The 230,686-nt window shown below is 57.0% G+C and carries 184 protein-coding genes and 1 tRNA gene (1 of these 185 cut by a window edge); 91 read left to right on the forward strand and 94 right to left on the reverse strand.

The genetic code is table 11. The features are described from left to right. Nucleotides 1-204: 204 nt before the first annotated feature. The 5 genes from Poly51_RS00005 to Poly51_RS00030 all read right to left on the reverse strand — a co-directional run bounded on the left by Poly51_RS00005 (nt 205) and on the right by Poly51_RS00030 (nt 4,346). Nucleotides 205-744, reverse strand: coding sequence for a hypothetical protein (locus Poly51_RS00005; RefSeq protein WP_146453316.1), 540 nt, complete (start codon nt 742-744; stop codon nt 205-207). Continuing rightward, entirely contained in the window at nt 741-1,550 is an 810-nt protein-coding gene (locus tag Poly51_RS00010; RefSeq protein WP_146453317.1) for an endonuclease/exonuclease/phosphatase family protein, read from the reverse strand. Before Poly51_RS00010 ends, Poly51_RS00005 begins: the two co-directional genes overlap by 4 nt. A 174-nt stretch (nt 1,551-1,724) precedes the next feature. After that, a complete protein-coding gene (locus Poly51_RS00015; protein WP_146453318.1) occupies nt 1,725-2,117 on the reverse strand; it encodes a hypothetical protein in 393 nt (130 codons plus the stop codon). A gap of 116 nt (nt 2,118-2,233) precedes the next feature. Then, on the reverse strand, nt 2,234-2,653 hold the full coding sequence (locus Poly51_RS00020; protein ID WP_146453319.1) for an ankyrin repeat domain-containing protein: 420 nt from the start codon (nt 2,651-2,653) through the stop codon (nt 2,234-2,236). 892 nt (nt 2,654-3,545) lie between these two features. After that, nucleotides 3,546-4,346: an RDD family protein gene (locus Poly51_RS00030; RefSeq protein ID WP_315853647.1), complete on the reverse strand. Its 801-nt coding sequence runs from the start codon at nt 4,344-4,346 to the stop codon at nt 3,546-3,548. Nucleotides 4,347-4,770: 424 nt separating this feature from the next. Between Poly51_RS00030 and Poly51_RS00035 the strand changes: the two genes are divergently transcribed. Next, entirely contained in the window at nt 4,771-6,105 is a 1,335-nt protein-coding gene (locus Poly51_RS00035) for an integron integrase (protein WP_146453321.1), read from the forward strand. Between the two features lie 386 nt (nt 6,106-6,491). Here Poly51_RS00035 and Poly51_RS00040 read toward each other — a convergent pair whose 3' ends face one another. Further along, nucleotides 6,492-6,788 carry a hypothetical protein gene (locus Poly51_RS00040; RefSeq protein ID WP_146453322.1) on the reverse strand — a complete coding sequence of 99 codons (297 nt, stop codon included), beginning with the start codon at nt 6,786-6,788 and terminating at the stop codon, nt 6,492-6,494. A 178-nt stretch (nt 6,789-6,966) separates the two neighbouring features. Continuing rightward, the gene (gene glgX / locus Poly51_RS00045) at nt 6,967-9,048 is read right to left on the reverse strand and encodes a glycogen debranching protein GlgX (protein ID WP_146453323.1); all 2,082 of its coding nucleotides are present in this window, start codon (nt 9,046-9,048) and stop codon (nt 6,967-6,969) included. A gap of 109 nt (nt 9,049-9,157) precedes the next feature. On the opposite strand from glgX (Poly51_RS00045), the gene Poly51_RS00050 reads away from it, so the two are divergent. Next, nucleotides 9,158-10,108 (forward strand): hypothetical protein, encoded by a 951-nt coding sequence (locus tag Poly51_RS00050; RefSeq protein ID WP_146453324.1) that lies wholly within the window; start codon nt 9,158-9,160, stop codon nt 10,106-10,108. 326 nt (nt 10,109-10,434) lie between these two features. On the opposite strand, the gene Poly51_RS00055 is transcribed toward Poly51_RS00050, so the two are convergent. After that, nucleotides 10,435-12,078 (reverse strand): AAA family ATPase, encoded by a 1,644-nt coding sequence (locus Poly51_RS00055; protein ID WP_146453325.1) that lies wholly within the window; start codon nt 12,076-12,078, stop codon nt 10,435-10,437. Between the two features lie 232 nt (nt 12,079-12,310). Between Poly51_RS00055 and Poly51_RS00060 the strand changes: the two genes are divergently transcribed. After that, nucleotides 12,311-13,258 carry an outer membrane protein assembly factor BamB family protein gene (locus Poly51_RS00060; protein WP_246114171.1) on the forward strand — a complete coding sequence of 316 codons (948 nt, stop codon included), beginning with the start codon at nt 12,311-12,313 and terminating at the stop codon, nt 13,256-13,258. 211 nt (nt 13,259-13,469) lie between these two features. Then, nucleotides 13,470-14,741: a M48 family metalloprotease gene (locus Poly51_RS00065; protein ID WP_186775253.1), complete on the forward strand. Its 1,272-nt coding sequence runs from the start codon at nt 13,470-13,472 to the stop codon at nt 14,739-14,741. A 163-nt stretch (nt 14,742-14,904) separates the two neighbouring features. On the opposite strand, the gene Poly51_RS00070 is transcribed toward Poly51_RS00065, so the two are convergent. Further along, a complete protein-coding gene (locus Poly51_RS00070) occupies nt 14,905-15,381 on the reverse strand; it encodes a hypothetical protein (protein WP_246114172.1) in 477 nt (158 codons plus the stop codon). A gap of 338 nt (nt 15,382-15,719) precedes the next feature. Between Poly51_RS00070 and Poly51_RS00075 the strand changes: the two genes are divergently transcribed. Then, the gene (locus tag Poly51_RS00075; protein ID WP_390621739.1) at nt 15,720-16,403 is read left to right on the forward strand and encodes a penicillin-binding protein activator LpoB; all 684 of its coding nucleotides are present in this window, start codon (nt 15,720-15,722) and stop codon (nt 16,401-16,403) included. Next, the gene (locus tag Poly51_RS00080) at nt 16,396-17,781 is read left to right on the forward strand and encodes a COG3014 family protein (protein WP_246114174.1); all 1,386 of its coding nucleotides are present in this window, start codon (nt 16,396-16,398) and stop codon (nt 17,779-17,781) included. The genes Poly51_RS00075 and Poly51_RS00080 overlap by 8 nt, the downstream gene beginning before the upstream one ends. Here Poly51_RS00080 and Poly51_RS00085 read toward each other — a convergent pair. The 6 genes from Poly51_RS00085 to Poly51_RS00110 are packed head-to-tail and all read right to left on the reverse strand — an operon-like array spanning nt 17,770 to nt 25,115. Beyond that, nucleotides 17,770-18,429: a tRNA (adenine(22)-N(1))-methyltransferase gene (locus Poly51_RS00085; RefSeq protein ID WP_246114175.1), complete on the reverse strand. Its 660-nt coding sequence runs from the start codon at nt 18,427-18,429 to the stop codon at nt 17,770-17,772. The genes Poly51_RS00080 and Poly51_RS00085 overlap by 12 nt on opposite strands. Before the next feature lie 14 nt (nt 18,430-18,443). Next, complete coding sequence (locus Poly51_RS00090) at nt 18,444-19,463, reverse strand: DUF1207 domain-containing protein (RefSeq protein WP_146453329.1); 1,020 nt, start codon at nt 19,461-19,463, stop codon at nt 18,444-18,446. 10 nt (nt 19,464-19,473) lie between these two features. Next, nucleotides 19,474-21,222 (reverse strand): ArnT family glycosyltransferase, encoded by a 1,749-nt coding sequence (locus Poly51_RS00095; RefSeq protein ID WP_146453330.1) that lies wholly within the window; start codon nt 21,220-21,222, stop codon nt 19,474-19,476. A 4-nt stretch (nt 21,223-21,226) separates the two neighbouring features. Beyond that, entirely contained in the window at nt 21,227-22,417 is a 1,191-nt protein-coding gene (locus Poly51_RS00100) for an LptF/LptG family permease (protein ID WP_146453331.1), read from the reverse strand. Next, on the reverse strand, nt 22,414-22,656 hold the full coding sequence (locus Poly51_RS00105) for a hypothetical protein (RefSeq protein WP_146453332.1): 243 nt from the start codon (nt 22,654-22,656) through the stop codon (nt 22,414-22,416). Before Poly51_RS00105 ends, Poly51_RS00100 begins: the two co-directional genes overlap by 4 nt. Beyond that, nucleotides 22,653-25,115 carry a glycosyltransferase gene (locus tag Poly51_RS00110; protein WP_146453333.1) on the reverse strand — a complete coding sequence of 821 codons (2,463 nt, stop codon included), beginning with the start codon at nt 25,113-25,115 and terminating at the stop codon, nt 22,653-22,655. Before Poly51_RS00110 ends, Poly51_RS00105 begins: the two co-directional genes overlap by 4 nt. Nucleotides 25,116-25,300: 185 nt before the next feature. Between Poly51_RS00110 and Poly51_RS30245 the strand changes: the two genes are divergently transcribed. The 3 genes from Poly51_RS30245 to Poly51_RS00120 all read left to right on the forward strand — a co-directional run bounded on the left by Poly51_RS30245 (nt 25,301) and on the right by Poly51_RS00120 (nt 29,977). Continuing rightward, a complete protein-coding gene (locus tag Poly51_RS30245; protein ID WP_186775254.1) occupies nt 25,301-25,438 on the forward strand; it encodes a hypothetical protein in 138 nt (45 codons plus the stop codon). A 94-nt stretch (nt 25,439-25,532) separates the two neighbouring features. Then, nucleotides 25,533-28,550: a DUF1553 domain-containing protein gene (locus Poly51_RS00115; RefSeq protein WP_246114176.1), complete on the forward strand. Its 3,018-nt coding sequence runs from the start codon at nt 25,533-25,535 to the stop codon at nt 28,548-28,550. Nucleotides 28,551-28,609: 59 nt separating this feature from the next. Next, nucleotides 28,610-29,977, forward strand: a complete 1,368-nt coding sequence (locus tag Poly51_RS00120) for a DUF1501 domain-containing protein (protein ID WP_146455023.1) — start codon at nt 28,610-28,612, stop codon at nt 29,975-29,977. Between the two features lie 21 nt (nt 29,978-29,998). Here the strand turns inward: Poly51_RS00120 and Poly51_RS00125 are convergent, their stop codons facing one another. Continuing rightward, entirely contained in the window at nt 29,999-30,442 is a 444-nt protein-coding gene (locus Poly51_RS00125) for a nucleoside deaminase (protein WP_146453334.1), read from the reverse strand. 199 nt (nt 30,443-30,641) lie between these two features. Here Poly51_RS00125 and Poly51_RS00130 point away from each other — a divergent pair, with 199 nt between their 5' ends. Continuing rightward, nucleotides 30,642-31,883, forward strand: coding sequence for a PQQ-binding-like beta-propeller repeat protein (locus tag Poly51_RS00130; protein WP_222435758.1), 1,242 nt, complete (start codon nt 30,642-30,644; stop codon nt 31,881-31,883). Between the two features lie 60 nt (nt 31,884-31,943). Here Poly51_RS00130 and Poly51_RS00135 read toward each other — a convergent pair whose 3' ends face one another. From Poly51_RS00135 to Poly51_RS00160, 6 genes are read right to left on the reverse strand one after another with little or no spacing between them, the layout of a single operon-like run. Next, nucleotides 31,944-32,999, reverse strand: a complete 1,056-nt coding sequence (locus Poly51_RS00135; protein WP_146453335.1) for a Gfo/Idh/MocA family protein — start codon at nt 32,997-32,999, stop codon at nt 31,944-31,946. Further along, nucleotides 32,999-34,291 (reverse strand): MFS transporter, encoded by a 1,293-nt coding sequence (locus tag Poly51_RS00140; protein ID WP_146453336.1) that lies wholly within the window; start codon nt 34,289-34,291, stop codon nt 32,999-33,001. The genes Poly51_RS00135 and Poly51_RS00140 overlap by 1 nt, the downstream gene beginning before the upstream one ends. A 49-nt stretch (nt 34,292-34,340) precedes the next feature. Further along, nucleotides 34,341-35,405 (reverse strand): isocitrate/isopropylmalate dehydrogenase family protein, encoded by a 1,065-nt coding sequence (locus Poly51_RS00145; protein ID WP_146453337.1) that lies wholly within the window; start codon nt 35,403-35,405, stop codon nt 34,341-34,343. Between the two features lie 42 nt (nt 35,406-35,447). Further along, nucleotides 35,448-36,473 carry a DMT family transporter gene (locus Poly51_RS00150; RefSeq protein ID WP_146453338.1) on the reverse strand — a complete coding sequence of 342 codons (1,026 nt, stop codon included), beginning with the start codon at nt 36,471-36,473 and terminating at the stop codon, nt 35,448-35,450. Further along, on the reverse strand, nt 36,466-37,812 hold the full coding sequence (locus Poly51_RS00155; RefSeq protein ID WP_146453339.1) for a lipopolysaccharide biosynthesis protein: 1,347 nt from the start codon (nt 37,810-37,812) through the stop codon (nt 36,466-36,468). The genes Poly51_RS00150 and Poly51_RS00155 overlap by 8 nt, the downstream gene beginning before the upstream one ends. A gap of 12 nt (nt 37,813-37,824) precedes the next feature. After that, entirely contained in the window at nt 37,825-38,469 is a 645-nt protein-coding gene (locus Poly51_RS00160; RefSeq protein WP_146453340.1) for a hypothetical protein, read from the reverse strand. 178 nt (nt 38,470-38,647) lie between these two features. Between Poly51_RS00160 and sufU the strand changes: the two genes are divergently transcribed. Both sufU and Poly51_RS00170 read left to right on the forward strand, forming a co-directional pair. Further along, the gene (gene sufU, locus Poly51_RS00165) at nt 38,648-39,097 is read left to right on the forward strand and encodes a Fe-S cluster assembly sulfur transfer protein SufU (RefSeq protein WP_146453341.1); all 450 of its coding nucleotides are present in this window, start codon (nt 38,648-38,650) and stop codon (nt 39,095-39,097) included. Beyond that, nucleotides 39,094-40,380, forward strand: a complete 1,287-nt coding sequence (locus Poly51_RS00170; protein ID WP_146453342.1) for an aminotransferase class V-fold PLP-dependent enzyme — start codon at nt 39,094-39,096, stop codon at nt 40,378-40,380. The genes sufU and Poly51_RS00170 overlap by 4 nt, the downstream gene beginning before the upstream one ends. 7 nt (nt 40,381-40,387) lie before the next feature. Here the strand turns inward: Poly51_RS00170 and Poly51_RS00175 are convergent, their stop codons facing one another. Together Poly51_RS00175 and Poly51_RS00180 are read right to left on the reverse strand one after the other, a co-directional pair. Next, nucleotides 40,388-41,278: an aldo/keto reductase gene (locus Poly51_RS00175; protein WP_246114177.1), complete on the reverse strand. Its 891-nt coding sequence runs from the start codon at nt 41,276-41,278 to the stop codon at nt 40,388-40,390. A 210-nt stretch (nt 41,279-41,488) separates the two neighbouring features. Next, nucleotides 41,489-43,039 carry a BBP7 family outer membrane beta-barrel protein gene (locus Poly51_RS00180; protein ID WP_146453343.1) on the reverse strand — a complete coding sequence of 517 codons (1,551 nt, stop codon included), beginning with the start codon at nt 43,037-43,039 and terminating at the stop codon, nt 41,489-41,491. A 260-nt stretch (nt 43,040-43,299) separates the two neighbouring features. Between Poly51_RS00180 and Poly51_RS00185 the strand changes: the two genes are divergently transcribed. Then, nucleotides 43,300-45,438 (forward strand): preprotein translocase subunit SecA, encoded by a 2,139-nt coding sequence (locus tag Poly51_RS00185; RefSeq protein WP_146453344.1) that lies wholly within the window; start codon nt 43,300-43,302, stop codon nt 45,436-45,438. 126 nt (nt 45,439-45,564) lie between these two features. Here the strand turns inward: Poly51_RS00185 and Poly51_RS00190 are convergent, their stop codons facing one another. Together Poly51_RS00190 and Poly51_RS00195 are read right to left on the reverse strand one after the other, a co-directional pair. Next, the gene (locus tag Poly51_RS00190; protein WP_146453345.1) at nt 45,565-46,839 is read right to left on the reverse strand and encodes a glucose-1-phosphate adenylyltransferase; all 1,275 of its coding nucleotides are present in this window, start codon (nt 46,837-46,839) and stop codon (nt 45,565-45,567) included. Nucleotides 46,840-46,947: 108 nt separating this feature from the next. Further along, on the reverse strand, nt 46,948-47,916 hold the full coding sequence (locus Poly51_RS00195; protein ID WP_246114178.1) for a ferredoxin--NADP reductase: 969 nt from the start codon (nt 47,914-47,916) through the stop codon (nt 46,948-46,950). Between the two features lie 229 nt (nt 47,917-48,145). Between Poly51_RS00195 and Poly51_RS00200 the strand changes: the two genes are divergently transcribed. Further along, nucleotides 48,146-49,456, forward strand: a complete 1,311-nt coding sequence (locus Poly51_RS00200) for a hypothetical protein (protein WP_146453346.1) — start codon at nt 48,146-48,148, stop codon at nt 49,454-49,456. After that, nucleotides 49,453-50,862 (forward strand): protoporphyrinogen oxidase, encoded by a 1,410-nt coding sequence (gene hemG, locus Poly51_RS00205; protein WP_146453347.1) that lies wholly within the window; start codon nt 49,453-49,455, stop codon nt 50,860-50,862. Before Poly51_RS00200 ends, hemG begins: the two co-directional genes overlap by 4 nt. A 10-nt stretch (nt 50,863-50,872) precedes the next feature. Here the strand turns inward: hemG and Poly51_RS00210 are convergent, their stop codons facing one another. Next, nucleotides 50,873-51,754, reverse strand: coding sequence for a serine/threonine-protein kinase (locus Poly51_RS00210; RefSeq protein ID WP_146455031.1), 882 nt, complete (start codon nt 51,752-51,754; stop codon nt 50,873-50,875). Between the two features lie 164 nt (nt 51,755-51,918). Continuing rightward, a complete protein-coding gene (locus tag Poly51_RS00215) occupies nt 51,919-53,745 on the reverse strand; it encodes an arylsulfatase (RefSeq protein ID WP_146453348.1) in 1,827 nt (608 codons plus the stop codon). Between the two features lie 361 nt (nt 53,746-54,106). Between Poly51_RS00215 and Poly51_RS00220 the strand changes: the two genes are divergently transcribed. Continuing rightward, nucleotides 54,107-54,451 carry a hypothetical protein gene (locus Poly51_RS00220; RefSeq protein ID WP_146453349.1) on the forward strand — a complete coding sequence of 115 codons (345 nt, stop codon included), beginning with the start codon at nt 54,107-54,109 and terminating at the stop codon, nt 54,449-54,451. A 188-nt stretch (nt 54,452-54,639) separates the two neighbouring features. Here the strand turns inward: Poly51_RS00220 and Poly51_RS00225 are convergent, their stop codons facing one another. The 7 genes from Poly51_RS00225 to glmM form a co-directional block, all read right to left on the reverse strand. Beyond that, complete coding sequence (locus Poly51_RS00225) at nt 54,640-55,476, reverse strand: class I SAM-dependent methyltransferase (protein ID WP_146453350.1); 837 nt, start codon at nt 55,474-55,476, stop codon at nt 54,640-54,642. 41 nt (nt 55,477-55,517) lie between these two features. Then, on the reverse strand, nt 55,518-57,224 hold the full coding sequence (gene polX / locus Poly51_RS00230; RefSeq protein WP_146453351.1) for a DNA polymerase/3'-5' exonuclease PolX: 1,707 nt from the start codon (nt 57,222-57,224) through the stop codon (nt 55,518-55,520). 79 nt (nt 57,225-57,303) lie between these two features. Then, complete coding sequence (locus Poly51_RS00235) at nt 57,304-59,016, reverse strand: hypothetical protein (RefSeq protein WP_146453352.1); 1,713 nt, start codon at nt 59,014-59,016, stop codon at nt 57,304-57,306. A 236-nt stretch (nt 59,017-59,252) separates the two neighbouring features. Continuing rightward, nucleotides 59,253-61,397, reverse strand: coding sequence for a hypothetical protein (locus Poly51_RS00240; protein WP_146453353.1), 2,145 nt, complete (start codon nt 61,395-61,397; stop codon nt 59,253-59,255). Continuing rightward, nucleotides 61,394-62,329, reverse strand: coding sequence for an ABC transporter ATP-binding protein (locus Poly51_RS00245; protein WP_146453354.1), 936 nt, complete (start codon nt 62,327-62,329; stop codon nt 61,394-61,396). The genes Poly51_RS00240 and Poly51_RS00245 overlap by 4 nt, the downstream gene beginning before the upstream one ends. 17 nt (nt 62,330-62,346) lie before the next feature. Next, nucleotides 62,347-62,748, reverse strand: a complete 402-nt coding sequence (locus Poly51_RS00250; protein ID WP_146453355.1) for a GntR family transcriptional regulator — start codon at nt 62,746-62,748, stop codon at nt 62,347-62,349. 141 nt (nt 62,749-62,889) lie between these two features. Next, nucleotides 62,890-64,233 carry a phosphoglucosamine mutase gene (gene glmM / locus Poly51_RS00255; RefSeq protein ID WP_146453356.1) on the reverse strand — a complete coding sequence of 448 codons (1,344 nt, stop codon included), beginning with the start codon at nt 64,231-64,233 and terminating at the stop codon, nt 62,890-62,892. A gap of 122 nt (nt 64,234-64,355) precedes the next feature. On the opposite strand from glmM, the gene Poly51_RS00260 reads away from it, so the two are divergent. The 4 genes from Poly51_RS00260 to Poly51_RS00275 all read left to right on the forward strand — a co-directional run bounded on the left by Poly51_RS00260 (nt 64,356) and on the right by Poly51_RS00275 (nt 68,440). Beyond that, the gene (locus tag Poly51_RS00260) at nt 64,356-66,182 is read left to right on the forward strand and encodes a phospho-sugar mutase (RefSeq protein ID WP_146453357.1); all 1,827 of its coding nucleotides are present in this window, start codon (nt 64,356-64,358) and stop codon (nt 66,180-66,182) included. A 187-nt stretch (nt 66,183-66,369) separates the two neighbouring features. Continuing rightward, nucleotides 66,370-67,461: a redox-regulated ATPase YchF gene (ychF, locus tag Poly51_RS00265; protein WP_146453358.1), complete on the forward strand. Its 1,092-nt coding sequence runs from the start codon at nt 66,370-66,372 to the stop codon at nt 67,459-67,461. Between the two features lie 53 nt (nt 67,462-67,514). Next, entirely contained in the window at nt 67,515-68,078 is a 564-nt protein-coding gene (locus Poly51_RS00270; RefSeq protein WP_246114179.1) for a hypothetical protein, read from the forward strand. Then, nucleotides 68,078-68,440 carry an amidohydrolase gene (locus Poly51_RS00275; protein WP_246114180.1) on the forward strand — a complete coding sequence of 121 codons (363 nt, stop codon included), beginning with the start codon at nt 68,078-68,080 and terminating at the stop codon, nt 68,438-68,440. The genes Poly51_RS00270 and Poly51_RS00275 overlap by 1 nt, the downstream gene beginning before the upstream one ends. 3 nt (nt 68,441-68,443) lie before the next feature. Here Poly51_RS00275 and Poly51_RS00280 read toward each other — a convergent pair whose 3' ends face one another. Next, nucleotides 68,444-69,961 carry an MFS transporter gene (locus tag Poly51_RS00280; RefSeq protein ID WP_146453359.1) on the reverse strand — a complete coding sequence of 506 codons (1,518 nt, stop codon included), beginning with the start codon at nt 69,959-69,961 and terminating at the stop codon, nt 68,444-68,446. Nucleotides 69,962-70,216: 255 nt separating this feature from the next. Here Poly51_RS00280 and Poly51_RS00285 point away from each other — a divergent pair, with 255 nt between their 5' ends. The 10 genes from Poly51_RS00285 (at nt 70,217) to Poly51_RS00330 (ending at nt 81,786) form a co-directional block, all read left to right on the forward strand. Further along, nucleotides 70,217-70,789: a glutathione peroxidase gene (locus Poly51_RS00285; RefSeq protein WP_146453360.1), complete on the forward strand. Its 573-nt coding sequence runs from the start codon at nt 70,217-70,219 to the stop codon at nt 70,787-70,789. 142 nt (nt 70,790-70,931) lie between these two features. Next, nucleotides 70,932-71,798, forward strand: a complete 867-nt coding sequence (locus Poly51_RS00290) for a GDSL-type esterase/lipase family protein (protein ID WP_146453361.1) — start codon at nt 70,932-70,934, stop codon at nt 71,796-71,798. A gap of 178 nt (nt 71,799-71,976) precedes the next feature. After that, nucleotides 71,977-73,302 carry an adenylosuccinate synthase gene (locus tag Poly51_RS00295; protein ID WP_146453362.1) on the forward strand — a complete coding sequence of 442 codons (1,326 nt, stop codon included), beginning with the start codon at nt 71,977-71,979 and terminating at the stop codon, nt 73,300-73,302. A 13-nt stretch (nt 73,303-73,315) separates the two neighbouring features. Continuing rightward, a complete protein-coding gene (uppS, locus tag Poly51_RS00300) occupies nt 73,316-74,074 on the forward strand; it encodes a polyprenyl diphosphate synthase (protein ID WP_146453363.1) in 759 nt (252 codons plus the stop codon). A gap of 37 nt (nt 74,075-74,111) precedes the next feature. Beyond that, entirely contained in the window at nt 74,112-75,056 is a 945-nt protein-coding gene (locus tag Poly51_RS00305) for a phosphatidate cytidylyltransferase (RefSeq protein ID WP_146453364.1), read from the forward strand. Between the two features lie 86 nt (nt 75,057-75,142). Further along, complete coding sequence (locus Poly51_RS00310; protein WP_146453365.1) at nt 75,143-76,123, forward strand: PhoH family protein; 981 nt, start codon at nt 75,143-75,145, stop codon at nt 76,121-76,123. A 36-nt stretch (nt 76,124-76,159) separates the two neighbouring features. Next, the gene (locus Poly51_RS00315; RefSeq protein WP_146453366.1) at nt 76,160-78,520 is read left to right on the forward strand and encodes an HD family phosphohydrolase; all 2,361 of its coding nucleotides are present in this window, start codon (nt 76,160-76,162) and stop codon (nt 78,518-78,520) included. Further along, nucleotides 78,489-79,052, forward strand: a complete 564-nt coding sequence (ybeY, locus tag Poly51_RS00320; RefSeq protein WP_246114182.1) for an rRNA maturation RNase YbeY — start codon at nt 78,489-78,491, stop codon at nt 79,050-79,052. The genes Poly51_RS00315 and ybeY overlap by 32 nt, the downstream gene beginning before the upstream one ends. Beyond that, nucleotides 79,049-80,338 carry a hemolysin family protein gene (locus tag Poly51_RS00325; RefSeq protein WP_246114183.1) on the forward strand — a complete coding sequence of 430 codons (1,290 nt, stop codon included), beginning with the start codon at nt 79,049-79,051 and terminating at the stop codon, nt 80,336-80,338. Before ybeY ends, Poly51_RS00325 begins: the two co-directional genes overlap by 4 nt. Nucleotides 80,339-80,475: 137 nt before the next feature. Beyond that, nucleotides 80,476-81,786 carry a citrate synthase gene (locus tag Poly51_RS00330; RefSeq protein ID WP_246114277.1) on the forward strand — a complete coding sequence of 437 codons (1,311 nt, stop codon included), beginning with the start codon at nt 80,476-80,478 and terminating at the stop codon, nt 81,784-81,786. An 86-nt stretch (nt 81,787-81,872) separates the two neighbouring features. On the opposite strand, the gene Poly51_RS00335 is transcribed toward Poly51_RS00330, so the two are convergent. Beyond that, nucleotides 81,873-82,316 (reverse strand): N-formylglutamate amidohydrolase, encoded by a 444-nt coding sequence (locus Poly51_RS00335; RefSeq protein ID WP_186775255.1) that lies wholly within the window; start codon nt 82,314-82,316, stop codon nt 81,873-81,875. A gap of 10 nt (nt 82,317-82,326) precedes the next feature. Between Poly51_RS00335 and Poly51_RS00340 the strand changes: the two genes are divergently transcribed. The 3 genes from Poly51_RS00340 (at nt 82,327) to Poly51_RS00350 (ending at nt 85,282) form a co-directional block, all read left to right on the forward strand. Beyond that, nucleotides 82,327-83,175, forward strand: a complete 849-nt coding sequence (locus tag Poly51_RS00340) for a C45 family autoproteolytic acyltransferase/hydolase (RefSeq protein ID WP_146453369.1) — start codon at nt 82,327-82,329, stop codon at nt 83,173-83,175. Between the two features lie 194 nt (nt 83,176-83,369). Then, nucleotides 83,370-84,221, forward strand: coding sequence for a TrkA C-terminal domain-containing protein (locus tag Poly51_RS00345; protein ID WP_146453370.1), 852 nt, complete (start codon nt 83,370-83,372; stop codon nt 84,219-84,221). 143 nt (nt 84,222-84,364) lie between these two features. Then, complete coding sequence (locus Poly51_RS00350; protein WP_146453371.1) at nt 84,365-85,282, forward strand: carbon-nitrogen hydrolase family protein; 918 nt, start codon at nt 84,365-84,367, stop codon at nt 85,280-85,282. Between the two features lie 38 nt (nt 85,283-85,320). Here the strand turns inward: Poly51_RS00350 and Poly51_RS00355 are convergent, their stop codons facing one another. From Poly51_RS00355 to Poly51_RS00365, 3 genes are read right to left on the reverse strand one after another with little or no spacing between them, the layout of a single operon-like run. Beyond that, a complete protein-coding gene (locus Poly51_RS00355) occupies nt 85,321-86,097 on the reverse strand; it encodes a carbon-nitrogen hydrolase family protein (RefSeq protein WP_146453372.1) in 777 nt (258 codons plus the stop codon). Between the two features lie 42 nt (nt 86,098-86,139). Next, nucleotides 86,140-87,036, reverse strand: a complete 897-nt coding sequence (locus Poly51_RS00360; RefSeq protein WP_146453373.1) for a GGDEF domain-containing protein — start codon at nt 87,034-87,036, stop codon at nt 86,140-86,142. Next, nucleotides 87,033-88,448: an ATPase domain-containing protein gene (locus tag Poly51_RS00365; protein WP_222435759.1), complete on the reverse strand. Its 1,416-nt coding sequence runs from the start codon at nt 88,446-88,448 to the stop codon at nt 87,033-87,035. The genes Poly51_RS00360 and Poly51_RS00365 overlap by 4 nt, the downstream gene beginning before the upstream one ends. Nucleotides 88,449-88,941: 493 nt before the next feature. Between Poly51_RS00365 and Poly51_RS00370 the strand changes: the two genes are divergently transcribed. Further along, entirely contained in the window at nt 88,942-90,012 is a 1,071-nt protein-coding gene (locus Poly51_RS00370; protein WP_146453375.1) for a zinc-binding metallopeptidase family protein, read from the forward strand. Nucleotides 90,013-90,172: 160 nt separating this feature from the next. Here Poly51_RS00370 and Poly51_RS00375 read toward each other — a convergent pair whose 3' ends face one another. From Poly51_RS00375 to ykgO, 5 genes are all read right to left on the reverse strand, one after another. Further along, nucleotides 90,173-91,417 carry a NupC/NupG family nucleoside CNT transporter gene (locus Poly51_RS00375; protein WP_146453376.1) on the reverse strand — a complete coding sequence of 415 codons (1,245 nt, stop codon included), beginning with the start codon at nt 91,415-91,417 and terminating at the stop codon, nt 90,173-90,175. Between the two features lie 20 nt (nt 91,418-91,437). Then, the gene (upp, locus tag Poly51_RS00380; protein WP_146453377.1) at nt 91,438-92,073 is read right to left on the reverse strand and encodes a uracil phosphoribosyltransferase; all 636 of its coding nucleotides are present in this window, start codon (nt 92,071-92,073) and stop codon (nt 91,438-91,440) included. 31 nt (nt 92,074-92,104) lie between these two features. After that, nucleotides 92,105-92,193 (reverse strand) — tRNA-Ser (locus tag Poly51_RS00385). Between the two features lie 119 nt (nt 92,194-92,312). Next, nucleotides 92,313-92,729, reverse strand: coding sequence for a DUF4430 domain-containing protein (locus tag Poly51_RS00390; RefSeq protein ID WP_146453378.1), 417 nt, complete (start codon nt 92,727-92,729; stop codon nt 92,313-92,315). 120 nt (nt 92,730-92,849) lie between these two features. Next, nucleotides 92,850-93,002: a type B 50S ribosomal protein L36 gene (gene ykgO, locus Poly51_RS00395; protein WP_040763550.1), complete on the reverse strand. Its 153-nt coding sequence runs from the start codon at nt 93,000-93,002 to the stop codon at nt 92,850-92,852. Nucleotides 93,003-93,199: 197 nt separating this feature from the next. On the opposite strand from ykgO, the gene larC reads away from it, so the two are divergent. Continuing rightward, on the forward strand, nt 93,200-94,390 hold the full coding sequence (larC, locus tag Poly51_RS00400) for a nickel pincer cofactor biosynthesis protein LarC (RefSeq protein WP_146453379.1): 1,191 nt from the start codon (nt 93,200-93,202) through the stop codon (nt 94,388-94,390). A gap of 27 nt (nt 94,391-94,417) precedes the next feature. Here larC and phoU read toward each other — a convergent pair whose 3' ends face one another. The 6 genes from phoU to rny all read right to left on the reverse strand — a co-directional run bounded on the left by phoU (nt 94,418) and on the right by rny (nt 101,218). Then, nucleotides 94,418-95,104: a phosphate signaling complex protein PhoU gene (gene phoU, locus Poly51_RS00405; RefSeq protein WP_146453380.1), complete on the reverse strand. Its 687-nt coding sequence runs from the start codon at nt 95,102-95,104 to the stop codon at nt 94,418-94,420. Nucleotides 95,105-95,148: 44 nt separating this feature from the next. Further along, the gene (pstB, locus tag Poly51_RS00410) at nt 95,149-96,030 is read right to left on the reverse strand and encodes a phosphate ABC transporter ATP-binding protein PstB (RefSeq protein WP_146453381.1); all 882 of its coding nucleotides are present in this window, start codon (nt 96,028-96,030) and stop codon (nt 95,149-95,151) included. 34 nt (nt 96,031-96,064) lie between these two features. After that, nucleotides 96,065-97,321, reverse strand: coding sequence for a PstA family ABC transporter permease (locus tag Poly51_RS00415; protein ID WP_146453382.1), 1,257 nt, complete (start codon nt 97,319-97,321; stop codon nt 96,065-96,067). Continuing rightward, entirely contained in the window at nt 97,318-98,283 is a 966-nt protein-coding gene (gene pstC / locus Poly51_RS00420) for a phosphate ABC transporter permease subunit PstC (protein WP_146453383.1), read from the reverse strand. Before pstC ends, Poly51_RS00415 begins: the two co-directional genes overlap by 4 nt. A gap of 8 nt (nt 98,284-98,291) precedes the next feature. Continuing rightward, nucleotides 98,292-99,359 carry a PstS family phosphate ABC transporter substrate-binding protein gene (locus Poly51_RS00425; RefSeq protein WP_146453384.1) on the reverse strand — a complete coding sequence of 356 codons (1,068 nt, stop codon included), beginning with the start codon at nt 99,357-99,359 and terminating at the stop codon, nt 98,292-98,294. 299 nt (nt 99,360-99,658) lie between these two features. Further along, a complete protein-coding gene (rny, locus tag Poly51_RS00430; protein WP_146453385.1) occupies nt 99,659-101,218 on the reverse strand; it encodes a ribonuclease Y in 1,560 nt (519 codons plus the stop codon). 412 nt (nt 101,219-101,630) lie between these two features. On the opposite strand from rny, the gene tilS reads away from it, so the two are divergent. The 4 genes from tilS (at nt 101,631) to Poly51_RS00450 (ending at nt 104,947) form a co-directional block, all read left to right on the forward strand. Further along, entirely contained in the window at nt 101,631-102,674 is a 1,044-nt protein-coding gene (gene tilS / locus Poly51_RS00435; protein ID WP_146453386.1) for a tRNA lysidine(34) synthetase TilS, read from the forward strand. 78 nt (nt 102,675-102,752) lie between these two features. Beyond that, on the forward strand, nt 102,753-103,730 hold the full coding sequence (locus Poly51_RS00440; protein WP_146453387.1) for a DnaJ C-terminal domain-containing protein: 978 nt from the start codon (nt 102,753-102,755) through the stop codon (nt 103,728-103,730). A 6-nt stretch (nt 103,731-103,736) separates the two neighbouring features. Further along, the gene (gene rnpA / locus Poly51_RS00445; protein WP_146453388.1) at nt 103,737-104,096 is read left to right on the forward strand and encodes a ribonuclease P protein component; all 360 of its coding nucleotides are present in this window, start codon (nt 103,737-103,739) and stop codon (nt 104,094-104,096) included. Nucleotides 104,097-104,293: 197 nt separating this feature from the next. Beyond that, nucleotides 104,294-104,947, forward strand: coding sequence for a hypothetical protein (locus Poly51_RS00450; RefSeq protein WP_246114184.1), 654 nt, complete (start codon nt 104,294-104,296; stop codon nt 104,945-104,947). Nucleotides 104,948-105,354: 407 nt separating this feature from the next. Here Poly51_RS00450 and Poly51_RS00455 read toward each other — a convergent pair whose 3' ends face one another. The 4 genes from Poly51_RS00455 to Poly51_RS00470 all read right to left on the reverse strand — a co-directional run bounded on the left by Poly51_RS00455 (nt 105,355) and on the right by Poly51_RS00470 (nt 111,259). Continuing rightward, entirely contained in the window at nt 105,355-105,969 is a 615-nt protein-coding gene (locus Poly51_RS00455; RefSeq protein ID WP_146453389.1) for a DJ-1/PfpI family protein, read from the reverse strand. A 118-nt stretch (nt 105,970-106,087) separates the two neighbouring features. Beyond that, the gene (locus Poly51_RS00460; RefSeq protein WP_146453390.1) at nt 106,088-108,238 is read right to left on the reverse strand and encodes an AGE family epimerase/isomerase; all 2,151 of its coding nucleotides are present in this window, start codon (nt 108,236-108,238) and stop codon (nt 106,088-106,090) included. Between the two features lie 64 nt (nt 108,239-108,302). Continuing rightward, nucleotides 108,303-110,453, reverse strand: coding sequence for a glycogen debranching protein GlgX (glgX, locus tag Poly51_RS00465; RefSeq protein WP_146453391.1), 2,151 nt, complete (start codon nt 110,451-110,453; stop codon nt 108,303-108,305). Between the two features lie 62 nt (nt 110,454-110,515). Continuing rightward, nucleotides 110,516-111,259: a TMEM175 family protein gene (locus Poly51_RS00470; protein ID WP_146453392.1), complete on the reverse strand. Its 744-nt coding sequence runs from the start codon at nt 111,257-111,259 to the stop codon at nt 110,516-110,518. 338 nt (nt 111,260-111,597) lie between these two features. Here Poly51_RS00470 and Poly51_RS00475 point away from each other — a divergent pair, with 338 nt between their 5' ends. After that, a complete protein-coding gene (locus Poly51_RS00475; protein ID WP_146453393.1) occupies nt 111,598-111,903 on the forward strand; it encodes a hypothetical protein in 306 nt (101 codons plus the stop codon). A gap of 286 nt (nt 111,904-112,189) precedes the next feature. Here the strand turns inward: Poly51_RS00475 and Poly51_RS00480 are convergent, their stop codons facing one another. From Poly51_RS00480 to Poly51_RS00495, 4 genes are all read right to left on the reverse strand, one after another. After that, a complete protein-coding gene (locus Poly51_RS00480) occupies nt 112,190-112,762 on the reverse strand; it encodes a hypothetical protein (protein WP_146453394.1) in 573 nt (190 codons plus the stop codon). Next, on the reverse strand, nt 112,698-113,762 hold the full coding sequence (locus Poly51_RS00485; protein WP_146453395.1) for an IS110 family transposase: 1,065 nt from the start codon (nt 113,760-113,762) through the stop codon (nt 112,698-112,700). Before Poly51_RS00485 ends, Poly51_RS00480 begins: the two co-directional genes overlap by 65 nt. A gap of 297 nt (nt 113,763-114,059) precedes the next feature. Continuing rightward, nucleotides 114,060-115,220: a DegT/DnrJ/EryC1/StrS family aminotransferase gene (locus Poly51_RS00490; RefSeq protein ID WP_146453396.1), complete on the reverse strand. Its 1,161-nt coding sequence runs from the start codon at nt 115,218-115,220 to the stop codon at nt 114,060-114,062. Between the two features lie 99 nt (nt 115,221-115,319). Then, nucleotides 115,320-116,726, reverse strand: a complete 1,407-nt coding sequence (locus Poly51_RS00495) for a phytoene desaturase family protein (RefSeq protein WP_146453397.1) — start codon at nt 116,724-116,726, stop codon at nt 115,320-115,322. 128 nt (nt 116,727-116,854) lie between these two features. Between Poly51_RS00495 and Poly51_RS00500 the strand changes: the two genes are divergently transcribed. Then, complete coding sequence (locus Poly51_RS00500) at nt 116,855-117,976, forward strand: GTP-binding protein (protein ID WP_146453398.1); 1,122 nt, start codon at nt 116,855-116,857, stop codon at nt 117,974-117,976. Nucleotides 117,977-118,002: 26 nt separating this feature from the next. Here the strand turns inward: Poly51_RS00500 and Poly51_RS00505 are convergent, their stop codons facing one another. Further along, nucleotides 118,003-121,674, reverse strand: coding sequence for a hypothetical protein (locus Poly51_RS00505; protein ID WP_146453399.1), 3,672 nt, complete (start codon nt 121,672-121,674; stop codon nt 118,003-118,005). Between the two features lie 180 nt (nt 121,675-121,854). Here Poly51_RS00505 and Poly51_RS00510 point away from each other — a divergent pair, with 180 nt between their 5' ends. From Poly51_RS00510 to Poly51_RS00585, 16 genes are all read left to right on the forward strand, one after another. Continuing rightward, complete coding sequence (locus Poly51_RS00510; RefSeq protein ID WP_146453400.1) at nt 121,855-122,913, forward strand: NAD-dependent epimerase/dehydratase family protein; 1,059 nt, start codon at nt 121,855-121,857, stop codon at nt 122,911-122,913. 290 nt (nt 122,914-123,203) lie between these two features. After that, a complete protein-coding gene (rpe, locus tag Poly51_RS00515; RefSeq protein ID WP_146453401.1) occupies nt 123,204-123,932 on the forward strand; it encodes a ribulose-phosphate 3-epimerase in 729 nt (242 codons plus the stop codon). A gap of 3 nt (nt 123,933-123,935) precedes the next feature. Then, nucleotides 123,936-124,547: a histidine phosphatase family protein gene (locus Poly51_RS00520; RefSeq protein WP_146453402.1), complete on the forward strand. Its 612-nt coding sequence runs from the start codon at nt 123,936-123,938 to the stop codon at nt 124,545-124,547. Nucleotides 124,548-124,721: 174 nt separating this feature from the next. After that, nucleotides 124,722-126,335: a DUF1549 domain-containing protein gene (locus Poly51_RS00525; protein ID WP_146455041.1), complete on the forward strand. Its 1,614-nt coding sequence runs from the start codon at nt 124,722-124,724 to the stop codon at nt 126,333-126,335. A 123-nt stretch (nt 126,336-126,458) separates the two neighbouring features. Continuing rightward, the gene (locus tag Poly51_RS00530) at nt 126,459-127,733 is read left to right on the forward strand and encodes a DUF1501 domain-containing protein (RefSeq protein ID WP_246114185.1); all 1,275 of its coding nucleotides are present in this window, start codon (nt 126,459-126,461) and stop codon (nt 127,731-127,733) included. Between the two features lie 4 nt (nt 127,734-127,737). Continuing rightward, nucleotides 127,738-128,286 (forward strand): RNA polymerase sigma factor, encoded by a 549-nt coding sequence (locus Poly51_RS00535; protein WP_246114186.1) that lies wholly within the window; start codon nt 127,738-127,740, stop codon nt 128,284-128,286. After that, nucleotides 128,286-130,241: a hypothetical protein gene (locus Poly51_RS00540; RefSeq protein ID WP_146453403.1), complete on the forward strand. Its 1,956-nt coding sequence runs from the start codon at nt 128,286-128,288 to the stop codon at nt 130,239-130,241. The genes Poly51_RS00535 and Poly51_RS00540 overlap by 1 nt, the downstream gene beginning before the upstream one ends. Nucleotides 130,242-130,545: 304 nt before the next feature. Next, a complete protein-coding gene (locus Poly51_RS00545) occupies nt 130,546-134,886 on the forward strand; it encodes a hypothetical protein (protein ID WP_146453404.1) in 4,341 nt (1,446 codons plus the stop codon). 201 nt (nt 134,887-135,087) lie between these two features. Continuing rightward, entirely contained in the window at nt 135,088-135,840 is a 753-nt protein-coding gene (locus Poly51_RS00550) for a flagellar hook-basal body protein (protein WP_146453405.1), read from the forward strand. A gap of 39 nt (nt 135,841-135,879) precedes the next feature. After that, nucleotides 135,880-136,686, forward strand: a complete 807-nt coding sequence (gene flgG / locus Poly51_RS00555) for a flagellar basal-body rod protein FlgG (protein ID WP_146453406.1) — start codon at nt 135,880-135,882, stop codon at nt 136,684-136,686. A 68-nt stretch (nt 136,687-136,754) separates the two neighbouring features. Further along, on the forward strand, nt 136,755-137,816 hold the full coding sequence (flgA, locus tag Poly51_RS00560; RefSeq protein WP_186775256.1) for a flagellar basal body P-ring formation chaperone FlgA: 1,062 nt from the start codon (nt 136,755-136,757) through the stop codon (nt 137,814-137,816). Between the two features lie 28 nt (nt 137,817-137,844). Further along, the gene (locus Poly51_RS00565; protein WP_146453408.1) at nt 137,845-138,708 is read left to right on the forward strand and encodes a flagellar basal body L-ring protein FlgH; all 864 of its coding nucleotides are present in this window, start codon (nt 137,845-137,847) and stop codon (nt 138,706-138,708) included. Nucleotides 138,709-138,719: 11 nt separating this feature from the next. Next, nucleotides 138,720-139,817 carry a flagellar basal body P-ring protein FlgI gene (locus Poly51_RS00570; protein WP_146453409.1) on the forward strand — a complete coding sequence of 366 codons (1,098 nt, stop codon included), beginning with the start codon at nt 138,720-138,722 and terminating at the stop codon, nt 139,815-139,817. 46 nt (nt 139,818-139,863) lie between these two features. Further along, a complete protein-coding gene (locus tag Poly51_RS00575; RefSeq protein WP_146453410.1) occupies nt 139,864-140,199 on the forward strand; it encodes a rod-binding protein in 336 nt (111 codons plus the stop codon). Beyond that, nucleotides 140,199-140,684: a hypothetical protein gene (locus Poly51_RS00580; protein ID WP_186775257.1), complete on the forward strand. Its 486-nt coding sequence runs from the start codon at nt 140,199-140,201 to the stop codon at nt 140,682-140,684. Before Poly51_RS00575 ends, Poly51_RS00580 begins: the two co-directional genes overlap by 1 nt. A gap of 123 nt (nt 140,685-140,807) precedes the next feature. After that, nucleotides 140,808-141,956, forward strand: a complete 1,149-nt coding sequence (locus Poly51_RS00585) for a GNAT family N-acetyltransferase (protein ID WP_246114278.1) — start codon at nt 140,808-140,810, stop codon at nt 141,954-141,956. Between the two features lie 42 nt (nt 141,957-141,998). Here the strand turns inward: Poly51_RS00585 and argJ are convergent, their stop codons facing one another. Then, entirely contained in the window at nt 141,999-143,192 is a 1,194-nt protein-coding gene (argJ, locus tag Poly51_RS00590; RefSeq protein WP_146453412.1) for a bifunctional glutamate N-acetyltransferase/amino-acid acetyltransferase ArgJ, read from the reverse strand. Nucleotides 143,193-143,381: 189 nt separating this feature from the next. On the opposite strand from argJ, the gene Poly51_RS00595 reads away from it, so the two are divergent. Further along, entirely contained in the window at nt 143,382-144,275 is an 894-nt protein-coding gene (locus Poly51_RS00595; RefSeq protein WP_390621740.1) for an ABC transporter ATP-binding protein, read from the forward strand. Beyond that, complete coding sequence (locus tag Poly51_RS00600; RefSeq protein WP_146453414.1) at nt 144,272-145,237, forward strand: ABC transporter permease subunit; 966 nt, start codon at nt 144,272-144,274, stop codon at nt 145,235-145,237. The genes Poly51_RS00595 and Poly51_RS00600 overlap by 4 nt, the downstream gene beginning before the upstream one ends. A gap of 53 nt (nt 145,238-145,290) precedes the next feature. Here Poly51_RS00600 and arsS read toward each other — a convergent pair whose 3' ends face one another. Both arsS and Poly51_RS00610 read right to left on the reverse strand, forming a co-directional pair. Beyond that, a complete protein-coding gene (gene arsS / locus Poly51_RS00605) occupies nt 145,291-146,304 on the reverse strand; it encodes an arsenosugar biosynthesis radical SAM (seleno)protein ArsS (RefSeq protein WP_146453415.1) in 1,014 nt (337 codons plus the stop codon). Nucleotides 146,305-146,359: 55 nt separating this feature from the next. Further along, nucleotides 146,360-147,079, reverse strand: a complete 720-nt coding sequence (locus Poly51_RS00610) for a hypothetical protein (RefSeq protein ID WP_146453416.1) — start codon at nt 147,077-147,079, stop codon at nt 146,360-146,362. Nucleotides 147,080-147,089: 10 nt separating this feature from the next. Here Poly51_RS00610 and Poly51_RS30925 point away from each other — a divergent pair, with 10 nt between their 5' ends. Together Poly51_RS30925 and Poly51_RS00620 are read left to right on the forward strand one after the other, a co-directional pair. Then, on the forward strand, nt 147,090-147,314 hold the full coding sequence (locus Poly51_RS30925) for a hypothetical protein (protein WP_146453417.1): 225 nt from the start codon (nt 147,090-147,092) through the stop codon (nt 147,312-147,314). Nucleotides 147,315-147,465: 151 nt separating this feature from the next. Beyond that, nucleotides 147,466-148,530, forward strand: coding sequence for a calcium/sodium antiporter (locus tag Poly51_RS00620; protein WP_146453418.1), 1,065 nt, complete (start codon nt 147,466-147,468; stop codon nt 148,528-148,530). A gap of 44 nt (nt 148,531-148,574) precedes the next feature. Here Poly51_RS00620 and Poly51_RS00625 read toward each other — a convergent pair whose 3' ends face one another. The 3 genes from Poly51_RS00625 to Poly51_RS00635 all read right to left on the reverse strand — a co-directional run bounded on the left by Poly51_RS00625 (nt 148,575) and on the right by Poly51_RS00635 (nt 152,574). After that, on the reverse strand, nt 148,575-149,174 hold the full coding sequence (locus tag Poly51_RS00625; RefSeq protein WP_146453419.1) for a hypothetical protein: 600 nt from the start codon (nt 149,172-149,174) through the stop codon (nt 148,575-148,577). A 223-nt stretch (nt 149,175-149,397) separates the two neighbouring features. Further along, nucleotides 149,398-151,455, reverse strand: a complete 2,058-nt coding sequence (locus tag Poly51_RS00630) for a glycosyl hydrolase (protein WP_146453420.1) — start codon at nt 151,453-151,455, stop codon at nt 149,398-149,400. 219 nt (nt 151,456-151,674) lie between these two features. Next, entirely contained in the window at nt 151,675-152,574 is a 900-nt protein-coding gene (locus Poly51_RS00635; protein ID WP_146453421.1) for a hypothetical protein, read from the reverse strand. A 181-nt stretch (nt 152,575-152,755) separates the two neighbouring features. Between Poly51_RS00635 and Poly51_RS00640 the strand changes: the two genes are divergently transcribed. The 3 genes from Poly51_RS00640 to Poly51_RS00650 are packed head-to-tail and all read left to right on the forward strand — an operon-like array spanning nt 152,756 to nt 157,556. After that, the gene (locus Poly51_RS00640) at nt 152,756-154,633 is read left to right on the forward strand and encodes a cyclic nucleotide-binding domain-containing protein (protein ID WP_246114187.1); all 1,878 of its coding nucleotides are present in this window, start codon (nt 152,756-152,758) and stop codon (nt 154,631-154,633) included. A 6-nt stretch (nt 154,634-154,639) separates the two neighbouring features. Further along, nucleotides 154,640-155,479, forward strand: a complete 840-nt coding sequence (locus Poly51_RS00645) for a hypothetical protein (RefSeq protein ID WP_146453422.1) — start codon at nt 154,640-154,642, stop codon at nt 155,477-155,479. Between the two features lie 4 nt (nt 155,480-155,483). Further along, nucleotides 155,484-157,556 (forward strand): cytochrome c3 family protein, encoded by a 2,073-nt coding sequence (locus Poly51_RS00650; protein WP_146453423.1) that lies wholly within the window; start codon nt 155,484-155,486, stop codon nt 157,554-157,556. Nucleotides 157,557-157,591: 35 nt separating this feature from the next. Here the strand turns inward: Poly51_RS00650 and Poly51_RS00655 are convergent, their stop codons facing one another. Continuing rightward, on the reverse strand, nt 157,592-158,008 hold the full coding sequence (locus tag Poly51_RS00655) for a secondary thiamine-phosphate synthase enzyme YjbQ (RefSeq protein WP_146453424.1): 417 nt from the start codon (nt 158,006-158,008) through the stop codon (nt 157,592-157,594). Nucleotides 158,009-158,560: 552 nt separating this feature from the next. Between Poly51_RS00655 and Poly51_RS00660 the strand changes: the two genes are divergently transcribed. Continuing rightward, nucleotides 158,561-158,785 carry a hypothetical protein gene (locus tag Poly51_RS00660; RefSeq protein WP_146453425.1) on the forward strand — a complete coding sequence of 75 codons (225 nt, stop codon included), beginning with the start codon at nt 158,561-158,563 and terminating at the stop codon, nt 158,783-158,785. A 65-nt stretch (nt 158,786-158,850) separates the two neighbouring features. Here the strand turns inward: Poly51_RS00660 and Poly51_RS00665 are convergent, their stop codons facing one another. From Poly51_RS00665 to Poly51_RS00680, 4 genes are all read right to left on the reverse strand, one after another. After that, nucleotides 158,851-159,753 (reverse strand): 1,4-dihydroxy-6-naphthoate synthase, encoded by a 903-nt coding sequence (locus Poly51_RS00665; RefSeq protein WP_315853648.1) that lies wholly within the window; start codon nt 159,751-159,753, stop codon nt 158,851-158,853. Then, complete coding sequence (gene mqnB / locus Poly51_RS00670; RefSeq protein WP_186775259.1) at nt 159,714-160,385, reverse strand: futalosine hydrolase; 672 nt, start codon at nt 160,383-160,385, stop codon at nt 159,714-159,716. The genes Poly51_RS00665 and mqnB overlap by 40 nt, the downstream gene beginning before the upstream one ends. Nucleotides 160,386-160,495: 110 nt before the next feature. After that, a complete protein-coding gene (tsaD, locus tag Poly51_RS00675; RefSeq protein WP_146453428.1) occupies nt 160,496-161,518 on the reverse strand; it encodes a tRNA (adenosine(37)-N6)-threonylcarbamoyltransferase complex transferase subunit TsaD in 1,023 nt (340 codons plus the stop codon). An 88-nt stretch (nt 161,519-161,606) separates the two neighbouring features. Next, complete coding sequence (locus Poly51_RS00680) at nt 161,607-163,004, reverse strand: UDP-glucose 6-dehydrogenase (protein ID WP_146453429.1); 1,398 nt, start codon at nt 163,002-163,004, stop codon at nt 161,607-161,609. A 356-nt stretch (nt 163,005-163,360) separates the two neighbouring features. Between Poly51_RS00680 and Poly51_RS00685 the strand changes: the two genes are divergently transcribed. The 4 genes from Poly51_RS00685 (at nt 163,361) to Poly51_RS00700 (ending at nt 170,660) form a co-directional block, all read left to right on the forward strand. Then, nucleotides 163,361-163,864, forward strand: coding sequence for a hypothetical protein (locus Poly51_RS00685; RefSeq protein WP_146453430.1), 504 nt, complete (start codon nt 163,361-163,363; stop codon nt 163,862-163,864). Between the two features lie 203 nt (nt 163,865-164,067). Next, on the forward strand, nt 164,068-165,180 hold the full coding sequence (locus Poly51_RS00690; RefSeq protein WP_146453431.1) for a Gfo/Idh/MocA family protein: 1,113 nt from the start codon (nt 164,068-164,070) through the stop codon (nt 165,178-165,180). Between the two features lie 241 nt (nt 165,181-165,421). Further along, complete coding sequence (locus Poly51_RS00695; RefSeq protein WP_146453432.1) at nt 165,422-169,255, forward strand: protein kinase domain-containing protein; 3,834 nt, start codon at nt 165,422-165,424, stop codon at nt 169,253-169,255. 73 nt (nt 169,256-169,328) lie between these two features. After that, nucleotides 169,329-170,660: a hypothetical protein gene (locus Poly51_RS00700; protein ID WP_146453433.1), complete on the forward strand. Its 1,332-nt coding sequence runs from the start codon at nt 169,329-169,331 to the stop codon at nt 170,658-170,660. 79 nt (nt 170,661-170,739) lie between these two features. Here Poly51_RS00700 and Poly51_RS00705 read toward each other — a convergent pair whose 3' ends face one another. Beyond that, nucleotides 170,740-172,455, reverse strand: coding sequence for an alpha-keto acid decarboxylase family protein (locus tag Poly51_RS00705; RefSeq protein ID WP_146453434.1), 1,716 nt, complete (start codon nt 172,453-172,455; stop codon nt 170,740-170,742). Between the two features lie 118 nt (nt 172,456-172,573). On the opposite strand from Poly51_RS00705, the gene Poly51_RS00710 reads away from it, so the two are divergent. After that, nucleotides 172,574-173,173, forward strand: a complete 600-nt coding sequence (locus Poly51_RS00710; protein ID WP_146453435.1) for a hypothetical protein — start codon at nt 172,574-172,576, stop codon at nt 173,171-173,173. 48 nt (nt 173,174-173,221) lie between these two features. Here Poly51_RS00710 and Poly51_RS00715 read toward each other — a convergent pair whose 3' ends face one another. Further along, on the reverse strand, nt 173,222-173,680 hold the full coding sequence (locus Poly51_RS00715) for an FHA domain-containing protein (protein ID WP_146453436.1): 459 nt from the start codon (nt 173,678-173,680) through the stop codon (nt 173,222-173,224). 118 nt (nt 173,681-173,798) lie between these two features. On the opposite strand from Poly51_RS00715, the gene Poly51_RS00720 reads away from it, so the two are divergent. The 3 genes from Poly51_RS00720 to Poly51_RS00730 all read left to right on the forward strand — a co-directional run bounded on the left by Poly51_RS00720 (nt 173,799) and on the right by Poly51_RS00730 (nt 176,041). Next, nucleotides 173,799-174,893 (forward strand): TIGR01212 family radical SAM protein, encoded by a 1,095-nt coding sequence (locus Poly51_RS00720; protein ID WP_246114188.1) that lies wholly within the window; start codon nt 173,799-173,801, stop codon nt 174,891-174,893. A gap of 255 nt (nt 174,894-175,148) precedes the next feature. Next, nucleotides 175,149-175,640, forward strand: coding sequence for a hypothetical protein (locus Poly51_RS00725; protein ID WP_222435760.1), 492 nt, complete (start codon nt 175,149-175,151; stop codon nt 175,638-175,640). Further along, nucleotides 175,637-176,041, forward strand: a complete 405-nt coding sequence (locus Poly51_RS00730) for a hypothetical protein (protein ID WP_246114189.1) — start codon at nt 175,637-175,639, stop codon at nt 176,039-176,041. Before Poly51_RS00725 ends, Poly51_RS00730 begins: the two co-directional genes overlap by 4 nt. Nucleotides 176,042-176,061: 20 nt before the next feature. On the opposite strand, the gene Poly51_RS00735 is transcribed toward Poly51_RS00730, so the two are convergent. The 3 genes from Poly51_RS00735 to Poly51_RS00745 are packed head-to-tail and all read right to left on the reverse strand — an operon-like array spanning nt 176,062 to nt 178,627. Continuing rightward, entirely contained in the window at nt 176,062-176,841 is a 780-nt protein-coding gene (locus Poly51_RS00735) for a CPBP family glutamic-type intramembrane protease (RefSeq protein ID WP_146453439.1), read from the reverse strand. 59 nt (nt 176,842-176,900) lie between these two features. Further along, a complete protein-coding gene (rdgB, locus tag Poly51_RS00740; protein WP_146453440.1) occupies nt 176,901-177,506 on the reverse strand; it encodes an RdgB/HAM1 family non-canonical purine NTP pyrophosphatase in 606 nt (201 codons plus the stop codon). Between the two features lie 2 nt (nt 177,507-177,508). Next, nucleotides 177,509-178,627, reverse strand: a complete 1,119-nt coding sequence (locus Poly51_RS00745) for a hypothetical protein (RefSeq protein WP_146453441.1) — start codon at nt 178,625-178,627, stop codon at nt 177,509-177,511. A 363-nt stretch (nt 178,628-178,990) separates the two neighbouring features. On the opposite strand from Poly51_RS00745, the gene Poly51_RS00750 reads away from it, so the two are divergent. Beyond that, on the forward strand, nt 178,991-179,728 hold the full coding sequence (locus Poly51_RS00750) for a PIG-L family deacetylase (RefSeq protein ID WP_146453442.1): 738 nt from the start codon (nt 178,991-178,993) through the stop codon (nt 179,726-179,728). Between the two features lie 56 nt (nt 179,729-179,784). Here Poly51_RS00750 and Poly51_RS00755 read toward each other — a convergent pair whose 3' ends face one another. From Poly51_RS00755 to Poly51_RS00780, 6 genes are all read right to left on the reverse strand, one after another. Beyond that, complete coding sequence (locus Poly51_RS00755) at nt 179,785-180,531, reverse strand: YebC/PmpR family DNA-binding transcriptional regulator (protein ID WP_146453443.1); 747 nt, start codon at nt 180,529-180,531, stop codon at nt 179,785-179,787. Nucleotides 180,532-180,543: 12 nt separating this feature from the next. After that, nucleotides 180,544-181,713: a hypothetical protein gene (locus Poly51_RS00760; RefSeq protein ID WP_146453444.1), complete on the reverse strand. Its 1,170-nt coding sequence runs from the start codon at nt 181,711-181,713 to the stop codon at nt 180,544-180,546. A 103-nt stretch (nt 181,714-181,816) separates the two neighbouring features. Further along, nucleotides 181,817-182,194 (reverse strand): 30S ribosome-binding factor RbfA, encoded by a 378-nt coding sequence (gene rbfA, locus Poly51_RS00765; RefSeq protein ID WP_146453445.1) that lies wholly within the window; start codon nt 182,192-182,194, stop codon nt 181,817-181,819. A gap of 64 nt (nt 182,195-182,258) precedes the next feature. Continuing rightward, complete coding sequence (infB, locus tag Poly51_RS00770) at nt 182,259-185,105, reverse strand: translation initiation factor IF-2 (RefSeq protein WP_390621741.1); 2,847 nt, start codon at nt 185,103-185,105, stop codon at nt 182,259-182,261. A 615-nt stretch (nt 185,106-185,720) separates the two neighbouring features. Beyond that, on the reverse strand, nt 185,721-187,109 hold the full coding sequence (gene nusA, locus Poly51_RS00775; RefSeq protein WP_146453447.1) for a transcription termination factor NusA: 1,389 nt from the start codon (nt 187,107-187,109) through the stop codon (nt 185,721-185,723). A gap of 172 nt (nt 187,110-187,281) precedes the next feature. Further along, entirely contained in the window at nt 187,282-188,022 is a 741-nt protein-coding gene (locus Poly51_RS00780; protein ID WP_146453448.1) for a hypothetical protein, read from the reverse strand. 639 nt (nt 188,023-188,661) lie between these two features. Between Poly51_RS00780 and Poly51_RS00785 the strand changes: the two genes are divergently transcribed. The 11 genes from Poly51_RS00785 to fliG all read left to right on the forward strand — a co-directional run bounded on the left by Poly51_RS00785 (nt 188,662) and on the right by fliG (nt 198,715). After that, complete coding sequence (locus Poly51_RS00785) at nt 188,662-189,084, forward strand: type II secretion system protein (protein ID WP_146453449.1); 423 nt, start codon at nt 188,662-188,664, stop codon at nt 189,082-189,084. Nucleotides 189,085-189,153: 69 nt separating this feature from the next. After that, nucleotides 189,154-189,588, forward strand: a complete 435-nt coding sequence (locus tag Poly51_RS00790) for a response regulator (protein WP_146453450.1) — start codon at nt 189,154-189,156, stop codon at nt 189,586-189,588. Continuing rightward, nucleotides 189,581-191,083, forward strand: a complete 1,503-nt coding sequence (locus Poly51_RS00795; RefSeq protein WP_186775260.1) for a sensor histidine kinase — start codon at nt 189,581-189,583, stop codon at nt 191,081-191,083. Before Poly51_RS00790 ends, Poly51_RS00795 begins: the two co-directional genes overlap by 8 nt. Then, entirely contained in the window at nt 191,080-191,412 is a 333-nt protein-coding gene (locus tag Poly51_RS00800) for an STAS domain-containing protein (protein ID WP_146453452.1), read from the forward strand. The genes Poly51_RS00795 and Poly51_RS00800 overlap by 4 nt, the downstream gene beginning before the upstream one ends. Beyond that, complete coding sequence (locus Poly51_RS00805; protein ID WP_146453453.1) at nt 191,409-193,247, forward strand: GspE/PulE family protein; 1,839 nt, start codon at nt 191,409-191,411, stop codon at nt 193,245-193,247. The genes Poly51_RS00800 and Poly51_RS00805 overlap by 4 nt, the downstream gene beginning before the upstream one ends. Nucleotides 193,248-193,302: 55 nt before the next feature. After that, the gene (locus tag Poly51_RS00810) at nt 193,303-194,469 is read left to right on the forward strand and encodes a type II secretion system F family protein (protein WP_146453454.1); all 1,167 of its coding nucleotides are present in this window, start codon (nt 193,303-193,305) and stop codon (nt 194,467-194,469) included. A 170-nt stretch (nt 194,470-194,639) separates the two neighbouring features. Further along, nucleotides 194,640-195,686 (forward strand): hypothetical protein, encoded by a 1,047-nt coding sequence (locus tag Poly51_RS00815; protein ID WP_146453455.1) that lies wholly within the window; start codon nt 194,640-194,642, stop codon nt 195,684-195,686. Then, nucleotides 195,683-196,357 (forward strand): hypothetical protein, encoded by a 675-nt coding sequence (locus Poly51_RS00820; RefSeq protein WP_146453456.1) that lies wholly within the window; start codon nt 195,683-195,685, stop codon nt 196,355-196,357. Before Poly51_RS00815 ends, Poly51_RS00820 begins: the two co-directional genes overlap by 4 nt. Further along, complete coding sequence (locus tag Poly51_RS00825) at nt 196,354-197,055, forward strand: hypothetical protein (protein WP_146453457.1); 702 nt, start codon at nt 196,354-196,356, stop codon at nt 197,053-197,055. The genes Poly51_RS00820 and Poly51_RS00825 overlap by 4 nt, the downstream gene beginning before the upstream one ends. Beyond that, complete coding sequence (locus tag Poly51_RS00830) at nt 197,055-197,534, forward strand: hypothetical protein (protein ID WP_146453458.1); 480 nt, start codon at nt 197,055-197,057, stop codon at nt 197,532-197,534. The genes Poly51_RS00825 and Poly51_RS00830 overlap by 1 nt, the downstream gene beginning before the upstream one ends. Before the next feature lie 173 nt (nt 197,535-197,707). Further along, nucleotides 197,708-198,715 (forward strand): flagellar motor switch protein FliG, encoded by a 1,008-nt coding sequence (fliG, locus tag Poly51_RS00835; RefSeq protein WP_146453459.1) that lies wholly within the window; start codon nt 197,708-197,710, stop codon nt 198,713-198,715. On the opposite strand, the gene xseA is transcribed toward fliG, so the two are convergent. Next, nucleotides 198,708-199,910, reverse strand: coding sequence for an exodeoxyribonuclease VII large subunit (xseA, locus tag Poly51_RS00840; protein WP_146453460.1), 1,203 nt, complete (start codon nt 199,908-199,910; stop codon nt 198,708-198,710). The two genes, fliG and xseA, sit on opposite strands and share 8 nt — an antisense overlap. A 227-nt stretch (nt 199,911-200,137) precedes the next feature. Between xseA and Poly51_RS00845 the strand changes: the two genes are divergently transcribed. Next, on the forward strand, nt 200,138-200,698 hold the full coding sequence (locus tag Poly51_RS00845) for an adenine phosphoribosyltransferase (RefSeq protein WP_146453461.1): 561 nt from the start codon (nt 200,138-200,140) through the stop codon (nt 200,696-200,698). 122 nt (nt 200,699-200,820) lie between these two features. Here Poly51_RS00845 and Poly51_RS00850 read toward each other — a convergent pair whose 3' ends face one another. Together Poly51_RS00850 and Poly51_RS00855 are read right to left on the reverse strand one after the other, a co-directional pair. Beyond that, nucleotides 200,821-201,195, reverse strand: a complete 375-nt coding sequence (locus tag Poly51_RS00850; protein WP_146453462.1) for a hypothetical protein — start codon at nt 201,193-201,195, stop codon at nt 200,821-200,823. A gap of 99 nt (nt 201,196-201,294) precedes the next feature. After that, nucleotides 201,295-201,642, reverse strand: a complete 348-nt coding sequence (locus Poly51_RS00855; protein WP_315853649.1) for a hypothetical protein — start codon at nt 201,640-201,642, stop codon at nt 201,295-201,297. Here Poly51_RS00855 and Poly51_RS30250 point away from each other — a divergent pair. The 4 genes from Poly51_RS30250 (at nt 201,589) to Poly51_RS00870 (ending at nt 206,158) form a co-directional block, all read left to right on the forward strand. Continuing rightward, a complete protein-coding gene (locus Poly51_RS30250; protein WP_186775262.1) occupies nt 201,589-201,771 on the forward strand; it encodes a hypothetical protein in 183 nt (60 codons plus the stop codon). The two genes, Poly51_RS00855 and Poly51_RS30250, sit on opposite strands and share 54 nt — an antisense overlap. An 89-nt stretch (nt 201,772-201,860) precedes the next feature. Then, nucleotides 201,861-202,826, forward strand: a complete 966-nt coding sequence (locus Poly51_RS00860; RefSeq protein WP_146453464.1) for a hypothetical protein — start codon at nt 201,861-201,863, stop codon at nt 202,824-202,826. A gap of 281 nt (nt 202,827-203,107) precedes the next feature. Further along, nucleotides 203,108-204,712, forward strand: coding sequence for a GumC family protein (locus tag Poly51_RS00865; RefSeq protein WP_146453465.1), 1,605 nt, complete (start codon nt 203,108-203,110; stop codon nt 204,710-204,712). A gap of 66 nt (nt 204,713-204,778) precedes the next feature. Next, on the forward strand, nt 204,779-206,158 hold the full coding sequence (locus Poly51_RS00870; RefSeq protein ID WP_146453466.1) for an O-antigen ligase family protein: 1,380 nt from the start codon (nt 204,779-204,781) through the stop codon (nt 206,156-206,158). Here the strand turns inward: Poly51_RS00870 and Poly51_RS00875 are convergent. The 7 genes from Poly51_RS00875 to Poly51_RS00905 form a co-directional block, all read right to left on the reverse strand. Then, a complete protein-coding gene (locus Poly51_RS00875; protein WP_246114280.1) occupies nt 206,134-207,123 on the reverse strand; it encodes a sigma-54 interaction domain-containing protein in 990 nt (329 codons plus the stop codon). The genes Poly51_RS00870 and Poly51_RS00875 overlap by 25 nt on opposite strands. Before the next feature lie 314 nt (nt 207,124-207,437). After that, nucleotides 207,438-209,501, reverse strand: a complete 2,064-nt coding sequence (locus Poly51_RS00880) for a hypothetical protein (protein WP_222435762.1) — start codon at nt 209,499-209,501, stop codon at nt 207,438-207,440. 96 nt (nt 209,502-209,597) lie between these two features. After that, entirely contained in the window at nt 209,598-210,080 is a 483-nt protein-coding gene (locus Poly51_RS00885; RefSeq protein ID WP_146453468.1) for a hypothetical protein, read from the reverse strand. A gap of 10 nt (nt 210,081-210,090) precedes the next feature. Continuing rightward, nucleotides 210,091-211,371, reverse strand: coding sequence for a vWA domain-containing protein (locus tag Poly51_RS00890; RefSeq protein ID WP_246114190.1), 1,281 nt, complete (start codon nt 211,369-211,371; stop codon nt 210,091-210,093). A gap of 104 nt (nt 211,372-211,475) precedes the next feature. Continuing rightward, nucleotides 211,476-211,922: a TadE/TadG family type IV pilus assembly protein gene (locus Poly51_RS00895; protein WP_146453469.1), complete on the reverse strand. Its 447-nt coding sequence runs from the start codon at nt 211,920-211,922 to the stop codon at nt 211,476-211,478. A gap of 31 nt (nt 211,923-211,953) precedes the next feature. After that, nucleotides 211,954-212,406 (reverse strand): TadE family protein, encoded by a 453-nt coding sequence (locus Poly51_RS00900; protein ID WP_146453470.1) that lies wholly within the window; start codon nt 212,404-212,406, stop codon nt 211,954-211,956. 248 nt (nt 212,407-212,654) lie between these two features. After that, nucleotides 212,655-212,849 carry a hypothetical protein gene (locus Poly51_RS00905; protein WP_146453471.1) on the reverse strand — a complete coding sequence of 65 codons (195 nt, stop codon included), beginning with the start codon at nt 212,847-212,849 and terminating at the stop codon, nt 212,655-212,657. Nucleotides 212,850-213,081: 232 nt separating this feature from the next. Between Poly51_RS00905 and Poly51_RS00910 the strand changes: the two genes are divergently transcribed. After that, nucleotides 213,082-214,140, forward strand: coding sequence for a transaldolase family protein (locus Poly51_RS00910; RefSeq protein ID WP_146453472.1), 1,059 nt, complete (start codon nt 213,082-213,084; stop codon nt 214,138-214,140). Nucleotides 214,141-214,155: 15 nt separating this feature from the next. Here Poly51_RS00910 and Poly51_RS00915 read toward each other — a convergent pair whose 3' ends face one another. Both Poly51_RS00915 and Poly51_RS00920 read right to left on the reverse strand, forming a co-directional pair. After that, nucleotides 214,156-216,474, reverse strand: a complete 2,319-nt coding sequence (locus tag Poly51_RS00915; protein WP_246114191.1) for a diguanylate cyclase — start codon at nt 216,472-216,474, stop codon at nt 214,156-214,158. Nucleotides 216,475-216,849: 375 nt separating this feature from the next. Next, on the reverse strand, nt 216,850-230,686 hold the final stretch of the coding sequence (locus Poly51_RS00920) for a LamG-like jellyroll fold domain-containing protein (protein WP_146453474.1). Its footprint extends 14,789 nt past the window's final position; the window shows 13,837 of its 28,626 coding nt (coding positions 14,790-28,626); its start codon lies beyond the right edge, outside the window; its stop codon occupies nt 216,850-216,852.

The raw sequence follows: 230,686 nt of genomic DNA on the forward strand, positions 1-230,686 counted from the left end.
GCTCTGGTTCGTCCGCGACCAAGATCGACGGAACACCAATAAGCATCGTCAATAGGGTGAATATGGCTGTCCGGTTCATTGAAGTCTCCATTTCAAATCTAGGTTTGTGAATATATTCTGGCGAACGTCAACGATAACCGGGCCGGCGCGGTTGATCTTCCATTTTGAAAACGCGTGTTCGCCGGCTCCGCGTTCATCGTTTTGTTATTCGGCAGTTTGGTCTTCGTCACTGGACGCGTTGTCAATTTGAGTTTCGCCTTTCGCTGCATTTTCCTCCGAAGTGTCTTTGCCAGCCATAAGGCTCAAAACTTCTGATTTTAAAACACCAAGGTCAAACACTTTGCTCAGTTTCGATCGAAACTCAGCAGGAGTGTCGCAGACCCATTTGTTTTCAACTTGTCGTCCAGCGACGCCTCCGAGCGCCGCAGACATGTCACCAATTCCGGGACGGTAATATGACTTCTTGAATAGGTCTGGCAATTCATCGTCCCTTGGTTGAATCCGCGCCGGGTATGGAGTGTCAGACCTGTGGACAACAGAGAATAGCGTCACGGTTCGGTTCGACGGGACATGTTTCGCGTGCACAATCAGCATGTCGTGGCCGCTGGTAGATTCAGCCTCCTGAATTACCAAATCCAACAGTCCACCACTCTGCTCGGCCCATTCTTCTTTGGCGTCACACAAGATTTCGTGCGGACTGCTTGTGTCGTCGAGGTTAAGGTCGTATGGCCAAAACTGATTCACGGTGTTACTCCCTTAAGTGTTACGACGATGGGTAAGTGATCGGACGCACTAGTCGCGTCCGGCCGACCTCTCGCGTCAGTAAGGCGATTCGGACCAGCCTGCGTGAGAATCTCTATGCCGCGGAAATCGTCGACGATTGAATGATTGACAATAACTTGATCGAGCATATTCCAGCCATACGGTCCCTGACTACTCGTGTCGTAAACGGTTCCCGCTGGACCATCGGAACCGTCACCTTGCAAGCTCCACATTGGGTTGTAATAGAATTCGTATTGCTTACCCAGAAAGGTTCGATCACCAGCCTTAACGCATTCTTTTGTCATCATTGCGTTTAGCCCCATGGCAAGATTCATGCCTCTGTCATGGGGATTCATGTTGAAATCACCAAGTAGTATCAAATGGTTTGTAGCTTGTTCGGTTTTTACAAAGCGAATTTCGTCAGCCAAGCTTTGGGCGTATGCCTGACGGGTTTCAGCATCGTAGTTGCGGATGTCGACCCCGTGTACGAGCCCGAGCAGCGCGATTCGGTTTCCCAGCTTCAATCGTCGCACGCTCGTGCGGAACCCCTTGTGAACCTCAGAGAGGTCGAGAGTTGGGTACTTGCAAAAACATTGAAACCGATCCTCTGAATTTGATTCCGGAATGAAGAAACGGTTGTCAACATTTGCCTTCAAGGCACCCAGCGTATCACCGATTGGAAGTTTGCACTCGTTTAAAACAACGATAGCCGCTTCGTTTTCTGCGGCCATATCGCACACAAGATTGGTCAAGTCCTTGCGTTTCACATTCCAGAAAACGATGCGCACAATTCGATGCTCAGTTTCAGCTCAGGATGTTTAGTTGGGGTAAGCCGAATAACGGCCGACATCAGCGGGGACGAGCGGATGAGCAACCACTGCCCAATCGCGCTTTCGAGTCCTCCGTTGCATGTCATGGTTCGGCCCGATTAATGGGGAAGGCTGGGTAGCGGATCCACGTCATCATAGCGGGTCGCGACCAATATCCCAACGTCGGAGAAAGTTGCGCAGAGCCAAGATCAATCGCGTCGCCACTCCCACGCTGCGCGCCGCATGGGACTCGTAGGCGATACGGTTCTGATCGTCGATGATGACGTAGTCGTCTACGTGACTACATGTGAGATGTACAGCGCCGGTGACGTGTCGCAGGAAGTAGACGTTGTGTTCGTCGAGGATGTATTGCTTGACATCGGTGTACGCCTTAGTGACGTCAGTACGATCCTCGGCTGGGAGTATTGCATATTCGATGTGCGAGAGGGGTGTGCCGTACGTCTCTTCGAGTTCGTCCCAAGAACGGTCAGCCCATTGGTCCGACAGTTTGGCTTGGAGTTCCAATGCTGCCTTTGGAATCGTCATTGAGTTAGCGTCAGGAAATCAGTTGAGTGGCCGAACGTCGGCGTTGACCGGGCCGCGGCCAACCAACTTTGATTTCATGAAACGCGCAGCCCGCGGCTCCGTGTCCAACGCATGGTTCATCGCCCTTTTCGTGCGACGTGGTCGTCGAGCATCGCAATTATACGTGGATCAGAAGCCGCGATGCGGTCCCGAGGAGTGTACCCGTCGTTGTTCGTGATCGTATAATCTGCACCGCTAGCGAGCAACTCCTTGATCGCTTCGTAGTGCCCACCATTGCATGCGAACCACAGGGGCGTTTGACCAGTGCCACATTGGGCATCAACGTCCGCGCCGTGGCGGATCAACTCTCGAATCAAGAGTTGATCGCCGTCTAGTGCTGCGAGATGGAGGGCAGTCGTTTGATCGCCAATGATTGGCCGATGGTCGCGAGCGTTAATATCGTCACCAGTATAAATCGCAGCCAACGCCGCGTCACGATCACCCTGAGTCAACGCGACTAACAAGCGAGTCGGAGGATCGTCAATATCACGGGTCATGTGTCAGTTTGTCGATGAACGTCAGCGATCATCGGGTCGCGAAAGGAAAAGTAACCATGTCAAACCAAGCCTCACGCGACTCCGATGCATCGCATTGTTCATCGGCCAGAATCGTCGAGATACTTGACCCTCGCGGGGAAGTGTCATATCGGCGTCCGGTCGATGATCTTGCGGTATGGCAGGCGTTGCGAACCAGAGGGTACGCAGTTAGGGCACCGAAAACGTTTCGCGTCAAAAGTCTCGATGAATTTCCGTGTGTTACGGGCAGGTCGCACAAAGTCGTGATCGACGAAAACGGCGTGACCGTGTACGCGGATGAACATTCGGACGACCATATTCCTGATGTCGGGAAATAGGTCCGATGAACGTCCGCCGTCACCGGGCACGGAGAGACGACTTTCCATTTGTGAAAACATGCAAGCCGTGCTCCGTGTGCACGGCATTGTTATCCGCCGACATTCGTTGAATTGTGACCAGCCGTGATCTCTGAGGAGTCGCGATAGTAGTACCTTGCGGGGACAACGGCCCGGCAAGATGAGCATGCGGCCATGATACGTTTTCCAACGGACGCAGCACCCCAACGAATGCCGCCGGCATCCCAAACAGACCTTTCAGATTCGCATTTAGTGCATTGAATCATCCATTGCTGGGATGACGCCTGCATGGATTGAAACCATGGCGACGGCAGCAACCGTTCAGCGATTCGTTGTATTCGGGACACAGAATGCTCCAAGATAGCGGTTGAAATTTGGCGAACCAATTCTTGAGGCTCAATCAAGACCATCTTAGGGCGCACAAGATCGATTCGGATAACGTTACGCGTAACCGGGCACGCGCGGAAGATTCTCAATTCCAAAAAACGCTGGCTCGCGTGCTCCGGTTCACGCGATGGTTATGCGACTTGTTTTGGGCGACAAACTCGCGGATAGGCGAGTGCGAAACCCATTGCATTGTATCGCGTCAAATGAACGGGACCACTGCCAATGGGAGTGGCATTCCGATTTATGAGGTACGTGCCGAGGTAGCAATCACGCAAGGATTGGCTCTCTGTGTCCGCACCAAGCCACAAAAGATCTAGAACAAGGTTAAACGGTCCAAACATCCACATCATCATCCGAATTGTCATGCTGATTAACGAGGGACGTCCACCCTTCGCTGACACCAGTTTGATTCCCAGTAGTCGGTATCCAATAGTTCCGAAATTTGATCTTTTCACTGGTGCGAGATAGACCCAGATTGCAGCCAGAAATGCGAGCAAGAATATGCCACTCGGGTCGGATTGAATGACCTCGGACAAAATCAAAACAAGGAATGGCATCCACAATATAATCCCGATCACGACAATCACGATGGAGTCAATCAACATTGCGATTAGTCGTTTACCGAAACCTGCGTAGTCTGTCGGCTCGTAGTAGTTTGCGTCTCCTAGCGAGTTGTCACCCAAATTTACGTTCCTATTGGTCCGAGTATCTGTCGCATAACGTCTCACATCACCGGGTGGCGGCGATTGACGTGATTCCAAAGAAACGTGACCACCGCCACTCCGGTGCATGTGTTGGTTATCGGCATTTATGGACGGGCGTTGATCGAGTGCCGGGCAGTGACGACCACGCCGCCACAGTTTAGCGGGCGCTGGTTCACGCGGCAAGCAATCGGGCATTGACCGGGTCGGCAAGTAAACGGGCATTGTCATACGACGGCGTTTACAGACGGTAAACGAAGAATCAATAACGTTGTCGTTGGATCAGCAAACGACAGCAGCGAATACGGTCAAGGAATGTTGGCGGCGTGGGTTGTGGCAATCGTCAACGGAGGATCAAGACGTTTGAATCGCCGAATTGCTAACACAAGAGCCGAACGACAATCGTACGACCGAGCGTTGCAGCAATCGCCTGTGCAACCAAACGCGTTTAACATACGAGGAGTCAGTCCGATAACAACTAAGTTATCCCCCGGTGAGTCGGGGTGTAAGAGGGTACCGAGCGGGGGTGTATTAGTATACACTCCTTTTACTACCCGTGTCAGCCGATCTTTTTTGACATTATCCCTCGACATGTGTTTTCAGGGGGGCAGTCACGGATTTGGCGTTGCTTTGGCTGTTGAAAAGGAGAGCTTGGATGTCAGTGGCTCAGTTCGAACGGGAAATTCTGGGTGATCGCCTGGGCGAAAATGACCAAGCTTGGTTCCCCCGATGGCTACGCCGATATGCAATGAGCTTTCGCAACGGATTGGAAGACGATCTTGTCGTTAATTTGGGCTCGGTGCTGAAGTTTTCCCGGAGTTTGTTGGCCAGCGGCGCCCCGGCTTGGCAGCGTTGGCAGGCGGTACGGGCGATCGAATTCTATCGAACCTCGGTGCTGGGTTGCTCCGAACCGGATCTCTCGCAAGTGATCGCAACGCTTGCACGATTAGGATGCCAGGAGCGGAACCTGCCTTTGGAGGCCCCGCCCACTGAAGAGGAATTGGGCAAGTTGCGTGGCAATTTGAATCGCAGCGAACCGATTTTTATCCAAACGATGCGGGGGGAGATGCGAGTGTTGCACTACGCGGCAGCGACGGAAAAAGCGTACGTGCGTTGGGTAAAACGTTTCTCGGGGTTTGTCGGCTCCGTTGAGCTGGAGCAATTCGGGGACCGAGACATCGGTGCCTTCCTGACCCACATGGCAGTGGAGGGTAACGTGTCGGCGAGCACCCAAACCCAAGCCCAATCGGGCCTGCTGTTTTTCTATCAATGCGTGCTCGGCAAGCAGCTTGGATTTCTCAATGCGGTCCGCGCCAAAAAAAGCGACTCGATCCCGGTTTGGTTTAGCCGATCGGAGATCGAACAGTTGTTGGTTCATTTCGTTGGAGTACACCGGCTGATGTTCTTGCTGATTTACGGCGCCGGCCTGCGACACAAAGAGTGCCGTCGTTTGCGGATCAAGGACGTCTGTTTCGATGAAGGTCACTTGGTGATCCGTGATGGCAAGGGTGAGAAGGATCGGATTACGTTCTTGCCGGAGCGTGCGGTGGAGGATTTGAAACGTCAAATTGAATATGCCCATCGGATGCACCGAATTGATGTCGATGCCGGTTACACGCAGGTCTATTTGCCGTACGCGCTAGCGAGGAAGTACCCCAACGCGGGCCAAGAAGTGGGTTGGAAGTGGGTGTTTCCGTCACGGCAGCGAAATCTAGACAAACGGAGCGGACAGACATGGCGTCACCATATTGCTGAGGAGCAGTTTGCCAATGCGTTTAAGGCGGCATTGAAAATGTCTGGGATCGTAAAGAACGGTGTTCCGCACAGTCTGCGACACAGTTTCGCTACTCACCTCGTCGAAGCGGGAACGGATATCACGACGGTTCAAAAACTGATGGGGCACAAAGACATTCAAACGACCATGGACTACATCCATATCAGTCAGAAGTTCGGTGTTGACCTCAAGAGCCCGATGGACACGCTTGGGTAGCGAGCGTAACAAGATCACGTTGGCGATTGAGTGCGTTCTCATTTGATTTGCGTCCTCGTCGACCGGGACGATCACTGACAACCGGTCTACCCGAGGTGAGGGCGGACTTCGTCTACTTGGGTGACTTCAACGTCGCCTTTTTGTTGGTGGGCTTAGATGATTAGCGATCGGTTTCGGTGTTCGATGCGAGTAAAACGCCACCCTCGGATGCTTAAGCTTTTCCGATATCCAAACGCGATGCAAGCAAATTCTTGAAACATGCTGGGCCTGCCTCGCCTCCCCGTGCTGCTACCGGTCCTAAGTCCGTCCGTCGGTTCACGCATCCTCTTCAAAAAACTTCTTGAGATCGCGAGTCGCCGTATGGTGATTCCCCAATCGTCAACGTACTACACCCCGGAATCATCAAGACCAGACCACTGCTGGTCGACGAGATCTTGTGCGTCCTCGGCGACGAGCAGGCTCATCGGGTCCCGGCTATCGCCCAGCACCGAATACTCGTTCTCAAGCGTGTTGGGACGAAACAGTAGTTCGGAGCCGGCGATCTTTCGAAACCCGATGCCGGCTAACTCCTTGGGGTCCAGATCCGTCGGAAGGGAAAAAGTATCAGGAGCCGAATTGGTTGAATGACCTTTTTTCTCTCCTGACCGTTTTTTCTCTTGCGTCGTTTTGAGTCCGTAGCGCACGATTGACGGGCGTTCGTTTGGATGGTTGGCGGTGACGGCGAATCGTATGGGCTGCCGGCGTGGCTCCAGTGCTTCCGGTAGGTTGCGTCACCTTTTTCAATCACTTGCGAACGCGACTTCCGACAATCTCGATCCGCAGGATCCGGCACTGAGACGATTTGGTCGCGTAAGTGTTTTGCTAGCGAGATTGGGTGTCAAGTTTCGTCGACGTCAACAAGACCGTTGATCGATCGGAGACGGCGCATTTGCTTGCGTGCTTGATCGGTCGGCCCTCGCCGATGTCGTCGGGTGATGGGCGATCGGTATCGATGATGCGTTGCCAACCCTGGAAACCGTCTGGCGGCGATGGCAATTCAAATTCGATCGCTTCCCAATACTTGTTGAAGATCAAGTGAAACCACTTTTCGTTGGTTTCGATCGTGAATGCGACGCTGCGTGATGAGTTGCCCCAATCCGGTCGATCCAATTGCGTGCCGTGCCACCGGACTCGCGAACGCGAGATCACTTCGTTCAGGCTGGCATCGGGATCTGTCCGTTCGGGCAAACGGTTTCGATACTCGATCAACGTTTTGACGAATCGGTGTACTTCCGCGTTCTTTTCTAACAACGACCAGTCAAACCAATTCGTTTCGTTGTCTTGGCAGTAGGCGTTGTTGTTGCCGTTCTGGGTTCGTCGCACTTCGTCGCCCATCAATAACATTGGGACTCCGAAAGCCAGGACGTTGATGGAGAAGAAGTTCTTGATCTGTTTGATTCGAAGCCGTTCGACCGTGGCGTCTTTGGTCGGGCCTTCGATGCCACAGTTCCAACTCAAGTTTTCGTTGTGCCCGTCACGGTTGCCTTCGTTGTTGGCGTCGTTGTACTTCTGGCTGTAGGTAACCAAGTCGTTCATCGTGAACCCGTCATGCGAGGTCACAAAATTGATACTCTGTTCCGGCTCGCGATTGCGGTGCCCGTAAATGTCGGGGCTGGCAAGGAACCGTTTCGTGAACGTTCCGGCATGGCCTTCGTCTCCTTTGACGAACGAACGAACATCGTCGCGAAAATGCCCGTTCCATTCCTTCCAGTGGTCGCCAAAGAAATTACCTACTTGATAAAGCCCCGCGGCATCCCAGGCTTCCGCAATCAATTTTGTACCGCTCAGCACCGGATCGGTTTCGATGTCCCACAAGATCGGCGGGTCGGCTTGTGGCTGGCCGTTGGTATCGCGTGAGAGGACCGAAGCGAGATCGAATCGAAATCCATCGACGTGCATTTCTTCGACCCAATAGCGAAGACTGCTAAGGATCATTCGTCGCACGATCGCATGGTTCCCGTTGAGTGTATTGCCACAACCGCTGAAGTTGGCATAGCGACTGCGGTCGTGCCCGGCCAAGGGATTCTTGTCCAAGATGTAGTACGCCGAGTTTTCAAAACCCTTAAAACAGAACGTAGGTCCGGATGCATCGCCTTCGGCGGTGTGGTTGTACACGACATCCAACAGGACTTCGATGTCGGCGCGGTGAAACGCCTTGACCATGTCCCGAAACTCGTCAAGGACTTTCAAAGGGTCGTTGGTGGTGCCGTAGCCAATGTGCGGCGCAAAGAACGATACGGGATTGTATCCCCAGTAGTTGGTCAAACCGGGCGGGGCTTCTTGGGGATCAAATTGAAACGTCGGCAACAGTTCGATCGCCGTCACGCCCAGTTCTTTCAGGTACGGAATCTTCTCGATCAAACCCAGGTACGTTCCCCGCTTCGATGGTTCGACGCCCGACGAAGGGTGCTTGGTGAAACCACCCACATGCATTTCGTAAATGATCGTCTTGTTGAAGGGACGATAGAGCGGCAAGTCGCCTTCCCAGTCGTACGTCGACAGGTCGGCCACGACGCTCTTCATCGCGAACGGAGTATTATCACCGGCGCAGGATCCAGCTTGGCGGTCGAACGCTTCGGGGACGCCGACGGCGCGACCGTAGGGATCGAGCAACAGCTTCTGGCCATCAAATCGCAATCCATGTTCGGGCAAGTACGGCCCGTGAGCTCGAAAGGCATACACCTGGCCGACGCGGACGTCGGCGACTTCCACGTGCCAATAGTGAAACGTGCGATGCCGCTTGGGATCCAACGGAATCACGCGGGCGGGCGCGGCGTCGTCGACATCGTCGAACAACAGCAACTCCATCGAATGGCAGCTTTTCGAGTGGACGCTAAAATTGCATCCGGCCGGTGTCAGGGATGCGCCAAGCGGATAGGTCTTGCCAGGTAGGATCGAAGTCATGATTTTTCAGGCCGGGAGAGCGGGATTCGATCCAAGGATAGCTTGCCGGCGAGGCGTAGGTTTGCCAACATGCGGCGGTTTCCCTTCTTTCTCGTCCTATCGCCCTGCCATGTTGTTGATCGCCACCGATGAAGCGGGATATGGACCCAAGCTGGGGCCGCTGGTCATCGCCGCAACCGCTTGGAAAATTCCTGGCGAAGGGTTGAATCACGACGCCATCGACGCTGCGTTTGCGATCCTTCGCGAACCGGCCTGGCTGGGATCCCTGAAAATCAAAGTCGATGATTCGAAGTCGGTCTACAAGCCGGGCGCCGGTTTGGCCGTGCTGCACGCCGTCGTCAGCGCCAGCCATCATTGGTGTGGACAAGCCACGATGGGGCTGCGTGAGATGCTAATGACGATCGCTGCCGATGATTTCGCATCGATCGAAGGGACGCCGTGGCTGCGGGATCTGAGCGACGAAGCTTACCTGTCGCCGACCGAGACGAAACCGTTGTTGGCCACTTGGAAGTCGAACGCCAATCGGCTTGTTGACGTTCGGTGCCGCGTGATCACAGCGTCACGGTTTAACGCAGCGTGCGTCGACGGGATGAACAAGGCGGATCTGCTGTCCGAGTCGACGATCGGTCTGGCAAAGTCGATGATCGATTCACACGCCGCTGACGAACGGGAAGTCGTCGTGTATTGCGATCGCCATGGCGGCCGTCGCTATTACAGCGGTGTGTTGGGCCACGTCTTCCCCGATGCGACCATCGCGGTGATTGCCGAGTCGAAACAACGAAGTGCCTATCGATTGACCGAGCACGGCAAGACGATCGACATCGCGTTCACGGTAAAGGGCGACTCGTTCACGCCGGTTGCGTTGTCGTCGATGCACGCCAAGTACCTGCGGGAACGTTTGATGCAGTCGCTCAATCGCTACTTTGCCGATCGCGACAAAAGCAAGACGTTGACTCCCACGGCCGGCTATCCCGTCGACGCGGATCGTTTTCTAGCAGCGATCGAACCCACCATCCGACGCGAAAAAATCAACCGCGACAACTTGATTCGTTGTCGCTAACGCGGGCGTTCTGGATTCGCGGTACGGCGCACGAGGTTTGTCGATTTCGTGACCCGCGACGCGTAAGTGAACGTCCGGCTTCGCTTCACCCTCCATTTTCAACATGCTGCTGAGCGAGAAGAGGATTCCAGTATCATTGCCCTCTCCTCGCTTAGGGTCGACTGTCCCGAGGGAGAGTGAAGTCGTCACAAAGCACGGTAAAAATTGAATCACCTAAGCCGGACGTTCTCGTAAGCGGCCGGGTGACTCACGATACCCGAGGCCTTACGGCCACCGGCTCACCCATGCTTTGGATGAGACAACGCTTTGAATCGTCCACACGTCGCCTACGATTCGATTTCGGCCCACGATGCGGTTTGGATGAAGTCGCATTTGCCGCAGCGGACTCGTGCGCCGAGTGATTCGGGTCTGACGCGGATGCGGCGTTCACAGCCTTCGCATTCCATCCTCAATTCATGAGTCGCCGCGACGATCGTGTCTAACTTTGCCGGGGTCAGCCCGGGCACACTTATGTCGCCGGCCGTCAGCGTCGTCAGCAAATCGTCCGACAATTCCGTCACGTCAGCGATGCGATCGGCCAGTCGCCGGACGCTGTCCTCGAACGCGTTGCGGACCAATCGGCCGTTGCCGAAATGCCGATCGCGCTGGGTAAACAGTTGGTTCAGTCCGACCAGCAACCGATGCCGGGCGGCGGCGGGAAGCGCGTAGTCGTTGGACACCGACATTGCCTCGAAGATCCTTCCCATTTCGGCGGGCGTGTAATCGTCGAATTCGATCGTGGTGTTGATACGAGACGAAAGTCCCGGGTTGGAACGAATCATCGTTGCCATTTCGTCACCGTATCCGGCCAGGATGACCGCAAACTTGTCTCGGTCGTCTTCCATCCGTTTGAGCAACGTTTGGATCGCCTCGCGGCCGTACGCGTCATCACCGGATGCGTCTATCAAACTGTACGCTTCGTCGATGAACAGCACGCCACCGATCGCCGAGTCACAAAGCTTGTTGGTTTTCGTCGCCGTCTGTCCGGCGTACTCGGCAACCAATCCGCTGCGATCCGTTTCGACAACGTGGCCGGTCGGCAACGTGCCCAAGGCTCCCAAAATTTGGCCGACGATTCGCGCCACGGTTGTCTTGCCGGTACCCGGATTGCCGACGAACGTCATGTGCAAACTGATGGGCATCGTCGACAGTCCCTTGCCGCGACGTTGCTGTTGCAGTTTCAGGAAATTCGTGAAGCTCTTCACTCGCGTCTTCACGTTACCCAATCCAACCAGCAATTCCAATTCGCACATCGCCGCTCGCAAACGTTCGTCGCGATCAATCGCCGGCGTCGCCGCGGTATCGCCCGGAGAGGTCGCCTGCGCTTGCTGGTAGGCGTGAGCCGAAGCACCCGAGTGAGACGAGTTCGTGCCGATCGGCGAAGATAATTTGGCCAGTGTCGATGCCGGGTCGGCCGGTCGCAGTGCGGCGTCGATTTCGCGTTGCAGAGTGTGCAGGGCGATGGATTCTTCGGGCATCGTTTGCCCGTCGCATTTGGCGACCAGGTTGGCCAACCGCATCACGATCGTTTCGACTTGCGCCTTGCTGTCGGCCAGTGGCGCGTAGCGGACGAACGGTGCCACCAGGGCTTCCCACGACAATTGATCGGCTTGCTGGAACAAACCGGTGGCGGCTTCGCGAAGCTGGCTGCCGTGGAATTGTTGGCCCCACAAGTGCTCGATCATCGCCGCGGCGACTTTCTTTTCGGGCCCCGTCCACCGATCGTCGGCGCGGACGATCGTGACGTAGACCTTGACCAGCAATCCGCGATGCAGATCGTCCATCAAGGCGGGAAAGTCTTCGACGCGGCCTTCGATCATCGTCGGATAGCGGCGGACCATCCATTTCCCGCACTGCTGGTAAAGTTTTCCGCAGTCGCGAATCACCCGGCGCAGCATTCCGATCAAGCGAGTTTCGTCAACGTCGTTCATGAAAGGATGTGAAAAAGAATAGGGGTGCAAAAATTCGCTGATCGGGACCGGACCAGTGTAATGGCTAACAAACGATCACGGCGAGGCGATTGAAAAACAAAAGATTTTCAAACCCTAGCAGCCTGCTAAAACACGCCCGATGCCCGCCGAATCGGTTGGCCAGCGATCGATGGGAAGGTTAGTCTAGTGGGTCTGTGAAAACGCCCCGCCCATGCAAACGAAGAGATCCACGATGCTTCGAATACTGTCCGCAATTGCCGCCGTCGCCCTGGTCTGGACGCCTTCGCTTCTGTTCGCCGATCATGAAGTGATGCTGCAAGGCAACAATCGGTTGGTCATCGTCGGCGCCGACGGCAATATCACTTGGGAAATGCGGTGGGGCGGAATCCATGATTTGCACGTGCTCGACAACGGCAACATCCTGACGCGTCAGGGCCCCACCAATGTGGTCGAAATCAACCCAACGACCAAAGCAATGGAATGGTCGTACGATTCGGCCACTCAGGGCGGCAACGAAGGCAAACGCATCGAAGTCCACGCCTTCGAACGATTGGACAACGGCAACACCATGATCGCCGAATCGGGTGCTGCGCGAATCATCGAAGTCGACGACGACGGAAAGATTGTCAAAGAGATTCCGTTGACCGTCGACCATCCGGATCCGCACACCGACACGCGACTGGTTCGATCGACGGACGCAGGCACGTATTTGGTGACGCACGAATCGGACGGCAAGGTCCGCGAATATGACCGTGAAACGGGCAAGATTGTTTGGGAATACGAAGTCCCGCTTTTCGGTCGTGAACCGGCCAAAGGTCATGGCCCCGAAGGATACGGCAACCGACTTTTCTCGGCACTGCGATTGCCGAACGGAAACACCTTGATCGGAACGGGGAACGGGCACGGAGTGATCGAGGTGACGCCCGACAAAGAAGTTGTTTGGCAAATTCAACAAGACGATTTGGCAGACATCCGACTGGCTTGGGTCACGACCATCGAAGTGCTGCCAGACGGAAACTATGTGATCGGAAATTGCCACGCCGGTAAGGGGCAACCGTTGCTGGTGGAAGTGAATCCGAAAACCAAGGAAGTGGTTTGGACGTTTGATCGCTTCGACGACTTCGGGAATGCGGTATCGAATTCGGTGCTGATGGATACGGTGGGAGAGTCGTTGCGGTAGCAGTATTGCGATCGTTTTCGCCGTGCGTCCCTTACCATCGTCAGAATCGGCATCGTTTGACCGGATCGCGGTACTCGTCGGGCCGTTTTGTTGGGCCTAATTTGGACAAAGCACTATATTGAATGCCTGCCCGATCGCCGATGCGAACCCGTTCGCTTTCATTTGATCGTGGCTGCTTCGCTGCATTTGCATGCCCGTTAAGGATTCTCACTTGCATCTCTATTATTTCTTGGTCGTGATCGTTTCACTGAGCTGCGGATCGTTGCCGCCCGGCGATATCAACCCGGTTTCGGCAGCACTGGCGACGGCCGGCATGGTCACCGCCTGGATCATCCTCAGCCACGTGGCCGCGCGGACGGTTGCCAACTATGTGCGTGAAGAAAAAATCCAGCCACTTGCCGGCGCCGATTGGTTAGAAAAACAACTGGCTGCTTTTCGCTGGATCGGTTTGGGCGTTGCTGTTTTGTGTTTGGCCGGATTCGGCTTGGCACGAGCGATTCCGGCGATTCCTTGGGTTGCCGATTCGATGTTTTTGCAATCGATCCTGTTGATGGTTCCCGCATTGGCGATCGCAACGGGGACTTGGTCAGCCGAACACTATTACGGCGCCTTGCTGGGATACACGGCGCGGGGCCCCAAGAATCACGTTCAATCGGTTTGGCAATCGTTCCGCGCCGGGATGGCTTGGTTGGTTGTTCCCGTGTTGTTCTTGTTGGGGATGGCGGACTTGATCGGACGGTTGCCGATTAGCCCCTCGGCGTCAGCCATCGTGACGGTCGTTACGATCGGAGCGTTTGTCGTTCTGGGATTGCCGTGGATGATTCGTCACTTGTTCAAGACCGAATCGATTGATGGTCCGACGGAACAGTGGGTGAATGAACTGATGCAAGCAGCGGGCGTTCGTCGCACTCGCGCGGTGCGTTGGAACACAGGCCATTCGGCGTTTAACGCGATGGTGGCTGGTTTTGTTCCACCGCTGCGAACGTTGCTGTTGTCGGACCGATTGCTTGACGAGTTGCCGCGGCCACAAATCGCGATGGTCGTCTTGCACGAAGCGGCTCACTTGCGACGGCGGCACGTGCCGATGCGGATGTTGGCCGTGTTACCGGCGTGGGGCGCCGGCGCGTTGTTGACGCGAATGACGAGCCAGCAATCGTGGTCGCTGGCGGCCGGCAGCGTCGTCGGCATCTTGTTGACGATGATGATCTTGCGCTGGGTCGCCTATCGGACCGAATACGATGCCGACGTTCAAGCTTGCCAAACCGCCGCCTCGATCGGAAGCGGCCCGGGCGGCATCGACGGTGTGCCCAACACGGTCGAGGAAGCCACCGACGCCTTGGCGGCCGCACTGATGCGGGTGACGTTCGACCAACCGGCCAACCGCAAACCGACGTGGATGCACCCGGGCGTGGCCGATCGTATCGCATGGATGCGAACCCAATGCGAAACGCCAATTATCCACACGTTCGCAAAAGTGTCTTAGCAGACTGTTAAAAAGGGGGTCTGACCCTTTGGAGAAGTTGCTGGAAACACGGTGAATTCGAAACGTCGGAGAGGGTCAGCCCGCTTTTTCAACAGGCTGTTAGGACCTTCGGAACGATAAGTGGCGAATCTCACCCGTGATGTCGCGACCGGATGGCCGATGATCAGTCGACGTTGTCGAAGTCGTCGAAATCGTCCAGGTCGTCATCGACGTCGTCTTCGATGCTTTCTTCTTCGGGATCGTCGGCCGTGTTGAGTCCGAATTCGGCGCTAATCTCGTCATCGATCTCGATTTCGTAGTCGTCTTCGAGTTCTTCTTCAAAGTCATCATCGAAATTGTCGTCGAAGTCATCTTCGTCGATGTCATCAAATTCATCGACGTCGTCGTCGTCGGCTAGATCGTCCTTGCCGTCATCGTCACCGCCGGCTGCATCGTCGTCGGTGGAATCGGAGTCATCATCGCTGTCGACGTCATCATCGTCGTCGCTGATCGCGACCGGGACCACGTCTGCGGCCGGGAACCGCACCGGCACAATCACTGTGGGCACGGTCGAAACCACGCCACCCGCCAGCGGCATGGGCAAAGCTGCGTCGATGAGGGGTTCCGATTCGGTGACACTCGGAAGGGCGACAGCAGTCATGGGCGGTTTCTTACGCAGGAGAGGTTCGGTTGGGGGCGACGTGGATCTGAGCCCTGCGAAGCAACATCATCGAAATGTTGATTTGCGAAAAGCAAGCAATCTAGGTCGAGCGGGTCGAGTGATTCGTTTCGGCCAATTGTCTCGATCGTTCCGGTTTTTTCAACGCCAGTGAAAGTCGACAGCCGATTCTGATCTGGGCCCCGGATCGCACATTTTGATACCTCGCGACCAGCCGACAAGGCGAGTACCCAATGTTTTTTTCGGAAATCCGATCCATGACGCGAAATCGCACGACGTTCACCCGCACTTTGGTCGCCGGATCGCTCTCGATTGCCGTGATGGCGGGCTCGGGATGCGCCGGGCGACAATATGGCCACATTTTGGCCAATAACGACAAAGACATGGTCGGCAGCCACGCCGCCGGTGCGGCGACATGGAACCCGTTGGTCGACGAAGCGGTCGCGAAACTGCTCTCACGATGCCCTCCGACCATCCAAACGGTCGGTTTCAACACCATCGACGGGGTCCCCGGCGGCGCATCCCCCGATGGAGTAATCGGTTCGGCCCTGGCCGCCGGCCCGGCAACGGTGTGCTTCATTGGCATCGAAAACAAGAGCGCCGAGGAAATCGGCGACTTCAAAGACCAGATTTACGAGCAGATCGACAGCCAAATCAACACGGCGGAAACTTTTCGCGGAATCAGCCGCCGAATGGTCGATGCGGCCTTGATCGAGACTCGTTTGCGGCCGGATTCCCTATTTTTGCCCGAAAACCGCCACGTCTTTGCGGCCACGCTGGGCCGCCAAGGCACGCCAGTAGACTATCTGCTTTACGCCACGATCACGTCGGGAACGACCGATCGCAACAAGAGCAGCCAGCGGGATTACACGCTGACGCTGGAAATGGTGAATCTGCATACCGGCGATTTCACCAAAGAATCGGCGAAGCTGCGAAAGGGCTACTCGAAGACCCGCGCCGGCAAGTGGTGGAATTGGGGACCGTTTGACCAGGCCGATGGCTAGGTCGTCGGATAACTTTGCCGGTTTGAGCATCTTGCTGGCAAAGCTAACGTTTTTTTTCGCCATCGCGGGCCTGACCGGCTGTGCTCGGTCGGTGCATTCGATCGACCACGCGCGATCGGCGTTTTCCAGCGGCGATCTTTCGGCGGCCGACCAGACACTTACGCCGCTCGCAGAAAAGCGAGGCGGGAAGGCCGTCACGGCTTCGCTGGATTTGGCAATGGTCGAACTGGCAAGCGGCGATGTTCGCGCGGCCGAGCGTCGTTTGCGGGGACTGCGCGACAAATTCGACGGGGCGTCGAAGTCCAGCGTTGTCGGCAACGCGGTGTCGATGGTGACCGATGACCGCGCCCGCACGTACCATCCGGCGGGATACGAAGAGGTCATGATTCGCACGATGTTGTCGCTGTGCTCGCTAGCCGGCGACGGCACCGACGCGGAAAGCTACGCCCTGCAGGCGACCACGAAGCAGGCGGCACTGTTGCAGGAGGCCGAGTCGCGAGGCGTGCTGGGCGCCGGTGAGGCCTATCAAACGCTGGCCCTTGCGCCGTACTTGCGAGGCGTTCTGCGCGAGGCGACTCACCACGATTTTGACGACGCGGCCCATGCGTACCGATTGGTCAGCGAGGCGCGACCCCAATTCATTCCCGCCGGCGAAGACATCGCTCGGGCCGACGGCGGCGCGCACAGCCAACCCGGTCACGGCGTTCTGTACGTGATCGCCTGCGTCGGACGCGGCCCCGTGTTGGAAGAAACCACCGCGCCGACGACTTCGACGGCTCTATCGATCGCATCGTCCGTGCTGAACGCAGAAACCAATGAGAAAGACACGCCCGAAGGCAAGCGTGTCGACGGTCCGGTGCTGCCCAATATAGCGTCGGTCAAAATTCCCACCGTCGTGATCCCGCCTTCGCCCGTCGCGGCGATCGCGGTTCGCACGGGCGGACAGTTGCTGGGTGCGACCCAGACGCTGACGGACGTGGGCGAGCTGGCGACTCGCCAAAACGAAGCCGAGATGCCTTGGACGATCGCTCGGGCGGTCGTGCGGCGTGTGACCAAGGAAACCACCGTCGCGAAACTGGGCGACACGTTGGGCTTGGACGGATCGGCCGGATCGTTGTTCCATTTCGCCGCGGCGTCGGCATGGGCGGGATCCGAAAAAGCCGACACACGATGCTGGGGGCTGTTGCCCCGAGAAATCCAGGTCTTTCGCAGCGAGCTGCCCGTCGGCCGCCACACCGTGTCGTTACAGTCCGTCGGGTTCGGCGGACAAGGCATCGGCCCGCCGTCCAACGAATCGGTGGACATCGTCGACGGACGCAACACGTATCGCATCGTCGTCGCCCCCGCCGAACGAGTCTTTGTCGCCTCAGGCCAGTAGCCGCTCGATGACGTCGCGTCGTTTCGCGGCCACGTCGGTCAATTGGTCCAGGGCTTCCAAGTACGCGAGTTCCGCCTTCAATCGCTCGACAAAATCGGTCCTCCATCGACGAATCATGTGCGGCCCGAACATCAACGCGGCTTCGCGATCCAAACCGTCATAGGCCGGATCACGATCAATGTCGGCCCGTTCGAATCGCAAGATCTCGTACGGCCAATGTCCCACCGCGATGGTTTCATCGACAAGGTGATAGCCGCTTTCGATTCCCCACTGACGAACACGATCGACGTCGCGGTTGGGCTGGATCACGACCAGCGGCGGCACCCGATCGGGATGCGCGGACAGAATTCCAACGACTGATCGCCCGCCCATGCCACAGATGCTCAACCCGTCGGCTTCACCCGATTGAAGTCCATCAAGCCCGTCGGCGAAACGAACTTCGGCCTCGCAGCCGGCCAATGTCGTTTGTGAATTCAGAAACGGTTGCCGCTTGTTTTCGATCGCGATGCCATATTCAATCCGGCCCGCCGCAAGCATCGCACGAATCAAGTGCGCGTGATCCGATCCGATATCAGCATGGACGCGGCACCGAATCTGCGACGCGACGGCTTTCAGTCGTTGATCCAGTCGCGGCAACGTTTCGGTCATCCCAACATGCGAAACTAATAATCAAACCAACTGCCGATTCCGATGTATTCCTCGCGACGTTCGAAGAACTCGTATTGGCTGGTCGGCCCCGCACCGCACTGTAGTCCGAAACGCATCCTGCGGCCCGATTCGAGACTCTGAAAACCCCAGCCGATTTGGGCGGTCGAGGACACGTCGTATCCGACGGCTTCGCGAAAGTTCAAGTTGATCGCCGCAAAGGGTGCGCCGCGTGTCACCGACTTGGCCGGCGGCGTGTACTCGGCACCCGTTTGGATCTGCACAGGCTGGGCACCGCCCGAAACGCTGAACGCGTACGCAAACTCGCCATAAAGCCGAACCGATTCGCTAGGAACGTAACCAACACCCCAAATCGCCGACTCGGTCACGTAGTTCACGCGCTCGAACGTTGGGTTGCGTTCGATGTATTCGTCGCCGACGTGGGAGCTGATGTGAAAGTACCCAAACTTGAAACGCCAGTCGCCTTCCGAACGCGTGATCAGTGTCCCGATGCGATAGTCCATCGAATCAACGTCTTCGGATTCACGAACATTCAAACGGGTGATCACGCCGCCTTCCAAGTCCCACTGCCACCCACGAGGGTTCTTGCTGCCCAGCGTACCGTAACGCAGCAGCCCGACACGACCGCCCAGCGATGCGTCGCAATAAATGTTGTCATCAGCGTCGTACTGGATGACCGTTCCAATCCGCGGTTCCTGGGGACCGGCCAAGTAGGATCGCCACATCAATCCGTCGGGCAAGACTTGGTATTCGCGACGGTCATTGTCGCAGCGCAACGTATCAGAGCGAACCGTGGCCCCTGTCGCTTGACGGCAAATCCGATCACAGTCCACCGATGCAAGATCGAGCCTGTGTTTGGCCTGATGAAACAACAGCGGCGACTCGGGATCGCCTTCGACTGACACCCACTGGACGTCGCCAAAAAGCTCATCGCCACTGATATCGCTGTCGTCAACAGCGCGCACCGCTGGCGCGATCACAACGAGCGTCAAGATTGTGAAGATTAGTCTATGCACCCGCGGGGCCTCAGCGAATATTTCGTTCGGCGATGTTCGCTTGATGCGATGTTTGCGACGCGACTCGGCGTGCAACAAAGACGACGTCGTCACCGTTTGCGTCCACCGATAAACACTGCCGCTTCAATTGGTTGCGAACGAAGTCGCGGTTTCCCTTGTTCACCACCACGATCATTTCATCGTGCTGCGTCAAGATACGATCCGCAGCTTTGCTATGAACATCGGAACAATGGATCACTGTATGGATCGGAAGCTGAAGTTTAGCAGCGTGAGGATTTTCGCCGAAGAAAACCACAGGGGTGGTTGGATGATGCGGCGTCAACGCCGCGACTCTCGCCAAAATCGACCGCTCCGTCGCTGCAACCGGAATGAAACGCGTCGTCGTGAAACTCAGCACGCCAAACGCGACACATGCCGTGAACGCCCAAGCGGGTGCGTTGAACGCTTGGTCTCGATTCCAAGACCGCATCACAACCGCAATCACGCCGATGCCCAAGAATCCTGCCACGACCGTGCCGGCATCGAAATGACCGCGATACCAAACGTCCACTGAAGCAACCACGGCCAGGGTGAACACCAAGATCAACGACGCCCGCTGTGGAAACGGACGCAAGTAGCTTGTGATGCGACTGGTGACTTGCGGCTGAAAGACCGTTTGGTCAAGCATCACGCCCATCATCAGGCTGATCATCGGTAAAGCCGGCAGAATGTAGGTCGGCAACTTGCAACTGGCGAACGAAAAGAAGGCCAGAATCCAGACCGATGCACACGCCAAGTAGCCAAGGTCTTTCGTGCGTAGCCGCCGATTCTGATCGGATCGACTGAACAAGAACACGCCCAACGACGGCAGCAGCAACGACGTGGGAAACATCGCCGCGAAAAGTGTTGGCACGTAGAACCAAAACGGTGCGCGGTGGTTCGATCCTTTGGTGAACCGGTTCAGATTGTGTTCCAAGAAAAAGTAGTCACCGAAATCGGGGTTCGACTTCCACACCGCCACATACCAAGGCACACAAACCAAAAACATCGGCACGACGAAGGCCGCCCAGTGGACCAGGCGAACGCGACTCTGGTCACGCCGCAGCCAACCACTGGCAACCAGTGGCGGCGCGCACAACAACAGCGACACGGGCCCTTTTGTCAAAACGCCCAACGCGCACGCCGACCCGGACAACACCCACCAAGCCCAACGATGTCGTTCCTCGCGAACGGCCAGATAGCCCGCAAGCAAACTCAACACGACAAAGAACGCGAGCAACGAATCGAGGATCAAAAAACGCCCCGCAATCACGAAGCCACCGCACAACAACAGCGACATCGCCCCCAACCAAGCCGCGCGTGCCCCAACGATGCGTCGTCCCAACACGAAAACCAAACCGACCGTCGCCATCGCCGACAACACGGCCGGCAGTCGCGAAGAAAACTCCGTCGGACCGAGCAAACCAATGCTGGCTGCCGTCAACCAATACATCAGCGGCGGTTTGTCCAAGTACGGCTTTCCGGCGAGTGTCGGCGTGACCCAATCGCCTGAATCGATCATCTCGATCGCGATCTGCGCGTAACGCGTCTCGTCCGGTTCGATCAACGGATACGACAGCGACGGCAATAGGACCGCAAACGTGGCCACATACAAGACCCACGCCGCAATCGATTCTTGCCGACGCGTCCAGGAATGCGATTTCAGTTCGTTGCGGTCATCGATCGGAAACTGGACGCGGTTGTACCAATCTCTTAGTCGCAGCTTTGTTTTCGCTAACATCGAATCAGGCGGGAAAATAGACAGTTTTTCGAATCAAGAAGAAGCCGATCACCATCGCGACGCCGTTTGCAATCCAGACACCAACGGCGGCGATCTTACCGTCCTTGGCCATGTCAAGCGTCAACGCGAATACGGGATAGTAGATCAACAAGGTTGGTAGAAACACGACAGCAAACGTCGTCATCGTGTCCGAAGTTTTCATGCGAATGGCCAGCGGAATTCCCAACATCGAAAGCGCCAAACAGGTGAATCCGCTCGCCCATCGTCGATGTACTTCAGTATCCAATCGGTGTAGTCGCTTGCGGCTCTTTGTCAGCGACACCAAGCGAATCTGGGCACCGTCATCACAGATCGAATCCATTCGCGATCCGATCACGCTGAATCCGGTTCGCACGGCGATCTCACTTTCGCGGCGATGGATATCGGATGCTTGTTTGACCGACGCGATGGGAAAGTCGTTCATCGGCATGTGCGACGGATTGGCAGTCAACACGTCGTATGCCGGTTTGTTCGACAACGGAATCGTGTGAACCAGCGTGTCGGGAAATTGGAACGATGCTTTCCCACCAACACTGGCTTCGCCATCAGTCACACTCAGCGTCAGTGCCTGGTTCGCGTCGTTGTACGACAGCACGGCGGTTCGCGCGTTGATCGAAACGGATTCGTTATTTGCCCGACGCAAATGGATGACGGGATCCATCAACGTTTTCCCTTCGACGTCGCGAACGGTCAGCGACATCGATCCGTGTTGAAAACTGCGATCGCGCTGCAGCACTCCGTAGGCGACGTGTTCCACCGAACTCATGACGACGCGCTGGATGCCATGGAACCCCCATGTGAACGCCGTATTGATCAATACGACCGTGGCAAGACTCAACAGCGTACTGATCACGATCGCCGGCATCATCGCGGGGATCGGCGAAATTCCGACCGATTGCAAAGCCGTAAACTCGTTGTCCGCGGACATGCGTCCATAGACGCAGCAAACGCTAAACAAGGCCGTGCCGGGAACCGCCAACGACAACGCATTGGGCGCCGCGTATGGGATCAACTGCATGACGCCAGCGACACCGAGACCCTGTTCCAGAGCTTCCCGAGCCACGCCGATGAACATCACCAAAACGGTCAAGGCGATCAGCGCGACCAGAAACACTCGCAGGATATCGTAGGCAATCCGTCGTTGAATGGTTTTCATCGCTGGCCTCCTTCGACGACTTGCACGCCCCCGCGTTGAATCGGGCCGTTTTCGCAACGTTCAAGAGCGTCGACCAGTTTCCAAATCTGGTGGATGTCGCGTTCCCCTTCGACATGCCCCGTCGGCATCAACAAGCAGAGCTCCATAGGGAAGACGATCGACAGGATTTTTGACCAACGGCGGCTTCCCCCGCGGAAGAAACTTTCCAATCGAATTGCCGATGAAGCCATCGCACTCATCGGTTCACCTTGACAACTGCCGTGGGGCTGACGCGTTCAGCCAAGCGTTGCGTCGGAGGTGTGGCCTCGATGAACAAAGCAGCGCCGCGACTCGCCAGCGAAACGATCTTCGTTCCGTCTGGAAGACTCTCTCGAAGCAATTCGTTGGTGATGCGATGGTGAACCACCAAAACCGTTTTTCCGTGGTTTTGAACGTATTCACGTAGTTCGGGATCGCGAACATTCGAAAAGTTGGGAATGTCGCTGCGTTCCAAGTAGAAAGGCACTTCCGAAAATTCGTGGGACACCGTCGCCATGTTGGGATGCGTGGCGGTTGCGATCGTTCGGTCAAGCGATGACGAACCGGCAAACAGACTCTGGCTACTGCTGAACGCGGGAACCATGTGATGCATCACCATGACGGCGAACAAAAACGAAGCCAGAGCCGACGAACCCCACGCCTGTTTCGCGTGCCGCCGGTCGTTGACCAACAACAACGCCGTGACCAACGATCCTGCCCAAAGCATTGCCCAAACGTAGATGGTCGAGGGGACTTCAAGCCCGGCGGCGATCGCGTAAACGACGAAGGCAATGCCCGCGACGCACGTGGTCACGGTCGCCGTTCGTGCCAACCAGTATTGGGCGAACCAATATTTTGACGGGACCGGAGCCTCGACAATCATGTGGTGAAGGTAGTGGCCAATCATCAACGACATCGCCGGTGCCGCTGGTAACAAATAGGTTGGCAACTTGCACTTTGACATTGAAAAGAAGATGAAGCACCAGACGCTCCACATCAACAAGAATCCGAGGGCGGGTGGGCGTTCGAATCGGATGCCGTCCCTGTGGCCGAACAGAAACGAAGCGTACGGAATTGTCAGGAACGACCACGGATGGCCGGCAACCATCAACACCGGAATGAAGTACCAAATCGGACGGACGTGGAATTCACCAGCGAATCGACCCAAATTGTGAGTGATAAAGAATTCATTCAAAAAGTTCGCGTCCTGGACAGTTACGGCCGCAAACCAAGGCGTCGCCACGAGACCGACCAATCCAAGAATCGTCGCATAGTCCCTCAGTCTTGGTCGAGCATGCGCGTCGGAAATCCAGGACATCACGAACACCGGCGGCAACCACAGCACCAAAATCAACGGGCCCTTGGTCATGAACGCCAAACCGCAACAGATGCCGGACAAACACCACCATCCGAGTTTCAGCCGTTCGGTCCGAATCGCTTCGTAGGCCGATCCCATCGCCAACGTCACGAGCAACGCCAAGACTCCGTCGAGCAACAAGTAACGACTTGTGAAGATGAACCCGACCGACAACATCAGCACCAAACCGCCCAACAAACCGACGCAGCGATGGAAGAATCGCGAACCGAAAAACATCGTTGCCGCCATCGTTGCCAGCGCGGCCGAAGCGGGTACAAATCGAGCGGCCCATTCGTTGGTGCCGAATATTTTGAAGCTGATCGCGCACAACCAATACAACAACGGAGGCTTGTCGTAGTAGGTTTCAAAATTCAACTGAGGCAACACCCAATTTCCGGTCGCCAGCATCTCGCGAGAAATCTCGGCATAGCGAGTCTCGTCGCGATCGATCAACGGATAGCTCAAGTTGGTGAACATGAACAGAGCTGCGATCGCCAGCAGCGCCACTTGCAGCCAACCGAGTTGTCGATCCGTCGGCATCAGCGAAGTCTTGTCAACGTCGGCGACGTGGTTGAGCGCGGTTGGGGATTTCTCGGTGGATGCAACGACACTGGGGAATTGAACCGAGTTCCACCAAAACCGCGCTAAACTGGCCAGTACTTTGGGGATGTGGGTGATCGATACGGTGCTGTTGCCTTCGGTGCGGGGCCGATGCGAAACGCCGACTTCGACAACGCTGTAACCGCGCTGGTTCGCTTGGGTCAACAGTTCGGAATTGACCAGAAAACCGTTGCCCGAAATCGTCAGGTTCTGAATCACATCGCGATGGAACAACTTCATCGCACAGTCCACATCACGAACACCGGTTCGCAATAGCACGCGAACCAATTGGTTGTAGACCCGCGAATAGATACACCGAAGCGCTGTGTCTTTGCGATCGATTCGGTAGCCGCAAACGATGTCGTAGTCCTTGGCGAGCAACACGAACCGATCAAGTTCTGTCAAATCGAACTGGCAATCGGCGTCCGTGAACATCACGAACCCTTTCGACGCCGCGGCGAAACCGCTGCGCAGTGCCGCTCCGTATCCTTGGTTGGGGGCGTGCCGAACCAGTCGCACCGCAGGGTTTTCTCGGGCACACGCCAGCACCAAATCCGAAGTCCCGTCGGTGCTGCCATCATCGACGACGATGATTTCGTAGTCAGCCGAAACCAGTCGCAGCGCAGCGTCCGCTTCGGCGATGGCGGTCGTGATGATCTCGCATTCGTTCCATGCGGGTAAAACGAGCGAGATGGCGGCGTCGGTGCCGGGTCTTGAGTGCATCCTTGCAACTTCCTGAAGCGAATTCTGGGGCAGTCAGGGGAACCATAGGACTCCCCCGATCGGCACGGCAAGCCCAACTTCTAAGTTTTTCGTAACTGACGTTGGCCATGTTGCTGGCAACAGCGCGACGGTGGTCGGTGCACTCCGAACCAAGCCGGCATCGGGCTGGTGCTTGGGAGAATAGGATGGAGTGGAATGAAATGATCGAAAACGGATGGGACGTCGACGCGTTCGCACACGAGTTTGCCGGCAAACCGGCTATGCTAAGGTCGTTGATCGCCGTGCCGTCCTATTTGGAACGGACTCCGGCAAAAGAACGCTAGAATGGTGCAAACGCGAAACGATGCCCTTCGCGATACGCCCCACCGATGCGTCGCAGTGACGTACGCATTCCCGCCTCATTTTGGATCCATCCGAGTGAACCGACGCTTGACCGCTTCGATGCGTTTTTTGATCGTCCTCGGTTGCGTTTTCGCTTCCGCCGCGATATCGCGTGGTGAAGATGCGGCGCAAACCGAACAGCTCGAGTTTTTTGAAAGAGAAGTTCGCCCCGTCCTTGTCGAGCATTGTTATCAATGTCACAGCGCATCGGGGAAACGAATCAAGGCCGGTCTGCGTCTCGACCATCTCTCCGAAATGCTCCGCGGCGGCGACTCGGGCCCCGCGATCGTTCCCGGCGATGCCGATGCGAGTCTGATTGTCGAAGCGGTTCGTTACGAGGGCTACGAAATGCCCCCGAAGGGTAAGTTGCCCGACGACCAAATCGCAGCACTGGTGCGCTGGGTCGAATCGGGCGCGGTTTGGCCGAAAGACGAGGACGCACCGTCGGCCAACGACGATCCGTCCAATCCAACGATCGCAGAATTCGACATCGACGATCGCGCCGAAAACCATTGGGTTTGGAATCCGATCACGCGTCCGATGGCCCCCGTCGTAAAAGACTCGGCTTGGCCCAACGACGAGATCGACAAGTTCATCCTGGCTGGACTGGAAAACGCGAACTTGCGTCCGGCCGAAGACATCGATCGATCGGTGCTGCTGCGGCGATTGTCCTTTGACTTGGTCGGGCTGCCGCCGACGGCTGACCAGATTTCGACATTCTTAGCTGACGAGTCGCCCAAAGCGGTCGAGCGGGTCGTCGACGCGTTGCTTGACTCGCCTCACTACGGTGAACGATGGGGCCGTCACTGGTTGGACTTGGCACGGTTTGCCGAATCTCGCGGTCACGAGTTCGACAATGACGCGGCATACGCGTACCAGTATCGCGACTATGTGATCCGCGCGTTGAATGCGGATGTGCCGTACGACCAATTCGTCCGCGAGCAAATTGCCGGCGACTTGATCTCGCCGCCCCGGTTGAACCCCCAAGACGGTTTCAACGAGTCCATTTTGGGTACCGGATTCTGGTTCTTGGGCGAGTGGGTGCATTCGCCCGTCGACATTCGCAAGGACGAAGCCGATCGGTTGGACAACATGATCGATGTGATGTCGAAAACGTTTCTCGGCTTGACGGTTTCCTGCGCTCGTTGTCACGATCACAAGTTCGATGCTATCTCGACGGCCGACTACTACTCGTTGTGTGGTTTCTTGCAAAGCAGTGACTACCGCGAGGTGAGTTTCGAGTCGCTCGAACACAATCGACGCATTGCTCAATCGCTGTCGCAATTGGACACCGAGTACCGCCAAGCGATTGGCCGTTCGCTAGCGCAATCGGGCACTCAGGGACTGCAACCGTTTCCGACGCCGCCCGCCGATGATTCCAGCACCGAATCCAACATCGTGATCGATTACGCCGACCTTCAAGATGATCAATGGATGCAGGACGGATTCATTTTCGGTAAACGCCCGCGACGCGCCGGCGAGGCGTTCTTAACAAAAACCGACGACGGCTGGTCACTCAATTTTGCGGAACAGACATCCGCAGCAAGCGACAGCTTCTGGGACGGCCTGATGACGGTTGCTCCGTCAGCCGTCCAGCAACGCGGTGCTTTGGAATCTCTGCCCCGGAGTGGTCGTACCCTGCGAACGCCCACCTTCACGCTGGTCGACGGTCAAGTTCATTGCCGCGTGCAAGGCGTCGGTCACGTCGTCGCCTGTGTCGACTCGCATCGTATGATCGCCGGACCGCTGCACAAGGAAACCATCCAGGCGATAAAAGCGGATTCGACGTGGGTCCGACTCGATTTGTCGCGGTACGTCGGACACCGACTGCATTTGGAATTCACTCCCGCCAGCGACGAATCACTGGAAGTCGTACGGATCGTCCAAGGCGCGTCCGACGCGACCCGCAAACGCTGGGACGAATACGACGCGGCGTTGGCAAAGTACGTTGACGAGTTCGCCGTTCAGGTGGAATCGTCATCCGAATCCGGAATCGATGATCTTGTCGCCTCTTGGGCCGACGCGCGAACACAATTGCAATCACAAATGATGCGTTCATCACACGCCGCGATGGCGATGATGGATGGTACGGGCGAAGACGAAACGATTCTAATTCGTGGCAACGCATCCAAACCGGGGCCGATCGAGCCTCGGCACTTTCTGACCGCGATCTCCGGCGACGCCCCGATGCAGATCGCGTCGGGCAGCGGCCGGCTCGAACTGGCCGATCACATCACCGACCAACACAACCCGCTAACCGCCCGCGTGATCGTCAACCGACTTTGGCATCACTTGATGGGACGGGGAATCGTCCCAACGACCGACGACTTTGGCGTGTTGGGGCAACGACCTTCGCACCCCGAATTGCTGGATTACTTGGCCAGCGAGTTTGTCGCCGATCGCCAAAGTTTGAAGCGGATGATCCGCCGCATCGTACTGACGCGAACGTACCAAATGTCGTCGCGAGCCGATGGCGATGCCGTTGAGGCGGACCCGGGCAATCGGCTGTGGCACCATCGATCGCCCAAACGGCTGGAAGGCGAAGTCATCCGCGATTCGCTACTGGCGATTTCGGGGGACATGGACGTGACCATGTTCGGTCCCTCGGTACCCATCCACCTGACACGGTTCATGGACGGTCGCGGTCGCCCCAAGACCAGCGGACCACTGGACGGCGACCGACGGCGTTCCGTTTACATCGAAGTTCGGCGAAATTTTTTGTCGCCGTTCATGTTGGCTTTCGATACTCCGTCGCCGGCAAGTGCGATGGGCCGACGCAATGTGTCCAACGTCCCGGCCCAGGCACTGATTCTGCTGAATGATCCTCTGGTTGCGCAACTGACCGGCAACTGGGCCAAGCGAACAATGGCAGATCACGCGACGACGACGGAGCGGATCGAGGCGATGTACATCGCCTCCCTGGCTCGCGAACCCACCCACCCCGAACATTGCATTGCATGGCAGTTCATCGGATCGCAATCCGACGAACACGAACGCTGGGCCGAGTTGGCGCACGCGTTGGTGAACACGAAGGAGTTCATATTCGTTCCATGAATCCATTCCCCAACTTCCCCTGTCAACGGCTCTCCGCCGCACCGACGTCGCGTCGCGATATGCTAAAGCGGTGTGCAAGCGGTTTTGGCGCCGTCGCGCTGGCCGGACTGAATGCCGATCCGGCATTTTCGTCGACGGCGATGCATGGACTGCATCACGCCGCTCAGGCCAAGAACATCATTTTCTTGTACATGGACGGCGGACCGTCGCAAGTCGATACGTTTGACCCCAAACCGTTGCTTGAAAAGTTCGACGGTCGAAATCCCAGCGAACTGTTCGACGTCGAACCGACCCAGTTCAACAACAACGGCAACGTGCTGGCGAGTCCGTGGAAGTTCCATCAACACGGCGAATCGGGCATCCCTGTCAGCGAATTGTTCCCGCACGTTGCGGCCTGCGCCGACGAATTGTCCGTCATTCGGTCGATGGTTTCGGAGTTTCCAGAGCACACGTTCGCGAACTACTTTCTGCACAGCGGCAGTGGCCTGCAGGGCCGACCCAGCATGGGTGCCTGGATCAACTACGGCCTGGGCAGCGAGTGCCAAGACCTGCCCGGATTTGTCGTCATCAATGGCGGTTTGATCCCGCCCGGTGGACTGGATTGTTTCGGCAGCGGGTTCTTGCCGGCCAGTTTCCAGGGTTCGGTTTTCAAACCCTCCGGCAGCGGCGTCGCCAACATCGAACCGCTGGATTCGCGACCCGGACGCCAACGAGCAGAGCTGGATCTGATCGCCCAGTTGGACGGATTCGCGGCCGATCGGTTCGGCGAACACGACAGCCTTGATTCGGCCATTCGAAATTACGAACTCGCCTACGCGATGCAGATGGCGGTTCCCGACGTGATGTCGTTGGCCGACGAACCGGCTTACTTGCAAAAGCAATACGGAATGGAATCCAAGTTCGAGCCGACGCGGACCTATGCGGCGCAATGCTTGATCGCGCGGCGGATGATTGAACGAGGCGTCCGGTTTATCGAACTGACTTGCCCGGCGGTTTCGGGCGATCGATGGGACCAACACAGCAACCTCAAAAAAGGGCACGAAAACAATGCCCTGGCCGTCGACCAACCGATCGCGGCGCTGTTGCAGGACTTGCGATCGCGGGGCTTGCTGGATGAAACGTTGGTCGTTTGGGCCGGGGAGTTTGGACGGACCCCGTTTGCACAAGGCAACAACGGGCGCGACCACAATCCGATGGGCTTCACGATTTGGATGGCCGGCGGTGGCGTTCGCCCGGGCACGATTTATGGCGCGACGGATGATTTCGGTTACAAGGCGATCGAAAATCGAACCGAGATTCACGACTTACACGCCACGATGCTGCACCTGCTGGGCGTCGATCACACTCGATCGACATTCCGGTTCGGCGGCCGCGACATGCGTCTGACTGACGTCAAAGGTCACGTCATCCACGACGTCATTGCGTAGATGGATACGGCGACCGTTGACTCAACTCGGCAAACCGATGTCTTCGTTCCAAAGCGACGGGGAATTCTCGATGAAGTATTTCATCATCGCGATACACTCGGGGTCGTTGATGATTTGAAGATCGACGCCGCGACTGCGAACGTATGCTTCTGGACCTTGAAAGGTACGATTTTCGCCGACAATGATTTTGGGAATCTTGTACAGCAGCGCCGCACCACTGCACATATCGCAGGGCGACAACGTCGATACCAACATCGCACGCGCGTAGTCGGACGCAGTCAAACGTCCAGCATTTTCAAGACAGTCCATCTCGGCATGCAAAATGGAACTTCCGTTCTGGATACGACGGTTGTGGCCACGGCCAACGATTTCTTCATCAATGACCAAAACCGACCCGATCGGAATGCCGTTTTCTTGGATTCCAAGCTGGGCTTCGTCGAACGCGGCTTTTAGGAACGGATTCATGGATCGAGTCTCGGCGAATTGGGGTACGTCCGTGGTCGGCTACCGGCGTCTGTGGACTGCTACTAAACTACCGTTCCTACCTCAACTCTGCCCACCGCCCTGCAATGCTGGCTACAGCCCTGCACCCTTAGCTACAGCCCTGCACCCTTGGCCACCGCCCTGCAGCCTTAGCCACCGCCCTCCCCGAAAGAGATCCCCCATGAGACTGTTTCGTTTCGCATCGATTGCCATGTTTGCTGCGTCGTGTTCGCTTTCGACGGCCGAAGACTGGAACCAATATCGCGGCAGCGCTGGCGACGGGAAGTCGACCGAAGCGATCGGCAACCTTTCGGGTAACGCGTTGAACGTGGTTTGGAACGTCCCCGCACCGCTGGGGTTCAGTTCATTTTCGATTGCCAATGGAAAAGCTTTTACGATCATCGGCCGCAACGACAAAGAAACGGTCGTGGCGATGGACGCGAATACAGGCAAGGAAATTTGGTCGGCCCCGATGGGCAGCAGCAAATACCAACAGGGCGGTGGTGACGCGGGCGACAAAAACAATCGCGGCGGCGATGGCCCTCGATCCACTCCGTGTGTCGATGGCGGGCGCGTCTATGTCTACGACTCTTACATGGTCCTTCGATGCTATGACGCCGCGACCGGTAAAGCGGTTTGGCAACATGACATCATCAAAGAACACAACGGCCGAAACATTTCTTGGCTGAACGCCACATCGCCGGTCATCGCTGGAAACATGGTCTTTGTTGGCGGTGGCGGTTCGGGACAAACGTTTCTGGCGTTCGCCAAGTCCAGCGGCAAACTGGTTTGGCAATCCGGCGACGAAAAAATCACGCACGCGACGCCGACCGTCGCCAAAGGCCGCCGCGGCGACGAAGTCATCTTTCTGGCCCAATCCGGCTTGGTTTCGGTCGATGCGAAAACCGGCAGGGAGTTGTGGCGAGCCAAGTTTCCGTACAGCACATCGACTGCGGCATCGCCCGTTACCGACGGTCCATTCGTGTATTGCTCGGCAGGCTATGGCGTCGGGGCCGGTTTGTTCAAAGTGAACGGCACGCCGACGGCAGACGAAGTGTGGTTCAAACCGAATGAGTTGATGAATCACTGGAGCACTCCGGTCGTTCACGAAGGTCACCTGTACGGCATCTTCGAGTTCAAAAAGTACGGCAAAGCGCCACTGCAATGCGTCGAACTGGCGACCGGTGAAATCAAGTGGGCCGAGCGTGGCTTCGGACCGGGCAACTGCATCCTGGCCGGTGACAAACTGGTCGTGCTATCCGATGCCGGTGAAGTGGCGATCGTCAAAGCGGACCCGTCCGGATACCAAGAGATCGCACGGCAAGACGTACTCGACGGCAAGTGCTGGTCGATGCCCGCGATCAGTAACGGAAAGGTGTTCGTCCGCAGCACCAAAGAGGCGGCCTGCGTTTCGGTGGACTAGACCACCGGCGCGGGGTTGCGGTCGAACTTGATCTGTTCTGATGAAAGCCCATCGCCCCCTTTAACCCCAGCGATTGACCTTTTCGGAAACCAGCGGCATTTCCCACTGGCCGCTTTCGGCCGATCGGTACATCGCTTCTTGAACCGCGAGTGATCGCAGATAATTGGGACCGTCCGTTTCCATCGGCATGTTGGCGATCAATCCGTCGACAAAATGCTGTTGCGTTGCCAGCACGCAATCGCCCGCGAATCCCTTCGTGCTGTGCGAGTAGACGTGGTCCCGTTCGGCTTTGCCCAGCATCTGGATCGTCAGCCGTCCGTCGTCGTACAAGCGAATCGTGCCGCGGTCTGCTTCCACCATGACTTCACCGAACGTGTAACGCTGATCCTCGGCCGTCGACTCGTTGAAACGGTTTGCATCGTAGTGGCCCAGACCACTTTTTTCGAACTCCATGATCGCGATGGCCGTGTCTTCGCCCGCGATGACGGGGTTCAGTTTTCGCGTCACGCACCACACCCGACGGATCTCGCCGCCCAAGTATCGGAACGTGTCGATCGTGTGAATTCCGGCCTCGTGGATCAGAAATTTCTTCATCGTTTGAAAGTACGGCTGTCGCGCCAAATACGCATCCGCGCCGTGACCGTCGCCGGCCCGGTTGCGATGGCTGATCGTGTGCAATCGATTGCCGATCGTCCCCGCGTCAAGCATTTTTTTAATCTCGCGATACCACGGCTGGAACCGAAAGTTTTCGTGCACCATCAAACGCACGCGAGCCCGCATGGCGACATCGACGATCGCTTTGGCTTCGTCCAACGTCGGCGCCAGCGGTTTCTGGCATATCATCGGCAGTCCGCGCGCGGCGACTTCGGTGACGATTTCAAGATGCGTGTCGGGGCGCGTGATGATGTCAACGAAGTCGATTTCGCACTGATCAAGCATCTGGCGATAATCGGTAAACGACTCGGCGATGCCGTACTGAGACGACACGCTGTTGGCGCGTCCGACGTCGGTATCGCAACACGCGACCACATCGACACCCTCGATTCGCGACCACGCGTCGTAGTGAAAGTGGCTGAAGTAACCGGCGCCGATGACGGCGGCTCGAAGATTTTTCATCAGACAGTTTCTCCAGAGACGGCGGGTCGAAGTTCTTCGATGATCGATCGATCCGGTTGAATTCGAAACCACATAAAGATCGCCGCGACGTTCAATGCGGCAGCGATGTAAAAGAACGGTTCGTGTTTGCCCGTCCATTCGTACAGATACGGAAAGGCGAGCGAAGTGCAAAACGCACCCAAATTGCCCACCATGTTCATCGCGCCCGACACGGCCCCCGCACTGCGTCCGCCGATGTCCATGCAAGTCGACCACGACGGGCTGATGATCATGTCCGCCCCAAAGATCGCCACACACATCGCGATCACCGCCGACACGGGCGTTGTCATGTGAATGCATGCCGACATGCCGATCGCAGACAACAGAAACCCGATTGCGGCGGGGGCTCGCCGTGAAGCTTGCCACCGGCCTTGGTTGTAAAGACGGTCGACCGTGTATCCCGCGATCCAATTCCCAAGAACGCCACACAGCAGCGGCACGGCGGCGTACAGGGCGGTTTGGTCTTTCGTCAACGCAAACGTGTCTCGCATGTAGGGGAAAAACCACGTGACGGTAAAGAAGAACGTGAAATTGTGCGCCACGTATTGAAACATCAAACGTCGCATGTTGGGCGACCGCAGCATCTCGGCAAAACGCACCGGTGGTCCGTCATCACGCGGCGCGGTGCCCCTCGCCGGCACCCTTGAAGCAACAATGTGATCGCGTTCAGAGTCCGAAATCGCAAAGTGGTCTTCAGGGCGATTGCGAAACAGCACGTACCAAACGACCGCCATCACGATCCCGGCAACACCAAAGGCAAAAAACATTCGCTCCCATCCGCCGAGTGTTCCCATCAACCAAACAACGCCCGGCATCGCCAGCGCCGCGCCCAGTCGTCCACCCGAGAAACTGATCGAGTTGGTGATGCCTCGTTCGTTCATCGGCAACCACTGGGAAAACGCCCGGGCAAGCGTCGGATAACCGCCCGACTCGCCCATCCCGAATAAAAATCGCAGCCCAATCATCGCCGGCAACGATCGAACGACCCCCGTCAACGCGGTCAACAGTGACCACATCAAGATCACGACCGTCATCACGATTCGCGGTCCCAATCGATCAGCCAGTTTGCCGCTGGGAACCTGGAACAGTGCATAGCCGAGCGAAAACGCGGCCATCACCCAGCCCATCTGTCGATCGTCGAATCCAAGGTCCATCGCGATGTCACTTTTGGCGGCCGAGATGCAAGCGCGATCGACCCACATCAAGACCGAAACGATGAACGCGCCGATGATTAGAAAGAAACGGATGGGCATTGGATATTGCTGTTTGACGGGGACGCTCAGGGGCGAAAATCAGAAACGATCAAAGCGCTTGCAGAATCTCGTCGGTCATTTCCGACGTCGAAAGACTTCCACCCAAGTCGGGCGTGCGTTTGGAGGCATCGGCTAGGACTCGCGTGATTGCAGCGTGAATCATCTTTGCGCCGACCTTGCAGTTGTCGTCATCAAACCAGTCCAGCATCATCGCGGCCGACAAGTGCATCGCGATCGGATTGGCGATTCCACGACCGGCGATGTCGGGGGCGGATCCGTGTGACGGTTGGAACACGGCCGCCGAATCGCCAATGTCGCCCGATGGCGCCATGCCCATTCCGCCGACCAAACCCGCAGCCAAATCGCTGAGGATGTCACCGAACATATTCTCCGTCACCATCACGTCGAACCGCTTGGGGTCACGGACCAGAAACAATGCCGATGCATCGACGTAAACATGATCGGCTTCGCAATCGGGAAACTCTTGGGCAACCTCGTCGAACACCTTGCGGAAAAAAACCATCGACGACAACACATTCGCCTTGTCGATCAACGACACTTTTTTCATCCCGTCGCGCTGTCGAGCGATTTGGAACGCCAAGCGGCACACCTGTTCGGTGCATTCGCGTGAAATTCGCATCGTGTTGAACGCTTCGTCGGCGTCCGGATCGAGCACCGCATCGCGACCGTAAAACAGTCCTTCGGTACTCTCGCGAACCAACACAAAGTCGATCTCGCCGGCGCCAAAGTTTTTCAGCGGCGTGTCGGCTTCGTTGAACAAACGGATCGGTCGCACGCCGCCATAGAGTTTCAGACGCTCGCGAAGGTCAAGCTGAGGCGCGATCTCTTTCCCGTTGGGGTATCGCACGTTGGGCAGCCCCATCGCTCCCAACAACACCGCGTCCGAAGACTGGCAAGCCGCAAACGTCGAATCGGGCAACGCGTTGCCGTTTCGTTGGTATTCACCAACGCCGACGCTGTGGTGCTGAAAATCGAAGGCCACGCCGGCCAATCGCCGCTCGACCTCTTGAAGCAATCTCACTGATTCGTCACACACTTCAGGGCCGATTCCGTCGCCTCCCAAAACTGCGATCTTGAAAGTTCGTTTGCTCATTGTCCGACCGATTTCCTGGGTTTGAAGTGATGGTCACCCATGCTAACCGATCCCGTCACGGCGTGGTTCGGGCCACAGTGCTAAAACGTTGGCCGCAAGAATCAAACCGCCGCCGATCAACAGAGGCCAACTGAATGTTTCGTTGGCGTATGCGATCCCACAGCTGCCCGCGATCACGGCGGGCAGAAACATTGCCCACGTCGACGCAAAAAATGGCTCGGTCGTGTAGATCACCGCAGCCTGTGTCGCAGACAAAAAGGGTTGGTATTTGTTCATCCAAGCGAACGCCAACAGGGACGGAAACATACCAAGAATCCCAATCAAGCCAAAGAATTGTGGCTGAACGATCAGGTCGACCCAAGACGCCTGGATCGCGGTTTCGGGCCCACGGACGTTCAAACCGGCAAAGGTGATGGCGCCCAAAATCGTTACCGTTGCAAACATGCCCGGCGTAAAGGCGATCGATTCGTAGCGTTTGCCGAAGTAGTCAATCAGAATGATCTGAGCGCTGAAGAAAAGTGCGCCGACAATCGTTACAGAGTCCCCCCAAGACCATCGCTCCATCACGTCCGAGGCAAGCGATACGCCGCCGGGATGAACCCGTACCATTTCGGTCAACACCGTCACGCCGACAAGTGCCAATGCCACACCCGCCATCACCGTCCTTCGTGGCAATCGTTTCCGAATGACGGTTGAAAACAACGGCGTGAATACGACGGCCAAACTGGTCAAAAAGCCGCTTCGGGATGCCGAGATCGAACCGAGTCCGATGACCTGTAACAGCAGTCCACAATAAAAAAAGGATCCCAGCGCGATTCCAGCCAACAGGTGCGGCTTGCCAACCCGTTTCATCGTGTTGCGAAAAAGGATCACGAACATCACCAAAGCCAATCCGAAACGGATGGAGATCATCCATGCGGCGGATGCCGTCCGCAGCCAAGCCGATCCTTCGGCTAGGGGAAAGTGATCGTCGACTTGTAGGTTCAACGCCCTCATGATCGGAAACGTCGCGCCCCACATCGCATTGACAATGATCAATACGATGACCGCGCGTTGACGATCAGACATGGTTCACCGATTGCATTTGGTCCAGACGGCGATTCGCCATCTTGGCATTGATTAAAGAAAGTGAAGTCACCGTAACGCAGTACGCGATCGCCGCGCCAAGGACTCCGTAAGTGCGAAACAAAACGATCGTTAGCCCGCCCATGACCACCGCATGCCCGAGCAGGTTGATCAGCAGTCGCCGCCGCTCTTTGGCGAACAGCAAAAAGATCGGCGCAATCGAAAAGTACGTCCACACGCTCGAACCGGCCGCGATGACGCAAGTCGCCGCATAGGCCGACCGATACTCTTGGCCGTAAAGCCCCAATATTGGTTTACCCATCACGACGACGGTCGTCATGAAGATCGCGATCCCGATTGCCAACAAACGATGGCGCCGACGCTTCATCACGACGCCTTTGGCGTAGTCGTTCGTGGTCAGAATCTCGGACATCGTCGGTTGAAAGTACTTGTCGGTGGACTTCGAAAGCAGCAGGATCAAGCAACCGGTTTCCATGGCCGGCCCCAGCAGCGCGACTTGGCCTTCGATGTGTTCCACGTGGTGGGCGATCACCAACGTGGCGCGGAAAAACCACGCGACCGAGAACCCGAACGCCATGTAAGTGACGCCTTCAAGGATCCATGACTTCACGTTGGTTGTCGGTGGAACTCGCGGATTTTTTGATCGCGTGTGTCGGAAACTGATCCAAGCGACGCAGGCCGTCGATGCGACCATGCCAACCAGGCTGCCGCCGGCAAAACAAACGACCGCACTTCGGGCCGACATCCCGTCGTGGCTTGCCACCCAGCCGATCGCGGCCAATGTCACAATCGGCACCGCGATTCGGGCGATCGTCGTCGCCAGCGACGCGTATCGAAACGCCAGCATCAAATCGATTGCGACTCCGAATAGCGCCATCGCGGGCAAGAACACCAAGCCCAGATCCATCACCCGTTCGGACAATCCCGATCGGATCGAATGTTCGACCGACGTGGCCGCCAACGCCAAAACCAACGACGTCAACAGCGTGCCCGCGATGGCGAATCGAACGTAGCCCGAGAGGCGATCGATTCGATCGGACGCAACGTATTGCGGAATCGCTTTGAGCCCAAACTTGCCAAAGCCGGCTTCGCCCAACGACGACAACAACCCCAGCGTGGCGATCGCGCCGATGTATTGTTCGAAATCGGCTTGGGGCAGATTCCGAGCGAGCACGATCGTGATGGCGTAACCAATACCCACACCCACGACGTTGCAAATGATCAACCAAACGGGGGCAAAATCGAAGGCGTTCGTGTCGTCCGTTGCGATATCGCTGATAATGTTGTCGGGTGTCGGCAGGGTTTCATGGGCGTGGCTCAAGGGCCATCCAGTCTACTTCGATTCGGCACCGGTGATCATGCCTTCGATCGGATTGAGAAACGGACGCGAATCGCGACCGAGTCGTTCGAACAAACCGAGCGTTTCGTTGAAGTCCAAATCGGTCGACTGAACTCGTTCGGCCGGTACCAAGACGACATGACCGATCCAAGTGTCGGGCGCGCCCGGAAAATACACGACGACCAATCCGCTTGGCAAACGATCGGCTTCCATCGCAATACGATAGCCCTCGGGGCAAGTGACCAATACTGGCTTCAGCGATGGGCCGCCGCTGTCGTGCTTCAAGTTTCCCGCCAACAAGTCCTTGTAGATCGCATACTTGGGAAAGACCGTGATCAGTTGCTTCTCGATCGTCGACGAAAACTTTTTCCCGATCGCCCGTCGTGCAACCACGCCGGCGAAGAAACATGCGAAAACGATGATCGCTACAGACGCCGAGAATAAAAACGCGATTCCGGTCGCCGTGTTGACGGGAACCCACTCGGGCAGCGAATCGCCCAGCGGAACGGCGACCGCCGAGACGATGCTGTAGACCTGGCCCAACAACCCCAGCGTTACCGCCAACGGAAGGAGGAAAAAGAGTCCGCCAATGGCAGTCGAACGCAGGAATCCGACCGATTCGTGAATCTTATCGCGCATCAGCAATATCTTTCGGCGAGGGGGGCGTCAGTACGTCGGCCCATCCTAGGGATGCCGACGCCAGTAGCTAGTAGGCTGATGTACTGGCCTGTCAGGGCGCGAGGGGGGCTGACCATTTTTGACAACAAACATAGACTTAATTGCTTCCCGCCTACATCACCCCGTGATCTCCATAGCGATGTCCGAACAAGATATTTACGAAGAACACGTTCTCGACCATTACGAAGACCCCTACCACCGGGGTCCGTTTGAGTCGGCGACTCATGCCCACGACGGAAAGAACCCGCTGTGCGGTGACGTGATCCACATCGATTTGAAGTTATCGGACGATGGGAAGATCGATGAAGCGTGGTTTGACGGCCAAGGTTGTGTGATCAGCCAAGCATCGGCGTCGATGTTGATCGAAAAAATCGAAGGCAAGTCGCTGAAGGAAGTGCTGCAGTTTTCGGCCACCGACATGTTGGAACTTTTCGGCCCCAAGCTGACACCGAACCGGCAAAAATGCTGTTTGTTGTCTTGGCGAGTCTTGCAAACCGCGGTTCATTCGCCCGTCGGCAGCCCCGGCGAAGCAACCAATGGTGAGGACGGCGCCAGTTTTGGCGGTCCAAGTTTGGGCGAAGAATCATGACGCCGACCGCCACCGCCGTCGCGAACGATTTTGACCCTAACGTCTATCGCGCCGATTTTCCGATTTTGGAACGTCGCGTCGCCAGCGGCGCTTCGCTGGCATTTTTGGATAACGCTGCCAGTACTCAGCGTCCGGCAGCGGTCATCGAAGCGATGAACGACTGCTACCGTTCGTACTATGCCAACGTTCATCGCGGTATTCACACTCTCAGCGAAGAATCGACGCACGCGTACGAACAAGCGAGAGAGTCTGTCGCCGCCTTCTTGAACGCTGCCGCGGCGCGCGAGGTGATCTTCACCGCCGGCACCACCGCATCGATCAACACGGTCGCACGATCATGGGGCGATGCCACCGTGGGGCCCGGTGATGTCATCCTACTGACCATTGCCGAACACCACGCCAACATCGTTCCCTGGCACCAATTGGCCCAGCGCAGCGGATGCCGTGTCGAGTTCTTGCCGATCAACGACGACTATACAATCAACGACGAAGTCGTCTCGGCGGCGCTGCAACGGTTCCAGCCAAAGATGTTTGCGATGACGGCGGCCAGCAACACGCTGGGAACCATTTTCCCGGTCGCCCGGTGGACCAAGTTGGCTCACGACCATGGTGCAACGGTGCTCGTCGACGCGGCTCAAGCGGCGCCGCACCAAGTCGTCGATGTGCAAGCTTGGGATGCCGACTTTGTCGCGTTTAGTGGTCACAAAATTTGCGGGCCGACGGGCATCGGCGTCCTTTTCGGAAAAGAGTCGCTGCTCGACGCGATGCCGCCTTTCTTGGGTGGTGGCGGCATGATTCGCGACGTGACGACGTCGGGGTTCACGTCGGCGGCGCTGCCCGAGAAGTTCGAAGCTGGCACGCCACCGATTGCCGAAGCGATTGGTTTGGCAGCCGCGACGCGGTACATCACCGCGGTGGGACTCGATCGCATCGCCGCACACGAGCATGTTTTGTGCGAACACGCCGAATCCCAGCTACGTCAAATCGACGGAGTGCGAATCGTCGGCCCGACACCCGATAAAAAAGGCGGCATCATCGGGCTGCACATTGCCGGCGTTCACGCTCACGACGTTTCCCAGCACTTGGATACGCGTGGCATCGCCGTCCGAGCCGGCCACCACTGCACGATGCCCTTGCATCATCATTTGAACTTGGCCGCAACGGCGCGAGCAAGCTTTTACTTCTACAACACGATCGAAGAAGCCGACCGCTTGGTCGAAGCGATCGTTGAAGTCCAAAAGAAGTTCGCCCCATCGGGACGGAAACGCCAGAAACGAAGCTGAGCCTCGCCTAGACGATTGCGTCAAGCATTGCCAGTTCATCGGCGGTCAACCGCGTCGCAGCGGCGATTTCCGCTGCTTGTTCCGGACGTCTAGCTCCGACCAATGTCGCCGCCACGCCGGGCTGAGAAGCCGCCCAGCCGATCGACAATTGGGCAATCGTTTTGCCGGTCGATTCGCGAATGCCTTGCATCTTGTCCAGCACATCGTGGGCGTGCGATCGAGCGTCGCCTTGGAAGACTTCATAGTTCGGCCGACTGTCGCCTTCGGCAAACACGTGATCGCGAGCGATTCGTCCGGCCAACAGACCCTTCATCAACGCCCAATAAACGTGGACGTCGTACCCGGCCTTTGCGGCCGCGGGAATGAAGTGATCTAGCGATTGCCGTTGCAACAGATTCAACGGGCACTGGACCGACGAACATGCGACTGCACCGGAGAAACGTCGCAACTGGTCCTCGTCCACGTTGCAGACACCGACGCGAACCGCTAGTCCGCGATTCATCAGATCGCCCATCGCTTCCGCTGAAGTTTCGATGGCGACACTCGGATCGGGCGAATGCAACATCAGCAGGTCGAACTTTTCGATTCCGATTCGCTTGAGCGATGTTTCGGCATCGGCGACCAATGTCGTGGGTTGCCCATCGACAACTCGCTTGCGATCAGCCGACCAGCGTTGGCCGACTTTGCCCGTGACGGCAAACCGATCGCGGTCGCCCCGGAGGTAGCGTCCCAGAAGTCGATCGCTCTCGCCGTCGTAGCCGTAGCTGAACGCGGTATCAAAAGCTGTGATGCCGCCATCGATGGCCGCGGTCATCGTCGCGTCAGCGTCTTGGGAGGTGACACCGATGGTTGTGACGCCGGCGAGGGGCCAGAGACCGAAAATGACGGGAGATGACATGCGGATCGTATTCTTGAAGGCTAACGGCGGATGATGCAAAGGGCTTCCATCATCAGTTGCACGCCGTCCGTCATCAATCGCAAATCACCAACGAAAGAAGCTTGGCGGACATTTCCGCCAAGCTTCAAATGGTTATTTTCGCGTGTGGCGACTCCAAAGCGGTGTTCCGGACTGCTTTTCGAGTCGGAGCCGCCGGACGATATTCGCCGCTTAGAAGTCGATGACAACGCCCAGGTCGAGACCATGGACCCACAATCCGTCGTCGCCATCGTTGACGCCGTTGAATGTCGGGTTGGTGAAGTCCGTAACATTCACGCCGTCAACCATCCGGTCGATGGTGCCACCGTTCAGGGCGACGTTATCGAAGTAGATGAAGCTGTAGCCGACAGTGAAGGCAACGTTCTTGCGAAAGTTGTATCCGATCTTGAAGTTGGCTTCCGGAGCGAAGGCGAACACGTCGCGTTCAACTGATACGGGAGTTCCGTTCGGATTGACACCGGCAAGTACACCACCGGCCTGCGTGACGGGTGCCACGTTGGAACCGACGAATCGTTCATCGCGTGTCTTCGATCCACGAACGTTGACCATCTGGTTCATGTTACCCAAGTGCACCTTGGTCAACGAACTGACCGTCCAGCAACCGCGTTGCATGATCATATCGAAACCGATTTGACCACCGTTGAACTCGTTCTCGGTGTCGAATTGATCGACAAACGATCGCGACAATCCGGCCGGGTTTCCGCCGATGGTGATCAGGTTGATCGTTTCGCTGCGAATGCTCAACGAATCGTCGATGTTGAAGTGCGAGTAACCGCCGATCAAGTCCACGTTGCAGTGCTGGCCGCGTCCCAAACGCAATCGTGCGTAGGCTTCAGCCGCCATGATGTCCAACGAGCTTTCCGCTTGCAAGTTGCCTCGGAACCGACCCGCTTGATTGATTTCAATCGCATCTTCGCCAGCAACACCAGGGCTGGTGTTGAAGAACGATCGACCGACCGAAGGTCCGGTGCCGTTACCGTTGTAGTTGAAGCTGTCACCGCTGTCGTCGAGCATCCAGAATCGACCGCCGATTCCGACATGGTCCGACAACCAGACACCGCCGTCAACTCGGAAGCCGGCCGACAATTCGTTTTCGCCTTGGCCGCCGAACAGCGTTGTGACGCCCTGTTGTCCGATGGACGGCAAAGTACCTGTCGGTGCACCCAGCACCAACGGTGCGGTATCGCGAGGTTCGACGAACCACAACAATGCTTCGAGCGAAGCCCATGCGTTGGTGTCGCAGGAGTTAAACATTTGATTCATTCGACGCCCGACACCGCATCCGCCGCCACAAGACGACGAACCGCATCCGCAGTCGTTCATGCTGATCGTTTCAACGCCACAAGCTCCACCGCTTGGTCCGCAACCACAGTCATCGCCGTAGTAGGTGACTGGTTGCAGCTGGGATGCTTGGACGGGTGTGTAGGCCGCTGCGTGAGCCGGTGTTGAAACCGATCGTCGACGCGGGGCTCGAGTGACCACCGATCGTTCGGTGTGACCAACCGGAGCAATTTGCTCGGCGGCCTCTTCGTTATCGTAAGCGACCGACTGGTCGGCTTCGAAGGTTTGTTCATCGGCATAAGCGGCGTCTTCATCAAAGTAAGCATCTTCGCCGTAACCGGGAAGATCTCCGATGATCGAGGTACCGTTGTCTGCCATCGCCATGCTAGAACTTGAGAGCAACATTGCCGTCAGAGCCAGCTTCTTAAATTTCGTTTTCATAGAACGTCTCGTACAGTCCGGGAACACTGATTGACTGGTATAAGACGATCGACTGAATCCACCGCTATATGCAGCACGGTCGTCAGAGGCAGAACACCTCGTCTAAATTGCCTACCTTGACGGCCGAAAGCGTCAAGCTTTGCCTAGTATCTCCAATGGTTGCTGTAGAATGCATGTTTCACGATATTTGAAGCCTTGAACGAGGTTTTTCACCCTCACTTTGCCGTCAACTTTTCAACGTTTTTCACGAAGTGGTACCGATGTCGGCTGGAAAAACGAACTCCGAGACGCCCTCACAGCCCGAACCGCTCGATTCTGCTCCGCCGCGCTCCGGTGAACTGATCGATGCCGACGTGCCTGCTATCGCGGGCGCCCCTGCACCCAATCCAACCGCCCCCGATCCACCGGCCGCGAATTCGGACGACCAAGCCAACAAGCGAAGGTCCAACGACACCGGACGGACGCTGTCGATTTTGTCGCGGCAAGGATTCCGGCCGAAGCTGTTTCGCTGGAAACGCCAACTCGCCCAAGTCAACGCATTCGAGTCGGTGTTGATGAAGGAACCCGATACGGATCTGCGGAAGCGTTCGCTCGCGATTCGGTACCGGGCGATGGCGGGCGAGAAATTGACGGCCATTTTGCCGGAAGCGTACGCGTTGGTCCGTGAAGCCGGGCGTCGGGCTTTGGCCATGCGTCACTACGACGTCCAAATCATTGGTGGGATCGCGTTGTTTGAAGGGCACGTCGCCGAGATGCAAACGGGCGAAGGCAAGACGTTGACCGCAACACTGCCGCTTTACTTGCACTCGTTGACCGGCAAGGGCGCCCACTTGGCGACCGTCAACGATTACTTGGCCAAGCGGGACGCCGAATGGATGGAGCCCCTGTTTGCGATGTTGGGCGTCGATGTCGGCATCATCCAAACGCCCGACGACCAAACGTCTCGGCGAAAATCGTATTCCGCGGCGATCACTTACGGCACGGCAAAAGAATTCGGCTTCGACTTTTTGCGCGACCGGCTGTTGCTGCGAGCCCAAAACCGACTGCAAACGGAAATGCTAGGCGATGGCGGCGGCGGTTTTGGCGGCAGCGGTGACGAGATCGTCATGCGGGGCATGCATTTCTGCTTGGTTGACGAAGCGGACAGCATTCTGATCGACGAAGCGCGGACGCCGCTGATCATTGGCAGCATCGAAGACAACGTCCGCGACCAAATCGTCCAGACGTACCGTTGGGCTTCGGATACGGCCACCCAATACGAACAGGAAGAGCACTTCACCATCCATCCTGACACCAAACAGATCGAACTGACGTCGCGCGGACGCCAGAAAGTTCGCGCACTCCCCAAGCCGGATTTGGTGCGAACGATGGGCTTGGTGGATCTTTACGAATACACCGAGCGGGCGATCAAAGTGCACCGCGAGTTCATTCTGGATCGCCAATACGTCGTTCGGCCGGGCGACAAAGGCGTCGACGAGATCGTGATCGTCGATGAATTCACCGGTCGTTTGGCCGAAGGGCGAAAGTGGCGGGACGGCATCCACCAAGCGATCGAGTCAAAAGAAAACATCGAAATCAGCGTGCCGACTGGCCAAGCGGCGCGTATTACCGTTCAAGACTTGTTTCTTCGCTATCCGCATTTAGCGGGAATGACAGGTACGGCCGCAACCAGCGCCAGCGAACTGCGACGGATCTATCGAACGCCGGTATTGCGAGTCCCCACGAACAAGCCGCCTCAGCGGAAGCGAATGCCCGACCGCGTGTTCGGCACGATGGAACGAAAGTTTGAAGCCATTGTCAAGGAAATCCAAGAAATCCACGACACCGGTCGGCCGATCCTGATCGGAACCCGCTCGATCGACAAAAGCGAGTTGTTGTCGAGGAAACTGGACGACCTTGGAATCGCACACAAAGTGCTGAACGCCAATAACGTCGCCCAGGAAGCCGAGATCGTTGCTGACGCGGGCGGTCATGGCCGCGTCACGGTGGCAACGAACATGGCAGGCCGGGGAACCGACATCAAATTGTCCGACGGTGTCGAACGACTAGGCGGCATGCACGTGATTTGTACTGAATTGCACGATGCCGCTCGGATCGACCGGCAATTGATTGGGCGTTGCGGCCGGCAAGGCGACAGTGGATCGTATCGCCAATACCTGTCCCTCGATGACGACATCTTGAAAACAGGATTGGGTATCAAGAAGTCCGACCAATTGAAAGATCAGGGCGCCGCCACCGCCGGTTCCGTCGACCGGCTGGCCCGTTTGTTCCGGAAAGCCCAGCGGAAGGTCGAACGCAAACACTTCCGCGACCGGATGGTGCTGATGCACCACGAAAAAGAACGCAAGAAAATGCAGCGTGAAATCGGCCAAGATCCGTATCTGGACACACCAGACTAACCGGGCAACCCGATGTGGATCCACGACTCTGCTCGCGGGACGTAAGCTGCAAAGCAGCTTACGAAAGACCACCGTACACCCTGCGAACAGAGTCGCACGGCCACGCAGGGCGATCCGAAATCGATCTTAGAGCACGAACCCGTCTTCGATCGTTGCGTTCTTGATCACGATTGGGATGCCGTCGCGAATCTGCACCGACTCTTCTTCGCCAAAGTCGACGACATTCTTGTCGTTAACAATCGTCACATTCTTTCCAATGCGGCAATTCTTGTCCAAGATCGTTCCAATGATCGTTGATCCGTCGCCAATGCCGACTGTCGTCTTGCTCGAAGCTCTGTTTTCGATGTGATCGGCGCCCATCATGACCGTGTCTTTGATCGTCACATTGTCGCCGATCACCGATCGCAACCCGATCACACTGTTTTCGATCGTCACGTTGTCACCGATGCGGCAACCGTCGGCGATCAAGCTGCCGTGGATTTGGGTCTTGCCCATGATCGTTGGTGGCAGGAATCGCGGACGGCTGTAGATTGGCGCTTCACGATTTCGGATATCGAACGGCGGATTCTTTCCGGCGAGCGAAAGGTTGGCTTCGTAGAAGGCGCGAATCGTACCGATGTCTTCCCAATATCCGTCGAACAAGTGCACTTGGACCTTGTGTGACTTGATCGCCGCCGGAAACACTTCCTTGCCAAAGTCTTCGTGGTCGCTGTTGCGCAGCAGATCCACCATCGCGTCTTTGTTGAAGATGTACAAACCCATACTGGCCAAACAATCGCGGCCTTGGCTGGGGATACCGCGTGCATCGATCCAAGCCGGATCCATACGAACGAGGTCGAGTTCGGCGTCCGTCTTTGGCTTTTCGACGAAGCCCTGCACGCGTCCGTCGTCATCGACCTGCATGATGCCAAGAGCCGATGCGTCTTTGCGAGACACCGGAATGCCTGCGATGGTGGCGACGGCGCCCGATTCGATGTGCGTCTTCATCATCTCGCGAAAGTCCATGCGATACAGTTGATCGCCCGACAGGATCAACACATGCTCGATCCAATCCTCTTCCAGGTGGACCAAGTTCTTTCGGACGGCATCGGCCGTACCTTGATACCAATCGGTACCCTCGTCGACCGTTTGTTGAGCGGCCAAGAGTTCAACGAATCCGCCGCTGAAGTGGTCGAAGGTGTACGTTTGTCGCAGGTGCCGGTGAAGACTCTCGGACAAGAACTGGGTCAACACATAGGCTCGATTCAAGCCACTGTTGATGCAGTTGCTGATCGGGATGTCGATCAAACGATATTTCGCGGCCAATGGCACAGCAGGTTTGGCGCGGATTTTCGTCAACGGGAACAGTCGTGTACCGCGACCACCACCCAAAATTAATGCAATCGTTTTCGACAGGTCCATCGTGCGGCTCTCTTGGTGGTGGAATCTTGATGAGGATGCGGCGACGCGTCGCCAACGCGGTTGTTTTAACGGGGCCGCGTCGCTGCCGAAAGCAGCGATGCGTGACGTTTACCAATACTTCTCGAAACGGATGGATCCGGCGCCAATCGAATCGTGTTCATCCGAAAATCCGGCATCGCCCAGAACTTGTAGCATGCCGGGCGTCGCAGGCGGATCGGCGCCCGGAGGAACGTATCCGATCATCGACGGGTTCCCACACAGGAACACGTGGGTGTTCGCAGGCGATAGCGGATCTTCAGCCAATTCCGCCAAGCGCCCCGATGTGAAGAGCGATTGGAGATATTGCTTGCCGACATAGCCCGGATGCGACGGGTCCAGGTTTTCGGGGTCGCGCGTCGTGAAACTAAGGTAGCGATAGTTCGCGTACTGGCTCATCAGCAACGCGTGTTCTTTCGCGTAACCGAGGTCACGCCGCTGGCGGACGCTGGTCGCGTTGATCACTTTGCCTTGATGACCGTTGGCCAACAAATGGGCACTCATGGCGTTGTGAGGTGCTTCGCCCGTACCCGTTCCCAGCATCAACACAGTATCGCCAGGGTCAATTTCGCCCAACACGTAGTGCCCCGTGATCTTGCGTTGAAGTTCCAACCGGCCCCCCGCGTCCAGCATGAACAAGCGCGGCGTCAACACCGGTGGCTTTTTGTGTTCGTCATCGGCGCGGCGAACCAGCGTGACATAAAATTCGAGGTAGTCGATCGAGTTGACCGGCGCTATCACTCCCGCCGAATCGAGCAACGGGCAGGAAATCGAATACGCCCGTCGGCCCAGTTTGCGAAGTTTGTTCTCGGGGACCATTTCCGTTTGCGTCCCGGGCAATCGGGGTTCCCAGTTGCCCATTCCGATCGCCACGTATTGCCCCGGATCAAACGGTACAGTCGGTTCGTCGGGCCGAATGCGGAACCGGGCCAGATCGTCATGGACGTCGATCCGCTCGATGACGGTTGCGTTGTAATGTGTCTTTCGCAGACTTTCGGCCTCTTCGGCGTCCAGCTGAGCCGGTTCAATCGTGTCGCTCAAGTTTCATCCTCCGCGGATCGGTTCCGTAACGTCCCTGCACGACATCGATTTTCGGGCCGCGGCAAAGACTTGGCGAAAGTCACTGTCGCTGGCCGCATTCGAGTCGCATTCTCAATATACTGGTTTGCACGGGAGGTGATGTCGCCTCCCAGTTGCTTTTTATGGCTCGACCTCCCCCCAAGCCCGTCGGTGCTCGACCGTTGGCACATGGCTCGAATAAGATCTTGAAATGCTAAACCTTCCATTCAAACGACTTCGTTTTCTTGCCACCGGGATTGCCTGTGCGGGTTTCGGCATGGCCACGATCGGTTCATCCACGGCCAGTGCCGAGTCTTGGACGGATTTGCGTGGGACGCGCACGATCGAAGCTCGCATGATCGGAATGTGGGGTGACAACGTGATGTTGGAATTGCAAAACGGTAACCGCGTCAGCGTTAATATGAATGCGCTGCGCAGCGAGAGCCGGATCCAGGCTCAACAACTCAGCCGCGAACTCAAACGGACTCGCGGCGAACGCGTCGCCGAACTCCAGGGGCAAGCCATCGAGGCTGCGGCGCCGGCGCCCACGCCCATCCCCGTGCCGCCCCCGGCACCGGCCTATGTTTTGCCCACCGCGGACACGACCGTCGATGCTTGGTTGAAACAGATCGAATCGTCCGTTCGCGATGGGCACGTCCGAGCCATCTATGACGCGCTGCCACCGAGTTATCGAGCAGACGTGAATGAGATCGTCAAAACAGCGGCCGAAAAGATGGACGCGGAAACATGGCAATCCACCGTCGGGACATTGCATCAACTGGGTGACTTGATCGTCACCAAACAACGTTGGTTCCTGTCCAGCCCGCGAATCAAGAATCTTCCGCCATCCGAATTCGATACCGTGAACGAAGAAGTCATGACGTTGGCCGGCGCGCTAAGGATGGGACTTGCCCCCGACGTGACCAGCTTGAACCAACTGCGTTCGAAGCCATTCGATCAATGGCTTAGCACTTTCGATAAGGCGTCGTCCTCATACATCGCACAACTGTTTAACGACGTCGGCGGATTGAGTTCGCGAACCGTCACCGTGGACTCGACCAAAGACGACACGGCGATCGTTTCGATTGATCAGGGCGGCAAGAAGTCGAGAGTCACATTTACCAAGGTCGAAGGCTACTGGGTTCCCAAGTCGTTGGCCGACAATTGGACGACCTCGGTCGCCTCGTTGAAACAATCCGTTGCCGACGAACCTGCCGCGACGCTGTTGTCGGCTGTGATGCCGTTCACATCGTCGCTGGCATCGATGACCGGACCGATGGCGACCGCATCAACTGCTGACCAATACCACTTTGCGATGGAAAGCATTTTTACGTCGACGCAAACCTTGGAATCCGGTTTGACTTGGATTGGTGGAATGCTGGGCAAAAAACTTAGCATGACCGGCAGTTCGCCCTATGGAAACAACGGCTATTCCAATAGCTACGAAGAAGAAATGATGATGAACGACTACGACCCCGAAGATATGGCCCGGCAACGCGCTGAAATGGAAGGCGGACGTTGAAAAGCGTTGCCATCATCGGTGGGGGGCTGACGGGTCTGGCGACGGCTGTTTCGTTGCGGTTGGTCGCCCCCACGATCGAGGTCACCGTTTTCGAATCAGGCAACCGGACCGGGGGCGTCATCCACACCGAATCGGTCGATGGGTTCTTGATCGATCACGGCGCGGACATGTTTGCGACCAAACCGGGCGACGCATTGGAATTGTGCCGCCGACTCGGCGTCGAAAACAAATTAATCCTGCCGCAAAGCGACCGTCGCGGGGCCCGGATCGTTCGACACGGCAAATTGGTCCCAATTCCTGACGGCTTCGTCTTGATGCGCGCGACGAAGCTGTTGCCAATGCTGACGACGCCGCTGTTATCGCCGCTGGGAAAGCTGCGTTTTCTTTGCGAACGGTTCGTCGGATCCAGCGAAGAAGTCGGACGAGACGACTTTGATGAATCGATCGAAGCGTTCGTGCGTCGTCGGATGGGCCACGAAGTGCTCGATCGAATCGTCGCGCCTTTGTCGGCGGGCATCTACACGGCCGATATCACCAAGCTAAGCATGCGGGCCACGATGGGCCCGATCGCGGAAATGGAGCGGCAATTCGGGTCGCTCGCCCGCGCAACTGCGGCCCGACGTCGCTCGGGTGAAGACAACGTTGAACGCGGAAGCACCGGCGCCCGATACGGACAATTTCGCGCCTTCGCCGGTGGCATGATCGAACTGATCCGCTCGCTGACCGACGCGCTGCCGCAAACCTCGGTTCGCTTGAACTTGCCGATCAAGAACCTGGTACCCGAAAATGATCGTTGGAATGTCGTCACCCAAGCAGGCGAACGTTTGACGTTTGATCATGTGGTCGTCGCTACGCCGCCTCGCGTCGCGGCCAAGTTGGTGGAAACGGTCGCGCCGTTTGCCGCCGAGCAATTGGCGATGATCGAGTCAGCTTCCACCGCAATCGTAGTGATGGGAGTTCGCGACCGGGATATTCAACGTGACATCAACACGTTCGGATTCGTCGTACCGCTATCCGAAAACCGAAAAATCCTGGCCGGCAGTTTTGCCAGTCACAAGTTCGCCGGTCGCGCTCCGGATGGACACACGCTTGTCCGTGTTTTCGTCGGCGGCGCGATGCAACCGGAATTGCTGGATCAGGGCGACGACGAAATTGTCGCTATGGTGCGACAAGAACTTGCGGAACTGATCGGATTGACCGGCGAACCGATTGTCACACGCGTCGTCCGCTGGAACCATGCGATGCCACAGTATCACGTCGGTCACAACGAACGCGTGAAACAGATCCGTGAATCGATCGAGTCCGTGCCGGGATTGAGCGTGATCAATAATGGACTCGGCGGCGTGGGCATCGCACCCGTCATCCGCGCGGCCGACAAACTAGCCCTGTCGATCGCCAAGAAATGATCTGCCTTGATCAGGCAATGCGACGGGTGTACGAGGACGCCACGGCCGATCCCTTTAACGAAACCGATCGGTCCGTCAACGGATAGCGAATCTTTGACATCACATTGTGCATCGCCACCGCATCGCGGAAACGCTTGCTTGGTTTGGGGTCGATGGCTTTGCGAATCATGTCTACAAAGTCCTTGGACAAACCGCGGCGGAGTCGGTTGTAGCCGGGCATTCGATCAAACGGATACTCGGGAATATCGCCGGCAAACAAACGATAGATGACAAGACCGAGCGAAAACACGTCGCTGCGATAGGTCGGCTTTCCCATCGCTTGCTCGGGCGAAATGTAGCCCAGCGTGCCTGACCCCGACACGTCGTGGTCGCCGCGTTCGATCCGTGCCAATCCGAAATCCGTCAACTGGATCACTTGGTCGGGAAACAGAATGAAGTTTTCAGGCTTGATGTCCCGGTGCAGAATATTTTTTTCGTGAGCATAGGCAACCGAGCTGATCATTTGGACGGCGTAGTCCATCGCGGTGGCCCTGGACAATCGTCGCGTCAGCCGATCGCCCAACGTCTCGTCACCCAATGGAAAGACGACAACGAAGTGTCCGTTGATGACTCGGGCGTCCTTGAGCGGCAGAATCGACGGATGCTCCAATTTGGCCATGATTCGCACTTCACGCTGCAGATCATCAAGCGACTGCTCGTTGCTTGAATAAGCATTGTGCGGAATCTTCAAAGCGACCTTGCGGTCTTCGACCAAGTCCTGAGCCGCGTAAACCGTCGCGAAGCCGCCTTCACCAAGTCGGCGAACGATTCGGTACTTGTCCAACCGACTACCCACACGAAGCGAGGCCGCGGCACCGTCATCACTCCGGAAAACCTTCAACGACTCAGCCACGGGCAACCCATTCAATCGCGGTAGAACATTCACGTGGCCCTAAGTGCCACCCCGCGTTTGATCGTCAACCTAGGTCCGACATCCCCACCTTTTTCGACACCACCGGGTCGATCGATGCAACCGGTTGTCGGCACAACCGGGAACAACCCGCATAGCTTGACGCTTCAATCGAGGCGTCGAAACATTAACAACCGCATCTCGGCGACTTCCGCGCCCGGCACCTCTATCGCTCGCAAACGTAATGTGCCGCGACCGGGCTCCAAACGAATCGATCCCAGGCTCATCGGTTTCCAATCCTTGACATAGCTTTCCGGCCGCAAATCACGATCGTTTTCCATTCCTCGCAGGGGAACGTCATTGGGTTGGTCGATGGTCGCACGGATCGTCTGATCGTTCAGACTCAATTCGATCACAGATCCCTGTGAACCGTTCTTGCATGCGTAATACATCGTGACCTCGTGGTCGCCGTCGGCAAGCACATCGACGTCCCAGGTGATCTCACCAGTGGTGTCGACCCAGTTTTGCATGAACGTGCAATTGGGAAACTTGTTGCTGTGAACGACTCCGCCATGGCCCGCCGCGTCTCGTGCGGGCAACTGGTTGAACTTCGCATCGGGATGTCCCAGCGTGATCGGGCGAGTTTCCCGGTGGTTCGACTTCAGCGGTTTCAGTTCGTCAAGGAACTGATTCAGCACGTTCCCCATTCGCTTGGCGATCTCTGGTTGTTCGTTGCGCAAATCGACGTCTTCGCGAGGATCATGGTCGATATCGAATAGACTGCCATCGGCGTGGACACGATGGCTTTCGCTTCGGAGGCTGTACTTGCCGTTCCAAGCTGCAAACAGCATCCGATCCTGGTCGCCGGTGGGCCGGTTCGAAAGCTCAGCCACCATCGAACGACCGTCCAGCGGTTTCGGATACACAGCTCCGATTCCCGAAAGATCCGCCAGCGTCGGCAATAGATCGATCGCGCCCATGATCGGCGTGACTTTGGTGCCGGCCTGGATCACGCGAGGAAACCTCACCAACATCGGCGACCGTAAACCCCCTTCATTTGTCGATCCTTTGCGACCGCGAAGCCCGCCGTTGTACCGAGCACCGTTGGGGCCGTTGTCGCAGAAAAAGACCACGATCGTGTTGTCGGCAAGTCCTGTCGCATCGAGATGCTTCAGCAGTCGGCCGACATTGTGGTCAATGTTTTCGCACATCGCCAAAGCAGCGCGAGTGTGATTGTCATTCTGCCTTTTCGCATTTTCTTTCGCCGGATCGGAGACCAGCGGTTTGTCTTTGAACTTGTCCCAATACGGATCGGGAACCTGCATCGGCGCGTGCGGCGTGTTGAACGGCAGATAGACAAAGAACGGGCTCGCCGTGTGATCGCTGATGAAGTCGATCGCATGATCGGTCAAATCGTCGACCAAGAAACCATTACCCGTCACAATCTCGCCATTGTGTTCCAGCATCGGCGAAAAATAGTCACCCCAATGACCGCTGCAAAATCCGTAGTAGTCGTCAAAGCCACGGGCGTTGGGGTGATAGGGAAACTGCATCCCGCTGTGCCACTTTCCGTAAGCTGCTGTCGAGTAACCGGCCGTTTTGAAAACATCGCCGATTGTTTGCTCGTCCGCATTGATTCGCTCGCCGCCCGACGAAGTGCTGTAGACACCGCTGCGACTGTGATAACGGCCCGTCAAGAATTCTGCGCGTGTCGGCGAGCAAACCGAGCAAACGTAGAAGTTCTTCACCTCGGCCCCGTCACGCGCCAACGAATCGATGTTCGGCGTGGAAAGGTTAGGGTTGCCATTCAAACTCAAGTCGCCCCACCCCTGGTCGTCGGTAAGAATCACGACAACGTTGGGACGCGCGTCGGGTGCAACGGCTAACACATCGCTGGACGCATCATTCGTTGCAAAGCAAATGGCACACGCCGCAACGACTACTTGCGAGAAGATCCAAGTCGGTTTCGAGATAGCGGGAATGATGGTGGACATGGGCTGGCTCAGAAGGTAGTTCCGCGGATGAATTCCAACGGCCCAGTCTAAGTGATCCTGACCGCGCTCGCTGTTCGTGGCCGTCGTTCCTGTTCGCGAGCGTCCATCGCATGGGACAATTCGCATCCGGCAAAGTTTGCCGAACCGGCCCGAATTGGATTACTACGAGGCTCGCAATTGCAAGGAAATTCTCGCGAATTGCGGACTCTTTTCGCGTAGGGAAGATAGTCCGTCGCTAGCAGAAAACTATGGAATTCTGAGCCCATTCTGTGTGACTTTCGGTCGGTTCAGAGGTACTTTTAAGTGTGAAGCCCACTGTGATGGGTGAATGAAACTTGACGCGATCTGGAAAGGCTTGACCATGATGCTCTCGACTCACTTCGGTAACTTCAAACTCGCTCCCTCTGTGAAACAAGACGTGTCGGAATTGATGCTCGGCGCCGTCGAGCGGTTTCAAAATCGAATCCGCAAGGTCCAAGTTACTGTTCGTGATGTACACGGCCCCAAAGGTGGAATCGACAAACAATGTCGATGCGTCGTGCATTTAAAACGCATGCCGTCCATCGTGATCGAGGACGCCGACGACAATTACGGGAATCTATTCCACCGCGTAGCTGATCGAGTCTCGTACACCCTCAGCCAAAAAGTCGACCGCGTTCAGAAGGGCAGCCGCTCGCGCAAGCATCATTCGTACGAAGCCGAATGATGGACTGAAAATCAGCGGGCAGGTTGTGTTGAAACGCGAGACCCTCGACGTCTCGCTCTCCGACCTGCCCGGCGTGAAAGTGACCCCGATTCGATCGCACCTTTATTGCCTGCTTTCTATGACAACAGCGCTGGTTGTCTATCCTGCCCCCGCAACCGCAGCTGGTCGCCCCAATATCTTGGTCGCCCCTATTTGACGGCGACGATGTAACTGATCCAGCTCGGATGGCTGGGCGCGATGTCGCCGCGTTGCCATTCTTCGAAGTGCTTGCTGTCTTCGTCTTCGTTTTCCCAATAGACATGCGATTTGCTAAAGCCGGCTTCAGCCAGCATTTCGCGGACTTCGGGGATCGTCCAAAAACGCCAGTGGTATTCGAACGCTCGCTTCATCTTGCTGCCATCGGCAAACTTGAAGTGGATATAGAACGTTGCGTCGGCGTTGACGGGATTGAACGACGCCTGTTCCCAATGATACGAAAATCCCTTTTTGCCTTTGCGAATTTTTCGCTTGTCGACGTTCTCTTCGGTATAGCAGTCACCGCCGCCCATCATGTCCATCACCATGATGCCCTTGGAATTCAAATTCGAACGGGCAACTTTGAAATAGTCGACGACTTCTTTGCGAGTCTTGAAAAGCCAGAACGAGAAATTCTGGGCTGCCAAGACATCGACGGTCGGACGATTTCGCTTACGAACGTCTTGACGCAAAATGCGGACACGTGACTTTTGCTTCTCGGACAGTCGCGACAAGTTGTGTTCGGTCCCCCAGTCCAAGGTTTCCCGATCCAAGTCGACGCCGGTGGCGGTGCGGCGCGAATGCGACTTTACCCACTCGCAGCACACCGCAAACGTGCCACAGAAGTCTTCGCGCAGTGTGTACGGTTTCGACTTATAGGCTTCGCGAAACGCTTTCTCGAAGAAGTCAACTTCGTGTTCGGGAACTTGAACCGACCGTTGATAACAATCGAACTTGTCGGCGGTTTGGGCGAGCGTGCGTTTGCCCTTTGATTTTTTGTCGTTTGCCATGCTTGGGATCTCAAGTTGTGAATCAGGTTGTGAGCCCGATTCTATCGCATTGGCCACGGTCGCGTATTGGCCACATCGGCCTTTGTTAGCCCCCCACGACGAGCCTGTTTGATCCCGTACTGCATGACGTCCAGACCGTCGATCGAGTGGGCGTCGGTGCTGATGACGATCGGGATTTCAGCCCGTTTGGCGGCCGCCAGGTGAAGGTCGTTTAGATCCAATCGGGCGGGATTGGCATTCAATTCCATAAACTTCCCATGCTTTTTCGCCGCTGCCATCACAGCGTCCATGTCGACGTCATAGGGCGGGCGGCGGTTGATCAGCCGCCCCGTCGGGTGAGCAATACAAGTGACGTGCGGATTTTCGATTGCACCCAAAATCCGCTCGGTGATCTGATCACGTGGCTGTTTTTGGCCGTAATGGACGCTCGCCAGGACCCAATCGGCTTCGGCCAAACATTCATCGGCCAAGTCCATGCCTCCCTTTTCGAGGATGTCGCACTCGATGCCCTTCAAGATCATCAAGCGACCTTCGTACTCGGGCCGGATTTCGTCGATCTGCTTCCACTGCTCTCGCAATCGTATTTCGTCCAGCCCCATGGCCATCGAGACACGCTTGCTGTGATCCGTGATCGCGATGTACTTCAGCCCACGTGCGATTGCCGCGTCCGCCATTTCGCGAATGGTGGCGGTTCCGTCGGTCGCGTTGGTGTGCATGTGAAGATCGCCGATCACGTCGCCGACTTCGATCAATACGGGCAGTGTGTTTTTTGCCGCAAGTTCAAACTCACGACGATCTTCACGAAGCTCCGGTGCAATCCATGGTAACCTGATGGATGCGTAAACGTCTTCCTCGGTGGCGCCGGCGACTTTCGAGTCGTCGTCAATTTTGAAGACACCATACTCGTTGATCTTCAGCCCCTGTTCTTTGGCAAGCCGACGCGTGTGAATGTTGTGAGCTTGCGATCCGGTAAAGTACTGCAGCGCCGCGCCGAATTGATCCACCTCGACGACGCGCATGTCAACCTGGAACGATTTGCCGACGCGGATCGATATCTTGGTGTCGCCTCGTCCGATCGTTTGGGCGTACGCGGCATAGCATTCCAAATGATCCATCGCCGCGGCGTGGTCATCGGCAACGACAAGCAGATCCAAGTCGCCGACGGTTTCGCGTCCGCGCCGATAGCTGCCCGCCCATTCCATTTTTGAAATGGCTTGGCATGTCGCCATGTGTTCGCCGATGTGGCGGGCCAGATCGTCGGCCGACGACCAATAAATTCGTTCGGCAGCGGCTTCGGCAATCGAAAGTCCGTCCAAGATGGCGGCTTGGGTTTTCGCGCCAAACCCCTTCAACTTCGCGATCTGGTCTTCTTGGCAAGCTTTGCGAAGATCTCCCAGCGATTCGAGTCCGAGTTCCTGTTGCAGCTTGACGGCCTTCTTAGCCCCAAGCCCGGGAATGCGAGCCATTTGAATGGTGACCTCGGGAATCTCGGCACGCAATTGAATCAATTGCGGCAGCGATCCGGTTTCGACCAGCACGGCCGATTTTTCGGCAAGCGTTTTGCCGATACCGGGGGTCTTCGAGAGATCACGAGACGGATCGGCAAGGATCGCGGCGACAGACTCGTCGAGTTCGCGAATGGCTTTGGCGCCGTTGGTATAGGCGCGGATGCGAAAAGGATTCTCACCGCGGAATTCCAGTAACTCCGCCATCTCGTCGAATACGTCTGCGATCGCCGCGTTGTCCACGTTGTCGTTTCCTCACCAGTCCGAATGAATATCAAACGGCCAGAGTGTAACACGGCGCAAACGGAACTCGAACGGCGAACTATGGCTGGACCGTGAACCAGCGTGAATCACGGGGTGGCTCTGGTTTTGGCTGCGGTTTCAGTTGCGGGGCGACCGGCTTCGCCGCCGTTTCGCCGCGAACCAGTGCGACTTCGCGAACCGGAGTGCCCGACCATGCCGAACGGCTCGATGCGCTGTTGGCGTCGGCGGGCGAGTAGTTGCGGGCGGGCGGCAGCGGCGGAGCGTCGAAGTTGGCGCGGGAAACGCCCGATGACTGCGTTGGCCGATTCTCGAACGGCGACTGCTCGTGCTCCGGTGCATGAATTGGTTCTGCGGCCGTGAACGACGGTGCCGACAAGCTGATCGGATCGCTTGGCGCAACCTCGGGTCGCGGATTCGGTCGGATCATCGCCGTCGAATTGTCGGCGTCTTGCAGTTGCCAATACGACTTGGGTGCCGCTTCACGAGGTTGTGTTGAAACCGGTGGCGACGTTGGCTCGGGTGTGTAGTCGGGTGTTGCCGGTCGATAGAACTGTTCTGGTGCCAGCGTCGGTTCGGCCGTGCTTTGACGGTATGCGTCCAAACGCGGTTGTTCCAGCGGCACCAAGTCACCGTTGCCCGCTTGCGGCCGCGGCGCCGAAGGCGAACCCGTCAAAGGTGAAGGACTGGTCGCGCCATATCCACCGGCTCCGTAACTGTAATCGGCTGGGGGTGCGGTCGAGGGAATCGGTACGGTGAATTGACCGGGTGATGTTCCCACGGCTCCTGCCTGGCTGATTCCGCCTGCGGGATCATAGGTCGGTCCGTAGGGGCTGGCTTGCGAGTAAGTCGGTGCCCCGTACATGCCGGGTTGGGTTTGGCAATCGGAAGGTGCCTGGCCGTACATCGGCGCGGGCTGTGTGCCCAACAAGCTACTGTACGGTGTTCGCTGGACTTGAGTGATCGATGACGTGCAAGGTTGCTGGACCGTGACCGTCGTGCCCAACATGGGATCAACCGAGGTGACCGGGCGGTAGTACGTTACCGGAGCCCGGTAGTATGAGCTGTTGTAGTTGGTACCGAACAGTGATCCAAAGAACCGGGCCAAGCCGCCACCGACGGGTTGCGTTTGCGGTGGGAATAACGGAGTCACTTGCGTGGTGGGCAACATCGTTGCCGGCGAGCCGCTGGGGGACGTTATCGTCAACGGCGCTCCGGGCGACGTGGCGGATTGGAAGTTCGAAGCGTAGGGGCTGGAGTAAGAACTGTTGATCGGCATGCCCGACGAATAGGGGCTAGTCGGATACGTGTTGGCGGCGCCAAAGTAGCCAGCCGAGCTGGCCGAACCGCCGCGATAATTGCTGGTGATTGGCGCACTGTAGGCGGCTTGAGCGTTGGCGGCGGTCGGCAGCCCCGTGTAGACCGAGGGATTGTTCAGATATGCCGGTCGCTGGACCTGAAAAACACCGCTGGACTGTGCCGGCGATTGCAAGGGTAGCGCCGTGTAGCCGGACGCGTAATTGGCTGGGTAATTGGCCGCGTAGGGATTCGATCCGATCGGCGTTGTCAGAATCTGAGTCGCCCCAACCTGCGGTGCGTAACCGGCCGTGTACGGTGAATAGCCAGCACCATACGGCGCATAACCGGCCGAGTACGGCGAAGCCGTCCGTCCGAACAACCAATCCGTCAACCAACAAGCGTCAGCCGATGGCGAGGTAGCGGTACCCAAAGTACCGAGGGCGAGCAATGCGATCGAAAGGCGTCGGGTCGACATCCACGATTTCCAAACAGGGGGAATCCAACTTTGTCGCCGCGCTGAAAAACGAGACCGCGCTGCGTACGGTGTAAGTGGACGCCGCAGCATGCTTTGGGTCAACGTTTCGTGAGTCAACTTTCGAGCTTTGGAAATCTTTTCGGACCCACTTTCGACGCATGAAACGATTGTGACGATTGCGACGTCCGACGAACCAGACACGTTGGAACCTTCGTTCGTTTCACACCGCGTGAAACTCAGGCAAGCGTTGCCGATGACGGTGACTGTTCGGGCAACCAATCGGCGATCACCTCCACGCCTTCGCGAGGCAACGGTTCCCACTGGGCGCCACAATGCTCGCAGTCGCTACGATCCACTCGGCGAAGTTTCGCACATCGATCGCAAGTTTCACAAACGGGCTTGGAATGAATCGCTACGATCGCCAACAACATCGATGCGCCGAAAAGAGAGGCCAAGGCCGTCCAAGCGATTCGGCCGCGGCGACTGATATCACGAGTTCGGCAAAGCAGATTGGCGAGCAATGCGGACAAAATCGAGTGAACGAAGAAGGCAACGATGAAGTACGGTTGGGAACGGATCGCTGCGACCTGCGCATCCCAGACCTCGGGCGCACTTGTCGCCCTCATGATCGCAACTCCGACGAGCACCAACCCGGGCGGAAGCGGCAGCATTTCTCGCGAGAAACGATGACTGTTGGAACTGGGGGTTAGCGAAACGATGCCCGACGCCACATCCTCCCTTGACTCTGCATCCCGAATGTTGACGCGGTAACGAAACGGGCCTAACAGTTCGGTCACGATCGCCCGAGACGATCCGATCGGTGTCAACTGCCAATAGCTATTTTCCTTGGGAGGGTCGATCCGAAATTCGGCCAACTTCTCGGCCTCCAGCATAGGCATCGGGTAACTTTGCGTCGCGGCGATCACACGATCCGTCGTCGCGTCGAGCGGTTGATCGCTGGCCGAGGTCGCGCGATAATGCGTCAAGCGATCGCCGTTTTGGACCCACAGGCTCGCTACTTGATCGGCACCGCTTTCGACGGGCAGACTCAAACCCACTCGTTGCACCGGAGTATCGATGATCTTGCGTATCTGGCGATGTTCGAGATTAAATTGATAGACACCGTCTTCGTCGATCAAGAGTGGATTCTGCGCCAGATTCACCGAAACCTCTGCACTGGCAAACGCGTTATTGATCAACGTGACGCGTCCAAACCGCCCCTTCGGTTTCATTCCGACGGGAAAAAAGACTCCCTCGGGAGTCATGGTGGACTGCAAGTTGCCGTTCCATCCGTAGACCCAGACGCGTCCGTCCCGCCGCAATAACGAGACCCAGCCGGAGCTGGTGTTACCCGAACTGGCCTGCCCCATCCGGTCATAGGAATTCATCCACGACTTGCGCAGCAAATTCGCAAGGTCCACCGAACGCATGGCTTTCCAGTCGGCCGGCAGCGACTCGAATTCGGATGTCGTTCTGCCCTCAAGGGATGCTTTGCGACGTTCGATCTTCATTTCTTCGCCAACCGTTTGACGTCCGTCGGCGTATTGATTTTTCAGCTCCCAAAGTTCACCCGTCTCGTCGGCGGCGAGCGAGTACGTCACCAAGTTTCGCTGTGTCGTTCGCGGTTGAGACTCGATCACAAAGACGGCGGCGGTCGTCACGACCGCTAGCGACGCGACGATCAAGCCGATCGACCGAACGGGCGACGATGACTGCGTCGGCATGAACGTCTCTTCGGAAAACGCCAACCAAGCCGCGCGAATCGTCACGCCGTAACCGATCACAAGCACGAGTCCGAACACGGCAAACACGTAGGACTCGTCCAACACCGTGATCAGCGTGTTCGCAATAAGAACTGCACACGCGGTGAAAGCCAGCGGCAGGATCTTCGTCCCGACCCAACGTGCCGACCGAAACGCCGTCCACATCGCGGCCGGATGCAGCATGAACACGATCGGTGTGACCAACAGCGACGGCACGATGTCCGTCCATCGTGTCGGGTAACTTTCCGGGCCGAGAAGTTCCAATCGAAACGACATGATCATCAGCGGTGGCAGGATCGCGATGTAGTAGGCAACCGCGCCGGCGACCAGCTTGCTGATGAAAAGCGCAATCAGCGATACCGGACGCTGCAACAGAAAACTTCGCGCATCGGTCCGCATGTCGGGCAACGACTGCAGCCACGCCAAGCCGATCGCCACGATGGCGAAACCGATGCTGGTCATCGCCATCGTCGAACTGGCCAACGATCCGTAATTCTGGTTAATGCTTGGCATCGATTGCCAGCACAGTAACCCAACGATCACCATGCCGACGGGCGTCCAGCGAATGATGTCACGCAGTTCTTTTGCGAACAGTTCTTTGCAAAACCATCGGTTCATCGCTTGGCTCCCGCACGATCAAGGTTCAAGAAAGAGGACTCGCCACGCTCGCGAGCCAAATACGCCAACACGCCATCCCCGAAGGTCATGTCGATCGGTTCGATCGCGTCGCCGCAGAGTCGCTGGATGGCCGCGGTGGCTTCTTCGTCGCAATCCGCTAACGACAAATGAAACCAATCGCCGACCTTGCGGGCTTCGATCAAGCCGGGGATCGCCGCCAACTGACCCCGGTCGATCGTTTCGATTTTCACCGCGAACCCCGAGACGCGATTCGCAAAATCGTCCATCGATGTGTCGACTTTCAATCGCCCGCCCACCAACACCATCACTCGGTCGGCGATTCGTTCGACGTCGTCGAGCAAGTGGGTGCTCAACATCACCGTTCGCTTTCCGTCGCCGGCGAATTCGACGATCGTTTCGTTAAGCGCACGGCGGCTGACGGGATCCAGCCCCAACGCCGGGTCGTCCAACACCAACAATTCAGGATCGGGCGCAAGCACCAATGCCAATGAAACGCCCGCCCGTTGTCCGCGACTCATTTCGGCGATTCGCGAATTCGGCTGGATGCCAAAGTGATCGACGATTTGGTGGAACAGTTCGTTGTCCCATGTTGCGTGCCCGGCTCGCTGGAACTTTGCACATTGTTGCACCGTCATCGACGGGTACAAAAAGTGTCCTTCGACCATGTAACCGATGCGGCCGCGTGTCGCCGGCGACATTTGCGACGTATCTTCGCCAAACACCGTCGCCGACCCGCGAGTCGGCCGCAGCAGTCCCATCAGAATCCGAATCGTCGTCGTCTTTCCGGCGCCGTTTAGCCCCAGCATTGCCGTCACTTGGCCGGCCGGAATCCGCATGTCCAGGTCGCGTACGATCGGGCGGTTGCCGAAGTAACGACACAGACGTTCGGTTTGAATCACAGGATCATTCATGATGTGAAACCTTCGGCTCAAGACTTGGGGGCGGACGAAGAAAACGTTTTGCGCAGTCGTTTTTGAACTTCGTCGACGATCTGCTGTTCATCAAAACCGAGCGACAGGGCTTCGGCGAGAAACGGATCCATCACTTCCGCCAATCGGCGAACCCGTTCTTTATGCGTGTAGATTTCGCGGCGCTGGGCGACGAAGTAACCGCGGCCCTGCTGGCTTTCGATCACACCGTCGCGGACGAGCGTTGCAAAGGCCTTGGCGATCGTGTTCGGATTGACGACCAGTTCGCCGGCGAGGGCGCGGACGCTGGGTAGGGGATCGCCGACGGCGACCTTTCCGGTCGCGACGGCATGGCGAACCTGGTCGACAACCTGCCGATAGATCGGCTGGCTGGCGCCGGTGGTGATTTGAATCCGAAGCATCGAAACCTCACTACTGTACTGCGATACATAGTACAGTAGCGATTGCCGGAAACGACGTCAAGCAAAAAAGCCCGCCTTTTTCAGACGGGCAACAGCATCGGCAAGTCAGACGCAGACGCCTGAGTCAATCACGAGTTACTGCTAACCCAGCAGTTTGGCTGCGGCCGCGCACAAGCCTTTGGCTTCGGCTTCGGTTTCCGCTTCGGCGATCAATCGCACGATCGGTTCGGTGTTGCTGCCGCGAACGAGCAGCCATTTGTCGTCCCACGCCAAACGAAGTCCGTCGCCGGTTTGAACCTTCGCTTCGGGATACTGCTTGACCAGCTTGTCGAACAACTCGGGCAAACGATCGGCCGACACCGTCGCCTTGTCTTTGTGGATGTGAAGTTTCGGCAAGCCATTGGCCAGCGTTGCCAGCGACTTACCCGTTGCCGTCATCAGGTCAAGGATCTGTGCCATGCCAACGAAGCTGTCGCGAACGTAGCCGACGCGTGGATCGATGGGGCCGCCGTTACCTTCACCACCGTAGGCGGCCTTCTTGTCGATCATCATGTCGGCAACGTTGGCTTCACCGACAAAGCTGCGATGCGATTCGACGCCCGCGTCTCGCGCGATCCGTTCGCTCATGCCGCTGGTCGCGCCATTGATGACCACCGGACCACGAGTCGCTTCGTCCGACATCGCGCGCAACACGCAAAGCGCCAACGTGTACTCTTCGCCGATGTAGCGTCCGTCCGCATCGACCAGAGCCAAACGGTCGGCGTCGGGGTCTTGGCAGAAACCGACGACACACTTCGTTTCACGCACTCGCTTGGCGATTTCGGTCAAGTTTTCCGCCGTCGGTTCGGGGACGTGTGCGAACTTGCCATCGGGCGTATCGCCAACGGCGACGATGTGACACCCCAGTGCCTTGAGCAACCGAATGCCAAGCAGGCTGCCCGCACCGTGGTTACTGTCGATCAGCACTCGGTGCCCGGCCGCGCGGATGGCCAGCGCATCGACGGTTTCGAGCACCTTGCACAAATGGGGCTCATGGGGATCGGATTCATCCGAAATGCGTCCGATTTGATTGAACGGTTTGTAGTTCGCTTCGCCGACGAAGTACGCATCACGGATCGCCGCGCCGGTGACCGCATCCAGGACTCGGCCGGTCGACCCGAACAATTTGATGCCGTTGTATGGCGGCGGATTGTGGCTGGCCGAAATCTGGACCGCGCCGGCGGCACCCCGTTCTCGCACCAGCACGCCAATCGTGGGCGTCGCGGCAACGTCGACATCGATACAGTCGCGGCCGCACGCGGACAGCGCCGCAATGATCGCGCGGCTGAGCATTGGACCGCTGCTGCGACCGTCGCGACCGACGATGATGGGGCCATCGGGCAGTTTTCCCGAAAAGGCAGCGACGAATCGCATCGCCACTTCGGGTGTCAATGTTTCGCCGACGATGCCTCGCAGGCCGCTGACGCTGATGATCAATTCGCTCATGTTTTTCGGTACTTTCGAGTCACTTTGGGTGCCTTGGTTGCGACGATCGGCAAACAGCAAATAGAATCGCGTTTCCGCTGCGGAACAAGGTTACCGCCGCCTCCCCCAATCTTGAAGATCCCATGAGCATTGACGCAAACGTGTCCAAATCCCTTGATGCCGTCCAGCAGGCCGTTTCCGATGGCAAGCTGACCGCCGCCGCCGCCGACAATATCCGAGCTTGGTTGACCGAGGATCGGTACGAAGTCTATCGCGATGAAGTGATCGAACACATCGTTGGCGGCAAATGGCAAAAACTTGACGACGTTTATTGGACCATCATCCCGTTCGGCACCGGCGGTCGTCGCGGACGCATGTATCCGATCGGATCCAACGCGATCAATGATCGAACAATCGGCGAAAGTGCTCAGGGTCTGGCCGATTATGTGGTCGAGTACCACAAGGGCCAAAAAGAATTGTCGTGCGCGATCGCCTATGACACTCGCCACAAGTCGCGGCACTTTACCGAATTGTGCGCGGGCATCATGGCGGCGGCCGGCATCAAGGTTTATTTGCTAGACGACTATCGCGCAACGCCTCAATTGTCGTTCGCCGTTCGCTATAAGAAATGCGACTGCGGCATCATGGTCACCGCCAGCCACAATCCGCCCAGCGACAATGCCGTCAAGGTGTATTGGTCCAGCGGCGCGCAAGTGCTGCCGCCTCACGATAAAGCCATCATCGGTAAAGTCATGTCGTGCCAACAGATCCGCGTGATGCCGTTCGACGAAGCCGTCAGCAAAGGAATGGTCGAAGTCGTCACCGATGAAGTCGACAAGGCTTACTTCGAAGCGGCCGCCAAGTGTGCTTTCGAAGGCCCGCGAGACGTCAACCTGCTGTACACGCCGCTTCACGGTGTCGGCGCCGCGGCCGTCGTCCCGCTCGCCAAGCGAGATGGATTTACGAACATCGAAGTCTATGGCCCGCACGAAGAGAAAAGCGGCGACTTCCCCAACGTGCCCGGCCACGTTTCCAACCCCGAAAACGCTGCGATCTTTGACGAGCCGATCAAGTACGCCAAAACGAAGGGCATCGACCTGATCCTAGCGACCGACCCGGATTGTGACCGCATCGGTATCGCCGCACCGAAGACAACGGACACGGCGGGCGAATGGCGAACGTTCAATGGCAACGAGATCGGCGCGATCTTGGCGGAATACGTGCTGAGCAAACGGAAAGCCGCCGGCACGCTGTCACCCGATCACTACATCGTCAAAACGCTGGTCACGACCGAACTGACGCGGCGGATCGCGGAAAGCTACGGCGTTCGATGTGTCGGTGACTTGCTGGTCGGTTTCAAGTACATCGCCGAAGTGATCGACCGCGAAGGTCCTGACCAATTCATTTATGGCACTGAAGAATCGCACGGATACTTGGTCGGTCAATATTGTCGCGACAAAGACGGCGCCGTCGCGGCGATGTTGATGTTCGAATTGGCGGCCGAACTGAAGTCGAAAAAGGTTTCGCTGCATGACTACTTGAGCGATCTGTACCGCAAGCACGGCTACCATCGCGAGACGTTGATCAACCTGGTGATGGAAGGCAGCGAAGGCATGGCCGCGATGCAACGGTTGATGAAGTCGTTCCGCACGACGCCGCCGGAATCGGTTGCCGGAATCAAGATTGCCAAAGTTCGTGACTATGCCGCCGGCACGATCACCGACACGGCAACGGGAAAATCCGAAAAGCTGGCCGGTCCGACCGGCGACTTGATCATTTTGGACTTGGCCGAAGAAGGCAACTACGTCGCCGTTCGCCCCAGCGGTACCGAGCCGAAGATCAAGCTGTATGTGTTCACGCGATTGGCACCCGATCAATCCAGCGACCTGGTTCAAGCGGATTCCGTCTTGAGCCAACGACTGGAGTGCCTTGAGAAAGACGTTCGCCAATACGCGAAGCAGAACGGATAAGGATCGGGATTGGCGTCTTTGCGTAGCCGGGCTCGCCAGAGTTCGGCTTTCTCCCGACACCCTGAAGTCGGGCGCTCTAGCTACGAATGGCGGCCACCCTTCGACCGTGTGGGGCTGGCCTGATAGGATTTGCGACCATTCGCGTCATCCGTCATCTCTTGAACTGAAAAAGCCAGAAGTTAGCCCCATGGAAGCTGGAATCGTCGGCTTGCCCAACGTCGGCAAAAGCACACTCTTCAACGCCTTGACCGCATCCAAGGCGGCCCAGAGCGAGAATTATCCGTTCTGTACGATCGAGCCGAACGAGGGCATCGTCAGCGTTCCCGATGACCGGTTGACCCGGATCACCCAGTACATCGTGCCGAAAAAGACGATTCCAGCGACGTTGAAGTTGGTGGATATCGCCGGCATCGTCAAAGGCGCCAGCGAGGGAGAAGGCCTGGGCAACAAGTTTCTTAGTCACATTCGCCAAGTTGACGCGATCGTCCAAGTCGTCCGCTGTTTCAATGATCCGGACGTGATCCACGTTTCGGGGACCGTTGATCCACTTGCCGACATGGAAACGATCGAGACGGAATTGATGCTCGCGGACATCCAAACGCTCGAAAACGCCCTGCCAAAGGCCGAAAAGATGGCGCGCGGTGGCGACAAGGAAGCGAAACTGCGAGTCGATGCGATCAAGAAATGCAACGACCATCTTTCCACTGACCAACCGCTGCGAACGTTGGAACTGCCCGAAGCCGAAAAGATCGCGATTTCAAGCTACGGCCTGATGAGCGCGAAACCGGTGCTGTACGTCGCCAACGTCAGCGAAGACGACCTGGAAGGCAAAGACCCGCTCGTGCAAAAGGTTCGCGACCAAGCCGGAAAGGCCGGCGCCGATGTGGTTTGCGTTTGTGCGAAGCTGGAATCCGAATTGGCGGAACTGGACGAAGACGATCGCGTCGAAATGCTGTCCGAAGTGGGCCTGGAACAACCGGCGCTGCACACGATCGCCCGCGGCGCTTACAAAACATTGGGACTAGAAAGCTATTTCACGGCGGGTGAAAAAGAGGTTCGCGCTTGGACGATTCCCAAAGGTGCAACCGCCCCCCAAGCCGCCGGCGTGATCCACAGCGACTTCGAGCGCGGCTTCATCCGATGCGAGGTTTACAGCCTGGAAGACCTGGAAACCTACAAAACGGAAAAAGAGATTCGCCAAGCCGGTAAACTACGAGTCGAAGGCAAGGCGTACGTCATGAAGGACGGCGACATCTGCCACTTCTTGTTCAATGTCTAAGCAGCTGAACTCTGAAGCTCCCCCCAAAATTCCCACCTCCTTTCGAGAGTTACATGAGCAAAATGTGGATTCCAATCTGCTTCGCGTTGTTGACGGCGTTTTTCTGGGGCTGCTATGGCCCGTTGATCGGTAACGCAGCCGCACCCATGGTTGATGGAGCGAAACTCTGGTCGCCCTACAAGCCGTACCTTTTCGTTGGGGTCGCGTACTTGGTGATCGCGATCATCGGCGGTGCGATCATGATGAGCGTCAAGGGTGACTCGTTCGACTTCAGCGGCGTTCACTACCCGACGATGAAGTGGGGGTTCCTGGCGGGCGCGTTCGGTGCGGTCGGCGCCCTGTTTTTGACGTCCGCCATGATGACCAGCAAGGGCAACGCGGCGCTGGTCATGCCGATCGTGTTCGGCGGTGCGGTTTCGGTAAGCGCGATCATCGGGCTGATGCGATTGCACGGCGGCGTTACGATTAGCCCCCTTTTGTGGGTCGGCTTGGTGACGACATTCATCGGCGTCACGTTAACGGCGATGAACACGCCGCACGCTCACCCGCCGGCCAAACCGGCACCCGCGGTCAGCACAACGGATGTTCCGTCCGAAGCGGCGAAAGAGCACGTTTGATGACTCAACCCGGTCAACCAGACGAAGCGATGGATCGCGTACGTGCGATCGATGACCAAGTCGCTCACGTGTGGATGGTGCGAACGTTCTTGAAGCACGCCGATGAAGCGGAAGAGGACGAAGACCTGCGCGACGTCGTCCGCAACCTCTACGATTTCATCCTGGCGGTAGGTCCGGTTGCGGAGGTCGAGGACCCGGCCGTTTACCTGAAGATGGCAAAGAAAAAACTCGGCCGCCTGCGAAAGGCGACCGAGTTGTATGAGGTGATTCAACCAGAGGTCAGCGGCCACACAAATTTCGCAATGGCCGCCCGGTCGCTGCGTTTGGCAGTCGACCGAATCATCGGCTTGGTTACCGGCTAGGCACTACAGTTCGGCGCCCGGTGCCGGTTCACCCAACGCGTCGACGTGGTGGTCGGACTTCGGTGCTTTGAAACAGAACAGCAGGATCAAGTACAGAACCGCCATCGTCGCTGGGACCAATGCGGTCATGCGGATCGCCATGCGGCTGCCGTGCAAGGTTGCTTCGCCGACCGGGCCGGCGTCTTCGCTTGCGAAACTCTTGTTCTCATTCCACCACTTCGCTTGTTCACGAAGACCGGCGAATGCTTCGCCGTCGATGCCGTCACCAGCGATTTCCACGTCGGACATGATCGCTGCACCATTGTCGGAAATCATGCCTGCCTTGGATCCGTCGATGCCCGTGATTGGCGGGAAGAACAAGAATTTGTTCTCGTTCGGTGCTTTCACGCGAGCGAACGTCTCAGGATTGTTTTCCTGGATGTACTGCGACGCAAAATAGTCCTGCTTGTAACCAATACCCGGTCCGCCCAGCAAACCGGCCGACGTCATTCCGACGAAGCCCATCAATGCCATGGCGACGGTCGCACTTTGCGGGAACCGTTCACCGACAACACCCAACATCGTCGGCCACAAGAACGTCTTGCCGACACCGTAGATGGTCGCCGCGAAGAACATGAAGGGAACGCTGTTCCCAATGCTGATCAAGTAAAGTCCACAGGCACCGATGATCGCACTGACCAATAGCAGACCCAGCGACGAAATGCGGTGAACGATCGGGCCGGCAAAGAAACGCAGCGCTGTCATCAACAACGACGTGTAGATGAACAACGCGGTCCCCAGCGCCGCACTCTTCAAGATGCCACCGGTGATCTTGTTGATCCAGCTGTCGGTGCCCAATTCGACGTAGCCGACGCAAGCGTGGGCGATCAACAGGATGAAGAAGAACGGAACCACCAAACGAGCGAACATGCCGCCGTAAGAAACCGACCCCGACTGGGCATCGGTTTTCGGGAACGCTTCTTTCAGCGAGATGAATCCGTAGATCGCCGCCGGTATCAAATACGTCGCCAGCAAGATCTCCCAGCCGATGCTGTCCTTCAGGAACACGATCAAGCCACCCAGAACCAACCCGGCCGGCCATCCGGCGTGCAGGATGTTCAGGTAGTGCGTCTTCTGCTCGGGGAACAATGTCGCGGTCAACGGGTTGATCACCGCCTCGCAGACCCCGTTACCGACCGCAAAGATAAACGCGGACCAAAACAGGATCATGTACACCGCGTCCTTCCCGGCCGCATTGAAAACGGGCGTCGCGGAAAACAGCATGATGGCAGACACGACGTGGCAAGCCAGCGCGAACAGCATCAGTGGCTTGTAGCCAATCCAGTCGACCAGCAAGCCGGCCGCCAGAATCACCAAACCGAAGCCCAGCAGGCCCCCACCGGTGATTTGACCAAGTTCGGTCATCGTGAAGCCGTATTTGTTGGACCAAATGTCCAGCAATCCACCGCGAACGGCGAATCCTATTCCCGCGGCGATCAATGCGAGGAATCCGGCGGCCAGGAGCGTTTTGCGATTTTCCATAGGTGGGATCGGGTTAAGAGTTTGTGGGTAGGGAGTCGGAAATGCTGCCAGTCGTCGATAGTGGCGTCAAGTCTTCCGAGAACATTCCGCGAAGAAGATGAACGTAATTCCCCGCAGCGTGCGTTGCCACTGTCACGGCCGCTATACTCCCCTCATAAGTGAAACTTTTCCTCTGGGAACGCGATCTCGGCATGAGCCGACGCGATCCAGAGGCCCCTTCCCACCCTTTTCGCCTTCCAAGCGGAGACCCTACCAATGCGTTCGATCCTGTCCCTGATGTTGGCTTTTGGAGTTTTGACCTCGATGGCAGTAGCTGATAAGCACGAAGGCGAGCACGAGTGCGCGCTCAATTTCAAAGTAAAAACGATCGACGGCGAAACGGTCGATTTAGAGGACTACGAAGGCAACGTAGTGCTGGTCGTCAACGTCGCCAGCAAGTGTGGACTGACGCCTCAGTACGCCGGACTGCAGAAACTTTACGAAGCCCACAAGGAAGACGGCTTGGTCGTACTCGGCTTCCCATGCAACCAGTTCGGCGGCCAAGAGCCGGGTACCGATGCCGAAGTGAAGACGTTCTGTAGCACCAAGTACAATGTCAGCTTCCCGATGTTCAGCAAGGTCGACGTCAACGGCGACGCCGCCGCGCCGATCTACAAGTACTTGACCAGCAAGACCGTCGAACCGGTCGGCGATGGCAAGGTCAGCTGGAACTTCGAAAAGTTTCTGATCGACCGCGACGGCAACCTGGTCCACCGCTTCTCGCCCCGCACCGCCCCAGACGATGAAGCGCTGATCGCAGCGATCAAGGAACAACTCGCAAAGAAGTAGTTCGACCCGGCAACCCGACGTGGACCCGCGACGCCGTCGCGGGACGTAAGCTGCAAAGTAGCTTACGAAAGAACACCGTACACCCAGCGAACGGAGTCGCAGGGCCACGCAGGGTGGCTGCAAAAACTCTCGAAGGTACATCATGATTTGGCTCTTTCTCTTGGCCGGTGTCTTGAACTCCGGCCAACCACTGCTCCAACCCGGCGATCGCGTCGCCATCGTCGGCGGCACTTTCGTCGAACGGATGCAGGATTCGGGTACATTTGAGGCTGAACTGCAATCACGTCGGCCTGAGTGGAAGTTGTCATTTCGTAACCTGGGCTGGTCGGGCGACGACGTTCACGGGATCGCCCGAAAACGGTTCGACGGCCCTGAGGAAGGTTACCAACGGATTTTGGCCGACGTTGAAACCGCTGATCCGACGGTCGTGCTGGTCGCGTACGGCGCTAGCGAAGCGAGTGACGGCGCGGCGGCCGTCGAGCGTTTCGAAGCGGGACTGATGCGATTGGTCGGCGATTTGCGAAGCAGCGGAAACAAGGGCAGGCGTGTGATCCTGGTTGCACCGGTGGCGACGCCCGGTTATCGATCGGCTGAGTACACCAAGTCTGTCGAACGAATCCGTGCGGTCATCGCCAAAGTAGCCAAACAAACCGATACACCGGAGCTTGCCGTGGATTGGAAACCGTCGCCGGGCGAAGTCACGCACGACGGGCTGGTGCCGAATTCGGTTGGCTACCAGACGTTGGCAACTCGTTTGGCCGATCGACTGGTGGGACCGACCGGCGGTGCACCTCGCGGCGGCGACGGCGATCGGCTGGCTGCGGCGGTGGTCGCGAAGGACGAATTGTTCTTCCACCGTTACCGACCCCAGAACGAAACCTACCTGATGCTGTTTCGAAAGCATGAACAGGGAAACAACGCGGCGGAGATCCCCCGTTTCGACCCGCTCATCCAGGCTGCCGACGGACGAATTTGGGCGACGGCCAGAGCTTTGAAAACGGATCGCTGAGCCGGGAATTTGGCCGGGATAGATTTGGCGACAGAGGGGGATTTCGAACTTGGGTTGGCCGAACGGGGCGATTCTGACCCCGTTATTGCCAGCGATCGTCCCCCGGCGTACCCTTTTCCGTTTCCGCTACGGGTCTGTGGCGGCATTTCAGTAGTGTTTGCCAGCGGGAGCGTACGCGGTGTCAGGAACATGTGTGATCGGCCTTCAGTGGGGCGACGAGGCCAAAGGGAAACTCGTCGATCTGCTTGCCCCCCAATTTGATCTGGTCGTCCGCTACCAAGGTGGCGCCAACGCGGGGCACACCGTCGTCGCAGGCAGCGAAACGTACAAACTGCACCATATCCCCAGCGGGATCCTGCACCCCGAAGTCCAAAACCTGATCACGCCCGGCGTCGTCATCAACCCGACCACGATGTTGGACGAAATCGATGGGCTGGCCAAACGCGACGTGAACTGTCGCGAGAATCTGCGTATCAGCGAACGCGCCCACTTGGTCATGCCTTGGCACATGGCCGAAGACAAATTCATCAACGCGACCAAGATGAAGGGCGAATCGATCGGGACCACCAACCGCGGCATCGGCCCCTGCTATCGTGACAAGGTCGGTCGAACGTACGCGATTCGCATGTCGGATCTGATTCAACCCAATCGCGACGAACGCATCGGCACCGTTGCCGAACAAAAGCTGGCACTGTTAAGCGACATGGGCGCACCGGCCGATGACTTGGCGTCGATCGCGCCCGATAAAGTCGTCGCGTTGGCGGCCGGGTGGGCCGACCGTTTGCACGACATGATCGGCGACACGACGGACTTTTTGTTGGACGCTTGCGAAGCCAATAAACGAATCCTGTTCGAAGGCGCCCAAGGCGCTCTGTTAGATATCGATCACGGTACGTTCCCGTTCGTGACCAGCAGCAACAGCAGTGGAGTCGGCGTTTGTGCGGGCGCCGGCGTGCCGCCACGCTGGATCAACCACACGCTAGGCGTTTGCAAGGCATACAGCACACGCGTCGGCGGCGGACCATTTCCGACAGAACTCGAAAATGAGACCGGCGAGAAAATCCGCAAGCTCGGAAACGAGTTCGGCACAACGACGGGTCGTCCGCGCCGCTGCGGTTGGTTCGACGCTGTCGCCGTTCGCTACACCGCTCGGCTCAGCGGTGTGACTCGGCTGGCCCTGATGATGATGGACGTGCTGGCCCACTTCGACGAATTGCAAGTTTGCGTCGCTTACGAACTGGACGGCAAACGCATCGATCGCTTGCCCGCGCACGCTGACCAACTGCGTCGTTGCAAGCCGATTTTGGAAACGATCCCCGGGTGGAATCAACCGGTCGATGATGTTCGCCGGGTCGAAGACTTCCCGCAAGGCGCGCTCGACTACGTCGCTCGCATCGAAGAATTGGTGGGCGTTCCCGTGGGCGTGCTCAGCGTCGGTCCCGACCGGGCTCAAACGATCTTCACCGAGGCGGCTGCCGAGCTGCAGCTGAATCCGATTGCTTGACGATTGACTAACGATGGGTGAACCAGATTCAAAAGTCGATCGTTTGGAGGACATACCGCACGCGGAACGTCCGCGGCACATCGCGATCATCATGGATGGCAACGGGCGATGGGCCACCGCGCGCGGTTTGCCACGCATCGAAGGACACCGCCGCGGCGTCAACACGGTCCGCATGATTAGCGAAGCGTGCACCGAAATCGGTGTCGAGGCGGTGACCCTGTACTGCTTGTCCAGTGAAAATTGGAAGCGGCCACAAGCGGAACTCGACTTTCTGATGCACCTGTTGGAACAGTATCTGATCGAAGAACGTCGAACGATCATGGACCAAGGCTTACGTTTGAAAGTGATCGGACGCCGCGACCGATTGCCACCGGCGGTGATCGAAGAAATGGATCGAACATTGCAGATGTCCGCGTCCAACCCGGGCACACAACTGGTGTTGGCGATCGACTATGGCGGACGAGACGAGATCACACGGGCCGCTCGCGAACTTGCCGTCGATGTCGCATCGGGAAAGATCACCGCGGATTCGATCGACGAAGAAACGTTTGCCAACAGGCTCTCTACCGTGGGACTACCCGAGATCGACTTGATGATTCGAACGGGTGGTGACATGCGGGTCAGCAATTTTTTGCTTTGGCAAATCAGTTACGCCGAACTGTTCGTTACCGAAACCTGTTGGCCGGAATTTTCGCGAGCTGATTTTCTGGCTTCGATCCGACACTTCAAAACAAGACAACGTCGCTTCGGCGGACTGAACGTGAATGAGTGAATACCACGCCGGCGCAGTACACCGAGGATGAATCGTTTTGTTAGTTGACCGACTTCGTTCGTCCGCGATTCTGCTTAGCGTCGTGGCGCTGTTGATTTACCTGGACGCGAATCACTCGCGAGTTGGCGCCGAAGGACTTTGGTTGCTGCCGCTGCTGTTTTTCTTTTCGCTCGGCACGGCCCACGACATGTGTGGACTGCTAACGAAGTCGAATCATCCAATCGCAAAACCCGATGTCATGATTGCCACGGCGTTAGTGACCGTGTCGGCGGCGATTCCATTGGCGTGGCCGTTGTTCGGATCGGTGTATCCGGCGACTTGCCCCATCGGACGCCTAGGCTGGATCGTTATCGCAGGTGTCGGCGCGACGTTCGTCATCTTGATGCGCGAGATGAATCGTTACGCGAAAGGCGAATCGAAGATAATTGAGCGAACGAATGCGGCCGTGTTCGTGTCGCTGTATGTCGGATTGCCAATGGCGTTGTTGGTGTCGCTTCGAACGATGGGCGACGGCAACTGGGGATTGGCAGCCCTGATCACGATGATCGCGACAACAAAGTCGGCAGACGCGGGCGCCTATTTCAGCGGCAAGGCATTTGGGAAGCACAAATTGGTGCCCCGGCTCAGCCCCGGAAAAACGCGTGAGGGTGCCGTCGGTGGCATCGTGATCGCTACGATCGTTGCGTTTGCCTGTTTGACCTGGCTTTTTCCCCTGATTGCGGGATCGTCTACCGGACCGGTTTTGTCGCCGTCCATCCCCGGACTGGACATGCCCATTTTCGGTGCCCTGTTGCTGGGTCCGCTGCTGGCGATCGCAGGAATGATCGGCGATTTAGCCGAATCGTTGATCAAGCGGGCCACCGGTGCGAAAGACAGCGGTGGACTGCTGCCGGGCCTGGGAGGCGTCTGGGACGTGACGGATTCGCTGATTTCGGCGGTTATGCCGGCGTTTTTGTGCTTTGCTGCAGGCGTCGGAAGTTGAGTAGAGTTCGGCAACCAGCAATCTGCCGTTCCGCGTGTGTACAATTCACTGTTACGTCTGAACAAAAACTCCCCATCGGGCGACTCATGACCGAAGCGACGCTTTCGATCACCGATCCAAGCGAAATCCTGACCCTGTTTGGGCCCCGCGACCAACACCTCCGCAAACTTCGGCGGCTGTTCGACGTCAGCATCACCCAGCGCAACGGCCAGGTTCTGATTGCGGGCGAGGAAACAGGTGTCCAGCGGGCAACGCGGACGCTGGAAAAACTTCGGCACCTCTCGCGGAAACAGGGCGAACTATCCGCCGGCGACGTCAACAAGGCGGCGATGGAAGAAGGCGCGATCATCGAAGGCAAGGTCGAATCGGGCCCCATCGGGGAGGAGATCCAAATCCAGCATGCCGGTCGCCGTATCAAACCGCGAACCCGAGGCCAGGCGACATACGTCGACGCAATCCGGGCACATGATTTGACGTTCGCAACAGGACCCGCCGGTTGCGGAAAGACCTATTTGGCCGTCGCGATGGCGGTGGAAGCCCTGCGATCCGGGTCGATTCGCAAAATCGTACTGGTTCGTCCGGCCGTCGAAGCGGGCGAATCGCTTGGTTTTTTACCAGGCGATTTGCGAGCCAAGTTGAACCCGTACCTGCGTCCGTTGATGGACGCACTGGGCGAGATGGTCGACTACAATCAGGCTCGCAGTTTGATGGAAGAAGACGTCATCGAAGTCATTCCACTTGCCTACATGCGTGGGCGGACGCTCAACGACGCCTTCATCATCTTGGACGAAGCCCAGAACACGACCGTTGCACAAATGAAAATGTTCCTGACCCGAATGGGCGAACACAGCAAAATGGTGGTCAGCGGTGACGCAACCCAATTGGATTTGCCGCGCGGTGTGACCAGTGGGTTGCACGATGCGATCCGCCGGCTTTCCAATATCGACGCGATCGGTATCGTAGCCCTGCAGGCCAGCGACATTGTCAGGCACAAATTGGTCCAACAGATCGTCGCCGCCTATGATGGCGACGACTTTTCCGGCGATAACTCGCGTAAAGGAAATTAACACGATCGTTCGTCAATCGCGATCGAATCGACTGCCATGAGCGGTGCATCTAAAAATCGAACTCGTCAAGAACGCGTTGAATCACTTGGGAAATCGAAACCCAGGTTGGTTCAATGGTGGCACGACAGCGACAAGACCGATGTTTCCACACGGGTCGGCATTGCCGTACTCGCGGGTGTCGTCCTGCTGCTTTTGTGCGAGACATGGCGTCCGCCGTTCGCGTATCGCCTGAATGCGATCCCGGCCCGCGACCTGATCAGCCGCGTGACCTTCGAGGTCCCCAACGAAAGCGAAACGAAGACCCTTCGCGATCGCAAACGCCGCGAACAGTTAGCGTTTTATCGCAACCGACCGCAACCGCTCGACCAACTTCGCGCGGCGCTCAAAGACCAATTGTTTCTGACGTTGAGCGCTCCGTCGTTCGACCAAATGAGCGAAGAAGAACGGTCGGCGTTCACACAGTTCTATATCGACGACGAAACGGAACCCGACGACACTCCGGCGATACGGTTCTCGATGCTGAAGTCCGTGTTGGCGAGCGACCCCGAGCTGAAGACTCTCGACGATGCGATCCTGATCGCGATGCGAGACAACTACAAATTCGGTTTGATCATGGCGCTTCAACACTTGCCCGAACAAGGCAGTCAAGAACGCATCAAGGTATACCCGGTCGGACGCCCCGACGAGGTGGAGTTTGTCGAAATCGCCGATGCGCGAATCGCCCAAGCCGGCGTTGCGCTTGCCAAGCGGTTACGCGAGCAATTCCGAACGAAGTTTCCAACCGACGATTCACAAAAAGTTGCTGGCATGATCAGCGATTGGATCGTGACGCGTCTGCCCAAATACGAAACACTGCAATACGATGACGCCCTCAGCGAAGAGGCTCGCAACAAAGCGGCCGAGTCCGTCGAACCCGTGATGACGACCTTTCGTCACGGCGAATCAAAGCTGGCCGAAGCGGGAAAGACGTTGAGCGCAAGCGAGATCGGATTGCTACGCTGCGAATGGGGCGAACTGGTCGCCAAAATGCGTTGGACCGACAAGGCCGCGCGGATCGCGGCTTACGGAGGAATGATTGCGGCGCTGTATCTGTTGTGTTCGTCGTACATTTTCTTTGTCGATGATCGGCGATTGTTGCTGGATCGAGTTCGCTTGTCTCAGTTGCTGGCCGTGATTGTTGTCACGATCGCACTGGGCTATTGGGTGTCGGGCGATCGATGGCGAGGCGAATTGGTACCGCTGGTGATGGCTTCGATCCTGACCGCAGTCGTCTATGGCCGGGAACTGGCATTGCTGCTGATGGCGGCCGCTTGCGTCAGCGTGACGTTGTTTCTTGGATCGGACTTGGCAGAGCTTGTCACCGTTTCGGCTGCTTGCACAAGCTGCATCCTGTTACTTGGTCGCATTCGCACGCGAACTCACTTGCTTTACATCGGCGCGACATCAGCGGTTATCACCGTACTGACGGTCGTCGGCGTCGGAATCGTGACGGGACAAACGTTATCGGCCGGTTCGCCGGGCGCGGGCATCGAATCGCTTTATCGTGGTCCACAATTTGACATGGTCGTTTGGGGACTGATCCGCGAAGCGTTCTGGTCGGGGTTTTGCATTTTGGTTTCGGCCAGCGCGATGACGCCGCTGTTGCCGCTGGTCGAACGCGGCTTTGGCGTTCAAACTGACTTGAGTCTGCTGGAACTTGGTGACGCCAGCCACCCGCTGCTGCGTCGTTTGGCCCAGCGTGCCCCGGGAACCTACAACCACTCGATCAACGTCGCATCAATCGCCGAAGCGGCTGCCGATTCGATCGGTGCCAACGGGTTGCTGGTCCGCGTCGGCGCGTACTTCCATGACATCGGCAAGATGTTCAAGCCCGAGTACTTTATCGAAAACCAATCGGCGGGCGTGAATCAACACGATTCGTTACAGCCGGCCATGAGCACTTTGGTCATCATCGCGCACGTCAAAGACGGCGCCGACTTGGCGCGCAGCCACAACCTGCCCGAACCGATCATCGACTTCATTGTCCAACACCACGGCACCACGCTGGTCGAATATTTCTATCGCGAAGCCGCACGTCGCAGCGAAGAAGACCCCAACGGTGAAACGGTCAACGACAAAGACTTCCGCTACCCGGGCCCCAAACCGCAAACTTTGGAAGCCGCCGTGATGATGCTGGCCGACACCGTTGAAAGTGCCAGCCGCACCTTGGTCGATCCGACGCCGTCGAGAATCCAAAACTTGGTGGAAGCGATTTCGAACAAGAAAATGAGCGATGGCCAATTCGACGAATGCGGATTGACCTTCAAACAGCTCGACCGCATCCGCCGATCTCTCGTCAAATCTCTTACCGCGATCTATCACGCACGTGTCAAATACCCCGGACAGCAATCGGCTTGATGCCGACCCCGACGAGATGGCGCCGTCCCCGGACGGCCCCCCTTCGTCGATCGAAGTCGAAATCAACGTCGATGCGAACATCGATCGTGCCATCAACCACCGCGCCATTTCCGCAGCGGTCATTGCGGCCGCAGATTCTCGCGGTTTTCGCGCCGGCCAAATTGGCGTCCGCGTCACCGACGACCCCACGATCCGGCAAATCAACGACAAACACCTGGGTCACGACTACGCGACCGACGTGATCAGTTTCGGTTACTCGGCTGACTTGCCCGTGATCGAAGGCGAATTGATCGTCAGCATCGACACGGCGATCGAGAGAGCCCGCGAATTGGCATGGCCGACAGAACACGAGTTGCTGTTGTATGTCGTCCATGGAACCCTTCACATTTGTGGGATGGACGATCACGACAATGCTGATCGCGCGGCAATGCGACGGGCCGAAGCCGATGTGATGACGCGACTGGGCATCGACGAGATTCATCGCTGCGGCGCCGACATGGATGCGAGCACTCGTACGGAGTCGCGATCTTGATCGGTATCATGCAGTGGTGGGCGATGTCGGCGATCGGATTCGCGCTCAGCAGCGTCGGCGGATTGGGCGGTGAACTGCTCGATCGGTTTGCCGGTCGGTCACTCGAAATCTATTGCCGGCTGAAGAAAAACCGTGATCGGTTCGGTGACGTGCTCGACCACCAAGACGCCGCCATCGATGGCAGTGCCTATTTGCGAATGATGGGCACGGTGCTGTTTTTGGTCTGCGGCACCGGCGCTGTGTTCGCGTCGCCCGACGGTGTGACGCTTTCAAGATTGGCAACGTGGACCGCCAGCGCGGGCGGATTGATGATGTTGATCCATGTTTGGATCCCCAATTCCGTCACGCGATTCGCATCGACTCCGGTGCTGTATCACACATGGCCGTTTTGGCGCGGACTGTCGGTGTTGATGCATCCGCTTTCGTTGCCGGGCCAATTGCTGGACTTGGTTGCCAGACGTTTGATGGGAACCGCTGAAAATGAAGACGAGGACGAAGAACAACTCGAAGACGAAATCCGCACGATCGTCACCGCGGGTACCCGCGAAGGTTACTTCGGCCCCGGTATTCGCGAGATGATCCAAGGCGTGATGACGCTTCACGAGGATACGGTCGGTCACATCATGACCCAACGTGGCGACGTGGATGCGATTGACGTGCATTGGGGATGGGACCGAGTACTGGGCGGCATCGTCGAAGCCGGGCGCACAAGGTTTCCCGTTTTCGAGGGCACACTTGATAACGTTGTCGGGATTCTTTACGTCAAAGACCTGCTTCCTTTCTTGGTCGATGGATCAACGCCCGAAAAACAATTGACCGAGATCATTCGGCGACCGTGGACCGTGCCAGACAACCGCAGCGTCGAATCGATTTTGCGAGAATTCTTGCACAGCCGTTCTCACATGGCGATCGTCGTCGACGAATTCGGACAAACCGCCGGTGTCGTCACCATCGAGGACGCGCTCGAGGAAATCGTTGGCGAGATCGTCGATGAGTCCGACGAAGACGAAGAATTCGGAATTGTCTTGGTCGATGAAGAAACGGTGGAGGTCGATGGCCGAGTCATGATCGACGATCTGAACGAAACAACGGCCTGGGATTTACCCGAAAGCGACGACTATGAAACCGTGGCTGGATTCGTGCTGTTTCACTTTGGTGCCATCCCCGAAGAGGGGCAAAGGATGACAATCGACGACGTCGAGATCGAAATTTTGAAAGCCACGAATCGAAAAATCGAATCGATGCGGATCCGATTGCTCGGCGGCGAAAACCAAAAAGTCGGGTAAACTAACGCCGACTCGCGCCGCTGCCCGCGTTTTACCCAGTCTGATTGTGGCTCGCTAGCCGCACCGCTAAACTGTTTTCAGGCGGAAAGTGACGCAAATACACTCTGAAATATGATTCTCTGGAAACCCGAATGACCATGAAAGTCGACTTGAAAACCGAAGACGTCGGCACCGCCCGCGTGATCTACGATGGCCGCGAATTCGAGCTTCCGGTGATCGAGGGCAGCGAGGGCGAACGGGCCATCGACATCAGCAAACTTCGGGGATCCACCGGCCTGATCACGCTGGATGAAGGATTCGTTAACACCGGTTCAACGCGCAGCGCGATCACATTCCTTGACGGAGAAAAAGGCGTCCTGCGTTACCGCGGATATCCGATCGAGGAACTTGCCGCGAAATCCGATTTCATCGAAACCGCCTACCTGCTCATCTACGGCGAACTCCCCAACGAAAAGCAAGCAACCGATTTTCGATCCGGCATCCGTGAACACACGATGATTCACGAAGACATGCGATCGTTCTATAACGGGTTCCCACGCGACGCCCACCCGATGGCGATTCTGTCGTCGGTCGTCGGCGCGTTGTCGACGTTCTATCAAGACTCGATGGATCTGAATGACGAAAAGCAAGTCGAGATTTCGATTTACCGGTTGCTTGCCAAACTGCCAACGATCGCGGCCTACAGTTACAAAAAATCGATGGGCCAACCGTTCATCTATCCCAACAACGAACTGAGCTACTGCGAAAACTTTTTGCACATGATGTTCGCGACGCCGGCACATGATTACATGGTCGATCCGGATTTTGCCGAAGCGCTCAATCTGCTGCTGATCGTGCATGCCGACCACGAACAGAACTGCAGCACGTCGACCGTTCGCATGGTCGGAAGCAGCAACGCAAACCTATTCGCTTCGATCAGCGCCGGAATCGGCGCGCTGTGGGGACCGCTGCACGGCGGTGCCAACGAAGCGTGTGTGAACATGCTGGAAACCATCGCGCGTGACGGCGGCAACGTCGAAAAATATGTCGCGATGGCGAAGGACAAGGAAAACGGATTCCGCTTGATGGGATTCGGACACCGGGTCTACAAGAATTTTGACCCACGAGCGACGATCATCCGTTCCAGCTGTGACAAGTTGCTTAAGAAATTGGACTTGGATGACCCGTTGTTCGAAGTCGCTCAAAAGCTAGAAGAGGTCGCGTTGCGGGACGAGTACTTCATCGAGCGAAAACTCTATCCGAACGTCGACTTCTACTCGGGCGTGATCTACCGCGCCCTCGGGATTCCAGTTGCCATGTTTACCGTGCTGTTCGCGATCGGACGATTGCCCGGTTGGCTGGCACACTGGCGTGAAATGCACGCCAACCCAGGTACGCGAATCAATCGTCCTCGCCAGGTCTATACCGGATCGCAAGAGCGAGATTTCATCGCGATCGAGAAACGATAGGGCCCTCCCGATTCGGATCACCCTACGTGGCCGTGCGACTACGTTTGCAGGGTATACGATGCGTCGCCCCTGCACTGCAAAGCAGTTCACGCCCCGCGAGCGGAGTCGTGGGTCCACGTGGGGTTGCCGATTGTGGTGGCGAGTTCGGTTAGCAGCTTATGCTGACTCCCTTTCGATTTTTTGGCGATCGAGTTGGCGATTTCTATCTCGATCCCGACGTACTCCGGCGCGGCGAACTTCGTTCGAATCCACGTCGTCAAACCGTCGTCGGTTCCCAGGTAGGGTTGGTTTGCCGCGATCCGCATTCGTGGCAACCGGGTTGCGAGATCCTTGCACCAAGCGTTTGCAATCGCCGCCTCGTTCTTCCGATCGGGATCGAACAGGATGCCGATGTCGACGGCGCGCCGCGTGCCGCGAAAGCGGGGCGTGAAGGTGTGGACCGACAAGTGGACCGCCAACCCTTCCGCAGCAATCGCCGCAGTCACTCGATCAAGAACCTTGCACCGGTACGGTCGATAGTATTTTTCCAAAACACGCGTCTTGGAACGATCGTCCCTGCCGATGCTGTACTTGGACCAAATGCCCGTGTTGCTGCCGCTTTATTTCCAATTGGTGGATCTGGGTGGTGGTTCGGATGCCGTCGCGAGGTTCCTGAGCTTGTATTGCCCGACGCCGTACTTGTCGGGGTGCTCGCAAGCGGTATGGACTCGCGACGAATCGTTTTTGATTCGCAACTACGATTACAGCTCAAAGCTCTGGGAAGCGACGCTGCTGCGGTCGTGCTGGAACGGCAAGCAAGTGATGGCGATGAGCGATTGCGCCTGGGGCGTGCTCGACGGCATGAACGAAGACGGGCTAGCCGTTTCGTTAGCGTTCGGTGGACGCAAGACGCTAGGCGTCGGATTCGGCATCCCGCTGATCCTTCGCTACATTTTGGAATTCTGCGACACGACGGCGCAGGCCACCGAAGTCCTGCAACGGGTACCAAGCCATATGGCGTACAACGTCACAGTCCTCGATCGCAGCGGGGCCCACGCCACAGTGTTCGTTTCACCCGATCGTGACGTTGTGGTTTCGCGTCGCAAGCTGGCGACCAACCATCAAGACACCGTCGATTGGCCCGAGCATGAACGGGCCACCGCCAGCCTGGACCGAGCTCACGTGCTTTCGATACGTCTGCAAGATCCCGATGAAACGCACGAGCGGTTTGTGGAACGGTTCATGGAACCGCCGCTGTACCAGTTCAATCATCAAATGGGTTGGGGCACGTTGTATACAACGACGTACAACCCGGCTCGCGGAGTCTTCACGTGCCGCTGGCCTGGTTACTGCCTTGAACGAACGTTCGCAGACTTCACCGAACAGGCCGTGGCCCTGCGATACACCTAGCTGGCGTTTTGGTGTTTAACAACAGTGTTTTTACAAGATTAGGCGGGCTCGAAGCATCAGATAGCGTCCTGTTTTTACCCTGCGGGCATCCTGATCGTGACAAACCGCCCTCGTGTTCTTTCGCCGTTGCAAGATGGATCGTTTTGTAAACGAAAAGCGTCTCTCTATCCTTTTGGAGGTGTTCATTGGTTGGCGTGTTTCCGATTATTTCGCTGTTGGTCGCTCTGGCTGTGTCGATGATCGTGACACGCGTTGCGGCGATGGCACTCATGTCGACGGGGCTGTCTCGCGCCTCGGCAAAATTCCAGGCCCGCTCGGCCTTTACCGGCGCTGGATTCACGACCACCGAATCCGAAATGGTTGTTGGCCATCCGGTGCGTCGCCAGATCGTTGCCACACTGATGTTGCTGGGGAATCTGGGTGTCGCAACCGTGGGTGCAACGGTCATGATTTCGGTCATGAGCACCACGAACTCGACGGCACAAACCCGATGGTGGATGCTAGCGATACTGGCTGCGGGCATCGGCTTTCTCTGGTTCTTTTTTACCAGTCGCTGGGTGGAGCACCATACCAATCGTGTGATCGCATGGTGCCTGAAACGATTTACGGATCTTGAGGTTCGCGACTATGTCGCCCTGCTCGAATTGTCGAGAGGCTATGCCATCACCGAGATGCTGGTAGAACCAGGCGACTGGCTGGCCGACAAAACGCTGGCGTCATTGCGGTTGTCCGATGAAGGAATTCTCGTACTGAGTATTCGTCGCGCGGGGGGCATCTTTCACGGAACACCACGTGGCGAAGACATCGTCCGAGCCAGCGATATTCTGATTCTGTATGGCGACTTGGACGACGTGGAAAAACTCGATCAGCGCCGTGCCGGCCACCAAGGCGATACGGAACACAAGCGATCGGTCGAAGAGCAGGATGAGTACGAAGAGCAGGAAAGAATTCGTCTTCAGGAGCTTGAGGCCAAGTTGCAGACCAAACGAAGAATCGAAGCCGATATAGAAGCCGAGCGAATTGCCCAAGCCAAAGCCGATGAGTGATTCCCCCAGTCCAATGGGCGGCGATCGTTAGACGCAGGGTTTGTCGTTATCAGACGCCGAGCTCATCTTCATCATGATAAATACAAAACATCCCAAACAACCGGCCCGCAAATTGCGGGCGAAGTGTCTTACGAAAGAACACCATGACGACACCCATTCAATCAAAATCACCGGACCACAAACCCGTGCAGCAAACAGTGCGTATCGCCGCGGTTCAGTATCTGCTGCGCTCGATCAAAGATTGGGATGAGTTTGAAAATCAGGTTCGCTTTGTGATGAAAGCTGCCGGGGACTACAAGCCACAGTTTGTGATGTTTCCTGAGATTTTCACCACCCAGTTGCTCTCATTCATGGACACCAACGATCTACGCAAAGCGGTGCGCGGGCTGGATGAGTTTACTGAGCGGTACACCCAACTGTTCGTTGAACTTGCCAAGCAATGGGGCATGTACATCATCGGCGGCAGCCACCCGACGATCACCGATGGCAAGTTGCTCAACACGGCCTATCTTTTTTCGCCCGAAGGCCAAATCTTCACGCAAGACAAAATTCACCTCACGCGTTGGGAAAAGGAGAAATGGCAGGGCGATCCGGGTCAGCACGTGCGTGTGTTCGACACCGCCTATGGCCGCATCAGCATTTTGATTTGCTATGACATCGAGTTTCCCGAACTCGCTCGGATGGTTTGCGAGCAAGGCGCAGACATTATTTTTGTGCCTTCGTGTACGGATGACAAGCAAGGCTTTTGGCGCGTTCGCTATTGCTGCCACGCGCGGGCGATTGAAAACCAAGTCTACGTGGCGGTGACTGGCACGGTCGGCAATTTGACAGTCGAGGGCCTCGGGCTTCACTTTGGGCAAGGCGCGATCATCACGCCTTCCGATTTCCCGTTTGCCCGGGATGGCGTTGCGGCCGAAGGCGTGCCCAACATGGAGCAAATCGTGATCGCCGACGTCGACTTGTCAAAGCTAGTATCCAACCGCATCAACGGAACGACCATTCCATTGTATGACAAGCGCGTGAGTGTCTACGAAACGGATGTTGAGGTGATTCAGGCCTAAGCGGACGATTGATCACTCGTCCAGCTCGGCGACATTCGTCAGACGATTGGATTGTCTTCATCAATGCTGACGGCGGCGAAAACAATTTCGTCCCCATTCGATGTCGCCTTGCAAAGGACTTTGTCCAGGGGATGGGTGATTTGAGACCGACCGCTGAGGACAACATCCCAATCGTCTGACTTCAATTCGCCCCCGGCATTGCAGTAGGCGAAAACAATATTGTTGTCAAAAGCCCGAGTCGTACACAGCGAATCGATCAACAGAATCTCGTCGTCGACTGCACCGTCGCAGTCCGCAGACCGCGGGAAAGACCAATAAGTCGGTGAAATGACCAGCCGGACGCCTTGCTTGACCATTTCGGCAAACAGAGCTGGAAAGGAAATGTCCCAGCAAATGATCATGCCGACCATTCCATAGGCCGTTGGAAAAACAGAAACCGTTGTGCCGGGAGTCAGCTTTGCTTTTTCCGTTTCCCAAAGATTGATCTTCCGATAAACACCGGCAACGCTTCCGTCTTTGTTGATGTAGTGAGCGGTGTTGTAAAGCGCGTCGCCTTCCTGAACGGTCCAGGTACCGGGAACGAGATCGACTTCGTACTTGATCGCCAGTTGTTGAAACGCCTCAAGACAAGCTGGTGCGGTCCCAACAAAATCCGTCTGACCTTCGAGCGGACCGTTGATCGCGTCCTCGGGGAATACGACCAGTTGGGCGCCTTGTTTTGCGGCTTGCCGAATGAACGACTCCATTCGCGGCAGGTTGATTTCGGGCTGGGATGGGGCAATTTCGAATTGAACGAGCGCGATCAGAATTCGCATTGAAACAAGATATCCTGGGTGATTTGTTACTAAACGACTTGGTTACTGGCCATCTGCCTTGTAAACCGTGACGCGGTTTTTGCCGGCGGCCTTGCTGCGAAACAGGCATTGGTCGGCGGCGGCAAGCAGTTCACGTTTATCTTTGGCATCGTCTGGATAGGTCGCCAAGCCGATCGACGCAGTGATTTGAAGGTTGATTTTTTCTTTACGAAGAAAGGTGTCGGACTCGAGCCCCTTTCGAAGAGTCTCGATCTTCTCGAGTGCCTCGGCCTTGCCCTGACCCGGCAGGACGATCACGTATTCATCGCCGCCGTAACGGACGATGCGATCCTCGGGTCCGAGATGCCGATTAAAAGTTTCCGCGGCTTCGCGCAACACCTGAGCACCTAGCAAGTGACCGTGGGTATCCACCACCGCTTTAAACTTATCCATGTCGGTGAACACCAGCGAAACAATCGCTTTGGGCTGCGCTAACAGTTCATCCAGAAACAGATGGAGAAAGCGGGTGTTGTGGAAGCCAGACACGTCGTCGGTTACGGAGATCTTGTGGAGTTCCTCCAAGCGATCTTTTAGTTCCAAAGAGAGCGTTCGCAACCTTAGAAGATTGTTGACGCGGGCTTTGAGTTCCGTCGGCTCGATTGGCGTAAGGATCACGTCATCGATGATTTTGCCGAGAAATCTCGATGCCGACTTGGCGTGAGCGCGGGGCAGAAAGACCAGGAACGGCAGAAAACCCGGGTGCTCAGACTTACGTCTTTCTTCCACGTGTTTCTTCAGATCGGCCAACGTGGGAGCGTCTAGAATTGCCAGATCAAACGAGATGTCCAGAATGTCATCGCCCGCCGCTGTGACGACTTCATGGTCGTGCGTTAGACAATCCTCCAGTAACGTGCGATTAGCTCGGTTGGCGGTGAGAATGAGTAGACGTGGTTTTTTCATGGCGTCTTGTCGACAACCTCGGGTTTACCAGTCAGCAGGCCGCGTAGGCCAGTCAGAGGTTCACCAACCTTCAGTCCGTATTTCGTGATCTTGAGCTGCCGCATCGTTTTTTCAAAGTCGCCCGCCCGCTTCTTCAGAACGCCGATTGCCTTTCGCAAATGGCCGTCGAGTTCCAGATAGCGAAGGAAAATGATGTTGTCCGAGAGGTAGCTCACCTTGCCATCGGTCGCCTGGAAATCTCCGGTAATATTTTCGACCTCGTTGATCAGAATCAAGGTGACGCCCATGTTTTTCAGGTACATACCCAGCCGATGGAGCTGGGAAGTAAAATCATCTTCGCCGCGTACGCACATCGCGTAACCTGCGACGCTGTCGATCATCACGATCTTGCGTTCGTGCTCTTCGACATCGCAGCGCACCATGTGCGCGAACTCATCTGCCGAGACGCGATCTTCGACCTGTACTAAAGTGAGAATGCCGCGATCAACCATGTCGCGAACGGGAATACTGATCTCACCACAGCGGTTCATCAGCGTGTCCGCGCCTTCCTCGAACGTATAAACCGCAGATCGTTCGCCGCGACCGGATGACTCCTTGATGAACTGTAATCCCAATGTCGTTTTACCGACTCCTGTCGGGCCGGTGAGAATCGTGACGGTGCCACGTTCAATCCCACCGTGAAGCAATTCATCGAGCTCGGGAATACCCGAGGACAGCGGTTCGGCGACGTGGTCGCGGCGGATTTTCGTGGACAGCAGGCGAGGAAACACCGCTATGCCTTGATCGCCCAGACGCATCGCATTCCTACCAGGCAGGAAGCCGGAACCGCGATACTTGGAAATCTTGATGGTTCGACCTTCCTCGGTCAGTTCAAGTTCAATTACACCGTCGGACATGAACTTCAGATCGTCATCCGGAATGTCGGGCGTTCCTTCCGAAGTGAACAGCACGGTCGCACCCTGATCGACCAGATACCGGAGGAAGGCTGTCGCCTGTTTGCGGTACTGGAAAACATCGGTGCTCAGATAACGGAACTGTGTCATCGAGTCGAGAAACACCCGCTCTGGTCGGACCTTTTCGATCGCCTCGACAATCTGCATCGTCATCGGATCGCGTTCAACCGCAGCGGTGGAAAAAATATCGTACCTCTCAACCTTGGCGAAAAACTCAGGAGAGGGACTCAGGTCGAGAAACTCAACACCCGTCAGATCGAAACCGAGTCCGATCGCATTTTCACGTAGTTGGTGCTCGGGTTCACTGAGCGAGACGTAGAGCACTCGCTCGTTGTTCTTGCTGCCCGTGGTCAGAAAGTGCAACCCCAACGTGGTTTTTCCGCAGCCCGGTCCGCCTTTGACGAGATAGGCATTTCGCGGTCTCAAACCGCCCTTGAGAATTTCATCGAGCCCGTCCACGCCGACGGAAAGTTTTACGTTGCTGGTCTCGGCAACAGAGGTTTCGGCAACAGCGGCTTCGGTTGCGGATTGCTTCTTGATTGTCATTGTTACTCAGATTGCCAGTGATGGCATTGTGGCGGCAGGATCGGGATGCCAGCCGCCGCTGAGCACTTTCGGCGTGACGAGAAAAAAGACATTCACCACGCACAATTCAGGTTACTATCGATCCGACGGCGATGCAATTGAGCGGACTCTTGGGAAAGCATATTTCGTTTGTTTTTACTTGAAAAACCCGCCCTTTGCCGACGGCTCCGCTCAGGGTTGAATTGCTGTCGTGCTGGGCGCAGAAAAAAACGCTGAGTCGATCGTGACAGGCACCTGGCCGGAAGATAACGTGCTAAGCTCCTCGTCCGATTCGCCGATGGAAATGTTGCTTAGCCTTTTTGCTGGGCAAAGTTGTTGGGAATTGGCAGACACACGAGCTTCACTTGGCGGGACCAGCTCTGATCTTATGAGAACATTTAAGTGCCGTTGTGGAAACACAACCTTCTTTGAGAACTCGCGTTGCGTCGCCTGCGACCACGCCCTGGGATGGTGCCCGGCGTGCGACAACATGACCACGCTGTTATCGACAGCGGAAGGCAAAAGCACGCTGCAATGCGGGCACCAAGCGTGCGGTGTCACGCTGGTCAAGTGTCGCAACTATACGCTGCACGGCGTCTGCAATCGCTGCTGCCTAAGCGAAAACAGTGATGCAAAAGATGCGGACCTGTGCGACTACTGTCGGTACAACGATACGATTCCCGACTTGTCGGTTCCGGGCAATCGGGACATGTGGTTGCAGTTGGAGGAAGCGAAGCGTCGATTGCTGTACACGTTGGACCTACTGAAACTTCCCTACGGAACCAAAGAGGAAGGCTTCGTGCCGCCGCTTGCATTTGATTTCAAAGCCGACAAGCTGCTTCAAGACAAACAGTGGCGTTCGCTGGGAAAAGAAGAGCGGGTTTACACGGGCCACGCCGACGGGAAGATCACAATTAATTTGCGCGAAGCCGATTCGGTGGAAAGAGAAAGGAATCGCGTTTTGTTCCAGGAGGCCCATCGAACGGTCGTTGGACATTTCCGTCATGAGATCGCGCATTACTATTGGCAGATGCTGGTTCAAGGAGCCTGTGAATCCGAATGCAAAGCCGTTTTCGGGGATCACGCCGAACCCACCTACAGCGAAGCCCAAAAGCTGTATTACGAAGATGGCCCCAAGCCGCACTGGCAAGCCGCTTATATCAGTGCCTATGCCACGATGCACCCGTGGGAAGATTTCGCCGAAACCTTTGCCACTTACCTGGACATGGTCAGTGTCCTGGACACGGCTTGGAACGTGGGCATCCACGGCGGTTGTGATCCGACGAGTGCCGAGTTGCCCACCATGGTCGACGCATACATTCGACTCGGTGTCGTTCTCAACGAAACCAACCGTGCGATGGGATTGATCGACTTGGTGCCGGAAATTTTGACGCCCGCTGTCGTGACGAAACTTGGTTTCGTGCATGACCTGGTCCGAAAGGCGTCGTTGCACTCATAACAAAACTCATGCGTCCCTGCTCAACCAGAATTCCACCGATAACAATTTTGTAGAAGCAGTAAGGATCGAGTGGGAAGTAATAGTCGCCTTTCGCTCCGCGAAAGTTGCGTAAAGCGTTGCTTTCGCAGAGCGAAAGACGACACTAAAAAACCGCTCGATCCTAAAGCAGCAACCCGGCCACCGCGCCGGTCATGCAGCACGCCAGCAGTCCGCCGAACATGGCTCGCAATCCCAGCCTTGCCAGGTCGTCTTTTCGCGAAGGTTCTAGCCCGCCTATGCCGCCGACCTGGATACCGATCGCACCAAAGTTACTGAACCCGGCCAGTGCGTACGTCAACACCGTCTCGGTACGCAGGCTGATCTGGCCGCCTTCGCCGGTACTGAGTTTCCCCAACGCGTCATAGGCGATGAACTCGTTGGCGACCGTTTTCAGTCCGATCAAACGTCCGGCTTCCATGCACTCGGCGGCCGGGATGCCAAGCAACCACGCCAGCGGCCAACACACATAACCTAGAATCACTCCCAACGTGATTCGCGGATCGTTGTTGGTATCGACTAGCCCGACCAACGAACAACCGTAACCCAAAATCACGTCGACCAACGCCAACAGTGCCAAGAACGCGATCAACATCGCACCGACGTTCAGCGCCAACTTCAATCCGTCGCTGGCGCCTTCGACCGCCGCGCCGATCAAGTTGACATGACTACCGGCGCTGGCAAGTTTCATTTCGGCAGAAACCTTTTCGGGTTCGGTTTCCGGCACCATCACTTTTGCGATCAACAATGCGGCCGGCGCGCTGATGATCGACGCGGTCAGCAAGTGCGAGATGTCGATGCCCATGCCTGCGTACACACCCAGCAATCCGCCGGTGACCGTTGCGAATCCGCCCGTCATCATCGCGCACAATTCGCTGCGTGTCATCGTTGCAAGATAAGGACGCACAACCAGCGGGGCTTCGGTATGCCCGACAAAAACATTGGCGGCTGCGGAAAGTGTTTCGGCGCCGCTGGTGCCCAGCGAAAACCGCATCACCCACGCCATCGCCCACACCAATCGCTGCATGATGCCGATGTGATACAGAATGCTCATCAGCGACGAAAAGAAAATCACCGTTGGCAGCACACCAAACGCAAACGTCGTTAGCAGCGTTTCGTCACCGCGGGCCGAGAACAAAAAACCGCTGCCAGCGGCGACCGTATCCATCACCTTCTCGAACGCTTCGCCAATTTTGACAAAGACGTAGCGACCGGTTTCCGTTTTCAAGACCAAGAACGCCAGCACCAACTGCAACGCCAGCCCGCCGACGACCACGCGAACGGGAAATCGCTTGCGATCGGTGCTGATGATCCAGGCCATCAGGATAAAGACGAACAAGCCGAGGACGCAGATCAGTCGAGCTTGCATGGGACCATCTTCGAGCGAGGTTAGCCGTGTTGGGGCGTGTCAAAGATACGGTCGCCGGCGTCGCCAAGCCCCGGCACGATGAACGAATGTTCGTTCAAGTCAGGATCGATCGTGGCGACAAAGATCTTGACGTTGGGAAAGTCTCGCGCGACGCGATCAACGCCGGCTTGCGCGGCAATGATGCTGAGCACCCGAATGTCGGGGACGCCCCAGCTGATCAATCGTTCGATGACCATTTCGACGCTGCCGCCGGTGGCCAGCATCGGATCCAGTACCAGTGCGACGTTGGGTGCGCCGGACTTGGGTAGCTTGTCGTAGTAGCCGACGGGCTCGGCCGTTTCTTCGTTGCGATACAAACCCAAGTGCCAGACCGCCGCATCGGGAAGCAAACCCTGCAGCGGTTCGACCATTCCCAAACCGGCGCGCAGAATCGGCACCAGTTCGACACGCACATCGATCCGCTGGCAATCGGCTTCACAGATCGGCGTTTGGATCTTCACTGGCGTCAGGGGAAGATCTTCGGTCGCCCGCATTCCGACCAAGACCGCCAAGCGACCGATCGCGGCGCGAAAATCATGCGAGCGGGTTTGCTTGTCACGAACGGTGCAAAGATGGTGTTCAACCAGCGGATGTTCAATCTTTGTGATGAAAGCCACTGGTTGGTTGCACCTTAAACAGAACGCTAAGCGGACGGTGAGGGATTCGAACCCCCGGTAGAGTTTCCCCCACGCCGGTTTTCAAGACCGGTGCCATAAACCAGACTCGGCCAACCGTCCCTATTTTTGTCTTGCGAAATTCTAGCCACGACGATCGACGCTTGCAAAGGCGCCTAGCTGCAACACCAAGCAAGCGAACCGCATCGGAATCGGCGATCGCAAGCCAATCCGTCGTTTCGCTATTCGCCAGCCTCCCAGTCGCCAAACTTCCATGTCACTGTGGTCGGTGGCGATAACACCGCCGCGCCGATGCCCGAATGGGCAAACTCTCCGTCGATCCGGTACGTCCACCCTTCGCTGGCGGACGTCGATCGGCCATCAAGGCTGTGGACGAATGCGGTCGTGCCGCTGCCGGAAATTTCGACAGGCATGTCCCTGGCTGATTCCATGACTTGTTCCAACGTCGTCCCCTCAGCAACTTCGTCGACCGTGAACGCCTTCGTGCCATCCGCCGTCACGATTTCGATGGTCACGACCCCAGTGGGCGTGCCGACGCCTGCCACAGCATCCGTGGCAACGGGAGCAGCATTCCGCTGGCAACCTGAAACAACCAAGGCGGCAATCAAGACAAAACCAAGGAGTGAAAAATTTCGCATCGCAGGGTTCTCTGGGCATGAGCAAACGAAAAAACGACCAACTTGGAAAAGTCGGTCGCTTCGTATGAATAGAGCCTGGGCCAGAATTGTGGCTTAGCGAGTCGGATTCGCGACGTCCGCTTAACGACGGGCCTTTTTGACCTTCGCGCCGCCTTGGCGGACCTTGAACTTCGGATTGCTCTTGCAGATCACATAGATCCGACCGCGGCGTTTGACCACTTGGCAATCGGGATGGCGGTACTTCAGGGCACCAATGCTGCTGACAACTTTCATCGGATCGCTCTTCGGGAACTTATGGTTTACGTTTTGGCTTGAATGTTCAGTTTGACCGCGCGTCGCTGGACCACGTCGGGCGGACCGGGAGTATACCAATCTTGGGAAAACCTTCAACGCCAAAGCTGTCAATCGTCAAACATCCTCCGATCACACCACTCCAATTGCCCCCTCTCATAGCATTGAAAGCGAGAAAAATGGCCCGAATCGCGTACTTCGACTGCCTCTCCGGCATCAGCGGCGACATGACTTTGGGAGCTCTGGTGGATCTGGGGGCCGATATTGCCGCGATCGAGGCGGCGGTCCGCTCGATGGGGCTGCCCGAATTGTCGATGACTGCCGAAATCGTCAAAAAGTGCGGTTTTCGTGCCGTCCACGTCAAAGTCGGTCACCCCGACGAACACGCCCACCGCCACCTGCACCACATTCACGAGATGATCGACCGGGCGACCGAGGTCGACGAAACGGCGAAAACGCTGGCGAAGAAAATTTTCCAGGAAGTCGCGGTCGCCGAGGCCAAAGTCCACAATTCGACCTTAGAAAAAGTTCATTTTCACGAGGTCGGCGCCGTCGATTCGATCGCCGATATCGTCGGCACGGCGGTTGCGTTCGGGATGCTGGGCATCGAAACGGTAGCCGCGTCCCCCGTCCCCACCGGCACCGGATTCATCACGATCGCCCACGGCCGAGTTTCCGTACCGGCGCCGGCCACGGCCGACATCCTGAGGGGTGTGCTGATCGCACCGTCGGACATCGAGGCTGAACTGACGACGCCGACTGGCGCCGCGATCTTGAAAGCCACCTCGCAATCGTTTGGGCCGATGCCCGGGATGACGATCCACTCGATCGGTTACGGCGCGGGAACACGCGACTTGACCGGACAAGCCAATGTGCTTCGCGTGTTGCTGGGCGATGCGAATCAAACCAGCGTGATCGCGAACGTCGACGCCGACCGCGCAGTCGTCTTGGAAACGAACATCGACGACTCGACCGCCCAGCAGATCGCCGATTGCGCCGAGCGTTTGATGGCGGCGGGAGCATTGGATGCTTTCCAAACACCTTGCACGATGAAGAAGGGCCGTGCGGGAATCTTGCTGACCGTGATCGCGGCTCCATCCCGAGTCGGAATGTTGGAACAGATCATTTTTGAACACACTTCGTCGATCGGCATCCGCCGTCACTCTGTTGACCGACACAAATTGGTTCGCCACGCCGAAACGATCGAAACAAAGTTCGGCCCGATTCGCGGCAAAGTGGTAACGTTGCCCAGTGGCCAACTGAGATTGACGATCGAGGATGACGACGCTCGCGCCCTTGCATCGATCAACAAAACGACGACGGACGATATCCGCCGCGAAGCGACGAAGGCCTGGATGAACCGCGTATGAGTTCCCAGAAAACGCGGCACGGCAAAGTCAATCGTTCGCGGTGGTCGCATCATAGATCAACCCATGCTTGTGACGGACGATTTCGCCTTTGACCAAGTAGATGACGTCTTCGGAAATATTTTCGGCCAAGTCGGCAATCCGTTCCAAATGACGCGATGCGCTAAAGCAATGGACACCCGGTTCGATCAGGTCGGGATCGGTTCGCATGATGGTGTGCAGTTGGTCGATCACGACGCGGTTCATCGTGTCGATAAGAGTGTCCAACTTGATCGCTTCGGTTGCCTTCTTTGCATCGCGTTCGACGAATGCATCGAGCGAAATTTTGACCATCTTGTTCGTCGCAACGACCATCTCGGTCAATTCGTCGGGGACCGGAAACAGCGGGTAAAGGTCAAGCGACTTGGCCCGTTCGGCGATATTGCACGCCAAGTCGGCCATCCGTTCCAGTTCGCCGTTGACCTTGACGACGCAAATCAGCCAGCGCATATCCGTGGCAACGGGTTGATGCAGCGCCAACAGCTTCAAGCATTCTTCTTCGATCCGAATATCGGCTTCGTCGACGCGGCTATCGCTTTCGATCACACGATCTGCCAGGTCGGTTCGTCGCTCGACCAAGGATCGGACAGCCAATTGAATCATTTGTTCAACGACACCGAATTGGCGAATCAATTCGCCGCGCAGCAGTTCGAGTTCTCGTTCGAGATGCTTGGTCATGGTCTATCCGTAGATGAAGTGTGTTGAACGTGCAGCATATTGAATCAACCGAATCGACCGCGAACGTAATCTTCGGTTTGGCGACTCTTAGGAAGTGTGAAAACTTGCTCGGTCTCGCCGAATTCGATCAGTTTACCTTCAAAGAAAAACGCCGTCTTGTCGCTGCACCGCGACGCTTGCTGCATGTTATGCGTGACGATGACAATCGTGTACTGGTCGCGAAGTTCGTCCATCAAATCTTCGATCGCAAGGGTGCTTGATGGGTCGAGCGCGCTGCACGGTTCATCCATCAATAACACCTCGGGGCCGACGGCGATCGCACGGGCGATGCACAAGCGTTGTTGTTGCCCACCTGACAAACCCAGCGCCGGTTTGTGCAGTCGATCTTTGACTTCTTCCCAGACGGCTGCTTTCTCCAGCGACCATTGGACCAACTCGTCGAGTTCCGACTTGCTCAACCGCATGTGCAAACGAGGGCCGAAGGCGACGTTGTCGTAGATCGACTTCGAAAACGGATTGGGCTTTTGAAACACGATCCCGATTTGACGACGCAGCGATACAACGTCGGTCGCGGGCGAAAGAATATCCAAGTCGCCCATCCGAAGCGTTCCCGTCGCGTGGGCGGTGGGGACGAGGTCGTTCATCCGATTGATCCAGCGCAGTAGCGTGCTCTTGCCACAACCGCTAGGTCCGATGAACGCGGTGACCTTGTTTCGTGGGATTTGGATACTTAGCGAATGGAGGGCCTGGAAGTCACCGTAGTACGCATTCAGATCACGGATCTCGATCCGCACGTCTTCGGGCGCAGGCGAAACCGGTGCTGGCTTGGCGGTCGGCGAAGTCCCCCCATCACCGTCAACGACATCGCTTCCAGCAATGTCCGATAGCGGTCGCGGGACGCCGGGCAACGAAGGTTCAGCAGACATGTGTTGGGACACTATCGAGTGGGTTCGTGTGCGATTAGTAGGACTGGACTTTGTTCCGAACATAGATTGCCACCGAATTTAGTGCTAACAAAACAATAAGCAACACGATGATCGCAGCGGCGGCGACTTCCTGGTACACGGCCTGCGGCCGGCCGGCCCAGTTAAAGATCAGTACCGGCATCGTAACAACACTATCCATCAAGTTCTGCGGGCCACTGTTCTTGGCGATTGCCGCCCCCAGCACGACCAACACCGGTGCGGCCTCGCCGATGGCCCGTCCGAGAGCCAAAATTGCACCGGTCATGATCCCCGGCAAAGCGGCCGGCAGGCTGACATCACGCGTCGTTTGCCACTGGGTGGCGCCCAACCCGAGCGACGCTTCACGCAGCGACGGCGGAACCGATCGAAGTGCTTCTTGCGCGGCGATGATGATGACCGGCAAAATCACCAACGACAGCGTTAAACCAGCCGCCAAGAAACTCTTTCCGAACGGCAATCGGAAGTAATACCACGATCGTTGTGAGTACGAGCCACCGACGGCACCCTGTTTGACCGTCCGCATGCGAGTCGCCTTGTCGGCCGGCTTCGGACCGCTTTTACGATCCCACGTCCGAACTTCAAATCGATTGCCATCGGCATCGACCGCTTCCACCGGGCCCTCAATCTTGATCGTGGGTTTGTCCAGATCCGATTGAGGTATCAAGATTGTTTGGCCCGGTTCGAGCGAAAGAACTTGGTAATAGTGCTTGGCGCCAAACCACTCCCAACCGCCGGGTTTGTTGACTTGGATCAGCCCGAAGACGTTGAACATATAAACAAACACCGTCAGCCCCAGCAGTCCGAAAACGATCGACGGCACACCGGCCAAGTTGGCGATATTCAATTGAATGAATCCGTGCAAACCACGAAGCAATTTGCTGGTCGGCTTGAACTCTTCCAAAAAGATCGCCGTCCCGATGCCCAGCGGCAACGCCACCAGTCCGCAGACGCCGCACACGAACAACGAACCGATGATCGCCGGGCGCATCCCCGAGGTTTCGGGTTCGAGTTCGCTGTGCGAATTGGCGATTAAGTCGGCCGATAGACGACTGTGCCCTTGGACGCCGATGGAGATCAACAGCACCGCCAACACGATGACACTGATCGACGCGATCGCGACACAGAGCCAGAAAAACAATCGGCTCAGTTGCTTTCGCTTACGCGCATCGCTGGCCGCGACCGACGGGTCTTGGTTTACCAACGCCGTCGGCAGTCGCGAAGTTTGCAATTCGGGGGTCGCCGATTGGCTCATTGGTAAGACTCTTGGTATCGACGACGAATCAATTGCCCCAACAAAGTCATTCCGAACGTGATCACGAACAAGGTGACGGCAACCGCATACAGGCTGAAGTATTGAACCGTCCCATACTCGTTTTCGCTCTTGATCATTTCGACGATGAAGCCGGTCATCGTTTGGGATTGTTCACGCGGGTCCAACGTTGCGGTCGCACGCGTCCCGGCCGCCAGCGCCACGACCATCGTTTCGCCGATCGCGCGACTGAACGCCAACAGGAACGCGGAGATGATTCCCGACAGCGCCGCAGGCACGACGACTTTGACTGCCGTTTCGAAAGGCGTACAACCCAGACCATAGGCACCTTCGCGAAGCGCCGTGGGCACCGCTCGCATCGCGTCTTCGGACAAACTGCACACCATCGGCAAACAGAGAATTCCGACGGCGATGCCGGCGCTGGTGGCGTTGAACGTATCGAACGCGCCGCCGGTCATCCATTGCAGCGAGGGGCTGATCACCAGGATCGCGAAGTACCCCAGAACCACCGTCGGGATTCCGGCGATGATTTCCAGCGTCGGCTTCAACGTTTTTCGAACGCGAGTACCGGCGAACTCGGACAAGTAAATTGCCGTGATCAAACCCAGTGGAAGTGCGATGATCATCGCGATGAATGTGACGCGAAGCGTACCGCTCAAAAGCGGCCAGATCCCGAACTTGGCGTTCGCCAAATTCTGGCTTTGCAGTGCGGTCCACTCGCTGCCGGTGAAAAAATCCGTCAACGAGACGTGCTCGCTTTGGAAGAAATTCCAGCTCTGGCTGACCAACATCGCAACGATGCAGACAGTTATCAACACCGTCGTCAATCCACAAGCAGCCAAGAACGCAACCACACACCGCTCGCGAAACTCGCTTGACGCGGTCGAACGGAAATTGCGTTTCTGAAGCGCCGCCGGAAGCGACGAATCTTTCGAGGCTGGCATCGCTAGTTCTATTCTAGGTTTTCGGCTGTATACAACTCGGCAAAGGTTCCCTCGCGGGTTTTACCTTGGCCGTCGATGAAGTGAGTCCCGGTCGCAACCGAATCATAATTTTCGAGCGTTCGTTCGAACACGTCATCGGGCAGTTGCACGTAATCGACTTTGCCTTCCGCACAAAACGTCGAAACGTTTTCCAGATAGAAGTCGACGAACGTTTGCACCTCGGCGCGGTTGAGCGATTGGGCGTTGACGTAGATGAACAACGGACGGCTGAACGGCGCATACTTACCCGAGGCGATGTTCTCGGTCGTCGGCAAGGTCGGTTCGTTCGTTTCGGGGTTCACGATCGGCACGGCCTGAAGAATCTTTGCGTTCTGGGTGTAGTAGGCGACGCCGAAGAACCCGATCGAAAACTTGTTGCCGGCAACGCCTTGAACCAAAACGTTGTCGTCTTCGTTCAGCGTCATGTCGCCGCGTAGTTCGTTGTCACCTGCCGTAACTTCCTTGACATAGTCATAGGTTCCCGATCCGGTGCCGGGTGCGAAGATCTTAATTTCTTGATCGGGCCAACTCGGGTCGATGTCGTTCCACTTTTTGGCGGCATTGTCGCCGACAAAGATTTTGGTCAGCTGCTCGACGGTCAACGATTTGACCCAGTCATTTTTGGGATTCACAACGATTGTCAGACCGTCGTAGGCAATCGCCAATTCAAGAAAATCGATTCCGGCTGCTTGGGCCTTTTCCAATTCACCCGACTTGATCGGTCGTGAAGCATCCGAGATATCGGTCGCGCCGGCATAAAACTCTTTGAACCCGTTGCCCGTACCCTGGCCGCCGACGGTGACTTTGACGCCTGGGTGCAGTTTGATGAACGCTTCGCGAACAGCGTCGCTGATCGGTTGGACGGTGCTGCTGCCGTCGATCTTGATATCACCGACCAGCGTCGATGCGGTTTCCGTATCACCAGCAGGCGAGTCGTTGGTTGCGGGACCGGCCGCCTGTTTCGTCGAATCGCAACCGACAAAAAACGCCAAAGTCGCGGCGAACGTGATTGCAAAAACGGGACTCTGTAACTTCATCAAAAGGAACTCCGGTGGTGGCAGTGACCGCCCCGAAAGGGGCGAATCCGACGCGATTCAACGACGGGAAACCGCGATTATGAAGCAGAACCCTGGCGATGCTACCGGCACGTTGGCGGTGCGGCAAGTTCTTCACAATTGGCGTTCGGAGACGCCGGAAACCGACTGGGGTGATCGGCCCCGTTAAGGTTTGACCGGACCAGCAAAACTCGACACTGGGAACGACCGACGAAGACCAAACAGACCAGGGGGCACGGCGACCCACGAAGCACCTTAACACAAACTTAACGCAATCTTCGCTATTTGGCGGTCTCGGTAAAACGGGCTTCCCGGACCACGGTGACCTTGATCTCGCCGGGGTACGTCAGCTCGGACTCGAAAGCCTTGGCGATGCCATGGCAGATCGACGCGGCCTGTTCGTCGGTCGTCTTTTCGCTGGCCACGATGACCCGCAATTCACGGCCCGCGCTGATCGCGAATGCTTGCCGAACGCCGTCGAACCGGCCTGCGATCGATTCCAATTCCTCCATCCGTTTGACGTACCGTTCGAGGGACTCGCGCCGAGCGCCGGGGCGGCTGGCGCTGCACGCATCGCCGGTCGCGACCAGCATCGTGTAGGGATGCTCGGTGACAATTTCGTCGTGGTGGCCCAGCGCCGCATGGACGACTTCGGGTCCCTCGCCGTTACGACGCAAAATATCGGCGCCGATCTTGGGGTGGCCGCCTTCGAGTTCGTGGTCGGCCGCCTTGCCGATGTCGTGCAGCAATCCACATCGCCGAGCCAGATCGCCATCCATGCCGATCATTTCAGCGACCAGGCCGGAAATGAAAGCGACTTCGACACTGTGCCGCAGCACGTTCTGGCTGTACGAGGTCCGGAAGTGCAACCGGCCGAGCATGCGAATGACTTTGTCGTGCAATCCGGGAACACCGACTTCGTCAGCCGCTTCGCGTCCCTTTTGCATCATGAAGTCGTCGATCTTTTTCGTCGTCTCTTCGACGACCTCTTCGATCTTGGACGGATGGATCCGACCGTCGGCGATCAGTGCGCCGAGCGATTGTCGGGCAATCTCGCGGCGAACGGGATCAAACCCGCTGACGATGACGACGCCGGGCGTGTCGTCGATGATGACGTCGACGCCGGTGGCTTTTTCGAACGCGCGAATGTTGCGACCTTCGCGGCCGATGATTCGCCCCTTCATGTCGTCGGTCGGCACATCGACGGTGCTGGTGGTCGATTCGGCGGTGTGGGCCGACGCGTACCGCTGGATCGCGGTCAACAGGATCTCGCGGCTTTGCGCGTTGACGACTTCGCCCATCAATTTCTTGTGCTTCAGCAGCACCGATCCGCGTTCGTGTTCCAAGTCCGTTTGCAACGACGCCATCAGCTTCTCCGTCGCCTCGGCACGCGACATTCCGCTGGCCGTTTCCAGAATCGACAACTGTTCTTTGAGCGTCTTTTCCAGTTGGATTCGTTGGTCAGAGACACCTTTCATCTGCGCCGCCAATCGAGTTTGGCTGCTCTCGAGGCCGCGTTGTTGTTTCTTAAGCGCGTCTTCCTGTTGGTGAAGTTGCTCGTCGCGGCGATCGAGTTTCTGTTCGCGAATGCTGAGCGTTTTGCGGCCAGCGGCCAATTCTTCGTCGGCCGATGCTTTGAGTTGCAGCGCGGATTCTTTGGCCGCCAACATCAGTTCGGCGCGTTGCGTTTCCGCTTGTCCGCGCGCCGCTGCGAGCAGCTTTTGGGCTTCTTCGTTCGCTTTGTCAGTTCGCTTTTTATCGTTCGCCTTGAACAGGCCGAACGTGACGCCCGAACCCACAAGCAGGGAGATCAGGCAATAGAATGCGATGGAAGTATTCATTCGTGCGTCCTCGATATCGAGAACTCGAAAACCGACCGTTGTTGGACTTCGTGGCGACGCGCAATTGCGTCATTTCGGCCCGCGGGGACAAACCGTTGGAATCGTCATGGCTTCGCCCACCGTCACACAATGCGACCACGTCCGCCGAAGGCCGACGGAGTGACGCGATGACGGTTAAAACGAAAAGCCACATTGAAAATTTCTCACACCGCCGCGCGACGAAAATGTGCGAAGCGAAGGGTTTGATGAGCCGAGATGAGTCGCCAAGGAACAACGGGGGAGGTTCTGTTGTCCGGTGGGGTTGTTAATCTTTGGAAGGCAATTTCATCGGCGACATCCCAAAGGGAGTAGTCGCCAACGGTCCAAGATTAACACCTCGCCGCGCCTGGCGAAACAACCGAAGCCCTCGTTGATGCGAATCGACCCATTTATCGAACGGCTCGTCGCCGCGTGGCCGCCCCCTCGATGGACGGGCGTCGGCGTGGTCGTCGGCTGCAGCGGCGGCGCCGACAGCGTCGGATTGCTGTGTGGGCTGAACCGGATTGCGGAACAATACCCGAACGAACGCGGCTTCTTGGTCGCCGCCCACTTCAACCACGGACTGCGAGGCGAAGCGTCCGACGGCGACGAGCAATCGGTTCGCGAATTAGCAGAATCCTTGTCGGTGCGGTTCGCCAGCCGCCGCGCCACTGATCAGGATTCCGACGAAGCCCCGAAATCCGACGAAGCGTCGCTGCGGTCGGCAAGAACGCAGTTCTTGATCGAGACGGCCAAAAGCTACGGCTGCCGCTACATCGCGGTTGCCCATTCGGCGGACGACAACGTCGAAACGGTGCTGCACAACCTGATGCGGGGCACCGGGCCGGCAGGCTTGGCCGGCATCGCAGCCCATCGATCGATCGATCAGGACTTGGTCCTGGTCCGGCCGCTGATCGACGTCCGGCGAGTCGAAATTCGCGATTTTCTAGGCTCGATCGGTCAACCGTGGCGTGAAGATGCGTCGAACCAGGAAGTCGTTTACCAGCGAAATTGGATTCGTCGCGAGCTGATTCCGATGATCGAGACTCGCTATCCCGACGCCTCCGAAGCCATCGGTCGTGCCACGGCGGCCCAGCGGGATTGGCGAAGCTTTATCGAATCGGCGGCCCAAGATTGGGTCGAACGGCAATCCCCGGGTGGCGAAGGAGCAGGTGGTAAAAGAGCAGGTGGCCAAGGAGTCGGGGGCGAACAAGTTGCCGTGAATCGCGACTTTCGCACCGAACCAGCCGTCGTGATCGCGGGACTTCAACTAATCTGGGACGCCCGTGGCTGGCCGCGAGGCGAAATGACTCGCGACCATTGGCGGCGGTTGGCCGATACCGTTGCCGGCGGCTCGGACGAACGCTACACGCTGCCCGGCAAGATCGATGTGCGGCCGGTGGGCGACTGCATCTGGTTCGCCGTTTGCTCTGTCTAGTCGTTTGCGTCGAAATCTGCCATTTTGACGCCTCGATCATGCCATTTTCCAACTCCTTTGTTTCCCCAGACATCATTTGTGGCCGACGACCTCTACCAAACATTGGGTGTCCCGCGCACTGCGACCAAGGACGACATCAAAAAGGCTTATCGCAAGCTAGCGATCAAGTTCCATCCCGATAAAAACCCCGACGACAAGAAGGCCCAGGATCGCTTCAAACGAATCCAAGAAGCCAACGATGTCCTCAGCGACGACGAGAAACGCGCCGCCTACGATCGATACGGTGCGGACTTCGAGAAAATTCGTGGCTCGGGATTCAATCCGGGTGCCGGGGGAGCCGGAGGCGCCGCCGGTTTTGAAGGTCTGGATTTGGAACAGATATTCGGCGGCCGGGGGCGCGGCGGAGGCGGAGCCCAGTTCGACGGCTTTTCGGACTTCTTTGAACAAATGGTGGGTGGCGGCGGTGGAGGGCCTCGCGGTGGCAGAGCCAACCGACGTCCGACGACGCCCCAACGAGGCGCCAACGCGCGACACGAGCTTGACATTCCCTTGGAAGTCGCCGTCCGCGGCGGACAGACCGAGTTCTACATCAGCACCAGCGACGGCAACGAGAAGATCGCCGTCACAATTCCGCCCGGCGTCGAAACGGGATCCAAAATCCGCCTGCGTGATCGAGGCCAACCGTCGCCCAACGGAGGCCCCAGCGGCGACTTGATTCTGTTGATCAAAGTTTCCGACCACCCGCACTTCCGGCGGATCGGTCGCAACTTGGAAGTCACCGTTCCCATCAGTGCCAGCGAAGCGATCCTGGGTGCGAAGATCGACGTGCCAACACCGGACAAGCCCGTCACGATGTCGGTACCGCCGGGAACCAGCAGCGGAAAACGGATGCGGTTGAAAGGACAAGGCGTCAAGCAACGCGACGGATCGGCCGGCGACTTAGTTGTGGTCTTGCAAGTTCACGTGCCGGAATCGATCGACGACGAATCGAAAGAACTGATCCGACAATTCGAAGCCCGCAACCCGATGTCGTTGCGGACGGATTTGTCGTTCTAGTTCGTCATGCGATACACCTTCGGCAAACAACAACGCGTGCGGCGATCGACCGAGTTCACGCTCGCGCTGAAGAAAGGTTCCTGCGCCGCCGATGGCGTTTTGGTTCTGTTCGCGATCGCGGCAACCGCTACCGACCAACCACCGCGGATGGGCGTTACGATTCCCAAGAAGACGGGCAACGCAGTGATGCGAAACCGATGGAAGCGACTGATCCGCGAATCCTTTCGGCTGAGCCAACACAACATCCCGGCCGGATACGACTACGTCGTCCGCCCCAAAAAAGACGCCAAGCCAACATGGGCCGAAATCAAAAAATCAGTCCCACGTCTGGCCAAGAAAGCGGTGCGAAGAGTCGGCAGTCAGTGATCAAAACGGGCAACCCTATGTGGCCCCGCGACGCCGCTCGCGGGGATCGAACGGCAAAGCAGTTTCGGTAACCTGTCACGACGTGCCAGGGCCACGATCGAACGGCGTGCCAACGGAAACTCCCCCCGTCACCTTTTCTTGGCCAGCCGGAGGTGCTCGCGGAGAGACGCCAGCGTTTGTCAGACATCAGTTGGTGGATGCGCTGTACTTCTGAAAACATCGCCCGCCGAAGCAACGCGGAAGATCAGGTCACTGGACATTTTTGGGAGGGCAGATACAAGGCGCAGATTCTACTGGATGAAGCCATTTTGCTGGTCTGTGCGGCGTATGTGGATCTCAATCCGATTCGAGCGGCGTTGGCCGAGACGCCGGAAACCAGTGATTTCACCGGAGCGAAGGAACGCATTGATGATTTGAGCGAGCGATCGGATCGAAGCCGCGCCAGCACTCATGATTGGGAGCGGAGTCGCCGTCGACGTCGCAGCGGATGGATGAGTCCGATCGAGATCAATGAGCGTGATGACGAGGTTGGGCCTGCTGTGGATGCGTCAGGTCGTCGGGCCAGCAGCAAGGGGTTCTTGCCAGTGTCGATGGCTCGATACCTGGAATTGCTCGATTGGACGGGCCGCCAATTGTGCGCGGACAAGGTCGGCAGTATCCCGGAGCACTTGAGTCCGATCCTGCAGCGGATTGGTTTGGACACGCATGGCTGGTGCGATATCGTGCGGAAATTCGGACGGATCTTCAAGCGGGCAGCGGGCACGCCGGAGAGTCTTGCTAGTGAGGCGTGCCGTCGGGGCCAAGGCTGGCTGTGCGCTCGAGAGAACCCACTGGGCCTTTCTTCGGTCTGACCCTGCGACTTGGCATTGATCTCCAGAGTCAAGCTGGGGTGCGTGCTGCGCGGGGCAGAATCGCTGAGGCTCCATCGATCATTCTTTTCAGCCCAGACAAGGCAAATGAGGCCCCCGAGGCGATCCCATCCAAGGGAAGCCGCGAGACCGCTCCTCATAATGGATCTAAAAAATGGGTGGCCCTTTTTGCCTTGTATCGAGACCACGATAGAGAGCCGAGTATCATTTGCGACAGACGACTAAGGATTTGCGACACGACTCGCGAAGTCCCAAGGCCATCAGCGGGAGTCAATCACTTAATAGACTGTAGGTCGCGAGGTCCAAACTACGAATAGGCCACCCCACAAGTCAGCACCGCAGCCGTTTCGTCACCACCCGCGTATGCGTTCCACGTTCCAGCCAATCATTCAGGCCACAACAGCAAGCTGAGCTTCGATTTCTTGAACGATCGTTTCCATAAAATGATCGACCATTCCGGGGTGTTTACCCGAAATGAGGTTGCCGTCGATTACTAATTCTTGCGTTTGGGAACCGTCGTATTGAACCAGTCCACCGGCGTTTTCGATATCGCAAATCACGTTATGAGCGCAAGTCACTTTGCGACCTTCCAGCAATTGGCGGTCGGCACAGAATAGCCACAGGCTATGGCAAATCGTCCCAATCTTGAGGTCTTTTGTATCGACACACTTGCGCAAGAACTCAACGGCAGGAGCTTGGTTTGGTTGGCCGGGAACGGCTTCGGCTTGATACCGCAACCGATCCATTGCATATCCACCAATCAGTAGAATCGCTGCATAATCTTGCGGTGAAACGTTCGCGACTTCAGTATGTACTATAACGCTTTCTTCAACGACGCCGTCGGTTGGGTTGCTGGTGAACGTTAGCGAGTCATTACCCCACAGATGACTCAGGTACTCCACTTGGAATCCCTGCTCAGGGAAATACTGATTGAAGCGACGAAACTCGCTTGGATCAAAGTGTTCTTCGATCAACACGCCGATCTTGGGTTTGGACAATGTCATGGTTGATTCCCGTTGTGAATAAATGAAATGGTGTCTTTGCGAAATGAAATTGAGTGAAACCGAGCAGGACAAAGCAGGGGCCGAACGATTGTCCGGCCCCATGATTGTCGCAACGTTACTAGCTTGCTGAGACTGCCGTTTCGAGGTGCAATTCGTCCGCCAAGCCGCTTGCTTTCATCGCGATCGAGATCGACTCGTTTGCGTCGCAGAATCGGATTGCAAACTCAGGCCCAAAGCTCTCAATCTCCATGCCAATGGCACGAATTGCTTTTGAGCTGATGCTTTTCAAATCCTTTGCCTGCAAACGAACAACACTGACGCCTTGAGCGTGGACGGCTTCGAGTGCTGAAACCAGCAAGCTTGTATTGGACTCATCCAGTTGGCCATAGAGCGAAATGATCGCTTCATTTCCGCTTACTTCGAGCAGGTCCGCACCAAACGTCACGTCGGCTGGAATCAGCTTGATGCGAACCTTCACGCTTCCTGACCCTTCAGGCAGGCGAACGATCAATTGGTCACTATCGAAATCATCATGCGGTAGTCCATCGACCCATACTTGAGCAAGCTTCACGCTCCCAGCGGGCAGCATATCAGGAGCAACGCGGAGTTCGCGGTTGACGAGTTCGTCAATGTTAGGCTTGAAGTAGAAGTCCATTGGTTGCTTGGTTACCAACAGGTTGGTATAGACGGCGGCCAAGTAGCACAATTCAAACGAGTGGTATCCAGCCATCGAGTGCGACCCCTTCCCACGTTCAGTACCGAGAGCGTAAGGCAATCCGTTTGCGAGCACGTTGAAGTAGACTCCACCGGCATCTTGATCGAGGAAGAATGCGTTATAGAACGCAGCGGATTCACGAGCCAGACGACGGTGTTCTTGGTTGCCGGTAACTCCCGCAAGAATCAGGTACGCCAGAATGGCTTGTTCCTGCTGCCACCAGGCTTTGCGATCATGCCATACGAAGCGATGCGATTCTTCTCCGTCTTGAAGTTCTCGCTCCATCACGTCGTACCAGCCACCACGCTGTTGATCGCTACCGGCAGCAGGCATCACGCTGGCGATCTTCTCAGCCATTTCTTCGTAGCTCGCTTTCGAACGCTCGCTGTTCATTCGCGTTAAGTTCCATGCGATCTTCAGATTGTGTCCGACAACCGCACGATTCTGTTGCCAGCCCCACGTCTGGTCTTTTGACCAATCGTCAAAGAATCGTTCTTGGACGAACGGACTGTTTTGATAGTCCGGAAAATGCTTGGTAATCAAATCAAAGTTGTATTCAAGAAAATCGGCATATTCCTTTTTGCCTGTCGCCAGGAATAGATTGATCAGATAAGCAGGAGCGTGGTCACCGACTGAATTCCAGTTCTTCTTCGCTTGGTTCTTGCCCAGCGAAGCGTCATGACCGCTCAGGCTGATGGGGTCGATGTGCGAGTAGTAGCCGCCTTTTTCAGAGGAATCTTTGAAGAATTTGTCGAATGTTTGAATCGTTGCTTCGGCGTCGTCCAAGATTTGCTGATCGCCGGTAATCCGGTAGGTCTGCACAGGTCCCGCAAGAGCATAGATTTGTTCGTAACATGGAATCGCGTGGTAGTCATCGCCAAATTCCGATGCCAACACTTTGTGCTTGGAGCCATCTTTTTTCACGTCGACGGCGTGGTACCAGTAGGTGACATCATTGTCGCGATCTTGGAAGCGAAGGTTTTCGCGCAGATAGACGGTGCCCTTTTCGGCGGCCTCCAGATAACGATCTTCACCGGTCATCAAATACGCGGAAGCAAAGCCGTAGACCAAGCGGGAAATTGTGTCCGTTTCCTGCCGGCCTGAACTTGATTTGTCGCCACTGATGTCCAAGTTCGTACGATAATCTTCATAGCTGATCGGACCATCGCCGAATTCATGATCCAGGTAGTAGTCCGCCAGTTGACGAATTTGATTGATCCACCAGTCTTGTTCTTCAAATCGGTAGTCATCGGTCGACTCACCTGCAAAGACAATGTGCTTCGCTTCGATCTTGGGAGTCCCTTCGGTGTCAGGATAGAACACGCCGTAGACAAACAGGAACTGGCCTTCGCTCAACAGATTTTCGAGACTCGCCGAGGCGTCGCGGTATCCTTCACCCAAATTACGAATGAATTCAGCGAAGACGGTGGGAGTCAACTTGACATCAAATTCGCGTCCGTCACTGGTGCGAATTCCAAAGCTGCTGGAATCGTTTCCAACACTGGAGACGTAGCCGGCGATCAGGTCGGAGAAAGTAAAGGAAGTCTTAGACATTGATGGTTACCTAGGAAGGGGTGGTGCGAATGGTGAGAGAAGTGTTGTTGGGAATCGTTCTTGACTATTTTGAAACCAGGATGGCGATACTTCTGCCTGCGACCTGGAACGCTTGATCGTTGGTGAGAGAGCACTCTTTGCCGTACTCGCAGATGTCTTGTGGGGAAGGCAATGCGGTGTTGACGGCTTGATGCCATCGACGGTCTGCGACCGAAGGCAATTCAAATTCGATTTCTTCCCAGTGCATATTGAGCATGATGTGCACGTCATCCTCGGCATCGAATCCACCTAACGTCAGCGCCAACGCACGACCATTTGGATCGTTCCAGCCGGGGGAATTCAGTTGGGTACCATGCCATGAAATATCTGCGACGCCACGGCTGTTCACGTCGCCGGTGAAGTAGCGAGAACGATGAATCGATGTATGCTGTTTTCGGAACGCGATCATCCGTTTCCAAAAGCGAAACATCGGTTGATTTTGATCGAGCGCATTCCAATCCATCCAGTTCAGATCGTTGTCTTGGCAATACGTGTTGTTGTTGCCTTTTTGAGTGCGACGGACTTCGTCGCCGCAGACGAACATTGGCACTCCTTGGGAGACCATCAGAAGAGTGGCGAAGTTCTTAACCTGGCGATCGCGTAGTTCTTCTACCGATTCATCGGTCGTGACTCCTTCCCAGCCGCAGTTCCAGCTGATGTTTTCATTCACTCCATCGCGGTTTCCTTCACCATTGGCATCATTGTGCTTGCCGTTGTAACTGACCAAATCATTCAACGTGAATCCATCGTGGCAATTAATGAAGTTTATGCTATTGACGGGTTCGTGAGAGCGACTTTGATAGAGGTCGGCGCTACCGGCGAGTCGTTGGGCGACAGCTCCGAGCAACCCTGGGTCTCCCTTTACAAAAGATCGCACATCGTCACGGTACTTGCCGTTCCATTCGGCCCATCGTTCACCGGGAAAGTACCCGACTTGGTACAGTCCAGCGGCGTCCCATGCCTCAGCAATCATTTTGGTCTCAGATAGTTTGTCTGATAGCTCAACATTCCAAATCAGCGGTGGCTTCTCAAGCGGAACACCGCCGTCGCCACGGGTCAGAACCGAAGCTTCGTCGAAGCGGAAGCCATCGACGTGCATGACTTCCACCCAGTATTCCAGGCAGTCGGAAATGAATTTCTCACCGACGGGATGATTGCAACGCAGTGTATTTCCGCAACCAGAGAAATCGTTGTAGTATTGTTCTTGACCGGGGACTAAGTGATAGTAGGTCGAGTTGTCGATCCCTTTGAATGAGTACGTCGGCCCCATGTGGTTGCCTTCGTCGGTATGATTGAAAACCACATCGAGAATCACACTGATGCCAGCCTGGTGAAGGGCTTTGACCATGTCGCAAAACTCGTGAACATGACTTCCCGTCTCCGCGTCCACGCAATAGCTGGAGTGGGGAGCGAAGAACGACATGGTGCTGTAACCCCAGTAGTTCGTTTTGGATTCACCATCGACCTCACGCAGGATCTCAGCATCGTCAAATTCAAAAACAGGCAGCAATTCGACGGCGTTCACACCTAACTCTTGCAAGTAAGGGATCTTTTCGATCACGCCGCGGAACGTGCCGGGATGAGTGACTCCGGAAGATTCGCTACGCGTGAAGCCTCCGACATGCATTTCATAAATCACGAGCTCTTCAGTCGGCTGGTTCAGCGGTAGGTCGCCTTCCCAGTCGTAGTCATCGTGAACAATGGCACAACGTAAACTGGTTTCCAGGTTGTCGGTGTCACCACATGCGTCGCCTCGATTCCACAACGCTTTTGAAATTCCACGCGCGTAGGGATCGACCAATACTTTTTGCGGCTGAAAACGATGGCCTTGCTGAACGTCCTGCGGTCCATCGACGCGATATGCGTAAAAGAAGCCCGGTTTTAGACCGTGAACGTACGCGTGCCACAAATGGAAACTCTTATTGCTTGCCGGATCCAATCGAATGATTTGACATGGCCGCCGATCGTCGTGATTGCGAAACAGCAACAGTTCAACGGAAGTTGCGTGTTCACTGTAGAGTGAGAAATTGACGCCACATGCATCCACGGTTGGACCGAGAGGATGAGGTCGCCCCGATCCCACTTGGAATGCACCGGATTCCTTGGTGGATGGCACGCCTAAAACGAAGTCGGGAGTGACGGTGGATGCGGAAGTCCGAACGTTTGATAGTTGCATGTCGTATGGCTGTTAGGTTGGAGAACAGGATGATGAATTGGGCAGCATTTTGCCCACTGCGCTTAGGTGGCAAGAGTCTTTCCAGGCTGCGCCATACCTGGAGCTGTTGACAATTCGCGATACGGCTCATGCATCGCTTTTTTTGGTCTCGAAATTTCGGAGACTTCCTCTTTGGATTGCTGCTGCCAGTGACCGTCCGATTCGAGTGGACACAACATGGCAATCGAAGAACCTGTCAAGACAACCATACCGAGCCAGATGTCGATATATGAAACCGCTACACCAAGGAGGCATGCACCAACGCTGACAGCGATTTGAACGTAGACAGAACGGACAGTTTCCGGCATAAGATGCGGGACCGATAAACGATTCCCCGTCGTTGCCCACGCCCATGAAGCCGCCAGTGCGAGACTGCATGCGGTGTAGCAGAGGGAGTAGAAAACAAAAATTGCGTTGAATTCATGATGGGCCGATTCGACCAACCAATCCGTCGCGATGGGGACGATGGAGATACACATCAGGAACAAAAAATTCAGTCCAATGAAGACTCGATCAACGTGTCCGATATAGAGAAAAATCAGATGCTGTTTCAGCCAATAGCCGCCGATGACGAGAAAGCTGAGGCAGTATGCCAGGAACTGTGGAATTTGCTGACCGATTAGCGACCATATTTCTGCAGAAGATTTTGCGATGCGGATTTGCTGATAGGTTCCCTCAAACCCTAGAAACATCAGAGTGATCATCACGGCAATCACGCCGTCACTTAGCGCTGAGAGGCGATCCTTGTGAATCAGTCGAGTGTGCATATCTAATTACTTTTGCGGGGTTCATCAGACACCAAAAAATTAGGTTGCCCGTATGGGGGACTCTGCCAACGAGTCGCTAAAAAACCCCAAACGCGAGGCGGAAACCAACTAGAATCGCACCAATCATCACAATCCAACCTAAGACGGTGCAATCACCTGCACCTGGCCCTGCGTAGTCGACCGGTTGTCCGTGCGGCTTGGTCGGACGACAAACGGACTCGGCGTTGGCTGCGGCTGTTTCCGTATCGACGCAATCAAGGATGTCTGGGGTCGTGGTCTGTTAGACTGTGAATTTGATCTCAACGAGAAGCCACGTTTGCGAAACCTCAGGTCTGCCAATGAATCCCTACGATCCGCCCTCGGCACCGTTGCGTGACGACCCCATGTCAATGCGACATGAAGATGACGATCCTCACCGAAGTCACTTCATCGCCTGGCCGATCGTATTCGCGCTGAACTTGGTAGTGCCGTTGCTATTCGGTGGGTCGATGCTAAGAGAGAGTGGCATGCTGGGGATGAGTGTCGGGGTCGCATTCTTTCTGATCGCGGGCTGGTACATTTGTTATATGTCCCCTTTCATCGCGATTCGATTGTTGGTTGGCTCGGAGAAGAAAAGCACTGTCATGGCCTTATTCACCATTTGAAGTGAGCGCGTACATTCAGCGCACTACCGACGAGGGTAGTTTTTTCGGACTCGTTTGTCCAATGGCTTGCCGTCAGAGAAGCACTCTCCGTCGCTTGGGGTGGTTCAGTCTCGTCACCCTGGTAGATATCCGAAGCTCGAAGGCTCCACACTGTCTCATCCGACGTTTGAACCGCGAACAGAGCATCACGCTTTTGCCACGGGCTTATTGACGGTGGCTCCGAAAAGCCACGCCTACCCTCGGGGTCAAGACGACGTTGTTCTTGTGCTTCTCACGCTCTGACAAGTCAGCGGGAACTTCGAGCTTCGGACGATTCTGATTCTACTGTGTCTGAGTCATTGATTCCAAGACGAGCTAATAACGGGACCAACAGATCACCCAACGCCGTCGGGCCACGCCGCTTCTTGCGAGCAAGTTCGGCCAGCGGTTTGGCTTCCTCGGCGTAGGACGACTTGGGAAGCCAAGCAAACGCTTCGCCCAGCTGGGCGACGGATTGCGAAATCGGTGTCTGATGGTTTTGATGGAACGCTTGCAACTTCGACAGCAAGTACTCGCGATCGACTCCTTTGCCACGCCAAAGCTGCTGACCGGCGACGATCTGATAAACCATTCGCATCGCTCGGTTGGCAATGCGGCAACGTCGGTCGCGAGGATCGACTTTGCGTTGTTTCCAGGTGTTCGATAGTCCGCGATAGTACGGGTGGCACTTGATCAAGTTTTCGGCGACCAACATCGCGGCGCTGCGAAGGCGACGGTTGGCCTGACGGACCAACTTTCCATCCGGGTTGTCGACCTCATCGCTTTGGTAACGCGAGGGATAGAGGCCAGCCCGTCCGGGGAATCGCCCGAGCCGAAGCATAGTGCTCGATCGGTCCGGCTTCGCCAGCCAAACGCGCCGCCGAAATGACATTGATACCGGTGACGCTGAGCAACAGGATGTAGGGCGTTTTGACCAAAAAGCCCGACATTTCCCGTTCCACGGCGTGAATTTGTTCGTAAAACGATTCACGTAGCGAGTTCAGATCCTGCCACTGCCGGGTATGCAGCGATGATAGTTCGCTCGGCTCGGCGGCGGTTCGTGACCACGTGAGGATGCGTTCGAGTGTGCGCATTTGAAAGCGGATCTTCTCTTGACGCAGATGCTTGGCCAGACCTTCGGTGCCAGCTTTCTGAATCGACGCTGCCGATGGAAACGCCAACGCGATCGGCATGGCGATTGAGCGATGATAGAGCTTGTCATCTTCCCACAGATCGGCGTAGCCAGGCATCGCTTGATGCATCAATCTGCGAATCTGAACTTTGAGTCTTGCCTGTTGTTTGGTCAGGTTGTGACGATGCCGACTGAGGGCTCGCAGGTGCTGATAGACCTCGCCGACGGGAAGGGAAGCGAGACCGTATCCGGCAACCGCGGCGTGAAAGATGGCTTCGAGATCATTGTCATCGGTCTTAGCAGCGGGGTGCAGCGGTTTGCGATAGTGACTCGACGCAAACGGGTGAACGATGCGAGTGTCGAAGCCCGCTTTGCGGAAAGCGGCTTGAACGGGCTTGTGGTAGATGCCGGTCATCTCAACGGCGGCGATACGGTCGTCGATGCCTTCGGCTTCGCAGGCTTCGTTGATGGACGCGATCATCGCAGCGAAGTCACCTCGCCTATGTTCGACCGTTGTGGGCTCGATCAACACGCGTCCGAAGAAGTCGCACAGCATCCACTTGCTGCGGCGTTTGGCACAGTCGACTGCTACAATGCCGAAGTGCTGCGGGCCGCAAGCTTGGACTCTCTCTTGAACGTGTCCGGTTGGCTTGCCGATAAAGCGTTTGGTAGCGGTTTTACGGGTTCGAGATTTTGCTTTTGTGACCATCTGCGTGTCTCCATTGTGAAGGGAAGTGAATACTTCCAATGAAGCACGTGGATGGTCCTTTTGATTGATTTATTTGATCTAGGGGACATACCAGGTGACGGGGGTAATAATCACAGAAAAGACGCCAAACCGACGTGGGCCAAAATCAAAAATCAGTCCCGCGACTGGCTAAAGAAGCCGCCCAGCGAATCGGTAGTCCGTGATCAAAACGGGCAACCCTTTGTGGCCCCGCGACGCCGCTCGCAACAATCGAACTGCGAAGCAGTTCGAAATTTGTCACGGTGTGCCAGTGCTACACTACGCCACCATGCGGGCGCTGGCCGAGTAGAAGCTGGCGACGACGTCGACGACGCGGCGCTGTTCCGATTCGGTCATGCTGGGGAAGATAGGAAGATTCAGGATCTCCGCGCACGCCTTCTTCGTCTCGACCAAACCCGAGTGATCGAAGTTCAGATCGCGATAGCATTCTTGCGCATGAACGGGAACAGGGTAGTAGATTTCGCTGCCGACACTTCGATCGGACAGGTGGGCGCGAAGTTCGTCGCGGCGGCCACCGGGAACTCGCAACGCATATTGGTTCCAAACATGGAAAGCGCTGGGGTCTTGGTAAGGCAACACCAATCTATCTTCCGCCACCACACCGGCTTCGGACAACCAACGGTCGTAACGCGCGGCAATCGTTTGACGCGATTGCACGGCGTCGGGTAAGTGACGCAGCTTGACTCGCAGCACGGCGGCTTGGAACGTGTCCAAGCGGCTGTTGATGCCGACCACTTTGTGATAGTAGCGGGGGCGCATGCCGTGTCCGGCGAACAGTCGCAATCGGTCGGCGGTCGCCGGATCGAGCGAGGTCAACATGCCGCCGTCCCCCATGCCGCCAAGATTCTTGGTCGGATAGAAACTGAAGCAACCGATCAATCCCCAGCTTCCCGCCGGGCGAGAATGATAGGCCGCACCGATCGCTTGGGCGGCGTCTTCGACGACGATCAAGTCATGCGTGCAGGCGATTTGGCAAATGCGATCGATTTCCGCGCATTGGCCGAACAAGTGAACGGGGATGATCGCCTTGGTCCGCGGGGTGATGGCCGCTTCGATCTTCTCGGCGTCGATGTTGAACGTGTCGGGCCGGATGTCCACGAACACGGGCGTCGCGCCCAAGCGGGTGATGCAACTGACCGATGCGAAGAACGTGAAGCTAGGCACGATGACTTCATCGCCCGGGCCGATGTTCAGTGCCATCATCGCCAGCAACAGCGCGTCGCTGCCCGAAGCACACCCGACGGCATTATCGACTTCGCTGTAGGCGGCGACTTCGTTTTCCAACTCGACAACGTCGGGACCGAAAAGGAATCGACCGCTATCCACCACGCCGGTCAAGGCTTCGATGAATTCGTCACGGTAGGGCAGGTTGTCTCGGTTGACGTCCAAAAGTGGGACGTTTTCGACGGGATTGGCCATGATGGCAGCCTTCCTTGGCAGGGTGGGTTCGGCGTCTTCCTGACGCGATGTGCGGTGGGCCTAGAAATAACCGCCGCGGCGAATCACCGTCAAGATCACTCAGACCTGCAAACAGTGCCGATTCGCCATGCTGATCCCGCTGACGATGGCGCCCACGATGCCAACAAACCCTTGGTCGGTGCCGCACAAAAATACGTTGGGCAGGTGCGTGGTGCCGTCCAGCTGCTTGTCCGGAGCCCCGTAAACGGCTCCGTTATCGTGGAAAGTGAAGCGGCGGATCGTTTTCGGCGTGAAGACGTCCGTGTCGACGACATAGCTGCGAAAATCGGGCATGAAGCGAACCGCCGATGCGACCGCGTCGTCGTACTGCGTCACTTTTTCACTTCGGTATTTTATCTCGGGCAACTGGCACCATCGATCGTGATCGGCCAGCGTCGTGATTCGGATCACCCCATCGGGCAATTCGCCTTCCTCGGCATCGTAGACGTAATTGTTGGGCGAACAGATCACGCCGGTTCGGGCGTCACACAAGCGGCCGACGGGTTTCTGCCAAGTGAAGTGCGGACTGTCGTTATAAAACACGATTGTGCGGTCGAAACCGAAATCGACGGGCTTGCGATCCAGGATCGAAATCGACTCGATAAACGACAACTTGCCGGCTCGCGCGACGTCAACGTCGGTGATGTCGTCACACATCCGCAGCGTTTCGATGTTACCGGCCGACGACAAAATACGTTTGCCCGTGATCTCGGTACCGTCGTCCAAAACAACGCCAGCGGCTTGCCCGTTTTCGACGTGGATCTTGGACACGCCGCTGCGCAGTTTCAATTCGCCGCCCAGCCCGCGAAACTTCTTGACCAAGTTCTTCAAGATCACGCGGACTCCCTTGAACGGTCGGCCGAAGCCCTCCAAATAACAGGCGCGAAACATGATACAGAACTGGCCAAAGTCCATGTCATTTTCGCGTGCGTTGCCGTACCACATCAGCGGGCAGATCAGCATCTCGATCAGCAGCGGATCGGTGATGTGTTCGGCCATCACCTGGCGTGCCGAACGCATGAAGTTGGGCGCGTCACCGTCCATGTCGGTGTAGTCGAGCAGCGAACCGCAAAGCGATCGGAAACCATCGATTTGATCCGGGAACTGTTTCGCGATCTCAGACTCCAGCAAACTGATATCGTTGGTGAAATCCAGCGAGACATCTGGGAAGCGAATCGACGAACCGATTTGCTCGGCCAACTTGAAATCTTCCCATCGGAAACGAAGTTGGCGGATCAACTTGGCCAACGGTCCTTTCTTATCCGATCCCTTCCGCGCGAAGTTCGTCATCGCGTGCAGGCCAACGTCATAGTCCCGACCGCCCATCCGATAAAACGAGTTCAGCCCGCCGATCGTGTAGTGCTTTTCCAGGATACAAACCCGTTGATCAAAGTGGGCCAGCCGGATTCCGGCCGCCAAGCCGCTCATGCCAGCGCCGATGATGATCGTGTCGTACGGAGCGGTCATGGTGGATGAAAATTCGTGGTGGAGGATGAAGCGGGCGGCTCGACGTGTCAGAATAAGTCACCCGGCGAGGATCGACAACGAGTTCCGTTTTCTGCCACCTGTGTGCACCCCCCCTCCAAAGCGACTTCATGAGCGACGCTAAAAAGATCCGTTTCGTATTGATTGGCGGCTTTCTGGGTGCCGGTAAAACCACCTTGATCGGCCAATTGGCCCGCGCCTACGCGGCCGCTGGCAAGCGAGTCGGCATCATCACCAACGATCAGGCAGAGAATCTGGTCGACACGCAAAATCTTCGTTCGCAAGGCTTCGACGTCGGTGAAGTCGCCGGGGCGTGCTTTTGCTGCAGCTTCGATGACCTTGTATCCACCGCCGATATGCTGTCAGCCGACGGAGCCCCCGACGTGCTGCTGGCCGAGCCCGTGGGCAGTTGTACCGACTTGGTCGCCACGGTCGTGCTGCCACTGCAACAATTGCTGGGTGATCGGTTCGAGTTGGCCCCGTTCGGCGTGCTGTTGAAGCCATCGCACGGAAAGCGGATTCTCAGCATCGACGCCGCCGAGGCGCGAAGTGGTTTTTCGCCTCAAGCAGAATACATCTTTCGCAAACAGCTCGAGGAAGCCGACTACGTCATGGTCGGTCGCCGCGACCAGCTTTCCGATGCGGAAGTCGAAGCGTTGAAACAGCAACTCGCCGCCGTCGCGCCAAACGTGCCCGTGATCGCGGTCAGCCCCGCGACCGGTGCCGGTGTCGACGAAGTGATGGGTTACATCGAGTCACCGATGACTGCGGGACGACGATTGCTTGACATCGACTACGACACGTACGCCGACGGCGAAGCCGAACTGGGCTGGGTCAATTTGACCGCCATGATCCAAGCGGATGTGACGGTTGATCTGGATACGATCGCCGCAGACTTGGTCGGTCGCATTCGCAGCGAAGTCGTCGCCAAGCACGACGGTCATATCGCTCACTTGAAAACGTCAGTACTGGCGGGCGACACCCAAGCCGTCGCCAACGTGGTCAGTAACGATTCGCCAGTCGACGTCGGGTTGTCGGCCGGACGCAGCGTGTCGGGAACGATTCAAGTGATCGTCAATGCGCGAGTCGCCATGGACCCGGAAGACTTGGCGGAGGTATGCCGCGTACAAGTCAATGCATCGGCGTTGGCTTGTGGCGCAGTCGTCACCTCAATCGCCGCACGATCGCTACGGCCCGGGCGTCCTACACCGACGCACAGGGTCGGTGCGTAAAACACCCAGTGCCAGTTCCCGCGGTTCTATCGGCCGAACAGTTTGTCCAAACCGATTTTTTCGATCTGTTTGTTCAACTGTTTTTGGATGTAATTTTCCGCGTTGCCTTGCACGGCTTGCACGCCCAATTGGGCGACGACTTGCCGCACGCCCGAGGAATCCAATCGCGGCTGAGAAATCGTCCCATCGATGGGCAGCGACACCGTTTGGCCGACCAGACCTTGCAAGTCGCGTCCCAGCCAACGCGAATCCAATGGCAACTGCGCAATCATGTTCATGCGACCGTCGAACGCGACCCGTCCGCTGGTGATGATTTGTGCCCGGTCGATTTCGAAATACATTCGTTCGTGAATCACGATTCCACGATCGACAGCAAAGTCGACCTTTTGAGGCGGCATCGTGATGAGTGTACGGTTCGACGATGCCGAGACGGTTTTGCCCATCAATCCGCCCGCCAATGATTTCAGTTGATCGACGCCACCGATCAATTGCTCGGCCAAAGGACCCGCGTTCATTTCGACGCTGCCGATATTCAAGCGACCTACAATGCGAGTTTGATTCGGATCGTCAAACACGATCAACGCTTCGTCCAATTCCGCCGACAGCGTTCCTTGGATTCTTGCGGTGTTGGCTGCCAGCGGTGCCAAGTACTTCAACCAACGGTCCGTCATCTCGGGGGTCAACTGGATCGAGTCCGCGACGACGCCACGATCGATCTGCATCCACATCGGACCGGGCCGGTAATTGACTTTGCCGGCCAAGTTCAAGAATCCTTGCTCGTTGCCAACGGCGACCTTGGACGGCGCCACGGTGACGGTGGTTTCGGTCATTCGAACGGGAATGTTTGCAGATCCGAAAACGACACCTGCAACTTCGGCCGATTGCCAGCCCAAATTCGTTTCGATGTCGAGAGCGATTTCGCCGTCGGGCTTACGGACCGCTTGGATATCGATCGGTGTTTCGTGAATGCCGGTGGCTTGGATGGGGATTCCCGCCATCGGCGTCAGCAGCGTCGCAACCTTGTCCATTTTCAATCGGGCGGGGCCTTTCAATCGCACGTCGCCGACTTGATCGTTCCAAACGACCGTGCCCACCAAGGTCGTCGCGAACCAGTCACCGGCCAATTGAATCTCGTCGGTTTCGATGTTGCCAGACTTGGTTTCGTAACGCAACTTTCCGTTGACTTTCAAATTGGGTTCCGCCCAAACGACGACATCTTCGGCAGGTCGATTCGATGCGGGCATCGGCCCGGCGGCCACGTTGGCGGCAGCGGGTTCCAACATCGCCAAGTTACTGCCCGTCATGCTGGCGAGGATATTGATCCATCCGTCTGTCGTTTTCAAATCGACTTCACCGCTGCAATCGCCGCGGTACGAATACGAAGTGGACGCGACGGATGAGCTAGATGGCCCCGAGGCAAACCCAACCGATTGCACCGGAGCGATTCCGCCGCGGTCGTTCGACGTGACCCGAGTCTGGACGCTCCCTTGCAAACGGTCCAGCATCGCTCGCCATTTGATTTGCATGTCGACCGATTCACCGGACGCGGTACCCTTGACCGCAGCGCTGATCGCTTCGCCGGCGAGGGTCAGCTTGTCGGCAACGATTCGGCCGTCGGGCAGAAGCAGTTCACCGGCAAAGTCCAGCTCGATACTGGGTTGCGAAAAGTACTGTGTCGCGTAGCTGATTCGCGGTTGGGTCATCGTCAGTGTTACTTCGCGGATGCGCGTCGTGACGGTGGATGCGTCACCGATCGCCGACACTTGGAAGTCGCCGCCCGCGTCAACAAACTCAGCCGGCAACCACGGCGCCGCCAGTTCGGAAACGGTTTCCAGACGCCCATTGCCGCGAATCGCGATCGGCATTGGCACAGCACCATCGGGTCGTTTGACGGGCTGCAGCAGGTCGGCTTGCAGCACCAAGCCGTTGGTGTTCATACTGATTTTGGCACGCGACAGTTCTTCCAGCGAATCGCCGCCCCATCGCCCGACCGCTTCAACGTCGCCCTTCATCGCTTGACGACGGATCGTTTGTCCACCCGGCAACGTGACCAGCAAGCTGTTCGCTTCGCCGCTGCCTTCTAATCGCCAAACGTTATCGGCCGACGCGTTCCAGCGGATCTTTCCGTTGGCGGTGCCGGCCAATGTGGCTTCGGAAATTTCGACGATCGGCCGCAACATGGCCGTTAACCGTCCGAAGTCGATTTGCACATGGGCGCTGCCACTTTGCAGATCGCCTTGACCGACGGCAGAACTGAAAGCACTGCGCCATGCGAATTCTTCGGCGCGCACTTGGCCTCGTTGGGTCGCCACCGTCGCGGACAATTCGATCGGATCGATGACGACGTTTTGTCCGCCCGCGCGAGCGCGAAGGGCATCACTGGACATGGTCAGTTTGCTGCGGCGAATCGATGCACCGACGTCTCCGCCACGCGGGGTCGGCGCGCCGGGGTTGGACTCCAGCCTCGCGATCGCGCGCCCGGATATTAGTTCTGCGCCATCGCGCAGCGGCAACATGCCGGGCAATGCTTGATCCAATTTTGCTAAGTCGACTTCGACCCCTGCGGTGCCGTCGATCGCTTCGAGCCAACGCAGCGGGTTGTCATCGGTGCCGACCAACGAGAACGTCGTCGACACGACTCCGTCCATCGTGGCTTTGGCAAAGTCGGTGGTGGCTTCCAAACGGCGGCCGTACAACCGGGCCGCGGTTAATGTCAATTCGCCGTCGAGCGTCGCCAGATCGTTCTTCCACATTTGCGCGGCCGACGATCCCAGCATCTCAGAATCTTCGGCGGTCAGGTTGCGCACTTGCAATTGTCGGATCGCTGCTTCGATCACCCCATCGGCCGCGCTGGCCAACGAGATGGCGCCCGTCGCGTCACCGCCGACGCGACGAGGAATCGATGGGGCAAGTTCGGGCATCCGACGTCGAACCAATTCGACGATGGACAGCGGAAGCGATTCTGTTTTTACGTTCATTTTCCAAGGCAACGATTGCCCCGCGCCGACCGTCGTCGCCAACTCCATGGTACCGCCGATCGCACCGCCGGCGCCGCCCGGTTCGGTCAAGACGCCGTCGAACTTGGCTTGGATGTCAGCCGTTCCCAAATCGACTTCGGCATTCGAGTTGGCCAACTGCCACGCGCGTCCAGTGACTCGGTCTGAAACGTCAACGGTGATGTCTTGGATCTTTATCGTTCCGATCGTCGTCGCCGAATCACCGGTCGATGGTGTTTCAAGCAGCTGTTTCAAGTCGGCTTCGATGCTGGATGTGCCCTCATCGACGCTGCACACGACATGGACGCCGCGAATCGAAATTTGGCCGAGATTCGTGAACGATGAATCCGCGATCGCGCTGCTGGCGGTCATGTCCATGTCCAACTGGGCCACCGACACGTCGGTACCGGCGGCGCTGCCGTGGATGCGCAGCCCCGTCACCTGCAACGGAGTCACCCAACCGATACGAATCGATTCGGCGCTGCCTTCAAGTCCGTAGCCCGCCAAAGTGCTAGCCAGCACCGACCGACCGATCGATGAGTGGCTAATGATCGATGGAGCGGCCAATACCAAGAGAGCAACCAAAGCGATCGCGCCCAATACATAGGCTTGGCGTCGTCGCGAACGACCGTCGCGGCGCCGGCGCGTGGTTTCGCGGAGCGAACGTTCGTTTTGGTCAAGCAGGAAGTCATCAGTCGTCACGGTTTCATCCTTGCCGCCGTATGTTTCGGAATCAGTGGCGGAGTCTAGACATTAAGTCGCCATTGACCCAAGACAGATTTTTCTTCTTAGTGGCGTCTTGCTAACGACAACGGTGCCATTCGGGCTAACCTTCGTCCGTGACAACGATCTGAAACCAAACTCTTGTGATCAACACGCTGTATGCGAATCTTTCTGACCGGTGCGACGGGTCTGCTCGGTAACACAATCGTTCGACATTTGGCGGTCCATCGCCCCGGCGACGTGATCCATGCGTTGGTGCGTCGTCCGCCCGAACCGAAAATCTTTGAAGGCATGGATGTCCAGTTCGTCGAAGCCGATTTGGGCGACGCGGCAACTTACCCGGCCATTGCCGAGGCCATCCAACATTGTGACGTCGTCATTCATGCTGCCGCGTTGATCCATATCGGCTGGAAGCGATTGAACGCGTCGATGCAGGTCAATCGTGACGGAACCGCCGCCATCGTGGACGCTTGCTTGGCACACGAAAAGCCGCTGGTTCACGTCGGCACCGTCGACACGCTGGCATTGGGCAACCGCAGTGCACCGGCCAACGAAGATACGCCGCTGGATGCGAATGGCGAAAAGACGCAGTGCAGCTATGTGGTCAGCAAACGTGCCGGCGTGGATGTGGTCATGGCGGGTGTCCGACGAGGCCTGAGGGCGGTGATCGTTCACCCCGGATTCATGCTTGGCCCCTGGGACTGGAAACCCAGCAGCGGGCGAATGATCGTCGAAGTCGCACGAACGTGGCGGCCACTGGCTCCGTCGGGCGGATGCAGCATTTGCGATCCTCGCGATGTAGCCGCAGGGACGATCGAGGCGATGGACGGAATCGTCGAAGGCCGAATCGACAGCGGGCGGCAATACATTTTGGCTGGCGAAAACTGGACGTATTTCGAATTGTGGCGAGAGATTGCCGCGCGGACTGGCGCCGGCAAACCGGTCATGCCGGCCGGTCCCGGCCAACGCTGGATCGGTTCGATCGTGGCCGGCGCAATGCAGAAATGGTCGGAAAAAGAGGGCGATTTCAATACCGCCTCGTTGGAATTGAGCTCCCAGATCCACTGGTACGACTCGACCCGCGCCCACGACGAATTGGGTTACCGAATTCGAGACCCTCACAAGAGCCTGGATGACGCGGTCGATTGGATCGAGAACCGGCTGCCCGAGAACTCCAAGTCCGCGTCGAAGTCCGGCCCAAAATCCGGCGATTTTTAAGGGAAGCTATCGTTCCCTTGAACGGGTTTCGAGATTCTGGAAGATCGGCATCTGGCGAGCGAAGCCGAAAACTGACCCCCTAACAGAGCCGTGGCCGTCATTTCGGTCGTGATTGACAATCGCTTGCAAACGCGTTCAATCTGTTCGCTGGCGGCAGCATTCGTTCGCGAAGGCCCGCCGACTGAACTGCCCTCTGGGATACGATGGCACGCCACGTTTGGGAAACGAACGCGAGCGGCCATGTTGATGAACCCGGTCGGGATTTTCACGACTCAAAGAGAACGATTTGGATGGCGAGAGCCTCACTCGAAGCGATTCGCGACGCCGCGCCAGCGGTGCTGCCCAGTCTATTGCTGTGCGATTTCGGCGATTTGAAGGGCGAAGTGGCGAAGCTACATGACGCCGGTGCTCGCGTTCTTCATTTGGACGTGATGGATGGTCATTTCGTCCCCAACATGACGTACGCGATGCCGATCGTCTCAGGATTGCGTCGCCACACGGACATGCCGCTGGACGTCCATTTGATGATCAGCGACCCACTGAAATACGCCGGTCCGATGGTCGATGCGGGCGCAGACATGCTGACGTTCCATGTTGAAGCGGTCCGCGACGCAGCCGAAACGGCCGCTCGAATCCGTGATCTCGGTGTCAGCGTCGGCGTCGCGTTGAACCCCGAAACGCCATTGGGCAGCCTGCGAGAGTGCCTGGCAAACGTGGACATGGTTTTGGTGATGAGTGTCGAAGCGGGCTTTGGAGGCCAGAAATTCAATCCGATCGCTCTCGAAAAACTCCAGACTTTGCGGAGCGAATTCCCTGATCTGCTGCTGCAAATCGACGGCGGCATCGACGCAACCACGATCGGCCCCGCCCGTGCCGCCGGTTGCGATTTGTTCGTCGTCGGATCGGCGATCTTCAAGAAAGGCGACTACAAAGCCGCGATCAGCACGCTGGACGACCAGATTCGGTCACACGGCCCACCCAATGATCCCGATTCCAATGACCTTGGTGTGGGGAACTGATCGATGATTCTTAAATCACCCGCCGTTTCACAGGTGCTGTTGGTACGCCCCGGCGCGACGGAATTTGACGACCAGGGTCGCATCAAGGGCTGTATGGACATGCCGCTAAGCGAAACCGGGCGCCAGCAAGTGGAACTGTTGGCGGATCAAGTTTCGCACATCCCGTGCCGCACGGTTTATACGGCTCCCTGCGAGTCGGCGCGAGAAACGGCGGAAATTCTGGCCACGCATTTGACGGACCCTGACCGCGTCGACCGCGGACGGCCCGCCAAGGTGAAGGTCATCGATTGTTTGCGAAACCTGGATCACGGTTTGTGGCACGGCAAACTGATCGACGAATTGAAGCGAAACCACCCGAAACTGTATCGGCGCGGCCAAGAAACGCCTTGGGACATCTGTCCGCCCGGCGGCGAATCGATCAGCGATGCGCAAATTCGCGTCGAAAAAGCACTCCGCAAACTGCTGAAAAAGTCGCACGACGACCTGGTGGCCATCGTGATCCCAGACCCGATGGCGTGGATCGTTCAAGCCATGCTGGCCGGCGAATCGCTGTCGAATTTGTGGCAAGCCGAGACCGATTCGGGAAAATGGGACGTAATCGACCCCGTTTGGTAGCCGATTTGGCGTACGACGGCGGATCAATCTAGGAGGCACCCGGCAGCCTCGAATACAATGGAATGAGTACATCCGGGTGCCTGCGGGCGTTCTGATGGCATCGAAAGTCACTCGTCCCAGGATTTTTCTGCCGTGTTCCAACGCTTTGCTATCGCTATCGTCTGCTTGACGGGAATGGCTGCCACCGGTTTGGTGGTCGCTGCCGAGCCCGTTCGGCCACAGGTCGCATTGATCAACGAACTGATCGAACAGGGTTGGCGGGACTACGAAATCCGCTCGCCGGCACCCGAAGCCGATGACGCAACCTGGGCACGGCGCGTCCATCTGGACGTGATCGGTCGGATTCCAACAATCGCCGAACTGCAAGAATTTGCCGCCGACCGGGGTAGTGATAAGCGGGCGAAGTTGGTCGACAAACTGTTGTATGACGATCGTTACACCGAAGAGTACGCCGGACACTGGGCGACGATTTGGTCCAACTTGTTGATCGGTCGCAGCGGCGGAAACGACCGTCGGTCGATGGTCAGCCCCGCCGGAATGAAGAAATATCTTCGCGATTCGTTCGCGATGAACAAACCGTACAACACGATGGTTTACGAGTTGGTTTCGGCAACGGGCAGTGGAAAGCCCGGCACCGAGAACTTCAATGGCGCCGCCAACTTTTTACTGGATAAAGTCAATGAAGAAGACGCGGTGCTGGCGACCAGCAGCACGTCAAGAATCTTCTTGGGCCAACAGGTCCAATGCACCCAGTGCCACAACCACCCGTTCAACCAGTGGAAGCAACAAAGGTTCTGGGAATTCAATTCGTTCTTCCGCCAAACACGATCGCTGCGTCGGTTCGTCGAAGGCACCAACGATATCGAGCACGGCGAATTGGTCGACCAGGACTATGCCGGCGAAGGCAACGACCCTGAAGATGCGCTGATCTTTTACGAACTGAGAAACGGTTTGACCAAGGTCGCCTATCCGGTCTTCACCGACGGAACAGAAATCGGCAAGAGCGGTTTCGTCACCGAAGTCAATCGTCGGCAAGAACTGGGACGGTTGATGCTGGAAAGCGAATATCTGGACAAGATGGCCGTCAATCGAATCTGGTCATTGTTTCTGGGTTTCGGATTCACCAAGCCGATCGATGACCTGGGGCCTCACAATCCGGCTTCGCATCCTGAGCTGTTGGAAAAACTGTCGGCCGAGTTTCGCAAGTCCAGCTACGACCTGAAAGAGCTGATCACGTGGATCACGACCAGCCGCCCATATCAACTAGCCGCGGTGCTGGGATCGAACAACGAGATCGATGATCCGTCGATTGGCGAGATGCCGAAGTTCTCTCGCTTTTACTTGCGACAAATGTCAGCGGAACAACTGTACCAATCGATGGTCACCGCGACGGATGCGTCGGCATCGGGAAGCTACGAAGAACAAGAACGTGAACGCCGCAAATGGCTGGAACAGTTCGTTGTGGCGTTCGGAACCGACGAAGGTGACGAAGCGACGACGTTCAACGGCTCGATCCCTCAAGCGTTGATGTTGTTCAACGGTGAGCTGACGCAAAACGCAATCAGCAAAGCCGAAGGTAGCTTCATCGATCGCATCGCCGGATCCGGCCGATCGCCGCAAGAACGCGTCACCAACTTGTTCCAAGCCGGATTGGCGCGACGCCCCAGCAAAACGGAAATGCAAGTCGCCAGCAAACTGTTACAAGCTCGCAAGGGCGACGAAAAAGAAATGTTGCAAGACATGTGGTGGGCTGTTCTGAACAGCAACGAATTCATCATGCAGCATTAAGAAATAGATTTTAGGGATTAGGTTTTAGGTGTTAGAAAAAACTGCCTGCCGGACTAGTCGCTTTATCCATCTTTGACATCACACAACCCAACGCTCACATCCTTCTAACCGGACCCATTCACCATGTCAGCTTTTTGGAAAACTCCCGTCGGCATGGACCGTCGTCACTTCATGCAACACCTGGCCGGATCGTCGGCTGCCGCAGGTGCGGCGATGTCGTTGGGCAGCGCGATCTATGCCAATGCGGACGAGATGAAGAAGAACCGCAAGAGCGCGATCCTGTTATGGATGGGTGGCGGACCGGCCACGATCGACATTTGGGACTTGAAACCGGGTGCGCCGACGGGTGGACCGTTCAAGCCGATCTCGACCACCGGCGACATGCAAATCTGCGAACACATGCCAATGATGGCCCAGCAGATGAAACACCTTTCGATCGTTCGCAGCATGTCGACGCGTGAAGCCGACCACAACCGCGGTCGCTACTACATGCACACCGGCTTTGTACCCAATCCCAATATCGAACACCCCAGTTATGGTTCCGTCATCGCGCACGAGCTGATCGAACAACGACCGGAGTTGGAAATTCCTCCGTTCGTTTCGATCGGCGGCGCAGCTGCCGGCCCCGGTTTCCTCGGGATGGCGTGGAGTCCGTTTTCGGTGACCAGCAACGGTCGGATCCGAAACCTGGATATGAAATTGGACGAGTCGCGATTGATGCAGCGGATGGCCGCGCTGAACGCGATCGAAACAGGTTTCGAGAAACGAACGCGCGACCTGCCGGCATCGGAACACGCCAAAGTTCTGCGCAAAACGTACGACTTGATGACCAGCAGCCAAATGGAAGCGTTCCGTGTCGAAAAGGAACCCGATGAAGTCAAAGAACGCTACGGCACCGACAACTTCGGCCAAGGCTGCTTGCTCGCCCGCCGTTTGGTCGAAGCGGGTGTTCCGTTTGTCGAAGTCGACCTCGGCGGCTGGGACAACCACAACGGCATCCACAACATTCTCAAAGACACCAAACTGCCACAGCTCGACCGCGCCATGAGCGCTTTGACCGAGGACTTGGCTCAACGTGGTTTGTTGGAAGACACGGTCATCATGTGGATGGGCGAATTTGGACGAACGCCACGCATCAACCAAGACGCCGGTCGTGATCACTGGGCTCGTTCGTGGTCGTGTGTCGTCGGCGGCGGCAACCTGAAGGGCGGCCTGGCCGTCGGTGAAACCAGCAGCGATGGAACGGCCGTCGAAAGCGAACCGTACAGCAGCGAAGATTTGATGTCGACGGTTTGCAAAGGCTTGGGCATCTCGACCGAAAAGACGTTCACCAGCAAGAACGGTCGGCCGATGAAGATCGCCGGCGGTGGCAAGATCATCACCGACTTGTTGGCCTAGAACCGTGCCGACGCCGCAGCAATCCGATGGACCGGAGACCGGCGAATTGTCGCCTAACGAGCTGATCGCACGACACCAACGCGGTGTCTGGCGATACCTACGGATGCTCGGATGCGACGATGCGATGGCGGACGATTTGACGCAGGAGACGTTTTTGCGAGTCCTTCGTCGAGACAACTTCGTTCAACATAGTGAAGCCGCAACGAACAGCTACCTTCGCCGAACCGCTTACAATTTGTTGGTGTCGGACCACCGCAAAAACCAACGCATCCAAACGGTCGCTCCGTCGCCGTTGATGGATGAAATTTACGACCGATGGGCAGGAAAGGATCTGTCGGGCGACCAAGCGGTGGATTCGCTTCGGGACTGTTTAAAGGCGTTGACCGATCGAGCTCGATTGGCGCTGACGATGCGTTTCGGCAAGGGTGCTAGCCGGATCGAAATCGCCGAAGCACTCGACATCACCGATCACGGGGCTCGCAATCTGATGCAACGAGCCAAAGGACAGCTTCGCGAATGCGTCGAAGCGAAACTCGAACAACCTTCATCATGATGCCCGATTCAATCCATCCCGAAAACAATAACGACGACGCAATTGGCGATGACGCTCCCGACGAGCGTGCCTTTGATGCGTTGTTGATCGAAGCGATGGGAACCTCGGAACCGCCGGACTTGACGTTCCAAATTCTGTCGCGACTGCGACAAGAACCCGTTGCAACCGCCCGCACCGTACGACCGATTGCATCCGAATCGCCGGCATCATCGCAACGACGCAGTTCCAAGGGAATGCTCGGTTGGTGCGTGGCACTTGCCGCATTGGCGGCTTCCGTTGTTGGAATTGTTTGGATGCGAGGCAACCATTCCCCAGCGATCCAGATCGCAACAGCCTCGCAAGACGCGTCAAATGAAACGAGTTCGGCCGTCGCGGTTGACATACCGCCGAAATCTCCGGTGCCAACCGATGCAACGGGCAACAATGAAACGGGCAACAATGACTTACTGCGGGCGCCGCGGACCCGACCGGAAGGAATTCCGATGACGCTGCCGGTTGCCGTCGGCGACACACCCTCAAGCGAGGGCAACCCATTGCTTGCACCGGAGGCCACACGAAACCCGGGCCAGTGGAGCCCTTTACCAGCGATCACATGGGTCGCCCAACGTAGCGGCAACGAGATGCTTGCTTATTGGGCGGCCATCGGCATTCGACCGGCCGATCAAGCCAGCGATCAACAAGTGATCGACCGCGTCAAACGCTCGTCCGGCATCGAGTTGTCGATAGCCGACTTGGCGAACGCCAAGTCCATTCAAGAGCGGATCGCCACCGATGATGATTCCAAAGCGGTCGCCGGCCGCTGGTTGGCACATGTGACCGATGGAGGCATCGACCAACTCAGCCCGGAAAACAGAAGTCGGTTGGTCAACGACGTTGCTAAATCGTTTGCCGGCCAATCGCCTTTGGATCACACGGTCGCCCAGTGGATTGATGGACGTGGCGAATCATCGTCGGCGTTCTACACGGCAATGGCGGGCTCGTCGAAATCAGTTACCGATGGCGTGCTGGCGCGGCGGTTGGCGTCGTTAACGTTGAATGCCGACCTACGGTGCACGCGCTGTCATGATTCGTATATCGAAGGAAGCGGACGACAAGCCGATTATTGGTCGCTGGTGGGATTGTTGGACCAGTCCCTTGTCCGAAACAAGAACCAATGGACGGTCACTCCGTCGGCACCTTCGAAACCACTCTTTTACGATCTGATCGATGGCCGCCGCCGAGTCGCAACGGCGGGCGTCCCGGGACGCTGGCTGGCGGAAGATGATGCCACCGATTCGCTGGCCGATTGGTCGTCGCGATTGGTCGGGTCGCCGCAATTGGCGACCGGGATCGTCAATTCGCTTTGGGAAATGGTTCACGGTCAACCGCTGCGTGGGCGGGTCGTCGACCCGATGAACGCGCCCCACAACGACGCCTTGTCTTCATTGGAATCATTCCTTGTTGACGATCTGCGCAATTCGAACTTTGATCTTGGCCGATCGTTGGCTTTGATTTTGGCGTCGCCGGCGAACAACCGCGCGGTCCCCCAATCGCTCGAAGATGCCTGGGTCATCGAAAATGCCGAAGCAAAAGCGGCGGCGGAGGCGTTCGCGGCCGCACTTCCGGAAAAATCCAACCTTCCGCTCACGCGCCGGTTAGACGAGGCGATGCGGGCGATCGGCGCGAAATTGGGCGACGACGGCAAGATTGCACTGGCTCAAATCGGCGAGAACGGCGTAAAGGGCCCGAAAGTCAACGCAGATAGCTTGTCTTGGGACTTCCCCGATCGGGCCCAAGCGTTACCGGTTCAGTGGTTATTGCCGATCGAGGATTCGACCGAACGGGCACGCCATTTGGCGTATCTAGCGGGCTTGAACGAGCTGCCCAAGCCCGTCGAGCGGGCATTGTCCGCGATGAAAGCGGCGGCAGTGGACGAAACAACACTGCAAACCCGCGTCTGGTGGATGGTGAAGTGATCCGCCGACGAGGTGCGGATTTTGGCACGCGGATCGCGTTATATTCACCATTAGCGCACTTTTGACCCCCTTCGTACCGTTTTGATGTTGCAGCTTGCGTCAATCGCCGCATTTTGCAACACATACAATCGGACCGACCGTGGTTCTCCGTCGTGGAAAGCACGTTTTTTCCATGGCGGGTGCGACGACTCGCAAATAGACTCGAATGGCGAGTCTTTTTGCGGACTGCTTTTCACCTGATTCAACCAACCGGCTTGTTTGTCGCCGGCGGGACCACAACCGCTACGACACGGAGAAACTTCTCATGGGATTGCGACACGTCGCACACACCGTATTCACCTTGGCCATGGCCGCCGTGGTTGGGACGCCTGCAATGGCCGCCCCACCCGCTAGCAGCGACGGTGCCCAAGTCCGAATTGCCACCTATCGCGACCAAAATGGCGACGGGTACTTTGCCGCTTCGGTGCAACCGACGGCGGACGACGCTTTGATGACGGCGGTTCGGAAAGCTCCGGCCGACATCGTCATCTTGGTCGACACGTCGGCAAGCCAAGTCGGCAGTTATCGATCCGATTCGATCGCGGCAGTCCGCTTGATCGCTGAAAAGCTTCGTCCCGAGGACAACGTTCGCGTCTTTGCAGCCGACGTGCGGGCAACCGATCTGAGCAACGGGTTTACCAAAGCCGGATTGATCGATGGTGCCATCGCCGGCATGAAGAAACGCTTGCCGCTGGGCAACACCAACATGGTCGCCGTGATCGATTCGGTCCGCGCGTCGTTGGTTGCTCAACCTCAAAATCACTCGCGTTCGATCATCTACATCGGCGATGCATCTTCCGTCGATGCGATGGGCGATGCCGATCGCTTCGGTGCTTTGATCAGCGCGTTACGAGCAGATCGAATTGCGGTTCACTCGTTGGCCATCGGCCCGGCGACCAACGTCGAACTGATGGGCGTTCTAGCGAATCAAACCGGCGGAGTCGTCGGCGTGGTCGCCGACAATGACACCGCTTCGGTCGCAGTGTTGTCGCCACAAATCGCTCGCAGTGCAACGATGTCGCCGATTTGGCTGACCGATGCAAAGATGATCAAGGGCACCGCATCGATCCAAGCTGATCGCTTGCCACCACTACGACTCGATCGCGACTCGATCTTCGTCGGACATATTCAAGCCGGATCCGATGAAAACGGTTCGCTGCAGTTCACAGGCGAAACGTCGACCTCGTCGATTCGCATCACAGCCGACGCCGAATTGGAAGCTAGTCATCCAGACTTTGCCTTCTTGGGCGGCTTGGTCGACCAGGCGAAATCCGATCAAGGACTCCGCTTGGCGACGGCCGGATCGCCACTGCTGCGTGAAACGTCTCGCATGCTGGCCTCGAAGTCAGACGAACTGGTTCGGGCCGGCAACATGGCTTTGCAACAAGGAAACAAGCGTGGCGCAAAAGTGGTTGCCGAAATGGCGCTGCAAGCCGACCCCAACAACGCAGCGGCCGCGACTCTTGAGAAAGCCGCTGGCAACCGTCTTGTGATGCAAAACGATGGCGGTTTCGATGACATTTTCGGTGGCGGCGGCGACGCTGCTGCTCCGGCGGCTCCGGCACCACCCGCAGCGATGGACGACCCGTTCGGCGCCGCACCGGGTGATGCAGATCCCTTTGGCGGTGACGCCGGATTTGGTGCTGAACCTGCTGCGCCCGTCGCACCGATGGCACCAGCAGCGCCCGCACCGGCAACGATGGCTCCGCCACCCGCAGCGGTCGCCCCCCAAGTGATCCAACCTCGCGCCGGCAGATTCGATGATTTTTCGACGTTCGGCACACCGGTTGGTGACGACGAATTGATGGAAGCCGGCGGCGAATTGCTGGACCGTGTTCGCAGCGAACGGGCGGCCAATGACGGTCGCTTGCGATCGAACGTCCGTGCGGCACTCCGCGAAGCAGAAAAGCGAATGCGTACCGACCCGACCAATGTGGCCGGATCGCTGAAGAGCTTGCTTGCTAACGTTGAAACCACGCCAGACATCGACCCGCAATTGCGTCGCGAACTGTTGTCACAAGTGCGTTCAGCGATCCAAATCGCAAGCCGACGTGAAGCCGAGTACAGCGAAAGCCAACGCAACCTGGAACAAATCGTGTCGGCTGCCAACAGTTCCGAACGGATGCTGGCCGATACGTTCCGACGTGAAGCCACCCTAAAGACTTTGTCGGACCAAATGAACGCGTTGATCGACGAAGGTCGCTATGACGAAGCCGACGGTGCGATCACGCTCGAGTTCGCCGAAATCGCCGGTGACACGATCACTCGCGACTCGGTCGCCGGTCGTCACTTTACCGATGAACCGCTCAGCTTGCAGGTCTATGACCGCGACCGTCGTTACCGCGAAATGCGAGAACGAAACTTTGTCGACGCGTTCTCGTTGGTTCTGAAAAGTAATATCCCCTTCGTTGACGAACCCCCAATCGTTTACCCCGATGCCGATGTCTGGCAACGCATGAGCCGTCGTCGTTTGGAACGTTACGGTGCCATCGAATTGGTCGGTGACAACGAAACCGAACGTCGTATCCAAGCCGCACTCAGCGACGAAACCACACAAGCATTCGTCGACATGCCTTTGAATGATGCGATCGCCGAATTGAGCCGAGCCCACGACATCCCGATCGTGGTCGAAAACCGTGCTCTTGAAGAAATCGGTTTGTCGGCCGAAGAACCGGTCAACCTGTCGCTGAAGAATGTCTCGCTGCGATCGTTCCTTCGATTGATGTTGCGAGACCTGGAACTGACGTACGTCATCAAAGACGAAGTCATGCAAATCACCACCATCGAATCCGCCGAACAGAACTTGATCAACAAGGTCTATCCGGTCGGTGACTTGGTCGTGCCAATCATCCAACTGGGTGGCGGCGGCGGCATGGGCGGCGGTGGTGGCGGCATGGGCGGCGGCGGTGGTGGCATGGGCGGTGGCGGCGGTGGTATGGGCGGCGGCGGCATGGGCGGCGGCGGAATGGGCGGCGGTGGCGGCGGCGGTATGTTTGCCGTTCCCGACGACGTCTCGCTCGGATCCAAGTCGTCGACATCCAAACCGACGACCGATGCCAAGACCGAATCCAAGGCTGGATCAAAGTCTGACGCAGCGGCAAAGCCGATTGCAAAAAACGACTCGTCCATCGGCGCCATTCAATTGAAGGTCGCCGACGGCCAATCGCGCGACGAAGCTTGGGACCAGTACTTTGCATCGCAAACGATCCAAGGTGCCAAGGATTTGACCGTACTGGATCAACGCATCCGTTCGACCGTGGCATTTCATTCGGCCAAAGCTAGCCGATTGCAATCCAAAGGCGACAACGATGCGGCCGTGGAACAGTTCGCCGTGGCTCGTGACGTGATCGCCGCAGCGATGCGAGCGGGCCACGTTCAACCTTGGATGTACCAAGCCTACGCCATCGCACTGAAAGCAACATCGGCACCAATCGAAGACATCGAACGCGCCCTGTTGTCGGCCGTTGACTTTGCCGAAACCCCCGAAGACGTATTGCACGTTGCCGGGCGTTTGGAAGAACTCGGTTCGTCGGCTGCTGCATTGCGATTGTGCAAAGATGTTTCGGTGATCGATCCTTATCGACGCGAAACGTATGTGATGGGACTGCGACTGGCACGCCAATCGGGCGACATCGAAGGAAAAATGTGGGCGTGTGAAGGCATTCTCGGTCAAGCATGGCCCGAGACCTTCGACGCCGTTGTCGAAGAAGCTCGTTTGGTTGCTCGCGCCACTCACGCCGAATTGCTAGAAGACGGCCAATCGGACTTGGCCGCGAAGTTCAACGACTCGTTGCAAGCGGCCGCGTCACACGACGTGATCGTGCGAGTGTCATGGACGGGAGATGCCGACATCGATTTGGCTGTTGAAGAACCATCGGGCACCGTTTGTTCGCTCGAAAATCGTTCAACGGCTGGCGGTGGAACACTCGTCGGCGATGCTTTCCCAGGCAGTGCAAGCGATGAAGCCGGCACCGTTTCCGAAACCTATCTGTGTCCCCAAGGCTTCTCGGGCCAATATCGATTGCTGGTTCGCCGAGTTTGGGGCAATGTTTCAACAGGCAAAGTCTCGGTCGAATTGTTGACCGATGTCGGTCGCCCTTCGCAACGTTTTATTCGCCAAGAAGTTCCGTTGACCGAGAAAGACGCATTGGTCATTTTCGAAGTCAAAGAGGGCAAGCGAGCCGAAGAAGTCGGTGAAGCACAATTGGCGAACCTGCGCGACGTTCAACGCAAGGTCCAAAATGAAGTGCTTGGGCAAGGCGTCGGCGGCGGTAACAGCGGCCAAGTGTTGACCGATTTGTTCAATGATATCCAAAACCTCACAGGTGGCGGTGGCATTGGAGGACAGAACCCGTTCAATCGACGCGGTGCGGTCGGCTTCCGACCCGAATTGACGGTCTTGCCCGAAGGTGCATCGGTTTCCGGTTTGGCCATCATTTCGGCCGATCGACGCTACGTTCGAATCTCGCCGGTCCCGTTCTTCTCGCAAGTCGGTGACGTCTCGACGTTCAACTTTGTGACGGGCGAAGACGGCGGTGGCGGTGGTGCTGCCGGTGGCCTCGGTGGCGGTGGCGGTCTTGGTGGTGGTGGCGGTATCGGAAACTGATCGCTCCGATTCAACCACTTGCACCTTTGATTTGATGAGTTTCACGAGCCGGCTTGGTTTCCAAGCCGGCTTTTTTCGTTGTTTCCTTCAAGTGGACAAAGCGACCCGATCACGAATGGCCTTGTGCAGTGAATACGAAAATTGTTAGCCAAAAGGTTCAAGTTTCGATTTTGACCACGTGCACCCTTCGAGGCAGTCCCCATGCCCTATGGCGTTTATCTATCAGCCGCCGGCGCGCACGCTCAAAGCCACCGCATGCAGGTGCTTAGCAACAACCTGGCTAACGTCGCAACCACTGGCTTCAAACCAGAAGAGACTGTTCTGCAGGCACGGTTCTCCGAAATGATCGAAGGCGGGCAAGTCGCCCCCGGTTTGGGCGGCGCCGACGACATCGGTGGTGGCGTCACGATTCAACCATCCGCCACCCAGTTCGCGGTCGGCCCGATGAAAAAGACGGGACGGGATCTGGACTTTGCGATCAACGACGAAGAGTCGTTCTTTGTCCTCAAGCGTGGCGATGAACAGTTGCTGACGCGTGCGGGAGACTTTCTGTTCGATTCACGGGGACAAATGATCAACACGTCGGGCGAGCAAGTGCTCGCGACCGACGGATCGCCAATCCAAATTCAACCGGGTGTGCCCGTCGAAGTCGCCGCCGGTGGACGCATTCGACAAGCAGGCACGACGTGGGAATTGATGGTCGCCAAACCCAAGAGCATGGGCGACGTGTCACACCTGGGCGGCAACCAGTTCAAACCGCTGGCACCGTTTGACCTTGTCGGCGGCGGCGATCGGCAAGTAGTAGCAGGGATGCTGGAACAATCTGCGGTCAGCCCCACCGGCGCGATGATGGAGCTGATCGAGACTTCGCGAGTGTACGAAGCCAACGTGAAGATGATCCAAAACCAGGACTCAGTCATGGGTTCGTTGATTTCAAGAGTCTTGCAAGCGTAGCGACAAAGTCTGAAACCTGAAAACGGAAAGTAAATTGCCATGAGTGTTCAAACTCTATACACAGCCGCCACCGGCATGGAGGCGATGGAAACCAAGTTGGACGTGATCGCCAACAACTTGGCCAACATCAACACAACCGGTTTCAAAAAAGACCGCGCCAACTTTGAAGACCTACTATACCGAACAGAAGTCTACCCCGGTGTTCAAGACGCCAGCCAAACGCCAACGGCGGTCGGCACGCAAGTCGGGCTGGGTGTGCGGGTTACTAGCACGCAGACCGACCACAGCCAAGGCACACTGCAGCAAACCGGCCGCGAACTCGATATCGCGATCCAAGGCAAGGGATTCCTTCGCGTGCTCGATCCGTCTAGCCAGCAAACGATGTACACCCGCGCGGGAAACTTGGACATCAACGCGAACGGCCAACTCGTCATCGGTTCGGCTCAAATCGGGCGACTGGTTGATCCGCCGATCACGATCCCGCAAGACGCGACTGCGATACAAATCAATGCCAACGGCGAAGTCATGACGCGCGTGCCCGGACAAGTCGAACTGGCGAACCAAGGTCAGCTACAACTCGCACAATTCATCAACCCGGACGGTTTGTTGAAGGTCGGCGAAAACATGTACTTGCAAACCGACGCATCGGGGCAGGAACAACTGGCAAACCCCGGCGACCAGGGACTGGGAACGCTTCGCCAAGGCAACTTGGAAGCTTCCAACGTCCAACCCGTTCAAGAACTGATCGACTTGATCACCACCCAACGGGCGTTTGAGCTGAACAGCCAAGCCGTTCAAGCCGGCGACCAATTGATGCAGACCATCACCAACCTGAAACGCTACTAACCTTTCATCGATCGTCTTTCATGCTTTGCCGACTGCGTTTCCTGATGCTCGCTACCTCGATAATTTTCGTGTCGTTCGCCGATGCGCAGGAACGCTCGGGGACATTCGACGCTACCATCGATTCCAAAACCCATTGGGCATTTCGCACCGTCTCACCCGTTACGGTGACTTCACCGATCGTGCGACTGGGCGATATTGTCGAACCCCTGGATCCTCATCAAGCGGGCTGGCAACGGCTTCGCCGGGCCGCAATCGGCTTGGTCCCCGTCAGCGGTGAAACGATGACCATTCGCCGCGAGCGATTGGGCAAAGCGATCTTGGCGGCCGAAGCAACGCCGCGATCGATCGACTGGCACGGCCCCTCTGAAATTCAAGTCGTTTATAGAAAAGCAACTGCAAGTCAGTCTGCCACTCAAAACGATGCAATCCGAACGGTGAACTACGAATCGGAATCGGTACCCGCCGGCCCGGCGTTGTCCACGATCGACGCCAAGCGAGTCATCCACTGGATCGAGATCGCGATGAAGCAATTTCATCCCGACGTCATCGAACGTTACGAAGTGACGATTCCCGCCGATCAGTCTGCCTTTGCACAGTTGCGATATCTGAGCGGAGTCGCTGATCTTGAACCGCGGTCCCCGATCGAATCGGGCCCGTGTCGTTTCGCGGTCACGGCGCGCTCTGTATCTGGCCCGATCGAAGTCGAAGTCGAAGTACTGTTGACGCAACACCCACAAATCCCGGTCCCGACGCGCAGCCTTGGCCGCGGTCACCGCATCGAAGCGGCCGATATCGAACTGCGTCCCTTCGCGTCGGACAAGATTGACCCCAACGCGATTTCCGAAATGGAAACGTTGATCGGTCAAGAAGTGCGCAGCAATTTGCGAGTCGGCCAAGCAATCATGCACGGTGATTTTGGATCACCCATCCTGATTCATCGTGGCGATTTGATCGAAGTACGTGTCGTCGGCGGTGGTGTCAGTGTCACGACCAACGGCAAGGCACTCGGTGATGGCTCTGAAGCCGAGTTGATTGAAATCGAAACACTCAATCCACGCAAACGATTGATCGCAAGAGTTGCCCGTCACGGCGTGGTTGAAATCACGACGCGAGCCCCGGTTCTACGCTAATTCCATGGACCCCGTAAGAATCTCTTCGATGAACGAACGAATCTTCCGAAAACGCATTGTGTTGGCATGGATAGCCGTGGCGGCATTTGCTTCGCTCGCGATGTCCCAACCCGCTGCGGCGCAAAACAGTTCGCTGATGCACGCACCGATGCCGCCCGCTGCCATGTTGCCTCGCCCAGCCGGCGGTCCGCCATCGATTACCGCGATGGGAGAACTGAATGCGAACCCGTTGGCGCCCGCACCAACGAATCCCGGCGATGCTTCGACACGAGAAACCGCCCCTCGACAATACTCGGCTGGCGAACGGATGCCCGGATCGTACAGCGAGCGTCCGCTGGTGATGATCGACCGTGCCAGTTGGACCTTTCAACCCGCGCCACCTGTTCGAGTTTTCCAAAAGAACGACGTGGTCACCATTCGTGTCGACGAATTGACACGCGTGATGGCCGATGGCGCCGCCAATCAACGCAAGCAAACGCTTTACGAGGCAATCCTTACCGATTGGATCAAGCTTTCAAACTTTCGACTTCGCCCCGACCCACAGGGCAACGGCGACCCGACCATTGCCACCGAATCAAACACCAACTACCGCGCCCAATCGTCGATCCAATCCCGCGAATCGATGACGTTCAACATCGCCGCGACGGTGGTCGACATTCGACCAAACGGCTTGCTGGTTCTTGAAGCCCGCAAAGCGATTCGAAACAATGATAACCTTTGGGAAACGTCGCTGACCGGCGTTTGCCGCGCGCAGGATATTGCACCGGACAATGTGGTGCTTAGCAAAGATCTGATCGACTTGGAAATTCGCAAAGAAGACCAAGGTCATCTGCGAGACGGTTACAAGCGAGGCTGGTTGGCCCGTTGGATCGACCGCGTCAAACCGTTTTAAGGAATCGATACATGATCAACTCTTCGATCGTCCGTTGCGCGTTGTTCGCGATCGGCTTGGCAATGGCAAGCCGAATGTGTGAAGGCGCGGGACTAAAACTGGGCGATATATGCCGCGTCAAAGGCCAAGAAACCAACACCCTTCAAGGCTTGGGTTTGGTCGTCGGTTTGCGTGGCACCGGTGATTCCGATGCCGCGCCAACGGCGCGAGCTCTTGCCCGGATGATGCAACTGATGGGCGGGCCAATGGGCATCGATCGCACCGGCAACTTGGACCTGGAAGATGTTTCCGAAGCACGCAACGTCGCCATGGTGTTTGTTACCGCGAAACTTAGCAATGTCGGTGCCCAACCGGGTGACCTTGTCGACGTGACCGTCAATGCGATCAATGCAAAGAGCTTGGCGGGCGGGACGCTGATGCTGACGCCCATGTTAGGTCCGCGAGCGGACAACCCAACGGTCTACGCGATGGCCCAAGGACGACTGAGCGTTTCGCTTGACGGGCCGGCAACAGCGGCGATCGTCCAGGGTGGCGCGAAGATGGAGGCCGCTGTTACCGCCAGCTTTCAACAGGACGGCAAGATCACGCTGGTCCTTGAAAAAGACTTTGCCAGCTTTGACACCGCCCAAAGGATCGAAGACGAAATCAACAGCCTGTCATCGCTGACACTTGGCGATCCGGCGGATGCCTCGGGACGGTCCACGCAAACACGCGCTCGCGCGATCGATCAACTGCACATCGAAGTTTCGATCCCAGATTTGTATCGCGAGAACCCCATCAAATTCATTTCGTTTCTGCTCAGCACGACCATTCAAATCGCGGGTCATTCGTCTCGCGTCGTGATCAACGAACGCGATGGCGTGGTGGTGATAGGAAAGGACGTAGAGATCGCCCCCGTCTTGGTAACCCACCGCAGTCTGCGGATCGAAGCGGGCGGCAGTGGCGGGTTTGTCCAAGTCGGTGACGCCAACGATGTTCCGGCCAACGCGAAGCTAAAGAGTTTGGCCGACGCGCTCAACGCGCTCGACGTACCCGCCGAGGACCTGATCGCAATCATCAAGACACTGAAACGAAAAGGTGACTTGTACGGCGAAGTGGTTTTCCAGTAGCAGACAACACTCGCCGCCCTTCAAAATCGGATTTAGGAAAAGCACCATGGACCTTCGCTCGGTCGGACCATCATCGATGCCATCGCTTTCGTCGGCACCATTATCGTCGATGCAACCCGCTGCATCGGCACCCGATTTGTCGGGCGAACCGTCCGAGTTGCGGGAAGCGTTTACCGACTTCGTCGGCCAGACTTTGTTCGGCAGCATGCTGACGTCGATGCGAAAGACGGTCGGCAAACCGGCCTACATGCACGGCGGGCGAACCGAAGAAGTGTTCCAGGAACAAATGGACCAACACATCGTGGAAGACTTGACCAAGTCGTCGGCGCACTCGATCGCCGATCCGATGTTTGATCTCTTTAACATGCAACGGAGATCATGATGGATTGGACCAACCGAGTCGAAACGTACCTGAACGAACTGGAACAAACGGCCGAAATCATTGACTTGATTCTGGACGAAACCCGAGTTCGCACGATCGGCGTCCAGACGGATGACGTTTCCGAATCGACGCGACAGCTAAAAGACGCCTTGGCGGATCTGGAAACCAAGATCGCCGAGCGAGAGGACCTGCTACGCGACGCCGACGCTCCACCAAGCGGCCTGACATTGACCGAGAAGCTCGCTGGAAGCCTGAGAATCGAAGACGCTCGCTTGGCAAGTCGCTGCCGGGACTTGGCGGGAACCATCCAAAAAACGCATACACGGGCCGTCTCGCTGTTCGTTTGCCAGTACCATCTGGCCGATTTAACGACGAATTTGGTGGGAATTCTGTCCGGCGCGTCGCGATTGCAAACCTATCGGGCGATCAACGACACCGAACGTCCTTCCAAAGCGGGCGGTGGTTTGTTCGACGAAGCAGCGTAGGCGACGGGAATAATCGCAAAAAAAAACTGTCCACGTCGAGGGGGCAAATTAGAATAGGGTTCAATGTTGCCGTGCTGGCGGCCTTTCGTTTCCCCGTCACCTCTCGAGTAGTCATTGTCAAACGTGAGTGTCGCGACTCCCCATCGACTGCCCGCTTCGTGTTTGGCCGATTGCGCCGAGACGGCTGCACAGATCGACCGTGTCGAGGTCATTCCGTGGAGCGGATTGGAGCCCGTCGCGAGGTCCCGGTGGGAAAAATTGCGTGCGACGCAGCCTGAGTTCAAGACGCCATTTTTCTCGTTGGCATTTTTTGACGCCGTCCAGGCCTCCCGCGGCGATGTATTGGTTGCCGTCATGCGACAAAACAATACGATCGTCGGCTTCCTACCCTTTCATCGGATCGGCAGAGTCGCATGGCCTGCCGGACGATACTTCAACGACGCCCACAACGTCTTGATGCACCCGGGCACCAGATTGGATTGGTCGTGGCTGTTGAAGCAGTGCGATGTCAAAGCCTACGACTTTCACGCGTTGGTCGGTTCAATAAGTCACGTGCCGACGGATTCGTTTCAAGGTTACACACAGTCGTTTAACGCACAAATCGGATCAAACTCGTCTGCATTTCTTGTAGATCTTGAGCGTGAGCATTCGACCATCCGTCGCCAAGAGCAAAAGACTCGCAAGATGGCACGCGAGCTGGGTCCGCTTAGCGTCGAAATTGACTGCCGCGATTCAGACCTGTTGTCGCAAACGATCGATTGGAAGCGTGCCCAGTATCGGCGCACCAACATCCTCGATCTGTTCATGCCCGATTGGACTCGTGAGATGATGCGTCAACTGCACCGTGGTTTCGGTGCAGATGAACCGACCCGCGGGTTGTTATCGGTACTGCGTGCCGGCGATACCGTTGTGGCGGCCCACTACGGCATGATCGAAAACGATCTGTTGCACTACTGGTTCCCAACGTACGCCGTCGAGTACTCTCGCTACTCGCCAGGCACAGCCTTGTTCAAAGAAATCGTTCGCAAGGCCGATCGACACGGTATCCGATGCATCGACATGGGTTACGGCGAACAACCTTACAAGCGAAAACAGACGGATACGATCACAACCGTCGCCCACGGTTGCGTGACGGGATCGACCGTTTATCGCAACTTACGGGCAATCCGATTGACCGCGACATCGGTGGTGAAGCAGTTTCCAATGAAGGGACCGCTCAAGCGAATGCTTCGCATGGTCAAACCGGATGCCGGCATCTCCAAGCTTGGATGATGCCCGCTTCGATGGCGATGTTTTTCGATCGCGGCCGAAGGATCAAGTCGTGTATTCCGAGTTGAACCGCACGTAGTCGCACGTCAGATCGCTGGACCAGTAATCCGCCGCCCCGGCACCTTCACCGACCGTCAATTCGATCGGCACTTCTTTGTTGGCCCGCATCTTCGCGCTCAATGATTTCGCGTCGAACGGGATCGGAGTGCCGCCGCGATAGATTTCTTCGCCGCAGATCTTCAAGCTGGTTTTGGTCGGTTCGATTTTGGCGTCCGAGTAACCGGCGGCGGAAACGATGCGTCCCCAGTTCGGATCGCCACCGGTGATCGCAGTCTTCACAAGGGGGCTGGCGGCGATCGTTTTCGCGATCGTTGCTGCGGCGTCGGTATTGGCGGCACCGCGCACCTGGATCCACATCGTATGAACCGCGCCCTCGCCGTCTTCGACCAGTTGTTTGGCAAGCGCGATGGCAACCTCGTTGATGTGCGATTGAAACTGCAACAGTTCATCGCCAACAAGCGGGTCACCCTGTCCACTGGCCAACAACAAAAGCGAATCGTTGGTGCTGGTGTGACCATCGACGCTGACGCGATTGAAACTGCAATCCGCGGCCTCGGTCAAAACGTCCTTGATTGATTCGGCCGACAGCGGTGCATCGGTCATCATCACGGCTAACATCGTGGCCATGTTGGGCGCGATCATGCCGGCGCCCTTTGCCATCGCGGCAAACTTGATCGTCCGCTGACCGATCTGGATCGCCCGAGTGACCGTCTTGCGTTCGGCGTCGGTCGTGCGAATGGCTTCGGCTGCTCGAACAAACGCCGGTGGATCGGACGCGAGTTCTTTGCTGGCCATATCGATGCCCGCGGTGATCTTTTCCATCGGCAACGGGCGTCCGATCACTCCGGTGCTCATCACCAAGACGGCTTCGGGATCGCATCCGATTCGCTTGGCGACTTCGTCGCACATTGATCGCGCGTCGGCCATTCCTTGATCGCCGGTACACGCGTTCGCATTTCCGCTATTGGTGACGACGGCCCGCAGCTTGTTGGTGGGCGTGCGGCTTCGACAAAGCGTCACGGGCGCGGCAACGATTTGGTTTTTGGTGTAAACGCCTGCGGCGGTGACGGGGTGATCCGTCACGATCAACGACAGATCGCTTTTCCCACTCGCTTTAATGCCACAGGTGACACCCGCGAAACGGAAACCAGCGGGCAAATTGTCTTCGGTTGCGTCCATGTCTGATTGAGCGGTTTTTCGTAGGAGGGAAGTGGTAAGATGAAAGAGGCTTGGCGTGTTGACGGGCCTACACAATGTACGGCAACGTCTCGAAAAGGTCTTAGGTTGAACTTTCCGCAAAGTCTATCGTCAATCGCTTCGCCCCAAACGGGGGCGAACGCTGCTTCGACGACGGTCGGTGATGCCAATATCGTAGAGACTTTCGGGCTGACCAAGCGATACGGGGACTTCGAGGCCTTGGCGGACTGTTCCGTTTGCGTCGAACGGGGTGAAATCTTTGGTCTATTGGGCCCTAATGGAGCGGGGAAAACGACGTTGATTCGGTCGCTGCTGGGCTTCCTGCATCCAACATTAGGGCGTTGCGAAGTCGACGGGCTGGATCCGATGGTGGACGGGGTGGGACTTCGCCAGCGCGTCGCGTACTTGCCGGGCGACGCCAGATTGCCAAGACACATGCGAGGACACGGCGTGCTGCAGTTCTTCGCGGAAATGCATCCCGCGGGCGATCTTGAACGCAGCCTCGCCGTCGCCGAACGATTGGAACTGAATACGAAAACGCGTGTCGCGTTCATGTCCACGGGGATGCGGCAAAAATTGGCGTTGGCCGTTGTGCTAGGGCTGGAGACGCCGCTTTTGATTCTGGATGAACCGACCGCGAACCTGGATCCGACCGTTCGCGCGGCAGTTTTGGATTTGGTGGTGGAATCGAGAAGCCGCGGTCGCACGGTCATGTTTTCGTCTCACGTCTTGAGCGAGATCGAAGAAACTTGCGATCGCGTGGCATTTCTTCGCAGGGGACGTCTGGTACGCGAGCTAAAAATGGCGGACCTGTTTCAGCGTCATCGTGTGACGGCGAAGAGCACCGAGGATAGATTCGAGGTGCCACAAGGTTTGGCCGATCGAGTACGTGTCGGCTCGATCGATCGCGGCAACCAAAAGCTGCTTTGCATCGATACCGATGGTGACTTGTCGCCGATCCTGGGCTGGATCGATTCGCTGAATCTATCGGGAGTCCGAATCGAACCGCTCGGTTTGCGGGCCGTCTACGACTCGGTCCACATGGGCGTCGAGGTTGTGCTTTGATCAATCGAATTTTGGTTCGCAAGTACGTCGGGCAATCGATCTTGCTGTTCGCCGCCTGCGGATTGGCGCTGTTCGCGTTTGCATGGATACGTGTGTGGGTCGTGTGTTTGTTGGACATGGGCCAGTTCACGACCATTTTGGAACAGTTTCGCGATTTTGAAAAATACGCGCCTGTGGAATTCGACGCTCTGTTTACCTACCCCGGCCGCGTCGGGATGACCTATGACGAACCGATCGTCATATTGTGCACGGTGATCTGGTGCATCTCCCGTGGCAGCGATGTGGTCAGCGGTGAACTAGGACGTGGCACGCTTGAAATGCTGCTCGCCCAACCGATCCGTCGCCGCACATTGTTGCTTTCTCACGCAACCGTCTCGGTCGTCGGGCTGACGCTACTTTGCTTGTTGGTTTGGGCTGGCATCGCAGTCGGCGTGATGTTGACGACGGTGAACGAGTCCGTTCCGCCGCCAACCGTCCGTATCCCCATTTTTAATTTCGACCTCCCACTTTCGGTCGACCAACCTGAAATGCAAACGCTCCCTCTAAGCGAGCGTGTTGACGTCGAAATGTTCGCGGCTTCGACGTTTCACTTGTTTGCGTTCGGGTTCTTTCTGCTGGGCCTGGCGACGATGTTCAGTGCGTTCGACCGGTACCGTTGGCGGACCGTCGGCGCAGTAGTCGGGGTCTACGTTGTCCAGTTGGTGATGTTCGGTTTGGGCAAAGCGGCCGAGTCACTGGATTGGTTGTTGTCGATGTCGTTCTTCAGTTGCTACAAACCGCAAAAGATGACTTCGATCGTGGCAAGCGACGGGCTGGCCGCACCGTGGGGATTGACCGACGCAGTGCCCGGCGGCGCATTGCCGCCGTTGGTGTATCCGATGATCCTGATCGGACTGGGACTCCTCTTTTACGCCATCGCGATCTATCACTTTGAACGTCGCGACTTACCGGCGCCGCTGTAGTCTTAATACGACATTGAAACTCGATCGGGTCGCGATAGAGATTCGCAATCGGCCTACTTCGTTACGGCACCGCTGCAACTGCTGCCCGCGCCCGCCGTGCATCCGTAGCAGTGATCAGCGACAGAAATCGTTTGCCGCTTGAACGTATCGAGCGTGTCGATATCCCAAACCGTCGTCGGCGTTTTTCCGCCGATCGGCATGTTCAACATTTGATTGAAGTCACAATCGAAAATGGCGCCATCCCATCCGATCGAAACCAGCGAACGGCACATCACATTTCCAGCAGCGACGGGATTGAAGTTGTCCGCCAATAGTCGCATATAGTCGTCGAGTTTTCCTCGTCTATTCAAGTACGTCGCATATCGTTTGATTGGAATGTTTGTGATGCATAGCAGATGGTCAAATTCGATCGCATACCGCGACTTCAATTCGCGTTTGTAGTCGACTTCCAACGTTGACTGATCGGGCGGCAGCGACGGCCCCGTCGGATTGAAAACCAGGTCCAGTTTCCGCTGCGGATCGCCGCTCCCGTAGCCCAGTCGATTCAGTTTTTGCAGCCCGTCGATGCTGCGTGTGAACACGCCATTTCCACGTTGTCCGTCAACGTTATCCTCCAAATAGCAGGGCAGCGAAGCAACGACGTCGACGCCATTGTCTGCCAAAAATCCGGCAACCCATTCGTAGCCGGGCTCTGACAGAATCGTCAAGTTGCAGCGGTCGATCACACGCAATCCACGACTTCGGAACTCACTCACCATTTCTTGAAAATTGGCGTTCATTTCGGGTGCACCACCCGTCAGATCCACCGTGCGAATCGATTCACAGAGCTGGGCAAGTTCGATGATGCGCGTCGCCGTCCGTGAATCCATGTTTTCGCGTTTCTTGGTCGGCCCAGCTTCCACGTGGCAATGGGTGCAAGTTTGGTTGCACAGTTTGCCCAGATTGATCTGTAGTTCGATGATCGAATGTCGCGACAAAGGTCGGTCGTTGCGATCCATGCGTTGGCCGAACGGTTCGACGAGGCCGGTCGGCAATCCGGCGTCAATGATGGGAAGAAGCGAGGACATCGGTGTCATGTTCAAAGAAAGTTGGGCTGAAAGGGCGGTATTCTATCACCAATGATCAATCGCTATCTCCGTCCGCTGATTTCGTCTCCATCGTGATCCCGATCACGGCGAACGTGCGAGGCCCCAACCGCCAACGCCACGGTCCATGGATCGCCGTTGAAGGTGATGACGGGTGCGCGGCAGCAGCAAGTCGTTGCATCAAAACGGCCGGATTCAAGCCCGTGAAAAAGTTCCTCGACGCGACGGAGTCTCGGACCAACGTTGGTAAGCGGTCGTCGCAGGCGTCTGCCAACTCCGGCAACGTATCGGAAGACACGACATCGGTGATCAACACCGACGTGCCGCCGGCCTTGGCCAGCCCCGCTAACAGACGCAAGTGGCCGTCTCGCACCGCCAAGATCGCGTCGGCGAATCGATCGTGGTCGGGCGGCAACCACTGGATCACAGTGTCGATCAATTGACTGATCAAGCACGTTGAAACCACGACGTCGCCCTGCGGGGCCGACGCGTGCGGCGGGTTGGCCGCGTCAATCAGCCATGCATTCCAATCGATGGCGTCCCAATCCCCCTTTGGCATTCGCCCCAGCATTCCCGTCAAGTCGGCCAACACGTTGGGATCCAGAGACTCTTTGATGCCGGCCGGCAACCCCGACCGGCAATGGGCGATCGCTTCGGCGTCAACGTCCACCAAAGTCGTAGATCGAAAAAGCGGGACAAGTGTTGGAAGGTCCACATCGTTGCCATTGCCGACCCCCAGCAAGACCAGACGTTCCACGCCAGAACCCGTGCGTGATTCAAGTCGCCGCCCCACCGCCTCGATCAAAGCCGTGGTCCGCGCCCGATGCTCGGAAAACGAATCCCAGCCTGCACGCGACTGTCGATTGCGATCAACGTGGATGGCGGCCGCGTCGTGGTGCTGGGAATCCAATGGGCTGCTCGAATCGTCAGTGGAAATCGCAAAAGGTCAATCCGAAGTCTACTGCAGCATGATCGCTGCATGGAACTGCTAGATACGCCCGCGGGGAAGTGGTTTGAACGGATGGGCCGATTGGACGTGTCCCGATAGCCGGATTCCCGACTATCGAGCAAATCGGCTAGGTCTGGTAGGTTGTTGGGTCGAGACACTTTGCACGCGTTTCCGCCCTTTCATTCATCGAGATCATGTTGGTTGCCCTTAGCATCGTTGCCGGATTGGTTCTGTTGGTTGTCGGAGGCGAGTTGCTAGTTCGCGGCGCGGCGTCGTTGGCCGCAGCGTTCAAGATTTCACCGCTCGTGATTGGCTTGACAGTGGTCGCGTTCGGGACCAGTGCCCCGGAATTGGGCGTCAGCCTGCAAGCATCGCTCTCAGGCAACGGCGACGTCGCGATCGGGAACGTGGTTGGCAGCAACATCATCAACGTGCTATTGATTTTGGGCGTCGCCGCGATGGTTGCGCCGCTTGTCGTTTCGAGTCAATTGATTCGCAAAGACGTGCCATTGATGATCGCCGCGTCGCTGGCAGTTTGGTGGATGGCGGCCGACGGCGCTCTCGTTCGCTGGGAAGGCGCCGTCATGTTCGCGTCATTGTTGGCGTACATCGTGCATAGCGTCATCGCCAGCCGCAAAGAAAACAAATTGGTTCAAAGCGAATTCGAAGAATACAGCAGCTCAATCACGTCGAAGAAAGATCTGCTGATCCAAGTCGCATTCTTGATCAGCGGATTGATCTTGCTAGGTGTCGGATCCAACCTGCTGGTCAACGGTGCGACCAAAGTCGCCGTGGCGTTGGGTGTTAGCCAATTGGTGATCGGGTTGACCGTTGTTGCCATCGGCACTTCGTTACCCGAAATGGTGACGTCGGTCGTTGCCAGCTATCGCGGTCAACGCGACATCGCCGTGGGCAATGTCGTTGGCAGCAATCTTTTCAATATTCTATGTGTCCTCAGTTTGACATCCTTGGTTTCACCCAAGCCCATTCCCGTGGATCCGACGGCGATCGAGTTTGATATCCCGATCATGGTGGCCGTCGCCCTGATCTGCTTTCCCGTCTTTGCCACCGGCCACTTGGTCCGTCGATGGGAGGGCGGAATGTTGCTGGTCTACTATGTCGCCTACTCCGCCATCATCGTTTTGGCCGCAACAGCGTCACCGTTGATCGGATCACTCGGACCGATCGTTACCTATGGCGTCTTGCCGCTAACGATTCTCACTTTCGCCGCGACATTCTTTGTCGGCCGGCGAAAGTAGCGAACGTTTTTTAGCGACGATTGCGTTGACTGCATTAACATCGATTACGGTTGGCGAATCCAGTGCCGCGCGTCGGTCGTCGGCGAAGGCTTGGGCAATCGGTCCGGCGGCGATGCCGTCCACGGAGCGCTGGCAAGCGAACCTTGTGCGGCACCAGCGACCGATTTTGGTGCGATGTTTTCGAACTTTTTCGGAGTCGCGAAATCGAGTCGACGGCGCAGTTCTTCCTGCACCTCGGGCGCAATCTCGCTCGCCGGTGGCATCTCCAATGCGATCGCGTTTAGCCGACGCTCATCATCTCGATGCACGTCCGTGGTCGCCGCGAATCGTTGGCGAATGGGATTAGGCTGATCGATCGGCACCAAGAGATCGTCGAACGACAGAGGCACGTTGACTTCGCGCGGCAATGGTTCGGGCCGCTCGGTTCGCGGCCAGACTGGCAACGATTGAGGCAGAGGCAAATGAAGCCCCGAATCGCCTTGGGCGACCTGTTCAGGTAGCGCCAAATCGAGTGATGATTCGGTCGGACCGCTAGCCGCACCGGGACGTTGACGGTCGTCCGAAATGGCTTGGTACCGACGAAACGGTAGCGCAGCAAGGGTGCCGCCGGCGACGATTAAGACGCCAAGAGTGATATTACGCAAGCGAAGGACTCGGAGCTGGATGGAAAGAAACCAGCTTCGTCCATGAAACCAAAAACAAAATGCATCTTGCAACAGTTTGGCATCGGCTCGACGAATACGACTTCATGAGAGAAGTCGCAAAATTTTCAAGGAAAAGATTCGAAACATCGCCGCGAAGGAGCGTACGGGAAACAGTGGTCGCACTAAAAATGTGGCGAAAACAGCCGTCACGCCATCGCTTTCATCATCGACGACGGCGTCTGTATACGCCCGCCACGACGACCGAACCGATTAGCAGAAAACCTAACGACATGGGTTCCGGAACGGCCACGACTCGAAGCGTCCCTGTTGTTCCTAGATCACGGAAGTCCCAGACGCCTTGGGACAACGTCGGTGCTACGACGGATCCGAAACTGCCGACCATGGAGTTGAAGTCGAACAGTTTGAATGTATCACCGATCAACGGCTGGTAACTGTCAACCAGAATCAGTTCGACGATCGCATCGGGCGACATGTCGAGTGTTCCGCTTAGCACCAGTTTGTCAAACTCGGTGATCGAAAGCAGTTCGAAGCTCAGGGTCGAACCGGCTGCGAATTCAGCATTCGCTGCGGTCAGCGTGCCGATACCGTTGCCGGGCGTCACGATGCCACCATCTCGGGCGACAATGTCGGAAACCAAGGTCCCTGTTCCTGCCAGCGTTCCGCCGTTGTTTATCAGGATGTCGTTGCCACCATGAAAACCGTTGATGGACAGCGTGCCGTCGTTGATGTTAGTGAATCCCAAGTACATGTTGTCGCCGTTGAGCGTCATGGTTGCGGCGCCCCGTTTGACGAGACCGGGCTGGTTCCCAACGAAATTACCATCGATCGTGAAATCTTCGTTGACCCAAAAAGTCGTTTGATTGGTGATGGTGCCTTCCCCGGTCAACACAATGCCCGGCGCGTCCACCGTCACACTGCCGCCGCTGTAAATCATGTCATAGGGCAATATGAACCCGGCTGTATCCGCCGCGTCGCCCAACACCAAGCTTGTATTCGAACTCAAACGAATGGTCCCGGTCCCCAGCGCGTTCGTACCAGCCCCAGAGATATTTAGCGTTCCGGCGTTAGCCGCACCGCCCGCCAAATGAATTTCACCGTCGTTGTAGATGTCGATGTTGCGCATCGTTACGGTGCCCGTGCCCACTTTTTGCAGCCGAGCGTACTCGTCGACCGTCACCGACCCCCAATTGTTGAACCCCCAATCGCTCGATCCACCGAATTGGCTGGTTATCAGGTTCGTATTCACCGCCCCGGTGTCGATGCTGTCGTAGTCGCGTACGGCATAAAGACGGCCGACCGCGCCATTGCCAAGGTCGGCACCATTGTTGACCAAGCTTCCGCCGCGCAAGTATTGCATCTCCAAACCAACGCCCGACCCATTCAAGTCTTTCGTATCGCCCGTCTCTAACGTGCCAACGTAGGGATCGCCTACTTTGGTCGGCCGAAACAACCCGTATGCATTCTTCACGGCAAGCCGAGTGTCATTGTTGTGGTTCCACCAAGCGTAGCGAGTCACGTAATCGCGTGAATCCAAGACGGGCAGCACAATGTCAAGGAAGTCGCGATTCCACTGCTGCATGTAGTCACCCGAGAAATTATTGCCGTAGTCGATGCCGCCAAATTCGGTGATCCAGATGTTGCGGTTGTAGGCTTCGTGGTACTCCTCGACTCGCCTTAAAAACAGATTGGCGGCCGACTGGGGACTCGCACTGGAACCGCTGTAGAAGTGGAACGCGATTTCATCGACGACGTGGCCCGCTTGCTCGGCGCCCTCCATGAACTCAGCTAGCCAGGCGCGTGCGGCGCCGGTGTCCGAAACCGCAGGACTGACCAACTTGACGGCCCGTTGACCATTGGAATCGGGAAAGCCATACCGATCGCTGAGATTGGCCCACTGGGCCACGGCATTCGCCGCGGTCATATTCGATTGATCGACAAGCTCCGGCTCATTAAACCCCAACACATACTTGGCACCGCTGGAATCGATTTGGTTGAAACGGTTGGTCCAGCCCGACGCGTTTGCCCCGTTCCAGGCCATCGGGACAAACTCGCCATTGAGCCCGCCGCTGTCGATGGAGATGCTCCAGTCGTAACCCCACGACGCATTGACCGAGTTGATCAGAAAGTTGTCGTTTGCACCGAGTCCACGCTTGTTTTCCTGGCCCTGACAAAGACGCCCCTGAAAGTGAAGGAGAAGCACGATCAACAGAGTCCCAGGAACCTTGGATCGCCGAGAAGTACTGGAGGGGAAAAAAAGCATTGTTGGGGTTCGAAATCAGACGGAGCGGGAAGATATCGGACAAGACGGAACGTTGCCCCATTCTACTTCGATGCCCCAACAAGACACTAACGATGTGCGACCGGACGCTAGTGGTTTGCGGCAATCGGTGTCTCGAAAACGCATAACACGGGCAACCCTACGTGCGCCGGAGGCACCGTTGGCGGGGATCGAACTGAAAAGCAGTTCCGATCCCTGTCACTAGCCGAGGCAGGTCAAGCGACGCCGGCGACGGTAGGCCCAGCCGATCGCAATAGCCAACATCATCCAGCTGTACGATTTCGATTCCGGTACGGCAGTCACGAACGCGATCGATGTGATACCGCGGACTGAAAACAGTCTTTCGTCCGTCACCTGGCCGTTGGCAAAGTTGATCGACTGCAACAGGGTGCCAGTGTCTCCACGGCTGAACGTGAAGGCTCGGTTGTCCGCGTCGAAATCCAATCCGTTGTGCGGATTCGCGTCCAACACATTGATCAATGCGCCAACACCCGTTGTGGGATTCACTTGGTACAGGTGACCTAGCCGATCTTCCACAGGCTTGCTGGCATCGGCGTCGCCCGATTTGACAAACAAGTTGCCGTTTCGGTCGAACGCCATGCCGGTTTGGTTGGTGTTTATCCCAGACTCGCCCACGCGAGTGACATGGCCATCATTCAAACTGAACGTCACCAAATCGTCGGCGTCGCTGCTGAAAACATTCTGGCTGCCAAGCTCCATCCAACCATAAAGTTTGTCGTCGGGACCGAAGGAAATCGAGGGTGAACTGATCCCCGTGATGCCGATGAACGTCGGGACCGCCGTCGCCGGATCGAGTTGATAGAGTTCGCCGACACCATTGGCTCTGTCGTTACGATGGGCAAACAAGGCTCCCGTTTTGGGATGCGCCGCGATCGCCGTAATGTGCTTCAATCCGGTATCGCCGATCTTGGTCGAGGTGCCGGTATCGAGATCCAACAGATAGAGCGACGAATCAAAGTTGACATCCGGTCCGCCGGTCACGGCAATCAGTGCCGCAGAGGCGCCGTTCAGACTCAAACAGAGAAAAACCGATGCAATGACGAGTCGGACGAAGTGGTGGTTTTGGTCGTGCGGGCGCAAGGCAGATTCCTTTCTGTGACAAAACGGCTTCAGATGAGATGCCTGGTCGGTGCCCGCAACCAAACTCTTCCCAGTATGCCTAATCTTCGCGAATCCGCCAACTGGCGTGAATACCAATTTGGCGATGGCTTCTGCCTTGACGTTTTAACGCATTTTCCTTTACTAAACCACGATGGTTCCCATGGAAGATTCGATCGCAGTGCGCCGTCCCGAGCGATGGAGCGAGCCGATGGACGCGTCGATCAGCGATGCCGACGTCTTGTGGCTGCGCTCGCGCGAACCTTTCGCTAGCATGAGTTCTAAATCGTTTCCGCGATCAATTCCGTTGGAAGGCATCCTGCGAAACGACACGCGACTGCATCGCTGTGAACCGGGCGAGATCATCGTTCGCGAGGGCGACTACGGGAACAGCGCCTTCTTGGTCTTGGCAGGTTCGACCGCCGTTTTGGTGCGATCGCTCTTACCCGAACAACTCGGTCGGACGTCCAACGAAAAGCTTTCTTGGACCGAGGCGCTGCGTGGGTACCTCCGCCGCAGTCGCGTGCCGGAATCGAGAAGCCCCGAACAAGTATCAATTTCGAATGCGATCGACGATAGCACATCGTCGGTCCGACGAGTTGATGATCGCCAAGCATTGTTCTTACAAGACTTTGACGCCGTGCTGCGGCGCGACCGCGCCGGGTCGCAGACGCCTGTCTCGCTTGGCCCCGGTGAAATGTTCGGTGAGGTCGCCGCGATGTATCGATCGCCGCGAACGGCAACCGTGATCGCTGAAACGGAAGCGACCCTACTTGAAATTCGATGGCAGGGGTTGAAAATCCTGCGGCGTGACAAAACATTCGCTGATACGCTTGACTCGCACTATCGCGAACACTGGCTGCGAATCCATTTACGAGAACTACCGCTGCTGCGTTACTTGCCCGAATCGAGTTTGGATCGTGTCGCCGCGTCGACTCAGATGCATTCGTTCGGTCGCATGGAATGGAACGCGGACTATCAACGCACTCGCAAGCTTCCCGTCCACCAACAAATCGAATCGGAACCCATCGTCGCGGCCGAGGGTCGCATGCCGACCGATCTGGTCATCGTTCGAAGCGGCTTTGGACGTCTATCCCAAGCGTTTGGAGCTTCCAATCGAACGATCGCCTACTTAGGCAAGGGACACATTTTTGGGTTGGAAGAGATCGCGTTCAATGCGATGCGCCCCGAATCGACTCCCCCCAAACCCTTGTCGCAATCTTTGCGTGCGATCGGATTCTTGGATGCGTTGCTGATTCCGGCCGAAGTATTCGCGGAAGATATTTTGCCGCACGTTCGTCGTAGCGAGTTACCGGAATCGGTGGCCCGCTTGATGCCCAAGGTCAATCACAAAAAATCCGGAAGCGATCCGGTTCACCACGCCAATGATCGCCGAACGGAACAGCGAGAGAATTCCGACCGGCGCAGCGCGGATCGATCGGCCGATCATGGACAACCTGATTGGAAGGATCTGCCCAGTTCCGAAGGCCAACAGTTTCAACCGACAGGGCTGTTAGAGTTCATCGTCCAGAACCGTATCAACAACGGCACACAAGCGATGGTTGTGGACCTGAATCGGTGTACCCGTTGCGACGACTGCGTCAAAGCGTGCGCGGCGACTCATGACGGAAACCCAAGATTCGTTCGCACGGGAATCTCGCACGAGCAACTGTTGTTCGTCCAAGCGTGCATGCAGTGCAGTGACCCCGTTTGCATGATCGGTTGCCCGACGGGCGCCATTTCGCGTGACCAAGAAACCGGTGTGGTTCGTGTTCACGATTCGATCTGTGTGGGCTGTGGCACGTGCGCGGGATCTTGCCCGTATGAAAACATTCGAATGGCCGAAGTCTTTGATCCGAAAGGTCGCCCCTACGCGGATGTCGAGACCGGAAAACCAATCCAAAAAGCGACCAAGTGCGACATGTGTCAGAACCAGCCGAGCGGACCGGCGTGTGTCGCATCGTGCCCGCATGATGCCTTGGTGCGAATCGACTTGACACAATCCAAACCGCTGCAGACCTGGCTTGAACGACGGAGCTAAGCGATCGTGACGCACTCAACCCATGGACCAAAACTGTCGTTCCGCAATCGGCGAAAGGTGTCGCTGATCATCACATCGTTGGCGATCGCGATCGTACTGGCCATCACACGAATCGAAGAAGGCCGGTTGGCCCACGCATCGTTCTTTACCGGGTTCACGGTACTGGCATCGATCCTGTTGCTGATGTTGCTGGGCGTACGGCGCCGGATTCCCGTGTTGCCGCTGGGAACCGTCGCGACATGGACCCAGGTTCACATTTACGTCGGCCTGTTCGCGTTTGCGGTCTACGTCATGCACGTGCCCATCTTGGTCGCCGGCGGCGTTTTTGAGGCCGGATTGTCGATCGTCTTTTTGTTGGTGACAGCAAGTGGGTTCTATGGCATCTATGCCAGCCGAACGTTGCCGCGTCGATTGACCGCCGTCGAAGGCCAACATCGTTTTGATCGAGTCGGATTCCATCGTGATCAAATTGCCACCGCTGCTCGCGATCTGTTGGACGAAGTCCACGAGTCGTCGGGAATGCGCGTGCTGGGCAGTTTTTACACGCGTTACTTGAGCCCTTTTTTTGAGGCACGCCCCTCGCTCGCGTATGTGTTGGTGCCCACGGGCGTTCGACGACGACGCTTGCTGAGCGGACTGAAAGAACTTGACCGCTACCTTGAAGATGAAAGCCGCGGAACGGCCGGACAATTGGCGGCGCTGGTACGTCGTCGAGACGACTTGGATTATCAATTCGCGTTGCAGCTACGACTGCGTGTTTGGCTGGTCATTCACGGCACGTTCTCGGTCGCGTTGATCGCTGGCGGGATCGTTCACGCCGTCATCGCTTGGCGCCACGCGGGATAATCGAATGAGACGTGACGAGATTCCGCTGACGCCACCGCCTAGCAACGATCGCCCCGCCGACCGTTGGATGTGTGGTCGCAGGGGCGCACCTTGCTCGCGAGGCCCAATCCAATCGCGCACGCTGTTAGGTCAAGCCAAGTGCTGTATGGCCGACTCTTGTCGTCCCAAACGAACGTGGCACGGCCGCCGAAAACAATTCACGCTGATCGCGTTATGCGGATTGGTCATCGCGATCAGTGCGGTTGCGTTTCAATCGACCCGTGCGGTGGTGATCAAAGCCGGCGAACTGTCGACGCCTCACGCCCAAATCTTGGCTGGCACTCTTGATTCGGGACGATGCGCCGCCTGCCATCCAAAATCCGGCGCATCGCTGAACGATTGGCTGTTCGGATCGGCGGTCTCGCAGGCCGCGGCCGATGCACATCGCGGACTGACGCAGACCGACCGCTGTTTGAATTGCCACCACCAGACGATGGACCGGACCACCGCAACGCTGGCTCACAATTTGCCTCCCGTCGTACGAACCGAGCTGCGGCTGGCGTCGCTGCACTCTCGCGATTCGTCATGGAAGAATTGGTTGCCCGGTGAATCGGTTGACCAGAACGACATCCAATGCAGCGCCTGTCACCGGGAACACCGTGGGGCCGACGGCCAACTGACCGCAATGACGAATGACCAGTGCCAAACATGCCACAGCCAACGGTTCGGCGACTTTGCGACTTCGCACCCCGCTTGGGTCGATTGGCCGTACCGACGCGGCGGCGCGATCGAGTTTGATCACGCTTCGCACGCGGGGAAACACTTTCCATCGACAATCAAAGACGGCGCGCCGTCGGCGTTTCAATGCTCCGATTGCCACGCTCGTGGTGCCTCCGGTGAACTGACTCGATCAACCAGTTTTGAAAAAGCTTGCCAATCGTGTCACGACCAAGCCCTGCAGATCGAAGTCGGTTCGGGCATCGATCTGGTGACGCTTCCCAGTGTGACCGACAAGACAGCAGTCACGATCGGCGATTGGCCAGATGGCGCCGTCGGTTTCTTTGACGGACGTGTTTCGCCGCTAGCAGAGTTGATGATGCGCGCGGATGCCGACCTAGGCACCGCGATCCACAAAGTCCCCCACCAGGATTTCTCGCGGTTGGATGACCAGCGGCGTGGAGACGTCGAAGTCGCCAGCACGGTCGCCCGCGGACATCGCGATCTGCTTGACGAAATCGCTCGCGGCGGACAATCCGTCATCGCGAAACGACTGGCACGGAACGGAATCTCTGCCGCGACCGCGGACGCCATTTTGCGATCGTTGCCGCCACAGTTGATCGAAGAAGCACACTCGCGATGGTTTCTCGAAAAACGAAACAGCAATACAGCAGAGAACTTGAGAGCGGGATCGCCGGCGAAACTGGCAAAATTCACGATGAAACCGAGTGATGATGATCTGCTTGGTGACGACTTACTTGGCGGTGATGACCTGCTGGGCGCCGACCCGTTGTCCCACGATCCGCTGGCAACGCCGATCGATTCAGCTCCCCAAAAGCCAACCACGTCTCGGTTTGATGCCGACACGATGCTGCCGGCGGGCGGTTGGTATCGCGACGATTTGACGTATTCGATTCGATATCGTGCCGCCGGGCATGCGGATCCCGTGATACGCGCGACGATCGAATTGGCGGCGGAGCTGGCGCCGGGCGATCCGGCACGTCAACGCTTGATCGAGAATAAGGCCGCAGCGGCCTGTTTACAGTGCCACCCCGGTGCGTTGTCGCAATCGAACTCCGCCGTCGAGTCTGTGTTTAATGCGGCAGCTTGGCGGAGTTCACCGTTGATCGGCCGGACGTCGCTGGGACAAGGCGAAGGCTTCACCAAATTCAGCCACGGTCCGCACCTGAACATCGCCGGGCTCGTCGATTGCCAGCACTGCCACCAAATCGAGTCTCCAACGTCGTCGGTGGACACGGGAACGGCCCCAGTCCACGAATTCAAACCGATGGGAATCGAAACGTGTGCCGGTTGCCATCACGCCGAAGCGGCCGGCGATGCATGTGTCAAATGCCACCGCTACCACATCGATTTGCGGTAGTCCTAACGCTCGCGACATCCCAGGCATGCCAAATCTCATTCGCCTTGGACGGTGATCACGACACGGCGGCTGCCGCCATGGTTGCGATGCTCGCACAAATAGATGCCTTGCCAGGTCCCCAGGCTCAGCCGACCGTCCGTGATCGGCACCGTCACGCTGGCTCCCATCATGGATGCTTTGACATGTGCCGGCATGTCGTCCGGACCTTCCAACGTGTGAACGTACGCCAACGTTTCGGGAACCGCGTGGTTCATCGCAGTTTCAAAATCGACCCGCACATCGGGGTCAGCGTTTTCGTTGATGGTCAACGACGCGCTGGTGTGCTGGATAAAGACGTGCATCGATCCGATGCTCAATTGTTCGATTTCGGGCATCGCATCCGTGATCGATCGGGTAACCAGGTGATATCCACGCCGTGCAGCGGGTAAAGAAATCGTGCGTTGAAACCACATCGCAAACAATCCGTGGGTTAGTCAGTGAGAGACGAAGAATGGTTGAAGCCGAGGATTGACGAGAACATTCCGAAATGTCGGGTCAAAAACGAGATCGTTACAAAAAAATCGAGAAGTTTTTTTTGACTTTGGCGAATCTCGTTGCGTCCCTTCCCAGCGGAGTCGCATTTCCCCCCGAAAAAGAAATGTTAGCAAATCAGCTTGACCGCCAGCCCCCTTGACGTGGAGCGAGCGACACCTTGCAGACCGCCAATGTGGCCGATCGCCCCCTTGTGAAAATGTGTATCCCGGGATGCCAGTTTGCTTGGGAAATCGTTCGGCCAGTCGGTGTGTTCGTCAAACCTTCGCTGCTCGGATTGCAGAACCTCAATCGGCCATTGCTGCCACGTCCGCACGTACAATTTTCTTGACACTCTCACCAATAAGTCAATAATCAAGCCGTGAGACGACACCACTGTCCATGGAACGGGACAGCAATGAAAAACATCATGCGGATACGAGATCGGTTGGACCGTGACCGAATCCGGGTAATGAAAAATCGGAATACAGTTTATGAGTCAGTGCAAGAACGTGTTTGAGGCCATCTTGCGTTACGGTCACGATGAAGATTTCGTGCCGAACGAAGAGAACGGCTTCGAAGCGACGGACGCTCCTGCAGGTAGCCCCGACAAGATTGAAGTACTTCGACGACGCGTCGAATTGGGCCAACCTCTTTGGCACACGACGGACCGCGTTGACTACAGTGGCTTGACCGGCGCAATTCGCCCTCGCGAGTAAAGCGTAGCGGTCCCACCCGCTCGAAGACGACCCAGAACCTCGTTGCGATTCGCTGCGAGGTTTTTTTATGCCCAGACTTCCAGCCCTGCCTCCGCGCGTTCGACGATTCCGTTCGCTTCTGACATCTGCGCAAGACGCCGGAGTGCCGATCGACCCACCGAACCCAAGTCAACGGTCCATTCGTTGACGTAAAGCTGGACGTGCTTCATCAACACATCGTCGTCGAATTCTTGAGCATGCTGGCGCATCGTCGGCATCGCAGACGATGGATCAGCCATCGCCAACTCCAACGAATCGCGAATCACGGCCTGGACCTTCGCAATCACATCATCCCCAAGTTTGCGGTCGGCCACGATCCCACCCAATGGCAGCGGCGAATCCGTCTCGCGTTCCCAACGCGTCCCCAGATCTTCGACCAAGTGCAGTCCTTCGGCTTGCCAAGTAAAGCGACCCTCGTGGATACAGACACCGAAGTCCGCCTGGTGAGCTTTCAAGCGTGGCATGATGTCCGAAAATACGCAGTGCTTTGGAGCTTCGGCGTCGCGATAGAACAATGAAAACAACAGCGATGCAGTTGTGTGCCGGCCGGGGCAGAGTGTTACCGCCGGCCCGTCGTTAGGCGACGCCCCGGACTCGGCCGCCAGCAACAACGGTCCGACGCCGAAACCCAGGGCCGATCCGCTGGGCAGAACGACGGTTCGATCGGCCATCAGCAATGCAGCGTGAAAGCTGGTCTTCGCCACATCAAAGTCGCCCTCGAACAATCGATCGTTCAATTGCTGAATGTCGATCAGTTCGATGTCGAATTGAAGTCCTCGCCAATCGACGCGGCGGTCGATCAGCCCGGCAAATGCGAACGTGTCGTTGGGGCACGTGGAAATCCCCAGCCGGATCCGCCCAGACGACGTTGAAGGATTCGTTGGAGCCATCATGCGATCGACGGGATCCAAGGCCGACGAATCAAACAAGCCGCCATCGAAGCCGCCGCCGTCAAAGCATCATCGATCCGCCAATTGGCATGCACGCGATCACCGACGATGTTCGAAATGCCTCTCACGATTTGCAGCGACACGCCGGCAAGCGCGCAAGCCGTCGCCACCCCGAAACCCTCCATGTCTTCGGCAATCGCTTTCGGATACCGTCGACGACGACGATCCGCGTCATCATGGGATGCCGATGCCGCGGGGCTGGTCAACAGTTGGCCGGCACACGGAACATCGTTGACGAACGTCGACACCAAGGGCAACAAATCGCTAATGCGAGGCCGCTGGTACTCGCTCCCAAAATGGTTCCAACCCATCTCACCGGCACTGATAAAGTTGTCACCCACGCCCACACCCACGCCATCACAAACGACTTCGTCGAAACGGCAACTTGTACCGACCGGGTGAAGCACCGGATCAAAGGTGCCTGCGATTCCGATCAACAGCACGCGATCGGGGTGGTACCTGGCGATCAAAGCAGCCGTCCTCGCTGCAGATGCGATCGGCCCGAATCCACACAATTGAAATGCGTAGGGTTGGTCGACAACGTCATGTTCGAGCATCTCGCGAATCGGATCCAATTCGATTTGCGTTGGAACAAGAATCAAATCAGCCATGTTTCGGCCTGTTTCAGAGTTCGGAGGCGGCGGACAACTCATTCTGTTCATTGTAGGGGCTGTGACAACGCCCATCAGAGGAACGCACATCGCCGGGTCGATCGGAATGCTCAAAAGCCGCGTTGCAGTCCCGGCGTGATGTCCAAATCCAAGCCCGCAAAGTCGCCCCGTTTTATCTTCTCGATCGCGATCGCGCCCATCACAGCGTTGTCAGTGCAAAGGTCCATGGGTGCAATCACGACGGAAAAACCGTCTCGTTGGGCAGCCGATTCCAATCGGCTTCGCAAATACCCGTTGGCCGCAACGCCGCCGCCGACGATCAACCGACCGACGCCGAATTTCCTAACCGCTCGCGCACACTTCGCGACCAAGACGTCGACGACGGCGGCTTCGAACGACGCACACAGATCGGCCTTGGCATCTTCGGCCAAATCGACTTTCGAAAAGTCCTGCTGGCCGGGCCCAACGATGGCGTATCGAACGGCCGTTTTCAGCCCGCTGAAGCTGAAATTGAAGTGGTCATCCCGAATCATCGACCGCGGAAACGAGTGAGCTTCGCGATCACCCTTCGCCGCCAATCGAGAAACTGCGGGGCCGCCCGGGAACCCCAGACTCAACATCGCCGCGACTTTGTCAAACGCTTCGCCGGCAGCGTCATCGATGGTGCCGCCTAGGTATTCCAGATCGAGCGGGCTGTCGCAGCGATAAAGGCTGGTGTGACCGCCGCTGACCACCATGCCGATGCACGGATAAACAACCTGATCAGTTGCCAATTGGCATGCGTACAAATGGGCGTGCAGATGGTTGATCGCAACCAGCGGCTTGTTCCAAGCCATCGCAAGGGTCTTCGCCGCGACAACGCCGACCAACAGCGAACCGGCCAAGCCGGGCCGATCGGCAACCGCAATGGCCGTCAGATCATCGGGGGTCACGCCGGCGGCGCGGATCGCCGTATCGATGACGGGCAGGATCCGTTCAAGGTGCGCCCGTGCAGCGACCTCGGGGACGACTCCGCGAAACTGTTCGTGCAGTTTTTCTTGCGTCGCGATGCATTGCCCCAGCACAGCAGCATCGTCGCCGATCACCGCCGCCGCGGTTTCGTCACACGTCGATTCGATGGTCAGAATGGGCATGCGAGAAAGGTTACAGCGATCCGGCATCAAATCACAGGGACCGAACGGCCTCTGATTGTTCGGCCGGCACGACGCCGTCCGTCGACGACTAATCTTGCAGCGATTTCCCGATCGCGTGAATGTCGAAACCGATCTTGGCCAACTGGTCGTGGTCAAGCAGGTTGCGACCATCAAAAACGAACGCGGGCTGTTGCATCGAAGCGTAGACCTTCGCGAAGTCGAGCGACTTGAATTCGTCCCATTCGGTCATCACAACGATCGCGTGCGATTGGCTGGCCGCCTCGTAGGCGTTGGCAGCGATCGTGACATTGTTTTCAATCAACTTACGATCATGCTCGCTGACCACGCCCTGCATGTCCGAACAGGAGGCAATCAAGTCGGCGCGAATCTGCTTTTCCGATACTCGAGGGTCATAGATCGTGACCCGCGCGCGTTCGCGTAGCAGGTCGCGGCACACATAAATGGCCGCAGATTCTCGCGTGTCGTTCGTATCCTTTTTGAACGCGAACCCCCAGACGCCGATCTTCTTGTCACTGACCGTGTTGAACATCGTACGCACGATGCCCTCCGCGAACCGACGTTTTTGGTAGTCGTTCATGCTGACGACCTGTTCCCAGTATGCGGCCACTTCCCGCAGCCCGAAGTGTTCACAGAGGTAAACCAAGTTCAAAATATCTTTTTGAAAACAGCTGCCTCCGAAACCGACCGACGCTTTCAAAAATTTCGGCCCGATCCGCGAATCCGTACCGATGGCACGAGCGACCTCGTCGACGTCGGCGCCGGTCGCTTCGCACAGGGCCGAGATCGCGTTGATCGACGAAACTCGCTGGGCCAAAAACGCGTTAGCAGTCAGCTTTGACAACTCGCTGCTCCACAAGTTTGTCGTCAAAATACGTTCGCGCGGAATCCAATTCGCGTAGATGTCCGCCAACGCATCGATTGCCAACTTCGACTCGCCGCCGATCAAGACGCGATCTGGATTCAGAAGATCTTCGACGGCGGTGCCTTCGGCTAAGAATTCCGGGTTCGACAACACGTCGAACGTGGCACCGTTCTCGGCGCTAGCAAGAATTCGCTTGACCGCTTCGGCGGTGCGAACCGGTAGCGTTGATTTTTCGACAACGATTTTGTGTCCGGTGGAAACGCGAGCGATTTGTCGCGCGCACTTTTCAATGAACTCGAGATTCGCCGCGCGGCCCGCACCAACGCCAAAGGTTTTCGTCGGCGTGTTGACCGAAATGAAAATCATGTCCGCTTCGGCTATCGCGTCGTCCACTCGCGTCGAGAACGTCAGATTCCGCTGGCGTGCTTCGGCCACAACTTCATAGAGCCCCGGTTCGTACACCGGCAACTTCTCTGAGTTCCAAGCATCAATGCGAGACTGATTCAGATCGACCACGTGGACCGCGATCTCGGGGCATTGCTTAGCAATCATGGCCATCGTGGGGCCACCGACATATCCGGCACCGATGCAGCAAATTTTCATGAGCGAAACGAATCTAACGACGAGAAATGAAGAGGGACGGTGACAGCGTAAATGCCCAGGATAATAACGAAACCGGCACTGACGTCCCCCCGACGTGCGATTTTTATTGTCGGATACCCGAATCCGATGCTCGCCCGCCGATCGCAAACGGCTGGTCGCGAACGGCTGGTCGCCCCGACGCGACCGTTCGAATCGTCGCAACACGGATGATCGGCCTTTCCGATTCGGAACCCACAACCCGCCGATTTTGACTTGCTTGAAAGCGTTCACGTCGTTTACGCCGATCAAATACCACGATCGTCGAGATTGTCGACGTCAAAAAACTGTTTCGCCCTTTGTCCGAAAAAGAGATTCTGATGTCGTTCACTCGCTACTCTGATCGAAACGGGCTAAAGATCGCGTCAGTAGGGATGGCAATGGTTTTGACGGTTGGGTGTGGTAGCGACAGCGAGACCTTGGAGTCCATCCGAGAAGCCGTCGGGCAAGTATCTCGCGTCAGTAATCCGGCGTCGGGGAATTCCGCCGATCAGCCCGGTGATCCGGGCAACGATGTCGTACTCTCGAACTTCACGCCACCCTACCCGGACCGCGAGGACGCATTTTCGTACCCCGGCGAGGGAACTACTTCAAGCGAGCAATCGGAATCCGCTGCCGTCAACTCGGTTGCGGAAATCGAAGTCCTTGGTTTCGCGAATGTTGGACAAGCGAAAGTATTCCTGCGTTCCAAGTCGATCACTCGCTCACTGGCCGTCGGCGATCGGTTTGACGGAGTTGAAGTCGTCAACATCGAGCCGCCGCGCGTCGAAATGAAAATGGGGTCGTTGATCTGGACCGCGACCATGTTCGACAAGGCGCGTTAGGAACCCGTCGCCCGCATTGCGATACTTTGCACAGGATTTGAAAGTCTTTGCCAAACGGCCCCGCATTCGGGAAATAGTGGGGCCCCGCGATCCGCTTGCCAGCCTCGCCCGGGAAAACTCTGCTATCGTGCTTTGGGTCGCCCGGCGAATCGTTGCCGGATGGCGACGATGTCGGATCCTGCAGAGTTTGAAAGTTGAACCGGATGAGCGAGTCAGTTTGCCGTTGGGGATTCCTGGGTACCGCGGCAATTTCGCGGAAAGTATGGAAAGCGATTCGGGTCAGCGGCAACGGTCGCGTCGTTGCGGTCGCCAGCCGTTCGGCCGCCCGCGCGCAAGAATACATCGACCAGTGTTCCGCCGAGGTTCCCGCCGCGGCTGCCCAAGAACCGGTCTTGGCGATCGAGTCCTACCAAGCGCTGCTGGATCGAGACGACATCGATGCGGTCTACATTCCGCTTCCCACGGGCTTACGCGCCGCCTGGGTCATCGCTGCTGCGAAGGCCGGCAAACACGTGTTGTGCGAAAAGCCAGCGGCAGTACACACCGACGATTTGCAAGCGATGATTGACGCCTGCACAGCCGGGGGTGTTCAGTTTATGGACGGCGTGATGTTCGACCATAGCGAACGGATGCGAGAGATCCATCGGTCGCTTCGTGACGATTCGCCGATCGGAACATTGCGAAGAATCAACAGCCATTTTTCGTTTCGCGGGGACGACACGTTCCAACAATCCAACATCCGCACGAATGCACAATTGGAACCCCACGGCGCGCTTGGCGACCTGGGCTGGTACTGCATTCGATTCACATTGTGGGCAGCCAACTTTGCGATGCCTACGCATGTCCGAGGGCAAACCTTGACCGCGCTTCGGGGCAGCGATTCCGAAGCGGAAGTTCCCGGCGAGTTCACGGGCGAAATGCGATTCGCTGACGGATTGACGGCTTCGTTCTATTGCTCGTTCTTGACCGCCAACCAGCAAACCGCCACCGTTTCGGGCGACGGCGGTTACGTCACGGTCGACGATTTCGTGCTGCCCTTCTATGGCGCCGAATCCAGTTGGCGTGAGAGTCACAATGTGTTGTCGATCGACAATTGTCGTTGGAATTTCTCCGAACATACAACGCGCAAATCCGTCGTCGAATTTTCCAGCGGCGAATCGAACGCACAGGAAGTCAACATGGTGCGTCGTTTAGCGCAGGCGGCGCTCTCGAACACGGTCGACACGTTCTATCCTGAGTTGACAATCAAGACGCAAAAAATCCTTGACGCATGCCGTCGTAGCGACGCGAGCGCCGGGAAATGGATCGCGCCTTAACAGGCAGCGGAGACGCCGATGCCTCAACCTTGGGGTACAACTGGTTCACCGACGAAGTAAATCGCATGAAAGGCGTTTCGCTTGGGCGTGAGTCGTTCCGTCATGGGTAGCAAGCCTGCCGGATTTCGCGAAAACGGAGCACAGAGCCTCAGCTTTTTTCATTTTGCACGCCTTTTTGCGTTAGATCGTCGAGTATCGGTCTCTATAATCGGCATCCAAGCCCCCGATCCAACGGTGAACGATGTCCGACTTTCTCATACTCGATGGCGACACACCAATCAGGAATCCGGGTGACCGCGAGACACAGGGCGATACGACTCGAGAAGAACCGCCCTGGTCCGAGGGTGACGAATTCGGACATTTCGTGCTAACAAGGTTGCTTGGTCGAGGAAGCAGCGGCTTCGTTTATCGAGTTTTCGACACCGCGACGCGGCGACGTCACGCTCTGAAAATACTGCGACTCAACAACGCCGACCTGTTGATGCGGAACCGACTAGGGTTTCGACGCATGACCCAGATCGAGCACCCCAACTTGCTTTACGTGGATCGCATCCACAAAGTTGGCGAGTTCACGGCGCTCGCAATGGAAGAAATTCGCGGCGTCACGCTTAGCAAAGCCATTGAACAACTGAAGCGACTGCCCAGCGACCAAGCCTTTTGTCGTTTGCTCGACTTGATGCGAGACTTTGCCGCCGGTTTGGCGACGATGCATGCTGCTGGTTTGATTCATCGCGACATCAAACCGCTTAACTTGATGGTCGGCGACGACGGTCGCGGTAAGGTGATCGACTACGGCTTGGTTGACACGTTTGACTTGGCATCGCCGACCGCCGAAGTTGGCAATCACATTCTGGGCACGCCCCACTACCTGGCACCCGAAGTCATTTGTCGCCAAATTTATCTGCCGGCGGGCGACATCTTTGCGTTGGGTGTTGTGATGCTTGAAGCGCTTCAAGTCATCACTTTGGAATCGACCGACGTCGCCGAAGATCTGCGACTCGGTGGGCCGGGAATTGAAAGAAACTCACGTTCGTTGATTGATGCCGAGCTAATTTTGGAAGCCCTCGATGACTTGTCGCAGCACGTTCCCGAATTGATCGACCAAACGTGCCGACAAATGCTGGACCGTGACCCTTCCGAGCGTCCCACGGCGCACCGCTTGGCTCGATTGGGTTTGCCGCCTCAAGCACCCACGTTCCGCGCAGAGAAATCGTTGATCGGTCGCGACTTGCAATTGACGCAGGTGACCAATTGGATCGACTCGGTCTTCGACGGCGGCGTGTCGCGGATTCACATGACCGGGCCATCAGGAATCGGCAAGACACGGCTTTTGGAGGAAGCCATCGAGTACATCGAATCGAAACACTGGGGACAAGTGTTTCGCGGACGATGTCGCCAACGCGAAGATTCGGCAATGCAAGCGTTCGAGCAAATCTGTGACGAGATTGCCAGTCGATACGACCAAGGCGATCGAGAAAAACTGCAACTTGACCCGGTCAGCTACGAAATTTTGGTCGGCATTTTTCCGTTTTTAAAGAATGTGATGACTTGCCGAATGGACTACCCAACACCAGTCGCTGGGGCGTCAACTCGGTTGAATTCGTTGGATGCAGCCGCTCGCATGAGTCACCAATTGCGAATGGTTGGGCCGCTGTTCATTGTCATCGATGATTCCCAGTGGGCCGACCAAGATTCGTTGAATGTGCTCGACCGGTTACGAATCTGCGGCGGCGACGTCGGCATGGGCATCATCACGGTTTCCCGCGAAGCGGTAGACCCACAACAATTGCCGGCCGATGTCACCATCTCGCTGGAACCGATCGATAGCAAATTCGTAATGGAACACATCGCCAAAGAAGCGATTCGGTGGTCGATACCGATATCGGATTCAGCGCTGGCGAGTCTGGCCGACGCCACCGGCGGGAGCCCCTTTCGTCTGCAAGAACTATCGAACGAGTTTCGACCCGGCGGTGCGCTTTCGAAATTGGACATGAACAGCGATCAGGATCGCTCAGTCACCAAACTGGTCAGCATCGATCAATTGTGGCAGTGCCGGCTGGATCGTTTGAGCGATCAAGCGAAACAGACGCTGTTGTTCGTCGTTACCGCGGGCGGTCGTGTGTCGACGGATCAACTCGCCAGCCTGACGGGATTGGGCGATGACGTGGATGCCGCCATATCCGAATTGTCGCAGTTGCGATTGATCGTCGACGAAGCCACCGGCGGTTACTGCATTTCGATTTTTCACGATCGCTTTGCCGATCAGTTGTCTGACTCACTTGGCGAAGACGAAAAGCAAAGTGCCAACGCGGCATGGGCTTCGCTGCTGGTTCGCCAGGACGATTGCGCAACGCTGGCAGCCCGCATCGCAGGACACTGGTTCGCCGCTGGATTCCCCGGACGGGCAGTATCGCACGCGATTCTTGCTGCCGAAGACGCCGAACGACGTATCGCGAAAAACGAAGCCGCTCGGTGGCACGCGCGAGTCATCGATCATTTGACAGGCGACGAAAAAATTCATCACATCCGCGAAGCGGCTAACTGCTATCGCGAGGCGGACATTCCCGTCGAAGCGGCCCGGTACTACCAAATGCTTGCCGAACTGGCGAGTCCGCAAGAACGGTTTGATTGCGAATTGTTATCATCGATCATGCTGGTTCGAAGCGGCCGGTATCCGCTGGTGCGACAGTCGCTCAGCCGACTGGCTGGGAAACTTGGCTTGCCCCGACCAAAACACCCTTGGCTTGCGAAACTTTCGATCCTCTTCAGCGTCCTGCGTTTAAAGTTGCATCACGATTCGCTCGTCGAGGATTTGACTTCGGAAACTTTCGAGTCCATGACATCCGGTTTGCCGAAGTTGGCCGGCACGTCTGATAAAGATCGCGTTTCGAAATCGCCCCGAACCGATCAGCAAGATAAACGACGATTCGATCTATGCGTTTCGTTGGTTCGTCCTATGTCGATGTTCGACACGCTTTACGCAACAGAATTGAATATCGCGTCGGCACGGTTGGCACGCATTCAGGGCACATTCGAACAACGCATGAACGTGGCCGTCGGTGAGGCCGTGTTTCATTCGTACGACAAGGATGCGAAACGGATTGCGGCAATGTCGAACTTGTTAAAGCTCTTGCCCGCCGCGAAGCGGTCGGGACTTGCGAAGGCGAAAGCTGATGTTTGGGTCGGTTTTATGTTTGCGCATTTGATCGCGTGCCGTTGGGAAAAAGTTGCGATTCCGCTTGCGAACTCCGTCAGAGAATATCGATTGGTGGATTCATCCTTCGGTTTCGAAGTCGCGCATGCTAGATGGGCCGGGTTGTGGGCCGATTGGTGCCAAGGGCGATGGGTCAGCATGACGACGACCAGCGACGAAATGTTCGAGGACGCCCTACAGCGAAACGATTTTTTCCGGCAACAGGTCACGATCGGGGGCCTCGGCGGAAACGCGTGGCTGGTGCGCGGTCGCCCAACCGAATTGGCTCGACTGCGACAACGCGCTTTTGAGCCCGATGACCTGGGCACCAATTTGGGTACAAGCGAAATTTTGAATTTTTTCGATCGCGTGACCCGCACCTACGACTCGCTCTACCAAGGTGATTTTTCCAGTGCGTGGGATTTGTCAGTCGAGATCGACGGCCAACTGCGTCATGCCTCGTTCGCCAAGGTCCAAGTTTTCCGAGTTGTCGGACAGTCGCTTAGTGCGCTGGCGGCGCTGCAGTGCTACAACAGCTCCTTGGACCCGGTATGGCGGACTCTCGTTCGGGAAAAAACACGCAAATTGCGAGCCGAGCAGTTGCCCTACACGCGTGTGATCGCGAATTTTTACGACGGTCTGCTAGACTTCATTTCTGCGGAACAGACCGGATCGGGATACGACGCTGCGATCGATTGCCTTCAACGGGCTCGAATCGAAGCGGTCGAGGCCAAACTGCTGCCGATCGAATTGGCGGCTGCGGACGCAATTTCGCGTCTGAGGACTGGCCAATCGTCTGATTCGTTGAAAGCACAAATGGCGGCCCAGGGCGTGGTTTCGCCCGATCAGTTGCTGCTGCTGTATACGATCCCCTTGCCGTAAACGATCAAGTTTCGGTAGCCTTTCGCTTTGGTGATCCCTTTTCCAGACAGCCCCGATAGCGACATCTTTTACGTTGGTTGACCCCGTCGATTCCCCGTCTCCGTCAAGTGCTCAAGCATGGTCCGGCCAAATCGCCGATCGGTATGCGATTGAGTTGACACCCGTGTTGGCGGATTGGTTCGACCGTGAAATCTGGTCGTCGCGTGGCCTGCGCGAGTACGGTGAACCCGTTTCACCAGAAAATTTGCTAGCCGACGTCCCCGAGTGCATTTGGCCAGGCTTGATGGGCGCGTCGCTTTTGCCGTTGATGACCAACACGTTTGGCGACTGGATTTGCGGACGCGTGAGCGCAGAGAATCGCATCGACACCATCATCCAGTGGTATCACGGCGGGGGTGATTGGATTCCTTGGGGGCACGAGCTTTCCGAAGCGATCGTCTTCGACGCGTTACAGTCACGGTTACCTGGAAAACGACGACGGCACGCCATTCCGGCCAGCGACTTTCCACATTCTGTTCCGCCCCATGAGCAGAGCCAGCAAGCCCACGATCGATTGCTGACTTGGTCACTTGAGCACATGCCTGACCAAATCACCCGATTGCTGGATGCGGTGAACACGCCGGCGGACGAAGTCGCATCCGTTCTGATTGAATCCGGCGTCGCCGAAGTCGCGGTGCGATGTGAACTGATCCAGGCCAGCTTGAACTTGTCGCTGCTCAGTTCCTTGCCAGCCGGTTCGATAGGGGTTCACGAAGACAATGCGCAACAAGTCAGTCGTTGGTCGCTCGACCATGACACGATACCCGACAACGTCCGCGACTTGATCGAATCGGCATGCGGGTCGCCGGATTGCCTAAGCCAGGATTGGCAGGCGGCCGAAACGCACGCCGTCGCCGTCACGCAATTGGCCCCCGATGTGGCGTGGGGATGGGACATCGCCGGCTATGCAGCCCAGCGACGGGCTGATCTATCGACCGCGCAATCACGGTACCTCAGCGGGGCGAAGTGCAGCGTCTTCTCTGACCAATCGATCCGTCTCCAAACGCACTGGACATCGTCACAAGCAGGAAAGTTTTCCGCCGCGATGCTGGCCGAGTCCTTCCCGCAAACGGTCAGTGATTCGATCTACCTGCAAGCCGTCTGCGAATCCGACTCGATCCGTCGCAGCGATCTTGTTAGCCGGTATTGGATTGAGCACGCCGAAGCCGCTTGCCGTGAAAACGATTTTTCCGTTGCCTTGGATTACTTTCACTGCGCCGGTTGGGATCTGGGCATGCGACCGATCACGGCTTTCGCTGGGTTGTTGGACCAGATCATCGATTTGGCTGAAAAGTCGGGGCAACGGGGACGCGCGGCAATGGCAACGGTTCACCGCCGTTGCCTGCGTGACCGCTACGGCGATTGAACGACGAACCACGCGTCGATGTCGATCTAGTGACATTGTCGGCCGTTGCAGTTTGGTCGCACACGCTTCCCGTGTCGAATTACTTCACGTTTTCGCCCATGCGAGCGGCCATCTTCTTTAGCGTCTCGCTGGCATCGTTTTCCATCAACTTGGCTTGGATCAAATGCGGCGTGGACGGTTCATTCCATGCGGCCGCCAAAGCATCGGCGTAGGCCGATTCGGTATCAACGACATAGCTCTTGCCGCGACCGTAGATGTTCAGCAGTTCCGAGTACTTCCAGGGATGAATTTCGTTGTACTTCCACGTCCCGGCATGCAGATAGCGTTCGGTGCCGTACCCGTGGTTGTCCAACAGTATCACGATCGGATTGTGGCCATCACGAACAAGCGTGCTCAGTTCTTGCCCCGTCATTTGAAACGCGCCGTCGCCGACCAGGACAACGATCCGGTGATCGGGACGTGCGGTCGCCGCCCCGAGTGCCGCAGGGATACTGAATCCCATCGACGTATAGTAAGCCGGGCTCAGAAATTCACCGCGGTCATGGATCGTCAACTCGGTGGCCGCGAATAGCGAATCACCAACGTCCGCAATCACGATCGTATCGGCATCCAAATAGTCGTTTAGCCGTTCCATCATTCGGCTGGTGCGAAGCGGATGCGCACCACTGCCATCGTCGGTTCCCGGCGAATCCTGTGCCAAGCGGCTGGACAAGCGAAGTGCTTCTGGGATCGCGCGGCTATTCGATGCCGGCGATGCTTCGATCAATCCGGAAATGAACTCCTTCAAATCGACATCGTGAAAATGGTGGTGTGAAATCCGAAGCGATTCGCTGGTCGCATACACACAGTGATCCGGATTCAGTTTCGCGCTAAAGATTCCCAGATTGATGTCGCTCAGGAATGCTCCCAACAGCAACACCAAATCACTGTCCTCGACAAACTGAGTCACCGCTGCATCACCTATCGCCCCTTCATACAAACCAATGAACATTGGATGCCGCTCGCTGACGACACTCTTGCCCAACATCGTTGTGGCGATCGGGATACCGGTCGTTTCAGCTAACCGAACCAATTCATCTTGCAGTCGGAATCGGTGCATTTCGACACCGGCGACGATCACGGGCCGAGTCGCCGCGGCGATGCGGCCGACCGTTTCTTTGATCGCTTCGGCAGTCGCCGACGAATCGTGCCGGCGCGTCACGGGGGCGTATCCATGCGCAACGGCCGGAACGACATGAACCATGTCACGAGGCAGTTCGATATAGACAGGCCGCTTGAACCGATCACACGCATCAAGGACTCGATCGATTTCCGCAAACGCGGTCAACGGATCATTCAGTTCGGCGCCCGCGATCGTGAACTTTTCAAACACATCGACTTGAGTTCGAAAATCGCGGACCATGTGGTGCAGCAACGCGCCCACGGATCGCTCGCGCAGCCCCGGCGATCCCGAGATCACCACCACGGGTGATTTTTCAGCGTACGCGCCCGCGATCGAATTACAAACACTCAATCCGCCAACACAGTACGTCACACACAGCGCGCCCATCCCTCGCAGTCGCGAGTATGCGTCGGCGGCGAACCCTGCACAATCTTCTCGCGTGCACCCGACAACGTTGATGGGACTGCGTTCCAATTCGCTGTAGAACGAAAGCACGTAGTCACCGGGAATTCCAAAAATGTCCTCGATGCCGTAGTCGCGAAGTCGCTGAATCAGATATCCGCCGATCGAAAGGTTCGCAGTACTGCGATGTCCGTGGTCATTCGACTCGGCTGACTTTACCGGAACACTCATTTCACGATTCCTCGATGCTTGAGAGTCTGTATTGTATGCCGTACGAACCAAAACAGCACACTTCAAACCATCCAGATTCCTGAATCATCACCATGGAAAGGGCTGGGCAGGGTACACCATGAACCATAGCAATCCGTACGCCCAAAGCGACGATTCCATCAACCCATACGCGGTACCTCGGGCACCATCGGGATTGCCGCCGATGGGTGGCACCGAATCGTTCTGGCGCGAGGGAAAGATCTTGGTCATGCACAAACACGCCACACTGCCCGATATATGCATCAAGAGCGGTGAAGCGACCAACGGCTTTCGATTGAAACGAAAGCTGAAGTACCATCACCCGGCATGGGCGTTTACGATTTTGTTCAATGTGCTTTTGTACTTGATCATGGCTGCGATTGTTTCCAAGCGAGCCACGGTAATGATCGGGCTGTCCGAACGTTGGCAATCCATTCGCCGCCGCCGAATCTTGATCGGCTGGAGTGGGGCGTTGCTGGGCGTCGGGATGTTGGTTGCTGGACTGGCGACGCTCGAGCGGGGGGACAATTCGCCGGGCGGCCCCGTCCTGCTGGTGCTGGGTACCCTTGCCATCATCAGCTTCGCAATTTACGGAATGTTCGGTGCGAAGATGGTAGCAGCGACGAAGATCGATGAGCAACTGATCTACATCAAGGGCGCGCACCCCGACTTCCTGGCCAAGTTGGAATCGGTCGGTTGATCGATTCGTCCTGTGGCTTGGCCAGTCTCACGTGCCGCACGCCGATAATCAATCGAGTGTGGATCGCTTGGACTTGGGCTTGTCGCCATCCGATCGACGACTCAAACCGGCACGATCCAACAACGAGGTTTGCTTCAATTCTTCCATGTAATCATCATCGGCCGGCGGAGGACCGTAGGCGCCCAGCTTTTGCGGTTCGTATTCGACGATATAGTGGTGCCGGGCGATCGACAATTTGCTGCCGGGATCTAGCCGCTTCCGAATGACGGCACGATCGTCCACTTTGATTCCGTTGCGGCTGTTCAGATCGCGAACAAACCAATATCCGTGTTCTAGCGTCATACGGCAATGCTGCGTGGACACGTTGGGAAACTTCAACTGGATGTCGGACTCGCCACGGCGTCCCACCAGCAATCGATCCTTCACGAGGGGAATCGGATCCCCACCGCCAATTGGAGTCAATTGCCCATAATCGCCCGCGTAGTGGACTTCTTCTTCGAATGGCACGATACGTTCTCGGACTTGTAAGATACGAATGAATTCAGACGTGACCCGATTTTACACGCTTGGCCTCGGCCTCGCCTTTACCATTTTGACCTAGAGTCCCCGTTTGGCAACGGTTACCGTGCTTCACCCTGACGATTTTGACGTTTCCGAGGCCTGGATCGACGAAGGCTTGCCCATCAACGCGTTCGGTCGTGCGCTGCGCCGACGTTTCGGGGGCCGAATCCAGCGAGTCAGCATCGACGCTGGCTTTACCTGCCCGAACGTCGATGGAGCTGTAACTCGGGGGGGGTGCAATTTTTGCGACAATCGATCGTTCAGCCCCTCGCGGCGGGTCCGGCTGAAACAGGTCCACGACCAGCTGACGTCCGGAATCGTCACCGTTCGCAAGCGGTACGACAAAGTTGCCGGGTTCATCGCGTATTTCCAGCCCGCCACCAACACGTACGCCCCCGTCGAGCAACTTCGCGAAGTCTACGAACTTGCGATCGGCATCAACCAAGAGCCTGAATTCACGGACCAGGTCGTCGGCTTGGCAATCGGAACCCGCCCGGATTGCGTTCCCGAGTCCGTCTTGTCGCTGATTCAGGAACTGGCCGATCGGACCTACGTGTCGCTCGAATACGGCATGCAAACGATCCACGACGAGGGCCTTCGGTGGATGAATCGAGCTCATACGCACGCCGATATGGTCAATGCGATCGACCGAAGCCGGGGTCGTGGGTTTGAAATGTGCGCCCACGTGATTCTGGGGATCCCGGGTGAAACGCACGCGATGATGATGGCAACAGCCGCCGAAGTCGGTCGTTTGGGTTTCGACGCAATCAAACTTCACAACCTGTACGCCGTACGGGGCACGCCGCTTGGGGAACAGGTCTTGGCGGGCGAGATCGAAATGATGAAGCGAGACGACTATGTCCGGACGGTCGTTGATTTCTTAGAACTTGTGCCACCACGAGTCGTCGTCGAGCGGATCAGCGGTGACGCACCGCCCGATTTCTTGATCGAACCAAAGTGGTGCCTCGAGAAATCGGCACTGCGTCTGGCGGTTGAAGCTGAGTTTGCCAACCGGGGAACTCGCCAAGGCAGTCGTTACGCGCCGCCAAAGATCGACCCGGCAAATCGCCCCATCCCACACGATGCCACGCCGGAATCGATTCGATCAAAAATCGAGACGCGGGGGCGTTTGCCGGTGCTGAAGATGGAAGACCGGTGACCCGGATCCTTCGGCGAGTTCCTATCAACGCGTTCCCGTCGACGGCGTTTCGAATAAGCAGTTAAAATACGAGAACGGCCGGCCACATCACATCGTGGATCCCCCTCGCGACAAGACTTGGCTGGCGGTAGGCTCACTGCAAGAGAACGGAATCTCGAGCATCCAATATGGCGGAAATCACAGGATTCAAACACTTTCATGGCACGCGTCGGTATCGTCTTCGGTCTTTTGCTTTGTGGGCTTTCTGCGCTGGGAATGGCTGCTACCGTCGTCAAAGACCCGGTACAGTTTGTTCCGCTGATGTTAGGGATACCGATTTTGTTTTGCGGGGTGGTCGCCTTGAACCCGCACCGTCGCAAAATCGCGATGAACCTTGCTGCTGTCATCGGCTCGGTTGGAACCGTGATCGGATTGCTGCAGGCGATCGTTTGGGGCGTACGATGGTCTGACGCCGGACCGGTTAGCGAAATTGGTGGAAAAATCATTGCCGCGATGACTTGGCTTTGCGCCACCTTTGTGGTGATCTGCGTGATCGCCCTGGTTCGTGACCGGCGACGACGCAATTCGACGCACGATGGCGGTGACAAGAAGTCGGGTTCGACTGTCGCCAACCGATTGGTGTCACCAGCAACAGGCTTGCCAGGCGATGGGTCACACGAAGCTCGAAAAATCGGCGAGCCTGCAACGGCATTGGAACACCATGAAATGAATCAACCGGAACCCGTTTTTTCTCGCGGTCGTTCATGAAAGTTCCCGCCGAATTACTAGACCGTATGCTACAAGACTTTGCACCGGAGGATCCGCTGCGGCATCGTGTGCGATTGGTTTTGGCGGCGTTGCCGGTCGATGTTCAGCGAGACTTTTCGGATGACCCACGGTTTTGCATCACGAAACTTCACTTACATCGTGGCGTCGGATCGAAGCTTTATATGGCATTGCCATCGCCCGACGGAAATGCCAGCCGCTGTGTTGCGTTGAAACCCCGGTTGTCGGACTGCGACGAAACATTCGGGCTTTACGTGATCGCCCATGAACTGGCGCACGCTTTTTTGCGCAATGGACCGTGGGGCGCGATTCACGATCGCGAAGAGGCCGCCGACGCCTTGGCCGCGGACTGGGGTTTTCCGCGACCCGACACACGGTCCTAGTTCGTTACGCTCGTTTTTCGTCAAACGAGAAACCACAGCGACAACGGGCCGCCCGCGCCGTCGCCGAAACGCCCGCTCAGGGTCGCGGCGGCAATCAAGATCGATGCGTTCGTGGCTGCGTGGACAACGATCAATGCGAACAGACTCTTGCGGTAGTAAAACCAAAGATTCGTTGCCACGGCCCACGGCAACATCACGATCCATTCCCACATCTGGTGAGTCGCCAAAAAGACGCCGACCACACCCAGGAAACTGACCCACGTGAAGTGAGCCAACGGGATCTTGCGAAAGTCATCCGTCGAATCGGACGGGTCGCCCGTCGACGGTTCGTTCCGCAGTACTTCGGCGTACCGCATCACGAAACTTCGCATGAAAAGTTCTTCCATCCACGGCGTAACCATCGCATAGCCGATCATCCGAACGCCAAACACGACAGGCCAGAGCGCCACGCCGGCCATCATCGGATCAAATTCGCCGTCACCGGATTCCGGGCGAAGACTTGGAAACATTACATAAGGCGCCATCCACATCGCAGCCAATACGATACCCAGCAAAGCGTCGACGGGAGTCATCTTGTCGATCGCAAACCGTAACTCGGGATACTCGCCGCGGACCCAGAAGAATGCCAACAGGACCAACGGAACGACGACTCGTAAAGCCAGCATCGCGATGGAATCACCACCGGCGAACCGCTGAGTCACTTCGACAAGCACCAAAAAAGCGACGATGGGCAGCACATACGGCCACCACCCCATGGTCGGCTTTTTTGCATGACCGGCTTCTTCATTCGTCACGTTCACTGCAGGATCCAATGCGTTACCACCAATAGCACGAGTTCAGAAATCACGAAAAATCGACATCAAAGCGAATCGATCAATCGCAACAACTGGGGCACAAATCGACGTAGGGCCCGTGACCGATGGCTGAGGGCTCGCTTGACCGTCAAGTCTAATTCGCCGAACGTGCGATGGTACTCGGGAATGACGAATAGCGGGTCGTAGCCGAATCCGGCACCGCCGCTTCGTGAGCGGGCGATCCGACCACCGCATGTCCCATTGGCTTCTAAGCGAACATTGCCTTCGGGATCCGACAGACACAAATAACAGTTGAACTTTGCATCCCGCTTATCATCCGGCACGGCTTCAAGCGCGGCGAGCAATTTGTCGTTGTTCGCATTGTCGTCGCCATGTGTGCCTGCGTAGCGAGCCGAATAGACACCCGGTTCGCCGCGGAGTGCATCGACGGTCAAGCCACTGTCTTCGGCCAAGACCCAGCGTCCTAGGTGGACGGCTTGCACAGTCGCTTTCAAGGCCGCGTTCTCGGTGAACGTGGCACCTGTCTCGTCGACGTCGATGGAACCTTCGATCTCGGCAAGGGACGTCAGCCGGATCCGATCCTCGGGCAACAACAAACGCAATTCGATCAGCTTTTTCGCGTTGTTCGTGCCCAGGACCAAATCAAACATGTTTACCGCATTCCGTAGAGACTTCGTTTCGACATCTTCGGCACGGCGATCGCCGTCGGTTGGACGTCGAACGGGATCATGCCAACATTGTTGCCGGCCATGCCTTTGGTGCCGGCGGGTACCTGGCGAGCCAATTCGGGACGCACGTTCAGCGCGCTGTACTTCTTGATCAGCGACTGAATCCGCGAATCGTATTCGAACTTGCCGTCGGGCAGTTGTCGGCCCAGCGTATCAAAGCTGCCGACGGTGACCAGGGAGTGGTCGCGATCATGGAACTGATACGCTTCGACACCTTGCTTGCGAAGCTGCGCAGTCATTTTTGCCGCGTCGGCTGCGAATCTGTCCAATCGATTTCCGTTGGGCGTGAACTTCTTGCTGTTTTTGCCGTCATCGATCGTCCCATACCCCTGGAACGTCTTCACAACAACAGTGAACTTTCCGTTGCAATCGAGCAGCGAGTGGTCGAGGCCTTCGTTCAGTTGATGAACGAACGAATCGACGGGAGGTGCTTGAAAGTATTCTTCGGGCAGCATCGGATTGCGAGTCACAAAGGCGCCGGCCATCGGGCCTTTGATGTCCGTCGGACGTGACCGCTTCCACTTGCTGGCCATTGCTTTGACCGCAGTGACGGGATTCGACGCATTGGTTTCGGCAGCCACCTCGGCCGGATCACTAAAGATTTTGGGGGCAGCCGATTTCACACGAACGAGGTCGCCGTCGATGCTGGGGTTGTCGACGCTGTCGTACTCGCCGACCAACACCGCGTACGCTTCGTACTGATAGCGATTGGCGTAGCGAGCGCGTTTCGCGGTTCGTTGATCGAACCCGACGGTACCAGTGAAGTCAAACTTTTCGTTGTAGATGTACGCAGGCAGTGACAGGTCATTGCGAATTTCGAGAGCCAGCTTTTCGGCCCGCTCCTTCGCGCCTTCACCAACCAACGTCGCAGCCAGAATCAACCAGGGGCCGTCCTCCTCGGACAACACGTAGCTCTTGGAAGGGTCGACTTCGACCGCAGGAGCACGCCCGAAGATGCTACGCAGAAACGTAGGCGGATCCGCGACCGAGGAACCGGTCAGCAAGGCGACGAGGGTAAGTGACAACAGAAATCGTTGATACATGGCAGGGATCTTCCGTGCAGGCAGACGCGGGGTGGGCGGTCCGAACTTTCAAACTCAACACTGGCTTTAACAAAAGTTGCCAGAATTCCGAAAGAGCGAATCGAGCGCGCACAAAAAAAGGCGAGGCCGACCCCGAAGGACCGACCCCGCCTCGCACGGGGGGACGCTTTAAATCTGGTGTGTAAATCAAGCTGTTGTTCGCGTCTCCCTGACACAACGAAGACTAGTTCCGATGCCGGCCCGCACACTGGAAACTGTGATCCGATTGACAAATTAGGCCAACCAGATGCGTTCTGAATCCTGGTTGTGCGGGTTATAACGGTGACAGCCACCCAAACACCGCCGATCAGGTCACGGAAACTCATGCCAGCATCCATCGACTTACCCGAGCCACTGGATGTGATCGCAGTCGGCGCACATCCCGACGATGTTGAAATCGCGTGCGGCGGGACCCTGGCAAAGCTGGTGGACCAGGGCTATCGCGTCGGCATCGTCGACTTGACCGACGGCGAGCCGACACCAAATAGTCCCGGCCCGGCGGCCCGATGGAAGGAAGCACTTGCCGCGGCGGACGCGTTGGGGATTCACGAGCGTATACAGCTGAACCTGACGAACCGACGTCTATTTGACGGATTCGATCAACGCGTCGCGTTGGCGTGCGAACTGCGACGATGGCGTCCTCGGTTGGTGATCGGCTTTGGCGAGAAGACCCCCATGGCGTCGCCGGATCATTGGCAAGCGATGCAGATCACCGACGGCGCGATCTTCTATAGCCGATTGACGAAATGGGACGAGTACTTCGCACACTTGCCAGTCCACACCGTTTCAAGGCATCTCTATTTTCGATTGGCGCTCGAGCCCGACGCCATACCGAGTCATTCGCATCACGTCGTTGTCGACATCAGCGACACGATCGATCGTAAGATCGCGGCAATCGAGTGCTACCAAAGCCAGTTTGGCCATAAGCCATCAATCGTCCCGCGCGTTCGCGCCGCTGCGATCGTGACGGGGGCCTCGGCCGGCGTTGATGCCGGCGAATCGTTTGCGGCGGCAAAGCCATTCGCCGTCAACGACTTGATGGCGACCGTCATGGGCCTGTGATCCATGGACGACGGATCGCCATCGATGAGATTTCATCGGCAGCTGGCAACACGAACCTATTCGTCGTCTGACATCATTTCATCGGTGATGTTCAAATTCGTGCAAACGTTTTGAATGTCATCGTGGTCATCGAGCTGTTCCAGTAACCGCAACACTTTCTTGCCGTTGGATGCATCGACGTCGACCATCGTCTGCGGCAACTGCGAAAGTTCGCTGATCTCGGGTTTGATCTCAGCAGCCTCGAATGCATCCGCCAGCGTTTGGTAGTTTTCGGGTGGACAGGTGACTTGGATTTTTCCTTCGTCCGTCATCTCAACGTCGTCACCACCGTTTTCGAGGGCAATCTCGGTGACCCTTTCTTCGCCCGATTCGGCCGCGAAGACGAACAGACCCTTGCGTTCGAACAAGTAAGAAACGCAGCCCGTTTTGCCGATATCACCGCCCAGTTTCGAAAAGATCGTCTTCAACTCGGGACCGGTTCGATTGCGATTGTCGGTCATGACTTCGCACATGACCGCCACGCCACCGGGGCCGTAACCCTCGTAGGTCAATTCTTCGACATCGTTACCGGCCAATTCACCGGTACCACGCTTGATGGCCCGTTCGATATTGTCCTTGGGCATGCTGACCGCTTTGGCATCGTCGATCGCTTTGCGAAGACGAAGATTGGCTTCGGGATCACCACCACCGCCTTTGGCGGCAACGATGATCGCTTTGCTTAACTTGCTCCACAACTTACCCCGCGCCGCGTCCACTCGCCCTTTGCGGTGCTGGATGTTGGCCCACTTTGAATGTCCTGCCATCGAGGTGAACCCTTATCTCGGTTTGCTCTTTGTCAATTTGCGGTTATCCGACTTCTTCGACGACGGCTTCTTTTTGCTGCTTGCCGCAGGAGTGCTGGTGGTCGCCGATTTTTTGACGGACTTTTTCTTGCTCGTCTTTTTCGCAGGACTCGAATCCGTTTTAGCTGCGGCCTTCTTTACCGTTGGCTTCTTGGCAACGGACTTCTTCGCACTCTTGGGCTTCGCAGGCGTCGCGTCGGCAGATTTCGTGTCCTCCGCCGTCTTGGACACAGTCTTTGATGTTGATTTCTTAGTCGGCGATGACTTCTTCTCTGATTCCGCTGCCGCAGCGGCGGCTGGCGGCTTAGCGACCGGTTCGACCTTGGCGACGGCCGCTTTCTTGGACGACTTTTTCTTCGTCACCGGCGGCTCGTTCTCTGCGACTTTAGCGGCTTCGACGGCCGCAGCCTTCTCTTCCGTTTTACGCTTGACGACACGCTTCCGCGCGGCCTTCTTACTTGCAAGCCATTCGTCAAGTCGACCGCTGGAACCCTTGGCGACCGAGTCAAGGACATCCCGAGCGGTCTTGTCTTTCATATTTTTGCTCAGCGCCGACGCGCACTGGTGCAATAGGCCTGCGAATTCGATTCCCTTGCTTTTTGGAATCGCCCGCTCCAGACCGGGCACCTTGCCCGCCATCGCTTCGGGTTGTGACGCAATCTCGGTCGCCAACATGATGACCATCGCGGCATAGTCGATCGGGATCGCGTGACCGCCGAGACCGTGCTGGACGGTGTAGTTGAGCACGAACGGCGTCATGCCGGGCATTTTTTCGAACTTGCCAACGGCCTTGCCGAGGTTCTCTTTTTTCAAGTGATCCAAGTCGAACGTGTAGAACTCTTCAAAGATCGCCTGCAGATTGCTCTTCAACCGAGCCGCCGCTTTGGCCGCTTCGGGTAACCGCGAAAGAACCTGGGTCAGTTCGGTGATGGACGTCACGCGAACTTCGTTCCAGTCAAAAAATTCTTGTTCGCACTTCGCCATGCCTTCGTCGGCTAAATCCGCAGGCGCGTCCTGAAGCAACGATCCGTACAACAGGTGTTCCAACAAGGGTCGTGTCGGCTGGGCCGGCAACGGCTTGTAGCTTTTCTTGAGGGAGGTGTGCAATTTGCCGATAAGGCTGGCACGGTTGCTTGCAGACATCTTGGTGCAGGGTACTTTGAGGGTGTGTCAGTTGTGTTGTCGCCGCAATGGCACTTCGCCAGTGCTGGTCAATCGCACGAAAAAGTATCCGTGCGATGTTCGTTCACTCTTCTTCATCGGCGTGTTCCACACCGTCGCGTTCGCGTTTGATTTTTTCCAGGATCTCACCGACCGCCAACGAATGCTGAACGCCCTTGTCGATCGAGAACTGCAATCGCGGCGTGTAACGTGTGTCGATTCTGGCTGCGATCTTGCTTTGCAAAAAACCCGCCGCATTCTGCAATCCACGCAGACTCAAGTTTTGCTGCGTTTCGTCACCCATGATGCTTACCAAAACCGTTGCCTCACGCATGTCGGGGGTCACTTTGACACCGACAACCGTGACGTCGCGAACGCGTGGATCGCGCATCTCCGTCAAAATGGACGACGCAACGACTTCACGGATTGCTTCAGCGGCTTTCAACAATCGACGACTAGACACAGCGCAGTACAGGAGTAAGTGACAGGAAACGGGTTTCTAACATTCAATCTCGGATTTCAAATCGTTAATCGAGCGTTCGGGCCACTTCTTCGATTCGGTAGGCTTCCAACACATCGTCCTGCTTGATGTCGTTGAAACCTTGCAGGCGGATACCGCACTCCATGCCACGCGGCACTTCCTTGACATCGTCTTTGATTCGTTTGAGCGAATCCAAACCGTAATCACCGATGACACGACCGTCGCGGGTGACGCGGATGCGGCAACCACGTTGGATCGAGCCGTGGACGACATAGCAACCGGCAATCGCGCCGACGCGACTGATGCTGAAGACTTGCTTGACGACTGCACGGCCGAGTTCGACCACGCGTTCTTCTGGCTTGAGTCGTCCTTCGATCATCAAGCGAATTTCGTCGGTCAATTTGTAGATGATGCTGTAGCGACGAATTTCAACGCCACGCTCATCGGCCAAGGACCGAGCACGTTCGTCCGGCACAACGTTGAAAGCACAGATCACCGCATCGGATGCCGAAGCCAACGAAACGTCCGCCAGCGAGACACCGCCGACGCTCTTTTGCAAGATTCGAATTTCGACTTCGGGATGGTCCAGTTTGGTCAGCTCTTTCTCGATCGCTTCGAGCGAGCCCTTCACGTCGGCGCGGATGATCATGTTCAAGCGAACCTTGTCCGCCTGGACACCAAGCGTTCCGTCTTGCAAACGTTCCTGGAACGTATCGAACGAAATCTTGGTCGTGGATCCGGACAGCGATTCTTGGCTGCTTGCGTGAGTTCGCGTTTCGGCGATCTCGCGAGCCTTGGTGATGTCGTCAAGCACATGAAAGCGGTCGCCCGCGCCGGGTGCTTCGTCGAAACCCATCACGTTGACCGGCGTGCTCGGGCCGGCTTCGGCGATCGGTTTGTTGTTCAAGGTGTCGGTCATCGCACGAACGCGGCCATAGGAATTGCCACAGACAATGACGTCGCCGACTCGCAGCGTTCCGTTTTGAACGATCAGCTTTGCCGAGACACCACGATCGCCTTCTTGGGCCGATTCCAGACACACGCCCAACGCTTCGCGATCGGGGTTGGCGGAGTATTCATTCAATTCCGCGACCGTCAGCAACGTTTCCAACAGCTCGTCCATCCCGATGCCCTTGGTGGCACTGGTCCGCACGACTTCCACTTCGCCGCCCCATTCGCTGGGCGTCAAACCGTGTTCGGTCAACTGGGTCAGAATACGGTTCTCGTCGACGCCTTCCAAGTCGATCTTGTTCAGCGCTACGACGATCGGCACTTCCGCTGCTTTGGCGTGGCTGATCGCTTCGGCCGTTTGCGGCATGACGCCGTCATCGGCCGCGACAACCAAAACGGCGATGTCAGTAACGTTCGCACCACGAGCGCGCATTTCGGTGAACGCTTCGTGACCCGGCGTATCGACAAACGTCACCTTGCGGCCGTCTTTATCGATTTCGTAGGCACGGATGTGCTGGGTGATCCCGCCGGCTTCGCCTTTGACGACGTTGATGCCGATCAAGTAATCCAGCAAGCTGGTTTTTCCGTGATCGACGTGTCCCAAGAAGGTCACGACGGGAGCACGAGCGATTAACGATTCGGCGGAGTCTTCTCGCTCTTCCAGTTCGTTGATCAACGAATTTTCGAGCGTTTCGGCGGCCTTCAGCTCGATGCTCAATTCCATTTCGGCAGCCAACGTTTCGGCGGCTTCGAGATCAAGCTGCGAGTTGATGTTCACGCCACCGATGCCCATTTGCATCATCGTGCCGAGAACCTTTCCGACCGAAACACCGGCGGCTTCGGAAAACGAACGGATCGAGCAGGGCAACTCCAACACGACGGCGTCTTTTCGAGGCGCGGCCGTATTGATGACTTTGCGGCGTGAACCACGACTGTTTCGGTACTGGCGCGAACGATCGAAACCGCCACCATCGAACGAAACACGACCGCGACCTTTGCTGGCACGTCCACGTTCGGCCCGCGGGCTAGCCATTCCGGCCAAACCTTTTTTGCGAGGCTTTTCTTCTTCCTCTTTGACCGATCCGCGTTTCGCTTTCTCGCCAGTGAAACCGCTGAGTCCACCGCGTTTTGCGGCCCGCTTCTTTTCGTCGTCCTCTTTGGCCAACTGTTCCAACGGCGCCCGCATCCCTTGACGGTGACCGGCGATCGCATCGGGGCTCAATTTGACGTCTGGTTTTTGGGCTTTGGGCTCACCCGCAACTGCTTTGGGAACCGCCTGTTCGCTGACTTCGGGAAGCGAGGTCATCTTGACGTTGATTCGTGGCTCGCGACGCTTCGACTTCGAGCTGTCCAACGACTTCTTGTCACCGGTGGCTGCGGGACGGTCGAGGGAGCGCACTTTGCCAGTCCCCGCCGATGATTCGCGACGGATCGGCGACACGGGTTCGGTCGGTGTCGTCACGCCTTTTCTTGCCGCCATGCGGCTGGCGATTCGACTGGCGAAGCCTTGTTTCGGCGCTGGTGGCGGATCCGCCGGCTTACTTGTCGGGGGCTCCGCAGCGACCGACGCACCGTCGGGCCGTGACATGGCCGACCGGATCGCAGGATCGTCAAGCGAGCGCGCCGTCGGCCCGGTTGGAGCCGCGGGTACGACAGGTGCGGGCGATTCGGCGACCGGCTTTGGCTCGGGCGATTCGCTCTTGGCGGTCATCGGGCGCGATCGAGACCGACCGACGTTGATTGCGACCGGCTTTCGATCCGTAGGGACGACGGAATCACGAACAGCACCAATCGGTGCCGAAGGATTCGTTGCCGTAGGGGCAGCCGGTTTCTGCGAAGATCCGCTGAGATGTTCTCGGACTCGTGTCGTTTCGTCATCGGTCAAGCTGGCCAAGGCCGAGCCTTTGCCGGTGATCCCAACCTTCTTAACGATGTCAACCAGCTCTTTGCTGTCGAGGTTCAGTTCTTTTGCGAGCGCGTAAATGCGTGCGGGCACGGGGTGAAAATCCTGTCGATTCGATTGGGAACCCGCCTCGCGTGCGTTGTATTTTGCTACGTGAGTTGCGGGGGGTTGCTCGATAGAAGACACCCTTGCCGGAATTGGCGAGGGGTCCGATCGGGCTGCGCGGGCCGGGTTCAAAAATTTAGTTGGGTCACATAAACCTATTCCTCCATCGCTTGCGGCCACGTTTCCAAGCCAAAACGCTCGAAAAATTGACCACAGCGGGAATCCTACAACGGTGCACCGAGACCCTGGCGGCCTCGACGCCCCGCCAAGATAGCGAAAAAGCTTCTCGACGAAGAGGTGTAGAAACCCAGTTTATATCGGAACGTGCCAATTTTTCGGCTTCTCGCCGAGCGAAAGCCCCCCAAGAGACCGTTCTTGCCGATCTGGGTGATGCTTCGCTGGCTCGCCCGAATTCCATGAAGCCGCAACTCCGCTTTCGGAGAGCCTCTTTCCGCGACCGGACTTGCCAGAGCTCGGTTTTTCGTCAGATGCACGGAAGCTTTTCGATTTCAGCGACGACTGAATTCGCATTTCCAATGAAAACGAAGACTAGGCTTCGGATGCCGACGCACCACCCGATGGGGAAGCGGTCTTTGCCTCTGCGTCTGCCTCTGCTTCGGTGACTGCCTCTGCCTCTGCTTCGGTGACGCCACCATCGGCGGATTCGGCGGATTCGGGCACCGCAGCGGTTTCAACGGCTGGACTTTCTGGCTCCGCGATCCCGGCTGCTTCGGCCTCTTTCTGCAATTGCTCGCGTTCACGGCGAGTGCGTCGCTCTTCGGCAGCCGCCTGCTCGGCTTCTTGCCCCATTTGCTCGGCGGTTTCGACGATCTCGTCGACTTTCTCTGCCGTCAAACCGCTCATCTCCATGAACAGGTCCGGCTCGATGACCGAAAGGTCGTCGTACGAAAGGTATCCTTGCTCGACCAAAGCCTGGGCAATTTCTTCGGTGATCCCGTCGATTTGACTGAAACCCGCAACCGCACGTTCGATCTGCTCTTCCAGTTCGCCGCCGGTCATGATTTCGATGTCCCATCCGCACAGCTTGCTGCCCAAGCGGACGTTCTGGCCGCGACGACCGATGGCGAGCGACAACTGATCTTCTTTGACCAAGACAATGGCGCGACCAATCATGTCACACAGCAGAACTTGCTCGACTTCGGCGGGCTGCAATGCGTTGGGAATCAGAATCTCGGGGTCGTCGCTGTAGCGAACGACGTCGATATGCTCGCCCGCTAACTCTTCACGCACAGCCTTGATTCGGCTGCCGCGGTAACCGACGCAAACGGCAATCGGGTCGACCTGGCTGTCGACGCTGCTGACGGCCACCTTGCTGCGATAGCCCGGCTCGCGGCTGATCGAACGGATGGCAATGATCTCTTCGCCGAGTTCGGGAATCTCTTGCTCGAATAGTCGCTGTACAAATTGAGGACGCGTTCGGCTCAGCACCACACGGACCCGGTTCCCCGTCGCACGGACTTCGAAAACCACCGCGCGAACTCGTTCGCCCGCGTGCAGCGATTCGCCGGGGATCTGCTCGCTTCGCGGCAGAATGGCTTCGACGTTGCCCAGGTTGACGGTTGCCACGCCACCGTCGGCGCGACCGATGATGCCGCTGACGATCTCACCGATCTGTTCGCGATACTCCACCATCAACGAGTCGCGCTCGGCCTCTTTTACCTTTTGGATGATGACTTGCTTGGCCGTCTGAGCGCCAATCCGGCCGATTTGGTCGTCTCCGAGTGGCTCGCCCTCGAGCTCGGCCGCGATCTTTCCGTTCTCCCGATCCAACCGGACCAGAATATCGGCCTCTTCGCCGTACTGGCGCTTTGCGGCCGTTTGCAGCGCCGACTCGATCGCCAAAAACACCAACTCTTTGTCAATGTTTTTCTCGCGGTGGAGCGAATCGACGTAGCGAAGGATGTCTTGAGGATTCATGGCCGACGACTGCTAAAAAATCGGTGCAAGTGGTGTTCAATTTCCATCCGAACAAAAAAACTGCCCGAACCTTGTGGGCCCGGGCAATCGTTTGCTCGTTGGTGGCATTAGCCTACCGACGCCCAGAAGAAGTGTCAAGGAAGGCGCCCGGCATGACAAAGGAAAGGCGTGTTTAAAACGACACGATCGTCTGTGCGTCGAAGACGCCTTCGGTCGGCACGGATACGCGTACGGTCAATCGCCCCCACTGGGGACCGCCCAATCGCGAATCGAGCGGATCGATCCAGATTTGTCGCCGCGCCCGTTGAATCTCGTCGGGGAAAGGTCGATAACCCGATGTGACGGACGAAAACGGGATATCCCGAATACGTGAATCCTGATCGATCGGCCGGTTCATGATCGCTTCGAATCGATACGGGATTGGCAATCGAACATGCGCAACGCCCTGGTCGTCGAACTTCAATGGCAACGACCACACCATCGGCGCATCGGTGACGTTGCGAAAATAGCCGGGTGTGATGGTGGAGATCTGTGGCATCAACTCAAACGTTGCGTGCGCCCGCGTCACCACGGGACGGTCTTGGGCGTCCAGTAAAACGACCTCGGCGCGCCAGCCATCGATGGCGGCATCGGCGTCAAAGTTTGCCGGTGCGGCAACCACGTTTGCCGACTGAGGACGCGAAACGTGTGCTGTCAATCGAACGGACGACGATGCGGCTTCCACGAAATACGTTTCGCCATCCAACTGGATCGGCACATGTTCGCGACGCACCGCCAAAGCGTGCGCGGGCATCGGGTGCAGTGAATCTTCGGCAGAGACTCTGTCGGAGATCAGAATCACAGCAACTGCGAAAACGATCCATAGGTAGGGCCGAAGCGTTGAGCCCAAATTTTTGTCGAATCGATTGATCATGAACTTCCTCTGGCGAATCCGAGCAGACGAGACTGCCGGCGGTCCAGGTATAGCCCGGACGACCAACAAACCAGGGAACTGCTTCGCAAAGCCTGAGCCAGCATCCGGTCGACAGTCCACCGCGTCGTCGCTCCGGTGCAACGGCATGCATGATCGATGCACCACATGTCCCCCAAATCCGCAATAAAGCCAGAGCAATCGGGGCTAACTCAAAAAGGACGGATTGCGGATCCGCATACGCGGCCGTTTTTCCGTGATGTCCAACGGCAACATTGAACGTTGCGAAAACTCACCTTCGGTGCTTCGGCCGCAACGTCAGATCCCACACGACGGGCGATGCCTGTTGCGGCTTGCATAATCGGCAGGACCGGAGATGGTGTACAGGTCATACCGATCGTGAGGCAATCCATCCCCCGATAGCGTGTGCAAAACCTTTTGGAAGTTAAAAAAAAGCGGCTGCTTTCGGTAGCAACATCGTAGGTTTCGTTTGGAAAGTGGAACGATTGGAACCGTTAGATAAACCTTGGGGGTGAACTTGACGGAACAGGCCAACCCAACACTTCCCCCACATAGCGATTGCGGACGAGAGATTGGATTTCGCGCTCGCCGAAATAGAAAACTCTAACAACCTGCTTAAAGATGAACCGGAATATCCGAAAAGGCTTCTCGCTGATCGAAATGGTGATTGTCATTTTGATCCTGGGAATCATTGCCGCCGTTGCTGCACCTCGTATGTTCGATACCGCCAAGACTGCGGAAGAAAACACCACACGTCAACAACTGGCCGTGATGCGCAACGCGATCGAAATGTATCGAGCTCGCTTCGGCGGCTACCCGATCGTGAACGATCTTCCGACGGCGATGGGCACGATGTTGAACGGTCCTTTCCCGGCACCTGCCGTGGGTACAGCCCGCGGAAAAACGGGCGTCTTTTACGACTCGACCACCACGGACGCCGCGACCACTGTCGACACGGGCGCCGACGCGGGATGGGCATACAAACCCCACAACGGATCATTGCGTTTGAACGTGGCGGTCAATACGACCGGCTGGGACTGGTAGGGCCGCGTTGCCAATTCCTTTTCGCGAAGAGTTTCTCCGTCCGACCCACCCAAACGAAGCGATCCGATCATGTCAGATTCCGGACGGACCGTACTGATCGCGGAAGACGACCCCGTTTTCCGCCGCGTGCTTAGCTTCACGATCGGTCGTGGCGGCTTCGTTGTCGAAACCGCCAGCGACGGAGAGGCTGCCTATCAACGAATTTGCCAAGGCGGAATCGGATTCTTGGTGACCGATCACCAAATGCCGGGCTGCAGTGGAATCGAACTACTCGAACGCATCGCCATCCATCCCGACGCGATCGCAATCCCAACGATTCTGTGTACGGCGAAAGGCTTCGAGCTCGATACGATCGCGATTCAACGCAAGTATCATCTCGTCGACGTGCTGAATAAACCGTTCAGCCCGCGACGATTGGAAGAATTGATCGTGAAGCACCTTGGTGTGTCACCGTCCACTCCGAATGCTGCCGAGTCGGCGGTCGGGTCGTGGTCTCATGGCTGATTCGCACTCGAATCGTTTCCCGCTTGCAACGACAAGGATTGGCTTGACCTTTCTTACCGTTGCGATCTGCATTTTGGCATGCACCATCGGCGCCGCGTCAATGCCATTGGAAACAGGCACACATTCCCTGCTTTGGATCATCGCGTTGGCGGCATGCTGCACCGGCGGGCTGGTCGCGATGAGTTCTGTGCGTGCGATCCGAACGATCGAAGTCGAATTGCGACGAGGCACCGCTTTAGCTCCCAACGCAGGTAACGATTCGTCACCCACCGCCGAACACAGACTGGCGATTCAGCGCCGGGCTCGTTCCGTGTTTGGAAACGACCCGGTTGCCGATGGCTGGAATCAATTGATGGAAACGATCCATTTCTTCCACATGCAATCGTCTGCACCGCAGTCGCAGACCGACCGACCGACTGCCTCGCTCGACAAAGAAGCCGTCACCCTTGCGCGGGCGATGCGCGGACTGCCTGTTGCGTGGGTCATTACCGACAACGACGGAAACATCCGTTTCATGTCACCAGCCGCATGCGGAATGCTGTCCCTTGACGAGGACTCGTCAAAGCTAGCTGGCCGAGATCTTGCCGAGCTGCTGGGACTGCGCGACGAAAGCGACCCTGCCGACCTGGAACAATTGTTCGGTCCCGTCCGCATGGTCCATTGTCGGCGACGGCTGACGGTGCAATCCAATCCGCTGCAGATCCGCATCACCCGGTCCCGATTAGCCGGGCGACGAGGCGACGTGGAGGGACTCGCTTGGATTCTGCTCGACATCACCCAACAGCGATTGGCGACCGAAGCCCGCGATGACTTCCTGATGACGGCGACGCACGAACTTCGAACGCCGTTGACCAATCTGCAAGCCTACGCCGAAGCGCTCCAGCAATGCGATGATCTGCAAGTCGATCGTCAAAAAGAATTCTGTAACGTGATCAACAGCGAAGCGAATCGCCTTGGTCGCCTGATCGATCAACTCTTGACGGTCAGCCAGATGGAAGCCGGATCGATGGTCGTCAATCGACACCAATTGGATGTGCTGCCACTGGTCACCTATGCCGCCGAGCAATTGACGGCCCAGGCAGAACAAAAATCGATCGCAATTGTAACTCGTGTTCTCGCAAAATCGCCCGTCGTGTACGGAGACCGAGACAAGCTATTGGCGACGCTGGTCAATCTGCTTGGCAACGCGATCAAGTACACGCCCGATGGCGGCGAAGTCGTTTTGCGCGTGGCATCGGACGAGCGTTGGATTCGCATTGATATCGAAGACAACGGCCCCGGCATCCCCGAAGACGAACAGCCCAAGGTATTCGATAAATTCTATCGCTGTGTCGCAACACGTGAATCGACCGAGCGCGGCAACGGACTGGGACTAGCGTTCGCTCGCGAAGTCGCCCGCCTGCATGGTGGCGATTTGGACCTGCGAAGCACCCTGGGCGAGGGCAGCGTCTTTACACTTCGCCTTCCTACACCCGCGGCGGGATCGACGCGATGACACGCCTAGAACGTCACGGCGCGATCAGTGCGATCCGCCCATCGGGGCCGATCCGCGCCGATGGCATCGAAGCACTGCAGTCACGGACTCAGCCTGCGCTCTCGGGCGGCATCCCGAATATCGTCATCGATCTGTCGGACACACCGCTGATCGACGGTGCTGGCTTGGAGTGGATCCTTTCATTGGATGACGTGTGTTGCAACCGTGGCGGTTGCGTCCGCATTAGCGGGGCGAACGAACTGTGTGTCGACATACTGCGCATCACAGGCGTCGGGAAAACGGTTCAACAATTCAGCGACTTGACCGCAGCGCTGGGGGCGTTCGCATGACGCACGCCACATCCCTTCACGCAAAGATTGACACCGACCCGTCCCAGGTGGCGTCGATCGCGATGCCATCGAAACCCGCACGGCCGCGTGCAAACAAAGCTGGCGTTCCGCTGGGCCAACGTTTGATCGAAGCGGGCCTATTGCGGACGGACCAATTGGAGTCCGCGCTAACGCACCAAACCGCCGAAACGGAGCGAATGAAGGCGCGTGCCGGCCAATCCGAAGCCCAACGCCAACGCAACGGCCGCACGAAACGACTGGGCGAAGTCATCACCGAACTGGGTTTGGTGGATGAAAGCGACTTGATTCCGCACATGGGTGAACAACTGGGCGTCGAAGGCGTCCGGCTTCGCGAAGGATTGATTGATCCCATCGCGATCGCCTTGGTGCCGCGTGAGTATGCCGAACGACTTCACGCACTGCCGCTGATGAAAGTGCGTGACGAGTTGACCGTGGCCATGGCCGACCCCCATGACTTGGCCGCCATCGATACGCTGAAACGAATCAGCGGATGCCGCGTTCGACCCGTCTTTACTCTCGCGTCCAGCATCGAACGATTGATGCCACGGTGTTACGAAGACGACTTTGCCGTCGACTCGGTCACCGCCGACTTGGATGTCGAACAGCTTGAACTGGAAACCGAAGCGATTGATCTGGACCTGACCGGTTCGATGCAGATCGCCGAAGGAAGCCCGGTCATCAACTTGGTCAACTATGCCATCGTCCAAGCGATCAGCCAGGGCGCCAGTGACATCCATATTGAACCCGGCGTCAAGGCAACATCAGTTCGCTTTCGCATCGACGGTGCGCTTCGCGAAGTGATGAAGCCTCGCAAAGATTTGCACGCCGCGATTGTTTCGCGAATCAAAGTCATGGCGAAACTGGACATTGCCGAACACCGTCAACCGCAAGACGGACGACTGCACGTGCGAATGAATCGACGCGACGTCGACTTGCGTGTCTCGACACTGCCAACGGTACTGGGCGAAAAGGTTGTTCTACGAGTTCTTGATCGTCAACGGCTGACGTTTGATCTGAACAAGTTGGGCATGACCGACCACGCTCTTGAATCGGCCAATCGCATGTTGAAGCGACCGCACGGATTGGTCTTGGTCACCGGGCCTACAGGCAGCGGAAAAACAACGACACTGTACTCGGCCATTGAATTGATCAAAGGCGTTCAGCGAAACATCGTCACCGTCGAAGACCCCGTCGAATACCAATTGGAATTGATCAACCAGGTTCAAGTCCAAACCGATACCGGCATGACGTTCGCTAAGGCGCTGCGAAGCATTTTGCGACAAGACCCCGACGTGATCATGGTCGGTGAAATTCGTGATCGCGAGACGGCGGAAACAGCAATCCAAGCGGCGCTGACCGGCCACTTGGTCCTCAGCACACTGCACACCAATGACAGCGCTTCGGCGGTCACGCGATTGATCGACATGGGTGTCGAACGATTCAAGATTTCCGCCGCCCTGGTCGGCGTCGTTGCACAGCGATTGGTTCGCAATCTGTGCCCACATTGCAAAGAAACGTACTATCCGCCGGCCAAATTATTGGCCGAGATGAAGTACGAGGGCGACACGCGTCACCCGTTTGCGCAAAGCCGCGGTTGCACCCAGTGTTTCGAATCGGGCTACCGAGGTCGATCGGGAATCTACGAAATGCTCGAGAGCGATTCTACGCTGCGTGGCCTGATCAACGCCGGCGCGGACCTGGACGCGATTCGCGCCGCCCACACCGGACAAACATTGATGACCGAGGGTCTGCGATTGGCCGCCGATGGAATCACTTCGCTTGAAGAGATCAGCCGCGTTGCGATGGCTGATTGACGCTTCCAAGAATCCGAATCGATGACCGCCGCCGCGGTCTTCTCACAAAGCCAACATGACGATGCATACCGCCTACGCCCCGATCGACGTCGCAAGTGCCGACAACATCGCCGATATTTTTGCCGACACAAGAACATCGGCGGTGGGCAAAGTAGAGCGGTCAAGCTCTGCGTCAAACGAATGGATTCCGGTATCCCAAAGCCGCGTGCTACTGGCGATCAACCAACTTTCGGTGATGAGCCAAAACGGGATCGAAATCGCCGAAGCCCTCGAAAGCGTTGCCAAACATTGCCCCGACCTTCGCCTGGCGCGGTCGCTCAACCAGATTCACGACGCCGTCAACGGTGGGCAGTCGTTCTCGCAAGCCGTCGCTCAACACGGCCGCTATTTTCCTTCGACGCTTGCGCCGATGTTGGCCGCGGCGGAACAGTCCGGTGAAGTTCCCGAAACGCTTGGACGGGTTTGCGCGCGGATGCGTGGCGAGATGCAAATGCGAGGCACCATCGTCGGCGCCCTTATCTATCCCGCGATTCTTGTTGGCGCATCGACGATCGTGATGACGGCATTGATCATGGGGGTGTTGCCGCAATTCAGTCGAGTTTTCGAATCGATGGGCAAGCCGATTCCCGTCTACACACAGTGGTTGCTTGCATTCGGCGACTTTTGCCAAGACTGGTGGTGGTTGATCGTTCCCGCGGTGGTATCCCTCATCGCCGGGGCGGTGATGCTTCGATCACACTCGATCGTCCGTCGCCCGTTGGGCCGATTTTTGATGTACGGGCCGATGATCCGCGACGCGTACCGACCGCTGCAAGCCGGACGCATGCTGCGCACGATCGCCGCAATGGTGCAGGGCGGTGTACCGATGCTGCAAGCCGTTCAGCTTTCCCGTCGGACGACGAATGATAGATACTGGCAGGAACTACTCAGCCAGATCGAAAGCAATTTAATCGAGGGATTGCCCGCCAGCCAAGCCATCACTGAAGTCGACTTTGTGCCTCCCGAAACCTCCCAAATGATGGCGACTGCGGAACGCACCGGTCGAGTTGCCGAAGTTTTGGAAGACATCGGAACGTTCTACGAGGAAGAAGCCTCGCGGCGGATCAAACGACTGGTCGTCGCGCTGGAACCGGCCGTCATTCTGGTCATGGGCATCGTCGTTGCTGGCGTCGTTATGTCCGTGATGTTGCCGATGTTGGATATTTCGACGATCGGTTCGTAACGAACATGCCGATTGTCACGGCAACCATGACGAATCGGCGAAGAGGAATCGTCAAGGAAACGCATCGATGTCGTCGGCACCGTGATGGGTAACGTAAACCTTTCTGTCCCATTCTCGCTCGGCACAACTTCTCCATCCCCAAGTCCCACCTCCTAAGTCCGTCGTCCCTGATGCGTCCTCTTTCGTCACTAACGTCGCTCGTCTCGAAGTGGGGGCAATCGTCGCCCCGCTTGCATCGACGGCTGCGCTACGTCGGGATCGACATTGGAATCGACCGTGTGACGGTGGCCATGCTGGGCTGGATCCAGCATGACCCGAAACAAGAAGGGACGATCGGATGGATCTCGCGGACACAATTCATCGTTCCCGTGGATCCATCGGCCCAGCCCAAGTCGGACTGGATCGATCGCGTGGTCGAGACGTTGACATCGGAACTGCCACGCTGTCTGGACGGACATCGTGTGATCGCAACGCTATCGCTACCATCGACCTGGGTTCACTATCAAACCGTTGCCGCGAACGAACTGGCAACGACGAAACGACAAAGTGACGAGATGTTTCGATCGTCAATCTTCAAGAGCGATTCCCATGTGACGCACTGGCCAGTCGTCCAGGGCAATGACTCCCGATTGGTCGCCGCGACCGGCGCGGCCGCCGCCGCCCGCGTCGCAAAGGCCGTCGCCGACGTCGGTTACGAAATCGGAACGATCCTGCCTGCGGGCGCCGCGATGATGCATGCGTCGTCGTTGACGTCCATGACACCATCGTCCGTCATTCTTTTGGACCCGATCGGGGGCCTGATCGCGCTATCAAGTGCGACGCTTCCCGAACCACCCACTTGTGGACTTTGCCGCACGCTGCCGACTTGCACCACGGGAAAAGCATCACCGCAGTTCGTCGACGAATTGGAACCGTGGCTGGGCGAAGTCGCGGCCGAATACGAAGCCACTTGCCGATTCGCGACTCGAAACGGTGCCAAACTTTCAGCGACTTCTCCGATTTTGATCGGCGGAAGACTCGCGCACATCGACGGCGTAGCCGCCACGCTGGCGACGTTGACCAACCGCCCCGTTGCACCTTGGCGATACGCCGGCCGCTTTCGACCGAGCGATGCGACCGTCGTCAATCGGAACCACGACGCCACCGACGCTTTGGCGATTTCGCTCGCCTATTGCAGCATCGGATTGGCCGGTTCCAGACGGAGTCAACTGCGATGAGCACACGTTTTCGATCACCGACGGCATCGGCTACAGCCGCCACGATGCTGCGATCCTTCGAACTACTGCCGCCGACTTACCGGTACGAACAGTTTTTGACCGCCGTTCGGTTGGGCTATCTGACTGTCATAGCAGCGTTAACCGCAATTTTTGTTTCGGCCGCCGCGGCAACGACGATGCGTCGAACCGCTCAACAGCATCGACATCAAACGATCGCGTCGGAAGCAGTCCCGTTGATGGCGATGCGACAAGCAGTGATGCGATTGCAAACTGAAAATGAACGTCGCAGTGGTTTGTGCCAACAAGTACAGTCCGCAAAGCCGAACGATGACATTTTGCAAACCGTCGCCGCGATCGCCGCTTCGACAGCAGATTTCGACGACACGATTTCAATCGACAGCCTGCACGTTCGCTTGCCCATCGAGTTCGAAACGGACTCGACGCAATCGACCGCACCGAAAATTCCAACATGGGCATCTCCGCATTTGAATGTGCTGGCGAAGGTTGCCGATACGGCAACAGCACTACAATGGCTGGATCGGATGAACGCCCACCCACGGATCTCGTCGGCAACGACGCTAGATGCGTTACCGACGGTTGAAGAGAACCAGTTGTTGCGATTTCCGATCACAATCAAGGCAAACCCCATCGCGTCGGGGACACTGCCATGAACGAACGAATGAAGTCATTGCCGACGATATCATCTTGGCTTTTGAAAGTCACGGGAACACCCGCGCGATGCCATATCGCCGGATCGATCGTGATCGCGATCCTAGTGGTGGCCACAGGATGGGTCTCGACACAGGACCTTCGAGCTTCGGTAACGACTCGCTTTCAAGGCGTCGACGTCAACCTTGATGACGCCCATGCGTTGATTCTTTCCAGCGACGGATGGCGTCAGGGATACGCAAGAATCAGCGAGGCATCTGCGTCGATCGAACAAACGATGACGAACATCGCACAGTGGTTGCCAACCGACATTGATCCCCAGGCAGTCGCAATCCAACTGCGCCGCTTGGCTGCCGAGAACGGCTTGACGATCAATCGGCCAGAGATCGGAACACGGCACGTCGGCACACGTGTTGGCGTCGTCACGGGACGCTGCGAGATCCACGGCAATTGCGACGACGTTTACGCGTTCCTCGCCGGCCTGCCGAATCAGAAGATCGCCATTGCGGTCGGCGAATTGCAACTCAGCCGACCGGCGACAACGAACGAAGGGTCCGATACCGATCCGTGTGTCGCGACAATCGAATTTCGCATTCCGTTTGCGGCCGAAGGCACTGCCGCGGCACAGCTACTGAAGCTACGCATAGCGTCACCGGATGCTGCATCGAATGATGCCAATCGCCAAAGGAACGATGCCTGATGTCTGCAACGCCATCCGAAAAGACGCCATCGTCCAAGCAAACCAAACAAATCGTATTGGTCGCAATCCTATCGATCGGATTGTTGATTGCGATGCTGACTCAGCCGTCGGACGAGTCGTCCGAATTGTCCGAATCATCGGACCTAGCCGCCACGTTAGCGACCGTTGCGACAATCTCGCCGGCGACGGCGACACCGATTTTGCGAACCACGACGGCGATAGCCAACTTTTCGCAGACTCGCACGCTGCCACGCACTGAACTCAACCAGATCCGGAAGACGCCACTTTTTCGATCCGATCTCAAGTCACCGTCAACGATCGCGGCAAGCGAAGCCGTCCGAGCGGTCTACGGCAGTGCATTGGGACACCGAGCATTGGTCGATCGAGAGATTCTGACGGACGGACAATCACTCAGCGACGGCCGGACCATCGTCCGCGTCACCAGTGACGGGATTCAATTGAGCAAAAACGTACCTTAAAGACGACGGGTTTCACACGCCGTTGCATTTTTCGCAATCGATATCACCGGAAACTTCGCTTTGATGCGAAAAGACGGTGCGTCGTTGCGTCGATAACGAAGAAACAATCCCTTTCTCGATCACAGCGATTTGCATTTCGCAAAAACGCTGCACCCCCATCAACGGCCGTCCCTATGAATCCTTTCGACGAAAACGGCTTGCGAAAAGCGGCCATTTTGTTGATGAGTCTGCCGACGAAAGCGGCTGCGCAAATTCTGGGCCAACTGCCGCCACGGTACATCGAAGCGATCAGCATCATGATCGCCCAAACCGAATCGGTGGGTGGCAACGATCAGGAAATGGTGATCGCTGAGTTTCTGACCAGCAAAGCCAGTTCGTTGTATGCCAGCCCAGGCGGACTCGAGCGTGCCAAGGAACTGATTCGCGAAGCTCTCGGCCGAGACGCTAACGAGCTGATCGGAAATCTTCAGCAGACCATCGAAGCGATGCCGTTCGGCTTCATCAAGAAAGTCGACTCACAAACGCTGCTGCAATTTATCGGCGACGAACATCCGCAAACGATCGCACTGCTGCTTAGCCATTGTCCGGGCAACTATGCTGCCGAAGTCTTGGCCGGGCTAGATCCCGAGAAACAACTGGAAGTCATTCGGCGTATCGCCGCGATCGGACGAACCAGCCCCGAGGCGGTTGCCGAATTGGAGTTCGGGCTTGAGATGCGATTGTCCAGCATGGTCAACCAACAACAATCCAACACCGGTGGCGTCGCGAACGTCGCCGAGATTCTGAACGTTTGCGAACGTTCGATCGAGCGCACCATCATGGAATCACTTGGCCGCGAAGACCCCGAGTTGTCGGATGAAATCCGCCGCTTGATGTTCGTGTTCGAAGACATTTGCAAATTGGCCGACCGCGACATTCAAGCATTACTCAAGAACGTCGAAACCGCCCAATGGGCTATGTCGCTTAAAGGCGCAAGCCAGCAATTGCAAGACAAGGTCATGCGAAACATGTCATCGCGTGCGGCCGAAAACCTGCGCGAAGAAATGGAATACCTGGGCAGCGTCCGCGTCAGCGAAGTCGAGGGCGTCCAACAAAAGATCGTGGACATTGTTCGTCATCTCGAAGACAGCGGCGAAATTTCGCGTCCGACTGGCGAAGAGGAAGAAGAGTACGTCAACTGAGCGACTTCACCACCGATTCGATCTCGCCGCGATGAACGCGAGTTCGAATCGTGTCGCCGACGTTCACAACGTCGGTCGATTCGATCGCGTTTCCCACGGCATCAAGCGTCACACTGTATCCCCGCGTCAGCACGCTCAGCGGTGACAACGCCGAAAGCGAAGCTGCTTGCGTTGCCAATTTTGCCGCATCCAGCCGAAGCTTGGTGAACATCGCGCGACGCGCGCGAGCATCCAGTTCGTCCAGATATCGCGATCGCAAATGAACGATCTCGTGCGGTTTGCGAAAACCAGTACGCGAAGCAATTTGATTCAACCGCAATCGGCGGGAATCGATCGATTGACGCATCGATCGATCCAAGCGGCGACTCAATTCAGTCACCGATCGATCAAACATCTTGGCATCGGGCAACACTCGCGTGGCCGCATCCGTTGGCGTCAATGCGCGCACATCCGCCGCCATATCACAAAGCGTGACGTCGATCTCGTGCCCAACGGCCGACACCGTGGGGATCCTCGACGCGGCGACCGCACGGACGACGGGTTCTTCATTGAAACACCACAAGTCTTCGAGGCTGCCGCCGCCTCGCGTCAAAATCAAAGCGTCCAGCGCCGGCGCATAGCGGTGTGCCTGCTTGATCGCAGCCACGATCGACGCCGCCGCGGTCGGCCCTTGAACCACCGCGGGAATGACGACGATCTCGACACCGCGAAAACGGCTCGACGCGGCTTGCAGAAAATCGCGAATCGCGGCGCCACTCTGGCTGGTGATAACACCGATTCGTCGCGGGCATCGCGGAAGCATGCGTTTGCGCTGGGCGGCGAAGATTCCTTCGGCGTCAAGTTTGGCTTGCAGGTCCAGAAACCGTTTCTGAAGAGCCCCCAGCCCTTGAAGTTGGACCTGGCGAATGACCAACTGGTAGGTTCCGCGGGCCGCGTAGACTTCGACATCGCCGAAACAAAAGACCGATTGCCCATCGGCAAGATCGACGTCCAGTCGAGACGCCGTCCCGCGCCAGATCACGCCACGGATGTGCGAAGTCTCGTCCTTGAGCGTGAAGTAGAGGTGTCCGCTGCGCGGCCGGGACAGATCCGAAATTTCACCAGCGACCCATATCGACGGGAAAGTGCCTTCCAATATCGCTTTGATGTGGTGCGTCAGCTCGCTGACGGATACGGCGTGCGTGGAAGCGTTCATGGCATGGGCGGCAATGATGGGGAATGCGAACGACGGGCATCATGCTAACGCCGCTTCGATGGATCGCTAGGCCTTCGATTGCCGGTCGACCCTTTTCGGGCATCCTCACAGGTTGCTTGATCGGGCATCCGCCCGCGCCCCTTTTCGGGCATCCGCCCGGCGCCTACGCTTAGAATGCCTTTTTGATTCCCACTTGCGTCCCGATCACCACACCGGCGAGTCTCCACATGCTCGATTTGTTCGACTTCATCCGCGAAATTCCTGACTACCCGAAACCAGGCATCCTGTTTCGCGACATCACACCCATGCTGGCGAACCCCGATGCGCTTGCCCAAGCCGCCAATGCAATGGCGGAACCGTTCTTGGGGAAAAAGATCGACATCGTCGCCGCAGCCGAAGCGAGAGGTTTCATCTTCGCAGCACCGATCGCGATGGCGTTGGGCGCCGGGTTTGTCCCGATTCGAAAACCGGGGAAACTGCCCTTCGATCTGCATTCGTTCGCGTACGAATTGGAATACGGCACCGATGAATTGCAGATTCACGTCGACGGTGTCAAACCCGGCCAACGCGTTCTCTTGGTCGATGACCTTCTGGCAACCGGCGGTACGATCGAAGCCTGTTGTCGATTGCTCGAAAAATGTGACGCCCAAATCGTCGGCTGTTCGTTCCTGATCCACTTGGCCCAATTGGGCGGCGAAGATCGATTGAACCCGTACACGTGCCACTCGGTTCTGACCTACGACCAAGACGACTTAGAAAGTGAGCTCAGTCCGTCGGGTCGCGTTTAGGAACGCGAAGCTGATCGCGGACGTTGTTAGTGTAACGAAAAACCGCTGCTGATCCTGTTTCCAAATCCAGCAGCGGTCCCGCTACTCAACAGCGAAATGCTTTCCTGTGATTTTCGTTTCGCTCACGCGATGCTTAGCAACCGCAACCCGAGACGGCGGCTGCCGGTGCAACCGAACCGCAACCGAACCGCGTCCGCGTCCGCGTCCGCGTCCGCGTCCGCATCCGCATCCGCATCCGCAACCGAACCGCAACCGGTGCTGATCGGAGCCGACGCGGGTGCAGCAACGCCACAACCGCAATCGCCAGCCGACACAGCAACGCCCGAAGCCGCTCCACCGTCACAGCAAGGTGTGATGACTTCTTCTACCAAGCGAGGAACCATCTTGCAGACTCGGACTTGGACTTCTTTGGTCACGGTGAAAGGAACTTGCACGGTGTACTCTTCGATTTTCTCTTCGCAAACGCGATCGTATCGAGTCGTTTCATACGATTCCATCGAGTACTGCGGCTCGTTGTACGGATAGCTGACTTCCTTCGTGCGTTCTTCGGTCTTGTAGGTGACATGAGGAACCGCTTCCGTCTTGGTGACGGTCTTTTAGCTCAGTTCCTTACACATACGTGTGCGAGTTTCTTCGTTGTACTGAACAACTTTACGCCGACGAGTACGAGTTTCGTCAGCATAGACACAGGATAGGGCAACCTTGACGGTGTAGGTTTCGGGAACGTCAACCAATTGCGGAACGCGAACGGCGTAGTTCTCGGCGACTTCGTTCCAAACGGGAACCGATTCGGTCAGTTCGACGGTCTTTTCCGACTTCACAGGAACGAGAACCGAATAGCGGACGAAAAGTTCGACGAAGCGATCGGCTGGCAGGAAAAAGTGGTCGAAATGGTCGCAGGCCAAGTGAAGGAATTCGCCCCAAAAATATGGGTCCGAAACCAAAACGATCTCCCGTTTACCAACGATCCCGACAACGCCGATGACGCGCCGCCTGTCGAAGTCGTCGACAAAACGGACGGCGAAAAACAGCCCGTCACCACCACAGCCGACGCCGAAAAACCGGACGCATAATTACAGTTTCGCGGGCGAATTCGTTGGCCGATGCTACAATGGGAACTGGTGAGAGTCACCAAATCTAAATTTCGCATGTGAGTATTGGTATGAATCGCTCGTCGCTCGTTTTCGTTCTGGTTGGATCTTTGTTCGGGGCCGTCGCGGCCCCGTCGGCCGCCGACGCCCAAATTCGGGTCGGCGCCTTCGGCGGTGTCAGTGTTCGAGTGCCGTTTGTCGGCGTGGACGTGCTGCCCTTCGGCGGCGGGACACGCGTTCGAGCACCGTTCACGTCCGTGGGAACGGGTTTCTACGGAGGCGGATTTTATGGCGCCGATCCGTTTTACCGCGGACCTCGTCTGTATGACGATCTATACGGATACCGTTCGGGTTATCGATACGGCAGCCGCTACGATTATGGGTACCGACCCTATGATGACCACCCCGCCTATCTTTATGGTCCACCGCCGGTGATCGCCGTTCCTGTCGTGCCCCACTACGGCAACCCCGGTTATGTCTACACCGAACCTTATGCAGACTTGCGTTACGTTGCGCCGCTGGATCGCGATCCTTCGGGTTACCAACCCGATTACCAATCCGCTCGTCCGGCCATCGTGTCGCCACCGGCTTCGTTGGTCGACGATCTGCGATCTGCGGCCCAGCGGTTGTCCAGCGCGTTGACGCGACGTCCCGATGACGCCGATATTTGGCAAGACTATTTGGGCCCCAACCAGATCATCGAAACGATCGATCGAGGCGGGGCTCCCGCTGAATTGCGATCGCTATTGATGAACTACGAAGGACTCAGCGGCAATTCGCAACTGTCCAGCATCTGGATCGTTGATGGTTTTCGCCAGACACACCGCTTGCTACGCCAATGGGTGGAATCTGAATCCGGCGAATCATCAGATGAGTCGGTGTTACACAGCGGGCCATCGGTGTTGGAGCCAAGCAATCCGACGTCGTCAGACCCAACGCCGGCCGCGCGAGTCAATTCGGCAGCGGGCGGCGACAGCGATGAAGCGGAATCCGGCGACGACGCATTGCTGTCGCCTCGTCCAGTCACGCCGTTGTAGGGCGAGACGAAGTTTCGGGCTTGAACAAGCTTGGACTTGATCAAGTGGACGCTGTATCAGGCGATTGTCACGCGAACGCCATCCAGGTTGCCGCCTAGGAATCGACACGCATTACGGTGCCGATTATGCCGGTTTTAACGCCACTAAAATGGTGGGATCAGGGTCGGAATAGCGAATTGCTAGGTTTTAACTATTCCGCGGGTTGTTAAAGTAGGGTGAATGTGGCGAAGCGTGTCGGCACGCTCGACCCCCATCCCCTTCAACTTTTCTGGTTCAGGCCGATGCCCAATTCTTTCGAACAGTGGACCTACGCGATGAAGCGTCATTGGTTTCTGTCGATTTTCGCATTCGTCTCGATCATGGCAATCGCTGTGGTGGTGATCCTGTTTGCCCCTCGCGCCTATCACTCAGAGGCCAAGCTGTTGCTACGCGTGGGTCGCGAAAGCATCAGTGTCGATCCCACCGTAACGACGGTTGGCGAAACGATCAGCATGCAGCAGACTCGCGCGAACGAGATCCAGTCAGCGATCGGCGTCATGCAAAGCCGCCAGATCCTGGAACAAGTTCTTGATCAAGTCGGCGTCGACGTCGTGCTTAGCGGTGAAATGAAGGGCGATGACGACGAAAACGATAATGGCAAGTCGATCGTACCGACTTGGGCGCGAGACGCCATCGCCAAGGCGAAAGACAAGGTCGCGTCGATTGATCCCGTCACGCCACGGGAAGCCGCGCTGACAGCACTGTCCAAAGGCATCGGCATCTACGCGGCGACGGAATCGAGCGTCGTATCGGTCGGTTACAAATCGAAGTCCGCCGACGTCGCGCAAGCCGTCGTTGACTCTTGGATCGACAGCTACATCACGCATCACTCCAACGTCAATCGCTCGCCGGGAACTTACGCGTTCTTTTCCGAACAGGGCAACCTGCTGGAAGAACAGCTCGCCGCAGCCCGCATCGCGTTACTGGAAACGAAGAACGAATCCAACTTGGTCACCGTCGACGGCCAACAAAAGTTGCTGGAAGCTCAACTGACCAAAGTTCGCGACAGCATGATCGAAAGCGAGGCCGAGATCGCCTCGTTAGGGTCGCGATTGAAATCATACGATCGAATGATCCAAGGATCCGACGAAACGATCACCGAAGAGGTTTCCGGAATCGCGGATGAGGGTCGTGCGATGATGCGAAATCAATTGTTCGACCTTGAAGTTCTCGAGAAAGACTTGCGCAGCAAGTACAACGCCGGACATCCCAAGTTGGTCGCGATCGAACGACAACTCGAAGAAGCGGCAAGGATCGTCAGCGAACAGAATGTTGAACGCAAAGAGATCACCAAGTCGGTCAATCCGGCATATCAACAATTGGTCGAATACCGAATGTTGGATGAAGCCACACTCAGCGGCGCGATCGAACGTCAAAAGTCTCTGGAAGCGAAGCACGTTTCGCTGCAATCCGAATTGATGGAACTGAATCGAAACGAGCAGACGATCGCCACGGTCACCAACGAAGTCAAAATTCTAGAAGACCGTTACGCCCGCCATGCTGAAAAGCTGGAACAAGCTCGGTTGGATGAAGTGCTCGCCGATCAAAAGATCACAAGCGTCAATTTGGTCCAACACGCTTCGCTAGAACAGCGACCGGTCACGCCGAACAAACCACTGTGTGCGGTCGCCGGTTTTTTGGCTGCATGTGCCGCCGCAATCAGCCTTCCCGTTCTTCGTGAGTTTCAATTGTCGCGTCGACGCTCGATCGCCGAGACTCGCACATCACATCGCGATTGGAAATTCGAAAAACGTGGTGACGAAACCGCTGAATCGGTGCGGGCTCGGCCGCCTCACTTCGAATCCGAAACGACCGAGCCCGTGGGTGCCGGTTCCAGCCAAGACTGATCTGTATCGAGTCACCGACGCTCGAACGTCGACGCCGCAGACCACCAGACGGCCCACCTCAATCTCATGACACCTTCCATCACCGCCCCTACGCAATCGACGTTTGCCTTGTCGCACGACGATCGATCCGTCGTCGGCAGTGACTTGAACGCGGCCCAGAAACGTTGGTTGGAACGGTTCGCATTGATCGCGATTTGGTTGCTTCCGATCATGGTGTTCACGATGCCAACGGCAAAGTTTACCACCGCGTGGCAACCGCTCGACACGGCAAAGCTGCTCGTATTGTTCCTCACATGTTCGGGCGGCGCCCTTTCACTCGCTTACGTGCGATCCACCCACGTGTTGCGCCGGGTCCTCGATCCGTTAACGCCGTTCTATTTGTTTTTGGGATGGGCGTTGGTCAGCGTCCTTTGGTCACCGCTAAAGTCCGTCACGATCGCCCAATCGGGCGGTCTTGTCGCGATGCTGTTTTTCGCAACGATCGTTGCCATCGTTTGCACGGACATTGAACGGGCCAAGAGGCTATTGTTTCACCTTTGCAGCATGATGCTTGTGGCCAATGCGGTGGTCTTGATGGCGTATGTCATCAACCCTGAAATGTCGGGACTCGACCGCGGCCGCATCCACAGCGGTGGTGACGGATTGATTCACCCGACGGCGGCCGGCGCGACCGCGTCACTTGGATTGTTGCTTCCGGTCATGTGTCATTGGATCGGTGGTTATGCGTGGGCGAAGCGTTTTATGCTCCCCTGCCTAGTCATCCATGGCGCCGTCCTGGTCCTGTCCAACAGCCGAACGGCGTTGGCGATGGGATTCGTTACGATCGGGGCGATTTTGTTTTGGTACAGCACCAATCGTCAGCGTGCGACAACGATTTTCGCGGGATCGATGCTGTTGGTCGCCATCATGATTCTTGACCCCGGGTTCGAGATGGCGTCATCGACAGCCGACGTGGGAACCCAATTCGTTTCGCGAGGTCAATCGGGCGAACAACTCAAGGGCGTTTCGGGACGCGGCGAACTGTGGGCAGCCGTTTGGAATGAGTATCAAAAGTCCATGTTGCTGGGGCATGGATATTTTGTGACTAGCGAAACTGGCCAACTTCACGTTTGGCACGAGACGCACAATTACACGGCTCACAACTTGGCGCTACAAATTTTGGCGTCTACCGGCGCGATTGGATTCCTTTTGTTTGCCTTCGCACTGTTGCAAGTCTTTGTGGCGTCGCTGACGCTGGGGAAGGGCGACGCGAATCAGCGACACTTCCTCGTGATGATTCTGGTCACCACGATCTGGTTTTTGGGGTGGTCCCAATTGGGCGATTCATTCCTGGGCCCGATTCGCCCCGAATCCATCCTGTTTTTTACCTTTGTGGGAATTGGTGTCGGACAATCAACCCGTTTGCTGGCGCCACCTGGTCATCATTCGTCGTCGGCCAATCCATAGTCTTTGATCTTCTTGTGCAACGTATTGCGGTTGATACCCAACCTTGACGCGGCTTTCGTTTGGACGCCGCCACAAGATTGAAGCACCTGAGCGATGACCTCTCTTTCAATCTGCTCGACAATCGTCGAGTGAACATTCTCGGCAGCGCTTCCCGCCTCGCTTAGCCCCCGCGACACCAAACCCTTGGCCAGCGTTTCAAAATCGCCGGCGGTCGGTTCGTCATCGTCGTGCGTCTCGGACAACCCCGTCACGCATCCCGGCAATACATCGATCGTCAACTCGTCGGTTTCGGCCATCACGACGGCGCGCTCGATGTAGTTTTGCAGTTCGCGGACGTTCCCCGGCCAATGGTAATCCTGCATCGCCTCGATCACACCGGGGCCCATGTGAACGACGTAGCGGTCGTTCACTTCGTTGTAATGCTCTAGGAAAAACGAGACGAGCGACGGAATGTCGTCGCGGCGCCGACGCAGCGGCGGAATCTCGATCGGCACCACATTCAATCGCCAATACAAGTCTTCGCGGAACCGTTCGGCCCGGACTTCTTGCATCAAATCGCGGTTACTCGCCGCAACGATCCGTGCGTCCGTGCTAAGCGTGTTGGTGTCGCCGACGCGTTCAAACTCTTTCTCTTGCAACACACGCAGCAGCTTGACCTGCAACGTCAACGACGTGCTGTTGATCTCGTCCAAGAAGACCGTCCCACCATGAGCCGCTTCGAAGCGTCCGGTGCGGTTGGCGACCGCGCCGGTAAACGCACCGCGGACATGTCCGAACAGTTCGCTTTCCAGCAAGCTCTCGCTGAGCGCCCCGCAATTGACGCGAACGAACGGCCCGCCGCTGCGGCGTGACAAGCGGTGGACGGCGCTGGCGATCAGCTCTTTGCCGACACCGGTTTCGCCCAAAATCAAAACCGATGCGTTGCTGGCGGCGACTCGGCGGGTGATCCGGTACACCTCCTGCATCGCCGGCGAATTGCCGATGATTCCCGATATGGGCGGCCCCCCGGCTTGATTGCCGGGTCCGTGAGGGGAGGAGCCGCTGGAGGAGATGCCAAGAATCGCCATAAAGTCGCAGGAAAAAACTCGGTATTGGATGCGTCGTCCTCGGGTCCACTTGATCGATCGCCGCGCAAACCACGTCACGCGTCCGATCGACAAACGGTCCAGCCTCCCGAGTGCCAAGAGGTTAACGCCAAGTCACGTTTTTTGGTAGACAACCCGTTTAACGAGCCGGCGGCCAAACGCCCCGTAACGATTCTGATTCCGCCAGATTCGTTTCAATGGGCCAATCGAAGGATCTCAGCAGCATCTTGTCGGAACCGTTGCCGGTCCAACACCGAAAGCGGCGGCAATCGGCGCCGTGTGGCGATTCGATTCAAAAGCCCGTCAAAACCGGCCCGCGAAACCGGGGGATCGATCAAGTCCACCGACGACGTCCATCGCGACTGGCTTAGCGCGACGGCCGCGCCTTCGCTGTCGCCGGCTTGGTTGTCGTCGTCGTAGAAAACGATCGGAGCTTCCCCGCCGCGCGGCGCCCGCCGAACAATATCGACCATCTCGATGGGTGCCAAATCAGCCAACTGGACCTTCGAAAGAATCATTCGCAGATCACCGCCGCGGTCAATTTCTCGTTGAAGTTCTGAGACGCTAGAAACCACCGTGGCGTCCCATCCCAATCGATCGAACAGTTTTTCAAAGTGGGTTGAGTAAGCCGGTCGCGTTTCAACCAAAATGGCGTGAGGCCGGTCGTTCAATCGAGTCATCTCGACCAGTGTCTTTCGGACCATGCTGCTGCCGGGATAGGCACCGTCGCCGGCCAAACGCGATACCAGCGCGGCCGCCTCGTAACGCACTTGCGGGATCGACGACCACGCTTGTTGCACCAACGCGGTCGGACGTCCACCACCGGATCGCACAAGGTCGTCTCGATTCAACCCGTCGGACAAGGCGTCGACCAAGCGAATCAAACCAATCAACCCGGCCGTCTCGGTCACAGCGGCGGTTTCCGATTCGGAAGTATCGTACCCTTCGGCCGACGACAATTTCGGTCGAGTCGCGATATCAACGGCGGCTAACACTGCCGCTGAATCGACCAGCGGGCGACATTGGTCCAAGAAGGCTTCGTCCGAATCGGCAGTCCCCCAGTCGGGATCAATCATCACGCGATAGGCCAACCCCGATAACAGGATTTCGGCATCCTCGGCTTGCGAATCACCCGCCAAGCGTTTCAACCGAACGCCGGCATCCGCTGCGTCACGATAAGCTGCCAAAATCGCTCGAGAGTCCTGCGACGCAACCGATTTGCGATCCGGTTGGATCGTCCAAATCGTGCGAACTTGATCATCGTTATCGATCGCCGTGGCCGCCGCCCGTGTGTCTCGCAGATCGTTCACCAACAACGTCAACGCTTCGCTTCGGCTGGGAAGTGTCGAAACCAATCGCGTCAAACCGCTTGCCGCCGCGTTCCGTTCTTCCTTGTTTGAATCGATCGCGTGTAGCGATGCCAACAAATCCGCCATGAACCGTTTCGAGTCAATTCGCGCCAGCGATGCGATCGCTCGGCCGCGCACTCCATCGGCACCGTACAACGCCAATTGGCGAAGTGCTGCGATTCCGCCGTCGCCCATCCGCACCAACACGCGCAGGATCTCGTCGCGAGACTCGCTCGTTCGCTGGGTCACCGCCGCTGCCGCTAGCGCGCCGATGGCGGCATCGCCACCCGCCAGCAACGTTCGCGAAGCCGCCAACCGCGTGTCTCGCGAATTCGAGTCAAGCCCTTTAATCGCTTGGGTCAATCGAGCCGGCGCAGTAGACAGCGCCATGGACGCCTGCCCCAAAACATCCAAGTTGGCTTTTGCCGCGTCACTGACTTCGGTGCTTTGTTTGATTCGCAAAAAGACATCGGATCCGATCGTTGCCGCCATCGCCGCAGCCTGGGGACCAGACAATTTCTTAGCATCCAACCCCGACAACAACTGATCCACCGAAGCCCACCGGCCGGTGCGTGCCAAACTGGACACCGACGCGGCAAAGTCTTGGTTGCCCCGTCCGGCTCGCTCCAAAAGTTGTTTGTTCATCAGGTCGACCGGTTGTCCGTCGTCGGCGTCACCTGAGGGTGCCGGCGTGGTCACCGCTGGTTCACCAAACAAGCCCGCCCCACCAAACATGCCCGCTCCGGGGTCACCGAAGGGATTGTCCTGGCCAAAACACGGCAACGCGACGCCTAACGAACCCAACAAGGCCCAGACCAGACCTTGTCGGATGCAGCGGGGCCTTGATGTTCGGCGACCGATTGACCGCGGGATGAACGAAGTAGGGCGATCAAGGAACCAGATCGTCATTCGGGCGAAGGGGGTTGAAAGTGGGAGCCAATGGAAACCAAGGGCCCCATCATAGTCGACAATTCGGTCTTGGCAGCGTTCGATTCCCAGACCGAACTATTCCGGCAAGTCTTCCAAAACGGCTTGTAACGACTCGCGATTGTCCCACTCGACGGTTCCCGGCTGGACATCGGCGTACGAGTTGATTCGTTTGCGAATGCTTTCCGTCCGAGTCTCCCATGTGGCGGCAAACTCGTCCGGCGCCAACACGGGTTGAGTGTTTTCGAATCGGGGTCGGTTCGCCAGCGATTTCATGAACGCGCGATCCAACTCGATCGCGGCATCGCGAAACTCGTGCGAATCGGGCTGTTGATACGTCACTTTCTCGACCGGGTCCACCGGTGCACTGACCGGCGTGGCGATCACCGAAGTGGATACCGACGATCGCTGAAGCACGGTCGAAAACGACCACAACATGACGCCGACGGAACCGATAATCGTAATCGCCTTGAACCAACGACCGCGTGGCGGCTGGACCGGTTTGCGTTCCGGTTGCCGGTTCGACGGGTCTTTCAAAAGTGGCTTATGTAAATCGTTCATGGATGAAAACCTATTCCGTAATAATGGTTGGCAGGTTGTTGGCGATCTCTTCGAAAATCGCGACCAACTGGGCACCCGAGGATGCGTGGTAATGCTTGCCACCACCGATGGCAGCGACTTGCTGCATCTTGGTTTGGTCAGCTCCGTCGCCGAACGTTACCGTATGAATGGTCAGGTTGTAGGAACTCATCAGCGACGTTGCGACAGTCGTACAACTGGTGCCGGTGTTTTCGATCCCGTCCGTCATCACCACCATCGTCTTCGATGCGTAGGGACGGGCCCGATTGTCAAGCAGAGCGGTGATTCCGGACTGCATCCCTCGGCCGATCGCAGTGTTCCCGCTTGGGCTAAGGCTAGCGACCTTGTTTCGCACGACGGTAAAGTTTTTCTCCAACCAGCAATCCAGCGTGGCATATGTCGAATAGCTTGCAACCGAGACTTGCTCTTCTTGGCTTGTCGTATCCAACACGTCCAAGAACGCGTCCATCGCCTCGACCAAGTCTTCCCACGGAGAAGTCGGCGCCGGGCCCAAGTTGTGATAGTGTTCCCACGCCCATTGTTGATAAGAGTTCGAATTCACGCCGCTTGCATAGTAGTAATTGCCAGAGTAGTAAGTCAGTTTGCCGGCGGAGACACCCGCATTCTTTGCTGATGTACTCCAAGGCGACTTATTGCTGGGCCAGTCCCAATCGATAACGCCCATCGAACCGGATCGATCCAGGACGACGGAAATGTCACGGTCGACTTGCATGGCAACGGCATCCAGCGCCGTCGAAAATTCGCTGGCGTTCAAAACGCCGGGAATCACCAAAGGCACACGTCCCGACAGCGATCCGCTATCACGGCGACCCAAGACGCGGAAGGCACTTGCGATTTTCTCTCCGCTGGCGACCTGTGACGTCGGGATCTTTTGAAAGTAATAGCGTCCGGAGCTTCCATCGGGCTGGGTCGCTTCACCGAATTCGATTTCATTCGCCGAATCGCCAGTCCGAAGTTGCAGCGGTTCGCCGTTGACCAAATTCATCGCTGCCGTTGTCGCGGCTGCGGTCTTTGCAGCGTCAACCGTTTGCGTTTCGCTGAACGCGCGTCCGCCGGCCCGCGCCGCCGCATCCGTCGCAACCATCAACTCCGTTCGCGTCAACTGCATCTGGGCCGTGTTGATACAGAACGCCGCCAAGATCGCAAGCACCGGCAACAGCACCGCCAACAAACCCATCACCGCGCCGCGACGCTCGACCGATCGGTTGCGGACTGCGTTCGACACTTGAGCGTTTTTTCGACTGCCGTTCATGATGGATGTTCCAGGCAAAGTTTTCTTAGACAACTTGATCAACAAGGTTTTTTTGGCTTCGATCGAACGTCGCGATCGACGGAATTGGTTGCAAGCGGCGATAATCATTGTTCGTAGAATCCGTCGTAGCGCTCGGTTCGCATCCGGACCGTCGATGAAATATCCGACGTCGGAAGAAAGAACGGAGCGAACAAGGCGACTTCGCCAAGGTCGACCGTAACAGTCACCGTGACATCCGTGCTATCCACGTCGATCTCGGAAACGTCAACTTGGTATCCGTTGCTAAGCAACGACCCCATGATGCGGTTGGCCTCGCCCTCGGCTTCCGCCGCATTGGCTCCGGGAACGATCGCATGACGTGCCGCAAAGTACGCGGCGTCCTGCGCCAAGTTGCGAACCATGTTCATTCGTGCGAATTCCATGCACGTCAAAATGATCAACAACAAAATGTTGGCCACGATCGCAAACTCGACCGCCGACGCGCCGAGGCGTGATTCGCCGCTGCGCCGACGTCGTCGCGTTCGTCGTTGATGAGGGGATGGAAGGTTCATGCTTCGGGGCCTGACACACGTAGTGCGGTAATCAGTTGTTGAGGTTCGCGTATTCTTTGCGCATTGTGACGCTCGCGGTAACAATCAAATCAGCAAAACGTTCGGTAGGAATCAACAAGTTTCCGGCGGTGGGAATGTTGACGGTCACGGTTACGTTCTGAAGCGTCGCAGCGGATTCAAAGCCTGGCGTACTGAACGTGCAAACGCTGCCCGCTGAATACTGCACGCCACGTTCGTCCAGGAACTCGGTAACTCGATTGACAACATCGGTGTTGGTACGACCGCGGCCCACGCCTTGGCGGGCGCCCTCGTAAGCCGCCAGGACTGCGGACTCTTTCAGAAACATGACCGAACAAACGTCGATCGTCCCGAGCGTCAATGTGATCAAGAGCGGCAGCACGATCGCGAACTCGATCGTCGCGACGCCGCTGCGTCGAGACGATCGGCCTTTGCGTCGGCGGCTAGCGATGGTTGCACAAGTCATGGAACAAAGAGGGGTAGGTGACACAGAACTTCCGGATGTACTGGAAACCTAGGTCACGAACCGTCCATGTGCAGAAAAAAATCTCTAACATTGGCTTGCACCGGCATTCATTTTGTGCCACGCGGTCCATGATGGCCCTACGATCGACACAACCGCTACGCTGGCCACCCCCGATCCCGATTTGGGAGCTTGGCCTGGTCTAAGAAGCGGCGATTTCTTTTTCACGTTCACGCGAAAAAGTGTTTGCATCAGTCGCCGAGGTCCGCTTTTTCGTTCCCGTCGTCGTCATATCGATTGATCGCGAAATAGACGAATGGCACCGGCAAACATGGCAACAGGAGCAAGAAAAATTTCCCGATGACCATGGCAAACCCGATCGTGATCACCACGAAGCCCAACCACAGCCACCATGTGTCGCGCCAAAGTCCCATGATCTGTTTCATCGGTTGCCATCTTGAGGTTAGGTGTTCGCCAATCGGACACTGGACGGAGTGATTCGAATCGCATCCGCAGCGATGTTGAGGTTCCAAGACGCGGCCGCTTCTGGCAACCCCCCAATTCCGCCCGAAAATCGCAAACCATCACTCCAGTGGGGCCTCCGCGAAAAACTCGATAGAATGGTCGGCTTGAACCAACATGAACCGAGTTCCAACCTTCTCGAAACGGATGCTCCAGATGACGAATTCCATTGAATCGCTGATCAAAACCGGCACAAAACTGTATCTCGACTCGGTCGATCCGACCGAAGTGGACAAGAACCTGTCATGGGGAGCCGTCGGTGCGACTAGCAATCCGGCCATCATTTCGGCCATCGTGAAACAGGGCGGAATGGACGACCAGATCGAAAAGTTGCTGGGCGAAGGGCACGATGATAACGCCATCGCGTGGGCGCTGACGGATCACATGGTCCAGGACGCACAGCGAAAGTTTCAATCAATCCACGAAGAAACCGGTGGCAACGCGGGCTGGGTCAGCTTTGAATTGGACCCGCTGCTCGAAGATCCGTCGCTGAACCTGAACGAAGCCGACGTCGTCGCTCGTTACCTCGAATTGGGAAAAAAGTGGGCAGCCGGGCACACCAACCGAATGATCAAAGTGCCGGCGACCGCCGCCGGCTTGAAGGCGTTGACGGCCTTAGCCGCCGCGGGCATCACACTCAATGTGACGCTGATCTTCACCTTGGATCAATACCACGCCGCCCGCGAAGCCGTTTGGAAAGGGGCCAGCCAACTTGCCAATCGCGACAACTTCAAGTCGGTCTACAGCATTTTCATTTCTCGGATCGACGTCTACACCGCGTCGGATGTACCGACATTAACCCCCGAAGCTCAGGGAATGGTGGGCATTCTGAACGCGAAACGTGTCTGGAAAGACAACCACGCTTTCTGGGCCGACAAAAAACTACCACTGGAACAAGAGCTGATCTTTGCCAGCACCGGCACAAAGAACCCCAACGATCCGCCACAGCGATACGTGCAAGCGTTGGCCGGAAGCGACATCCAAACCAATCCGCCGGAAACCAACCAAGCGATCGCGGACCAAGAAATTGAGTTCACGCGGACCGTTGACCAAATGCCGCCACAAAGCGTCCAAGATGACATCGACGCCAAAGTCGATATCAAAGCCATGCACCAAACGTTGATGGCAGAAGGCGTGGACAAGTTCGTCAAGCCGCAACGGGCCCTCTTGGAACTGATCGCCCAGAAACGTAAACAGCTTTCACCGTCAAGCTAGCCGCTCGACTGCAAATCACTTCGCCTGGCTGTTGATCTGCTCGGCGTCACGTTCGAGCGATCGTTTTAGGAAGTCGCTTTGTGCGGCCCGACACATGTCAACCAGGTCATGCGTCTGTCGCAGCACGATCAGCCAAGCGCGGTCTTCGCTCTTGGCCGATTCTTCGATGGTGGCGGCCGCTTTGGAAATGGCTTCCAAATCGAAGTCGTCGGCCAATTGAATGATATGCGAAGCGTGCGACTGAAGTTTTGGCCAATCTTGCGCTGCTGCGGCGCCAACCAACTCTTGCACTCGCGCCCCGATCGTGATCGCGTTCTGTTTCCGCAGCGCAATCGCGCCGGTCGCAAACGTTGCTCGCGTGCTGTCGATCTTGCGAATGAAGAGTTCCACCAGATTCGGATCGAATTGAGTCCCCGCGCATCGACGCAATTCGACGATGGCCTCGTCGTGCGATCGCCCCTTTCGATAGACGCGATCGGAAACCATCGCATCGTAGCTGTCCGCAATGGCCAACAAACGTGCGCCCACGGGAATGTCTTCGCCAACGGGCAAATCGGGATCCCGCGCCTTGCCGCCGTAGAACGCGTGGTGATTTGCCATGATATCGGTCAGTTTTGGACAATCGAAGGAACTCGCAATGATCTCGACGCCGATACGGTCGTGACGCCCCATGATTTCCCATTCCTCCGGTGTCAACTTGCCAGGCTTCAAGAGGATATCGTCCGGAATCCCGATTTTGCCGATGTCGTGCAATAGCCCTGCGATTTCCAAAATGTATCGCTCCGCCGGATCAAACACGTCTTCGCCCGCCCGCGAGCACAAATCGGCGACGCGACGTGAATGTTCTGCCGTTTCGGCGTCCCGATAGGACAATGCCGACACGAGCGCGATGACCGCTTGGAAAGGAATGTCGACTCGGTCGTGCTTTGCTTCGTCAAGAATTTTTTCGGTATCTTGGATCAACGCATAACTAGCGTTGTAGACGATCGAACGATTTCGGCCTTCACGCTTGGCAACGTACAAGCACGCATCCGCCTGATTGACAAGTTCTTGTGGATTCGAGCTTTTGAATCGCAGTTCGGACACGCCAAGACTGGCCGTCAACCGCAGTTCTTCGGGATCCTCTAAGCGAATCTCGGAAATCGCGATACGAATTCGTTCTGCTTCTGCCAACGCAGCTTCGATGTCGAAACTGGGCAACAAAACACAGAATTCTTCGCCGCCGTATCGGCACACGACACCATGTTCTTCTTGCAGCGACCGAATCGTTTGCGCAACCACGCGCAGCACGTCGTCCCCGGCGTGGTGACCGTACGTATCGTTGACGCTCTTGAAATGGTCGACGTCGACCATGATGCAAGACATCGCTTGGCCGTCCGTTTCGGACTGCGTCCAAAAGCTCTCGAACTTCTCGAAAAATGCGCGACGATTCAAACAACCCGTTAACGAGTCTTGCGTTGCTAGAATCTCTAACGCGCGGTTTTTGCGCTGGATCTCGTCCCGACTGCTTCGCAGCAGCGAAAGCATCCGCTCCAATTCTGCGCGATGTTCTTCGACGTGCGTCACGTCGCGGAACGTTGCCAGGGCACCTCGCTGCGTTCGATCCTTGCCCAACGGTGCCGCGTTCACCGAAAAGATCCGCTGCGAACCGTCGGCTAGGGTGATACGAAGCATCCTTTCGCTTTGCAGTTCACACGTCTCGATCGCAAGCATCCACGGATAACCGGTCTCGCTGACGTCGTCTTCGACCCAATCCAGTTCGCTGGCCCGACGATGGGTCAAAGAATCGGAATCGATTCCGACGATATCCGCAAACGCTTGATTGGCCAGCACGATTCGGCCGGTCCCATCCAACACCAACAAGCCTTCGGCCAGCGTATCGAGCGCTTGACGCACTCGATCGGGAACCACTTGAGTGTTGTTGAAGACGCCCATCATGCGCACAACAAAGATCGTGAACGCCAGCATCCCGGCAACGATGTAGAACGACAACAGCCGCACTGTCGGATTGTTGATCGCACGATCGAAGGTACCATCGTGGGGCGACTTATAGCAATATTCGACCCGCCCCCAAGACCGGCCACTGATTGTGATCGGGATCTTCACTTTGTCGACGTGAACGATGTCCTGAGCATCCGGACTCCACATGTCTTCATGGTGTCCGGTATCAAGACGGAGCGTTCCGAATTCGCTTCGAATGCCAATCGACATCAATTCCGGATCACGATCCACCATCAACTGCAACTTCGAACGCAAGTCAACCCAGCGTTGCTTTCCGATGTCTGTCGCGCTCAGAATCGCGATGGTTTCACAATTCTGATGGCGCGCATTCATCTCTATCGCCGCAGAGTCTGGCAAATAGCCAAACCACTGTGCGCCAAGAACGAGACTTGCGCCCACGCAAACAAGCGAAAAGGCGAGCCTCACCGATGCGAGCAATCTCTTGCCCAACGAATCCCCCGTGTGTCTTCAATAAGGACATCAAACGTGGTCGACCGACGAAGGGCGAACGTTTTCACGTTATTTCCTTCGGCAATGGACCTTATGGGAAGTGTTACCTATCCCTTCATGCACACGGTTCGAAATCCTGAGGCGATCTTTGACGATCGAGGTATCCCTATCGGGCACGCGGTTCGTAACGGATACGACGAATGTGCTGCGATCAACGACCGCAGCATTCGTGACGACGATTCCGTTCCGATCGACGGATCAATCGATGATGTTGTCCAATTCGTCACCACTCGCTGCATCGCCATCACGGTAAGCCGTCAACAGCGCAGTCGGGTCGATGATTCGCCACGACGGGATGCTTGTTGCGACCGCGGTCACAAAGGCACCGCCTCGCAACGCCCACAACACGTAACCGATCGAGAACAGCCCGGCGGCGGTCCCCGCACTTCCAACGAGCAATTCGACGGCCGAGTCTTCCGCCGTCTCTTCCGTAGCATCCCAATCGATCCAACCGATGACGTCTTGGTATGCGGTGTTGATGATTTGCCCCATCGGCGTGATCGTGAAATCCTCCACTTCGAAACGGCCATCGCCTTGCATCGATACTGTTAAGCCTGAATTGCTCGTGTTTCCAGAACCCGCGTCGTCACCGTCACTCGCTCGATCTGCCAATCCTACTCTTAGCGAGAATCGATCTTCTTGATTGCCCGAGTTCGCGTTGGACGCTGCATTCCCCGAATTCCCCGATGATGTTGTGGGAGTAGGTTGTGGAAGCGACGATCCGCCGAACTGGCCCACGCCGGAACCGTCGTCCGGCTCGGTGACGGGGTCACCATTGTCCGTCGGATTCGTTGGATTTCCGCCACCACCGGTGGGTGCTTGAACGGCGGTCACGGTAATGTTCACCGCGACCTGGTTGCTCTGCAAGCTACCATCATCCACGTAGTAGACGAATGAATCGCTTCCGTAGAACCCTGGATTCGGTGTGTAAAACAACCGTCCGTCGGGCAGGAGAGTCAAACTGCCGTTCGTCGTCGGTGAAACAATTACGGCGGTAAGCATGTCGCCGTCGACATCACCGTCGTTGACGATCACTCCCGATGACAACCCGATCGTCAACGTACTACCAGCCACCATCGTGTAGTTGTCAACAATTGCAACGGGCGCTTCGTTGACGTTGGTCACTTGAATCACGAACGTATCCGTCGACGTGCTGCCGTCAGTGCTGGTTGCACGAACGACGACCGAATGGCTTGCGATGTCTTCGAAGTCAACGCTTCCAATCAACCTTACCACACCCGTGGCAGGATCAATTGCGAACCGACCACCGGCATTGTCATCCAACGAGTACGAGATGACATCTGTACTGTCTTGATCGATCGCGAACGCCGTCAAGTTTACCAAAGTTCCAGCGGCGGAATTTTCGTTGACCGATGGCGTAAAGCCACTCGCGTTGGCGATGGCACCGACGTCGAATTCATCGACGTCACCGATCGCAATCGCATAGATCGCTTCCGTCCAAGAACCATCTTGGCTCGTCGAACGAACCGTTACGCTGCGGCTGGCACCATGTGACTCGCGATCAATCGCTGCCGCGGTCGTAATCACGCCGGTGACGTTATCAATATCGAACAGGCCGTCAACGTTGCTGGTCAGCGAATAGGTCACAACATTAGTTGTCGCATCCAGGTCTTGTGCGGATGCGGCGATTCCAACTTGAGTACCAATCGAAACGTTCTCGTCAATTGCATTCGGAGCGGAATCCACATCCGTCGTCGGCGTCGTCGCAAACTCGTTGACATCATTGATTGCAATCGTGAAGGTAGAATCCGATGTCGAACCGTCCGCTGATGTGGCCCGGATGACGATGGTCCGCGTAGGGCCGTCACCTTCACGATCGATCGCACCATCCACCGAAACGATGCCGGTCGCCGCGTCCACCTTGAAGCGTCCACCGTCGTTGTCGACCATCGAGTACGTGACCGCGTTGTTCGTCGCGTCACCATCGGTCGCCGCGACCGTAATACCAACATTGGTTCCGATCGCCGCATTTTCAGCGACTTGATTGAGCGAACCGTCGGTGTCGCTAGGCGAAGTGACGGTAAATTCGTTCACGTCGTTCAACGCGATCGTTACTGTGCTGTCGAAAGTGGCACCATCCGTGTCAGTGACCCGGACCGTGATGTCGTGTGATGTGGCAAGTTCATAGTCCAGCAGGCTGCCATCGGCCACCGAGACTTCACCCGTTACGCCGTCGATCTTGAAACGACCGCCCGCAGTGTCTACTAGGCTGTACGCTTTCGTATCGCCAGCATCGACGTCGGAACCCGTCATTCCGCCAACGACCGTATCGTTGACTGCGTTTTCATTGACACTTCCGAGCGATGCCGCCAACGCGTGGGGCGCATCGTTCGTGCCGCGGATCGTCACAGCGATCTGCGTGCTGCTGGTCAACCCGAGCGAGTCTTGAACCGTGTAAGTAAACACGTCGCTTAGCGTGTCCGAAGCGGATCGCAGACTCTCAACGCTCGCATGGGCGTTGTTGACCTGATAAGTGTAGCTGCCATCCGCCAATATCGTGATCGACCCATAGCTTCCGTCAACGGCAGCCCCAACCGAACCGCTTGCGCTGGCCGCCGATCCGGCGACAACACCCGTCACCGTCTTGGAGTCTCCGCTGTCAACATCCGTATCGTTGGTCAGCACATTGCCCGTTGGATCGACGCCCGCGGTTGCGTTGTTGATGCCACCGGCTTCGACTGCGGTCGCCACATCCACGACTGCGTTCGGAGCGTTGTTCGCACCGCTAACCGTAATCGTGATGGTCGCCTGTGAAGTCGCACCTTGGTTGTCGGTCACTTCGTAAGTAAACGTCACGTCGCGAGTCTGCCCCGCAGCCAAGTCTTGAAAATCGGTGCCAGGGTCGAACGAGTACGAACCGTCACCGTTGACCGTGGCCGAACCTTCCGTCGTGTTGGTGATCAATGCGTAGGTGTGCGTGTCGCTGGTGTCCGCATCGGTTTCGGTCAATTGACCGGTCACGACAGCACCACCTTCGTTGGCGGTATTGGTGCCCGCTTGAGCCACGGGCCCATCGTTGGTTCCCGTGACGGTGATGGTCACGATGGCCTGCGACGTTGCGCCGTTGTTGTCTTCGACTTCGTAGGTGAAGGTGACGTTGCGAGTCTCGCCCGCGGCCAAGTCTTGGAAGTCGGCACCTGGGTCGAACGCGTAGTTGCCGTTGGACTGGATGGTCACGCTACCTTCGCTCGTGTTCGCGATCAAAGAGTAGGTGTGCGTATCGTTGGTGTCGGCATCGGTTTCGGTCAGCGTCCCATTGATGATGGCTCCATCTTCGATGGCGGTGTTCGTGCCCGTTTGAGCGACCGGAACGTCGTTGGTGCCCGTGACGGTGATCGTCACAACAGCCTGCGACGTCGCACCGTTGTTATCTTCCACTTCATAAGTGAAGGTGACGTTGCGGGTTTCACCATCAGCCAAGTCTTGGAAGTCGGTGCCGGGATCAAACGCGTAGTTGCCATTCGACTGAACGGTAACACTGCCTTCGCTGGTGTTCGTGACAAGCGAATAGGTGTGCGTGTCGTTGGTGTCAGCGTCGGTTTCGGTCAGCGTTCCGTTGACAACGGAACCGTCTTCGGTCGCGGTGTTGGTTCCTGTCTGAGCAACCGGTCCGTCGTTGGTTCCGGTGATTGTGACAGTCACGGTTTCGGTATCGGATAACGGCGTGCCCTCGTCGTCAGTGGCACTGACGGTGTAAGTCAGAACCAGCGTTTCACCGTCGGCCAAGAAGTCAAACGCCTCGCTGCCGGAATTGAAGTTCCAGTTCAGCGTGTTGGTCGTTTCCGTTCCATCAAGGATCGCGGACGGCGAAACGGTCAAAAAGTTGCGCAGCGCCGCGTTGTCGAGTGCAACGGGCACGCTCGCCGAACCGGTGCCGGTGACAACGACGGAATCCACCGCGGCAGTCACGTTGTCGGTGCGGTCCAGATCGGTGACGGCGAGCGTTCCGGTGCTGGTCAGTCCCGTGTTGGTTTCAGTCAGTGCTGCGGTGTCCGGTCCGTCCGTGATGACGGGGGCATCGGCGGTACCGTTGATCGTGATCGTCACCGTTTGCGTGTCCATGCCGCCTTGACCGTCCGCGACGGCCACGGTGTAGGTCAGCGTCAGCGACTCGCCGGTGGCGAGGTAGTTGAACGCTTCGCTGGCGGAATTAAAGTTCCAGGTCAGCTTGGCGGTTTGCTGCGAACTGTTGACCACGTTCGTCGTCGTGGACAGCATCGAAAGCAGGTCCCCGTTGTTGGATCCCAAGCCGGTCGTCGTGCCGCTGGTGGTCACGCCGGTCACGCTGCTGGTAACGATGTCCGTTGTATCAATGTCGGTGACCGTCAGTGTTTCACTGGCCGTCAGTGTTGTGTTGGTTTCGGTCAGCAAACGGCTAGACCGATCGCCGGTGTCGACGAACACATCCGGGCCATCGTTGGTGCCCGTGATGGTGATCGTGACCGTTTCAGAATCCGAAAGCGGAGTGCCATCGTTGTCGGTGGCGCTGACGGTGTAGGTCAGGATTAGCGTTTCGCCGGCGCCGAGAAAGTTGAATGCTTCGCTGCCGGAATTGAAATTCCAAGTCAACGTGTCGCTCAATTCGGTTCCATCGAGAATCGACGTCGGAGTGACAGACAGGAACCCTTGCAGCGTCGAATTGTCCAGCGAAACCGGAACGCTTCCCGATCCGGTGCCCGTCACGGCAACCGAATCCACCGCTGCGTTAACAACGTCGGTCAGGTCGGAATCCGAAACAGTCAGTGTTCCGGTCGATGTCAAACCTGCGTTGGTTTCAGTCAGTCCGACCGAATCCGGTCCATCGGTGATCAGGGGAGCATCGTTGGTGCCCGTGATTGTGATCGTGATCGTTTCGGTATCGCTCAGTGGCGTGCCGTCGTCGTCGGTGGCGCTGACGGTGTACGTCAGCACGAGCGTTTCGCCGGTGGCGAGGAAGTCGAACGCTTCGGTGCCGGAATTGAAATTCCAGGTCAGCGTGTTGGTGTTTTGGGTTCCGCTGAGGATCGTCGTTGGCGTGACGGACAAGAAGCCTTGCAACGCCGCGTTATCGAGAGCCACGGGAACGCTGGACGATCCTGTTCCCGTGACCACGACCGAATCAACGGCAGCGGTCACCACGTCAGTCAAATCCACGTCGGAAACGGTCAGCGTGCCGGTCGAGGTCAGACCCGTGTTCGTTTCGGTCAATCCAACCGAGTCGGGTCCGTCGGTGATCGTCGGTGCGTCGTTGACGCCGGTGACGGTGATCGTCACGGTGGCCTGATCGCTGAGCGTGCCGACACCGTCGTCGGTGACTTGGTAGACAAACGTCACGTCGCGAGTTTCGCCGGTCGCTAGATCTTGGAAGTCGGTTCCGGGGTCGAATGAATACGATCCGTCGCTGTTGACGGTCACGCTGCCTTCGCTGGTGTTCGAAACCAACGAGAACGTCAGCGTATCGCCAGGGTCGTTGTCGCTGGCGACCAGCGTTCCATTGACCACGCTGCCGTCTTCGACCGCCACGTTCGTGCCATCGGAGCCGACGGGTGCGTCGTTGACGGAATTGACGGTGACGGTGAACGTCACGTCGTAGGTTTGCAAGCCGTCGCTGACTCGCACCGTGATGTCGGCTGAACCGTTGACATTGTCGGCGTAGTCGAGTGTCAGCGTATCGGCGGCGTTGTCCAGATTGACGCTCGTGAACAAGGCTGCGTTGGTGTTGCCGATGACGGAGTACGTCAACTGAGCATCGGTGTGTTCTTCGTCGGCGAACGCGGCGGCCAAGTCGATGACCGTGTTCGGTGCGTCTTCGTTGACGTTGACGTCCGCGATCGTTCCGCTTGGCGGCGTGTTCAAGAACACGTCGTAGTCGTTCGCGTTGTAGGTGTCGAACGCGGTGTAGTTCTTCGCCGAATTGTTGGCAAGGGTGAGGCTGCTGAACGTTCCGGTTCCGGTGGTGTACGTAAACAGATTGTTCAGCAATCCACCCGTCGTGACGCCGTTGACATCCAGCACGAGTGAACCGGACGTGATGATCGCGTTGCCGCCGATGGCGATGGAGTCGTAGACGGTGTTGGAGGTCACGTCCAAACGAACGATGCCGCCGTTGATCAATTGCAAGTTGCTGGTGATGCCGCCACCGCCGGTCAGGGTGCCGCCGTCGATGATGACGTTGCCGAGCGAGTTGACCGTGTGCCCGTTCAGGTCCAACGTTCCAGAGCCAACCGTCAACGTCTTCGCGGATCCCGTCATCACCAGATCGTCGAGGAGCGTGACGACGCCGGTTGCTTTGTTGATCCTGATGTTTCCGTCGCCCAGGTCATCGCCGGAGATCGTTTGATTCCCGGTGCCGTTGAGGACGATGTCAAAATCGCCGACCACGAACGCGTCGATGCTGTTGATGTTGCCCGCGACGAGTAGAGCGTGGCCGTTGCCCAGGCTGTTGCCGGAAAGGCTGGTCATCGTCAGGTTGCCGCCGATCGTCATGTCACTGGTCAGCGAGAACGTGGCGTTACCGCCAAAATTGACGTTATTGAACGTGATTCCTTCGGTATCGAGGACCAGTCCGCTGCCTGTGAATTGTGTCGTGACGCCGGTCAGAACGACGTTGCCCGCAGTGTGGGTCAGGCTGCCACCGATGGAGAAGTCGTTGACGAAAGTGACGGTGCCGCCGGACTTGTTGATGATCGCGTTTCGCAGCAACCCGGCTGCCGTGCTGCTGGTGACAGTTTGGTTCGCACTTCCGCCAAATTCGATTTGCGTGGTTCCCGCATACAAATTGTCGACAAGCGCGACGTTGCCGGTGGCGAGGATCTTGCCGCCGTTGAGATTGTTGATGTTGGTGATTCTCGTCGTGCCATTGACAGTCAACGTGTTGACGATGTTCTTCGTTCCACTTTGATTGAGGGTGAAGTCATTGATCGGGCCAATGTTCCCATCCACGGTTCCTCCGGTCTGAATGCCCATCGTCAAGTTCAACGCGGTGGCATTCACGGTTCCGGCTGCCCGCGACAGACTGCCAGCCAACATCATGTTGCCGCTAAGCGTTGCGGTTCCGCTGGCCTTGTTGATGGTCAAGTTCGATATCGCCGCACTTGCACCACTGGCCGTAACGGTTTGGTTGGTGGTCCCATTGAGAACAACGGATGTGGTTCCGACCCAACTGTTGTCGACCAACGACACATTGCCCGCGACGTTGATCGTACTGCCGTTGATGGTCGTGGCATTCGTGATCGTCAAGTTCTGGTTGACGTTGATGCCGCCAACGATTGTGACGGCTCCCAGGCCATTGAATTCCACGTTGTTGAACAACAGACTCGCGGCGTTAACCGTTTGAGCGGTATTGCCAACGATTCGGAATGTCGACGAGCCAAAATCGACGGTGCCGCTAGTGTGTGTGAAGTTGCCTGCGATCGCCATGTCGGATTGCAGCGACAGCGTTCCACCGCTCTTGGCGACTTGGACGTTTCCGAGTGGGAAACCGTTGTTGCTGTACGATTGATTGCCCGAACCATCGAAGACGATCGTCGAGGTACCTGTCGACAACGATCCGGTGTTGACGAAGTTGCCCGCCAATTCCAGTCGACCGTTGCCCCAAGTACTGGTTCCTCCAGTATGCGAGAAGTTGCCGTCGACGTTCAGGGTTTGTCCGATGAACGAATAGGTACCGCCGGCACTGCTGAAATTGTTGGCTACGTTCAAACTGCGCGATTGGGTCACCGTGCCGGTGTAGTCGGCACCGACTTGGACTTGAGTGACGGCACCGGCGAACGAAGCGTCCACGGTTGAGTTCTTCCCGCTGGTGACATTGAACACGACGATGTCGTTCGCTTCAGGAACCAAATCATGATCCCAGTTCAGTGCGTCGGACCAATTGTTCGTCGTTCCGCCGCCGTCCCACACGAACGTGCTCGTTCCTGGAGTCACGGTTACGAAAACGTAATGTGAATCAGACAGACTTCCATCGCTCGCTAGGATCGTCAGCGAACTCGCACTGTTGTAACCCGCTTTTGAGTTGAAAACCAATCCGTCCAAAGCGGCGTCGATGTTGGCTTGTGTTCCGGTGAACGAAAGCGTCCCATCGCTGCCGTCGGAATCGGTGAAAGTCAAACCGGTCGTTTGCGACAGCACAATTCCCGCATGCTCGGCGGTGAGTGTCACCGTCAGGTCGTCGCCATCGACATCGAACGTGTCGATCAGGCTGGAACCTTCGAAAGTGAATGAACCGCTCTCCGCGACCGTTGCAGCCGTGGGGCCAGTGACGTCGGGCGCGTCGTTGACATCAGTGACGGTGATGCGTGCGACCGCGACTTCGTCACTGAACGCCGTCGTTCCACCAATGACCGCCGTGCTCACTTTCGTGCCGGCGACCGAACTGTCGGATCGGTCCCAGGCAATGAAAGTCAGGTTGGAAATCGTGCCGCTATTCCCGTTGGGTACATAACGCAGCAAATCGGTGTCGCGGAGGACCAATGCACTGGTGGAGCTAACCGTGCCAACATTGCTCCAGCTTGTTCCGCCGTTGATCGAGTATTGCCACGTTCCGTTGCCGCCGCTGATTGACCGAATGGCGATGCCTTCGACGGCACCATTGTCGACATCGGTGATGCCGGGTGCATTCGTCGCAATCACCGACGCGACCGTTTGCCCAGCGTTGTTGGTGGCGTCTTCGTTGATCGAGTTGAACGTGTAGATCCCGGAAGTGTTGAACAAGTCAGGTGAATCATTGACATCGGTGACAACGATTTGACCGGTTGCCGAATTCGACGAGTAAGCGGTGTCGCCGCCATTGATGGATGAGTTGCCGAACATGCGAACGGTGTCGGTCGATGCCGTTCCGGTCGTCGTGTCCCATGCTCGATACGAGAACGTGGCGGTCTCGCCGTTTTGCCCGTTGGGTACGAAGCGAATGAAGGTGTTCCCGTCGAGCAACAGCGAACCAGTGGTGGACGCTGTTCCGAAGTTGTTCCAAGCAGACGCGTTGGTCGAGTACTGCCAGGTTCCACTGCCAGTGAAGCCCGTGATCGCCATTCCGCGAACGGCTCCTGTGTCAACGTCCGCCCATCCGGTCGTCGACAAAATCGCACTCACACCCGCCATCGTGCCGGTGGTGTCTTCATTGGTGCCAGCGAAGTTGTACGTTGCCGCGTTGGTGATCGTTGGTGCGTCATTGACGCTACTGACCGTGATCTCCGCAGTACCCGTGTTCGTGGACCATGGCGAGCTGCCGCCGGCCGACGTGGCGTTGCCGTAGTTGGCTGCCGAGTTCGTCGAAGCCGTTCCGCTGGTTCGGTCCCATGCCTTGTAGCTAAACGTTGCCGTCTCGCCGTTGTTTCCATCGGGCTGGAAACGAACTTGCGTCGTCGACGTTAACAGCAAAGCGTTCGAGTTCGACACAGTGCCGAACGCACGCCACGTGGTTCCGTCGGTGGAGTACTGCCAAGTGCCATTGCCCGTACTGCCCGTGATCGCCAAACCGCTTGACGCACCCGTGTCGACGTCGGCATACGAAGAACTTGTCAAGATCGCTGACGCGAGTGTTCCGCTGGAAGCAGTATCCTCGTTCGTGCTCGGCAAAGTATACGTAGGGGCCACTGCGATCGTCGGCGCATCGTTGACGCCCGTCATGACGATCTGCGCGTTCGCGTTGTTGATCGAATACGCGGTCGTCCCGCCATTGGAACTCGTGTCTGCGTGGGCACGCGTCCCGTTGGTCGACGGTGTTCCCGTGGTCGTATCCCAGGCTTTGAAAGCGAAAGTGGCTGTTTCGCCATTGAGATTATCGCCAACGAAGCGGATTTGTGTCGTCGCGCTCAGCAACAGTGCGTTCGTTGAACTGACCGACCCGAACGTATTCCATGTGGTTCCGTCGGTCGAGTACTGCCAAATTCCATTTCCGACGTAGCCCGTGATAGCCATGCCACGTACCGCACCGGTATCAACGTCAGCCCAACCGGTTCCGTTGACAATCGTCGTCACGGTGGCACTTGTTGAGGTCGAGTTCTCGTTGGTACTCGTGAAGTTGTAGGTCGAACCGTTGGTGATCGTCGGAGCATCATTGACGCTGCTGATCGTGATCGTGCCGATTTCGTTCGCCGTGCTGAATGCCGAAGTTCCACCACCACCGTTGGACGATACTTTCGTCGCAACCGTTCCGGTGGTCTGGTCCCACGCTCGGAACGAGATGGTTGCTGAACCGCCGTTGTTTCCGTTGGGGAGGAATCGCAAACTATCGGTATCGCGAAGCAAGAGTGATGACGTTGCCGACACGGTACCAACGTTGGTCCACGTCGACGTGCCATTGAGCTGATACTGCCACGTGCCCAGCGTGCTGCTGGCCGTGATGATCGCGATGCCTTCGACGGATCCGGTGTCGACATCCATGATGCGATTGCCGCCGGCACTGGCGATCATGGTTGAAATCAATGTGCCGCTGTTCGTCAATGCGTCTTCGCTGATCGCGGCCAGAGTCGTCGGTCCACCGTTGTCATAGGTCGGCGCATCGTTGACGTTGGCCACAACAATCTGCACGTTCGCGGATTGTGTCGAATAGGCCGTCGTTCCGCCATTAATCGATGAGTTACCGAGTCCGCGGACCGCGTTCGTCGACGCCGTGCCACTGGTGGTGTCCCAGGCCTTGTAGCTGAACGAACCCGTTTCTCCGTTTTGCGAATCTGGAACGTAGCGAACTTGCGTGTTGGCACTCAACAACAGCGAACTGGTTGCCGAGACCGTGCCGACTGCATTCCACGTAATTCCATCGGTTGAGTATTGCCATTGCCCATTGCCGACCGTCGAAGTAATCGCCATGCCACGCACCGCACCCGTATCAACATCGCCCCAGCCAGTGCCATTGATAATCGTTGATACAGTCGTCCCAGTAGATGTCGTGTCCTCGTTGGTGCCGGCTAAGTTGAAAGTCGCACCGTTGGTTTGCGTCGGAGCGTCGTTGACCGCGGTTACGTTAATCGTGATCGTGTTTGGGGTCTCATCGTCCAGTAGACCACTGTCCATGACGCTGAACATAAACGTTGCAACCGCCGCGCCATTGACATTGGTTGCGGGATCATAGGTTAGTTTTCCTGTAGCGATGTCATTCGCTAGGACCCCTTGTCCCGCAGTCACGGCGACGCCATTGAGTCTCAGTATTCCTGAAGCAGGCAACGTGTCGATGCGGACTGAATGGAGAATTTGTCCATCAGGATCGGTGAACGCGAAATCGTTACTCGCAAATGTGTAAGTCGTGTCTTCATTGGTTGCGATCGTTTTGTCGGCACTGTCGGGAGCTTCGTTTATCCCCGACAGTTGAACTGTCAGGGTTTGGTCATACGACAGCTCTCCATCACTGATGCGGACGATGACGTTGTGCGAAGTCGTTGTCTCGAAGTCAAGCAGTGATCCATTGGCCACCGTGATTTCACCGGTCGTCGGGTTGATCGCAAACCGTCCGCCCGCGTTGTTTTGGAGCGTGTAGGTCAATGTGTCGCCGGAATCAGGATCGACGCCTTGGACGAATCCGACTGAATCGCCCGTGTTGGCGGTTTCACCGAGTGTTAGTGTAGTGAGTTGATTGGTGCTGCCGATCAATCTTGCATCGGCCCAGATCGCATCGTCTCCCGAGGTCGTACCGTTGCTATCAACTTCCAGTCGCAGGGTTGTACCGCCGATCGTGTTGATGACGATATTCTCGACTGGAGTGGCATTCGTGAACGTACCGCTGGTGAATTGCAGCACATTGTCGACATAGACCCGGAAGATCAAATTGCCGTTATCGGCGATCGTGTCATTGATTCCTATCGTGGCACGGAACTCTGAAGCACCGCTCAGTGCATAGTCGGCGAATGCAGTGCCGTCAGTATTGGGAGAGAAGCCGATGCCGTGCGCGTAGTCGATCCCGTCAATCAGAATTTCGGAAGTCAAGACTCCGGCGTCCTTCCATACGCCAAAGAATATATTATTCGTTACGGTCGGCGTCAGCGAACTCAGATACGTTGGGTTCCAGTATCCACTGGTTGGCCCCGCGTTGACATCAAACTCGTTGCCGAATTCGGACGTCCCGATGCCGGTCATCGTTGCAGTTGCGGTAATCTCGTCGGTATCAACAACTCCCGTGACGGCGATCGTACCGGAGTAGTTTCCACTGGCATCGGTGGTTAGGAACCCGAGGTAGCGTTGGCCTTCGCCGCCACCGTCGCTTTCAAAGAACTCGATGCGAGCATTGGCAAAATCGGTGTCACCCGGTGCGGTGCCAACGTACCCCGAAAGCGACAAGTTCCCGCCGACGAGGTTGGCCTGGGTGATGATGGGATGGTCAACGCCCTCGTTGGCTTGTGTTGCCAGCAACGCACCGTCGTTCGCGTTTTGCCCGTCACCAAATGCAGTCACGCCGGTGCGTGAATCGAGATCAATCCCAATCCCGAAGTTTCCATAGATGGAGTTTGCGGAAATCGTATTGGCCGTAGGTTCGGTCGCCCCAGTGTAATACGTGATCAGAATCCCCGCACCACCATCACCGGCGGACCCCGTTGTTCCCGTGATCACGTTCTTGGAAATCGTATTGTTGTTCGCGTTATCGCCCAATCCGATGCCAGCCGTGACTGCGGCAACGATCGTGTTATTGTCGATCAGGTTGTTGTTCGAGTCGTACCACAGTTCAATGCCTTTTCCGTTGTAGGCCGCCACGGTCGAAGCGAGCTGCACATCGTGTACATAGTTGCCTTGAACGGTGTTGCCTTGGCTATCGATCGTGATCGCATCGCCGGCGGTATGGCTTGCGGCGACTGTGTGAACTTCGTTATCCGTGAAAGTGGATCCGTCGGAGTTGCCGTAGAACAGTCCATTGAATCGAACGCCGCTGATGTCCAAGAAGGCGATGTAGTTGTTCGTCACGGTCGAGGCACCGTCGATTGCCATGCCGGTTGAACCGCGTGACGCCCCCGGATCGCTGCCGTCGGCACGAGCACCGAGGACAGTGTCAATCACGGATGCTCCGCCCGCGGCGACGACGTTATCGGTGATGTAGATCTGGGCTCCCGTCGATCCAGTTGTCCGGACCGCACCGAAGACTGCCAGGTCGCGAACGGCCAGGTCGTCACCATCGAGAACCAGCCCGAGAGTGTTTCCATTGGCGTCGATTTCGAGTTCTTGACGTTGGGTAGCGTTGAATGCAAGATCGTCGACACCAACGGTGCGTGCTGTGTTGACATTGCCAGCGTTCGTGTCGACGATTGTCGTGCCATCTGCCGAGCTGAATGCGGTTCCATCGATCGTTGTCCCGCCATCGGTCAACGAAGCAAGGTTGCTGGCAAGCTGTACGCTCCACCAATCATTTCCGCCGCCGTCGGTGGCGTTAGTCGCCACACCAGGTACAAATCGCATGGCGTTGTTGCCAGCAATTGCGTTGGCGTTGTCGACGAATTGGCGCAAGCTTCCTTGTCCCGAATCGCTGACGCCCGTGACCACATTGAAACTGAATGCGCTATCAATGTTGCCGACGTCCGATCCGCTGATGGAAACTTGAGTGACGTGTTGAGCCGTCAGCAGAGAAGCAGCGTTGTCGGAAACGTCAGCGGCACGCCCACCGTAGAGTGATCCATCGCTGACTAAGAATCCAGCACCGCTGGCGGCACCCGTTACGCCGTAGGTTTGTTCCGCCCAAACATCGTTTTGCGTGTACGTCGCATTCAGTCCAGCCGATGACGCAATCGTTGTTGAATCAACCACGACGAAGTAGGTGTCATCCAGCAAGCTCGTGAACGAGTAAAAACCGCCGACATTGGTAGTCGTCGTTGCAAACAGTGTGTCGCCCGCTGAAATGACGTTGTTATCGTCGGCATCTTGGTACAGGTACACCGTGACACTGCCCGCGCCCACGGCATCGGCAAGGTTGGAGTCGCCGTCGACATCTTCAAAAATGTTCCCTTCAATGCGATACGCATCGGTGACGTTGATCGTGATCGTGTTGGCAGTTGGATCGGTATTCACACCGCTGTTGGCGGTTCCACCGTCATCGATGACTCGGAAAGCGACCGTAGCG

The organism is Rubripirellula tenax (assembly GCF_007860125.1).
GTDB classification, from domain to species: domain Bacteria; phylum Planctomycetota; class Planctomycetia; order Pirellulales; family Pirellulaceae; genus Rubripirellula; species Rubripirellula tenax.

Coding starts and splice junctions, on each gene's coding strand:
- Poly51_RS00015 (WP_146453318.1), bottom strand. CDS start 2,117: ATGACGATTCCAAAGGCAGCATTGGAACTCCAAGCCAAACTGTCGGAC.
- Poly51_RS00020 (WP_146453319.1), bottom strand. CDS start 2,653: ATGACCCGTGATATTGACGATCCTCCGACTCGCTTGTTAGTCGCGTTG.
- Poly51_RS00030 (WP_315853647.1), bottom strand. CDS start 4,346: ATGACAATGCCCGTTTACTTGCCGACCCGGTCAATGCCCGATTGCTTG.
- Poly51_RS00035 (WP_146453321.1), top strand. CDS start 4,771: ATGTCAGTGGCTCAGTTCGAACGGGAAATTCTGGGTGATCGCCTGGGC.
- glgX (WP_146453323.1), bottom strand. CDS start 9,048: ATGACTTCGATCCTACCTGGCAAGACCTATCCGCTTGGCGCATCCCTG.
- Poly51_RS00050 (WP_146453324.1), top strand. CDS start 9,158: ATGTTGTTGATCGCCACCGATGAAGCGGGATATGGACCCAAGCTGGGG.
- Poly51_RS00055 (WP_146453325.1), bottom strand. CDS start 12,078: ATGAACGACGTTGACGAAACTCGCTTGATCGGAATGCTGCGCCGGGTG.
- Poly51_RS00060 (WP_246114171.1), top strand. CDS start 12,311: ATGCTTCGAATACTGTCCGCAATTGCCGCCGTCGCCCTGGTCTGGACG.
- Poly51_RS00070 (WP_246114172.1), bottom strand. CDS start 15,381: ATGACTGCTGTCGCCCTTCCGAGTGTCACCGAATCGGAACCCCTCATC.
- Poly51_RS00075 (WP_390621739.1), top strand. CDS start 15,720: ATGGCGGGCTCGGGATGCGCCGGGCGACAATATGGCCACATTTTGGCC.
- Poly51_RS00080 (WP_246114174.1), top strand. CDS start 16,396: ATGGCTAGGTCGTCGGATAACTTTGCCGGTTTGAGCATCTTGCTGGCA.
- Poly51_RS00085 (WP_246114175.1), bottom strand. CDS start 18,429: ATGACCGAAACGTTGCCGCGACTGGATCAACGACTGAAAGCCGTCGCG.
- Poly51_RS00095 (WP_146453330.1), bottom strand. CDS start 21,222: ATGTTAGCGAAAACAAAGCTGCGACTAAGAGATTGGTACAACCGCGTC.
- Poly51_RS00100 (WP_146453331.1), bottom strand. CDS start 22,417: ATGAAAACCATTCAACGACGGATTGCCTACGATATCCTGCGAGTGTTT.
- Poly51_RS00105 (WP_146453332.1), bottom strand. CDS start 22,656: ATGAGTGCGATGGCTTCATCGGCAATTCGATTGGAAAGTTTCTTCCGC.
- Poly51_RS00110 (WP_146453333.1), bottom strand. CDS start 25,115: ATGCACTCAAGACCCGGCACCGACGCCGCCATCTCGCTCGTTTTACCC.
- Poly51_RS30245 (WP_186775254.1), top strand. CDS start 25,301: ATGGAGTGGAATGAAATGATCGAAAACGGATGGGACGTCGACGCGTTC.
- Poly51_RS00120 (WP_146455023.1), top strand. CDS start 28,610: ATGCTAAAGCGGTGTGCAAGCGGTTTTGGCGCCGTCGCGCTGGCCGGA.
- Poly51_RS00125 (WP_146453334.1), bottom strand. CDS start 30,442: ATGAATCCGTTCCTAAAAGCCGCGTTCGACGAAGCCCAGCTTGGAATC.
- Poly51_RS00130 (WP_222435758.1), top strand. CDS start 30,642: ATGAGACTGTTTCGTTTCGCATCGATTGCCATGTTTGCTGCGTCGTGT.
- Poly51_RS00135 (WP_146453335.1), bottom strand. CDS start 32,999: ATGAAAAATCTTCGAGCCGCCGTCATCGGCGCCGGTTACTTCAGCCAC.
- Poly51_RS00140 (WP_146453336.1), bottom strand. CDS start 34,291: ATGCCCATCCGTTTCTTTCTAATCATCGGCGCGTTCATCGTTTCGGTC.
- Poly51_RS00145 (WP_146453337.1), bottom strand. CDS start 35,405: ATGAGCAAACGAACTTTCAAGATCGCAGTTTTGGGAGGCGACGGAATC.
- Poly51_RS00150 (WP_146453338.1), bottom strand. CDS start 36,473: ATGTCTGATCGTCAACGCGCGGTCATCGTATTGATCATTGTCAATGCG.
- Poly51_RS00160 (WP_146453340.1), bottom strand. CDS start 38,469: ATGCGCGATAAGATTCACGAATCGGTCGGATTCCTGCGTTCGACTGCC.
- sufU (WP_146453341.1), top strand. CDS start 38,648: ATGTCCGAACAAGATATTTACGAAGAACACGTTCTCGACCATTACGAA.
- Poly51_RS00170 (WP_146453342.1), top strand. CDS start 39,094: ATGACGCCGACCGCCACCGCCGTCGCGAACGATTTTGACCCTAACGTC.
- Poly51_RS00175 (WP_246114177.1), bottom strand. CDS start 41,278: ATGTCATCTCCCGTCATTTTCGGTCTCTGGCCCCTCGCCGGCGTCACA.
- Poly51_RS00180 (WP_146453343.1), bottom strand. CDS start 43,039: ATGAAAACGAAATTTAAGAAGCTGGCTCTGACGGCAATGTTGCTCTCA.
- Poly51_RS00185 (WP_146453344.1), top strand. CDS start 43,300: ATGTCGGCTGGAAAAACGAACTCCGAGACGCCCTCACAGCCCGAACCG.
- Poly51_RS00190 (WP_146453345.1), bottom strand. CDS start 46,839: ATGGACCTGTCGAAAACGATTGCATTAATTTTGGGTGGTGGTCGCGGT.
- Poly51_RS00200 (WP_146453346.1), top strand. CDS start 48,146: ATGCTAAACCTTCCATTCAAACGACTTCGTTTTCTTGCCACCGGGATT.
- Poly51_RS00215 (WP_146453348.1), bottom strand. CDS start 53,745: ATGTCCACCATCATTCCCGCTATCTCGAAACCGACTTGGATCTTCTCG.
- Poly51_RS00220 (WP_146453349.1), top strand. CDS start 54,107: ATGATGCTCTCGACTCACTTCGGTAACTTCAAACTCGCTCCCTCTGTG.
- Poly51_RS00225 (WP_146453350.1), bottom strand. CDS start 55,476: ATGGCAAACGACAAAAAATCAAAGGGCAAACGCACGCTCGCCCAAACC.
- Poly51_RS00235 (WP_146453352.1), bottom strand. CDS start 59,016: ATGTCGACCCGACGCCTTTCGATCGCATTGCTCGCCCTCGGTACTTTG.
- Poly51_RS00240 (WP_146453353.1), bottom strand. CDS start 61,397: ATGAACCGATGGTTTTGCAAAGAACTGTTCGCAAAAGAACTGCGTGAC.
- Poly51_RS00245 (WP_146453354.1), bottom strand. CDS start 62,329: ATGAATGATCCTGTGATTCAAACCGAACGTCTGTGTCGTTACTTCGGC.
- Poly51_RS00250 (WP_146453355.1), bottom strand. CDS start 62,748: ATGCTTCGGATTCAAATCACCACCGGCGCCAGCCAGCCGATCTATCGG.
- glmM (WP_146453356.1), bottom strand. CDS start 64,233: ATGAGCGAATTGATCATCAGCGTCAGCGGCCTGCGAGGCATCGTCGGC.
- Poly51_RS00260 (WP_146453357.1), top strand. CDS start 64,356: ATGAGCATTGACGCAAACGTGTCCAAATCCCTTGATGCCGTCCAGCAG.
- ychF (WP_146453358.1), top strand. CDS start 66,370: ATGGAAGCTGGAATCGTCGGCTTGCCCAACGTCGGCAAAAGCACACTC.
- Poly51_RS00270 (WP_246114179.1), top strand. CDS start 67,515: ATGAGCAAAATGTGGATTCCAATCTGCTTCGCGTTGTTGACGGCGTTT.
- Poly51_RS00275 (WP_246114180.1), top strand. CDS start 68,078: ATGACTCAACCCGGTCAACCAGACGAAGCGATGGATCGCGTACGTGCG.
- Poly51_RS00280 (WP_146453359.1), bottom strand. CDS start 69,961: ATGGAAAATCGCAAAACGCTCCTGGCCGCCGGATTCCTCGCATTGATC.
- Poly51_RS00285 (WP_146453360.1), top strand. CDS start 70,217: ATGCGTTCGATCCTGTCCCTGATGTTGGCTTTTGGAGTTTTGACCTCG.
- Poly51_RS00290 (WP_146453361.1), top strand. CDS start 70,932: ATGATTTGGCTCTTTCTCTTGGCCGGTGTCTTGAACTCCGGCCAACCA.
- uppS (WP_146453363.1), top strand. CDS start 73,316: ATGGGTGAACCAGATTCAAAAGTCGATCGTTTGGAGGACATACCGCAC.
- Poly51_RS00310 (WP_146453365.1), top strand. CDS start 75,143: ATGACCGAAGCGACGCTTTCGATCACCGATCCAAGCGAAATCCTGACC.
- Poly51_RS00315 (WP_146453366.1), top strand. CDS start 76,160: ATGAGCGGTGCATCTAAAAATCGAACTCGTCAAGAACGCGTTGAATCA.
- Poly51_RS00330 (WP_246114277.1), top strand. CDS start 80,476: ATGAAAGTCGACTTGAAAACCGAAGACGTCGGCACCGCCCGCGTGATC.
- Poly51_RS00350 (WP_146453371.1), top strand. CDS start 84,365: ATGACGACACCCATTCAATCAAAATCACCGGACCACAAACCCGTGCAG.
- Poly51_RS00355 (WP_146453372.1), bottom strand. CDS start 86,097: ATGCGAATTCTGATCGCGCTCGTTCAATTCGAAATTGCCCCATCCCAG.
- Poly51_RS00360 (WP_146453373.1), bottom strand. CDS start 87,036: ATGAAAAAACCACGTCTACTCATTCTCACCGCCAACCGAGCTAATCGC.
- Poly51_RS00370 (WP_146453375.1), top strand. CDS start 88,942: ATGAGAACATTTAAGTGCCGTTGTGGAAACACAACCTTCTTTGAGAAC.
- Poly51_RS00375 (WP_146453376.1), bottom strand. CDS start 91,417: ATGCAAGCTCGACTGATCTGCGTCCTCGGCTTGTTCGTCTTTATCCTG.
- Poly51_RS00390 (WP_146453378.1), bottom strand. CDS start 92,729: ATGCGAAATTTTTCACTCCTTGGTTTTGTCTTGATTGCCGCCTTGGTT.
- ykgO (WP_040763550.1), bottom strand. CDS start 93,002: ATGAAAGTTGTCAGCAGCATTGGTGCCCTGAAGTACCGCCATCCCGAT.
- larC (WP_146453379.1), top strand. CDS start 93,200: ATGGCCCGAATCGCGTACTTCGACTGCCTCTCCGGCATCAGCGGCGAC.
- phoU (WP_146453380.1), bottom strand. CDS start 95,104: ATGACCAAGCATCTCGAACGAGAACTCGAACTGCTGCGCGGCGAATTG.
- pstB (WP_146453381.1), bottom strand. CDS start 96,030: ATGTCTGCTGAACCTTCGTTGCCCGGCGTCCCGCGACCGCTATCGGAC.
- Poly51_RS00415 (WP_146453382.1), bottom strand. CDS start 97,321: ATGAGCCAATCGGCGACCCCCGAATTGCAAACTTCGCGACTGCCGACG.
- pstC (WP_146453383.1), bottom strand. CDS start 98,283: ATGCCAGCCTCGAAAGATTCGTCGCTTCCGGCGGCGCTTCAGAAACGC.
- Poly51_RS00425 (WP_146453384.1), bottom strand. CDS start 99,359: ATGAAGTTACAGAGTCCCGTTTTTGCAATCACGTTCGCCGCGACTTTG.
- rny (WP_146453385.1), bottom strand. CDS start 101,218: ATGAATACTTCCATCGCATTCTATTGCCTGATCTCCCTGCTTGTGGGT.
- tilS (WP_146453386.1), top strand. CDS start 101,631: ATGCGAATCGACCCATTTATCGAACGGCTCGTCGCCGCGTGGCCGCCC.
- rnpA (WP_146453388.1), top strand. CDS start 103,737: ATGCGATACACCTTCGGCAAACAACAACGCGTGCGGCGATCGACCGAG.
- Poly51_RS00450 (WP_246114184.1), top strand. CDS start 104,294: ATGCGCTGTACTTCTGAAAACATCGCCCGCCGAAGCAACGCGGAAGAT.
- Poly51_RS00455 (WP_146453389.1), bottom strand. CDS start 105,969: ATGACATTGTCCAAACCCAAGATCGGCGTGTTGATCGAAGAACACTTT.
- Poly51_RS00460 (WP_146453390.1), bottom strand. CDS start 108,238: ATGTCTAAGACTTCCTTTACTTTCTCCGACCTGATCGCCGGCTACGTC.
- glgX (WP_146453391.1), bottom strand. CDS start 110,453: ATGCAACTATCAAACGTTCGGACTTCCGCATCCACCGTCACTCCCGAC.
- Poly51_RS00470 (WP_146453392.1), bottom strand. CDS start 111,259: ATGCACACTCGACTGATTCACAAGGATCGCCTCTCAGCGCTAAGTGAC.
- Poly51_RS00475 (WP_146453393.1), top strand. CDS start 111,598: ATGAATCCCTACGATCCGCCCTCGGCACCGTTGCGTGACGACCCCATG.
- Poly51_RS00480 (WP_146453394.1), bottom strand. CDS start 112,762: ATGCTTCGGCTCGGGCGATTCCCCGGACGGGCTGGCCTCTATCCCTCG.
- Poly51_RS00485 (WP_146453395.1), bottom strand. CDS start 113,762: ATGGTCACAAAAGCAAAATCTCGAACCCGTAAAACCGCTACCAAACGC.
- Poly51_RS00490 (WP_146453396.1), bottom strand. CDS start 115,220: ATGGCCAATCCCGTCGAAAACGTCCCACTTTTGGACGTCAACCGAGAC.
- Poly51_RS00495 (WP_146453397.1), bottom strand. CDS start 116,726: ATGACCGCTCCGTACGACACGATCATCATCGGCGCTGGCATGAGCGGC.
- Poly51_RS00500 (WP_146453398.1), top strand. CDS start 116,855: ATGAGCGACGCTAAAAAGATCCGTTTCGTATTGATTGGCGGCTTTCTG.
- Poly51_RS00510 (WP_146453400.1), top strand. CDS start 121,855: ATGCGAATCTTTCTGACCGGTGCGACGGGTCTGCTCGGTAACACAATC.
- rpe (WP_146453401.1), top strand. CDS start 123,204: ATGGCGAGAGCCTCACTCGAAGCGATTCGCGACGCCGCGCCAGCGGTG.
- Poly51_RS00520 (WP_146453402.1), top strand. CDS start 123,936: ATGATTCTTAAATCACCCGCCGTTTCACAGGTGCTGTTGGTACGCCCC.
- Poly51_RS00525 (WP_146455041.1), top strand. CDS start 124,722: ATGGCTGCCACCGGTTTGGTGGTCGCTGCCGAGCCCGTTCGGCCACAG.
- Poly51_RS00530 (WP_246114185.1), top strand. CDS start 126,459: ATGTCAGCTTTTTGGAAAACTCCCGTCGGCATGGACCGTCGTCACTTC.
- Poly51_RS00540 (WP_146453403.1), top strand. CDS start 128,286: ATGCCCGATTCAATCCATCCCGAAAACAATAACGACGACGCAATTGGC.
- Poly51_RS00545 (WP_146453404.1), top strand. CDS start 130,546: ATGGGATTGCGACACGTCGCACACACCGTATTCACCTTGGCCATGGCC.
- Poly51_RS00550 (WP_146453405.1), top strand. CDS start 135,088: ATGCCCTATGGCGTTTATCTATCAGCCGCCGGCGCGCACGCTCAAAGC.
- flgG (WP_146453406.1), top strand. CDS start 135,880: ATGAGTGTTCAAACTCTATACACAGCCGCCACCGGCATGGAGGCGATG.
- Poly51_RS00565 (WP_146453408.1), top strand. CDS start 137,845: ATGAACGAACGAATCTTCCGAAAACGCATTGTGTTGGCATGGATAGCC.
- Poly51_RS00570 (WP_146453409.1), top strand. CDS start 138,720: ATGATCAACTCTTCGATCGTCCGTTGCGCGTTGTTCGCGATCGGCTTG.
- Poly51_RS00575 (WP_146453410.1), top strand. CDS start 139,864: ATGGACCTTCGCTCGGTCGGACCATCATCGATGCCATCGCTTTCGTCG.
- Poly51_RS00580 (WP_186775257.1), top strand. CDS start 140,199: ATGGATTGGACCAACCGAGTCGAAACGTACCTGAACGAACTGGAACAA.
- argJ (WP_146453412.1), bottom strand. CDS start 143,192: ATGGACGCAACCGAAGACAATTTGCCCGCTGGTTTCCGTTTCGCGGGT.
- arsS (WP_146453415.1), bottom strand. CDS start 146,304: ATGTCCTCGCTTCTTCCCATCATTGACGCCGGATTGCCGACCGGCCTC.
- Poly51_RS00620 (WP_146453418.1), top strand. CDS start 147,466: ATGTTGGTTGCCCTTAGCATCGTTGCCGGATTGGTTCTGTTGGTTGTC.
- Poly51_RS00630 (WP_146453420.1), bottom strand. CDS start 151,455: ATGCTTTTTTTCCCCTCCAGTACTTCTCGGCGATCCAAGGTTCCTGGG.
- Poly51_RS00640 (WP_246114187.1), top strand. CDS start 152,756: ATGGAAGATTCGATCGCAGTGCGCCGTCCCGAGCGATGGAGCGAGCCG.
- Poly51_RS00650 (WP_146453423.1), top strand. CDS start 155,484: ATGAGACGTGACGAGATTCCGCTGACGCCACCGCCTAGCAACGATCGC.
- Poly51_RS00655 (WP_146453424.1), bottom strand. CDS start 158,008: ATGTGGTTTCAACGCACGATTTCTTTACCCGCTGCACGGCGTGGATAT.
- Poly51_RS00660 (WP_146453425.1), top strand. CDS start 158,561: ATGAGTCAGTGCAAGAACGTGTTTGAGGCCATCTTGCGTTACGGTCAC.
- mqnB (WP_186775259.1), bottom strand. CDS start 160,385: ATGGCTGATTTGATTCTTGTTCCAACGCAAATCGAATTGGATCCGATT.
- tsaD (WP_146453428.1), bottom strand. CDS start 161,518: ATGCCCATTCTGACCATCGAATCGACGTGTGACGAAACCGCGGCGGCG.
- Poly51_RS00680 (WP_146453429.1), bottom strand. CDS start 163,004: ATGAAAATTTGCTGCATCGGTGCCGGATATGTCGGTGGCCCCACGATG.
- Poly51_RS00685 (WP_146453430.1), top strand. CDS start 163,361: ATGTCGTTCACTCGCTACTCTGATCGAAACGGGCTAAAGATCGCGTCA.
- Poly51_RS00690 (WP_146453431.1), top strand. CDS start 164,068: ATGAGCGAGTCAGTTTGCCGTTGGGGATTCCTGGGTACCGCGGCAATT.
- Poly51_RS00695 (WP_146453432.1), top strand. CDS start 165,422: ATGTCCGACTTTCTCATACTCGATGGCGACACACCAATCAGGAATCCG.
- Poly51_RS00705 (WP_146453434.1), bottom strand. CDS start 172,455: ATGAGTGTTCCGGTAAAGTCAGCCGAGTCGAATGACCACGGACATCGC.
- Poly51_RS00710 (WP_146453435.1), top strand. CDS start 172,574: ATGAACCATAGCAATCCGTACGCCCAAAGCGACGATTCCATCAACCCA.
- Poly51_RS00725 (WP_222435760.1), top strand. CDS start 175,149: ATGGCTGCTACCGTCGTCAAAGACCCGGTACAGTTTGTTCCGCTGATG.
- Poly51_RS00730 (WP_246114189.1), top strand. CDS start 175,637: ATGAAAGTTCCCGCCGAATTACTAGACCGTATGCTACAAGACTTTGCA.
- rdgB (WP_146453440.1), bottom strand. CDS start 177,506: ATGTTTGATTTGGTCCTGGGCACGAACAACGCGAAAAAGCTGATCGAA.
- Poly51_RS00745 (WP_146453441.1), bottom strand. CDS start 178,627: ATGTATCAACGATTTCTGTTGTCACTTACCCTCGTCGCCTTGCTGACC.
- Poly51_RS00750 (WP_146453442.1), top strand. CDS start 178,991: ATGCCAGCATCCATCGACTTACCCGAGCCACTGGATGTGATCGCAGTC.
- Poly51_RS00755 (WP_146453443.1), bottom strand. CDS start 180,531: ATGGCAGGACATTCAAAGTGGGCCAACATCCAGCACCGCAAAGGGCGA.
- Poly51_RS00760 (WP_146453444.1), bottom strand. CDS start 181,713: ATGTCTGCAAGCAACCGTGCCAGCCTTATCGGCAAATTGCACACCTCC.
- nusA (WP_146453447.1), bottom strand. CDS start 187,109: ATGAATCCTCAAGACATCCTTCGCTACGTCGATTCGCTCCACCGCGAG.
- Poly51_RS00780 (WP_146453448.1), bottom strand. CDS start 188,022: ATGATCAATCGATTCGACAAAAATTTGGGCTCAACGCTTCGGCCCTAC.
- Poly51_RS00785 (WP_146453449.1), top strand. CDS start 188,662: ATGAACCGGAATATCCGAAAAGGCTTCTCGCTGATCGAAATGGTGATT.
- Poly51_RS00790 (WP_146453450.1), top strand. CDS start 189,154: ATGTCAGATTCCGGACGGACCGTACTGATCGCGGAAGACGACCCCGTT.
- Poly51_RS00795 (WP_186775260.1), top strand. CDS start 189,581: ATGGCTGATTCGCACTCGAATCGTTTCCCGCTTGCAACGACAAGGATT.
- Poly51_RS00800 (WP_146453452.1), top strand. CDS start 191,080: ATGACACGCCTAGAACGTCACGGCGCGATCAGTGCGATCCGCCCATCG.
- Poly51_RS00805 (WP_146453453.1), top strand. CDS start 191,409: ATGACGCACGCCACATCCCTTCACGCAAAGATTGACACCGACCCGTCC.
- Poly51_RS00810 (WP_146453454.1), top strand. CDS start 193,303: ATGACGATGCATACCGCCTACGCCCCGATCGACGTCGCAAGTGCCGAC.
- Poly51_RS00815 (WP_146453455.1), top strand. CDS start 194,640: ATGCGTCCTCTTTCGTCACTAACGTCGCTCGTCTCGAAGTGGGGGCAA.
- Poly51_RS00820 (WP_146453456.1), top strand. CDS start 195,683: ATGAGCACACGTTTTCGATCACCGACGGCATCGGCTACAGCCGCCACG.
- Poly51_RS00825 (WP_146453457.1), top strand. CDS start 196,354: ATGAACGAACGAATGAAGTCATTGCCGACGATATCATCTTGGCTTTTG.
- Poly51_RS00830 (WP_146453458.1), top strand. CDS start 197,055: ATGTCTGCAACGCCATCCGAAAAGACGCCATCGTCCAAGCAAACCAAA.
- fliG (WP_146453459.1), top strand. CDS start 197,708: ATGAATCCTTTCGACGAAAACGGCTTGCGAAAAGCGGCCATTTTGTTG.
- xseA (WP_146453460.1), bottom strand. CDS start 199,910: ATGAACGCTTCCACGCACGCCGTATCCGTCAGCGAGCTGACGCACCAC.
- Poly51_RS00845 (WP_146453461.1), top strand. CDS start 200,138: ATGCTCGATTTGTTCGACTTCATCCGCGAAATTCCTGACTACCCGAAA.
- Poly51_RS00850 (WP_146453462.1), bottom strand. CDS start 201,195: ATGGAATCGTATGAAACGACTCGATACGATCGCGTTTGCGAAGAGAAA.
- Poly51_RS30250 (WP_186775262.1), top strand. CDS start 201,589: ATGGTCGCAGGCCAAGTGAAGGAATTCGCCCCAAAAATATGGGTCCGA.
- Poly51_RS00860 (WP_146453464.1), top strand. CDS start 201,861: ATGAATCGCTCGTCGCTCGTTTTCGTTCTGGTTGGATCTTTGTTCGGG.
- Poly51_RS00865 (WP_146453465.1), top strand. CDS start 203,108: ATGCCCAATTCTTTCGAACAGTGGACCTACGCGATGAAGCGTCATTGG.
- Poly51_RS00870 (WP_146453466.1), top strand. CDS start 204,779: ATGACACCTTCCATCACCGCCCCTACGCAATCGACGTTTGCCTTGTCG.
- Poly51_RS00875 (WP_246114280.1), bottom strand. CDS start 207,123: ATGCAGGAGGTGTACCGGATCACCCGCCGAGTCGCCGCCAGCAACGCA.
- Poly51_RS00880 (WP_222435762.1), bottom strand. CDS start 209,501: ATGACGATCTGGTTCCTTGATCGCCCTACTTCGTTCATCCCGCGGTCA.
- Poly51_RS00885 (WP_146453468.1), bottom strand. CDS start 210,080: ATGAACGATTTACATAAGCCACTTTTGAAAGACCCGTCGAACCGGCAA.
- Poly51_RS00890 (WP_246114190.1), bottom strand. CDS start 211,371: ATGAACGGCAGTCGAAAAAACGCTCAAGTGTCGAACGCAGTCCGCAAC.
- Poly51_RS00895 (WP_146453469.1), bottom strand. CDS start 211,922: ATGAACCTTCCATCCCCTCATCAACGACGAACGCGACGACGTCGGCGC.
- Poly51_RS00900 (WP_146453470.1), bottom strand. CDS start 212,406: ATGACTTGTGCAACCATCGCTAGCCGCCGACGCAAAGGCCGATCGTCT.
- Poly51_RS00905 (WP_146453471.1), bottom strand. CDS start 212,849: ATGAAACAGATCATGGGACTTTGGCGCGACACATGGTGGCTGTGGTTG.
- Poly51_RS00910 (WP_146453472.1), top strand. CDS start 213,082: ATGACGAATTCCATTGAATCGCTGATCAAAACCGGCACAAAACTGTAT.
- Poly51_RS00915 (WP_246114191.1), bottom strand. CDS start 216,474: ATGAATGCGCGCCATCAGAATTGTGAAACCATCGCGATTCTGAGCGCG.